This window comes from Undibacterium paludis, from assembly GCF_022568815.1.
In the GTDB taxonomy this organism is placed as follows: Bacteria; Pseudomonadota; Gammaproteobacteria; order Burkholderiales; family Burkholderiaceae_D; genus Undibacterium.
In genome coordinates, this window is sequence record NZ_JAKZHX010000004.1 from 1 (window position 1) to 230,686 (window position 230,686).

Below are 230,686 nucleotides of genomic sequence, written 5' to 3' on the forward strand. Positions count from 1 at the left end.
GGCTTCACGAAAATTATTTGATACGTTTATAAAAAGCAAAATATTAGTACAAGGTGCGCTTAATTCATCCTACGCCACCCGTATGTTATACCCAGTCTGATGATGATCAGTGTTGGACTACGACGAACCGCCTGACAAGGATGACTTGGAGTACGAACATGACTCAAGCCGAGTAACATAAAATTATTGACCTATTTTGCGCTTGTCTCCGGTTGATGAACCAAGCAAATACCTAACTTGAAACACATGCAGGTAAAATACCGGATTAATCAAATAAATAAGCAATACCAGAAGCGCCCTGCTTAAAACATATGCGGGCTATAGCGTTTTTTGTTGCTTCATCCGGACAGAATTTATGTTGCGCATTACCGATTTACAACTCCCTCTTGATCATACCGAAGCCGAACTGAAAGCTGCTGTACTGAAAGAATTGGGCATAACAGACAAAGAACTCATCAATTTCACTGTGTTTCGCCGCGGCTATGATGCGCGTAAAAAAACGGCGATTATCCTGATCTATACCATTGATGTAGAAACAACGGCAGATGCGACGCTGTTGAAGCGCCATAAAAACCACACCAAGATTTCAGAGACACCTGATACCAGCTATAAATTTGTCACCCACGCAGACAACCGCCCATTCAAGCGACCTGTAGTCATAGGCTTTGGCCCTTGCGGTCTGTTTGTCGCCTTGTTGCTGGCAGAGATGGGCTTCAAACCCCTGGTCCTCGAAAGGGGCAAGACAGTGCGCGAACGAACCAAGGACACCTGGGGCCTCTGGCGCAAACGTGAATTGCAGCCGGAATCCAACGTGCAATTTGGCGAAGGCGGTGCCGGTACATTTTCCGATGGCAAGCTATATAGTCAGATCAAAGACCCCAGACACTATGGTCGCAAGGTCTTGACCGAGTTCGTCAAAGCCGGGGCGCCAGAGGAAATCATGTATGTCAGCAAACCGCATATCGGTACCTTCCGCCTGGTGAAGATGATAGAGGAAATGCGCAATCATATCGAGGCGCTCGGCGGAGAAATCCGCTTCCAGCAAAAGGTGACCGATATAGATGTGGTTGATGGCCAGGTCAAAGGCGTGCATCTGAACAACAGCGAGTACATAGAAAGCAATCATGTGGTACTGGCGATAGGTCACAGCGCACGCGATACCTTCCAGATGATTGCTGACCGCGGCATCTATGTGGAAGCCAAGCCATTTTCCATAGGCTTCAGGGTAGAGCATCCGCAATCAGTAATCGACAAGGCGCGCTTTGGGCCGAATGCTGGCAACAAGATATTGGGCGCAGCCGATTACAAGCTGGTCCATCACGCTCAAAACGGCCGCTCTGTCTATAGCTTCTGCATGTGCCCTGGCGGCACTGTAGTCGCCGCCACCTCTGAGCCAGGTCGCGTCGTCACCAATGGCATGAGTCAGTACTCTCGCAATGAACGCAATGCCAACAGCGCCATCGTGGTCGGCATCACTCCCGCAGATTACCCTGGCAATCCATTGGCCGGCATAGATTTGCAGAGAAAGCTGGAAGAAAAAGCCTACGAAGTCGGTGGTGGCAATTACAATGCGCCAGGTCAGTTGATTGGCGATTTCCTGGCTGCGCGCCCATCAACACAACTGGGCACCGTAGAGCCATCCTACAAACCAGGTATCACCTTGTGCGATCTGGCGCAAACCCTGCCGGAGTTTGCCATCACAGCAATACGCGAAGCCCTGCCCGAATTTGACAAGAAGATCAAGGGCTTTGCCATGAAAGATGCGATACTGACCGGAGTAGAAACCCGTACTTCGTCACCGATACGCATCAAGCGCAACGATCATGATTTGCAAAGCCTGAATACACGGGGTTTGTTCCCTGCCGGTGAAGGCGCTGGTTACGCAGGTGGTATTTTGTCCGCTGCCGTGGATGGAATCAAAGTGGCTGAAGCCGTTGCACTCGATATTCAGGCAACAAGTTGAACGCGGTGATTTAGACTGACACGCTTGTGCTGCCAGCACAGTAATCAACACATCGAAATGAGGGGGCAAATATGATTCCCCCCTCTCCGCCAGCTACCCCAACAAATCTTCCAGCCCTGCCGTCAATTCACTGACAGGAGGCATTTCTTCGAGTATCACTTCTGTTTTCAGGCCTAGTTTTTTAGCGACATCTGCAGGGAAAGTGGCCTCTTGCTCTTCTTTCGTATAATGATTCTCTTCCCCCCTGGCATACCAGGAAGCCAGGTGTACCAAGCCTCCTATCCGGTCAAATTCTGTATGCTGCAAAGGTTCAGCACAAGCTTTGATGGCGACGCTAAATGCATCAGGGAAGCGCCAACGCTTGGCTAATTCAGCACCGACATCAAAAAAATCATAGCCGAATGAAGTATGCTCCACATCTGGCCGACGCACATCAAGCGGTCCGGCTATTTTGTCAACTTGCAGCATTTGTTCTGGCATGCCGGCATGCATCACTAATTGCCCTATTGCGTGCATCAGACCCACGGTAAACGCCAGGTCAGAATTGCATTTGGCTTTTTTTGCCAGCCACTTTGCCACTACAGCAGTATGCAGGCTGTAACGCCAGAACTGCTTAAGATCAACACCAGGCATCGCCTTGAATCCGCTGGTCAAACCGCTGCTGACAACCAGGGTACGGACAGTCATGAAGCCAAGCATCAAGACTGCATCGTCAACAGAAGCAACCGTTCTTGAAGCATGATAGTAGGAAGAGTTGGCAAGTCGCAACAGCTTTGCGCTGAGCACCTGATCAGCAGAAAGTTTTCTGGCAATTTCATCGATGGAGACATCATCGTTATTAAAGCTATCGATGACTTCCTGCACAACTTTGGGAATCGATGGCAAAGCATTTTGTTGCTGAAACAGTGTCTCGATTTTCACTGGGCATCTCCTTGGATGATGAGGATGCAAATAAACACACATCCCGTTTATTCAAAACTCCCACAAAACTGCCCAGGTCACCGGTCAATTTTCACGACCATCCACTTTACACTATACCTGGTCAATATTGCGTCAACCTATTATGTACGGAAATTGCTACGACAGTCAGCTAATAAAGCCCGCATTCATGAATGATACGGGTTGCTACCAAAAATCATACCCTGATATCCAAGTTTCAGGAATGATTTTTTGCTACCTGTATGCGCATAAAGGCATTGCCTGCTCAAACATGGGGTGCACTGTTTAAAAAAGCGGCCTTTATATTATCGCGCACACTCACAAAGACTGGTGGCCGTGAAGACTTGAACTGCCGTCGACAAGAAACACAAAGGACATCCATCACCCCGAAATTCATTCCTATTTCTTTGCTTCACTTATGGGCTGACATGATGGTAAAGTAGTTTCATGTACCCTTGGACAAGCAGGCTTGGGGTCATGTCAGAACAACGGACAGGAGATACATCATGCAAAACGCTCTAGAACTTGCCGCTCAGGTAGGGGCTGAACTGAAATCCAGAAAACTGATACTTGCCGTAGCCGAATCTTGCACTGGCGGTGGTGTTGCCCATGCCATTACAGAAATCGCCGGCTCCTCCGAGTGGTTCGACTGTGGCTTTGTCACCTATTCAAACTCATCCAAGACTGAATTGCTCGACATACCCGCTTCCCTGATCGCGCAGCATGGTGCTGTCAGTGAAGAAATCGCGGCCGCCATGGCACAAGGGGCTCTGGCCAATTCTGAGGCGCACTTGTCATTGTCAACAACAGGTATAGCCGGACCAAGCGGTGCAGTTCCGGGCAAACCTGTGGGTACGATTTGTTTTGGCTGGGTGACAGGTGGAATCACTCACACTGAAAGGCTGGTTTTTTCCGGAGACAGGCAATCCGTGCGCGAACAGACCGTGGTCCATGCATTGGATAAATTATTGAAATATATCAAAGAGTTATAAATATCAATCCGGCTTCAAACATCACAGATGGGGCAGCTTGAAGTTGCCCCATCTAGTTTAGGTTTAAGTTATTCGTTCCAGTGTACCTGCTTACTACTCTCGGTTCTGTATCAACAATTCATTGATCAGCACTGACTCAATTCTATCTGTCTTCAGCGCCTGGTTGAGCCCCGATTTGAATTGGGCTCTGACCGTATCAAAACCTTCTTCGCTATGCAAGTCATCTGGATCAACCTTTCCGATCTCTATCTGAAATATATCGGCCAGCAGCTTCTTGTTTTCAAATAGCCACTCCTGATCCTCGCTGCGAACCTGTACCGTGACTTGCATGCGTATCACCTGACCATTCAGGTTAACCACTTGCTGGGGCAACGTATAATAGCTAAGCCCTGCTGCATTACTGTTGACGCTTCGGATATAAAAGAAAATCGCCAGCAAGATTGCAAAACCAAATAGCACGATAATTGCAGCATATACAGCAAAACGGTCGCCACCGAGTTCTTCCTTGCTGGTTGTTTTTTTGGACGATTTTCTTTCCAGTGCTGGTCTTTGCGGCGAATAAGCAGGCGGCGAACTACTCCTGGCATTCATGCTCGGCTTTGCAACTGAACTTGAAGCGGTGGCATCAATTCCCAATTCTGCGTTCAGGGCCACATAGTCAGTCTTGGGCGGCTCACTACCATCTATGGATTCGAAATCCAGTTTCGAACTTAGTATGCTCGCCCTTGAGCTATCTTTAGACATGACTACCTCAACTTGCTGGCAAATAACAAAATGCTATGGCTTGAGTAAAATCAATACTTCAAGGAAATTTTTAAACAGCAAAAGCATAGCTTATATTTTACTCAGTTTCACAAAATGCTAAAGCAAGATACTTGCTCAAAAATGCGCTGCATTAATTAATAATTTAACATGCAGAAGGGTGTAACTTTCAAAACAACAACAAATGGAATATTGCCTGAATGGACATTTAATCCTGGTTATCCAACGCTTCGTTACAAACTAAGAGTGTATATCACTATTAAATTTCGCTATCATGACGGCATTTTCAGCATTAGTTTTAACGCATGTCAACTCTTACGTCCCCAAACTTCAGAAATCAGAGCATAGATAATATCAAGGGCGTCCTGATATTTCTGGTGGTCTTTGGTCACCTGATCGAAATCTATGTTGGGGACGACCATGTGCTACGTTCTGTCTGGATTTTCGTCTATTCCTTCCATATGCCCATGTTTGCCTTGATGTCTGGCATGTTCTCCAAGGCAAGTTTGGATGATAAAAATGTCAAGCAACTAATTGCTACTGTAGTCGTCCCCCTGTTAGGTTTTGAAATCATTTATGAAACAACAGAGTTTCTGCTGAAAGGCAATGCCAGCGTTTATGCCAACCTGATCGCGCCTTACTGGATGCTATGGTATCTGTTGAGCTTGCTGTGCTGGCGCCTCTTGTTACCTTTATTTGCACGCATGCAATTTGGGGTGGTATTTGCATTAGCCCTGTCCCTGATAGGCAACTACTCTGAACATGCCGGTTATTTTCTTGGCATCTCGCGGACTCTGGTGTTCTTCCCTTACTTCCTCCTTGGATGGAAACTGGGGCAAAGCAGCTTAACCATCAAAAAGAATGAACGCCTGATTGCCAGCACCCTCATTGTGATCGCGGCCTTTGTTGGATCCTTCTTGCTGAAAAGCGATTTTGACTACCGCTGGTTTTATGGCAGTTATTCCTTGCACAGACTGGAAATGGCCAATCTGACTGGCAGCATGTACCAGTTATTACAGTATGCTGCCTCAACCGTCATTGGCCTGTCGATCCTTTATCTACTGGCTCAGAAAGACTTAAAATTGGCCAGCATTGGCAGGCGCTCCTTATATGTGCTGTTATGGCACGGGATGGCATTGATCATTCTGCAGGAGACTGGCGTATTGCGTGCCATTTTCAAACATGACAATACTGTGGCACTGCTCATTTCCATCCTGGTTTCCATGGCGATCACCTGGGTCTGTGCTCATGAAAAGACCGAATGGCTGACCAAACGTATCATACTTAATCCCCTGGCCTGGCTGTTAATACCGCAAACCCCGCAAGCCCCAATACCAACAAATGCTGTGGCAGAAAATAAGGCTATTCAGCCTGAGCCATAAATAGCCTCATAAATAAACAAAAAGGCCAGCAGATTTGCTGGCCTTTTTGTTTATAGAGCGACTTTCAAAAATTCAATTTGCTCACTTGCCTCTGACTTGTATTTTTTCGCCATCAAATTGCTGAGGATTTTTACCAGAAATGCCGCAATAAAACTGGCGTATCTCCGCCATATCAGCCTCAATATCACCATTTAGCTGAAACATCTTGCCGATACCGCCAGCCTTACGTTTGAAATCCAGATAACCAAGGGCAATCGGCACACCCGCACCCTGGGCAATATAATAAAAACCGGTTTTCCAATGGGTGACCTTGCCGCGTGTGCCCTCGGGCGGCACAATCACGGTCAATCTTGGATTTGCATGAAAAGCATCGACCGTGCCTTGCACCAGATTGCCCGATTTGCTCCTGTCGACAGGAATCCCCCCCAACCAGCGCATCACATGCCCAAACACAGGGGGAAAAAGGCTGGCCTTACCCATCCAGTACACGCGCAAACGCAAGGCAAAACAAATCATCAAAGTCACGGGAAAATCCCAGTTACTGGTATGCGGTGCAGCAATCAGCACGTATTTCTGTTCAGTTGGTGTGATGCCTTCGACGCGCCAGCCTGACAGTCGTAGACACAGTAACGAGATCCAGCGCATGACAGTGTTGATGACCGGGGTTTCAAAAATGGTGAGGTGCATGCCGTAAGTCTTTGATAAGAAAAGAGAATTTTTGCTTCTCTTCAAGCAAGCGGCATTATAGTGAGCAGAGGCAACTAAAGAAATGGAATCTTGATTTTTTTTTCGTAATTTAACGAAAAACGCACAAAGCCAGGAACATCCTCCTCAGCAGAAAGAGATTCGTCTCAAGAAAATATACTATTTCTTGTCAAACTACTTATTATCCAGACGATTAAGATTAGTATTAAGATTGCACCCAGCGCAAAATGCCATCCCATTGCGGCAGGTCTTTTTCCACCCGGGATGGCGCAACATCCCACAGGGTCGCCCCATGTGCCGCCAGTTGTATGTAGTTTTGCGTATCACGCAGATACCCAAGCACTGGCAAGCCCAGTTGACCGACATAATGTTCCAACTGCTCTGCTGCACGGCTACGGCCGTTGACACGCATGCCCAATACGCCGACCTGGCAACCAGGTTTTTGCTGGAACAGGCTTTTCAGGAACTCTTCTGTCGCCAGGATATCGAAAATCGATGCTTGCAGAGGCACGATAATCTTATCAGCAGACTTCAACACCGCTTCGAGTTTGTTCCCCTTGAGACCGCCTGGTGTATCGAGGATGACATGGGTTGTACCCTTTGGAGCTTTCAGGATATGGCCGGCAGCCACATCCCATGCCTGAATTTGTGGCAGGTTTCCTGGACGCAAGGACAGCCATGTGCGCGAAGACTGCTGCACATCGACATCACCCAGCATTACCTTATGTCCTTTTGCAGCGAAGTAGCCCGCCAGATTGGTGGCGATCGTGCTTTTTCCAACCCCGCCTTTGGGATTCACAATTGCAATGACCGGCATGTCCGCTCCTTTTCTATCCCGTCCAAGATCACTGCACCCGACCACCCTGTCACTGGGAGGGCTGAGTACACACTCACATTTCAGATATTAAAAATGAAAACAATCAGACTGCCAATAGTTAAAAAACGTCAGAACAACATTCAACCTGCCAGATAATAGCTCAGGCAGGCACCAGCATGGCCAACTGCTGCTCCGAAAGATAACACCATTCGCCCTCTTCCAGCCCCAGCGATTCCAGCGTCAACTTTCCTATTGCAGTACGCTGCAAGGCAGCGCAATGATTGCCTGCCGCTGCCAACATGCGCTTGACCTGATGATACTTGCCTTGTTCCAGCACAATTTCTATCAGGTTCTCCTGCAACTTCTGGCAATGAACAGCCGCCAATGGTGCTGGTTCATCATGCAACTTGACACCGTGAAGCAGTAATTCGACCAATTCTTGTGTTACAGGCTCTGCAGTAGTCGCCTGATAGACCTTGGGCACATGCCGCTTGGGTGAAGATTGTGCATGGATAAACGGGCCGTCGTCCGACATCAGCAACATCCCTGTCGTATCATGATCCAGCCGCCCTACAGGTTGCACATCACGCCAGTTGAATTGTTCAGGCAGCAGGGTCAATACGCCGGGATGATGGCTGGGTTTTCGAGAGCACTCGAAATTAGCAGGTTTATTAAGCACTATATAGACCTGAGCGCGGTAATCCCAGTCTTCATCGAAAATCCTGAACTGCAGGCCCTCAGTCTCAAAGCTGTGCTTGGTGCTGCGTATGATTTCGCCATTCACACTGACCTCGCCATCCTCCACCAGGCCACGGCAATATTTTCGGGTACCAAATCCTTGCGATTGCAAGATTTTATCTAAGCTAAGTTTTGTCATGACGCGACTTTATCAGATATACAGTATGTACCGCTAGCCGCAGGCCTGGCCTCAATCGCTCATATGGCCTTCACTATCATTGAGTTTGGGCGCCAGCGGCAGGCTGATGATAAACCGGGTACCTTTTCCAAAATCACTTTCGACAGCAATATTACCGCCCAAAATCCCGGTAACCAGGTTATAGACGATGTTCAGACCCAGGCCGCTTCCCCCCTGCCCCAGGCGGGTGGTAAAAAATGGGTCAAAAATACGACTGAGATTGGTGTCAGGTATGCCTTTACCGTTGTCGCTGACCACCATCTCGACAAAATGTTCATCAACAATGCGCGCATTTATACTGACAGTACCGCGGAAATCACCCTCAAAACCATGAATAAAGGCATTGTTGATCAGATTGGTCAGTACCTGCCCCAGTGGGCCTGGATAACTGTCCATCAGCAATTTAGACGGAACCGTATGGATGACATCATGACGCGTCTTGCGTATGGTAGGCCCCATGGTCACAATCAATTCAGATAGCATTTCGTCGAGTGCAAATACACGCCGGTTGGCGCTGGTGCGGTCAACAGCAACCTGTTTGAAGCTGATGACCAGCTCCGACGCCTTGCTCAGATTGCGCAAAAGCAGGTCGGCTCCAGTTTTGGCATTTCTCAGGTATTCCTCAAGTACAGAACGGCGCAGGCCTTTTTCAAACTCATGCAAAACATCGTCAGTGTGTTGCGCCAGGGTACTGGCAACCGTTACGCTAGTACCTATGGGCGTGTTGAGTTCATGTGCTACGCCAGCCACCAGGGAACCCAGGGCAGCCATTTTCTCTGTCCTCAATAATTCCCTCTGTGCGCGCTGCAGATTTTCCAGAACCACGGTCAGTTCGCTGTTCGCGGCTTCCAGGGCCTGGGTACGCTCGGAAACCCTTCTTTCCAGTGTCGTGTTCATGTTGCGGATTTCCTGCTCATTCTGGCGCTTTTCGGTAATGTCTTCTTGGACAAGAATAATCAGGGGCTCATTGCCCAGTCGTATCATGCGCCCGGACACCTGGCAGAGAATAATTTTTTCCTGCTGCCCACATGTGAGCCAGGCTTCGTAATCATGAATCTCGCCGTCACGTTCGACTATGCGCAGGATTTCCAGAAAGTCTTCTTCATTACGCCACAATGCCTTTTGGGTTTCGGCATCCCCCAGGATTTCATCATGTGACCAGTAGAATTGCCTGACCCAGGCATCATTCACGTCTATCATGCTGTAATGCTGGGCCTTGCGTAATACCGTCATGGCCACGGGGGACGCCTGAAAAATGCCGGTAAATTTTTCTTCCGTTACTTTCAATGCCTGTTCCGCACGCAAACGCTCATTCAGTTCTTGCTGCAAGACAATATTTTGCTTCTCACGCTCTGTAATCAGGTGCCCCAGATTCAGGCGCATCTTGTCCAGTCCTTGCGCCAGATTGCCGATCTCATCCTGACGCAGCCATTCAAGTGCCTGATCAAGCTTGCCACGCGCCAGTCTTGCCGTCACCAGTTGCAATTCCTGTATGGGGCGAACTATGCGCCGCTCAAATAGCAACCAGATCAGAAAGAATGAAAATGCGACTTGAACCAGCAAGGCGGCACCGAGTTTAAGGAAGTCTGTCCACAATTCTTTTTCTATATGCTCAGTGGTCAGTTCCAGCATGATGCTGCCAATAACCTTGCTTTCCAGCAAAATCGGACGTTCTTCCCGTAGAAACCTGGCATCCGCTTTTTTGAGTTTGGAATTGCGGACAAAAATGGTCCTGGACTCATCCAACACTTCAACACTGACCACTTCGGGATTGCGCATCACTGCTTGTATGAACTGGTTGGCAACCGCTTTGTCCAGTGTCCAGACAGGGACAGCCAGTGCACGTGAAAGCATATCGGAATACTGCGACATAGGATTTCTGACACGCAATTGCAACTCACGCTCATAACGATCCTGAACCAGAAATCGCCCCAGAACAATCGCGGGCAACACGATTCCAACTACGACGCCAATAACCAGAATCTGTCGGAGAGAGAGTGTTCGCAATGGATGACCTGTTGTTTACAGCGGCTACTTCGATTGTTGTTTACGCCACAATTGTATATTTGCTGCGATCAGTTTATTCATCACGTTCTGTTTGTCCAGCTTATATACCGCTTTGGCGATGCGCCCCCGCATTTCCGGCGTATTGCAGGGTGATTTATGGGACAGCGTCAAATACAGATTTTCATTGGTAATCGGTGGTGTGACTGTTTTCAAGCCTGAAATATTCATCTTGGCGACATAGGCCAGGCCCGGGTCTTCTTCATAGATCAGATAGTCCGCACGCGACAGACTCAGCATTTTCAATGCCTGCTCCAGGCTGGGTACCATGGAAATTTTCAGGGACTCTTTGGCATAGCGATCAAACTCTTCACCGAAACTGTTATTGATGACCGTGACGCCCTGTTTGCCAACCAGGTCCGCCCATTTCTTGTAGGGTAAATTGACATTGCTTCGAGTCCAGATGACTGTACGGGTTTCACGAAAGGCAGGATAAAAATAATCCATGAATTCCAGCCTGGGCAGAGTAAAAAACGCTCCGGCAAGCAAATCCACCCGTCCCATTTTCGCCTCTTCCTGTACGCGTCCCCAAGGACCAACATATTTGATTTCTATGGGTACACCAATCTCCTTGGCCAGCAACTGCATCCATTCTGCATTGGCGCCTATCAGTCGATTCTCATCCTCAGGGTCACGCCACAAATAGGGGGGATATTCGGGGTTTCCTGTAGCCAACAAGCTCTTGCAGGATTCATTTGCCTTTGCAGATGAGCAAAGCGCAATCAAGGCCGTCAAAGTCAGCCAGCAGATAAACTGCAACGCGACATGGTTCAGGCGGATAGCTTTGCATGAATCAGGCTTCATAGCACGACCTTCTCAGCAAGATTGGGGGGGATGGACGCTTAAGTCTAACTGCTGAATTTAGGCTTGGCAAGAAACTAGTTGCGAAGGAGGAACGGTTTCCAAAAAGAAAATAATTACAACAATTGATGCGATCAAATGCACTTTTTATTTACCCGTAGTAAGCCGGAAAGCCCCGGGCTAAAGCGGAGTCAAATTCCCTTCGAGACCCGGTTCCGGCCAACAATTAATCAGCGCCTGATGACGGTATTACCACTGCTTCTAACGGCATCGCCGGCTGCCATGCCAGGGTCATGTTCAAATGCATAAGTATGCTTGTTACCATTCTCAAACTGTACGGTCACATTCCATACCTTGGTGGTTTTAACCTTTTTCTCTATCTTGTGTCCGGCATAGGCACCACCAGCTGCACCGGCAATGGTGGCCAGGTCGCGACCGCTGCCGCCGCCTACCTGATTACCCAATAAAGCGCCGGCGACCCCGCCGGCGATCACGCCCAGAGCGCCGCCCTCGCCTTCCTTGTCCGACACGTTGACAGCCAGCACCCGACCGCAATCAGGGCAGGCCGTTTCATTTTTTTGTGCAGCCGGCACAGCTGCCTGTTGCATATTCTGTTTTGCCGCAGCCAGAGCGGTATTGTATTCAGCTTTTGCATCACGCAGACATTGCATTCTTGCTGATGAGCTTGCTGCATCAGCGCAAAGCTTCTTGTCCTCATTGTAGCGTTGTGCTGCACGCTTGCTATCTTCTGCATAACGCTGTTTGGGTGTCAGGTTCTGGGCATATGCGCCGCTTACTGTAGTCAATATCAAACTGGCTATCAGCAGTTTTTTGCTCATTTTTTTGTTCATTTATAACTCCTCAATTCATTAGGGTATCGCCTTGCGAGACTTGCATATAGTAACGATGATGTACGAAATCTGGATGACCTAAATCACAATAGTTGACACTTCCATATTAGACCAATGCAAAGTCAAGGGCGGAAAACAATAAAAAAACCCGCCGATGGCGGGTTTGCTCAAACAATCAAACTGAACAGGCCGCTTACAATTTCGCCTTAATCAGCTTGCCCAGTTTTTCTATGCCTTCATTGATACGCTCAGGTGATACTGTCACAAAGGACAGACGCAAAGTATTTTTTGCCGGGTTATTGGCATAGAAAGGCCCGCCCGGAACAAAGGCGACGTTTTGCTGTATTGCTTCATCAAGCAATTGCTTGCTATCCATATGCTCAGGCAAAGTCACCCAGATGAACATACCGCCTTCAGGCCTGGTCCACTGAACGTTCGAAGGAAAATGCCTGCCCATGGCATCGAGCATGGCATTGCATTGTTTCGCGTACAAGCTACGTATGGTAGGAATATGCTCGGCCAGGAAACCATCCTTGATCACTTCATGGACGACCATCTGTGTCAACTGTGCCGTATGCAGGTCGGCCGCCTGTTTGGCCTGTTCCAGCTTGCGTATCAACGTGGCCGGGCCGACGACATAACCAAGGCGTATGCCCGGTGTCAGCACTTTGGAAAATGACCCCATATAAATGACGCCGCCCGGATTCATGTTTAGCATCTTGGGCAACGGCTCACCGCTGTAGCACAGGTCACCATATGGATTGTCCTCGATCAGCGGAATACCCATGCGGGCGCAAGTGTCCACCAGTTCATAACGGCGTTCGACTGACAATGTGCGGCCAGTCGGGTTCTGGAAATTTGGCAAGGCATACATCAGTCGTGCTCCTGCACCTTTGGCTGCCACCGATGTCGGTACCAGGCCATGGTCATCCGTATCAACAGATTCAAATACAGGTCGATAGACAGAAAACGCCTGCAAGGCGCCAAGATAGCTTGGCGTTTCTACCAGGACCTTGCTGCCTTCATCAACCAGTACCTTGCCTATCAGGTCCAGTCCTTGCTGTGAGCCCGATACCATCATTACTTGGTCTGGCAGGACTTTGCAATCGGCAGTCGACAGCGAATCCGCCAGAAATTCACGCAAAGGTGCGTAGCCATCCGTAGGACCATATTGCAAGGCTGACTTGCCTTGTTGCGACAACACCTTGTCAAATGCTGCCCGCATGCGTTCGACCGGGAAAGTTTCAGGCGATGGCAATCCACCAGCAAATGAAATGACTTCAGGACGCATGGTCACTTTTAGAATTTCCCTGATGGCCGAGCTTTGCAACTGCTCTGCGCGTTCAGAAAATTGCCATTGTATGGGATTGGGATTCTCAAGTTTCATGCTGTCATCTCACTGTCTGGATTGCCATCTTTACTGGCAACTGTTTATAAAATCAAGCGATCTCGGCGATCATTTCAATTTCTACACAAGCTCCCAAAGGGATTTGGGCGACGCCAAAGGCCGAACGGGCATGCTTGCCTTGCTCGCCAAAAATTTCACCGATCAGTTCAGATGCGCCATTTGTCACCAGGTGTTGTTCCGTGAAGTCAGGTGTGGAATTGACCAGGCTCATGACTTTGACTATGCGCTTGACGCGATTCAGGTCGCCACCGCAAGCAGCTTGCAAGGTAGCAATCATATCGATGGCAACAGCACGCGCCGCAGCTTTGCCTTCTTCTGTAGAGATATTCTTGCCCAGTTGTCCCACCCATGGCTTACCGTCTTTTTTGGCAATATGACCAGACAGGAAAACGGTATTACCGGTTTGTGCATACATTACGTAAGCGGCCGCAGGTGTTGCTACGGCAGGCAATTCTATGTTCAAGGCTTGTAGCTTTTCGTAAAATGACATGTCTATTTTCCAGAGAGTTGGCGCACCAGCCCTCACTGATACACCTGATTTTTAAAATAAAATTATTGTTGTTATTTGCTCTTGACCAAGCAATTCAAAACACTTCACCGGCAACAGGGTTGTCCATGTACCTGCATACCAGCCCTCTATTGTAAGCCCCCAGGCAGACGATTAACACCCCTAAACGCGCTACTCACGATTGATAATATTTGGTTACGTCAGGCTTTGACCGTCTTGGCTACTTTGTCCGTACTGTTCGTATCGGGCCGCTTGATATTCATACGCCGCCCCAAAGCGACCACGGCAAGCACTGCAATAGCAAACAGGATTTCTACTGTATTCAGAGTTTCACCCAATATCAGGGCTGCCCCCAGCAAGCTCATAAAAGGTTGCAATAACTGCACCTGACCGACGCGGGCAATACCACCCGTCGCCAGTGCCTTGTACCAAAAGAAAAAACCGATAAACATTGAAAATACCGATACATAGGCAAACCCAGCCCAGGCCCGGACAGATGCCTCTATGCCGTAATGCCAGCCCAGCCAGACAGTAATTGGTAGCAGGACAGGCAAACTTAACAACAGAGCCCAGCAGATTACTTGCTGGCCACCCATGCTTTGCGACAGCCGACCACCTTCTGCATAACCCATGGCAGCAGCCAATACCGCCACCAGCAAGGCCAGGTCGGCCAACTGGAAAGAGCCGCCCCCCTGTATCAGGGCAAAGGCAATCACCAGAACGCTACCGAGCACAGCCATCAGCCAAAACCCTGGCGACGGGCTTTCATCAAAGCGCAAGGCTGCAAACATGGCGGTTGCCAGTGGCAATATCCCCAGCACGATAGCACCATGGGCCGCCGGTACATATGCCATGGCAACGGAGGTAAACAGGGGAAAACCCAGCACGACACCAGACGCGGTAATCAGCAAAGGCCTGATTTGTTCACGCGTGGGCAAGCTGGTCTTCTGCATCCATAGCAAAACTGCAGAACAGCAGGCCGCCACCACCGCACGACCAAGCGCAACAAAAACCGGATTCAGTTCAGCCACCGCCATACGGGTGAATGGCAAGGTCAGGCTGAAGATGGCAACACCGATCACACCCAGCAACATGCCCTGGTTTTCTTTTGCACTCATCAATACCCCTTTATTGTCATTTATCAACACATGATCTATGCGGTAATCAGCATGGGATACAGTGATAAAACCAGCAGCAAAGCCATGGCGTAGTTGAAGATACGCAAATTACGCTCTACCTTCAGCAAATGCCTGACCCTGGCGCCGCACAGGGCCCACATGCCGACACTGGGTAAATTGATCAGGCCAAATACACCGGCAGCCAGGGCCACGACCAGTACACCCCCGGTTGCAGGCACATAGGTGCTGAATGCACCAAGCGCCATCACCCAGGCCTTGGGATTGATCCACTGGAAGGCAGCTGCATTCAAAAAACTCATGGGGACAGCTTTCTGCACAGTCTGGCTGCTGCTGTCAATCGGCCCTGAATTGGCAATCTTCCAGGCCAGATACAGCAAATAGGCAGCACCGCCCCATTTCAGCAAACTGTAAAGCCAGGGAAAGACATTGAACAAACCTGCCAGGCCAACACCCACTGCCAATACCATCAGGGCAAAACCTATGCTGATACCTAGCATATGTGGCAAGGTTGCACGAAAGCCAAAATTAACACCCGAAGCCAGCAACATCAGGTTATTGGGGCCAGGGGTAATCGAAGACACCATGGCAAACAAGGCAAAAGCCATCAGGGTATCAAGTGGCATGCAGGCCTCCTGCTAACGCAAACATCCTTGTTTGTTGCATGTTGATTCTCCGTTTCTGCATAAGTGTTTGTGCTATCCTAAACGCAAAAACCGATACAGTACCAATACACTACAAACGATAATATTCGTACTGTAACGGCCACTTCCCCATTACAGGCTGGAGACCATGCATGCTGACACCCACTTTCTATATCTCACGCGATTCCGGCGGTTCGCTGGTAGAGCAAATCGTCAATGCCGTTGCCAATCGCATTGACGACAAGCTGTTGAGAACGGGGGCGCGCATGCCGTCGATACGGCAATTTGCGGACGAACAGGAAGTTTCCCGCTTCACCGTGGTCGAAGCCTATGACAGGCTGGTTGCCAAGGGTTATCTGGAATCACGTCGTGGCGCCGGTTTTTTTGTCCGTGAGCGCGCCTCAATGATCAATAGCATACCGAATACATTGCAGGTGGTGCCAGCCAGCCAGCAACTCGATGTCGTGTGGCTGGTACGCAATATGTTCCGTCAGTTGCCACCACAAAAAATGCCTGGTTCCGGCGTTTTGCCACATGACTGGCTCGATGGCGAGCTGGTAGCGAATGGCTTGCGCGCCATCAGCCGGTTAAACCAGAACCTGCTGTTGCACTATGGCACCCAGCAAGGTTTTCTGCCCTTGCGCCAACAATTGCAATTGAAGCTGGCTGAGTTTGAAATCGCCGCCGCGCCCGAGCAAATCGTCATGACCAGCGGCGTCACCCAGGCACTGGACCTGGTAGCGCGTGAATTTACCCAACCAGGCGATACTATCTTTGTCGACGACCCTGCCTGGTTCCTGATGTTTGGCTCGTTTGCCATACTCGGCACCAAGGTCATAGGCATCCCACGTCTGCACGATGGGCCAGACGTGGCCAAGCTCGCCGAACTGGCGGCTCTGCACAAACCCAAACTGTACATCATCAATTCGGTCCTGCATAACCCGACCTCAACTTCGCTCTCAGCCGCCAAAGCCTTCCAGGTCCTGAAAGCAGCCGAAGAGCATGATTTCATGATCGTCGAAGATGATGTGTATTGTGATATGCATCCTGGCCCGGCAGTACAGGCTGCCACCCGCATCGCTGCGCTTGACCAGTTACACAGAGTCATTTACCTGGGCGGCTTCTCAAAAACCCTGGCTGCCAACCTGCGCGTCGGCTTTATCGCTACCTCACCAGAGCTGGCGGTACGCCTGGCTGACAGAAAAATGCTGTCCACCCTGACCACGACGGAGATCGGGGAACGAGTCGTCTACAAGATCTTGTCCGAAGGACATTATCGCAAGCATGTAGACCGTATCCGCGTCAAACTTGACGGTGTACGCGATAACATCACCAAGCGCCTGGAACAGCAAGGCATGAAGGTCGATTACCGCACACCCGCCGGCATGTTCCTGTGGACGGAGACCGGTTGTGACACCAACAAGCTGACCGAAAAAGCCATGGAGCAAGGCTACCTGCTGGCGCCGGGCAGTCTTTTCTCGCCAAACCAGCTGCCATCGACCAAGATGCGCATCAATATTGCAGCCATGTCTGATCCAGGAGTCTGGGAATTTTTGAAGCGTGAGATAGTGTAAGACTGCTTAAAACTGCAAGACCCAAAAGCTCACCACAGAGGCACGGAGACACAGAGCGGCACAGAGTTTTTTGAAGGGAATGAGAGAGTATTGGCGAAAACGGCTTTAGGTAGGCCTGATTTTTCGCCACATAATACTTAATGCAAACTCGCATTGGCCAGCTTGACGCCAAACCAGACAAACAGGCTGCCCACGCCACTTGACAGGCTGGCAGACAAACGGCGACGCTGGCTGAAGTTGCGTGCCAGGCGGGCGCCGAGAAAAATCAGTACAGTCAGGTACAACCAGCTAAACGTCATCACCACCGCACTGAGTATCAGGAAAGGAATGGCTGGCGTAGGGTAAGTCGGATCGATAAACTGCACAAAGAAAGACAGCAGGAACAAGATCGCCTTGGGATTCAGCAGACTGATCACCAGTGCGCGTTTGAAAGGGTTTTGCATGTTGACGGCAGCAGCTTGCTCTTCTTGCCGAACTGTCGTCTTGTTACGCCATTTTTGTATGGCAGCCCAGATCAGGTTGACACCAACCCAGGCCAGGTAAGCTGCACCGGCATATTTAACAACCATGAAGAGGGCAGGATAAGTGCGCAGGATGCCTGCGGCACCAAGAGCGGTGAGCATGAGCAAAACACTGTCACCGACAAAGATGCCGAATGCGCCCTTATAACCTTCGCGCACACCACGCGCCGTGGCAACGGCCAGCACATACAAGGAATTGGGGCCAGGCAGCAGGATAATACCCAGCGCCCCCAGTACATAAGTCCATAAATCAGTCACACCATAAAAACTCATTTTTTCACCCAACAGTCTTATCAATAACATTCAAGCAATGCCCCGCCCGCCTTTGCATGTCAAGGCAGTCACTTTTTATACGGGTACAGCCTGAAGATTACCAGTTTGTCTGACATCCTGCTCGGCACTGTCCAAACCTTCACCCGCCCGGCGCAACAGGGACAGGGCTGTGTCACCTTCACGCAGAGTGGCAGTGCGCACACTGGCGCTGACTTTCATTTCCTGGCCAGACACAGAGATGGGCATGGCCAGCACAGTAGCACGGGTGCGATCGGCAATCCTGCCGGCATCTTCAGCCGATGCCTCCGGCAGCAGCACACAAAACTCTTCCCCGCTATAGCGGGCAATACAGTCGTAAGAACGCATGGCGCGTTTGACGCGACGGCTGACCTCGACCAGGATCACGTCGCCTACCTGTGGGCCATGGGTATCATTGATATGCTTGAAATCATCCAGATCAAGCACGAGTACGGATAATTGCTTGCCCATGCGCAGATGACGCTGCAACTCCACGTCCGAAATGCGCATGAATTCACGCCAGTTGGCAACGCCGGTCACCGGGTCGATGCTGGCCTGTCTTTCCAGTTCCTGCTCAGCACTCAGTAATTTACGGCGATAGCGATGGACGTAGCTGGCAATTGCATTGCCGGTAATGGCCATGGCAGGCAAGATCAAAACCACGCTGGCCCCCTGCGAAAAAGTCGGCGCCTGCTTGAATAACACCAGCACGCAGGAGGCGGCCACAAAACTGAACAAGGGAATACGAACCAGATTCAGGTTCAAAGGCATACTGATAAAAGCCATCAATACCAGCCAGGCATCGACCATATAATGACCAAAATAATCGGGCGGCAGGCAGGCATTGCTGATGAATTGCATGCCCAGCACCATCGTGATCCAGTTAAAAGCATAGCGGTCCAGCCTGGGGACATTTTCGACCGTCGCATACTGCCTGATCAGCCACATGGAATAAGCCCACACCAGCAGACGCATCGACAGCAATGCGGCCAAAGGCCAGGCCAGTTCATGGAACAACACGTCGACCAGGGCCAGGGGCAAAAACGCCCAGAGCATGATGCGTACCACCCGTCTTAATTGCGCCCTGTCCTGCTTGACGTATTGCGAACGATAATTCTCTTCACTGACATCTTTATAATTCGTTTGCATTCTTGCACCGTTTTATTTTTTGGCAGTCGCTTGCCATCTTTGCCACGGCAATTTTGGCTGTCCATGCATATCTATGCTACATTCTTGTCCTGAACCAAAAATCTCAGAATTTATTATATGCCTCTGATGAACAACTACCACGCTGAAAACAGCCCAGGCTTCCAGCCTGAGTCCGGCATGGCTACGTCCGTTCATACCAGCAAATTCAGCGCAAACCCGCACTGTTGTTGAGTTTGACCATTCCAGCGCAGAGCTGACTGGCTCAATTTTGCGAAGCAAGGCTTAACAATCTTTCACTTTCATTTCTTTACATCACGATGGACATACTTCTCTATGACAATTGGGAACGCCGCCTGCGCCCCTTCAGCCCCCTGAACAAAGACTGGGTTGGCCTGTACTGCTGCGGCCCGACCGTGTATGACTATGCTCACATCGGCAATCTGCGCACCTATTTGTTCGAAGACTTGCTGCGCCGTGTACTCGAATGGAATGGCTATCAGGTACGCCACGTCATCAACATCACCGATGTAGGCCATCTGGTCTCTGACGGTGATGATGGCGAAGACAAGATGGAAAAAGGCAGCCGCAAGGCCGGTGAATCTGCCTGGCAGATTGCCGACCGTTTTACCGCCGCCTTCAAGGACGACCTTAACCGTCTACATGTGCTGGAACCGGCCATATGGTGCAAGGCCACCGATCACATCGCCGAGCAGATAGACTTTATCGCCACCATAGAAAAAAATGGCTATACCTATCGTACCAGCGACGGCATTTATTTTGATACCAGCAAGCAGGATGACTATGGCTTTCTGGCGCGTATCAAACGTGACGCCATCAAGGCCGGCAGCCGTGTAGAACTAGGCGAAAAACTGCATGCCACCGACTTTGCGCTGTGGAAGTTCAGTCCCCCGGACGAGCAACGCCAGATGGAATGGGATAGCCCCTGGGGCCGCGGCTTCCCTGGCTGGCATATAGAGTGCTCGGCCATGTCGGCCAAGTACCTGACGCCATGGTTTGATATCCATTGCGGTGGTGAAGATCATATTGCCATTCACCACAGCAACGAGATTGCACAGAACCAGGCATGCCACGGCACCCGTCTGGCCAATTTCTGGATGCATGGCTATTTCTTGCAAATCGATTCTGGCAAGATGTCCAAGTCCAGCGGTGAATTCCTGCGCCTGCAAACCCTGCTGGACCAAAACATAGACCCGCTGGCTTACCGCTACCTGTGCCTGACTGCGCACTATCGCAGCCAGATGCAGTTCAGCTTTGAAGCCCTGCTGTCTGCACAAACTGCCCTGCAGCGTTTGCGTGAAACGTATCATGCCTGGCCGGAAGGTGGCAGCATCAATGCAGAATTCCGCGAGAAATTCAGCACCTTCGTCAATGAAGACCTGAATGTGCCGCGTGCACTGGCATTGACCTGGGAAATGCTGAAAGCCGACCTGCCTGACGCTGATAAAAAAGCCACCCTGACTGAATTCGATAAGGTATTTGGCCTGGGCCTGGCACAATGGCAACCAGCCGTATTGGCGATACCTGCAGAAGTGCAGGACCTGGCAGAACAACGCCAGGCAGCACGCAAGGCCAAGAACTGGGCCGAAGCCGACCGTCTGCGCGGCGCCTTGCATGCCCTCGGTTATGAAGTTGAAGACAAGGCCGACGGCATGCAAATCAAGGCATTGTAATCAAGGCCGCAATTCGCAATTGATACTTGCCAGTTTTTTGTTGGGGGGGGAGCGCGGCTCTCCCCTTCTTTTATTCAATTCAGCATTAAGGAAAATAGAGATGTTCAACAATCCTGTTACATTCCAGACGACATTGATCTCCGCTCTGGTTGTGGCAACCGCCGGCCTGACAGTGCCGGCAGCCAGCATGGCCGCTGACTATATAGAGGGCAAGGACATCCCCGCTGACCTGCGTCCCTTGATACTGCCCAAAACCAAATTGCTGGCCTTTGTCGCCGCCGACCTCAATGGTGATGACAGGCTTGATTATGTGTTTATCCTGGAGAAGCAAAAAAGCCGCCCTGATGAAGAGCCCCTTACAGATGGCCAGCGCCCTTTGCATATTGCCATCCGCCAGGCGGATGGCAAACTGAAAGTCGTCAAGACCAATGACAAAGTGGTTTTCTGCTCCACCTGCGGCGGTGTGTTTGGTGATCCATTTGCTGACCTGAGAGCAGGCAAGAAAACTTTTACGGTTTCACACTATGGTGGCAGTGGCTGGCGCTGGTCCAATGACTTCCAGTTCAACTACTCCAGAAAAGACGATACCTGGCAACTGGTCAAGGTATCGGAATCAAGTTTCCATGCCGCCGAACCGGAGAAGGTAAAAGAAAAAACCTACACACCACCCAGGCATTTCGGCAAGATTGATATTGCTGATTTCGATCCCGAAAATTTCAAGGGTGTGGGAGCGAAATGAGGCCATGCCGTTAATGAGCATGGCAAATGCTACCAGCCCTTCTCCAGCGTCAACTTGATGCTCGCACTGGCTGGTGTGGTACTGCTGCGTATGACCCGCCCTTGCGCATCACTGTATTGCGAGGCCTGCAAAACATCCTGGTGCAGCAAATTGGTAGCAGACAGACGCAACTGGGTCTTGTTTTCCATTTTCCATAGCGCATATACATCGAGGTTACGGTTGACACTACTGTATGTGCGCAAACCTGTTGATTGCTGCACGGTTCCACCCGTTTGTATGTTCATATTCAAACCCATGGACTGTCGGGCACTGCGCCTGTAATCGAGGCCGAGATTGCCCGTCAGCGGCACCTGCTCACTGAGGCGGTTGTCGGGGCCGGGAATGGCATCTAGACGTGACCAGTTACGTGCAACATTGATGCGCACTTCCAGCGGCGGCACGTCTTTTAAAAAACCGCTCAGGGCAAATTTTGCATCTATTTCCAGGCCAAAAACTTGTGCCCTGCCCTGATTGAACGGTGAAGTAATCCATACACCATTTTGCTGGTAAAGCTTGCGCACTGTCACATCCTGCACCCGTTTGGCGTAGGCAGAAATGCTGAGCATACTGTCTTTGGCAAAATAAGATTCGTACGCCAGGTCAGCACCCCAGGCCAGTTCGGGCAAGAGCTCTGGATTACCCTGGAAGTCTGGATTATTGGGGCCATTATCATTATTGGCAGTATAACGGCGTGGTACCAGATTGCGTGTCAAGGGCGCCTTATAGGTACGTGACAGGGCAAAACGCAATTGGTCTTTGTCTTGATCCGGCAACTTCCACAACAATTGCATGACCGGACTCCAGACACTGGATCGTGTTTGTACGGCAGACATCAGCCGCCCTGTCGTGTCGGTTTTCAAGCCTTCCCAACGCAAGCCCAGATAGGCTTGCAGGCGCTCGCTGACATCCCATTCGTCCTGTGCAAACAGGGCGAGGCGACGAACGTCGGCGCGATATTCTTCATCAAGTTCATCTATCTTGCCAACTCCTGGCTGGCTGTCGTATTGCAGGCGCACTTCACTGCGTTGCGTCTGGGTCGCATCCCAGCCCAGAGCAAGGCTATGCGTTTCAAAAAAACGATTCAGGTATTTGCCACTGCTGCTGAGGCTACTGTCAATCGCATTTGACACCACGTGGCGATTGAAAGCCTGTTGCTGCAACTCCGGATAACCATAAAACTGGTAATCGGTTTCACGCTTGTTGTAGTTAAGGCCCAGCTTCGCATTGAGCTTGCTGTCCGCATCAATCCTGTGCGCCCAGTTCACATCGCTGCGCAGCATGCCCAAGTGAGAAGAGGCACGATAATGATTGTCAGGGTATTGTGTATGCTGGCCCAAGGTCAAAGTCTCATGATCAGCCCCCCAGTTCACATTGCGATAAAAGTCGAGCAGGCTCTGCCAGCTGATCGTGTCACCATTGTCCAGTTTCCAGTTCAAACGCGGCGTCAGTCCCAGTCTTAAAAAATCAGCCAGATTCTTTTGCCGTATCAGGCGCTGCGTGTTAAGAGCATCATGATCATCGTAGACAAGTTCCTCCACCACCGGGTTGTTTTCATAGCCTGTTCTGGACAAGGCGCCCGTCAGGGAATAAGACAGGCCACCATATTGATCCGAAACCTCCATGGACAAGGAAGGATTCCAGTTATTTTCACCATGGGCAATACCGAGCTTGAATTCTTTCCGGGCCTGGCTCAGTGCTTTTTTCATGATGATATTGATGGTGCCGGCGACTGCCTGCGCACTGAATTCTGCCGTGGTGGTACGCAGGATTTCTACCCGTTCTATCATTTCGGGTGTAATACTGTCGAGGGAAAACCCAGGGGCGACCGGGTCGCCATTCAACAATATCTGCGTATAACCGGCTCCAAGACCGCGCAGGCGCAACTCATTCCCCACGACAGACACGCCTGGCTGGCGTTTGAGTACTGCTGACAGCTGATTATCGCCATATTGCAAGAGTTCGGCATTGCTGATGACGATTTTTGCAGCCGTATCATTTTTTCTTTGTGTTACCGCACCAGGGCCAGTAACTTCTACAGTTTGCACCGCAGGTATGTCACCCTTACTGGTGAGAGGCAGGTCGGCTGCCAGAATGTCTCGGGCAAGAAACCCCGTCAGGCAGGATGCGAAAAAATAAGGGAATTGACTTCTTGAAGCTAGGCAGGGCATGGCTATAAATTCTTGAACGGAGTGAGTGGAAACAGATGCTGTCAGCAACTATGCTTTGCTGAGGGACGCATTATGATGCAGGCAAGACAGGCTCAAAACCGACGTGTGACAAAAACCCGAATTGACGTGATTGCAATAAATAGAGCTGCAGCCCCCCCTTGGACGAGGCAAAGAGAAAACCACAGGCAGCGGACAGAAATTGCGGTGAGTAAATAATCCGGCTATTTGGCGGTTTGCGATCCCGACCTGGGATCTTTCATGAAATCATCAAGAATACGTGTAATGCTGCCATCATTCTTCATGGCGAGCAACGATGAACTGATGGCCCTGGCAGCCGGACTGGAAGCAAATTCCGGACGTACACGCATGACATGCGAACCATAAGAAATCACCAGACCAGAACTCAATATATCGCGCAAACCGATTTTTTCTGCGGCAGCAAGAATGGCCGGTTGGCTGCCGACAACGCCGGCAATGCGCCCTATTTCCAGCATGCGCAAACCGTTTTCCAGGGTATTGATTTCCACCTTCTTGACGCGCTCATCCTGGGCAAAATTTCCATAGCTGAGCCGACGCATCATGCCTATGCCTTTTTCAGAGGACAGGTTAATCAAATCCTCATAGTTTTTCAGCACCGCGCCACGCTGGGCAACCACGATGATGGGGAACTGGGTTACCTCTGACAAGATGCTGCCGTCGCGGTCAGTGAAATTCTCTGCCTGGGAAATGCTGTATGCCTCAGTGTCAGCAGGAAACAGCAAAATATGACGGGAACTGGGTACGATGACCAATTCTATGGCAACACCTGAGCGCCTGCGCAATTCATTGGCTATGCGTACGTTGATACCATCATAAACTTTCCTGCCTTCTTTAAAAAAGGCGAAAGGGGCAACCTCTGTCAAATACAGATTAACGGCTTGTGCAGTCTGTACCAAACCGCATACCAGGCAAAAGAATAGCGAACTCAATACTTTGGGCAACATTGATCACGCTCCACCTGCAAAATGCCGACAAGGACTTACAGTAGAGTCTAGCGAGATTTTGTATAAATCACAAATCATTGACATGGCCTGGATAAAAAATACCTGGCTTGGGCAAGTTTGCTGCCTGTTGTGAATATTTCTCTCTGCATGCTCCCCGGAAAGCCTGATAAGGATGGATAAACAGCAATATTTCCATGCGTTTTAAACAATTATCTTGAAATCTCGGGAAACGGCCTCATTTGCCTGCTCATGCATAGCCAGCCAGAACCTGGTGGTGCGCAGCCGATAAACACTTATATCAATGAAATCTTTGAGGGAAACCATGTCAGAAAAGCAAACCCTGGGCTTTCAGGCCGAAGTAAAGCAGTTGTTGCAATTGATGATTCATTCCTTGTATTCCAACAAGGAAATCTTTTTACGCGAACTGATTTCGAATGCGTCCGATGCCTCGGATAAATTGCGCTTTGAAGCGATCAACAATGCCAGCCTGTTTGAAAATGATCCTGAACTGCAAATCCAGGTCAGCTTTGATAAGGCGGCACGGACTATTACCATTGCCGACAATGGCATAGGCATGAGCAAGGCTGATGCGATTGAGCATCTGGGCACGATAGCAAAATCTGGCACCAAGGAATTTTTTGGCAAACTGTCCGGCGACCAGCAAAAAGATGCCGCCATGATAGGTCAGTTCGGCGTCGGTTTTTACTCAGGCTTCATCGTTGCCGACCGCATCACAGTTGAATCGCGCCGTGCCGGCTTGCCAGCTGACCAGGCGGTACGTTGGGAATCCGAAGGTGCAGGTGATTTCAGCGTTGAAGATATAGAAAAAGTTGGCCGTGGTACCAGCATCACCCTGCATTTGCGTGAAGGTGAAGATGAATTCCTCTCTGCCTGGAAACTGAAATCCGTCATCCGCACGTATTCCGACCATATCTCGCTGCCCATCAAGATGCAGAAAGAAGAATGGGATGAAGAAAAGAAAGAGCAAGTCCTCAAAGATGAACTGGAAACAGTCAACCAGGCCAGTGCCCTATGGGCACGCAGCAAGTCTGAGATCACCCCTGAGCAATATGACGAGTTCTACAAGCATGTATCACATGACTACACCGCTCCGCTAACACATACGCACAACCGTGTTGAAGGTCGGAGTGAATACACGCAATTGCTGTACATCCCTTCCCGTGCACCATTTGATATGTGGGACCGCAACAAACGCGGTGGCATCAAGCTGTACGTAAAACGTGTCTTCATCATGGATGATGCAGAACAGTTGATGCCGGTCTATCTGCGCTTTGTCAAAGGCGTTATCGACTCGAACGATCTGCCATTGAATGTCTCACGCGAAATCCTGCAGGAAAGTCGTGACATCAAGGCAATACGTGAAGGCTCGACCAAGCGTGTACTTGGCATGCTGGAAGACCTGGCCAATGCTGACGGTGATGACGCACAGACCAAGAAAGACAAATACACGACATTCTGGAAAGAATTCGGCCAGGTACTGAAAGAAGGTATAGGTGAAGACCATGCCAATAAAGACCGTATCGCCAAGCTGTTGCGTTTTGCCTCCACCCATAATGACAGCGATGCACAAACCGTGTCACTGGCAGACTACCTGGGTCGCGCCAAAGAAGGTCAGGACAAGATTTACTATGTGACGGCAGAAAGCTATGCAACCGCCAAGAACAGCCCGCACCTGGAAATCTTCCGTAAAAAAGGTGTCGAAGTTCTGCTGTTGACCGATCGCGTCGATGAATGGATGCTGTCTTACCTGACTGAGTTCGAAGGCAAGGAACTGGCTTCTGTCGCCAAAGGTGGTCTGGATCTGGGTCAACTTGAAGATGAAGCAGAAAAGAAACAGCACGAAGCAACCGAAACCGAGTTCAAGGACCTGGTAGAAAAGATGAAAACCGCGCTGGCTGACAAGGCCAAGGACGTACGCGTGACCTTCCGTCTGACAGATTCACCGGCCTGCCTGGTAGCGGATGAGCATGACCTGTCAGGTAACCTGGCTCGCATGCTGAAAGCCGCCGGTCAAAGCGCGCCAGAATCCAAACCTATCCTGGAAGTCAATCCTGATCACCCGCTGGTACAAAAGCTCAAATACGAAGAAGCCAAATTTGCCGACTGGTCACATATCCTGTTTGACCAGGCCTTGTTGGCTGAAGGCGGCAATCTGAGCGACCCCAGCAGTTTCGTCAAACGTCTCAATGAAATGTTATTGAGTAAATAAGTACTCTGCCGTGCCTGCTTACCTGAAGAGCGGCGACAATAAAAAAAACGGACTCTGCGAAGAGTTCGTTTTTCATTGACCGATATCTTACAATGCCCTTTGTCAGCCGCTTATTTATCTGAGCGCTCTGGGAAAACCTTGTCACGCTGCTGGCGTTTGAACCAGTCGCGCAACATCTGCTCTTCAAACTGGAAGCTGGTATGACCGGTAGCAACACCCAGGCGCAACATGAAACCCATGTCTTTGACATCTTCCGTACCTGATGCGACGCTCTTGCCTTCGGCATCCTTTAGCTCATAAGTAAAATTCATGCGCGGCCAATACAAATCCTTGATCACGCGCACATCATTCATGGAGCGATGGAAGAAAGGCCGGACATCGCCTGCCAGGTCAACGTCGGTCACATTAACATCCCATTGATAACCATCCGGCAGCTTTTTGGCAAGATCAACAAATACCTGATCCAGTTCCTTGATCACACGATCTCTGAAATCAGTCTTGGTTTCATTGCTGGGACGAATGTCGGTATATTTTTCTGGATCCTGCCAGGTGACCTTGACTTCACCGGCTTGTACCTGCCCCACCAGGGCAGTAGCAATAATCACAGTAGTAGCAAACTTTTTCATGTCAATCTCCTTAGCTGGACTCCTCATTATCAATGGCGTTGTTCCTGACAATGTTCCTGTTGTTTCAGGCATGACCTGAATACATGGGACGATAGGGATAGCATAGTCCAATATGGCAAAAACGACCAGACATGCCGGTCGTTTTGTGGGTGGAATTTTGAAACAGACTTTGTCCGAAATTTTACTTAATGTGTCACTCAGTGTGTGACCCTCGTAGTGCGGCCATTCGACAGCAAACGTACGCGTTCACCTGACTGAAACGGCTCATCAGCATCCTGGGTGATCGCTTTCAGATCGCCATTGTCAAGCCTGACTGTGATTTCCAGACCGCGCACCATACTGGCATTTCTTTCCATGTTCTGGCCTATCATCCCACCGGCAACAGCGCCGACTATTGCTGCAGCAACAGCGCCATTACCCTTGCCAATGGCAGAACCGGCAGCCAGCCCGCCCAATGCTGCACCAGCAGCTGTACCAACGCCGCTCTGCCCCCTATCTATCATTACTTCGCGAACCGACTCCACATAGCCCATGCGCACAGTCTGCTCATTCTGCACCTGTCTTGGACCATATATGCTGCCCGAATTATGCGTATGAACGGCACAGGCGCTCAAGCTTGCGACTACGACCAACATCAATATGCGTTTCAAGATAAACTCCTTCACAAATTTCCCGACACTTTCAACGGTTATCTCGCTATAACGGTTTATCAGGAGCTTAGGTTGACGGCAAAAGCAATAACAACAGCAATCACTGATGCACGCAAACGTTGTTTTGACCCGGTAACCAACCGGCAAACCCGGCTATTAATACTGGGCAGCCTGCCAGGTGAGACATCGCTGGCACAACAACAATATTATGCCAACAGGCAAAATCGTTTCTGGACACTGATGTCAGCCCTGCTTGAGCAAGACTTGCTGGTGCTGGCTTATCCAGCACGCCTGCAGACATTGCAGGCGCACGGCGTGGGTTTGTGGGATGTGGTCGCCGAGGCGCAACGTCAGGGCAGCCTAGACAGCAGCATACGTGAACGCAGTGACAATGACTTGCCCGGCTTGTTGAAAACCCTGCCACAACTGAAGACAATCGCCTTCAATGGTGGCACTGCAGCAAAACTGGGTTTGAAAATATTGGGACAACAGGCACGCGATTACCGGATAGTGCAGTTGCCTTCCAGCAGTCCTGCCTATACCCTGGCATACAAAGAGAAACTGCGTTTATGGCAGCAATTGCTGCCGTTTTAACCACTCGCAGACTGCGCTTATTTCACTACCGTTCTTGGCATGGCAGGGATGGTATCTGCCAACAACTGGGTTTCGCCAGCGTGGTAGACAATTTCGTCAGCGACAGGCCTGGCGTTTTTCAGGCTGCCATCCTTGCTGAGTTTGTAGCCACTATCCGTGCGCACATAATATTGCTCGGTCTTTTTCTTGTTGCGCTTGTCGTCAGCACCTTCATTGCTGATCGTGCTTAGTTTCAGCACAAAGTAGTCATCATTGTCTTTTTGTACAAAACTGATCTTGCTCGTACGCTCCCAACATGCACGCATGCCGCTGTCACCCTGTTCGGCAGGATCGTCGCTGCAAGTCCCGCTATTACTGCCGCCAGTATCAAGATCCAGTACCTTACCCGGTTTGGTGTCACTCAAGGCAATCAGGAAGGCATAGTCATTCGTATAGCCCTGGTGCACATCACCACCTTCAAACAGCAAGCCATATTTATCCTGCCCCAGACGTATCAGGCGACTGCCTGGCGCAGAGCCGTGTGAACCTGCCGTAGCGACTTCCTTCTTACCTTTTTCAAATACCCATTGCCTGCCATCATGGGCAAAAATGTACACGGATATCTGTGCTGCCGTGGCGTGGTTTTCTTCCACCACGCCATCAAGTATTTGCTGGCGCTGCACAGCCAGCACGGCTTTTTTCTGGCCACCTTCGGTATATGTTGCCGTGAGCAAGGCTGTGGCCAGGGTATCGGCCTCTTTCATGTCCCAGTTGCGGGTATTCTTTTCTGGCAGCAAAACACCGTGCTGCTTTTCATTGTAGGTGCCAAAAATTGCCAGCATGGCGGTGTCAGCATTGAAGACCTCCGGCTTGGCCGTGTCAACCGGTCCCTGCCGGAACAATACCGCGGCCGTACCACCGACCAAAATCAACAGCAACAGAGCCTGTACCAGGATTTTCTTATATTTCATTTTGCAGATTTATTTGAAGCGCAGACATTTGAAGTACGGGCGTCTGCTGACCACGTTCCCGTACCAAAAACCACAGAAGCAGAAACAGGAAAGGGGAAAAAGGGCAGGATTTTAACCGATCAGGCACCACAACTGCGCAATAAAATATTTACAACTGTAACGCCAGCATACATGTGTGGCGGCGGAAGGTATTGCGGCCCCGCAAAAAAACCAGCACTTGGCTTGATTTTCCAGTGAAAACACTGCCCTGTACCTGGAATGATGTAAATTTGCTTTTTAAGCGCAGCCTGACTGGTTAAAATACGCAGATGCTAATTAAACGAAAATCCATAGAGGCCGAGGGCAATCATCGCTCCGGCCCCAAAGCTGCGGCACTGAAAAAACCTGGCCGCAAACCCAAATTCGCCCCGGTGACGCTGTCCGAGCTTGATGGCGTACGTTTTCTGCACTTTGGTACGGAATGGGTGCAGGGCGCCATGCGTCTGCGCAAACCCGATGCGATAGAGCTCGAATATGCGCAACAGATGATGGCCTGGATGCTGTTCATCGACACGCCACAGCATATAGTGCAACTGGGCCTGGGGACAGGAGCCCTGACCAAATTTTGCTATCGCCAGTTTGAATCGGCGCAGGTGACTACGGTTGAACTCAACCCTTCCGTGATCGCGATTTGCGAGAGCATGTTCAAGTTACCGCAAAACGATGAGCGCCTGCAAGTATTGGAAATGGATGCGATGGACTTCGTTGATGACACCGGCAATCACGGTCGTTTTGATGCGATACAGGCAGATCTGTACGATGCAACGGCGCGCGGCCCGGTTCTCGACAGCGCCGAATTTTACCAGGCCTGCGCCAACTGCCTCACAGATGAAGGTATATTGACGGTCAACCTGTTCGGCGACCACCCCAGCTATGCCCGCAATCTGAAAGCCATGCGTTTTGCCTTTGAGCAGGTGCTCTGTCTGCCGGAAGTCCATGAAGGCAATGTCGTGGCGCTCGCTTTCAAGCAAAAGCCTGAGCTGGATTTTGCTGCACTGTATGAAAAAGCGGAACAAATCAAAGCCAATACCAAATTGCCTGCCAAATCCTGGGTCAACGGACTCAAGGCAGCTTGTGACCCAAAATAAATAGACAGAAACGGCCATAATCCATGAACAAAACAGCACACCGTAGCCTGAATTTGCAGCAAATTTTCACCTGGCTGATGGCCGACGGTGTCATCCCGAAAGAAGAAGCCAAAGTCCAGTTTCATGCTACCCAGGGCATACTTAAAAATGGCCCGGCAACCATGCATCCCCTGACTGCCGTAGCACAGGCGAAAATTCATGCTGCCAAAGAGCCGCATATCCTGCTGACGCTTGACTGGCTGACTGAATGGGTGGCTGGCAAGGTAAATGTGCCCTTCTATCGTATTGATCCTTTGAAAATCGATTTCACCAGCGTGTCTGACGTGATGTCTTCATCGTACGCGACACGCTTCAACATTTTGCCGGTTGAATCGACTTCATCCACTGTCGTCATCGCCACGACCGAGCCTTATAACACCGAGTGGCAGCAAGAAATACTGAAATTCACCCGGAAGGAAATACGCCTGGTCATGGCGAATCCCCTGGAGATTTCACAGTACATCGTACAATTCTTTTCACTGGCGAAATCGATCAAGGATGCGCGCAAGGCAAACAAAAATGACGCCAATCTGCGCCAGAACTTTGAGCAGCTCATCGAAATTGGCAAGACCAACAAGCAGGTTGACGCCAATGACCAGCACATCGTCAATATTGTCGACTGGCTGTGGCAGTTTGCCTTTGACCAGCGTGCTTCGGATATTCATCTGGAACCCAAGCGTGATATCTCTATCATCCGCTTTCGTATCGACGGCGTACTGCACCAGGTGTACCAGGTGCCGGCAACCATCATGATTGCGATGACGGCCCGCATCAAACTGCTGGGCCGTATGGACGTGATTGAAAAACGCCGCCCACAAGATGGCCGTATCAAGACCAGGACCAATGACGGGCAAGAGGTTGAATTACGTCTGTCCACCTTGCCAACCGTGTTTGGCGAAAAAATGGTTATGCGTATTTTTGACCCGGAAGTCGTGGTCAAGACCCTGCCTGAACTGGGCTTCCCCATCAACGACGCCAGGCGCTGGGATCACCTGACCAGCAAACCGCACGGCATTATCCTGGTCACCGGCCCTACCGGTTCCGGCAAAACCACGACCCTGTACACTACGCTGAAAGCGCTGGCGACACCCGACGTCAATGTCTGTACCGTCGAAGACCCTATCGAGATGGTGGAAGGCTCGTTCAACCAGATGCAGGTGCAGTCATCGATAGACCTGGGCTTTGCCGACGGCATACGCGCCCTGATGCGTCAGGATCCCGACATTATCATGGTCGGTGAGATTCGCGACCTGCCCACGGCAGAGATGGCCATACAGGCTGCCCTGACAGGCCATCTGGTCCTGTCCACCCTGCATACCAATGACGCGCCATCAGCCATCATGCGTCTGCTTGAACTTGGCGTGCCATACTATCTGCTGGAGGCCACCATCATCGGCATCCTGGCGCAGCGTCTGGTTCGTACCCTGTGCGTACACTGCAAGACCGATGACGGAGAAATGCAGGACGCCGTATGGGAAACGCTGGCCGAAGGATGGGGCATAGCCAAACCGGAAAAAGTGTATCGCCCGGTGGGCTGCCCTGAATGTCGCCAGACTGGCTTCATGGGACGTACCGGCCTGTATGAATTGTTGACCGTCACCCTGCCTTTCAGCAAACTGATCACCGAAAATGCCGACATCCATGCCCTGCGTGCGCAAAGCATCAAGGATGAAATGAAACCCTTGCGCATAGCCGGTGCTTATAAGATCATAGAAGGGGTGACCACAGCAGATGAGGTATTGAAAGTCACTTCTTCCCTGATTTAAGCTTATTGGACTTGATTGCCTGGTCTGTCAATAGAATTTTGTAGCGACGTCTTGTAGCTCCTGTTGCAGTTTTCCAAGGTGAAAAGGAATGCATTCAACGCCGGCAAATGATACCCAGCGACTGTTCCAGAAAATACTGGCAGTCGCCATTGTCTATGCGGTGCTTGGTCGCCTTTCGCTTTTGCTTGCCATTCCACCCGGTTATTCGATCGCGATTTACCCGCCAGCCGGCGTCGCCCTTGGCATGGTGCTGACCAGTGGCTACCGCCTTTTACCAGGCGTCGCCGCCGGCGCCTTTATCGCCAACATCCTGATCAACCTCGATTTTTCGGGCGCTATAAGCGGCAGCTCCATCCTGGCGTCCGCCATCGTTGCCGGCGGAGCGTCCTTGCAGGCAGCATTGGGTTACAGGCTGATCACCAGAAAACTGCAAGGCAATCTTGCCCTTGATACCGACAAGGCGATTTTCTGGTTTTTTATCTATGGCGGCGCGGTTGCCTGCCTGGTCAACGCCAGCATCAGCGTCACGGCACTGGCCAGCCTTGGCGTGATAGCCTGGTCAGAATTTCTCAATAACTGGATAGGCTGGTGGACTGGCGACACCTTCGGTGTACTGACCGTCACACCTATCGTCATGGTCATTTTTGGCAAACCAAGAGAAATCTGGTTTGCCAGACGCTGGAACGTCTTGCTGCCCCTGCTGGTCTGCCTGTTGCTGGTGATTACCGCCTTTACGTTTACCCGTTACCGCGAAGAGCAGAAGCAACAACTGGAATTCCGCCTGAAGGCAGAACGTGTAGGACAAAACCTGCAAAACCGGCTGGATAGTCATTCTGACATTCTGCATAACATAGAGCGTCTGTACGCCAGTTCCATCGAAGTCAGCCGCAGTGATTTTGCCACCTTCGTCAGCCATACCCTGCAAAACCAGAAAGCCATTTCTTACCTGTCCTGGGTACCCAGGGTCACACATCAGCAAAGGGAAAAATTCGAGGTGTCAGTACTGAGGGAAGGTTATGCCAGCTTTCAGATACATGAAATTGACACACAGAAAAATCTGATAGAAGCCAGTATCAGGGATGATTATTACCCTATCCGCTATCTGGAGCCTTTCGCTGAAAACAGTCACATGTTTGGCTATGACATGGGATCAAGCGTGGTACTCAGGAATGCGATTGAAGATGCACGCGACAGCGGTAACCTCACCGTATCGGACCCGATTGCCACGATAGACAGTAATGGCAGGCAGCAACTGCAGGTATTGCTGTGCGCACCGGTTTATTCAAATGGCAAGACAGTCACTAACATGGAGCAGCGCAAGGCAGCATTTTCTGGTGCGGCAGTCAGCATGATCAGGATGGACGGCGTCATCAAGGAAATTCTGTCGTATGAAGACTTGAGTAATGTCCATATCAAGTTTTACGACCTGTCCTACCCCAGTAAAAAAGGCGTTTTCGTTGACGAGATTAACCAGCTTGACCACCGCTTCCTGTTCCAGTCCACCATCAATTTCGGCGGAAAACAATACGCTTTCATTGCCCAGCCTTCTACCGAATACTGGCGCTCACATATTGCCTGGATCACCTGGATAACCATGATAGGCGGACTGTTGTTTACCGGCTTGCTCGGTGCCTACCTGCTTGTGGCAACAGCCCATACCTTTGGCATAGAAAATCTGGTTGCACAAAGAACTGCGCAACTCCATCATAGTGAAGAACGCCTGCGCACCATACTCGACAATGCGGCCGAAGGAATACTGACCACGGATGAAAAAGGCATCATAGAATCGGCCAATCATTCGGCAGAAATTCTGCTCAAATATGTGCATGACAAACTGGTCTCCATGAACATACGCAGCCTTTTCCCGGACCAGGCAGCGCAGGAATTTCTGGAGAGCCATCTGCGACCTGTCCACACTGAAGACATATTGACGGAAGCTGAAAAAAACAGTCGGCAAGAATTGCTGGCGCAACAGAAAGACGGACAATTCATCCCTGTTGAACTGGCCATCACACGTGTTCATCTGGGCGCCAAGGTATTGCACGTCATTATTTTGCACGACCTGTCTGAAAAGAAACGCATAGAAAAACTGAAGACAGAATTTGTCTCTGCCGTTTCACATGAGTTGCGAACACCACTGACATCAATACGTGGCGTGCTTGGTTTGCTGGTTGGTGGTGTCGCAGGCGCCATCCCTGACAAGGCGCAATCCCTGTTGTTGATGGCGAATGATAATGCCTCGCGCCTGACCACCCTGATCAACGATCTGCTCGACTTTGAGAAGCTGGAATATGGCAACATGCAATTTCATTTTGAAATTGCTTCCCTGCCTGATCTGATTCAACAGACGATACAGGCCAATCTCGGTTATGCACAAAGCTTTGGCATAGGCTTGCGCTACAGCATGCAACTGGACCAGGTTGTGATGGTCAGGGTGGATAGCCAGCGATTCATACAGGTAGTCACGAATCTGCTTTCAAATGCCATCAAGTTTTCAGGCGAGAATGGCCAGGTCGATGTACGCATCATCGTCCACAAAGACAAGGTCAAAGTAGAAGTACAAGACTACGGCATAGGCATATCGGAAGAATTCAAAAGCAGCATCTTCCAGAAATTTACCCAGGAAGACGCCAAGTCTGCCCGTAAATATGCCGGTACTGGTCTAGGACTGAGCCTGTCCAAAACCATGATAGAAAAAATGGGTGGACAGATAGGCTTCACCAGCCAGGAAGCTCAAGGCTCATGCTTCTTTATCATCTTGCCGATAGTCGATTTGCATGCAGAAGCAGCCGCGGCAACCCCATCTGCAACCGAAGCATAAAGCAAGCGTGCACCCAGCTCGGTTTTGATGCGCTCATTACTCATGCGTCGCGACTCAGACATGAAGGACAACAGGACCGGGCTGACTTGCTGCGCCAGTTCGTCCCGTGGCAGACGTGGCGGACGGGGCAGCTCAAAAGCATCCGCTACCAGGTCAAAATAGGCTGCCATCTTGAGTTCACTATCATCAACGGCATGATAGACACGATTCGGTGCCGCGCGAAACAGAGCCAGCCTGATCAGGGCAGCCAGGTCGTCCGCATGAATATGGTTGGTAAAAACATCATCCTGCGCTGACAACGCAGGCGTAGCTTTTTGCAAACGCTCAATCGGCAACCTGTCGGCTGCATAAATCCCTGGTACGCGTAATATGGACAAAGTCGAACGGGTACGTCTGGCCCAGGCGCGCAAACTGGCTTCAGCCGCTACCCGTCGCCTCGCCCTGGCATTCTGTGGCCTGACTGGCCGGGTTTCATCAAACATTGCACCACCACAGTCGCCATACACACCTGTCGTGCTGACATAAACAAGGCGGCTCTTGTCAGGTAAAATGGCGGTCAAATTTTGTGTGCGCTGATCTGTTTCACCTTCATTGCGTGGTGGCGCCAGGTGTACGACCCAGCTTGCCAGACCTGCCAGACGAGCCAGGGTGTGCGCCTGATCAAGGTTAGCCAATACTGGTACAGCGCCAGCTGCACGCAGTTCGTCGAAGCGGCTGGACTGACTGGTCAGTGCATAAATGCGGAAACGCTCACGCAATAACGGCAACAATCGCATGCCTACGTCGCCGCAACCTATGATCAGCAGGCGTGGCTTGCCGATTTTATTTAATTTTTTTTTCATGTACAGGATTGTATGACTTTTCAAGTAACTGTATCGCCCAGTGGTCGCCAATTTCAATGCGAAGCCGATGAAACCGTACTGGCTGCGGCCCTGCGTTCCGGCATCATCCTGCCTTATGGTTGCAAAAACGGCGCCTGCGGTTCCTGCAAGGGCAAGGTCGTCAGCGGCAAGCTCGTCCACGGCCCGCATCAGCAACGCGCCCTGCCTGAGGAAGAAGAAGCACAGGGCATGGCCTTGTTTTGCTGCGCCAGACCTGAGGCTGACCTCAATATAGAGGCGCGTGAAATCGTCGCTGACGGCGATTATCCGGTCAAGAAAATGCCCAGCCGCATTGCAAAGCTGGAAAAACTGTCTGAAGACGTGATGCTGATCGCCCTGCAACTGCCCGCCAATGAACGCCTGCAATACCGCGCCGGTCAGTATATAGAATTCATGCTGAGGGATGGCAAGCGCCGCAGCTATAGCATGGCCAACGCACCTCACCTCGACGAACACATCACCCTGCATGTACGTCACATGCCGGGTGGCCTGTTTACCGACCAGGTATTCTCGACTCTGAAAGAGCGTGACATCCTGCGCTTTGAAGGCCCGCAAGGTACTTTCTTCCTGCGAGAAGACAGTGACAAACCTATCATCCTGCTGGCTTCCGGCACCGGTTTCGCTCCCATCAAGGCCCTGGTCGAGCAATTGATCCATATAGAATCAACACGTCCTGTCCATCTCTATTGGGGTGGCCGCCGTCCGGCAGATCTGTACATGCATGCCTTGTGCCAGCAATGGGCGACAGAGTTGCCACATTTTACATATACTCCCGTCATCTCCGATGCATTGCCAGAAGACAACTGGTCTGGTCGCAGCGGCTTTGTCCATCAGGCTGTCATCGCTGACCACGCCGATATGTCGGGCTACCAGGTGTATGCCTGCGGTGCTCCCATTGTGGTCGAATCAGCAAAACGTGACTTTGCGGCACTTTGCCAGTTACCGGCTGACGAATTTTATGCCGACTCATTTACCTCGGAAGCGGATCTGGCCGCTTGATTTGACATTTGAATATTTTTTTAAATTCAATGAAAATTTATTTTGACGCAGTGCGCAAAACGTCCTAATATCCGCTTTATGAAAATTTTTACTGACATGTCCTCACCAAATATTGCACGACGTCGCGTCTCGCTATGCGAGCCTGGGCCTATGTGCGAGTGAGCGTGCGCGTAAAGCTGCACCACGAGTATCCAGCCACAGGCTCTGTCCTGTGGCTTTTTTTTTGCCACACCAAATACCAAACACACCATCACCCAACCACTGTAACGAGCTTAGGAGTCTAGAAATGGAATTCAGTCAGTACAACGTAAATTCCCTGATGTACATCACACCACGCCCAGAACTGGTATTCACTGAGGGCAAAGGCATGTGGCTGACTGACCATCAAGGCAAGCGATATCTCGATTACCTGCAAGGCTGGGCCGTCAATTGCCTGGGCCATTGCCCCGATGTCATCCATGAAGCCCTGGTCAGCCAGTCCAAAAAGCTGTTGAACCCGTCACCGGCTTTCTACAATGCTCCCATGGTGGAGTTCGCTGACCTGCTGACCAAAAATTCCTGTTTCGACCGGGTATTTTTTACCAATAGCGGCGCCGAAGCCAATGAAGGCGCCGTCAAGCTGGCGCGCAAGTGGGGCCAGTTGAACAAAAATGGCGCTTATGAAATCATCACCTTTGACCACGGCTTCCATGGCCGTACCCTGGCGATGATGTCAGCCTCTGGCAAACCAGGCTGGGATACGATTTTTGCTCCACAGGTCAGCGGCTTCCCCAAAGCCGACCTCAATGACATTGCGTCTGTAGAAAAACTGATCACGGACAAGACCGTCGGCGTCATGCTGGAGCCAGTTCAAGGCGAAGGCGGCGTGATACCAGCCAGCCCTGAATTCATGCAGGCATTGCGCGCCCTCACCAAGAAGCACGGCATCTTGCTGATCGTCGATGAAGTTCAGACCGGCATGGGCCGTACCGGTGAATTGTTTGGCTATCAACTGTCCAATATCGAACCCGACATCATGACCCTGGCCAAGGGCATAGGCGGCGGTGTGCCGCTCGGCGCCCTGCTCTGCCGTGAAGAAATTGCCTGCTTCGTGCCCGGTGACCAGGGCGGTACTTATAACGGCGCACCTTTGATGGCGGCGGTCGGTATTGCTGTCTTCAAGGAAATCACCAAGCCCGGCTTTCTCGCTTCCGTCAAGGAAAAGGCAGATTACCTCAGCAAGCAACTACAAGCCCTGTCCGATGAATTTGGCATGCAGGGCGAACGCGGTTTTGGTTTGCTGCGCGCCCTGAAACTGGGTGAAGATATAGGCGGCAAACTGGTTGAAACAGCACGTAAGCTGGAGCCGGTTGGCTTGCTGATCAATTCACCTCGCCCAGACCTGTTGCGTTTTATGCCGTCCCTGAATGTGACGATTGAAGAGATTGATCAACTAATCAGCATGCTGCGCATCACCATACAAGAAGTTAAAAAACAGGCATAAGCAACACTTCAGTACCAGCGAGCCACGCTAGAAGCCATCAGCAGTACATCTGCTGATGGCTTTTTTATTGCGAATAATAACTTGTCGCCTGACCAGGCTGCACGGTAAATACATCCTGACTATTTATTTCCTGACGGTCACATTTGTATTTTTTGAATATGTATAATGCATGACTTTTATCCCCAAAGAAAGCACGCATGAATACCCGTTCACAGCTTTATCTTTCCAAAATCGCACTCGCGGTATTGAGCAGTGCATGTTTGCTTTCGGCCCCATTATCAACAGCTTTTGCTGCCGAGCCAATCCCGGTAGCCGATTTTTTCAGGCAAGCCCAGTTCAGTGATGCCAAACTGTCGCCAGATGGCAAAAACATTGCCATGATCATGAAAGGTGCCAATGACCGCATGGTGCTGGCTGTGCTTGAAGTTGGTCAGTTGCGTCCTGAAATCATCGCCAATTATGAAGACAAAGATGTGCGCTCCTTTCACTGGATCAATAATGAACGGCTGGTCTATGACCTGATCAATCTGCAGCACCAGGAGGTTGAACGTTTCTTCGGTCCCGGCCTGTACGCCGTCAACAAAGATCGCAGCAAACGCATGCGCCTGGTGACACACCGCTTCTCTGGCAAACGTGACCAGGTGGAAGGGAAAGAGCTGCCATGGTACACGCGCTATCTTGATATCGCTCATGGTTCCGCTTCACCTGATGTATTCGTCATTCAGAGTGTAGAAGCCGGCTCCGACGTGCATGATCTGTATCGCCTCAATACCCTGACCGGCAACACCGAACTGATCCCACGGCCTGGCAAGGTTACTCAGTGGCTCATCGACAAGGCTGGCGTACCGCGCATAGCCGTCGCTATAGAGGCGGACAAATCCATCATTTTTTATAAAGATCCGAAAACCGATGCCTGGCGCAAGCTGGCGACATCAGACTGGACATCTGACGACAGGATCACCCCTGTATTTTTCAGCCCTGAGGGCGATCTGTACGTACGGGCAAGAAAAGGCCAGGACACCAACTCCCTGTATCGTTATGACCTGGAGAAAAACCAGCTGGATACTGAACCGGTGATTTCACTCAAAGGCTATGACTTTGCCGGCCAACTGATTTATAACGGCCCACAAAAGAAAGTACTGGGACTGCGCTATGAAATGAGCAGACCGGCCACTATTTGGTTTGATGAGGCCATGGTTGCCAGACAAAAAGAAGTCGATGCACTGCTACCGCATACAAACAACTCTTTGCATTTCCCGTCTGATCTGCGAACCAATATCGCCATTGTCCATTCTTCTTCTGATGTGGTACCCGGCATCTGGCAACTCTATGATTTCAGCACGCACAAAATGACACGCCTGGGAAATAGCAAGCCTGACATCAAGCCGGAGCAGATGGCTGAAAAAGAAATGCTCAGCTACGCAGCACGTGATGGCATGCAGATACCGGTCAACCTGACCCTGCCCACCGGCAGCAATGGCAAAAACCTGCCTGCCGTGGTGCTGGTACACGGCGGCCCCTATTTGCGCGGCAATCACTGGGGCTGGAACCCGCAGGTACAATTCCTCGCTTCGCGCGGTTATGCCGTGATTGAGCCCGACTATCGCGGCAGCACCGGCTATGGAAACAAACACTTCCGTGCCGGTATCAAGCAATGGGGCTTGGCCATGCAGGATGATGTGGCAGATGCGGCCAAATGGGCTGTAGCCCAAGGTTATGCTGATCCGCAAAGAATATGCATAGCCGGCGCCAGCTATGGCGGTTATGCCACCCTGATGGGCCTGATCAGGAACCCTGATATTTTCCGTTGTGGCATAGAGTGGGCCGGCGCCACTGATATCAATCTTTTATACGATATCCACTGGAGTGACTTTTCGGATGAATGGAAATGGTATGGCATGCCCGTCCTGATCGGAGATCAAGTCAAGGACGCAGCACAATTGAAAGCCACCTCACCGCTTGAAAATGCCGCCAGACTGACCCGGCCCCTGCTGATGGCCCACGGCAGCAAAGATGTACGTGTGCCGATAGATCACGGCAAGAAGTTTTATAAAGCCGTGCAGGATAAAAACAAGGATGTAGAATGGGTAGAGTATGCCGAAGAAGGTCATGGCTTTCATCTGCTGAAAAACAATATCGACTTCTGGACCAGGATAGAAAAATTCCTTGATAAAAACATAGGCCCCAAATAGATCAACATGGATTCCCATAGATCACAAGAGATCACAACAAACCAGACAAGAAGGCCACGCAAGTGGCCTTCTTCGCGTATGAATCCCGTGCAATAGCAGCCCACATTCTGCAAGAATAAGACGATCCCGTTATACGAAATCATGATCAAAAAATTTTTTGGCTTTTCAACTGCTATCCTGCTTGTTGTCACTACCCATGCCACAAATGCTGCGACTGTAGATTACGTCCCCACAAATCAGACACTAACCCCGCGCTTTGATACCGCATCAAGGCCAGGGCAATTACACAATGCCTGGCAGGTCGAAGGCAAGTCCACGAGCATCAGCTTGCAGGTTGACACGCGAGCAGGTAACAAGGGCCGGGTTTTGTTATTGCACAATCGTGTCGCCAGTCAATCTATTACGCTGAGCCAGCAAATCGATGCAAGACCCTGGCGTGGCAAGATAGTAGAAATCTGCGGTGATATCAAAGTCGATACCAAAGCCGACGTCATCCTGCCAGGCAAATCAGGTCTGTGGATACGAACGGACATCATTGGCGGTAGTTTGCGACTGGCCGGCACTTATCAACTCCCTTTGTCAGGAAATTGGCAAAGAGCCTGTGCAAGTATCGCCGTCGACCGTGCCGCCAACCAATTGAGCTTTGGCACAGATTCGGACAGCAAGGGAAAAATCTGGTTTGCCAATCTGCATGTACGTGAAACAGCAAACGTCGCCAGATCACGCATCGATGACCCTGGCAGCAGGGCATTGACTGCCGGCGAATTGCAAAATTTGCACGCCCTGGCCAAGGCTGTCGGTTATATCAGATATTTTCATGCCAGTGACGCGGCAACAAAACTGCACTGGAGCAAATTTATACAAAAAGCTGTTCCTGTCGTAGCGGCTGCACAGTCAGCAAAAGAGTTGGCACAAATTCTGCAGCACTTGTTTGAGCCTTATGCACCAGATGCACAATGGCTGGAACAAGCGCTCACGCCAAAAGAAATGCAACGTCCTGATGCCGCCAGCTATCAACTCAAATGGGTGCACTATGGCCTTGCCCAGCGTAGTGACTTTTATCATAGCGAGCGCGTATACGAAACCCTCGACACCAATGTCAACAATAGTGCGAGTACAAAGCATGGCGTTCAACTCAATCAATTTGCGCTGAATAAACAAGTGAGTTTGTGGATGCCTGCCATGGTATTTGCAGATCAGGCAAAAAAGACCATACCGGTAACACAAGCCGATAGCAGTTTGAATTTACCCGATTTGCCACTGCAAGATATAGAGCCTGACTTTAGCGGCAATGATCGTATCACTAGGCTGGGTAACGCCATGCAGGCTTGGAATGCCTTGCGCCATTTTTATCCCTACAACGACATCATCGAAATAGCATGGGACAAGGAACTGGACAAACTCCTGCAATCGGCGTCCAGCGACCAGGATGAAAAAGCATTTACTCACACATTGATGCGCTTCGTTTCCGTATTGCGCGACAGCCATGCCCGCATTACCGGCCCGAGAGAGCAGGATACCCACGTGCCCAGAGTTAAAATCAAGATGGTGAACGGAGTACCCATCGTCGCCAACTTTCGATTCCCTGGCGCTCCTGATGCAGAGCAGTTGATCCCGTTTGGCAGCGAAATCATCGCCTTGAATGATCAAGCTGTTGGGCAAAGGCTGGCCGTCATACTGGAAGAAAATGCAGCTGCAACTGCCACATCGCAAGCTGGCATATTCGGCGTAGAGTTGTTACTTGGCCCAAAAAACTCGAGGCTCAGCGTCCGCTACAAGGACATGGAGGGACGAGAACATGACAAGATGTTGGTACGTGACGCAGATGTCACCACCCTCAATGAAAGCAGTTCGCTCAAAAAAGTCCAGCATCTGGACAAGGGTATCTGGTATGTCAACGTGGATGAAGCCAGTGAAACAGATATCGATCAGTTACTGGCAAAATCAGGCGGGACAAATGTCGTCAGAGGTATCATTTTTGACGTCAGGGATTATGTGAACGTCAGCAGCAGTTTTTTGAAATATTTTTCCAAAGCACCACTGATCTGGCCCTTGTTCAATATACCTGTAGTCAGCAAACCCGACCAGGTTGACATGCTGTGGAAGGCCTATCGAGCCCAAATTCAGCCAGGCCAACCACATAGAACGGCCAAACTTGTTTTTCTAATCAGTGAAAAAACCGTTAGCGCAGCAGAAACCCTGATGTCCATGGTTGAATATCACAAGCTTGGTGCCATCGTCGGAACAGAGACAGCCGGCTCAAACGGCAATATCAGTGTCCTGCCACTGCCTGGCGGATATAAGGTATTCTGGACCGGCATGCAGGCGCTGAAGCAGGATGGTTCGCGTTTCCACGGTATTGGCATCATCCCGACCGTACGCATCGGTGACAGTTTTGCCGATGTCATATCGGGTCGTGATGTTGTGCTTGAAAAAGCACTGCAACTCTTCGGGCAATAAAAAATAAATAAATAAATCAATGGCCTTAGCCTGAAGTAAATAACCTCTCCTGTAAAAAGGCCACGAAAGTGGCCGTTTTCAATGCCAGCCAGTCACGCGCAGGGTAGACGGCGTAGACTGGCGAACCGCTGGGCAACTGATAGTCTTCCAATACCTGAACCAGCGCTCCGCTTTGCATATGGGTGCTGACCAGCAGTCTGTCTATCAGCAGTATGCCAGCACCGGCACAGGCTGCCGTCACCAGGGCAATGCCATTATTGGACTGGAACAGACTGTTCACCCTGACTTTTTCCAGGGCGCCATCCTTGAGCAGACTCCATTCATCATGCGCCCTGCCCGCATTGACATACAGGATGCAGGAATGCCGCGCCAGGTCGCTGGCAGACTGTGGCTTGCCAGCCTGTGCCAGATAAGATGGCGCAGCACAAATGATGCGCTGGCTATCGACCAGTTTGCGGGCAATCAGGCTGGAATCATCAAGGTGGCTGACACGGATGGCCACGTCAATCTGTTCGGCAATCAGGTCTATCAACCGGTCTTCCACCTGCAAGGCAAAATCGATTTGCGGATAGCGCTGACAAAACTCCATCATCACCGGTACCAGTCTGCTGACTGCCGGCATGGGACAAGTGACACGCAGGCGCCCCTTGACTTCTTGCTGGTGCTGTCCGGCCATTTGCTCGATATTTGCCAGGGCGGCATCAATGCGCTGGGCCTCATGCAACACCTGTTCGCCAATTTCAGTCAGGGTCAGCTTGCGGGTGGACCTTTGTATCAGACGTGCACCAAGATCATCTTCCAGTTTGGCAAGTTGCCGTGATAACAAAGACTTGCCGCAGCCGAGCTGAGTCGCCGCCTTGCTGATGCTACCGGCACGGATGATGGAGGCAAATGCCGCCAGGTGTTGCGGATTTAGCATGGCAAATCCCTTCAATTGTCTCATCAAAAGCAACAATATTATGCAATATGATGGACTTATCAGGCAACAATATCCTGCCTATACTGTTTTCCATGGTCAGCACTGTGCTGCATCACAATAACCGACAAGGAATACAACATGAACGCGATCAACCATCAATTCAAACTGGCAGCCCGTCCACAAGGCAGCATCAAACATAGTGACTTCAATCAGGTCAAGGAGCCGGTGCGTGACCTGCAAGCCGGTGAAGTCCTGATCAAGAACCTGTATATCTCACTCGACCCGGCCATGCGTGGCTGGATGAATGAAAGCAAAAATTCCTATATGCCACCAGTTGCCATTGGTGAAGTAATGCGCGCCCTGGCCGTTGGTCAGATTGTGGAAAGCAACAATCCTAAATTTGCTGTTGGCGATCATGTCACCGGCATGCTGGGCGTACAGGGATATGCGTATTCAGACGGCAACGGTATCACCAAGGTTGATCCCAAGCTCGCTCCCCTGCCCTTGTACCTGAGCACATTGGGCATGCCTGGCATGACAGCTTATTTTGGCCTGCTGGAAGTTGGTCAGCCCAAAGAAGGCGACACCGTTGTCATTTCCGGCGCAGCCGGTGCTGTCGGCACCATCGTTGGCCAGATCGCCAAAATCAAGGGCGCACGCGTGGTCGGTATCGCCGGTGGTGCAGACAAAGTCCGCTACCTGACAGAAGAACTGGGCTTTGATGCGGCGATCGATTACAAGAGCGAAGATGTCAGCGCAGCCCTGAAGCAACATTGCCCCGATGGCATCCATGTGTACTTCGACAATGTTGGTGGCGACATTCTTGATGCAGCACTGGCACAACTGGCTTTTGGCGCACGTGTTGTCATTTGCGGCGCGATATCCCAATACAACAATACAACTCCGATCAAGGGTCCGTCAAATTACCTGAACCTGATGGTCAAGCGCGCCACCATGAAAGGTGTGATGGTATCCGACTTTTACCCACGCGCCATGGAAGCGGCAATGGTAATGGGTGGCTGGATCATGTCGGGCAAACTGAAAAGCCGTGAAGACATCGTTGAAGACCTGGAAAATTTCCCTGACACTTTCCAGAAATTGTTCACCGGCGAAAACAATGGCAAACTGATCTTGAAAGTAGCTACAGCCTGAAACTCTTGCTGAGTTAAACGGCCATCACTGCCCTTGCCTTACCTTGTCCCGGCTTATGTCAAAGTCGGCGACAAGGGCAAGCAAACCATCATCAAGTTTCATTACGTGTATTGTGCCAATTGCGTCCAACACTCTCAATACGCATACTCAGCAATTACCTGCCTGACTTTTTTCAGCGCAGCGTCCAGAGCCTCCAGGCTCACAGAGCCCAATGCCAGCCGTATTGCATGTGGCGCATGTGCAGAGGTAACAAATGGTTCTGCCGTAGCTACCGAAATGTTTGCCCGTAAAAGCGTCGCAGCCACCTGATCGGCCCGCACCTCTTCTGGCAGGGGTAGCCAGAGAAAATAAGAAGCGGGATGAGCGACATACTGCATTCCACGCAATACTTTACGCGCCAATGCCTGTCTCGCCATGGCGTCGTTGCGCTTTTCTGCTTCCAGACGCACGATAGTCCCATCCTCCATCCAGCCGCTGGCCAAGGCGGTGATCAAACCAGGGGTATTCCAGGTCGTTGCCCTGATGCTGCGCTCCAGTGCAGCGACCCATTTCATCGGGGCAGCAACAAATCCTACCCGCAAGCCGGTCGCAACACTTTTGGAAAGACCGGACACATATACGGTCAGTTCAGGAGCCAATGCTGCCAATGGTGCGGGTGGATTTTCTGCCAGAAAGGCATAGGCGGCATCCTCTATGATCAACAACGCATGCTGGCGGGCAATCGATATCAGTTGCCGGCGCTGCGTCAAGCTCATGACCCATCCCAGGGGGTTATGCAGTGTGGGCATGGCATACACGGCGCGCACATGCCTGCTTTGACACAAACGCTCAAGTGCCTCCAGGTCCATGCCACGCTCATTTACCGGAATAGCCAGCAATTCCAGGCCATGTGTCTGAGCCAACACCTTGAAACCCGGATAGGTCAGCGCATCAACCGCAACCACATCACCTGGTTTAAGCAGCGCCATGACAGTGACAGCCAGGCCATGTTGCGCACCGCTGACAATCAGCACCTGATCCGCATCAACGTCCAGACCGCGACAGGCCAAATGGCGTGCAACGATAGCCCGTTCATGCGGACGCCCGGCATGCGGCTGGTAGCGCAACAAGGCATCCAGATCGCCGGAACCAGCCATCTGCCGTAGCGCAATTCTGAGCAGTTCCGTCTGGCCTGGCAAAGATGGATAGTTGAAATTGAGATCAACCATGCCAGCCATGGCCGCATGCTGGTCTATACCATGGCTGGCATTCAGTGTCGTTTCCCTGACAAAGGTGCCGCGACCGGTTTCACCACTGACCAGGCCCATGGCTTCCAACTCGGCATATACCCGGCTTGCAGTCACCAGAGCCAAGCCTTCTTTCGCAGCCAGCTTGCGATGGGTAGGCAGGCGCGTGCCCGGTGCCAGCGCACCGCTGCGGATATCGGCGGCAATCGTGTCAACCAGAAATTTATAGCGTGCCAGCGCCATCGATCAGGTCCTTTATGTATCCATGACAATTATTTGATTGTATTGATTATCGCCTATACGATACTTCACGGACCATATATTTGACCAGGGAGAAATGAACATGCACATCAGCATATTAAGCTTTGAAGGTTTTAATGAACTCGACTCTTTTATTGCGCTTGGCATACTCAACCGCATCAAGAAACCTGGCTGGCGGGTAACAATAGCCAGCCCCGCCGCACGCGTGCAATCAATGAATGGCCTGATCGTGGAAAGCCAGGTCTCGTTACAGGAGGCCAGTATGGCCGATGCTGTGATCGTGGGTAGCGGCAGCCAGACCAGAGAGGTCGTGAGCAACCCGGCCATCATGGAGCAATTGCAGTTGGACCCGTCCAGGCAATTGCTCGGGGCCCAGTGCTCAGGTACCTTGGTACTGGCAAAATTGGGTTTGCTTAATGATGTGCCAGCCTGCACCGACCTGACCACAAAACCCTGGGTACAGGCGGCAGGTGTGGAAATATTGAACCAGCCCTTTTTTGCCAACGGCAATGTTGCGACCGCCGGCGGCTGCCTGGCTTCAACTTATCTGGCAGCCTGGATGATCGCCAGACTGGAAGGGCTTGAGGCCGCACAAAGCGCCATTCATTACGTGGCGCCAGTCGGAGAAAAAGACGACTACGTAGCGAGGGCAATGGCAAATATCACGCTCTATCTGCCCGCTGCAATGACTTCACTGATTTAAATTAAGGCTTCAATACAAAATGCAGCACAGAACGTGCGGGCAGGCTGTAGCTGAACTTGTTTTGTGTGATATTGCTGAGACCACTACGCACGGTGATGGCAGTATTGCTACCGCTGACACCCCACACCTGGGCATATTTGAGACTGACCGGATGATTGAGCTGGAAGCTGCTGTTGATCGCACTGGCCAGGCGGTTGATGGCGACGACATGGACAACATTCGGATCATTCAAGTCTATGGCCGCATACACGGCAGCGCTGGCATTATTGCTGGCCACAGCCTTGACAGAGGTGGCAGGGAAGACGGATTTGTTACCATCATAATTGCGATAGATTTTAAAACCGGAAGCGATGAAACCTTCGGCATCACCAAAATACGTCGCCAGGTATACGCCCTGCTTGCCAAAGCTGCCCAGCGCGTCCGCCTGGGCGATGGCACCCGTGATATCGCTCTTGCCACCAAAATCATATTCGGTCACTGCCAGTTTGGTGCCGGGGTAAAAATCATTGATGGATTGCTGCAACTTGGGCAGCATTTGCAGGCCACGGCCATCGGTAAAGCCATTGCCTGATTGCGTGATCCAGCTTGGCTCTACATAACCGGCATCCCACAGGCTGCGTGCTGCCTGCACGCGGGTGGTGGCGTCATAGGACGCCTGTGGATAATAGTGAAATGAAAACACATCAAGCAAACGACGGCCAGCACTTTGCGAAGCCTGCTTCATTTTTGCCAGGTAGGCATTGGCCATGCTCATGCCATTGTAACGATAACGGTCGCCGCTATTATTCGTGGCATAGGGTTCAACATTGTATTGCCCCCAGTCTGCAGGCTGGTGCGATTGCGAACCGTCCCACACCGCCCACAGACTGAACAGCCCCAGGTAACCGCTGACAGCAGGGCCAAAAGTTTCAGCGCTGGCATCCATGCGTTTGACGGTCGTGGCCAGGGCTACGTTCTTTTGTATAACGTCAGTCACGGTGGTCAGCTGCGGGTACAGCAAGGCATGGGTGCCGCTGTCGCCACTCGGTGTAGTCCAGTGATGCCAAAGATCCGGCTCGTTATCGAGCTCATAGCCTTTGACGCCATTCGTCGCTGATGCCGTGCCATATTTTTGCAGCAGGAAATTGATTTCTTCATCAATATAGACATTGCCGTCACCAAGACTGGGGCTCAGGCTCAGCGCGCCTGCACTGGCTGGTTTGTCATTGACAATAGTCAGCCAGCGGGCCGTATCGACATTGCTGGGGCCGGGGGCGTTTTGCCACAGTTGTGAACCGTTGCAGGTGGATGGTGGATTGAGATTGACGATGTCTTTAGGCAGTTTGCCAGCGGCAGGCAACTGCAACAATGAATAGGTACCCAGAACCACAGATTGATCCTGGAAGTTCTGTAAGGCAGCGCCAGGGGCGTAATAGGCCAGGCCATTACTTTGACTGGGATTACCTGCTCCCGCAGTCGCACTGACACCGGCATTCGATGAATTGCACCAGTCGGCGCCTGAGTTGCTGACGCCGTTTTCCCAGCTATAGCTGGTCATGTTATTGCCGCCAAGGCGGCGTGAACGCAGGTTCAGACTTTGCAGACTGGCCTGTCCACCCTGGTTTGCCCAGCCAGCACGACTTGTTCCATCGGCATAAGCGTTGTATCCATAGATCAATGGGCTGATGGTCTTGCGTTCTGCCTGAGTATCAACGGAGAATGTGACATTCTGGGCTGCAGTTATCGAAAATTCTGCAGAAATCCCCATAAATAAAAGAACTTTCAGAACTTTGCACAAGCTCACTTGTCTCATCATGCGCTCCTGGCTCGCCTGTAAATTATTTCCCGCAACCCCGTTGCGAATTTCCACATGGAAATTGTAAATAATTATGGCAGAACTTTTCAGAGAGCCAATACGTAATTGTTTCCAATTGTTTCTTAATTTCTGTCATTTATATAACAACTCCGCCGATCATTGTGTTTTAAGCATACTTTTTTTACACTTGATTATTACTACAACCACAAATACTTCCAAAACACCGAGACGACTCATGAGACTTTCCACATTAGTACTTACCCTCAGCCTGGCAGGCCTTATCAGTACAGCATCTGCTGCTCCGGCCTATTACCGTTTCCCCAGTATCAAGGGAGATGCCGTTGTATTTACGGCTGAAGGTGACTTATGGAAGGTCGCAAGTAGTGGTGGTCAGGCACAACGACTGACGACGCATCCGGCAGCGGAGGTTTTGCCGGCCATCTCGCCCGATGGCAAATGGCTGGCCTTTTCCGCTGCCTACGAAGGGCCGACTGAAGCTTATGTCATGCCTATGGCCGGCGGTTTGCCTAAGCGCATCAGCTTTGAAAACGACCAGGTCAACGTACTGGGATGGACCAATAGCGGCGAAGTCATGGTCAGCACTCTGAACAGCACCGGCCCGTCTTCGCACCGGGTAGTTGCTGCCATCAATCCGCAAAGCATGTTGCGTCGCGTGTTCCCGGTTGCAGATGCCAATGAGGCCACGCTCGATGACAGCGGCAAATTCCTGTATTTCACCCGCTTTGGCTTGCACATGACAAATGACAATGCCAAGCAATACCGTGGCGGCGCCGTCGCCCAGTTATGGCGTTACGATGTACAGGGCAAGACTGAAGCGACACAGCTGTTTGCCGGCGATGCCAGCAATAACCGTCGCCCCATGTGGTGGAAAGGCCGCCTGTATTTTGTCAGTGACCGCAATGGCGCCTTCAATATCTGGACAGCCAATGCCGATGGCAGTGACGCCCGGGTGTTGACGCAGCACAAGGATTGGGAAGTGCGCAATGCCAGCCTCGGGGACGGCAAGATCGTCTACCAGTTAGGGGCAGACCTGCATGTGTTTGACATTGCCAGTGGCAAGGACCAGTTACTTGCCATTGATCTGGTGTCCGACTTTGACCAGCAGCGCAAACGCCAGATCAAGTCCCCGCTCGATTACCTGAACAATGTAGAACTGGCCAGCAAGGAAGAACGCCTACTGTTCACCGCCCGTGGCCGGTTGACGATTGCCGGTAGTGGCCCGCAAAGGCGGATAGACTTACCGGTACCGGAAAATGCGCGTGCCCGCGAAGCCGTGTTTTCGCATGATGACAAATCTGTGTATGCCATCGTCGATACCACAGGTGAAAATGAAATCTGGAAATTCCCCGCAAATGGATTGGGCAAGCCTGAAGTGCTGACCACCAACGGCGATGTACACCGTTACCATATCTTCCCGTCCCCCGACGGCAAATGGCTGGCACACAGTGACAAGCGCGGCCGCCTGTGGCTGCTTGACCTGGCGACCAAAACCAACCAGATCATCGATGATGCAGGCAAGCTTGGCGTGGAAAGACAGGAAGAAGTGACCTGGTCACCTGACAGTAAAACCATCGCCATCATCAGGCCAAATAACAAGTTGCAAAGAACCCAGATAGGTTTGTATTCGCTAGACAGCAAGCAATTGCATTTTGTTACCAGTGACCGCTATAACTCCAGGGCTGCCGTATTTTCCGGTGATGGCCGCTGGTTGTATTTCTTTTCTGAGCGTAATTTCCAGGTCAGCAATCGCTCACCCTGGGGTGACCGCAATATGGGCCCGCACTTTGAAAAGCGCAACGGCCTGTATGCACTGGCGTTGCAGAACGACAATCGCTTCCCCTTCAAACCTGATGATGAATTGAGCAAATCAACAGATAAGTCTGCGGATAAATCTACTGAAAAACCTGCTGATAAAGTCGCAGACAAAGCTACCGACAAAGCTGGCGACAAGCCATCAGAAAAAACAGAAGAAACGAAAAAACCCGTAAAGCCTGCCCTCCCGGCGATCCAGTATGCCGGCCTGGCAGAACGCCTGTATCAGGTACCACTGGCTTACGGCAATTATCGTGAGCTCGCTGTCGATGACAAGCGTTTGTATTTCACAGAACAGGAAGGCTCGGATGGCAAAGCTACGCTGAAGACCCTGGCCATTTCCAAGAACAGCCCGCAACCAGAAATCTTTGCCGGCAATATTCGCCAGTTTGATTTGTCTGCCGATAAAAAACATGTGTTCTATCGCAATCAGGTAGGCACTGGTCCCAGCGAATTTTATATTGTCGAAGCTGGCGCCAGACAACCACAGGATATCAGCAAGTCCAGGGTCAACATCAGTGACTGGAGCTTTTTCCTCAATCCCAAACTTGAATGGCAGCAAATATATGCCGATGCCTGGCGCATGCACAGGGACTTCCTGTTTGACGACAAAATGCGTGGCGTGGACTGGAACAAGGTACGCAGCAAATACTCTCCATTGGTGGACAGAGTGACCGACCGAGCCGAACTCAATGATGTACTCGGCCTGATGGCCAGCGAGGTCAGCACCCTGCATTCCCAAACCCGTCCCGGCGATGTACGCCGGGTTGCACCGGAGGGCCAGGCTGCATCACTGGGAGCGGTGCTGAGCCGTACCAATGCAGGTTATCGCATAGATCACATCTACCATACAGAACCAGAGCTGCCATCTGAACTCCCACCCCTGTCGCAACCTGATCTGGATATCCGGGAAGGCGATGTCATCACTGCCATCAATGGCCAGCCTGTGCTCGAGGCGCGTGACATATCCGACCTGCTGACCAATCAGGCTGACAAACAGGTTCTCATGCATGTAAAACGCGGCGATCATGCGGCACGCGCTGTCATTGTCACGCCGGTCAACATGATGAAGCATGCCAATCTGCGCTATAGCGATTGGGAACAAAGCCGCAGCGAGCAGGTCAACAAGGCGACCCAGGGACGCATAGGCTATCTGCACCTGCGCGCCATGGGTCCGCAGGATATCAATAGCTTCGCCCGCGATTTCTACAGCAATATAGAACGCGATGGCCTGATCATCGATGTGCGCCGTAACCGGGGTGGCAATATCGACAGCTGGATCATAGAAAAACTGTTGCGCAAGGCCTGGGCCTTCTGGGCTACACCAACATCTGCCCCTTACACCAATATGCAGCAAACATTCCGTGGGCATCTGGTAGTGCTGGTTGATGAACTGACCTATTCAGACGGTGAAACCTTCGCGGCCGGTATCAAGGCTCTGAAACTGGGCCCGCTGGTTGGCAAGCGTACTGCCGGCGCCGGTGTCTGGTTATCCGATAATAATTCACTGGCAGACAATGGCATGATCAGGGCTGCCGAAAATGCGCAGTTTGGCATGGATGGGAAATGGCTGGTGGAAGGCGTCGGCGTGGCACCGGATATTGAAGTAGACAACCTGCCACACGCAACCTTTAACGGCAAAGATCAACAGCTTGAAGCCGCGATACAGTTGCTGGAGAAGAAACTCAGGGAACAGCCTGTCAAACCCATGCTGCCGCAGACAATTCCACCGTTAAAATAACCGTCACTTTATAGTGAACATAGAAAGCCCTTCATTTTTGATGAAGGGCTTTTTTAATAAGCTGATCAGTCTGGCTGCGCCTGCCGGTCAGCCGCCGTAGCAACAATTTCTTTATATGCATGCCAGCTTGCATGCCCTATCAGTGGCATGGTAATCAGGAACCCCAGGTTCCAGCTCATAAAGCTGACCACAACCGAGGCAATGATCAAACCAGCCCACACCAGTGTTGCCGGCACATTGATAAACAAGGCAACACAACTGATGATCATCGCCGTAATGGCGTCGGTGTCACGATCCAGCATCATGGGAATGGCAACCCAGCTGATGGCAAACACGATGCTGGCAAATACAAAACCCACACACAGATAAACAGCAACAAATTCCAGGTTATTCAGGGAGAATAACTGCGCCAGAAAACCATGCATGGTCGGCATTCCCTTGTTGTAGAACAGAGCGAAGATCACAAGCGAAGCACGCGCCCAGACCATCGTGATGACTGCCAGTACCAGTGTCAGCACACCAATATTGCTCCAGCGCCCCTGCATGGAGAACACGCTGCCCAGCAAACCGGAATGGGTATCTTCCAGGCGACGGCTGATATCGTACAAGCCGAGTGCGAGCATGGGGCCAAGCAGAAGGAAACCACAAGTCAGCGCAGACAGATATTCCGGCGCATTATTCAAGACCAGCTGCAATACCGTGCCCATGACAGTAAAGCAAATTCCATAGAAAATACTGGATATCCCGGCAGCACGCAAATCCCGCCAGCCCAGCCTGAGCCAGGTCAGCGGCCTGAACATGCCTACCCGGCGTATAGGCGGAAAAACCGATTCCTGATCGATGACGCTCTTGATATCTGGCGGCGCGCTATCCCCGCCCTGCAACTGATCTGCCATACTGTCTCCGCTTGCATCTTATGGTGATGAATGCGTCCGTTTTTTACGGCTCAATTCCATGCTAAGGCAGTCAGACGAGATTGGCAAGCACGGACATGAATCGATGCTGTCAAGTTACAGGGTTCGAGTCAATCAGCGAATCTCGCGCAAACCAGCCAACGAATCATTCGGCATGGTTCTCCAGTACTTTTTCTATGCGGCGGTCAGGTATCAGCCAGATCAGGGCAATGAAGACATACAAGGCCATGGAAACCAGAGGCTGCCAAAAAGCCGTAGGTATCGCAATCGCATAGATCAGTGGCGACAATTTTCCTTTCCAGTCCGAACCTACTGCTTTCTTGAGCAAGGAATCCTTGCCCTGTGTTGCAATGATCTGTTGTTGCAAGATGTAATAAGCAATAGCCGACATGAGCAGCACCAAGCCATACAGAGCAGACGGGGCTGAAGCAAAATGATTTTCACCAACCCAGCCAGTAGCAAATGGAATAAGTGAAAGCCAGAACAACAAATGCAGGTTGGCCCACAAGATGCCACCAGTCACCCGGCGACAGGTGTGCAACATGTGGTGATGGTTATTCCAGTAAATACCTACATAAATGAAGCTTAATACATAACTCAGAAATACCGGCAATACAGGGAGCAAGGTATCCAGTGTTGCACCATGCGGTACTTTCATTTCCAGCACCATGATGGTGATCAGGATAGCGATGACACCATCGCTGAATGCTTCCAGTCTGGTTTTACCCATTATCAACCAACACTTTCCATATCATCGTTTTTTATCCATAACTTGAGCATCCCTGCAGGCATCAACCGCCAGTAACAGGCTGGTACGCTGCTCACGCGACACTTGCTGCCATGGTACACCAGTCAATGCCGATTCCAGGGCCCACAATAAATTCAGACTGGCGCCCTGTTGGGTTTTCAACACCCGGACATAAGCAGCTACTGCGCCAGCTTCCCTGAGTTGCATGACGGTGGTAATACCGGCGGCAGCCAGCATGGCCTGCGACTTTGGTCCCAGGCTCTTCAGTTCACGGATACTGTCCGTCATCGGCTATTCATCCTCGGGTGCGTCAACATGTATCAAACGACCACCGGCAAACGACCAGTTTTCCCAGGCAGTTTCCCTGAAGCAGACCATGATGTTTTCAGGATTCATGCTCTTGGAACAGAGCCGTTTCATCAGGCTGTCCAGCAATTTTCTCTTTACTTTGACACTACGGCCTATGGACCAGAGAATTTCTATCAGGACGAAATCATGGTTCCTGGGTTTTTGCAAATCAGGATAACTGGGGTCAAAACGAAAGTTCTCTTCCGGCAGTTCCAGGATACGCTGAAACCTGTCTGTCTCCGGCACCCCCGATTCAATCAGAGCGGCATGAACGGCATTGAGTACGGTCTCTTTGAACAGCAGGGATTTGGGCTTGCAGACGGTGATGGTAACTAAAGGCATATGATCCCCCTTGCCAGGCAAATGAAAGCACACGAGAAATAACACTAACAGGCATACAAGAAAATCGCCGAACAGGAGACAACGCCTGTTCACCTCAAGTTTGCCTGCATGCTTTTATCATCTTAGCAAATAATTCAGTTTTTTGAGGAAATGATATGCTTAAAAGCATTGCATCTCTTTACAGATATAAAAAATACTTCAAAGCAACAAAAAAACTACATTAGTCTCCCCCTCCCACTTCAAGCTGGTAAGATCAATCAACCGCCACCCCTCCCTTGATGACTGCATGTGCGACAGACTGACTCCCTTCCTCCATGTTCTTGCAGGACGAGCGGCATTTATTTTCGTCTGTTGTTTGCCGTTGAATACACATGCAAAAACAGTCATCCCTCTGCTGCTGGCAGAGTCACGCGACGAAAATGGTGAGATTGCACCGATACGCCCAGAAAACCAAAAAATCATTGACTATTTTGAGCGTGCCATGGGTGTGCAATTCGAGATACGCCGTTACCCGCTAAGCCGCGTAATAGAGAATGTCAGCAAGGGTGAGGGCCTGGCCTTTGGTTTATCCAGAAGTAGCGAAAGATTGAAGACCATGCGCTATTCCGAAGCCGTCTTTTCAGATTTTGTCTGGGTGGTTGCCCGTGACGACATGCAAATGAAATTCACCGGCATCAAAGACCTGAAAGGCAAATCTGTCGGCATCGTCAGGGGTATACGCTTTGGCGATGAGATAGACAGCATGCGCAATCACTTGTTCAAAGTGGAAGAAGATCAGCCACAATTAAGTTCCCGGCTCAAGAAACTGTTGTCAGGGCGCATGGATGTCATGCTGGTCAATTCCCGCATGGCCGGCAGCAAAGAACTGGAGACAGAGCTCAACCTGTATCTAAATGAAAAAAACCTGCGCACGGAGGCACAAACGAACTATGGTGTGAAAGTTTTTGCCAAACCCTTCCTGGTCGACAACATTCACTTTACCGCTGGCTACATGGCCAAACCTGACACCCTTAAAATAATCAATGCAGCCATCACCAAAGGCAGGAGGTCTGGCGACTTGCCCGCCCTTTGGCGAAAATAACTGCCACCATTTCACAAAGATAATACATTACCCTGATCCGGCCTTGCTGCTCCGCTCAGCATGCTGTTATAGACCCGGCGCACATCATCTTCCCCCTGACCATGGATGATCTGCATCCATGGTTTTTCGGCTGACAAAACAGGTTGCATGAATTGCTGCCAGGCCTGCGCCAACTTGCTTTGCACACCGTTCGGCCCCCAGTCGGCCATGCGCTTCTTGATTTGTGCAGGTGCAAAAAACAGTACTGGTCTGGCGCCTGGCAAGGCCGACGCACCGCTGAGCTCTTCCCAGTGGGTGCCGCCAACGGCGCAGCTGTATTTCATATTATCCTTGAAGTGATGATGCAACTGGCTGCGCAGTTGCCCGTTACCTGCCATGTCCACATACACAACCGCCTGTTCTGCAGGTAAAGAGGTGACGTCGTCATAAGCGACTACCTCATCATAAATGCCCATATTTTTGACAAATTCCAGATTGCCTGGCGAGGTCAGGCCTATGATCTTGCAAGTCTTGTTCTTGCGCAGTGACAGCATGAAAGCCAGACCATAGGCGGTCTTGCTCGACGCACTCGATATCAGCACAGTTTTTGCGCCAAAGAACTGATTGTCATCGAGGAAATCATCAATCATGAAAGAAGTAATGAACAAGGGGCGCAACAAGGCCTGTACATCTTCCGATTCTTTGGTATAGCCAGGGTCAGTGCTGGTTCTGACATAGTGGTTGTACAGGCCATGCATGGCTTGCCGGTGTTCTGCGCCATCAGTAAAGCCATTATCTGACACCCTGGTCGCAGTCACCGTCAAATGCGTTGCCATGGGGAAGTAACCATAAAAACGCTCACCGACTTGCACTCCATCGGCTTTTGAGGCCAGCACATCACCAAAACCCCATACCGGTATATTGCCCCAGCCCTCTTCCGTAGGAAAAAAATTCCAGTATTGCATGGCAGTGCCAAAAGCGGCGTAGGTCACATTGTTTGAAGTGAACGCAAATCGTTCCACCTGCAACACCACCTGCCCTGGCTGCAAATCTGATGCGGCAGGTACCTGCAATGGAATGAACCTGGATTCCAGCAAATTGCTTTTATTCACAATGAATTCTTTGGGCAGATTGTTCATGGTCTCGTTATTTGTGTTCTTAAGAAATCAAGTATTGCACGATTCGGGAAATTTTTCTCTGCAGACAGCATAAAAGGACCTTGCGAAACAACTCTTGCTTTTGTTTTCACCAGCCTACCGTTCGCGCCGCTGTGGCGACAGTTCACGCCTCACTTTCGGGCTTGGTCGCATCCTCATGGTCGGCTGCTTATTGGCAATTTAATCTTGCTTCAGTCGCAGAAGTTTGCGCCACATTCATGCCACAACAATCAAGGAGATCAGCATGTCCCTGCCACAAACCAACACCGGTCAAAAGTTCCTGCTGGCCAGCAGCCTGTTTTTTGCCATTTCCAGCCAGGCTCTGGCGTTTTCCGACAGCCAGTTTCAGGTAGCCTTCCAGCAATTCGTCCAGTCCGCCAAGGGTAGTGAGGACAGCACGGCAAATGCATTCAATGAATTACTCAAGCAAGATCCAGGCAGTCCGCTGATCATGGCTTATGCCGGTGCAAGTACAGGCAAACTGGCTGTCACAACGAGCTTACCCTGGAAAAAAATGTCGTTTGCAGAAGATGGCATGGCCATGCTGGATAAAGCCCTGCAACTGGCAGCCGTCAATGAGAATGCCCAGGGACATGGCAGTACACCCGTCGTGCTGGAGGTCAAATATGTTGCAGCCAGCACCTTTCTGGCTGTACCAGCCTTCATGAACCGTGGACCGCGCGGTGCCAAACTATTGAGTGAAGTGCTGGAACACAAGCAGTTCGCCCAGGCAGAACCAGGGTTCAAAGCTTCGGTACTGATGCGCGCCGCCAGTCTGGCCAGCGAACAAAAACGCAATGACGATGCACGCCGCTACCTTAATGACGTCATACAGCTCAATACCCCTCAGGCAGCAGCAGCCAAAGCCATGCTCAAAGGACTGCCATCATGAATCTGGCTCCCGCTATAGAACTGCACGCGGTTCACAAGACTTACCAGCTTGGCGCCCATGTGGTCAAAGCCCTGCAAGGCATTGATCTGCGCCTTGAACGTGGTGAACTGCTAGCCCTGACAGGCCCGTCGGGCAGCGGCAAGAGCACCATGCTCAATTTGTGCGGACTGATCGATAAAGCCGATTCAGGTGACATCATCCTTAACGGTGTCAACATCAACCAATACAGTGACACGCAAAAGACTTTGCAAAGACGCGACACCATAGGCTTCATTTTCCAGAGCTTCAATCTGGTGCCGGTGATGACCGTAGCCGAAAATGTCGATTACCCCTTGTTTCTGACCGGGGTACCGGTTGCGGAAAGGCGTGAACGCGTCGCTGCCCAGTTAAAGGCTGTGGGCCTGCATGAGCATGCGCAGCACTTGCCCGACGCCCTGTCCGGCGGGCAGCGCCAGCGCGTGGCGATCGCCCGTGCCCTGATCAAACGCCCCAGCCTGGTAATAGCGGACGAACCGACTGCCAGCCTGGATTCGCGTACGGCAGACCAGGTACTTGACCTGATGCGCGAACGCGGACATGCCGAAGGTGTTGCCTTCATCATCGCCAGTCACGACAGCCGGCTGACCAGCCGCAGTGACCGCATCGTATCCATGCTGGACGGGAGACTGCAATGAAACTGAGCTGGTTAAAATTCGCCTTCTACAATACCCTGCGCAATCGCCGCCGCTCTGCCGTCACCGTGACAGTAGCAGCACTGGGTACTGCCGCCATCCTGCTCGCCGGTGGTTTTGCCTATTCAACCTATGAGGGCCTGGCACAGATATCGGCACGCAGTACCGGTCATCTGATCATAGGCAAACCCCAGCACTTCACCAGTGACCAGGACGTGCCCTTGCAATACGGTCTTGATGATGCTGCATCCCTGCAGGCGAAAATACTGGCTGATCCGGCTGTGCGCTATGTCTTGCCACGCATAGAATACAGCGGTTTGATCAGCAATGGCGACAAGTCCACCATCATGCTGGCAGTGGGAATAGATCCTGATGCCGAATTTTCTGTCAAGGGACCGACCCTGGACCTGAAAAAAGGCGAGCTGATCCAGACCGATTCGGCAGAAGCCGAAATCGTACTCGGTGAAGGTCTGGCACGCAGCCTCAAGGCACAGCCCGGCAGCACCCTGACACTGATGGCCAGCACCACCGATGGTGCGCTCAATGCCGTTGATGTCACCGTCAAGGGCATCGTATCGACAGGTGTGCCCGACCTTGATAAACGCCTCGTCTATTCCAACATCAAGACTGCGCAAAAACTTCTGAATACCAAGCGGGTATCAAGCCTGGGTGTGTTTTTGAATTCCATGGAAGCAACCATGCCGGCCCAGGCCAGGCTGGCCGGGGTTTTCCCTGAACTGACCGTACAGAACTGGCTGGAACAGGCTTTCTTTTACAAGTCGGTCAGGGATCTTTACAACCGCATCTTTGGTGCACTTGGCGCCATCATCAGTGTCATTGTTGTGTTTGTGGTCGCCAATGCCATGGCCATGGCCATCATCGAACGCACTCGTGAAATAGGCAGTCTGCGCGCCATGGGTACCTTGCCCGGGCAATTGATACGCAGCTTTTCTTTTGAAGGCATGTTTCTGGGTGGAGCAGGTGCAGCACTCGGCGCAGTATTGGCCATCAGTATTGCCTTGCTGCTGACGGTTTTTCCCGTGCAGATGCCGCCACCGCCTGGCCGTTCCAGCGGCTACCCGCTGCTGATCAGCATTGATGTTGCCATGTACGTGGTCACACTCGTAACGATGGTCGTGCTGTCCATGCTGTCATCTGCTTTCATCGCCCGTAAAACCCTGCGCCAGCCTATCGTTGACGCACTCGCCCATAACTAATAATAGCAGGTACACGACATGAAAATCATCTCCCCCTTGCTGCTCGTTGCCGCCACGATCGCCGCTATGCCGGTGCAGGCAGCCGACATCAGCGACATATTGAAAGCTGCTGATCAATACCGCATTGGTACAGAAAACATGCAGGTGGAAACCCGGATTACCACCTTTGCCAAAGATGGCAGCAAAGAAAAAGAACGCAGCTACATGGTGTTCAGCCAGATCAATCACCAGTCCCTGGTACTGATGCAGAGTCCGGCAGAAAAAGGGCAAAAGGTTTTGATGCTGGGCGATGATTTCTGGATGCTGCTGCCAGGCAGTCAACGACCATTGCGCATCACTCCCATGCAAAAACTGCTGGGCGATGCTTCTATCGGTGACATCGCCACCATGAGCTGGGCGCAAGACTATACCGGCAAGATAATCGGAGAAGAAAAATGCGGAGAGAGAGCATGCCTGCATCTGAGCCTGAACGCCGTACGCAAATCTGTTGCTTACCAGCGCATAGAGTTATGGTTGAGCAAGAACCACCATGAACCGGTCAAGGCAGATTTGTTCGTGCAATCAGAAAAACTGGCCAAGCAAGCCAGCTTTGTTCTCGACAAAAACGAGGTAGCCGAGATGGTCCTGCTTGATCAATTAAGCAGTCATAAAGAAACCCGCGTGCGTTATGTCAGTCGCAAGCAGAAAACCGTACCTGAACAATGGTTGAACCCCATGTTCCTGGCCAAGAACCCCAACCTGGAGTAATCATGTCTGCCTATCAAGGTTCTGCTCCCAACTTCCGTACTGCTACGCTCTCTATACTGGCGACCTGGTTGTTCAGTACCGGGGCAATGGCCAGCGATCTCGATTTCAGCGGTCAGGTCAGGGGCTTGCTCAACAGCTATGGCAGCAACAGCAGCAGTCCTATGGCATGGGCCACTCAATTGAATCCTGGCCTTAACAGCAGCAATAGCCAGCTGGCAGTAGCAGAGACTGAATTGCGCGCCAGTTTCAAGAGCATCAATGCCGTCGCCACCCTGCAAGCCCAGGCCAATGACGCCAGCCATACCCAGGCAACAGCCTGGCTCAATGAGCTGTATGGCAGTTTTGGCGATGGCGCCTGGCAACTCAGTGCAGGAAAAAAAACCATCGCCTGGGACGTCGGCTATGGTTTTCGGCCAAATGACGTCGTGGCGCAAGAAAAACGTCGCTCCCTGATCAGTAATACCGTCATCGGCAAACCTCTGGCCAGCCTTGATTATTTCACGGCAAAATCTTCATTGTCCCTGGTCTGGGTCAATCCAGTCCACGCAGCGACCAACAACGTGGCGGATGAACAGGCACTGGCAGCCAGACTATACCAGCACATAAACGGGGTTGATCTGCATGGGTTTGCACGTTATGGTCAAAGGAACGGTGCCAGCCTTGGTGCGGCCCTGTCCTGGGTAGCGACGGATGAAATGGAAGTACATGCTTCAGTACGCTATCAGAAGCACACCCCCGGCTTGCGCATGAATGATGACGCCAATCTGTTACAACGCAGCTCACCCTGGCAGGACAGCACGCAGGACAATGCAGTACAACTCATGCTTGGAGCAAATTACACAACCGAGTCACAACACAGCTTCTTCCTGGAAGCATGGTGGGACGGTACGGCATTGTCAGGCAAGGATTGGCAAAACTGGAACAGACGTAACCAGGATTTGCGCAACAGCCTGAACTATCTGCCACAGTTCCAGCGTGAAATCGGCTATAACCTGGCCTGGCAAAACCAGGCTCTGTCAGCGTCAGGCAATATCCGTCGCAAAAATGTTTTTGCTCGCTGGAGCTGGCAAGAAAATGGCTGGCAACCTTCGCTCGATGTGCTGTGGACTCCAGAAGATAATGGCCGCATCATCACTGCCGCCCTCGGCTGGCAAGGTGACAGAATCAGCATCAATGGCGGCCTGCGCCTGTATGGTGGCCCAAATAAGGCCATACTCGCCCTACTGCCTGACAGTAGAATGGCCTATGTATCAGCGACCTGGGCATTTTGAAGCATCGCAGCGCCACGGATTAGGCGATAATAGACCCCCTCGCTATTATTGTCTGATTGCAGAAAGTGCTGTATGTCCAAATCCCATGTTGATGCCAACTACCGTTTCATTGCCGCCAACCAGGAAGTCAACACCCGCATCGCCCAAAGACATCAGTCACTGGCACTGTATGTGACCCTGGTGGTTAGTCTGCTGGCGGCCCTGGTTGCCTTGAAGCCGGGAGAAAGCAATAGTAAATTGCCCATAGAATGGCTGGTGCTGGGTTTCCCCGTCGCTTCCATCTGCCTGGCTTTCCTGAATTACAAGGCTGAACGTGCCATCACCAATCTGCGCCAGTTCCTGTCCGCCCTGGAAAGACTGGAAAACGCCCATTACCACTTGCCCAGCTACAACACTGACCCGCGCTGGGCCATCATGGCCAACAAGGCCAGGCGCTTCCAGGACTATGCAAGCGCTGTGCTGGTGATCGCCGCCAATGCCATAGGCCTGGGTGCCGTCATCCACATCTACCCGGAGCGTATAGCCGCCAATCAGTTCGTCATCTGGATCAGCGGCATTACTGCTTTAATATCACTGTTTGTCTTGCTGTTCATGCCAGCCTGGAGTTATCGTCCTGCCAGCGAACAGGAAAAACTCAATGATGAGTCAGCTCAGCCATAAGCAAAAAAACTGTGTCCCGAGAAAAACCAGGGACTGGCCCGCATCAGTCGGGCAAGCGTTGCAGTCATTCGGAATCGAGCCCATCCACCCGCACCGCATTGCGCCCCGATAGTTTTGCTTCATAGAGCATGGCATCGGCACGACGGAACCAGGATTCCCCGTCCTCGTCCTGGCGTCTTCTGGCAACACCGATGGATACGGTAATCGGGAAATCGCGCAGCAATACTGACTTTTCGACCAGGCTGCGCAATTCTTCCGCCAGGCGGGCAGCGGCAACACTGTCAACCCCTGTCGCAACGACAACAAATTCTTCACCGCCGTAACGAAAAAAATGATCCCCGCTGCGCAAACGCATGCGCATCAGGGAGCAGAAATTGATCAGTACCTGATCCCCGACCATATGACCAAACTGGTCGTTGACGTTTTTAAAATGATCAAGATCCAGTATCAGCAAGCAGGTGTCATGCATACCTGTCTCATGCGTGTTCATGGCATGAATCTGCCTGTCAAAGGCGCGGCGATTCCCGGCACCAGTCAAAAAATCTTTTTCAGCTTGCTGATTCAATTCCACATGCTGCAAATCAGTACGCTCGGAAAAAATGTATGAAAACAAATTGATCAGCATCAGCGTGACTACCAGGCTGGATAGATTAAACAAGGGCATGGCAGGTTGCAATATCCATAGCAGGCAAAGCAGGGATATGCTGTTGATGGCCAGAGCTTCTTTTGCCTTGAGTATAAAAAAAGCAGCAATCATGGTCGGGTAAGCCCAATACACGATGGACACCCCTTTGATATAAATGGCAGCGAGCATGCCCACAGAATAAAACACCGTCACGGCAATACCGGCTGCGCGCACCCGCCTGGTGTGCCAGACAAACAGGGTAATGCAAAGCATGCCAAAGACGATCATCAGGTCGACGGCAGCCAGTATCCAGTGGTGTTGCAGCAAACGAATAATGCCAAAGGGAAGTATGCTGGGTATGCTAAGGCCGCAAAGCATTAGCAAGACCACCTCTTCCTTTGAGCGTTTTGACAACATAAGGCTTCCAGTCAAGTCGGGCTGAGCGGCACTGCGGCTGGATTAGGCATTGTGCCAATTAACTTGCCTGCCCGCAGGATTACAGTTCCAGCCTACCTCATTCCCTGACAGGATGTCCAACAGAAAACCGTGATGTTTGCCTGATTGACACAACGGTCTTAACACTCTGTAACACTCAGGCTGCAGGCGCCTCATTCCATTTCAACTCTGGGTGCAGTCTCGCATACATCCAGAAATTGCCGGGTTTGCCACGCACCATGCGAAAAGCATGCAAATAGCCTTCTTGTCTGAATCCCGTCCTTTCCAGCACCTTGCGAGAACTGATGTTGCTCTCCAGTACAGTTGCCTGTATGCGGTTCAGGGCAAACTCATTGAAACCCCAATTGCACAGCACCTCACTTGTCACCTGTGCTATGCGCTGCCCCCAGTACTCGGGCGCCAGGTCATAAGCCAATTCGGCACTACGATTCAGGCCAGATATCGTATGAAAACCAACGGTACCGATCAACAGATCGTCGGTTTTCCTGACAATCGCCAGGCGTATCGGCGAATTGGGCTCATCTGAAAGATAACTGTCGAACTGTGGCAATAAATCATCAGCACCCGTCAAGTTCCAGCTGGTATGTTGTATTACATGTGGTTTGCTCAAGTAGGCATACCACTGTGGTATATCACTGTGCCGTATATTACGCAGGCCAAATTCTTTGTATTGGAAGTCAGGTAGGTTAGTAATTTGCATACATCAGAAAAAGCTTACGTTTGTCTGGCAAGCAGCTTGCGCACGACATCGTTGAAGACATCTACCATGTCAGGATCGAACTGGGTTTCGCGGTTGGCATTGATTTCTGAAATGGCACTGAGCAGGCTACGTCTGTAGCTGCGATCAGAACGTTCATTCGTCACCGAGCAAAAAGCATCGACAATAGCCAGCATACGAGCACCCGGATGTATCTGCTGTCCCGAAAGGCCATTTGGATAACCACTGCCATCAAAGCGCTCATGATGATCAAGCACCATGCGTGCCGCTTCATCCCATCCGCCAAAACGGAGCAAGAGCTGACTGCCAGTTATTACATGCTCCTGGACTATTTTCAACTCCTCTCTCGACAGGCCCGCTTCCTTATTGAAGATCGTATGCGGGATAAAAGCCATGCCAGCATCATGCATCAAAGATGCCGCCTCCAGTTGCCTGGCATTTGCCGGCAGGCCCAGTGCTTCGTTCAAGGCTTCGGTTAATTGTGCCGTCTGTTCACTGCGATTCTTTCGGTAAATGTTGAGACGGTCTATTTGTCGGGCAATTTTTTGCATCATTGCCAGGTCATCCGGCAATTCGAGCAGCACCCTGGGTATTTTGACATTACCGTCCCTGTTGTCAACCTTGCCGTCGAGCAAATCAATTGCGTCCTTGAATTGTTGTGGCTGAAGACCACCACTGCCAGTTTTTTGCAGCGCATCACAAAGCTCATACAACTGCCGGCGTCTGACATCGCTGGTGCATCCATGGGAAATCAGCTCATTAAGCAAATCCTCAATTTCATCAATAGCCAACAACAGAAATTCGCCGAGTTCGCGGAAATAGATATCTTGTTCTGCCCTCACCCTGGCAACGATTTCTTCAAGCCTGTGCAACAACTCAACAAAGGGAATCAAGCCCACCATCTGACAATTGCCCTTGAGAGAATGCATGGCACGGAACAAGCGGTGCAGATAAGAAGCTCCGCCCTGGTGATTAAGTTCCTTGATGCAGGCCTCTGCTTCTTCGCAAGCTTCGCGCGTGCAATCGACAAAGTCATCTATCACACTACGCTCCATGGCCAGAAATTCAGGACAAGTCAAACTATCAACACTGGCGATTGTATTCATCTTGGACCTTCCTGATTGTCGCTGATCAACATTATTGGAAATTATAGTCCAAAGCGACCTCCCTTTAAGGCAAGCAAAAATTAATCCGAAAACTAGTTTATCTATAGACTTGATCGCACTGTTCTTTGACAATGCATTTTCAATATGACGATTGTCATATTTTTCATATTAGTTAAAAATCAAATAGTCAGAGTGACAAATAAATTACCATAACGTGAAGGGTCCTGACAACCTCCAATTTCAAATTGAATTACTCAGCAAACACCTTGTTCACCGGAGTCAGCGATTGAGGCAAAAAATAAAGTAAATGTCAGAAGAGAAAAACCCTGCGATCTTTGCAGATTGCAGGGTTTTTCATTACCACGGGAAACTACCCGACTTCACTCAGCAAACACCTTGCTTGCAGGCGTGATAGTGACAGCATCCGTTTTAATATTCAGTTTGCGCTTGCCTATGACCTGGTCTTCGTCCAGCAATTCCTTCGGTTTGTCGGAATTGTACTTGATCGGTGACTCAGCATCTGCCACCAGCTTTGCCTTCAGATCGGCAGCATCTTTGGCGATGACGACGACGGACAGGTTTTCTGCCGACAAGTGCTTTTTGATGGCAGTATTGACATCTTCCAGTGTCAGCTTGCTCAGGTTGTCACGCATCATCTTGGTGAATTCAGGTGTGTGATGCCATTGCGCATCCAGGGCATAGCCAAGCTGCTGATCTTGTGTCGCCGTCATCATGAAGACATTCTTCATCAGATAGGCACGGGTGATCTCGAACTCTTCCTTGCTCAGACCCTTGTTGACCATTCGGTCGAACTCAGTCAGTGCAACACGCATGGCCATCTGGGCATTTTCCGGCGCGACCGGGCGTATCCAGATTTCAAACAGTTGTGACTGACGCGCCCTGTTGGCAGTTGGGAAGAACTGGAACATGCCGCCAGGGAAAGCTTCGATATACGCATAGTCGCCGTAATTCATGCCACGTACTTCGCGTATGCGCTGGTACAGGTGGGAAGAGCTGGCACGATGTTCGCCAAGCCAGGTCTTGGCCAGCCACAAGGCAGCAAAGTCTGGATGAGCACGTGTCACCGTGATGGGCTGTCCCAGAGAGATAGCGGTTGCTCGCGTATTCTTCTCTATGATCTCCACTTCCAGCCCCTTGCTGACTTTACCCACAGGTGCGGCAATGCGTGCAATACCCGCGCCTTCTGGCAATTTCGCCAGGGCTTGCTGCAAGGAAGCCTGCATGGTTTCAGTCACGTCACCAGAGATACCAACCTTCAATGCACCCCTGGTATACGCCTGTTTCCAGAACTGTTTGACATCATCCAACGTAATCGCATCCAAGCCTTTGATCGTACCCAATACAGGGTGGGCATAGGGGGACGCAGCAAACACATTGGTTTGCAGGCGTTCTTTGGCGAGTTCTTCTTCGTTATTGTCCTTCAGGTCCAGTGTCAGTGCATTTTTTTGTGCATCCTTGAGACGGCGGAAATCTTCTTCACGGAAGCCTGGTTCCAGTAACTGCGGCAAGGCGATATTGATCAGCTCATCCCATTTGTCTTTGTGTATGGAACCGCTGAAGGTGGTCATTTCCTTGTCGGTCTGGCTACCGAAGCTGGCCGCCAGCGGGAACAGTGCTTTCTTGATTTCATCTATCTTGCGTTCTTTGGAGCCGGCCGCATCGACCATGGCTGCGGTCAGGGCTGCCAGACCTTCCTTGCCTGCCGGGTCATTGGCGGAACCGGCATTGAACACCAGTTTGAAACGTATCTGAGGCAAGGCTGATTTTTGTACCAGCATGTCGAGCTTGCTGTCTGTGTTCTTGTCAGCAAAGCTGGCCAGCTTGGGCAACTGCGCCACTTCGGCAGGCAGCGCTGAGTTAGACAACGTAGTGACGATCATGCTATCGTCAGTCAGGTACTTCTTCGCCGCGGCCTGCAAGTCAGCTGGCGTCAGGCTATCGATAAGCTGATAAAACTGGTTCATCGTCGCGTAAGAACGCTTGTAATGAACAAAGCGTACCAGGGTAGAAGCGATTTGCTCGGTATTATCCAGTGAGCGTATGACACCGTATTTGAGCGCTGACTTGGCGTCAGCCACCTCCTTGTCAGACAATGGTTTGGCGGTAATGCTGGCAACGGTCTTCATGATCGCGTCACGTACATACACCACATCTTCCGGCTTCTTGACACGCGCACCTATGGTCGCCAGACCAGGATCGACATTGTCTGGCGTATAGTCAAATAACTGATCGACTTTTTGCTCATCCTGCTGCAAACGCTTGTTCAGGGCAGAGGTGGAACCGAAAGACAGGTTCAGCAGCAGACGCAGGGCTGCATGTTCCTTGTTCACTTCAGAAAAAGCTGGTGCATGGAAGGCCACGGTCACATACGGCAAGGTAGGGCTAGGCCATGGTACGTGTTTGTAGATTGCGCCTGTCGCCGGTGGTTCTGCCGGAACAGCAGGTTGCACCTTGCCGCGCTGCCATTTACCCCAGTACTTCTCGACCAAGGCGATGGCCTTTTGTGGTTCTACATCACCGGCGATGATGACAGTGGTGCGCTCCGGGCGATACCAGCGGTCAAAGAACACCTTGGAATAGGCATATTGATTGGGCATGTCCTCAATATCCTTGAGAAAGCCCATGGTCGTGTGTTTGTAGGTATGCTTTTGGTAAGCCGCATCGCGCATGACTTCAAACAGCTTGCTGATGGGGTTGGCGCTATTTTTATTGTATTCACCCAGTACTGCACGCGATTCTGTCTTGAAATCGGCTTCGCTATACGACAAGTTCTGGAAACGGTCTGCTTCTATACGCAGCATGGTTTCCAGGTCTTCCTTGGAGAAGGTTGTATGGTAATTGGTCAGGTCATCGCTGGTATAGGCATTTTGTCTTGCGCCAGTGGCCGTCAATATATCCTTGTACTTGTCTGCCGGAATTTCTTTGGTGCCACGGAACATCATATGCTCAAAGAAATGGGCAAAGCCGGATTTACCCTCTTCTATTTCATTGCGTGAGCCGGTCTGTACTGGAATATGCAGCGAGATGATATTAGGCAAGCCCGTAGGCACGATGATGATTTTCAGGCCATTTTGCAGCAGCTTTTCCGTCGCGTGGAAGGGCAACAGGTCTGCTGTTTTTTGCCCTGGTTTAACCACTTTAGCAGCCGTTGTTGCCGGGGTGGCTTTATCCTGTGCGTGGACAGAAAGAGCCGGGAGAAAGGCAGATGCCAGCGCCAAAGCCAGCGTGCTGCGTACAAAGGTTTTCATGGTTGCACCACCTGTAGTCATATTATTTTAAGGAAACCTGGATCAGATTTTACGAAACTATCTTCTGAACAACATCTGAAGATAGCTCAAAAAGCAGCAATATGACTACTGTTTGGAGAACAAGTTCAAGGAACCACTGATTATGCTACTGCGCGACACGATTTTGAACCTGCTGTTTTTGCAAATTCGTCGTCGTACCGGAGTACGACTGCGCTTCTGGGTTTTCAATGCGTCAAACTAGCACCGTTCGCTACGCTTAATCAGCGATTCCTAAAAAACCATAGTTCACTGGCGATGGAGACAAAAAAGCCCTGATGCTTTTTATGCATCAGGGCTTTCCTTGGTCCAAACTCACTTACTTTTTGCGCTGCGGCGGCAAGTCTGTACAGACGCCTTTATACACCTCAGCCGCCATGCCTATCGATTCACCGAGGGTAGGATGTGGATGGATGGTCTTGCCGATATCCACTGCATCAGCACCCATCTCGATGGCCAGGGCGATTTCACCTATCATGTCACCGGCATGTGTGCCGACGATGCCACCACCGACGATGCGCTTGGTCTCGGCATCGAACAGCAACTTGGTGAAGCCTTCGTCACGGCCATTGGCTACCGCACGACCAGACGCTGCCCATGGGAAATGACCTTTTTCAAGCTTGACGCCTTTGGCCTTGGCTTCATCTTCTGTCATACCTACCCATGCAACTTCAGGGTCGGTATAGGCAACCGATGGAATGACGCTGGCATCAAAGTAGGCTTTTTCACCAGCCGCTGCTTCTGCTGCCACATGGGCTTCATGTACGGCCTTGTGTGCCAGCATGGGTTGGCCAACCAGGTCACCAATCGCAAAGATATGCGGCACATTGGTGCGCATCTGCTTGTCGACATTGATGAAGCCACGGTCAGTCACGGCCACGCCCGCCTTGTCGGCAGCAATTTTCTTACCGTTAGGGCTGCGGCCCACTGCCACCAATACCAGGTCATACACTTGCGGTGCGGGTGCAGTTGCGCCAGCTTCGGCGGCTTCGAACGTGACCTTGATGCCCTCAGGCAGGGCTTCAACAGCAACCGTTTTGGTTTTCAACATGATGTTGTCAAAACGTTTTTCATTGAATTTTTGCCAGACCTTGACCATATCGCGGTCAGCCCCCTGCATGAGGCCGTCCATCATTTCAACGACATCGATGCGTGAACCCAGGGTGGAGTACACGGTTGCCATTTCGAGGCCGATGATACCGCCACCAATGACCAGCATGCGTTTTGGTATCTGGCGCAATTCCAGCGCACCTGTACTATCGACAATGCGTGGGTCAGCCGGTACGAAAGGCAGGTTCACGACAGAAGAACCAGCGGCAATAATCGCCTGCTTGAACTGCACTGTCTTTTTACTGCCGTCAGCCGCAGTAACTTCAATGTGATTAGGACTGAGGAACTGACCTACACCCTGCACTACATTGACCTTGCGGGCTTTTGCCATGCCATTCAGGCCAGTCGTCATTTTCTTGATGACGCTTTCCTTGTAGCCACGCAGTTTATCGATATCGATTTCTGGCTTGGCAAATGTCACGCCATGCGCTGCCATGGACGCAGTTTCATCAATCACGGCGGCCACGTGCAGCAGCGCCTTGGATGGAATACAGCCAACATTGAGGCAGACACCACCCAGCGTGGAATAACGCTCAACCAATACCGTATTCATGCCCAGATCGGCAGAACGGAAGGCGGCAGAATAACCACCAGGGCCAGCACCCAATACCATCATGTCGCATTCGACATCGACCTTGCCGGTGTAACCGGAGGCAATCGGCGCAGGGACGACTGGAGCAGCAGGTGCAGCAGCTACTGGAGCAGCAGCAACAGGAGCAGACGCTGCCTGGCCTGCGGCTTCAACCAGTAACAACAAGCTACCTTCTGCAACCTTGTCACCGACCTTGACCTTGAGTTCCTTGACGACACCAGCATGGCTGGATGGAATTTCCATACTGGCTTTGTCAGATTCTACGGTGATCAACGACTGGTCTACCTTGATGCTGTCGCCGACCTTGACCATGACTTCGATGACTTCAACTTCCTTGAAGTCGCCAATATCAGGTACCTTGACTTCGACGATGCCGGCAGGTGCTGCAACCACAGGAGCGGGCGCAGCGGCAGCAGGAGCCAGTGCTGGAGCAGTCGCAACTGCGGGAGCGGCCTGAGCCACAGGCGCTGCACTTGCCGCAGCCCCCTCCGCTTCTATCACCAGTAACAAACTGCCTTCAGCAATCTTGTCACCAAGTTTGACTTTCAATTCCTTGATGACGCCGGCGTGGCTGGAAGGAATTTCCATACTGGCCTTGTCGGATTCCACTGTCACCAGCGATTGATCGACCTTGATGGTGTCACCCACCTTGACCAGCAATTCTATGACTTCAACTTCCTTGAAATCACCGATATCGGGTACTTTGACTTCGATAGTGCTCATCGTCTGGTCTCCGTTCACAGCAAGGTTTTACGCAAATCAGCCAGGACATCGGCCAGATAAGCAGTGAACTTGGCAGCCATGGCACCGTCAATGACGCGGTGGTCATACGACAGCGACAGCGGCAACATCAAACGTGGCTGGAATTGCTTGCCATCCCAGACCGGTTTGATGCTGGACTTGGACAAGCCAAGGATCGCCACTTCAGGCGCATTGATGATAGGCGTAAATGCCGTGCCACCGATACCACCGAGTGAAGATATGGTGAAGGTCGCGCCCTGCATGTCAGCAGGTTTCAGCTTACCTTCGCGTGCCTGGGCAGACAACTCACCCATTTCAACCGCGATTTGCGACAAGGTTTTTTGATCTGCATTTTTGATCACAGGTACCACCAGGCCATTTGGTGTATCAGCTGCAAAACCAATGTTGTAATACTGCTTCAGGATCAGGTTTTCACCAGTCGCATCAAGCGAAGAATTAAATGCCGGGAATTTTTTCAATGCCGCAACGCTGGCCTTGATCACAAAGGCCAGCATGGTCAGCTTGACGCCGGACTTGACCAGTGCCTCGTTAGAGGATTTGCGGAACTCTTCCAGGTCGCCAATATCGGCCTCATCAAACTGCGTCACATGCGGGATCATGACCCAGTTGCGGTGCAGGTTAGGGCCGCTGAGTTTTTTGATGCGTGACAAAGGTGAAGTCGTGGTCGCGCCAAACTTGCTGAAGTCCAGCGATGGCCAAGGCAATACATCGAGACCGACGCCACTGCCATTTTTGGCAACTGGCGCAGCCACTGCGGCAACAGCAGTACTGCCCGCCATGATGCCCTTGACGAAGTTTTGCACGTCTTCTTGTGTGATGCGGCCTTTTTGACCGGAACCGGCAACGCGGCTCAAGTCAACACCGAGTTCACGCGCAAACTTGCGTATCGACGGTGAGGCATGGGCCTTGCCTGCGCTGGCTGTTGCGACGGGAGCAACCGGTGCCGGTGCAGCAGCCGCGGCGACTGGAGCAGATGCAGGGGCTGCTGGCGCAGGTGTTACAGCTACAGGCGCTGGAGCAGCAGCTGTGGCTACCGGAGCCGCCGCTGGCGCTGCACTTGCTGCAGCTGCAGCTGCAGCATCAACCACGACCAGCAAAGAACCTTCAGCAACCTTGTCGCCGACTTTGACTTTAATTTCTGTGACCACACCGGCATGGCTGGATGGTATTTCCATGCTGGCTTTATCCGATTCTACGGTGATCAGTGACTGATCCACCTTGATGGTGTCGCCGACTTTTACCATCAGCTCAATGACTTCAACTTCCTTGAAATCACCAATATCCGGTACTTTGACTTCTACGCTACTCATAGTTTTCTCCATAGTCGCCCTGCTATCTTGCAGGGCGGTTGGGGTAAAGACAAGGTTTCATTCAACCGTCTTCACACTTATCCTGCCCTACAAAAAGGACAGGAAATGTTAGTGGGTGTCAGACGTAAAATTACACAGTAACCGGATTAGGCTTATCTGCATCGATACCGTACTTGGCAATCGCCTGCGCCACCACGGATGCAGACAATGCACCTTCATCCGCCAGTGTTTTCAATGCAGCGATAACGACGAAGTAGCGGTTGACCTCAAAGAACTCACGCAATTTGGCACGTGAATCAGAGCGACCAAAACCATCCGTACCCAGGACTTTGTAGCTACGGTCTTTTGGTATGAAGGCACGTACCTGTTCAGCAAAGGTACGCATATAGTCTGTCGATACAACGATAGGACCAGTTGTGTCTTTCAGGCATTGGGCGATGTATGGTACGCGTGGTTCTGCGGTCGGGTGCAACATGTTCCAGCGTTCGACATCCTGGCCATCACGCGCGAGCAAAGTGAAGGATGGTGCAGACCAGACGTCGGCAGCAATACCCCAGTCATTTTGCAGCAGATCAGCAGCAGCAATCACTTCACGCAGGATGGTGCCTGAGCCCATCAGTTGCACGCGGTGCTTGGTGGTCTGCTCTGATTTTTGCAACTGGTACAGACCTTTGATGATGCCCTCTTCCTGTCCAGCTTTCAAACCTGGATGGCTATAGTTTTCATTCATCAGGGTGATGTAGTAGAACACGTCTTCCTGGTCGGTCACCATGCGGCGCAGGCCATCATGCATGATGACGGCGACTTCATGTGCAAAGGTAGGATCGTAAGGTACGCAGTTAGGGATGGTCGATGCCAGTACGTGGCTGTGACCATCTTCATGCTGCAAGCCTTCGCCATTGAGTGTCGTACGGCCAGCCGTGCCACCGAGCAGGAAGCCGCGGGCGCGCATGTCACCAGCCGCCCAGGCCAGGTCGCCTATGCGTTGCAGACCGAACATGGAGTAGTAAGTGTAGAACGGGATCATGACGCGGTTATTGGTCGAGTACGAAGTCGCCGCAGCGATCCATGAACTCATGCCACCGGCTTCATTGATACCTTCCTGCAAAATCTGACCAGCCTTGTCTTCACGATAGTACATGACCTGGTCTTTATCGACAGGCTCATACAACTGACCAACCTGGCTGAAAATACCGATCTGACGGAACAGGCCTTCCATACCAAAGGTACGGGATTCATCGACCATGATAGGGACTACGCGCGGGCCTATGCTGGCATCACGCAACAAAGCAGTCAGGATACGCACATAAGCAGCAGTCGTAGAGATTTCACGACCTTCGGCAGTGGGCTCCAGCATGGCCTGGAAGGCAGTCAATTCTGGCACGACCAGTGCTTCATCGGCCTTTTGACGGCGTTGTGGCAAATAACCGCCAAGCGCCTTGCGACGCTCTTGCAGGTATTGCATTTCTGGCGTGTCATCAGCCGGTTTGAAGAAAGGAATAGCTGGCAGTTGCTCATCAGAGATGGGCAACTGGAAGCGGTCGCGCAAAGCCTTGATGGCTTCGTCGTCGAGCTTTTTGGTGTTGTGTGCCGTATTGCGTGCTTCGCCGGATTTGCCAAAGCCAAAGCCCTTGACGCTCTTGGCCAGGATAACGGTAGGCTGGCCCTTGTTTTCCTGGGCGACCTTGAATGCTGCGTAAATCTTGTGTGGGTCATGACCGCCACGGGTCAGACGCCAGATATCATCATCCGACATCTTGCTGACCATTTCCAGCAATTTAGGATGTTTGCCAAAGAAGTTGGCGCGTACATAGGCACCGTCCTTGGCTTTGTAGTTCTGATATTCACCATCGACGGTTTCCATCATCACTTTTTGCAGGATGCCGTCTTTGTCTTTGGCCAGCAATTCATCCCAGCCGCTGCCCCAGATGACCTTGACGACGTTCCAGCCAGCGCCACGGAAATCAGATTCCAGTTCCTGGATGATCTTGCCATTGCCACGTACCGGGCCATCCAGACGTTGCAGGTTACAGTTGACGACAATGACCAGGTTGTCGAGCTGCTCGCGACCAGCCATGCCGATCGCACCCATGGATTCTGGTTCGTCCATCTCACCATCACCGCAGAATGCCCAGACCTTGCGTTTTTCTGTGTCGGCAATACCGCGTGCATGCAGGTATTTCAAAAAGCGCGCCTGGTAAATCGCCATCAGCGGGCCCAGGCCCATGGAGACAGTAGGGAATTGCCAGAAATCAGGCATCAGTTTTGGATGCGGATAAGACGACAGGCCCTTGCCATCGACTTCGCGACGGAAATGCAGCAACTGGTCTTCAGTCAGGCGGCCTTCGAGGAAGGCGCGTGCATAGATACCGGGGGAAGAATGGCCTTGTATGTACAACAGATCGCCACCGTGATCTTCCGTCGGCGCATGCCAGAAATGGTTGAAGCCTATGCCCAGCATATTCGCCAGCGAGGCAAAGCTGGACAGGTGACCGCCAAGATCACCGTCAAGACGGTTAGCCTTGACCACCATGGCCATGGCGTTCCAGCGCATATAAGAGCGCAGGCGCTCTTCAATTTCCAGGTTACCCGGGCAATGCTCGCCCTGGTCCGCCGGAATGGTATTCACATAGGCGGTATTGCTGGAAAAAGGAATATGGGCACCACGACGACGCGCCAGGTCAACCATGCGCTCCATCAGGTAATGAGCCCGTTCTGGCCCTTCGTTCTCTATGACGGCTTCGAGCGCATCCAGCCACTCGTTCGTTTCAACTACATCTGGATCATTGGCGGCCTGGGCCAGCACCTGGTCAATCTGGGGTGACATAGAGTGGGTCTCCTGTTGGTGCGCGTTTGGGTGAAACGCGCGTGGGCGAATCGACAAATTACGGCTAGTTTTTCGTTATCGCAAGCATTTTAACAGGACTTTTTATTTTTTCAAATAGCGATATATGTTTTCATATTGTGAAATTTAAGCTGCAACGCAGCATTTTTTAAACTGCACGAAAACCTTTATATCGCCAGATTATGGCTAACTTATTCCCTATCTCTCACCAAGGAAAAATAAAAAACCACTCTCCTAGGCATAGGCAAGAGCGGTTTTTAAGTGCGCCACTGACGTGCGCGTGTTCTATATACCTTCCATGATCTTGATACAACGGCTCCAACAGCCAGCAGCAATATGAAAGATCTATCAAATACTTGTTTGCAGTTACGGAAAAGTGCTGCAAATCACACAAAAGAAAAAATTTTCCTTATAAAAATCAACAAATGAAATTTTTATTCTTAAGAAAATAACGACCTATCTGATCGGAAACGCTTATCGCAATATAACCTCTACGCAAGGTTTTACAAAAAATTCCAGCGCGAACATAAAAAATGTTGGATCGTACGTCTAATGTTGAATGTTTAATAGACTAAATAACCGTGATAACATTACGTACAAGAAAACCACATTCTGTTCGTTTGCTAGCTGAATTGACCCTATCAGTTTGATCCACCTTCCACTTCCTGGCGAAGGCTGCCACCCGGTCATACGACCCCTCAAATCCCAATTCTTTCAGATCCAAGTGAAGCTGCTTTAGACTGCGCCGCTGCTTACGATTTTTACTCGCTTCGGTTTTAAGCCAGCTTGAAAGCTGCAATGCATATTTATCGATGGCACTGGCTGTTTGTCGCTCTGCATAGGCTGGCTCTGTGACTTCAGAGCGCAGATAGCGTCGAACTGTGTTGCGAGAGATGCCCAATCGTCTGGCGATCTCCCGTAATGGAATCTGGTCACGAATGTGCCAGCGTCGAATAATACCTAGTAATGCCACGTCAATCACTCCTGCTCCCTACTCATCAAGATAAGTAGGATTGTGTGCTAAACGTGGGTCAAATTTAGATGCAATTTATCCAGCAAAGTGGGTCAATTTTCAGTGCAAATCAACAGATCTCCGCCAATTACATCAATCACAGCACAGACACACGGTTAAAACGGATAAATTTCTATATTCATATAGCGATATATAATTCCATATTGTGGGATTTAAGCTGCGGCGCAGCATTTTCATATCGCTCCATCATGTCAGAACAGTCATCTAATCCATTGACTATGCATTGATTCTGCTTACCACCTTACTGCGCATGAGCCTCATCACGTCCGCGCAGTAAGTTCAGATTAAGTCCGCATTAAATCAACAGTCATATCGCAAGCAGTTTCTTAAAGGCAGGTACGCACAGGTACCTGCCTATACAGACAATTGCGGACTATTACTGGTTATTTGGTATTGAACGCCATAAAGCTGCCATAACCGCTGGTGCCTTTGTTCACATAAAGAATGCCATTTTTAGACAGGGCCAGATCCCCGCCTCGTGGATAAGACCACACCGTCTGATGATTACTCAAATCGACAGCAAATACAAAACTAAAAGAACCAACCAGTAAAACATTGTTGGTAACAATCATGTTTTGCAGATAGCCATTGGCACCAATCGGCTTTTGGTCATAGTAAACGCCATCCGGAAATTTCCACTGCCACAGCAAAGCCCCGGTGCTGAGAGAGCGGGCATCAACGCTATATCCATTGAGGATGTACAGGGTGGAACCAGCACAAACAGGATTACTATAAAACGTATCTTTGACGGTCCATTTAATTTTTTGCGAAGCCAGATCAAAGTTCACCAGACTCAATCCATTACTTGCAATCAATAAATTCCCGCCGTCACACAAGGTTGGCTCCACCCTGGTCATTGAAGCCTGGATATCAGGTGCGGCGATCAGCGTCGTCTGCTTGCCGGTTTGACGATTAATCATCGCCAATCCGCCTGGCCCGATAGTATTCCCCTTGGGGACAAACATATAGACGTAACTGGTGTCTACTGCTGGCGACCAGAGTGCATCCGTATTAACGGATGCAAAACTCCAGTTGCTGCTCAGTGTATCCGCCGACGAACTGGACAAGAACTGACTCTGTGCTCCATCCCGGCTGAAAACAGTTTGCCCATCGACCACTGGCGCATAAAAATAGCTGCTTGTTGTGATGACGTTCGTTTTACCCAATCTATTGCCATTGGATTGATCCAGCATCCACAAACCCGAGCTTTGCATGCCGCCCGTACTCATGAAATAGACTTTGCCGTTTTGCGCGGCAGGTGGGTTTATCCAGCCATCAGCAACCGGAAACGTCCATTTGACCTTACCATCAGATTCATTAACAGCGAATACCGCACCACCATTTCCGCCATTTGCTGCCTGTGCCGAGAAATAGACTGTGTCACCCTGCGTACTGATCAGCCCCTGCGCCATGTATTTGCTGTCGATCTCAAACAGGAATCGCGGTGAAAAGGCATTCACATTCAGCGTGACCGGCACGTAACCTGTATGTGCCACATTGCCCTGGTAGCCATTCCAGTCGGTCGCGCCCGGCGTAGGTGACAGTGTGCTGCTATTCGTTTTTACTTCCAGATTGTAGGGTATTTTCCAGGGGTTGATTTGATAGGGGAAATCACATGAATTAATATTCCCTCCGCACAGGCGTACTTCCAGCGCCCCCACATATTTGCCCACTGGCGGTTTTGAAGTCATCCTTACAGTGGTGCGTATGGTATTTTTATCGACCCTGGTCACTGAATTACCATTGGTCAGCAAACCGGCAGGATCGATGACACTGACACCAACACGATTGATGAAATCAATGCCTGCTTCACTTCTGATTTCAAGCTCAAATGACTTTTCTTCGGCAGGAACAAAGGATGCGGTGATCTCCGCTGGGCTGATCGTAATACTTGGCGCTCTTACTTCAAAGCTGTATGGCAGCTTCCAGGGCGAGCCTTCATGCGGCTGCGCACAACTATAGGGACTGTCCTTGCATAATCTCACTTCCAGTATGCCGCTATATCTGCCCGGCTTGAGGCTTCTAGTCGTGACACTTGCCTGGTAATTGTATTTATCAACAGCCTTAATCCTGATGTCGTCAGTAATGACACCTGTTGTGTCGATGATCGCGACATTCACCACATCCGGGAAATTGCGGTTCGCGCGTATATCAAGCGACAAGGTTTTATTTTCATAAGGCAGAATAGTCGCCGTCAGACTGGATGGCGTAAAGCTCAAGCCACCATCGTTGGATACTACCGGTAACGTGTCAGCTGGATTGCCTGAATTGGTGGTCGATGTACCTGTATTTGTGCCCGTATTAGTACTTGTATTCGTACTTGGTCCGGCACCGCCACCCGAACCGCCGCCACAGCCTGTCAAAAGCAAAGACAGCAACAGAAAGGAGGTGAGTTTTTTGATGTTTTTCATAAAGATTGAGAAAATTTACCGCATGTGAAAGCAAATGAAATCATGTGGTTTACTAGTCGTTGAAGCGCAAGAAATCTGCGGGAAAATCCCGCTTCGCCAATCAGGACAGATCCGTCCCTTGCATTACCCACCAATGCACAATCAATGCAGGATCAATTTCCCGGTCAGTTTCTTGCTGCCAGAAGCATCTGCCAGCAATACCAGCAGGCGATCAATATTCGGGTGCTTGCCCGGGAAAGCCCTGGCATCTGTCGTATGTTCAGCATACAACTGCAGGCCCTTTGCAGCGGCTGCGGTATTGATTTCGGCAAATTCCTGCAACAGGGCATGATAGACGCGCACGGTACCAGCAGAGCCCGGCTTGTTATCTATTTGTGCGACCAGTGTTGCGCCATCAAATAATTGAATGGCAGCCAGGTGATCAATGGCAGGCATGGTGGACAGAATTTCGCTAAATTGCATGGATGTTTCCCTAAAAGTCATGTGATGCGCATGAAAATTTTCCGCGCAGTCGCCAACAGTCGCGTTAAAAAGATTGCATTCTACGGGTTGGGCCGTTTTTTAGCCAACGGCATTGTCTGAAAACAAGCATAAAGTCAGACAAAAATTGTTCACCGTCAAACTCATCATTGACGGCGGGTACGACGATAAAAAAAGAGCGATGATTTCTCATCGCTCTTTATCGCTTCATCAGCGCAATCCAGCCGGGCTGGATTGTGAACCTATTTGATTAGGTGTTATTTGAATTGGTATTTCAGGCCAACTTTGAAGTAGCGGCCAATTGCGCCGCTGCCGTCCATTGGGTTGTAACCCATGGAGCCGTAAGTCAGAGGATCCAGCGGTGCAACCTTGTCAAACAGGTTGGCGATGGAGCCAAAGATTTCCAGGTTCTTCATGGCTTTGTAGCGGAAAGATACATCCAGTGTCGTGAAGGATGCCAGTGTGCAGCCTGCTGGCGCTTCAGTGCCGTCAGCAAACTTGTTGGCGCATGGCTGGCCTTCTTCTGGGATGTTCTTCATGGAGCCGCGATAGCTGACAACGCCAGTCACATTCCATGGACCACGGTCCCAACCCAGTACAAAGTTGACTTTGTCTTTTGGTGTACCTGCGCAATTGGATGTGTCGCAGTTACCGTGTGTGCCTGCATATTGATGCTGAATGGCGCCATCAACGCGCAACCAGGAGATGACATGTGTCCAGTTGACGTCAGCTGTCAGCTTGCCGTACTCACCCAGGTTGAAACGCTGCTTGGCGTTCAGATCCACACCCTTGACTTCGGTGTAGCTGGAGTTGGCATAAGGTGCTGGACCGCCAATCAATGTGCCGGAATTTGGCAGGATCGCGCCATTGACAGTCAGGTTGTTGTCCTGACGCAGTACGCCAGGCAAGGACGCGGCTGTCTGGAAGGACATGGAGTTGATTTCGTTGTTGCGACGAATCAACCAGCCATCAACTGCAAAACTTGTATCTGGCAGTGGATCCCACACCATACCCAGGGTGTAGCCTTTGGATTTTTCTGGTTGCAGGTTAGGATTGCCAACTTTGGCGCCTGTGAAGGTGGTGTTGCAGTCAGAAGCTTGCGCACCTGGCAGTGGTGTGCCGTTAGGGCAGCGAACCGGATCGCGTACTGCTGCTGTACCTGCACTGAAGCTTTCTGTACCGGATTCAGGTGCGCTTGGTGCACGGAAACCTTCAGAGTAGGTACCGCGCAAGGCGAATGTTTTCACCGGTGTCCACTTGGCGCCGACTTTTGGTGTCACGGAAGAGAAGTGGGAGTATTTGTCGTAACGCAGGGCGCCAGACAATTCCACTGTCTTGACGACTGGTGCCAGCAATTCTGCATAAATCGCAGAAACAGATTCGTCACCCTTGGCAGCGACATAGCTGCTGTTGATGGAACCGTCTTTGCTGCCATCCAGGGAAGGCATGTCGTAAGATTCTTTACGATATTCAGCACCTACCGCCAGACCCATCATACCGCCAGGCAAAGCCATCAATTCACGGGATGCCTTGAAGTCGATGATGTCCATTTTTGTCGGTGCATCCAGAGTCGCAGTCTTGACCATGGCTGCATACAGGGCAGGATTGTTCTTGCTGGCCTGTGTGCCGATATAGTACGGGAAGTAAGGGCTCTTAGGATCGCCCAAGGCTGCCTTCAACACGTTCATGTTGATCATGTTGGTGTAGTCGAGGTGCAGCTTGGATTCGGAATGCAGAATAGCCGTGTCGAAATCCCAACCTGCCATCGTGCCTTTCAGGCCAACGACAGCACGGTAGAAGGAATTGTCAGCAATACGGCGGTTGGCGCCAACGTCGAACATGGAGTAACGCAGACGGACATCGGCACCGTATGGGTTTTGCGGATGCGATGCAGACATCAAAATGGTATTGCCATAATTGATGTTGCCGCTGAGGTTGCTCGGAGAGGACGGGAAGAATACGTTCGCCGAAGTGGATGGTGGCGTTACTGTGAACGCTGCCTTGCGCTGGGAATAACCGAATTCAGCATAGGCTTGCAGATCATCATTGATCTGCCATGTGCCACGTGAGAACAGGTTCACACCATCAATTTGTGGCAGCATGGTGCGGAACTGGTCAGCATACCAGAGGCAGCCGCCACCTGGGTCCTGCACTTTGGTTGCCGACAGGGTCGAGCAGCCTGGCAGGGATACATAATTCAGTGTCTTAGGATCGCGCAGGGAGCCGGCCGGATTAGGCTGGGCGCTGTTGTTGCCGGCGATATAGCCGGATGTGAAAGACCCTACCGTCACCATAGGGTAACCCCAGGGGCGCCAGTCGCCAGTACCGATCCAGTCACGGTCATGACGCTCGGAATTCATCAACTCATTGGATTTGTACGCTTCAGCGTTGATGATGATGTTGTACTTGTCTTTTTCCAGGTTACCAAAACCTGCAGTGATGGAGGCTTTGGCCTGGTTGGCATCACGGGAACCGGATGTGCCGGCAGACGCGCTGACAGTCACGCCTTCATAGTTCTTTTTCAGGATGATGTTGACCACACCGGCGATCGCGTCTGCACCATAGATGGAAGATGCACCATCTTTCAGGATTTCGATACGCTCAACCACTTCCATAGGAACGGTGGAGATGTCTGTGAAAGCTTTTTGACCATCATCAGCACGACCGAACTGCGCCATGCGGCGGCCATTCAGCAATACCAGTGTCGACGTTGCGCCCAGACCACGCAGGGAAATTGCGGTGGAACCTGCAGCAAAACCGTTACCGAAACTGGTAGGCAAGGAACCGGCGCCATCAGACGTCAGGGTTTGCAGGTATTCTGCGACTGTGGTCTTGCCAGCCTTGTCGATGTCAGCACGACTGATGATTTGAATCGGGGACGCTGTTTCGGCCTCAGCACGCTTGATGCTGGTACCGGTCACTTCCACCCTCTGCACTTTCGCTTCCTCTTGCGCAAATGCAGGTTGTGCCAGCATGCCTGCTGTCACCATCAAGCCGCCGGAAAACATGATGCGCAGCGATCTTGATAATACTTTTTCTTTCAACATATCTCTCTCCTGTGGATTTCTTGGTATTGCTTCCTGGCTCTTTTACCTGCCAATATGAAAAACATTTTGAAAATTAATTTTCACAAATGCTATGAAGCCATTCTTGAAATTTGAAGTCAATCACTACACAAGAAATGCAGACAGAAAACAACAGACCAGACCACATACATAACCAAACAAGAAAATTTACTTACACATCTGTAATGCCATATGATTTACCTGATTTCCAATAAGACAATTCTTTACGCCTGGAAAGTAGAAAAAAAGCCATCTCCCGTAATGACCGCCATTGCAAATGAGCCAGCACCCCGCCATCCTTTATAATCATGCTTTCTCTCTCACTAACGATCGTTCATCATGACTGCCCAAATTATCAGTGGAACCCAGCTATCTCAACAAATTCGCGCCGATGTGACCCAGCGTGCCGCAGCGCTGACCGCAAAAGGAAAGCAGCCTGGTCTGGCCGTCATTCTTGTCGGTGAAAATCCCGCGTCACAGGTATATGTCAGGAACAAGGTCAAGGCTTGTGAAGACTGCGGTTTTTACTCCGTTTTGGAAAAATATGATGCAAATCTGACAGAAGCGGCCTTGCTGGACCATATCGCACGCTTGAACAATGATGCAAAAATCAACGGTATCCTGGTACAGCTGCCGCTGCCAGCCCATATCAATGCCAACAAGGTGATCGAAGCCATTGCCGCGGACAAGGACGTTGACGGTTTCCATATCAGCAACGCCGGTCTGCTAATGACGGGGCAACCACTGTTCCGCCCATGTACACCTTACGGCGTGATGAAAATGCTGGAATCGATCAATTACCCAGTGCGTGGCGCCAACGCTGTTGTGGTCGGTGCGTCCAATATTGTCGGCAAACCGCAGGCCATGCTGCTCTTGCAAGCGGGCGCAACCGTCACCATCTGCAATTCAAAGACCCGCGATCTGGGCGCACACACCCGCAATGCCGACATCCTGGTTGTTGCCACCGGCAAGCGCAATATTGTGACGGCAGACATGATCAAGCCAGGTGCTGTTGTCATCGACGTCGGCATGAACCGTGATGACGAAGGCAAGCTGTGCGGTGATGTTGATTATCTGCCAAGCACCGAGGTTGCAGGTTATATTACGCCGGTACCGGGTGGTGTCGGCCCCATGACCATCACCATGCTGCTGGTCAATACCATAGAAGCCGCTGAAAGAAACTGATATGACTCAAGACAATCCCCTGCTCGACTTTAGTGATTTACCACGTTTTGCCGACATTCGTGCCGAGCATGTCAGCCCGGCCATTGCCAGCCTGCTGGAAGAAAACCGGGCTGTCATCACTGCACTGGAACAAAACACTGCCGCCGTCACCTGGGAGAATTTTGTCCAGCCACTGGACAATGCTACAGAAAAACTGGGACGTGCCTGGGGGATAGTCGGTCACTTGAATGCCGTAGTCGATACGCCGGAAATGCGTGCCGCCTACAATGAAAACCAGCCAGCCATCACGGAGTTCTGGACTGAGCTCGGGCAAAACCTGAAATTGTTTGCCGCTTACAAGGCTTTGCAAAATGCCCCTGAATTTACCGCTTTGTCGCAAGCAAGAAAAACCATCATCCAGAATGCTATTCGCGATTTCCGCCTGAGCGGGGCAGAACTGCCTGATGACAAAAAGCAGCGCTATGCCGAAATTCAGGAAAAACATGCGGCCCTGTCCACCAGGTTCTCCGAAAACCTGCTCGACGCAACCAACGACTATGGCCTGTTTGTCGAAAGCGAAGACGAGCTGAAAGGTTTGCCGGAAGATATTATCCAGGCAGCCAGAGCGGCAGCAGAGGCGGATGGAAAATCCGGCTACAAATTTACCCTGCATTTCCCGTCCTACTTCCCTTTGCTGCAATATGCAGAGAACCGCCATCTGCGCGAAACCATCTATCGCGCCAATGCCACCAAGGCGTCAGAATTAGGCAGCAAAGCCGAATGGGACAACAGTAACATCATGGCCGAGCTTTTGCGCCTGCGCAAAGAAGAGGCTAGTTTGCTGGGCTATCAGAATTTTGCTGAAGTATCACTGGTCAGCAAGATGGCTGAATCACCGGCGCAAGTCAGCCAATTCCTTGAAGACCTGGCCAAACGCGCCCGCCCATATGCAGAAAAAGACCTGGCAGAACTGCGCGCCTTTGCAGCAGAGAGCCTGGGCATTGCCGACATGCAGGCTTGGGATACGGCCTACGCATCAGAAAAACTGCGTCAGCAACGCTACGCATTTTCTGAACAGGAAGTGAAAGAATATTTTCCTGAACATAAGGTAGTCGATGGTCTGTTCCGCGTCATCCAGACCCTGTTTGCCGTCGACATCAAGCCAGACCAGGCGACGGTGTGGCACAAGGATGTGAAATTCTATCGCCTGGAAAGAAATGGCGAACTGATAGGCCAGTTCTACCTTGACCTGTATGCCCGCAATGGAAAGCGCGGCGGCGCCTGGATGGATGACGCACGGGGTCGCAGGCTGACCTCGCACGGTGTGCAAACACCAGTTGCTTACCTGACCTGTAATTTCAGTGCGCCAGTCACCATGAACGGCGTCGAAAAACCGGCCTTGTTCAGCCACGATGAAGTCATCACCCTGTTCCATGAATTTGGCCATGGCCTGCATCACCTGCTGACCAAGGTGGATGATTTGTCGGTGTCCGGCATTTCTGGTGTTGAATGGGATGCAGTCGAGCTGCCTTCGCAATTCATGGAGAATTTCTGCTGGGAATGGGATGTACTCCAGCACATGACTTCTCACGTCGATACCGGGAAGCCCCTGCCACGCGAGCTGTTTGACAAGATGATTGCGGCAAAGAATTTCCAGTCTGGCCTGCAGACTTTGCGCCAGGTAGAATTCTCCCTGTTTGACATGCGCCTGCATGATGCCTTTGATCCGCATGGGGCAAAGACGGTAAGTGACATCCTGCAGGAAGTACGCACCCAGGTCGCCGTATTACACCCGCCAGAATTCAACCGTTTCCAGCACTCTTTCAGCCACATCTTTGCCGGCGGCTATGCCGCAGGCTATTATAGCTATAAATGGGCGGAGGTCCTGTCCGCTGATGCCTATGCTGCCTTTGAAGAGCATGCACAGGAAACCGGCAGCACCTTGTCCCGCAGTGTGGGGGAAAAATTCCAGACAGAAGTGCTGGAAGCTGGCGGCTCCCGCCCTGCCCTCACCTCGTTCAAGGCATTTCGCGGACGTGAGCCTGTCATTGACGCCTTGTTACGTCACAATGGCATGGCTGCCTGACTATTTAGGAGAAAACATGAAACTCAATAAAAACATCCTGATCTGTAGCCTGCTGCCCGCACTGCTGGCAGCAGGTCATGTCCATGCGCAAATGTATAAATGGGTGGGCCCGGACGGCAAAGTGACCTTCAGCGACCAGCCGCCACCGGCCAATGTCAAATCTGAAAAGAAAAAGCTCCCCGACACTGCTGATGGCGGCAATCTGCCTCCAGAATTGGCTCCTGTTGTAGCGAAGAACCCGGTCACTCTCTACACGGCCAGCGCCTGCTCGCCTTGCAATGATGGGCGCAGCATGCTCAAGAAAAGTGGCATCCCGTTCACAGAAAAGACCGTCAGCAGTGCAGCAGACCAGGAAAAACTGAAGCAAGTGAGTGGTGATACGCAATTACCCTTGCTGGTAATCGCCAATGTCAAATTCCGTGGCTATAGCATGGATGAATGGAAAGATGCGCTGGACAAGGCTGGTTACCCTGCGACCAATAAATTGCCAAAGGATTACCGCTATCCGCCGGCTGAACCAGCCTCACCGCCCCCACCGCCCGCACAGCCCAAAGAACCGGAAGTGAAGCGAGATGCCCCACCGGTCAAAAAACCTGACGGCTTTCAATTCTGAGACGCATGACACGGATAGATTTCCATAGCAATGTTGCGGACAAGCTCAACTATTGCTGCCGCCTGATACGCAAGGCCCATGCAGCCAACTGCAAAATCGTGGTCTTTCACCAGGACCGTGCTTATCTGCAGCGCCTGAATGATGCCTTGTGGACGCTCAGCGAAGCTGATTTTTTACCGCATGTGATGGTGAACGATCCGCTGTCAGCAATGACGCCTATCGTACTCAGTCATGATGACCGTGCCGCTTGTCCTCATTACGAACTGTTGATCAACCTGACGTCTGTGACGCCAGCCAATTTCACGCAGTTCAGCCGTATGATAGAAATCATCTCGGCAGATGAATCAGACAGGCTGGCAGGCCGGGACCGCTACCGCCATTATCAGCAACTTGGCCATGCCCTTACCCATTCCGTGGCGAAATAAAATGAACAATCAAATTGATGCCAGCATCCCGGTATTGACCGAAGTAATCAAGCCGGAAGAACTGGTGGCAAGTACCGCCAGCACAAATGATGCAAAAGGCGAGAGCAATACACAGGACCCGGACCAGCAGGCGGCAGTGGCAGATGCCCCGCTGGCATGGCCAGGAAAGCAGGAAGAAGACTGGTTGCTTCTGGAACAGACGCTGAGAGAAAACGTGTTGCGCCAGGTTTTGACGCGCATAGATTTTGTGCTGGAACACAGGGTCAGGGACAACCTGGCCGATGTATTGCAGATCGCCGTTGCCAGTCTTGCATCTGAAATACGTTCAGGGTTGCACAAGACCCTGGAAGAAGTTATCACCCGCGCAGTCAGCCAGGAAATCTCCAAGGTAAAATCTGGAAAATAATCAAAATAATTAAAAATATTTTTATTTTTAAACACAAACATCAACTTGACGTTTAAAAATAAAAATCCGGGAAGCGTTTCTGATTACCTGAAAAAGCAAAGTATTTCTACAATCTCCTCATCGCATACAAGATGAAATACAGGAGATTCCCATGAAAGTCATTGTTCTCGGTTCTGGCATAGTCGGCACGTCTTCGGCATGGTTTTTGAAAAAGCAGGGGCATGATGTCGAGGTCATCGACCGCCAGCCGGGCGCGGCGCAGGAAACCAGTTTTGCCAATGGCGGCCAAATTTCCGTGTCCCATGCAGAACCGTGGGCCAACCCTTCGGCGCCGCTAAAGGTGTTGAAATGGCTGGGGAAGGAAGACGCTCCTCTGCTGTTCCGTCCGCGCGCCGAATGGCTGCAATGGCTGTGGGGCCTGCATTTCCTGCGTGAGTGCACACCTGCCCGCACGGCTGAAAACATACGCCAGATCGTCGCCATCTCGGAATACAGTCGTCTGACCTTGCGCAGCCTGCGCGAAGACACCGGCATTCAGTACGACAACCTCAGCAAGGGCATCCTGCACTTCTATACCGATCAAAAAGAATTTGATATTTCCCTGCCAGCCGCAAAGCTGATGCGTGATCTTGGCTGCCCCCGCATGTCCATCGATGCCGATGAGGTGGTACGCCGCGAGCCGGCCCTGGCCGGCATACGCAACAAGATCGTGGGTGGCGACTATACCGAAACCGATGAATCGGGTGATGTCTACCAGTTCACCACTGGCCTGGCGACCAGGGCAGCGGCGGCTGGCGTGCAATTTCGGTTCAACACTACCGTGACCAGACTCCTGTCCGAAGGTGCAGGCAACAACGCCCGCGTCACCGGCGTGGAAGTCATTGATGCAGAAGGACGGCACAAGGTATTGAAGGCAGACGCCTTTGTGATGGCAATGGGCAGCCATTCCCAGGCTTTGCTCAAACCGCTGGGAATTTCCCTGATGATTTACCCTGGCAAGGGTTATTCAGCAACTTATCAAATTACCAAACCTGATCAGGCGCCTGTCATTTCACTGACCGATGATGGCTACAAACTGGTGGTGTCACGCCTGGGCAACCGCCTGCGTGTAGCCGGTACCTGTGAGATCAATGGCTATGGCCGCGAACTTAATACCGCCCGCTGCGAAGCCATTACGCGCCGCACCCGTGAATTATTCCCGGATGCCTGCGACTACCAGAATCCGGTCTACTGGACGGGCCTGCGGCCGCTGACACCTTCGAATGTGCCATATATAGGTAGGAGCCGCATCGCCAACCTTTTCCTCAATACCGGCCACGGTACGCTGGGCTGGACCATGGGCGCCGGTTCCGGCCGGGCGATCGCTGATATTGTGTCCGGTTTGCACCCGGAAGTGGATTTTGCCTTTACCGGCATGGATAACACCGTCATGCACAATCGCCTGCAGACAGCTTGAACGATAACAAAAACCAAAAGTGCACCCAGCCGCTAACGGCTTGACTACAAACCCGAAGTTTCCCCTCACGCAAGTTACAGTGCATGAAATCTTCATGTGTTGCAACTTGCGTTCTTTTTGTCATCCGTCTGTCGGGTTTCTGCGTTAAAAGCACACGCAGCAAAATTATTTAGCTTTGCTGCCGACCCTGGTACCGGTTTTGTTGCTGACACGCACTGGCAATTCTTCTGCTTTTTCGTCAAAGACAATACGGGTACTGAACTTGGCTCGCTTCATGGGGAAACGTGAATGGAAGTGTTTTACATTGCCAGAGCCGGAAATGGCGCGTCGCACAAACTGATAATACGCGTCCATATCAATGACGTGCACGACCAGGAAATAATCATATTCACCAGAGACGAAATAGCATTGCATGACCTCGGTTTCCTTGCTCATGCGCGCTTCAAATTCGCGCATAAATTCATCCGACTGATTGGTCAGGGAAACTTCAAGAAAAGCCAGCATGCCATAGCCAAGGGCGAAACTGTCCACCATGGCCACTTCACCACTGATAACACCGGCCTCACGCAAGTCGCGTATGCGGCGCAGGCAGGTCGGCTGGGAAATATGCAGTTTGTCTGCCAGCAACCTGGTAGGGATTTGGTTGTCCTTCTGAAGGAGGTTCAAAAGCTTGCGGTCAAGCTTGTCAAGAGCGCGATATTGGGGCATATAAAAAACGTCTGTTTTGAGAAAAAACCACACAAAATAGCTTTGCGAAAATTTTTTTCTGTTGTACCTTCTTGCTGTTCAGTTATCTGAATAAGTCAGAGATGCAGTATTGTTATCCTACTTTTTAATCCTTAGGAGTATGTTCATGTCGTTCAAAACTAAAATGATTCCACTGGCTGGCGCAATTGCTTTCGCTTTCGCTGGTGCTGCGGCAGCTCAAGATCTGGTTGTTAAAATTGGTCACGTTGGCCCTATCTCAGGCGCAATCGCCCACTTGGGTAAAGACAATGAAAACGGCGCCAAAATGGCGATCGAAGAACTGAACGCCAAAGGCGTCATGATCGGCGGTAAAAAAGCCAAATTCGAATTGCTGGCTGAAGATGACGGCGCTGATCCAAAACAAGGTACAACCGTAGCACAAAAACTGGTTGACGCGAAAGTAAACGGCGTTATCGGTCACTTGAACTCCGGCACAACCATCCCTGCATCGAAAATCTACAATGATGCAGGTATCGTACAAATTTCCCCATCTGCAACAAATCCAAAATACACACAACAAGGCTTTAAAGGCGCATTCCGTGTTGTAGCCAATGACGGCCAGCTGGGTGGCACACTGGGTCGTTTTGCTGTGCAGATCAACAAAGCGAAAAAAGTTGCTGTTATCGATGACAAAACAGCTTACGGCGAAGGCGTAGCTGCTGAGTTCATCAAAGGCGCCAAGGGCAAGGGTGCAGAAGTGGTCGTTCAGGAACATACAACGGACAAATCCACAGACTTCAGCGCCATCCTGACCACAATCAAAGCTAAAAACCCGGACGTAATCTTCTTCGGTGGTATGGATGCGGTTGCCGGTCCTATGCTGCGTCAGATGAAAGCACTGGGCATTACAGCCAAGTTCATGGGCGGCGACGGTATCTGCTCAGCTGACCTGGTAAAACTGGCTGACAACGGTATTGGCGAAGGCCAGGTAGTCTGCGCTGAAGCCGGTGGTGTTCTGGATGCACAGAAAAAAGCCAATGACGAGTGGAAAGCTGCTTTCAAGAAAAAATTCGGCGTAGAAGTACAGATTTATGCACCGTACGTCTATGACGCTGTCATGGTCATGGTAGAAGCAATGAAAAAAGCCGGTTCTGCCGAGCCAGCAAAATACCTGCCTGAACTGAAGAAAATCCACTACAAAGGTGTAACAGGCGATATCGCCTTTGATGACAAAGGCGATATCAAAGAAGGCACGCTGACTTTGTACACCTACAAAGGCGGCAAGCGCGAACTGTTGCAAGTTGTCAAGTAATCCCTGATGAAAAGGCTGCCAGCCAAAATGGCAGCCTCAAGCTGTCAATCCCGGATTGTCGGCGTTTTTATCGGATTCTTGCAGACAATAAAAAAACCTGGCAATGCCAGGTTTTTTTATTGTCTATTGTTTACTGCCTGATGCAGATCAAGACTGCGGTACAAAACTCATTTCAAACTCAAGACCCATTTGACCAGCGTCTTGGCTTCAGCTTCTGAAACCTGGGCATTGGCAGGCATAGGAATGGCTCCCCAGACACCCGTTCCACCCTTGATCACTTTTTGCACCAGCTTCGCTTCTGCTGTCTTGTCACTCGCGTATTTTTTTGCAACGTCCTTATAGGCAGGGCCGACTACCTTGGTGTCAACCGCATGGCATGCCATACAGTTTTTTGCTTTTGCCAGATCTGCATTTGCCATAGCAGAACCAGAAGCCATTATTGCCAGAACAGAACCTACCAACAAAGAATATTTCATTGCTTTCTCCAGGTTAAAAGACTAGAACTCATTTCATCATCGGCATGAGATGCGTTTCGCATATTCTACCGCTTTTCCTCAATTTTAACGTTTATCGCACAGGCAAGGTTGACCTGCAGTAAAATCGGGCTTAGTTTTTGCCAGAAAAGGAACTGATTTATGTTTATGATTATTGTGTTATTTATAATGCTGGTTCTCAAGTTGGCAGAAGTCTGGATTTTTGCAACCATGTCATGGTGGTGGATCATCGGTGGCGCCTGTGCCGTGTTCGTCTGGTTTGAGTTCATTGAACGCATGCTGGGTCTGGACAAGCGTAAAGATCATGCGCACTATGAAAAAATCCAGAAAGAAAGGGTCAAGCGCGCTTTTGACAAGAAAACCAATCGCCGTTAATGCGTCACTCAATCCTTACCGTATTGAGTGGCATTACATTGAGCAGCTTGCTGCAATTATGCGGACATAGGCCAGGCCAGCAAGATGCAGGTATCTGAATCACGAAGTCTTGAATTACGCCAATTGCGTTACTTTCTTGCTGTCGCAGAAGAAATGCATTTCGGTCGTGCAGCAGCACGTCTGCACATGACCCAGCCACCGTTGTCGCAAGCCATACAAGCTCTCGAATCAACTTTGGGGGCTGATTTATTCATACGTAATACGCGCAATATCTCCCTGACGTCCGCTGGCCAGGCTCTACTGCCGGAAGTCAAGCGCCTGCTGCAACACGCGCAGTCTCTGCCGGAACTGGCGCAAAGAGCCGCCAGCGGCGCCAGTGGTCACCTTTCCCTGGCCTTTGTTTCCATTGCAGACTACAGCATCCTGCCGCCCTCCCTGCGCGAGTTCCGGCGTGATCATGCCGGAGTACACATAGAATTGCGTGAAGCAACGACAGATGTGCAATTACTGGCGCTGGAAAACGCCGAAATCGATGCCGGTTTCCTGATCCCGCCCATTCCGGAAAAACTGCAAAACTTACTTCACTACCAGAAAGTCTTGTCTGAACAACTGATTCTGGCGGTGCCCGAAAGCCAGGCAAAAGGCCGTCAGCGCCTACGCCTGGTCGATTGCGTCGACTTGCCGCTCATCCTGTTTCCGCGCAAAATCGCACCTGCCCTGCATGATGCAATACTTGGCTGCTTTCATTCTGCCGGACTGACGCCGGCCATAGGCCAGGAAGCAATACAGATGCAAACCATCGTCGGTCTGGTATCTGCTGGCATGGGTATCGCACTTGTGCCACAATCCGTCTCAAATTTGCAGCGCCCAGGGGTGTCGTATTTTGATTTACCTGAAGCCAGCGCAAATGTGGAAATTGGCCTTGCCTGGCGTCGTGACAATCATTCTGCTGCCCTGGCCGCCTTTGCGCACCTGTTTAACCGTTAAATTCACTCATGCTAACCCATCCCAATCCTGATCCCGTTGCATTCAGTCTAGGCCCCGTCAATGTCCATTGGTATGGCATCATGTACCTGGTCGCTTTTGCCCAGTTCGTCATGCTTGGCCGCGTCCGTATCAAACAGTCCCATGTTGCTGCCAAGGGCTGGACCCGTGAACACATAGACGATATGCTGTTTTTTGGCGTACTCGGCGTCATTATAGGCGGCCGTCTGGGCGAGGTATTTTTCTACGGGTTTTCTTACTATATGAGCCACCCGCTGGAGATTTTCGCGGTGTGGAAAGGAGGTATGTCCTTTCATGGCGGTTTCATCGGCGTGCTGATCGCCATGTCCCTATGGGCGCGCAAAGCCAGGTTCAACCTCGCTGATGTGTATGACTTCATCGCCCCGCTGGTGCCTCTGGGTTACGCAGCGGGACGCCTGGGTAACTTCATCAATCATGAATTGCCCGGGCGTATCGCTTCGCCCGATCTGCCCTGGGCAATGATCTGGCCCGGCGTTAATTATCCGGTACACCCGTCACCGATTTACCAGGCTCTGGTCGACGGTCTGCTGGTTTTTGTCATCCTGTGGATTTACGCATCCAAAGCAAGGCCAAGACTGGCTGTTGGCGCGCTCTATGTCACACTGTATGGCTGCACCCGCTTCTTTACCGAGTACTTCCGCACCCCCGACTATGAAGTCAGCATCCTGGGCATGACAGTTTCAGCAGGGCAGATGCTATCCTTGCCGATGATACTTGGCGGCATGGTATTACTATTGATTTCTTATAAATTCAATAAACCCCGTTCACAAAAGTAAATAATCGCTCTTTTTGAATTCATATACACTCTCGGATAGATTGCGGTTATCTGGGAGTTTGTGTACTCATCCATGCTGACTATCAACCTCCAGTTTATTGGGTAGCCCATTCCATGACACGTAAATTCTGGCTTGCGCTTTTTTTACTCGCCGGGCTCTCCTGGAAGACCTGTACTGCCTTTGAAACCATCAAGGTGTATAGCTATCACCTGAAGCCACCACTGATACTTGATCAGGCAACAGGCCGGGGCTTATACAACGACATGCTCAGTTACCTCAACAAGAGCAGCAGCTACCGTTTTGAACTGCACTACCTGCCACGCCGCCGGCTTGACCTGCTGGTCAACTCCGGCAGTCTGGATGGCCTGGTCATAGGTGTCAATCCGGTCTGGTTCAACGACAAAAGTGAGCAAAAATTTCTATGGTCACTGCCCATCATGAATGATATCGACGAAGTCGTGTCATCAAAAGAGCGCCCATTTGAATATAACGGCCCTTTATCCATGAGCGGCATGCGTATAGGCCTGGTGCTTGGTTATTACTACTTTGGTGTCAATGAACTGATTGCCGAAGGCAAGGCTCAGCGCGATGATGCCAGCAGTGAAGAGCACAGCTTTCGCAAACTGATGGCGGGCCGCATTGATGCAGCCATCATCAGTCGCTCGAATTACGACTATGAAATGAAGAATCACCCTGAATTACAGGGGCAGTTTTATATCTCGAAGAAACCACATGACCAGTACAGCAGGCACATCATGATGCCTTTGAACATGGGTAAAGTACACGCACAAATCAATGCCATACTGAAAAACAGTGCCAATGATCCCAACTGGCAAAAACTCGTCACCAATTATCAGTGAGCGATTACAAGCAGGAAAAAAAGAAGCAAATGGAAATTTCCACTTGACGCCATGCAGCAAATTCTCTTACATTAACTGTATGAACTTTTCTTCCACATCGACATCTGCGATAAAAACTGCTGACAGGGCCTCCCTGCAAGCAGCGTTGCTGTCTGTGCGTACACTGCTACTAGTTCTACTACCTTCCCTAGGCGCGCTACTATAAGTTTCGCCTTGTTCTGTTTTAACCGTGTTCTGCAGCAAGCCTGAGCACTGAACTTAAAACACTTGCAGTACCAATCCTTGTTTTTCATTTGCAATACCTTAGCCCAGCTTTCTGGCACAGGAATCAATCGCATGACAGCTATCAGCACATCAGCACAGCAAACCGCCAGCAGCGTCCAGCCTGCCGGTGCTTTTGCGCACTGTTCTTGTGCTTTCGCCTTGCTAAGGCTACGACTACCGATCGGTTAACCGGCCTAGCATTTTTTACTGTGGCCGCTGGTTAGCTCACTGCCACAACATTACTTATCATCTAACAAATTTGAACAAACATCAGTGCACTGCTGAGGGCTAGTGCCGACTATTTGAAAAGAGAAAACCATGATCATCGACGCTCATAAAAAATATCGCGCCTTTCCAACTGTGGCGCTTCAGGACAGGCAGTGGCCCAGCCGCAGCATCACCCATGCACCCATCTGGATGAGTACCGATTTGCGCGACGGCAACCAGGCATTGATTGAGCCCATGGACGCAGCAAAAAAACTGCGCTTTTTTGAAATGCTGGTGAAGATAGGTTTGAAAGAAATTGAAGTCGCCTTCCCTTCAGCGTCAGAAACTGACTTCGCTTTCGTACGCAAACTGATAGAAGAACAACGCATCCCCGACGACGTCACCATCGAGGTATTGACGCAGGCACGCGAAGACCTGATACACCGTACCATGGAATCCCTGCGCGGCGCCAAGCGCGCCATTGTGCATCTGTATAACCCGATCGCGCCGGCGTTCCGCCGTATCGTGTTTGGCAAGACACGTGAAGAAGTCAAGCAGATCGCCACCGATGGCACCCGCCTGATCAGGCAATTGTGCGATGCCATGCCTGAGACTGAATGGGTATTTGAATACTCACCAGAAACTTTCAGCATGGCGGAACTCGATTTTTCCAAAGAAGTATGCGATGCCGTGTCTGCCATCTGGGGGGCAACACCAGAACGCAAGATGATCATCAACCTGCCGACGACGGTAGAATGTGCGACACCGAATGTCTATGCCGACCAGATTGAGTGGATGCACCGTAACCTGGAACGTCGCGACGCCATCATACTCAGTGTGCACCCGCATAATGACCGTGGTACGGCAGTCGCCGCAGCTGAGCTCGCCGTCATGGCCGGTGCAGATCGCGTCGAAGGCTGTTTGTTCGGCAATGGTGAACGCACCGGCAACGTCGACCTGGTTACCCTGGCCTTGAATTTATATACCCAGAGCATCCATCCCGGTCTTGACTTCTCTGACATAGACAGCGTGCGTCAATGCGTGGAAGCCTGTAACCAGATACCCGTGCATCCGCGTCACCCTTATGTTGGCGACCTGGTACACACTGCTTTTTCAGGCTCGCATCAGGATGCGATAAAAAAAGGTTTTGCCCAGCAAGACAAAGACGCCATCTGGGAAGTCCCCTACCTGCCCATTGATCCGGCAGATATCGGTCGCAATTATGATGCGGTAATCCGTGTCAACAGTCAGTCTGGCAAGGGAGGAACAGCCTTCCTGCTGGAGCAGGAATATGGCATCAGCATGCCCCGCCGCCTGCAGATTGAATTCAGCAAACTGGTACAGGCCAGTGCCGACCAGAGTGGCAAGGAAATGACCGCCCAGCAGATTCACCAGATTTTCAGCGACAGCTATCTGTCAGCCGCCAGCCCTTTACGTTATCAGGCTCATCACGCAAATACCGTCCTTGACCACAGGACTTCACCATCAGATACTGCACAGGCATCCTTGTGCATCGATCTGCTGCACCATGAGCAGCCACAAGCTATTCATGGTGCAGGTCATGGTATGTTGGCAGCGCAATTACAGGCATTCAAAGCCATAGGCTATGACATCAATATCATGGACAGACAGGATCAACACATCGTGCAAAATGGCACAAGCAGGCATCTCTGCATCATGGAAGCACGTGTCAATCATGGCTCCACCCAGCATGGGGCGGGCATTGCCGACGATGAGTTGACGGCGACGATCTCTGCCATGATCAGCGTGATCAACCGCCATAGCCTGGCAAACAATATTGAAACGGAACAGAGCAGCAGCACTATCAATGTCATCGAGGTGATAACAGCATAATCCGGCTTGTTGATGAAAGCCCCGGCAGGCAGGAATTACCGGCTGATGCCGGGGCTCTTCAATACATTCGCCAGCACAACCGCAGCGGCCTGTATCTCGGGCACGTCGAGGGAGGCAAATCCTAGCAGCAAACCTGCCGGACATGGTCGGGGCAGACGGGAGTGTCCCGGCATATCGGCATAATGGGACAAACGCCGCAACTCCAGCCCGGCATCCTGCCCGGCCTGGACAACTTTAGCCTCATCGAAATCCTGTTTGAAGTACACGGCAAGATCCAGCCCTCCATCAGTAGCACCGCATTGCAACGCATCTGCCAGATGCTGTTCCAGGGCAGTGATCAGTGCAGCCTGACGCTCTGCATAGATCTTACGCGTGCGTTTGATGTGGCGACCAAAATGACCTTCTGCGATGAAGTCAGCCAACACCATCTGCGGCATGATGGCCGTATGTTTATCAATCACGGCCTTGGCCTGGGTAAGGGGCTCCACCAGGCTTTCAGGTAAAACCATATAGCCAAGACGCAGACCAGGAAACAAGACTTTGGACAGAGTGCCGACATAGATCACGCATTGTCTGTTGTCCAGGCTCTGCAAGGATGCGAGTGGCGAACTGCCAAAGCGGTATTCACTATCGTAATCATCTTCTACCAGCCAGGCGCGGTTTTGTTGTGCCCATTCCAGCAGGGCCATGCGTCTTTGCAGGCTCATGGTCATCCCCAGCGGCATCTGGTGCGAAGGTGTCACGAAGGCGACTTTCGCCTGCGGGAAATGTTTCGAGGCATAAGCCACGTCCATACCTTCCTCATCGACAGGTACAGCACACATCTTCACTTGCGCCGCATGCAGGGCCGCTGTCGTGCCACGATAACATGGCGACTCCACCCAAGCCCTTTCACCAGGGTCAAGCAAGAGCGTGCTGAGCAGATACAATGCCTGTTGAGATCCTGAAGTGATGAGGATTTGTTGTGCCGAGCAATTGACCCCGCGTGCGGCTTTCAGGTACACGGCCAGCAATTCACGCAAGGGCAGGTGCCCGGCCGGATCACCATAACCCAATTGCCCTTTGGGACGACGGCAATGACGCGCTTCCAGCCTGGCCCAGACTGCAAACGGGAATAAAGTCAGATCCGGCATGCTGACCCGGAACGCCCTGGCATCTCCCTGATGGAAACGGGTGCTGCCTCGCGGGTCGATATGGCGTTGACCACGTTGTGAAATGCGTGCATTGCCTGCCAGGGTAGCTGGCAAAGACGTTTCCGGCGCAGCACGTTCCGCCAGCGCCGGCAGCTCTTCATGCACAAAAGTGCCCTGCCCTACCGTACCACGAAGATACCCCTCTGCCAATAACTGGTCATAGGCGTTCAGTACAGTTTGCCTTGAAATACCCAGGGCAAGGCAAAACTCGCGACTGGGTGGCAATTGCATGCCGGGCAACATGCGCCCGCACAGTATGGCTTTCCTGATTTCACCGTACAGTTGCCGGTACAAAGGCTGGGCATGTTGCTTGTCCAGGGTGATCCCGGCGATCATTTGAGAGATATGCATGTTCAGGTCCGTCTTGGTATCAAGGAATTGGCATCGATGAATTGGTATTTAGGTTTTTTTAATAATTGGTACTTTTAAATAACCAATATCAGACCTAAGATTAACTCAATTCAATGTCAGGGAGCAATTCATGCATCAGTATCAGGCAGAAATTTTATGGCAACGCGGGTCACAGGCTTTTATCGACAATCGTTATAGCCGCGCCCATCAATGGGAGTTTGATGGCGGCCTGATCGTGCCAGCCTCTTCATCGCCGCTGTCCGTGCCCGTACCCATGTCTGAGGCAAGGAACGTCGATCCTGAAGAAGCCCTGGTTGCAGCACTGGCTTCTTGTCACATGCTGTTTTACCTGTCCTTTGTCGCCAAGCGTGCTTATGTACTTGAACAATACAAGGACCTGGCAGTCGGCATCATGGATAAAAACGCCCAGGGCAAGCAAGCAATCACCCGCATCCATCTGCGCCCGCATGAAAGCTATAGCGGCGATAAGCAACCAAGCCTGCAAGAGCGTGAAGAGTTGCATCACATGGCGCATGAACACTGTTATATCGCCAATTCCATCCATGCTGAAGTCATCATAGAAATCGAGTAAGCCCATGTACCAGCCCAGCCAATTTGTCGAAGAGCGGCCTGAAGTCTTGCATGCCCTGATACACGATCACCCCCTGGCAGCCCTGATCACCATGCATGGTGAAGAGATAGAGGCCAACCACATTCCCTTCATGCTCATGCCACCGACAGCAGGGGCGCCTCACGGTGTTTTGCGCGGTCATGTGGCGCGCAATAATATCGCCTGGCAGAGTGCGGGTTCAGGCAAGGACGCCCTGCTGATTTTCCAGGGGCCGCAGGCCTATATCAGCCCACGCTGGTATGAAGAAAAGAAGCATAGCGGCAAGGTAGTCCCCACCTACAACTATGCTGTGGTCCATGCCTATGGCCCCTTGCGCGTGATCGATGATCGCCAGGAATTTCTGGCCTTGCTCAGTGATCTGAGCGACCATTTTGAAACCAGGATGGACCAGCCTTGGAAAGTCAGTGACGCACCGCCAGAATATATTGACATGATCATGGACATGATAGTCGGCATAGAAATACCGATACGCCGTATCCATGGCAAATGGAAGACCAGTCAGAACAAGACCAGTCAGGATCGCATCAATATGGTCAACGGCTTGCGCGAACAAGGCGCCGGCAATGACCTTGCCATGGCTGATGTGATGGAACAACAATTATTCACGTCCTGATATATGACGGACCTTAACATCAACGGAAATAAACAATGACACAAAGCATCGTGGTAAGACCGGCAAGAGAAGATGATTTTTCTGCCTGGTCAGTATTATGGGACGGTTACAACGCATTCTATCAACGTACAGGCCCAACGGCTCTTGCGCCGGCCGTTACACAAACAACCTGGTCACGTTTTTTTGACAGCACTGAACCAGTATATGCCCTGGTTGCCGAACTTGACGGCCGCCTGCTGGGCCTCGCTCATTATCTGTATCACAGGACGACAAGCCGCATTGAAGCAAGTTGCTACCTGAATGATTTATTCACTGCACCGGATGCCCGAGGCAAAGGTGTTGGACGCGCACTGATCAACGCAGTCTATGAACAAGCCAGGCAAGCCGGATCGACCGTGGTGTACTGGCATACGCATGAAAGCAATGAAACAGCACAGGCACTGTACAATCAAATGGCGGATCGTTCCGGTTTCATCGTGTATAAAAAAACACCGGTCTGAACAAGGTATTTCCAGCCCTTCACTCCTTGGACAAGATATCAGGCTTCGTCACTACGCAATGCGCGCTCGCCCATGATCAATCTGATTTTTGTTGCTGCCTCCCTTGTCAGCCTGATCTACGGTCTTGTGGCAATTGCGTAAATTATCGTGGCCCAAGGCTCAGGTACACCTACTATCGACAAGGGAAGAGGTCACGGGGCAGGACGAGGGTTTTGCCTCAGGTTGGCTACACGCAGAACTTGAATACTGGTATCAGGGGCACAGACTTGATGCAACACTCACATCTGCCAGCAGCGATGTGGATGATCATTCCACCTAACGCCCCTGGGCAGCTGGAGCTACCGCTCAATCCGGCCCAACCCGTACTTGCCATTCTTATGAGCCTGATCAACCTTATCTCATTGACATCGTACAATTCAGCTCGCTCATTACCGGTATAGATTCGGTAGAGATTTTCCATTCTGCAGCACAAGCTTCTATAGAACATCCGAACTTTAGCCAGGTTCAACCTGACGCCCACATGGGCAGACAGCAACCAGTCTGTCTCTGGCATAGACCTGCAATGGATAGACAAGCATGCAAGAAGTGAAGTCTGCAAGCTTTGCTTCTTTGCACAAACACCAAGTCTGCCAGCTGCAATAACAAAACGACATGCTGACTTGCCACATTCCCTACAATAAGTGGCAAGCAGAAGGAATTTTTTGTAAAAGGACACGGCAAGCTTATCAGTGTCACAACGACGATCAGGGCTAACTGTGGCAAAATGACCGCGATTATACTCAATTGATGAAAGCTAATTTATGAGTTTTGTACGCCGCATACCACAAGATAAATATGATATCTATGACAACGAGGACGTGCATGCTCGCTTACATTTCTTCAAGAATCTGCAAACCATCACGAATGCCATCCACTCGACCAGCAATATAGAACAGATCATGCTTGATCTGTCGCAAAGTATTTGCGAACTGTTCGACTGCGAAAGACTGACTTTATACTCAGTTAATTATAAAAAAAATGCCATTGAGTCCAAGGTCAAGACAGGCCTGACTTCTTTCAAGGATTTCGCCTTGCCGATTTCTGAAAAAAGTATCGCCGGCTTTGTCGCCATGACCAAGCAAACCGTCAATATCGTCAATGTGTATGACGAAAATGAATTAAGAAAACACTCACCCAAACTGGAATTTTTACGCCGCGTCGACCAGCGTACCGGTTTTCGTACCAAGCACATGCTGGTCGGCCCGCTGATCCATGAGCAAAGTAATGAGTTGCTGGGTGTCCTGCAGTTGATCAACAACCGCAATGATTGCCAGTTCCCGCCGTTGCTGGAAGAAGGTTTCAAATACCTGCGCAATACCCTGGCCGTTGCTTTTGCCCAGCGCCTGATGTCGCCACAGGTGATTCACACCAAGTTTGATTCCCTGATCAAGAATTCTGCACTGTCCATCCCTGAACTTGGCCTGGCCGCACGTGCGGCACGGCGCAAAGGCGTGGACGTAGAAGACATACTGATCGATGAATTTGAAGTCAGCCCCGCTGATATCGGAGCTTCACTGGCTGCTTTTTTTGAATGCCCTTACCAGCCCTACCAGCAAGACCGACAACGGCCCGACGCCTTGAGAAATTTCAAACGTGCCTATGTCGAAGACCATCACTGGATCATTCTGGAAGAAAACGCCGACAGCTTGGTCATCATGACGACAGACCCTGAACGCGTGATGGCTTCACGCATCGTGCATAGTCTCTTCCCTATTGCAAAGATACAGTATTGCGTCACCACACAAAGGGAATTCAGGCAAACCATAGATCAGTTCTTTGGTGACATGGATAGTAACGTCACACCGATTGAAACCGCCAGTCGCGATCCGATAGACAGTGTGTCCGCAGCCGAGGGGGCCTTGATGGTCCAGGTCAGGGAAACCATACAGGATGCCTTTGCAAAGAATCATCCGGAGTTCCAGATCGATGTGCGTTCAAGGGAAGACAAGACTGTCAGCCGCATGCACAAGGATGGCTCGGTGCAAAGGATTTCTGGCCAGGTCATCGTTGATTTCCATGTCGACTTTCTGGATACCGGCATGAATACCGCTGCATAAATACGGCAACAACAATACCGCAAAACAAAATGAAAATAGCGATGTCTCTGACATCGCTATTTTTTTCTTGCTATTACCCTGCCACTCCCCCAATCCGGGCCTTACTGCGCAGTTTCGGTTAGTTTCAACAAATCCGGCCTTTGTTTTGCGATGGTTTGCCAGACCTGGCGAGCTTCTGCAAAAGCGCGTCTGCTTTGCAACATGGCGGCATACATGACCCATTCCTCAACGCCGGCATGGTCATCCGGCTTCAACTCCAGCAGGCTGCCGGCTTCCGCCTTGTCAGCCACTCTGAATTCTGCTTTTGCGGTATGCATCTTGCCATCTTTGGCAGAGACATAGGCAACCTGCCACCGATAGGTGCTGCCCTCTGCCAGCTTGATCTTTTCAGGTAATTGCCAGGTATTTTCCCTGGTTTTTTCACTGACCAGCAGGTTCTCATCAAGATCATGAAGGCTGATTTCAAATTCCGCACCCTCGGCAGATATCCAGTTGAAGACAGGGCGCTGTCCCAACAGCAGTGCATTGTTTTCCGGCGTAACGGCAACAATGCGCGGCGGCAGTTGTCGCATACGCACTGCACCGGCGATCACATTGCTGGTCTCGGCGGCACGCACCAGTTTTTCTGCCAGTGGCCTGCCTGTAATTTTTTGCCCCTGCGCAGTCGTGATACCGTCCTTGTCAACCACTACTGTTGCCGGCCCAGTCAGTTGAACCACCGTACGGCTGGCGTACAGGGATAACGACGCCTTGCTGCCGGCATCAAGAATAATCTGCATTTTTGGCTGCAGGTAAGCCAGCAGTTGCAGTTTGGAACTGCTGCCATTGAACTCCACCTTGCCACTACCTTGCACATCAAGCACCATACCCAGGGCTGTCTCTGCGCGTGCAAAACCACTGCCGACAAGTGCACTTAACAGGCAAATCAGGACCAGGCAGGAATGCAGTACTTTACGGATATTCGTCATGTTCATACTCTCAAAAAATCAATCTGGCTCAATGCATGCCTGCGATTCTGCATCTGATTCAGGACGCCAGCCATACACGGCAATCGCAGAGCGTCCCTTAAGATTCCTGTCACCAAGTGACGTCAATGATGCCGTCCCGGCCAGTTTGTCTTTCACGATCTGGGAGACCACAACAGGGTAACCCACATCTTTGCACAAACCTTCTATTCTCGCGGCGGTATTGACCGTGTCGCCAATCGCCGTATATTCATGTCGCTCTGCAGAACCAACCTGGCCGATGACAGCATCGCCGCCATGCAAGCCTACACCTATCTGCAACGTCGCCTTGCCTTCGGCCTGAAATTCCAGATTCAGGATGTCCAGTGCATGCAGCATTTCACGCGCAGCATTGAAGGCATTTTGTTCTGGATTTGCCAGGACCTGCGGTGCGCCAAAAAAAGCCATCAGACCATCACCGATGAACTTGTCTATGGTGCCGCCATGCGCATGGACAATCTTGCTCATGACTGCAAAATAGCGGTTTAACAGGCTGACGATATCTTCGGCCTGCGCATGCTCACACAAGGTGGTGAAACCGCGTATGTCTGAAAACAGCACACAGACCGGCAAGCGTCGGCTTTTTGCAGTCTGGTCTATACGTCCTGCGACGATTTCTTGCATGACTGCCGGGCTGACACGACCAGAAAAAGCCTTGCTCAAACGTTGCTTGTCAACGAAATGCTGCCAGGATTGCCAGGCGGAGCTGCTGCCCAGCGCCAGCAGGCCGGTAAGCAAAATTGCAATCGGTGGCAGCCATACATCATATTGCATGGCAATGCCCGATAGAGCAAGCAAACCCAGCACCGCCACCAGGAATAATAACAACTTGCGGCGTATGCTGGCACCAAACCAGAACAGGGCGAACAAGGTACACATGATGAACAGGCTACCATTATCGACCTGCTGCAACATGCGCTGGTTCAACATGCTGCGCAATAGCTGTGCATGGGCCAGTACACCGGGATGAGGTTCATCGGCCGGTAGCCAGCCTGCCAGTGACACTGGCAAGTCAACCAGATCAGTTGCATCCATGGTGGCGCCGAGCAGGACTACCCTGCCACTATAGCGCCGCTGCAATTCTGCCTGTTTGCTCTCACGCGCCAGTTTCAGGATGTCTTGCAAGGGCTGGTACTGAAAAGGCGCGCCCAGGCGATAATTGATCAACCCCGACCAATCCCGCCGCATGCCTGCTGCAGCGGCAATTTCACTGGCCAGACCTTGCGCACTGCGGTCTGGCTGGCAGTCACGACCGGGGAAACGACGTATGCGCTGGTCACTGTCACGACAAAATTCTGCCGAAGCAATCGCCTGGAATTTTTCATCCTGCATGTTCAGCACTGCTGCATAATCAAGCTGGATATCGCGAAAATGACTGTGCTTGAGATCCCATACTTTGGCGACGACCAGCGGCGTAGTTTGCACCCCTTGCAGCAATCCGGCCAGCAGCGACTGATGGAAATCTGCAGCGTCCTTACGAACCGATACCAGTTGGTCATAGCGTTTTTCCGGCAGACTGATGTCCATGCCAATAACCCTGGCGCCAGCCTGACTCATGATACGGATAAATTCGGCAAGATGATGGTGATTGAGGGCCAGCGGTTCGTCCACCTCATCAAGAAAGGCTTCATTGATGCCAACCACGATGGGGTCAATCGCCACGGTTTGCGGATTATAACGACGCGACAATGTAAACTGTAGATCCAATAGCTTATTGTCCAACGCAATGACCAGTGGCAGATGCAGGAACAGCCAGGCCAGGGCAAGCAAACCCGCCAGACCGTAAGCCTGTAGCAATCGTGGAGTGAAGTAGCGCCGCACCTGGGTCATTATCGATATCAAATTCACGGAAAAATCAGGGTCTGAGCAAACCTGTGGCGTTGGGCGGCAAACCGCCACGACCTACCGGGCTCAGCGAACTGCCACTACCAACACGGCATAAATCCATGGCCAGATTCCCCGGCTCATAAGCCTGGGCATTGAGGTTCAGCAAGCTGGCGGAAAAATCTACTTGCGGGCTGCTTAGCATGATTACGCCATTGACGCCATCTGGCGCAGCAGCCTGTATCAGGTTTTTTCCACTACCATCAAATTTTTGCGGCAAACCACCCAGCACCAGTTGATTGCCACTGGCAATGATTGCCTTGACCTGCACGTTGACATTGCCGCCGCTGGCAGCCGTCGCAGCCGTATTGGCCTGTATAAAACCACCACGCAAGATCATGGCTGGAGCAGTAATATTGATGTCACCACCGTTACCTGCCCTGGTGCCACTGACCGAAGTTGTGATTTGCGAACGATCAAGCACCACAGGCCCGGCACCGTTGACACTGATATGACCGCCATTACCGTCAACAGCACTGGTATTGATCGTACTGCGACTACTGAGCATGCGGCTGGCGTAAGCGATATGTATATCACTGGCGGCAGCATTGTCACTGGCCGAAGCCGTGACTTGTGCCTGATTCATGGTAATGACTGGTGCGTCCACTGTCAGCAAGGTTTTGACAGGCTGGGTCTTGCCACTGATTTGTGCTGCATTACGTATCGACAGCAAACCCTGGTTAAGACTCAGGCTTTCGCTGGCACTGACACTGACATTCCCGGTATAACCACTCGATGTTGCCCCTGCTTCGGAACTGATGACGGCATGACTGTTGATATCAATTTTTTTTGCATTGACAGTGACTTCACCGGCTTTGCCAGCAGCAAAAGCACTGGATGAAATCTGCGCTCCGTTCAGCATCTGCAATTGCGTTGTCATGACATTGACGGTACCGGCATTGCCGACTGAGCGATTGCTCAATTCACCACCGGCATTGGCACTGCTGAAGATACCGGTAGCAAGCGGAGTACTGTTTTCATCCTTGTCGGTCACGCTGAGTTTGCCATCCAGCGTCATATTTGTCGCCTGGACTTTTACCGCGCCTGCCGCGCCCGTTGTTGAGCTGATGGTTGCTGACGAAATCTGCCCGCCATCTGCCAGCAACACATTACCTGCAACATTGACATCAAGATTACCGGCATTACCACTGGCCTGGGTCCCCGCATCACTATAAATACCGGTTGCTGCGCCCTTGCCTGCAATACTCAGGCTGCCTGCATCAACCCTGACTGCACCGGCATTGCCCACAAAGCGGGTAGCCGACGAGATTCTTGCACCATTTTCCAGCTGTATTGCCTGACTGGTTTTGACGGCAATGTTACCGGCATTACCTGTGCCTATGGTTTCTGCCATGATGCCGCTACCTTGTCCGTCAATGGACAGATTGCCTGAGCCGACAGTAATGGCACCACTCTGCCCCCTGGTATAGGTCGTGGAAGAAATACGCCCTCCACCTGTCACTGTCAGTCTGTCGGCAATGTTGACATCAATGTTGCCACCACTACCACCGGCAAAACTGGCTGACATACGGAAATCGCCGGCATCACTATAGACACCGGCTTCCAGTCCCTGCCCGTCAATCAGCAGGCTTTTGGCGGCAACCCTGATCTTGCCTGCATTGCCAGTATCAAATGCAGATGTCGAGATCCCCCCCTCGGACAATATGCTGCCTGCACCGCTGACATTGACGTCGACATTGCCGGCGTTACCCTTGCCGCCGGAAATACTGTTGATGCCAGTCGAGACGCTATCACCATTGATCAGCAATTCTGCTGCATTGACCTTGACATCAGCACCTGCGCCAGACGAATAGGTGGCTGAAGAAATCTGCGCGCTGCTGATGATGCTCAGCTTGCCGTCTGCACTGACGGTGACATTCCCGGCATTACCCCTGGCCTTGGCATTACTGATACTGAGTATGCCGGTATCAGGGCCGTTGGCGTCAGTACCATCGAGCACGATATCCCTGGCGCTGACACGCACATTGCCACCATTGCCACTGGAAAAAGTTGAAGAAGAAATCACGCCGCCATTGAGTAAAGCCAGTTTGCCACTGACCGCGATGTCGAGGTTACCGGCATTACCAGTGGAATCACCCGCCTGGCTATAAATACCTGTGCTGTGACCTTGCCCGTCTATCGTCATGGCAGCAGCATCAATCCTGATGGAACCGGCATTGCCAAAGCCAAAAGTAGAAGAAGAAATGCGCCCGCCATTCAGGATACTGATCTGACCGGATGCCATGATCAGCACATCGCCCGATCGGGCACTGCCGTCCCTGACGTTGCCAATAATGCCGGTATTCTTGCTGGCATCCTGCTGGTCTATCAGGATGTCACCAGCCTGTATGCGTATCAGGCCGCCATCGACATTGCCGCTGGCCGAGGTCGTAAGATTGCCGCCATTGATGATACTGAGTTTACCATCGGTTTTAGGAAAGTCTGCATTAAAGCCAGCTTCCAGCCTGCTTTGCCCGACGGCAGCCAGTCTTACGGCAGCACCGGGGGCCAGCAGGCTGGCGTCATTGATACTGATATCACCAGCGACCAGTGTCAACGCTTGTTGCGGACGCAGGTTGATTTCCGCGCCATCCTTGAATGCCAGGGTTGCGCGACTATTACCGAGAAAACCAAAAGCCTCGGGCGCTGCTGCGGACAAGGTGCTGGCCCTGGCAGTATCGACATAAAAATTGCCATCAGAAAATTTCACATAATCAGCCGTACTGATATGCAAGCCGGCCGGTACATCAATCGCCGCACCAGCGCCGACAATCACACCAGCCGGATTAATGAAATAAAAGTGCGGCTGGCTGCCCGTAGCCGCAGTCAACTTCAGCATGCCATTGATATTGGATGCGGTGCCGCCAGTGACACGTGCAATCACATTCTGCAAGGCAGTGGTCGTCGTGAAATTGGCTGATTCACCACTTTCTATGCTGAAACTCTGGAAGCTGTGGAACAGATTGCTTCCCTTGATCGTACCCAGACTTTGCGGCACGACAAAATTCCCGCTCAGGGTCTGCACCTGACCGACCGAGCCATCGGTCTTGGCGCCAGCCCATGCCAGCGACGCAGCGCCGCCAAACGCCAGCCACAGGCTGACCTTGAGCAGGCTGACTACGCGCAGTTTCAGAGGTTTTTCTGTCAGCACAGGTTTGCTCATAACCAGCTCCCGACCATGATGAATGGTGCCCAATAAAAGGGATGATTGAATTCATTATTCTTCAGCAATTCCAGCTGTGCTTTTTGCAAGGCCTGTGCCTTGCTTGTTGCCGGTATCGCCAGGTTGCGATAGAACTGCCCCATCAGCAAGGTGGCGGCGTTGTCTGATACCGGCCAAAGTGAGCCCAGCGCACTTTTTGCATGCGCCTTGAGCGCAGCACCGCTCAGGCCCAATGGAGCCCTGTCATCACCTTCCGCTGTCTCGCAAGCTGAGAGCGTCAGCAATTCCAGGTCCTGATTTTTTTTGCCGTCCTTGCGCAAAAAAGTTTGTAGCTTGTCCATGGTAATCAGATCATCATGCGCCATCAGAAAGGTGCTGTCAGCTGTGCCGCCAAATACGCCATGTGAGGCGACGTGTATGACCTGGTAATCGCCGGTTTTCACTTTCTGTCCGAATGCCGCTACAGTGAATCCCGAATTAAACAAGGTTTGTCCGGGCGCCAGCTTTTCCAATACATGGATTTCTTCATTGACACCGGACAACGCCAGCATTTCCCGTAACTGTATGTTTCTCCGCTCGCTCTGCAATTTATCAACTAGTGCAACGGAAACATTCACTGCACCAGTTTTTGGGACATTACGTATGCCACGGGTTAGCGCCGACCTGGCATTCTGCCCGCCCGCAGTAGCATCAGGACTGGCCGCCAGCAGTTGCTCGACCATGAAATCAGGTAATTTTTCAACAACGGTGCCTGGCTCACTCATACCAGCCAGCAGGGTTCTCATTTGCCAGCCTTGCTGTTCACGCACCGTCGTATTGGTCAGGCTCAATGCAGGTATGACGGCAATCGCATATTTTTCCACAGCAAAGTGCTGCCCGTCATACAGAGCAGCAAATGGCAATAAACGCAAAGCCCCATCGGGAACAATCACCAGGGTGCGGATGCCCTGTTGCCGGATTTGTGCGTCCAGTGGCCCCAGCAAGGCATCATACAGACGTCTGGCCTGGGGTTTGAAGGACAGGTTGTCTTTCAGGCTTTCGGTAAAAGCGATGACTTCACTGCGAAGCTTGGCCGCAGGTAAGGACAGGCTATGTCTTTGCATGCCGTGACTGGTTTCCAGCAGCAATTCAAGACGGTCAGTCAACAGGATAGGATAGAGAATGGCGGTATCGCTGGCCAGCACAGTTTGCTGACGATTGGCCCTCGCGGTATCGACTGCGCAACGGTCGCCAAGATAATCCTGCAATTCGGTTTGTTTGATCAGTTCCAGCACATCGCGGGCACGACGCAACTGTGCGTTTTTTTGAACGCTGTCCAGTTGATCCGATGTTTGCAACAACAAATCTGCCAATCCCAGATAGATCGGCTCCAGGGTCTCACGGAAAGACGAACGACCATCCTGGTATTCAACCGGGATATCACCACGTATGGCTTCCACATGCTCCACCGCTCTTTGATAGGCAGCAATTGCCTGTTCATTCTTGCCCTGCAGGCGCAACAGGCGAGCCTGCCGCCACTCTGACTGTATCAGTATGTCGTGCGCCTCTATACCCTGGGTCGCCAGCAAGACCTGTTCGGTCAGTGCCAGGGCGTCATCTGGCCTGCGCGCCTCTTCATACAACTGCGCCATTTGATCCAGTGCTTCTGCCTGCAAGCGCTTTTGCCCCAGCTCCACTGCCGCCTGCCTGGCCTGCTGCAAAACCTGAAAAGCCAGGTTGTGGCCTTCGACACCCAGCATTTTTGCCTGTACCGCCAGGTTAATGGCAAAGCGGGCACGTTGCTGGTCATTCAATTGCGGCAAACGTCGTGCCAGCGTCTGCAGATTTTTCAGTTGCGCAGTCGAGGTCAGTTTTTTTGCTTCAAGCTTGTTCCGGTTCAAGCCCACACTGAGGGTAATACCGGCATCATCGCCAGCCAATTTAAGTGCAGTATCGTAGTAAGTACGCGCCAGCTCTGCATGGCCGGTTTGCTGCAGCCAGTTGGCAAAATCGATGGCATAACCGGCCTTGTCCAGACTGTTGCCTGCATTCTCATAGGCATAACGCAAATATGGCTCGGCCAATGCCTGCTGACGACTATTTACATAGCTGATGGCCAGTGCCGCCGCAGCCCTGACTTTATCTTCTGGCTGCACTGCATCTGCGTAGGCAGTATGCAACTTGCTGAAAGCCAGTGTGTAATTGGCGCTGCCACATTCGTGCAACCCCCGGCTCAATAATTCTTTGTAGGACGACGCCATCGTATCTGCTGTCGCATGTGCGACATTACCTGCAAACGCAAGCAGGCAAAAACCAGCCAGGCCTGGCAATATTTTTTTCAAGAACAATGTTATCTGCATATGCGCTGCTCTCAAAATACACGGTAAGACAATTGCAGATGCACGCCCTGGTCTTGCAAATTGCTATCAGTTACGGCACCAGCACCGTCAGTTGTCTTGAGTTTTTTTGCCAGGATGAGATCGGCTGCCCAGCTTTTCCATTGCCAGGTCAAGCCCGCACCTATCGACGCCAGACTCTGAGACGCTTCACCGACATTGCTGGCGCTGGCCAGGTCGGTTAAGGCAATCAGCCTGATTTTGTGGCCGCCGTCTTGTCCCAGGTTCAAAGGATAATGAAATTCTGCACTCAGCAGATAGGCGCGATCACGCACCAGCGCATTTTCACGATAGCCGCGAACGCTCGCCACACCACCGAGCGAAAAACGCTCCAGCGGCATCAGCCGATCACGGCTCTGCTGAGTCGATGCGCGCAAGACGATTTGCCTGCCATCCTTGTCCAGGTTGTTGACATATTGCAGTTGGCCAGTCCAGATGCGATATTGCCGTGCTGGTGCAGCACTGTCAGACTGATCGAGATTGTTGCGGCCAAAGGTCAACACACTGCGCAGGGCAATCGCCTGGGTTTCCCAACGCTCAGTCCATTCCTGCGACAGGCGCAGGACACGGGTCCTGGAATAGCCGTCAGGTTCACCTGGAGTAAAAGAAAATGCCTCACCCAGCAGACTGGTCTGACTGTCACGCTGACCGTAACTGACCCCAATTTCAATTTTTCTTTGCAGGCTGTTGAGCAGAGCCTGGGTCAGCCCCAGTTCGTAGCCGGAACTGCGGCTCTTGATATCGACCGACTTCAATGATTCGTCTATGACGGCTGAACTGCCATGATCTGCACTGAATCTCAGGCTGGTACCAATACTGTTTAGCGGCAGATTCCAGTTCAGATGTATGGGGTCTGCACCTTCACTATGTGAAAAATTAGCTTCAAGCATGTCGCCAAGTCCGCTCAGATTGCGTACCCAGCCGGACACACCCAGTACTTCAGAACCTATCGAAGCCGCACGGTAATTATTTGCATACAGATTCAGCCCGGATGAGGGTGCACGCTGTACATCAATATCAAGTACTGCTGTACCGGGCTGTTCGCCAGGCAGGATACGACTATTGATCTTATCAAACAGCGGGTCTGTCAACAGGAGCTGGAATCTTCGCTGCAATACCGGCATATTGAAGACCTCTGCCTCATTGACCAGTCTGTCCCTGATATACGACTGCGCCAGCCTGCCTTCACCCTTGATCCTGACTTCATTGATGCGTCCCTCAATCAGCCGCACCGTGATGATGCCGCCCGGGAAAGGCTCAGCCCCTTCGGCAACCGCCAACACCGCTCCCGAATTAAGATAGCCACGCGCTACATACAGTCGGGTGATACGGGCACGCAATTCTTCCAGTTCGGTAAAACTGAGGGTTTTCCCCATATAGTCAGCGACCACCTCTTTCAGTTCTGTACTGCTGAGCACCTGATTGCCGCTAAACTGTATGTCCTGTACAACAATTTGCCTTATCGGTACTGCTGGCAAGCTCAACACGGACGACTTGTCCTGGGCCACGGCCAGACCCGGGCCAACCAGGCCATCAATACCATTGATGACCAAGGCAAGCAGGGATAATCGCGGGAGATTGCAGAACATCTTGCTGGTAAGGCTCAGCATAGACAGGTACAAGGTTGAAACCGGGGCAGCCTGGAATAGAAAAAAGACATAAAAATGATTTGCAGTAAAACGATTGAAGCCGAATTGAATAAACAAACTGCTTAAAAGATGCACATCTTAATTCTATCGAAAAAGCCTGACAAGAAATCGTCTACATACCTAAGTATGCGACTGGCGAGCTGAACACATTTCTCAAATTTACATAATAGCAACATAATGCCCATCATCGAACTCAGCACAGAAATCAAGGCTGCCATTACAACTGTCTACCATGTCTCACAGGACTATGCTGTCAGGTATGAATGGGACCCGTTTCCCGACAGCATCACCATGCTCAATGACCGCCAGGGTATGCCTGTTACGGGAACGCAAGTCCTGGTTCGCTCCAAGCTTGGCATGGAAATGCTGGTCGAATTTGTGCAAGCAGCCCCGCCTGAGCGGGCAGCCATTGTCATGTTGAAAGGCCCCTGGTTTCTGAAAAAATTTGCCGGTTCATGGATATTCGAAGCCAGGTCTGCACATCTGACCCTGGCGAGGTTCCGTTACACCATACATACCCGCGCCTTTATCTTTACCTGGCTGCTCGACAGGTTGGCCAGCAGCTATTTCAAGCATACAACGGCAAAACGACTGGCCGGACTAAAACAGTATTGTGAAAAAAATACCCGCATCTGATTACCTATACAAGGGCAAAAATCAGCCACAATTGTATTGGCCATATACCAAAGCCGATGCAGCCCACAATGGAAAAATTGTACCGGTACCGGCAGAGCAAAGCGCTCTATGATGCCACTAACGACACTTTTACCATATAAAAAAATGCAAACACCTGGTTTACGCCCCATGCAAAGCTATCAGGGCAGTTGTCACTGCGGCGCAGTACGTTTTGAAATTACAACAGATTTTCCGGAACTGACAACTTGTGATTGTTCCATCTGTCACCGTAAAAACGCCTTGATGGTAAAAGTACACGAGAGCCAGTTCCGCCTCGTCACCGGCGAAGAGTCACTCACTGAATATCAATTCAACACCATGACGGCGCATCACTATTTCTGCAAGGTTTGCGGCATCTATCCTTTCCATCGCAAGCGGGTGACACCAGACAATTTTGGTATCAATGTTCATTGCCTGGCAGAATTTGATCCTGCTGGCATCCCTGTACGCAGGGCTACTGGCTCAAAGATGTCCTGACCTTCATTATGGATTTATCATGCAGACGCAAACCCTGCTCGCTTTCACCGCAATCGCCAGCCTGTCCATACTGAGCCCTGGCCCGGCCACCCTGCTGTCTTTGAAAAACGGCGCCAGCTATGGAACACGCTCAGTGATATGGTCAGCTTTTGGCAACATTTCTGGCATATTCTGTTTATCCAGTTTGGCCTTTCTTGGCCTTGGTGCATTGCTGAACTCGTCCGCAGTTTTGTTCACCGTTGTCAAAATCCTCGGTGCCCTGTATCTGTTTTACATAGGTGCGAAGCAATTGTTTGGCAAGGATAGTCCCCTGGAAGCGGCGGCATCTAATCAAGCATCAGTGGCGCGGCCAAAACCGTCGAAGTTATATGGTGAAGCTTTTCTGACTGCGGCAACCAATCCCAAGGCCCTGATGTTTTTTACCGCCCTGTTCCCGCATTTCATCAACACACAAGAGGCACTCGCGCCGCAGTTCTTTACACTGATGGCCATCTTCATGGCCCTGTCTTACCTGGTCCACTTACTATATGCGCAACTGGCTGCGCGCGCAGTACACGTCCTGGTCAAGCCGCATTTTGTCAAATGGATTAATCGTATTGTTGGTACAGCTTTCATTACTTTCGGCGCAATGTTGCTGAGTTTGCGCAGGCAAACTGCCTGATCATGCCAGCAGCTTTTTTTCCATGAATACACTCAAAGGGTCTTCCTGGTAATCACCAAAGGGCCCTCTTTCTGCATAACCCAGACGATAATACAGGCCCAGTGCTTCTGGTTGCCGGATACCGGTTTCCAGCCTGGCAATGCGTACGTCATTGGCCAGCAAGTGATCTTCCAACGCCTGCATGATATGTTTTGACAAGCCTTTACCGCGAAATTCTTCCGGTACAAATACACGTTTTATTTCACCATAACTGCATAGTGCCAGCTCATCAAACAGGATTTTTACAGCGCCACAGGCTGCCAGTTGATCATCAAGATGGCAGCCCAAAAACATCACATTATCCTCGGCGAGCGCCTGCACACTTTCCAGGTGATTGCTTTCTGCCGGATAAAGTGCCGCCATATAGGCATCTGACAAGCCAATCAAACGGACAGCTGCTGTAGAGGCCGGATTTATTCTTTCTGCTTTCATCGCCATCAATCCGAAATTTCAAACCTGCTTTTGCAGCAGGTTAGTGCTGATCATTTTCTTCAGTTCTGGCACGCAAGAACCGCAATTCGTGCCACACTTCAATTTGCCCTGCAAGGCTGTCAGCACATCAGTAGGCATGCCATCCATCTCTGCGATCGCGGCATTGATTTCCGTATCGGCCACGTTCAGGCAACTACAGATGATCTTGCCCCTTGCTTTAAAGCCCTGCGGCGCTGTCGTCGTCGGCATCAGCAACAGGCGTCCCAACCTGGCGACAGGTTCCTGAGCCTGCAAAAAGTCCCTGAGCCAGCCTTCGGCAGAGACATCACCTGCCAGTGCTACCGCAGTCAGGGCGCCATCTCTGGCCAGGATATGTCTTGCCATGCCACGGCGCTTGTCGTCGTAACGCAAAACATCCGACCCCTGTATGCCAAACAAATACTCGATTTTTTCCAGTACATCGGCAGCAACGGCCTCTTCATTGGCAGCACGAAAAATGACACCAGTCTTTTCCCGTCCAAAAGGTATGCATGATGCATAGGCAAACTCACGCATATAGGGGCGCAAGGCTGCCTGGATTGCAAAAGCCTCATCCGCATCAAGCCAGGCAAATACCACGAAGCGCCATGGCAATTCTGCCTTGACGATCTTGACGGCAGCAGCCTTCAGCTCAGGCTGTTTGGAACTGGGATCTATCGCCGGTGAGGTCAGTGCATTCACGCCATAGCTATGTTTGTCGGCATGGCCACGACCGGACACATACTCCTCCCCCCAGTGCATCGCAATAAAAACCTGTCCTGCCCTTTGCTCGTCGCTTTCAATAACCGGCAAGATCACCGTACCACGCCGGCTGCTGACATGGACCAGGTCACCTGCCTTCAGGAAGCGTCGTTGCATGTCGGTCGTTTCCATGCAAATGCCAGGCTCAGGCACATGGGAAAATAATTGTGCCACGGTACCGCTGCGACTCATGCCATGCCACTGATCGCGCAGGCGGCCGGTATTCAGGCTGAATGGATAACGTGCATCCACACTATCCTTGGCTGCTTGATACACGGTATTGACGAAACGTGCGCGTCCATTGGCGGTCGGGAAAATGCCGTCTTCATACAAACGCTGCTTGCCGGTCACTGCTCCAGCCGGAAAAGGCCATTGTTGTGGCCCCTGTTGTTCCAGTATGGCATAGGACAGGCCGGTAATATCCAGATCACGCCCGCGGGTACTGTCGCGGTGTTCATTCCAGACTTGCTCATCACTTTCAAACTTGAAATTTACTGCAGGCTTACCTAGCAAAGGTGCTAATGCCTGACCGAACAGGCTGGCAATCTGCCAGTCATGCTTTGCATCGCCCGGCGCGGGGATCACTGGGCGCACGCGTGAAATACGTCGCTCGGAATTGGTCACCGTACCAGTCTTTTCAGCCCAGGTACTGGCGGGCAGCAAGATATCTGCATAAGGTACGGTGGCAGTACTGGCGTAGGCTTCCTGCACGATCACCAGTTCGGCTTTTTTCAGCGCTTCACGTATCAGGTTTTGCTCGGGCATGGACTGCGCGGGATTAGTGCAGACTATCCAGATGATCCTGATCTCGCCCTGCCTGACTGCTTCAAACATTTCCACCGCAGTCTTGCCGGGTGTGGCAGGTACCTCATCTACACCCCAGTACGCGGCAATCTCCGCACGATGCTCTGCATTACCCAGGTCACGGTGGCCAGACATCAGATTGGCCATGCCACCGACTTCACGTCCGCCCATGGCGTTCGGTTGCCCGGTCAGAGAGAAAGGTCCGGCACCAGGCTTGCCTATCTGATGTGTCGCCAGGTGCAGGTTGATCAGGGCGGCATTTTTTGCCGTGCCCGAAGATGACTGGTTCAGGCCCTGGCAATACAGGGACAGGCTGGCGCGAGATTGACCAAACCAGCGTGCCGCCTGTACCAGGTCCGCTTCCTTGATGCCACAAGTTCTTGCAACAAAAGCCGGCGTGTAATCACGTACGGTTTGCTTGAGCTCGGCAAAGCCCTCGGTATGTTCCTTGATGTAATCAGTGTCGATCAGATCTTCCCATAGACATAAATGCAGCATGCCGTTGAACAAGGCCACATCAGTACCAGGCAGGATAGGCAGGAACAAATCGGCTTCGCGCGCAGTGTCGGTACGGCGTGGGTCAGCAACGATCACTTTCAGTGCCGGATTTTTTTCCCTGGCGTGTTCAAGGCGGCGATACAGGATGGGGTGTGCATAGGCGGTATTCGACCCGGCAATAAAAATCACCTCAGCCAGATCGATGTCCTCATAACAGGCCGGTGGCGCATCAGCTCCCAGGGTTTGCTTGTACCCGGCTACTGCACTCGACATGCACAGACGTGAATTGCTGTCGATATTATTCGTGCCGATCAGACCCTTGGCGATTTTATTGAAGACGTAATAGTCTTCTGTCAGCAGTTGGCCGGAGATATAAAAAGCCACACTGTCGGGGCCGTGTTTCTTGATGGTGTCTGCAAATCTGTCGGCCATGCTGGCAATGACCGTATCCCAGTCACTGCGCCGACGCGCCTGATCCCGCCCCGCAGATGGCTCACGCATTTCGGGATAAAGTGCTCTCACCTGCTGCTGTATTTTTGCATCGGCCGACAGATGCAAGGTGCTGCCTTTGCTGCACAGGCGGCCAAAATTGGCAGGATGATCAGCATCACCACGCACGCCTACGATTTGCCCGCCTTCGCTCTCTATCACTACACCGCAACCAACGCCGCAATAACAACAGGTAGATTTGGTTTCAGTCATACATGCCTTTTTAAGTGCGGGCCGCTTCGATCAAACGACAGCGCCCCGTCTTATTACGCTTCTGCTTTATGTCTCTACTGCCAGTGTCGCCAGTTCATTGGCATCCAGATAGACCTGATCGGCTTCCACTTTCAAACTGAATTTTTGTGTACACCCTTCATCCGGTGAAATCGCACAACCGGTTGGCAACTCTATATTCCAGTTATGCAGGGGGCATGCCACTCTTTCACCAAAGACGATGCCTTGTGACAGGGGACCTCCTTTGTGCGGGCATTTATCCAGCAGTGCGAACACCTTGTTTTCCGTATTCCTGAAAATGGCGACGTCCGGTTTGGCAGCGCGCGCAACAACGCGCGCACCCAGCACAGGGATGTCTTCAACACGACAAATAACTTGCCATTCCTGACTCATGTTTTTTCCTCTCAAAAAATGGCGTTATGCTGGCAAGCGTTCGAACTGACGCGTATCGACCTGGGCTTTTTCTGGTTCATGCCATGGGTCAGATTCACCCTCCAGCGCAAACAGCAGACGCTGATACAAGTCTTTACGGCGCTCATGGTCTTCCAGTATGATTTTCTTGACATACTCAAGGCCAACACGGGCCAGGTAATGCACAGTGCGTTCCAGGTACCAGCCTTCTTCGCGGTAGAGTTGCAGGAAGGCACCGGTATATTCCATGACTTCTTCATGGGTCTTCAACTTGACAAAGAATTGCGCAACCTCGGTTTTGATACCGCCATTGCCACCTACATACAATTCCCAGCCAGAATCAACACCAATGACACCGACGTCCTTGATGCCAGCCTCGGCACAATTGCGCGGGCACCCCGAGACCGCCAGCTTGACCTTGTGCGGTGAGTACATGCGTGCGAGTTCGCGCTCCAGTTGCTGCCCCATCAGGGTAGAGTTTTGTGTACCGAAGCGGCACCATTCACTGCCCACGCAGGTTTTGACAGTGCGCAACCCCTTTGCATAGGCGAGGCCGGATGGCATGCCCAGGTCTTGCCACACGGCGCGCAAGTCTTCTTTCTTCACACCCAGCAAATCGATACGCTGACCACCGGTGACCTTGACAGTCGGTATCTTGAATTTATCAACGACGTCCGCAATCCGGCGTAATTCGCTGGCATTGGTTTCGCCGCCCCACATGCGCGGGATGACGGAATAAGTGCCATCCTTCTGGATATTCGCGTGTGAACGCTCGTTGATGAAACGTGATTGCGGATCATCCTTGGCTTCACGCGGCCATGTAGAAATCAGATAGTAATTGATCGCTGGGCGGCAGCTTGAACAACCATTGGGTGTACGCCATTCCATGAACTCCTGTACACCAGCTACGGTCAGCAGCTTGTTGGCCTTGATGGCATCGCGCACTTGCTGATGGCTGTGATCTGTACAAGAGCACATGGGCTTGACTTTCGACGCCGTCGAATAATCACCGCCAGCAGTGAACATGATAATCTGCTCCACCAGACCGGTACAGGAACCACAGGAAGCTGAAGCCTTGGTATGCTTGCGTACATCATCAAGCGTGAACAGACCTTTTTCCTTGATGGCTTTGACGATAGTGCCTTTGCAAACACCGTTACAGCCGCAGACCTCGGCTTCGTCCGGCATGGCGGCGGCCTTGGTATGGCCTTCATGACCAACGTCACCAGTATTGGATTCGCCAAACATCAATGAATCACGAATCTCGGCAATGTTCTTGCCTTCACGCAGCAGTTTAAAATACCAGCTACCGTCGACCGTATCACCATACAGACAGGCACCGATCAGCTTGTCATCCTTGACTACCAGCTTCTTGTAAACACCACCTATAGGGTCAGACAGGATGATTTCTTCCGTGTCTTTCCCTCCCATGAATTCACCAGCAGAAAACAGGTCTATGCCCGTCACTTTGAGTTTGGTGGAAGTGACCGACCCCTGATAACGGCCTATGCCAAAATTGGCCAGATGGTTGGCACAAACCTTGGCCATCTCAAACAGTGGCGCAACCAGACCATATACCGTGCCGCGGTGATTAACGCATTCGCCAACAGAATAAATGCGCGGGTCATAAGTCTGCATGGTGTCATTGACGATGATGCCACGGTTGCAGTACAGACCGGCAGATTCTGCCAGCGCCGTATTCGGTCGTATGCCAACTGCCATGACGATCAGTTGCGCAGGGATTTCCAGGCCATCGGTGAAACGTATGGCTTTTACATGGCCTTTGTCATCACCTATGATGGCTTCGGTATTTTTTTCCAGTAAAAAATTCAGGCCCCGGTCTTCCAGCGATTTTTGCAGCATTTTGCCGGCAACAGGATCAAGCTGGCGCTCCATCAGCCAGCCTGGCAGATGTACGACAGACACACTCATCCCACGCATCTTCAAACCATTGGCCGCTTCCAGTCCCAACAGGCCGCCACCGATGACAACAGCATGCGTATGCTTTTCTGCTGCCTCTATCATGGTGTTGGTGTCATAGATATCGCGATAGGCAATCACACCTTGCAGGTCTTTGCCTGGTACCGGCAGCATGAAAGGCGTGGACCCGGTTGCCAGCAACAGGCGATCATATTCGGTTTGCGTGCCATCTTCGGCGATCACCTGACGACGTGCCCGGTCTATCTTGACGATTTTTTTGCCAAGGTGCAGGGTGATATTGTTCTCCTCATACCAGTCCACATCATTGAGCATGATGTCCTTGATGGTTTGCTCGCCAGCCAATACCGGTGATAGCAGAATACGGTTGTAATTGGCATAAGGTTCTGCACCAAATACGGTAATGTCATACAGGTCGGGGGCGATCTTGATCAATTCCTCCAGGGTACGCACACCTGCCATACCATTCCCTACCATCACTAGCTTGAGTTTCTTCATGACTGCTCCTTTGCTTGTCTCCCCAGACTCTAAGCAAGAGCAATGCCAGTTCACTGAAGCAAGTCCGTATTCACCATCTTAAACATATTGCGCACCACAACTGGCACTGGCGCATACGATTGCGCACTATAAAAGCCATGCCTGCAAATTCATCACACGAAAATAGAGCGCATATCAGGAAAGCAGCAGACAAATTAATAGAAGCCAAATAAAACTCAGCCAAAGTGGTGCAATGCACCATTTAATTTATTCAATGCACGATTATCGCGCACGAACTTGATCAAATTATTCATCTTGATGGCCAATACTTGCACAATTTGGTGGCACGACACTTGCAAGTGGCATGCTCAACCACCATAGGAGTCATCATGCAAAAAACATCATTCTGGAAAGCTGGACATACGCCCACCCTGCTGGCGGCTTTCTTTTATTTTGACCTGAGTTTCATGGTCTGGGTCTTGTTAGGGCCACTCGCCATACAGATATCCAAAGACCTGGGCCTGACCGCCGCGCAAAAAGGCCTGGTGGTCGCCACGCCGCTATTGGCGGGCGCACTGTTACGTATTGTCATGGGGGTACTGGTCGATCACCTGAAACCCAAGAAAGCCGGTCTGATAGGTCAGCTCGTGGTACTGGCTGGCTTATGCTGGGCCTGGCTCGGCAACCTGCACAGTTATGAGCAATTGCTCTTTCTTGGCGTCATACTTGGGGTGGCCGGTTCTGCATTTGCAGTCGCCCTGCCGCTGGCGTCACGCTGGTATCCACCCGAACACCAGGGTACTGCCCTGGGCATAGCCGGTGCCGGTAATTCCGGTACCGCATTCGCCGCCCTGTTTGCACCGGCACTGGCAATCGCCTTTGGCTGGCAAAATGTGTTCGGCCTGGCACTGATACCCTTGATCGTGGCACTCAGTGTATACCTGATCTTTGCCAAGGATGCCCCTGGTTCGGCACCGAGCAAGTCACTGGCTGAATATCTGGCAGTGTTGAAGGACAAGGACGCCTGGTGGTTCATGTTCTTTTATAGCGTCACCTTTGGAGGCTTCTCGGGCCTCGCCTCTTCACTGACTATCTATTTCAATACTCAATACGGTCTGAATCCAGTAACAGCCGGTTACTTCACAGCAGCCTGCGTATTTGCCGGCTCTCTGGTGCGCCCGCTTGGTGGCCGCGTGGCCGACCGTATCGGTGGTATCAAGACTTTGTCGGTGATGTACAGCATTGCCGCTGCCTTTCTGTTCATTGCGGCAACCGGCCTGCAGTCTGCCGCCGGCGCAGTGGTGGTGTTTGTCTTTGCCATGCTGGCCCTGGGTACGGGTAATGGTGCCGTATTTCAATTGGTGCCGCAACGCTTCCGTAAGGAAATGGGTGTGATGACCGGTCTGGTCGGCATGGCTGGTGGCATCGGTGGTTTTTACCTGGCAGCCAGCATGGGGTACTCACGCCAGATCACCGGCAGCTATCAACTCGGCCTGTCGATTTTCGCCAGCCTGGCCATCATCGCGCTGATAGGTTTATCATTGGTCAAGAAACGCTGGCGCACCACCTGGGGTTCGGCAGCCATGACTACGGCAAAAATTTAACCGCTTAACCGGTATATCGCATGCCCCTGATCGTCAACACCGGCCACCATAGCGTTACCGGCATACGTCCGCGCAATGAAGACTTTGTCGGCATGGTCACGCCAGGTGAGCCCGAGTTGTCGTGCAAGGGCATGGTGCTGGCAGTAGCAGATGGGGTGTCAGGTAATGAAGGCGGACGTGAAGCAGCAGAATATGTGGTGCGCGGCCTGCTGACCGATTATTACGCCACACCTGACACCTGGGAGGTGACAACCGCACTGGACAAAGTGCTGGTCGCCATGAACAGTTGGGTACAGCAGCAAGGTTCGGTAAGGCGCGAACTGGCAGGCATGGCAACAACCCTGACCGGTCTGGTCTTGCGCGGCCGCATGTATTACAGCGCCCACGTCGGTGACAGCCGCTGCTATCTGTACCGTAACGGCAGTTTGCAAAAACTGACCCAGGACCATGTCTGGGACCGGCCGGAAATGCAACATGTACTGACACGTGCAGTTGGCCTCGACAGCCACCTGGTGATTGATCACGGCATGGGTGAATTGCGCAGCAATGATGTATTCTTGCTGGCCAGCGACGGCATCTGGGCCACCATCACCGAATATGAGCTGACTGATTACCTCAAACAGGTCAGCAACGGCAGTCTGGATAGTGAAACCGCCTGTCAGTCCCTGTGTGCGGCAGCCCTGCAAGCAGGTTCACAAGACAACTGCAGCGCCGTCATTGCCCGCGTCGACAGTTTGCCAGAAGGCGAACTGCGCGACGCCATCACCACTTTGCACGGTCTGCCTGTGCCGCCACGATTAAAGGCTGGCCAGACCATCGATGCGTATGTTGTCGAAGAAGTCATGCACACATCACAGAGCACCATCCTGTATCGTGTCACTGACCCTGTCCATCACCGGCAACTGGTGCTGAAGACTCTCCATCCCGACAAAGGGGACGATGCGCAGGAGCGATCCGCATTCGCCCACGAAGCCTGGCTGGCCAAGCGCGTGGTTGCACGCTTTTTCCCGCAAGTGATCACACCTGATCAGCATAACTATCTTTATTATCTATCGACCTGGCATGCCGGCGCCTCGCTGCAAAAGCGGCTGGAAGCTGGCCAGCATTTCACCATACCCGAAGCAGTCGCCCATGGCGGCAAACTGGTACGCGCAGTCGGCGCCCTGCACAGGCGCAGTATCCTGCACAGGGATATCAAACCCGATAATGTTCATCTTGGGGATGACGATGAAATCCGTATCCTTGATCTTGGTGTTGCCCAGTCCGGTTTCGACAGCAAGGACAGCCAGGCAGTGAACCACAGCATGGCAGGTACACCTTCATTTCTGGCGCCCGAGCAATTCACCGGCGCCGCCCCCTCCAGGGCAACCGATATCTATGCCACCGGTGTGACACTATACTACCTGCTGACCCGTCATTATCCCTATGGCGAAGTGGAACCCTTCCAGCGCCCCAGGTTCGCAGAACCGGTGCCCCCCAGCCGTTATCGCCCGGATCTGCCGCACTGGCTGGAAAACGTCTTGCTCAAAGCCGTGGCCCGTGAGCAGGAAGATCGCTTTGAAACAGCAGAAGAGTTTTTGCTGGCGCTCGAACGCGGGGCTGCCCATCCCTTGCCCACTCCGCAAGCCAAGCCACTGGCGGCGCGTGATCCACTGGCCACCTGGCGCATGCTGGCCGTCGCCTCCATCGTGATCAATCTCTTGCTGGTCTATATACTCTTCGCCCGCTGATCCCCCTTCACCACCTGCTGACGCAGGCTTTCTTTACCTGTCTGACACAATAGTATTGCCCTTGCTGTTAATAGTGCATTAACATAAGGTGCGCCTATACTGACCATGTAAATTGATATATGTCCAATCAACTTGAACGCCTGATCCATCTCTTGCGCCTGCGCCGTATCGGTATGCGGCTGGCGCTCAGCTACGGGCTCTTGCTCAGTTTATTGAGCATAGGTTTGATATTGCCAATTTTACAAATACAGAAAATGACCTCCGTCCGGGAAAACTTTGCCCGTAACGAGATGCAAAGCCTGTTATATGTGCAAGAACTCAGCCTGAATACAGAAAATGTTGGCCGCGCCCTGCTGCAATTGCTGACTGTGCCGCGCGAACAACGTGTGACTGAATACACCGCCGTCGATGAAAAAAACCGTCAGATCGACAAGCTGATCGGCTCGCTGGAAACCATATTGCGCGACGATACACAACTGGCAACCCTGAAAGCCCTGAAAGAAAAGCGTAATGCCTACCAGATGCATTACATCCAGACCGTCAATCAGCTGGAAGATGAAGGTCAGGAAGCTGCCAAATCCACCTTCCTGAAACAGGTTCAACCTGCCCTGGGCGCCTTGCTGCAGGAATCAAAGACCTTCCTGGCAACCGAGCAAAAACTGATACAGGAACACCAGGCAGAAGAGCAACGAGAATTTGAACGCACCGGCCTGCGCGTGGCCATGGTGTCTGCCATCGCTGTCGTAGTGGCAGCATTGCTGGCTTGGCTGACGACCCGCAGCGTCGTCAGGCCACTGGCGAAACTCGAAGCAAGCGCACGCCAGATTGCCAAAGGTGACTACCAGACCCGCTTCAATCCTGGCAAGACAGAAGAAGTTGCGCGTGTAGGTGAAGCACTCAATACCATGGCCGCCGCCATCAGTGTGCGTGAACAGGCGGTTGAACGCCTGGCCTATCATGATTCGCTGACTGATTTGCCGAATCGTATCTCCCTGTTCAAAACCCATGATGGCAAAGGCTCGCCGCACCAGGGTATCATATTGATGGACCTGGCGCGCCTGAAGACCATCAATGAAACCCTGGGTTTTGATACCGGCGACAGCGTCATCGCCGATGTTGCCGCCCGCCTCAAGACCGTCATTGCGAATGACAGCCACGAACCCAAACCCTGGCTGGCGCGCCTGCCAGGCGGTGCCTTTGCGATACTTTGCACAAATTGTGACAGGGATGTCATCGCCGACCTGCATCAACGCATAGACCTCGCCATGGCAGAACCGGTCAAATGTGGCCAGCATTCTGTCGATGTCAACCTGGTTTGCGGTTTTGCCCAGACTGCAGAAACGGCATTGCCGCTGATGACCCTGATCAGAAATGCAGAAGTCGCCCTGTATGCAGCCAAACGCAGCGCCAGTGCGACCGCCTGGTACACCGATGCACAAGAGGCATCACGCCTGAGTCACCTGACATTGCTGTCCGATCTGCGCACAGCCGTCCGCGCATCCGAATTGCAGATGTGGCTGCAACCCAAACTATCACTTGATACTGGGCATGCTTACGGTTTTGAAGCCCTGGTCCGTTGGCAACATCCCATACGCGGCTTTATTTCCCCCGCCGAATTTGTCCCGTTTGCCGAACGTACAGGCTATATCAGCATGATCACCATGTGGATGCTGGAACAAGCCATGCAAACACTAAATAGCTGGCAAGGGCTGTACCCGCCGCAAAGCATAGCAGTCAATCTCAGCACCCATGATTTGCGCAACCCTGCCTTCCCTGAACAGGTTGCAGAACTGCTGCAAAAATATGCATTAAATCCAAAACTGCTGAAGCTGGAAATCACCGAAAGCGGCATCATGGAAGATCCGGGCAGCACCATAGAGCTATTGAACCGGCTGCGCGCCATCGGCCTTGATCTGTCGATCGATGATTTTGGCACCGGCTATTCTTCCCTGTCCTATCTGCAACGTCTGCCAGTCAGCGAGCTCAAGGTAGACCGCAGCTTTGTCATCGATATAGACCGCATGCCAACGACGCAAAAACTGGTCAAGGCCATCATAGAAATGGGCCATAGCCTGGGCCTGAGCGTGATTGCCGAAGGCATAGAAACAGCAGCTGAGCGCGAAACCCTGCGTCAATTGGGCTGCGACTCCATGCAGGGTTATTTCGCCAGCAAGCCTTTGCATGGTGAAGGATTGCAAAAATGGCTGGCCAGCCTGCCCGCTGCCTGATTCCCTATGCAAGCACCATCCCTGCCCGAAGATGAAGCACTGCGCCTGCAAACCTTGCATGCCTGCGCCATTCTCGATACCGTACCGGAAGAACGTTTTGACCGCCTGACACGCCTGGCCAGCCATACCTTCAAGGCCAACATCGCCCTGATCTCACTGATAGATACCGATCGGCAATGGTTCAAATCGCGCCAGGGACTGCAGGCACAACAGACTGGCCGGGATATTTCATTTTGCGGCCACGCCATCCTGTCAAAAGATATCCTGTACGTACCGGATGCCTGCCTGGACCCACGTTTTTCCGACAATCCGCTGGTGACAGGTTCCCCCTTTATCCGCTTCTATGCAGGGGCGCCGTTGCGGGCACGCAATGGCCAGCACCTGGGCACCTTATGCATCATAGACAGCCAGCCCAGGACACTGGATCAGAAAGACCTGGCAGCTTTGCGTGACCTGGCCGATTGCGTTGAAAGTGAATTCAATCGTGAAGAACAGCAGAGACAACACCACGCCCTGCTGGCGCTGACGGCCATTACATCGCTGTCTTACCAGTACCCGCAAACAGCACTGCGCCAGACCCTTGCCATGGCCTGTGATTACCTGGGCATGGCCAAGGGTGAAATCACCCGCATAGGCCATGATGGCGATGAGGTCTTGCTGCTTGACTCTGCCGATGCCTCGTATGCCGAAGCAAGAACTACCTCAGTCTGCATGACTTTCAACATGCCGGTGGACAAACCGAATACTGTTTTTCACCTGGCCGACCTGGCATTGGGCCCCTACCACGATCACCCCTGTCATACCGAATACGGCGTACGCAGCCTGATCGGTCTGCGCATGCGCATCGGGGACGCCGATGATGTCAATCTGCGTTTTTCAGATATGCGTCCGCGCCAATTCAGTTTTTCAGAAATAGAGACAGAATTCGTGCGCCTGCTGGGCGACTGGGTCAGTGGCGTCATGAAGCGGCAGGAACTGGACCAGCAATTACAGCAACAGCGCGCGCTCAGTGACGCCATCGCCAAGGCACAATCCCTGTTCATCCGCGAAACCGATCAGGAAAAAGGCTTTGAATCCCTGCTGGCTGCCATCATCAGGCTGACTGACAGCGCCTATGGCTTTATCTGTGAGGTCAAGAACAAGACTGCGGCCAATCCTGCCTTGAAAAGCATGATGCTGGCCTGGAATGATGATGAAGCGGAGATCGCCAGCACACAGCTGGATGCCCAGGCCAGGGATGAAGCCTGCACACAACTGAAACAGCGCTATGGTCATGCCTTGCGCTCGGCCAAGACCATCATAGAAAACCATGGCATAGGCCAGTCGCTTGACCGGGTGTTCCCCGCTCATTTTGCCGCACTGCATTGTTTTCTCTGCATACCCGTACACTACGACGGTGAAATGATCGCCCTGGTGGGCATCGCCAACCGGCCCAAAGGCTACGACCAGCAACTGACGCAGTTCCTCAATCCTCTCTTCAGTACTCTTGGTCAGTTGATCAGTGCAGCACGCATGCAGACCCAAAGGCGTGAGACAGAAAGGCAGTTGGCCAACGTCATCAAGGGAACCAACATTGGTACCTGGGAATGTAATATCGTTACTGGCGAAACCATCTACAACGAACGCTGGGCAGAAATGCTGGGCTATACACTGGCAGAACTGGAACCAACCACAGTTGATACCTGGCTCAAACTCTGCCATCCGGAAGATCTCAAGCTCACCAGCGCCATGATAGACCAGCATTTCCGGGGCGAAATAGAATACTTCGACCTGAAAAGCCGCATGCGCCATAAAGACGGTCACTGGATCTGGATACATGACCGCGGCTGCGTTGTCAGTTGGGATACCGATGGCAACCCTCTGATCATGTCCGGCAGTCATGCCGACATCACCGATCAGATGGAGGCAGAAGCCGAACTGGAACATGCCTATGAGCTACTGGAAAAATCAAATGCAGCCGCGCGCCTGGGTACCTGGGAACTTGAAGTCAAGACCCGCAAGCTGACCTGGAGCAAGGTCACCAGGCAATTGCATGAAGTGTCCGACGATTTTGAATGCACTGTGGAGCAGGCACTGGCGTTTTACAAAGATGTGGACAACCGCGAAAAAATCCGCACCCTGTTCATCCAGGCCGTGCGTGAAGGGCTACGCTTTGATACCGAACTCTGCATCACTACTGCGCGTGGCAGGGACCGCTGGGTGCATGTGATAGGCTTCCCGCAATTTGATGAAGAAGGAAAATGTGCGCGTGTCTATGGCACCTTCCAGGACATCAGTGAACGCAGATCGACAGAAGAAGCCTTGCGTGACCAGGCAGCCCATACCAGCGCCATCATTGACAACGTGCTTGACGGCATCATCACCTTTGATGAAGATGAAAACATCATCAGTCTCAACAATGCTGCCACTGATATTTTTGGTTACCAGGCCAGCGAGCTGGTAGGCAAGAACATACGCCTGCTAATTCCCTACCCGGCCGATGCTGACGCTGTGCCTGATGCGCTTGCCACCAGCAGGCTCAGCATGACAGTCATAGGACGAGAAGTCGATGCCAGACGCAAGGACGGCGGCAATTTTCCACTTGACCTCTCGGTATCAACAGTCAGCCGCCAGGGCAAACCGCTGTTCATTGCCTTGATACGTGACATCACTGAGCGCAAACGTACCGAAAAAATCAAGAATGAATTCATCTCCACTGTCAGTCATGAGCTACGCACGCCGCTGACTTCTATCTCCGGCGCACTGGGACTGATTTCTGGCGGAGTGCTCGGCGTCTTCCCGGAAAAAATGCGGCAGATGCTGGACATCGCCAATAAAAACTGTCAGCGCCTGACCTTCCTCATCAATGACTTGCTGGACATGGAAAAACTGTCAGCCGGCAAGATGGTGTTTCATCTGGAAACCAGCCTGCTCAAAGATTTGCTGACCCAGGCCATCGAAGCCAACCAGACCTTTGGCGCCGAACGGCATGTATCTTTGCAACTGGCAGCCAATACGCCAGCAGTCAATGTCTGCGTCGACACCCAGAGAATGATGCAGGTATTGTCCAACCTGTTGTCGAATGCCATCAAATACTCACCAGAAAACGCTGTCGTCAATATCAAGGCAGAAAACCGCATTACAGGTGTGCGCATCAGTGTGACTGACAAAGGTACGGGTATACCACATGAATTCCGCGACAGGATATTCGAGAAGTTTGCCCAGGCAGACTCGTCCGATACCCGACAGAACGGTGGCACAGGGCTGGGCCTGGCGATCACCCGCGAACTGGTAGAGCGCATGGGCGGCAAGATAGGTTTTGAATCACAGCCTGGCGTAGCAACTGTCTTTTACGTAGACCTGCCAACGGCACGCTGAAGTGGCGCCAGCCTGCCCCTCCACAGAGCAGGGGCGGATGTACAAAAAAACTGTACATCGATGTACAAAGTACGCCAGATCAAGTACTGCAGCCTTACATTTATTCACCTTTAAAATTTTTGGTTACATCCGAATTTTGTCTCCAATTTCAACTTCTCTGCCGTATCACAAGCTTATCTCACAAGCCTATCGATATGATTCGAATGCAGCTTTGATGTAATCCTGCTGAAGCTGCAATACTGTTGTCCAGGCGAATAGCCGGGATCACTAACCGGCATTCAGTATTTGAGTCGTGCTGTGGTATACGCAAAAGAAATAAGTCATTCAATACGGGCCGGACATGTCCTCACCAGAAACGTGAAGAACGACAATCTGATCTTTGGCTCATGATCGTCAAGCCCGAATGGCATGGGCAAGCATGCATAAAAATCTCTCATGCTCGCGGTTCAATTGATGTTGACTCAAGGATGAATGATCACCGTCCTTCGATTTCATCACAAAGACGGCTGGATTGAGAATGGCTCCGGAGCCATGCCCCGGGGCCATGTGTTCTCTGTCAGTGCACTATTGATGGTGCACTGACAGTTTCACGATTGATACAGCTACGTTGATATAGCTGCGTTGAATCAAACAGGACAGTCACACTGACTTGCAGATAGGCCCGTACGAATGCTCCTGCCCTTTATTTCCCTTACTGGCTGCACTTGTCCCACCAGCAAGCCGTGGTCTCACGGAAGGGCTTGAATGCCATCCACTTGGGGCTGCTCGTCCCGTCAGCGAATGCCGCTTCACGCAGTCCCCATGAGCCGTATTCACTGTACGAGCTTACGTTATTGAAGTGCACGAACACCTGGCCGGGGCCAATGCCTTCCACTTTTATCCATTCCGCCATCAATGCATTGTAGACGTCCCCCATGCGCTTGTCGCGATTGGCGCTGATGAACAGGCTGGTAGCGTCTGGATAAGGACTGCCAGCCACTACGCGCAAGTGCTGGCCACCCTCATAGGCGAACAACGGCTTTTTGTAGGGTCCGCTGGCCATGTTGGTTTTATACTGACGGATAAGATCGCCAGCATGGGCAACGGCGCCTTTGAGAGCGTAGGGAACCTGCAATGGCGTATCGACATCCTGGCCAGCCACGTTCTTGCCAAGCAACTCTTCAAAGACCTTGTCTACCCCCGCACTTCCCGTGCCCCAACTCGCCACCTTGTCTACGTTCCCAGGTTTCCCGTTTTCTCCGGGTTCCCCGAGATAACCGCCCACGTAGGCACCAACAGCCACAGCATCAATCGGGCCGGAACAATCCTTGGCAATTTTACCCGTCTCGACAGCCAGGGCGCAGGCAAGTGTTATTTTCGCCTGATCTGGCCAGCCAAACTGGGTATTGAGCGCACATTGCACCCGCGAGGACTGGTCACCAAATTCCTTCTTGGCGATCTGACAGATCTCGTTGGAACGCAGGGCGTAAAAGTTGATGGCACGATCATACTCGGACGCGTCCGGTTTGCCGTCACGGTGGAACCTGGTCAACCCTTGTTCCGCCAACCACTTATAGTTCAGAACGAAGGGCCAGGCCGTGTTCCATGGTTCGTTGCCGTATTCGACGATGAATTTGGCAGCAGGATTCAGGCTGGTCCGGGCCAACTGAGCCATGCGTTGCACATAGTCATTGTCGGCGTGATAGGGAATATTCATCCAGGCATCAGCAGAAAGCGTGTTGGCCAGGTTGATGGCTACTCCCACAGGTACGCCACCGCTGCCGGACCAGGTAGCGTCGCTCTTGGCCGGACGCTGGGACCAGTTGGACAGAGTGGAGTCATTGATCCTGAACCAGTCCATGAAGCGCAGAGCCCGCACACCGTTGAGGTCCGCAAGGAAATTGGGAGACCATATCTGTGTCCTGGACAAGTCCACCAGTGAAGTGTAGCCACCGGCAGGGCATGCATCCGGGCCGGCTACCCACTGCAAAGGCTTGCCGGTACAGATACCGCCAGGCATGATTACACGGATGTTGCGCAAGTAATTGTCCGGGTTGATGCGAGTGATGCGCATCCCGAAGTTCTCCCCGTCCTTGGGATTACGCGTCAGGACGATATGGCCCGGTTCGACTGTTTTCTGCGTGAGCTCCCCAAAAAATGACACGTCACCATCCCCCTCATAGAAGACGTGGTAATCCCCGGCAGGCATGGACTTGACAGAATGGCTGTCATTCAAGACCGTTGATACAGCCCGGTACTTCGGGTAATTCGTGACACTCTTGCCTTTTGGCGGCAGCGGCAGGCTTTTTACCCAGCCATTTGCGTCAAGATCCAGTTGCGCTTCTTCATGCGTATCCCAAACCCAGTCAGGGTCCAGGGTCGAGGTGACCCAGGGCTGCATCCGCTTGATCACATCGATGGTCGGCGCATCCGTGCTACTTGAAGCGAACTCTGTCAGATTCATGCCTGCGCCACCAGCGTGGCGGGTACGAATGAGGCTGGCGCCCAACGCCAGAGTGCCAACGTCGTCATCCTTTCCTGTTTTATTAAGTGGGGGCGCAGCGGCTATCCCGGACTGGCCGCTGGCGCCGTCAATCGCTGCGGACGTGTTGCTACCACCTCCGCATGCCTGTAAAAGCGCGATGAGCATCGTTCCCAATATTGCCTGATAGCTTTTCATTTTTAATGTCGATCTGGATCTGTTTTTCATTTTCGATATCCATTCGGATTTATTTGTCATTCAAGATGTTGATATAGATTTTTTTATTGCTAAGCGGATATAAGTCAACGGTTCCAACGTCGGCTGGTGACCTCCTTTTTAAATAAAGTGCTCCACAACAGAGCGAAACCACTTTCATTTTTTCTCTCCCCTCCATCCGAACGGGTGCAAATACCATTGCCATAATTTCAATACTAAAAGTCATCATGAGCGGATGCTGTAATGATTTGTTGCAGGGAATTACAAGCAGGTTTTGCGTGTAAGTAAATGCAACACCTTGTCGGCTGCACAGGTCTTCCTGCAGTACGCGGAACTGGCTGTATCGGTCACCCCACAGCCGGGGTCAATTCTGGTCACATTGCCTGAGTTTCAATTGCCAATTGCAAAATAAACCACTACCATGAAGTTGCAATTTAGATAGCAACGCAAATCTGCTTGCGGACAGTAAGCATTCATCAATAGCTTCAGTTAGCGACGGCGACATCGATCAGGCTTGGCGGAAAGGGCTATGCGCATGACCAGGAATATCCGCTTTCACATCTATATCTCTTATTTTTTCACTGCCCTGATACTCCTCTTCGCCCTTGCCCTGGGGACCGTGCAATTCGCACGCATGAGCAAGATCATCCTGGCGCAAACCAATACCAATTATGACCTGATCGGCAGACAGGTCGCCGGCAAAGTCAGAGACATCTACGAGCCGGTGAAGAACCAGACTGAAATACTGGCGCAGTCACATCCCCTGTCAGGACAGAACCTGGACGAACGTCTGAAGCATGTGAACTACCTGGCCAAAGCCATTACGAGCGTCAAATCTGCTACATCCGTCTATGTCGGCTTTGCCAATGGCGACTTCTTTTTGCTGCGTCAATATGCAAAATCGAACGGCAGTAAAGACCGTTTTGCAGCCCCTGCCAATACCATATGGATAGTGCAAAGCACCAGCACAGAAGCGGGCAAACGCATTGAGCATGTTGTCTATCTTGACGACAGGCTCAATGAGATCAGCCGCCAGCAGATACCCGAGCGCAAGTTTGATCCGCGTCAGCGTAGCTGGTATCTGTCTGCCATGAAAAACCCGTCACATCCCACGGTCACTGAGCCCTATTACTTTTTTACCACGGGGCAAATCGGCATCACCTATGCACAAAAAATTGTTGATGCCGATGCCGTCGTCGGCATAGACATAGAAATGCCGACCATCCACGAAACCCTGAAAAACAGTGCACTTACCCCAAGCAGCCGCATGGCCTTGATAGATCATCAGGGACAATTGCTGGCATGGCAAAATGAACAGAACCCCGCTTACAAACCACAGATCACCGAAACCAATGGCGTTAGCAGCATGCCGCAACTGAAAGACCAGAATGCACCGGTGCTAAAAAAAATCCTGGAACTGATCACACCAGAAAACACCAGCAGCAGCCAGTCCATCGAAGCCCTGGATAAATCCTGGGCCACCTACCAGTCCGCCATACAAATCCCCGGCGGCAAGGACTTGCGTCTGCTGATCGCCAGCCCGCATGAAGAATTGCTGGCATCCATCATCAAGATGCGCAGGCAAACCGTTGTGATGTTTTTTATCATGCTGTCCCTTGGCATCATCGCCACGGTATTGTTTTCGCGCTTTGCATCCAACCCACTGCGACAACTGAATGACGAAGCAGGGAAAATCGCCAGGTTCGATTTCAAGAACAACATCAACATACAATCACGCATCAAGGAAATCGCCGACCTCACCCACTCAATGAAAGCGATGAAGACGACCATACGCTCCTTCCTGGACATCGCCAGCAGTCTTGCATCTGAAACCAATTACGATAAGTTGCTGGCGCGCGTCCTCCAGGAAATGTCAGAAATCACCGAAGCCAGGTCGGGCATACTTTATCTGCACCAGCCGCAAGACAACAGCCTGCAGGTCGCCCAGGTTTATGTCGACCACCAGGTAGTCACCAGCGATGCCCAGCGTATCTCCATGGACAATGCCAGCCACCCCGTCATACAAGCCTGCCGCGACCGCAGCAGCATCTGCCACCTACAGGCGAATGAAATACAGCATTATTTCAGCGTACTGCCTGCCAGCGACCATGTCACCACACTGATTGCCATTCCCCTCAAAGACAGGAAGGGCAATCTGGTTGGCGCCATCGCACTGGTGATCGATGACGCCGACATTGACCCTGGTCGACAGGCCATGGCAGAAGCAGTCTCCGGCGCAGCCGCCATCGCCATTGAAAACCAGCGCCTGATACAAGAACAGAAGACCCTGCTCGAAGCCTTCATACAACTGATTGCCAGCGCCATTGACGCCAAGAGCCCCTATACCGGCGGCCATTGCCAGCGTGTTCCGGTATTGACAAAAATGCTGGCACAGGCGGCCTGCGCAGAGACGCAAGGTACTTATGCCGACTTTCAACTGAATGAAACAGAATGGGAAGAACTGCATATCGCCGCCTGGCTGCATGATTGCGGCAAGGTCACCACGCCGGAATACATCGTCGACAAGGCCACCAAACTGGAAACGCTGTACGACCGTATCCATGAGATACGCATGCGTTTTGAAGTCATGAAACGCGATACAGAAATCGGCTATTGGAAAGCAGTTGCCACGGCAACAGCAGAACAAAAAACCGGGCTTAAAACAGCATTCGACAAAGACATTGCTGAACTTGACGACGACTTCCAGTTCATTGCCACCTGCAATGAAGGTGGTGAATACATGGCCCCTGACAAAGTCGCCCGTATCCACAGGATTGCAGAACGCACCTGGAGCAGGACCCTGTCTGATCGTATCGGTATTTCGCACGACGAAAAAGAACGCAAGGACCGCACACCAGAGCCAGACCTGCCAGTGACAGAACAGGCGCTGAGTGACAAAACAGAACACATCTTCACCCGCTCTTCCCGCGAACGCATCAGTGATGACAACCCCTGGGGTTTCAAGGTCAAGGTGCCAGAACACCTGTACAACCGTGGTGAGGTCTACAACCTCACGGTCGCCCGCGGCACACTGTCAGAAGAAGAACGCTACAAAATCAATGAGCACATGATACAGACCATCATGATGCTGGAGAAACTGCCTTTCCCGCGACACCTGGCAAGGGTGCCGGAAATCGCTGGTGGTCATCATGAAAAAATGGATGGCACAGGCTATCCCAAACGCCTGTTCGCCAGTGACATGAGCATCCCCGCCCGCATGATGGCGATTGCCGATATCTTTGAGGCACTGACAGCCGCTGATCGTCCCTACAAGAAAGGTAAAACCCTTTCAGAGGCGATCAAGATCATGGGTTTCATGAAAAAAGACCAGCACATAGATCCAGATTTGTTTTCCCTGTTCTTACGCTCAGGTGTCTACCTGGACTATGCCAGGATGTTCATGCACCAAGAACAGATTGATGAGGTCGATATAGCTGCTCATGCCTGACATGGTGAAACTGCATCCGCCTGGCTGCACGGCAGAGGCGCCAGTTGCCGGCAACTTGCATGTTGTCCATTTTATCCTACACTGAGGTCACTACGATTATTCATGTGTTCACTATCGCCAGTGAGCGAAGACATGAGTTGACACATGCCTTAGCGTTTCGCAGCAGCAATTGTTGCGTCTTGTGTATCAAAAACCGGCGGAAGAACCGGTGCCAGGCAGACTGGTCAGCAATGCGCAAATTCTTGGCTCAAGAGGAGGTCGCCATGGAACTTGGTATGCAATCCCACCACTTTGTTGCCCGCAGGCCAGACTGGATTGCCGCCGCAACCGCAGGCTTTGTTGCCGGAGCGGCAGTGATGGTAATGGAATTATTCTGGTCCACCGCCATCATTGACGTCAGCCCCTGGGCAGCTGCACATATGGTAGCCGCCATTGCACTGGGGCCAGGCGTGCTCGACTCAACGGCATTCAGCGTCGGCATTGTCACCGTCGCCCTGCTCATCCATTATGTGCTGGGCGCTATGTTTGGCGTGATACTTGCCGCGATCATCGCCTCATTTCATCTTGATGATACGGTCACCATGGTGTTATTGGCAGGCTCCCTGTTCGGGGGATTTCTCTATCTGTTCAATCTGCACGGCATGGTCTATTACTTCCCATGGTTTGCGCAAATGCAGAACGTCGTAGTTGTCATCAGCAACATGTTGTTCGGCATGACGGCCAGCTTCATGTACCGACAACTGAAGCGGGATAAAAAAGAAAAATGAGAAAATACAAGTAGAAGAATGTACTCCAAACATGTGGCCAGCCACTGCTGCATCTCTACCCTGGCGGTACTTGCCAAATCGAAAAATGTAAAGGCTTCGCGCTGCTTTGGGTACCGCACTTGCACCTGCGCTCGAAAAACAAACATGTACACCTGATCGTGTCGCCGCAGGTAGCCGATAAAGACAGCTAGCAGTCAATTCAATCATGCGCGGCTGAAGCCGCTTCTACAAAACCATACATCTATTTTCATGGCCTGCCTGTCATTAGCCTTGCCTCAGCTTAGGAATAAACAAATACGTCAGCACAAAGGCAAGCGCGTAACTGCACATCAGCACCACAAAAGCCGCAGGCATGCGCCATGCCCAGTCAGATGCTGCATGGAATAACCCGCCCATGATGGCAACACCCACCAGTGCGCCGATCTGGCGGCTGGCATTGACGGCGGCAGAAGCACTACCTGCATAGCGCGTGCCGCAGACTTGCAGCACCGTCGTCGTCATCGCAGGCAGGGCGACACCTACCGAGATATTCATGATGATGACGCACAGTGTCAGCAGGCGCATCATCAGGACGGATGCCATGTCGGTATTGAGCGCCGTAACCAGTATGCACGCAGCCATCAGCGCCGCACTGGCTGTACCAAACAGCAAGGGGTAGCGCGTACCCACCCTGGCAGAAATCTGGCCCGACAACAGGTTGCCGACCATAAAAGAAAACATCATCGGCAGCATCTGCATACCCGCTTCGTGGGCAGTAACATGCAAGGCATCCTGGAAGAAAATCCCCAGCAAAAAGATTTGTGCAAAAGTAGAAAAACTGATCAGAAAACCTATGCCACTCGCCGCCGGAAACGTCGCATTTGCAAACAGGGCGCGCGGCAGCAAGGGATGCGTGCCGCGCCTCTCCTGCACGATCAGTGCCAGTGCACTGACGACCATACACGCCAGCAGCGACACGATGATTGCAGACTGCCAGCCATAGGCCGGGCCCTCAATCAGGACAAAGGTCAGGCTGACCAATACAACAAGCAGCAAGGCATGGCTGAGCAGAGATAGTGGTCTGGGGTGAGCAGGTACTTTGGGTATCAGTTTTTTGACCAGCAGCACGCCCGCTATGCCCAGTGGTATATTCACCATGAAGATACTACGCCAGCCAAACTGCTGCACCAGCATGCCGCCTATCAGCGGGCCGCTGCCGCTGGCAACACCGACCAGGGCCGACCATATACCCAGCATCTTGGTGCGCTGCCGGGTATCCTGAAAAGTATGACTCATCAGACTCAAGGAAGCAGGCATGAACAAGGCCGCCCCCAGCCCCTGTAACAGCCGCGCAATAATCAGCATGGCACCGCTGCCAGCAAAACCACACAACAGCGATGCCGCAATAAACACCAGCAAACCCGCCTGGTAAGTTGTCTTCGCCCCCCATCTCTCGGCAAGCGCGCCACCGACAAGCAAGAGCGAAGCAAAGCTCAGGGTATAGGCATCCACCACCCACACCAGACGACTCAGCGGTAGAGAAAAACTGCTGGCAATCGCAGGCAGCGCGATATTGACCGAGGTCACATCCACCATCGCCATCATAAAACCCAGCGCCAGCGTCAGCAAGATCAAAGCCTCTTCCAGCCTGCCCAGGCGCGGGCTGCCCACCACGGCCACAGCCGCCTGCCATGTTTTGCCTTCATCCACCAGATTGATACCGCCTTGCCCACCACTTAGCCTGCTCATGAGAACCCCTTTTCAATAAACCTGAGAGCATGGTAGTTGCCTTGCCTGATGCAGTAAATAAGCATAAGATCAACAGTCTGATGCAAAAATGCATCATTATATTGAACACTGAAATGACTGCATCAAACATGGATTGGGACGATACAAGAATTTTCCTGGCGATTTATCGCGCAGGCACCTTGCGCAGCGCGGCGGCCATGCTCAATATCGACCAGGCCACCGCAGGCAGGCGGCTGGCGGCATTGGAGCAAGCCCTGAATGCGCGGCTGTTCCTGCGCACACCTTCAGGCTATGTGGCAACACCAGCGGGCGAACATGCACTGGCTGCCGCCGAAATGATGGAAAAAGCCTCAGACAAACTACAGCGCGAAATCGCAGGCATAGACAACCGCCTGTCCGGCGTGGTGCGCGTCGCCACCTCAGACACCATGGCCAGCCACTTCGTCATCCCCGCCATGCAAAAGCTGCACGCCAGCCACCCCGACATACGCATCGTACTGAGCACGGCAACACAACTAAGCAATCTCACCCGGCGCGAAGCCGACATCGCAGTACGCCTGGTCAGGCCCACCGACCCCGACCTCATCGCCCGCCACCTGACCAAACGCAAGCTGGGCCTGTTCGCCGCAAAAACCTATCTGAAAAAACACCCGGTAACAGCAGACTGCAAAAGCCTGGATGGCCACGACATCATCATCTACCAGCAACGCGTCGCCCCACGCCACGCCGAAAAAATCTGCGGCCTGCCCACCACCAAAGCCCGCGTCAGCATGGAAGTCAGCAGCGCCATGATGCTGCTCGAAGCCACCCGCGCCGGACTAGGCATCGCCGAACTGGCAGTCCACCTCGCAGAAAACGATCCCCAACTCACCCGCCTGTGGCCAGAGCGCGAAGACAGCTACGATGTATGGCTGGTCATGCACGGCGACCTAGCCCGCACGGCAAGGGTCAGGGCTGTGGCGGATGCGATTGTGGGGTGTTTTTCGGGGAAGAAGAACGATTAAATAGCATATAAGAAAAGGCTTGCTCGTCCATAAAAAATCAGGCACGATCGACTGCACAAGAAATTATTAAATTTACACACTCGAACGGTACGTACAGGAAGTAAACTGTGCTCTCAAAATATTGAATATTATGAACTATTCGATCCCCTATAGTATGCGCGCCGTTGCTCACCGTCACAGCTTAAGAAGTTGATCGTTTCTAATACACAATGCAAACTCTGCTAAATTCTGTTCAAGATAATTACTTAAATAAATGGATGCATCATGGCAACAAAAGGAATTAAGAAATTTGTGAGTTACCCTTGTCTCATGATTAGTCAAAATAATCATAGATTTTTTCTAACCTCAATTCCAGTGTCGGATATATTTCCACACTGTTTTGTTTCAAGTCGAGACGCGGACAATTTACAAGGTTTCCAACGGCAACTAAGCAAACAAAGAGCGGAAGATATCAGTAAATATTTGAATCAGGGATCAGGATCAATACCGACAAACATCGTATTGTCAGCACAAGAGGGAGCAAAAATTGTCTACAGTTCAAAAAACAAAACAATTTCCTTTGAAAGGATAGACAAAGCATTTCTTGTTTTAGACGGACAGCACCGACTTTGGGGATACCAAACATGTCTTGAACAGTTTAGTAAGGATCATCGAGTACCTCTTTCTATATATGAGAATCTTACTCGTGCCGAAGAAACAAGGTTATTCATAGATATCAATACTAAACAAATTGGTGTACCGGCCGCATTACTTCTTGACATAAAACAGTTAGCGCAAATAGAGAGTGAGCGTGACACTACATTGAGAGAGTTATTTGATGGCATTAAGCAAAATCCTGACCTCAATTTCAGCGGAATGCTGAGCCCGGCCAAATCAGTTGCTGGAAAAGTGTCGCGAGTTACATTCAATAGAGCGGTGGGTCAAGCGCTAGACTCTTCGATTTTACAAGGTCTTGACAAGAAAAAAAGATTGTCTTTACTAACCAATTATCTCAAAGCATATGAAAACGTATTGGACGATCAAAAATTACTTACTAGAAGTGCTTTTCTTGAAGCAATATTTGATGTATTTGAACAAGCCATACGTCAAAGTCTATTAAGTCATAAGAACGCAAAAACAGAGAGCATTCAAAAAGTAATTAGTCCGATTGCAAAATATTCATATGCCGATACAACACTGCGTTCGGTCGGTGAAGTTAAAAAGGCTGTCAGAAGTGCTCTCGCTGGCTCCGTGAGTATTGACCCCAATATGCTGTAGAAAAAGTACGATATGCAATCATCGCCAAGCCCTACCGTCCGATATTTACTGATGCAATTGCTTAATGTAATCCCTGAATTTACAGCCCTCGAACCTTTCAGAGATAACAATTTAAATACCTGGAGAACACAAGGGGCACATTCACTACTAACTTCAACAAAAAACTCAATCGTATTATCTGTAAATCAGAGAGAGTATGCATCAACATTATTCTCAGAGGCACAACATTTACTTAACCATGCAAGTGAACATCGTGCTCACTTACTCGATTATAAAAACATTAAAGACGAACCTAGTCCGAGTTGGGTTTTTGTATCTCTATACTATTTTTCGCTATTTATAGCCATGGCGTGGACAAGGGTGGCAAACGGTGCAGTCCTTTATCTCGATAAAGAAGCGATTATCGAATACTGCGGCAGTGCAAGCATCAAACCAGGTGGAGGAGCTTATAAAGCTTCGCTAGCTCTTGATAGCACTACCGGCGCAGCGAAAGTTAATCTCAGAAAATGTTCCACTAGTCACTTTCATGAGGCTGTCTGGATTGCAGTATCTAATGAAGTCGAAAGTGCAATCGTATGGATAATCTCACTTTCTAATTCAAGGAAACCTACTTCTGAGGAACTACTGTCACTTAGAGCATTAAATTTGTTTCGAGGATTAAGTTTCAACGATCCTCTTGTTTGGCCAAGTATGTTGAGAAACGCCATTAATTATCGACCTGGATATAGCTACCGCACCGTAATCAATCACAATTTTTTACGTATTAGATCTCGACTAGAACGTCCGTCATTCCTTCATTTTGAAGAATTGGTAGCGTTTGGTGAACGTGCTAAATCAGCTACCAGAGGGGTTGCTCATCCAAGCGAAATTGCAAATGACTCAGTAGAACTTCTTATTGCGCAAAGCCTTGTGCTTGAATCGTTCACTGAAGATGCCTTGGCAAGCATTTGCGATGTACGCAACTTAGAATCCTCAGCAGGTAGACTAAGACAACGTTTTAATCGAAAGTATTGCAATACAAATAGTATTCTTGCCAAAGTAACTGCCTGAAAAGCTTCATTTGATAAAGAGTTGTTAATTTTGTTAATCATATCCCAGGCGTGATATTTTTTACGAGGAAAGAACTAACAAACATTAGATTTTTGTAAAACTGCGCAAATTGGCACCTAGTATTTGATGCAACTTATCAAAAAAAACTGTGCAAAAAAAATGAGCGACATAAAACAGCAAATCCCGATAAGAAAGATCTCGCTATGTTGGGCTCTATTCATATTATCTGGAGAAACGGAACAACGTAAGAAAGCACAATCTTATGAATGTGCCAGAAACCAGCAGCTAAATTAACCCACCACCCCAGCCCTCCCCAACATCGCATGCAACAACACGTTGCACCCTGCCTCCAGGTGTTCTGATTTCGCGTCTTCAATTTCATTGTGGCTGATGCCGTCCTTGCAGGGGACGAAGATCATGCCGGATGGGGCCAGTCTGGCGGTGTAAATCGCGTCGTGGCCTGCGCCGGAGACTACGTCCATGGTGCTATAGCCCAGGGTTGCTGTGGCTTCGCGTACGGCGTTGACGCAGTCTGGGTGAAAGGGGCATGGGGGGTAGTAGGATACGCGTTCTACGCTGATGTTCAGGCCGCTGTCCTTGCTTGTCTTATCGACGTAGGCGAGGATTTCATTGTGCATGGTGTCGAGCAGTTCTGCGGAGACGTTGCGCAGGTCCATGCTGAATTTGACTTCGCCGGGGATGACGTTGCGGCTGTTGGGGAAGACCTGCACCATACCTACCGTGCCACGGCCATAGGGCGGGTAGCGGTTGCCGATGTTGACGACTTCTTGCATGATCCTGGTGGCAACTTGCAGGGCGTCTTTGCGCAGGCCCATGGGGGTGGGGCCTGCGTGGGCTTCCATGCCGGTGACGACGCAGTCATACCATGAGAGGCCAAGCACGCCGGGTACAACGCCGATGACCTTGTCGGCATCTTCGAGTACCGGGCCTTGTTCTATATGGGTTTCGAAGTAGGCACCTATTGGGTGCTGGCCTGGCACTTCTGTGCCTTTGTAGCCTATGCGTTCCAGTTCTTCGCCTACAGTTTTGCCTTCTGTGTCTTTGGCGGCGTAGGCGTGTTCGAGGGTGAATGCGCCGCAGAATACGCCTGAGCCCATCATGACAGGGACGAAGCGTGAGCCTTCTTCATTGGTCCAGAAGGCGACTTCTATCGGGGCTTCTGTTTCTATGTTGTGGTCGTTAAGGGTGCGCACGACTTCGAGCGCGGCCAGCACGCCATAGTTGCCGTCAAACTTGCCGCCGGTGGGCTGGGTGTCGATATGACTGCCGGACATGATGGGTGGCAGGGCCGGGTTCTTGCCTGCCCTGCGCATGAAGACATTGCCTATCTGGTCTATGGTGACTGTCAGGCCAGCCTGTTTGGCCCAGGACACAACGAGGTCGCGGCCCTGTTTGTCGAGATCAGTCAGGGCCAGGCGCTTGACGCCGCCTTTTGGTGTGGCGCCTATTTGTGCGAGTTCCATCAATGAGGCCCAGAGGCGGTCTCCATTGATTCTTAAATTTGCGATTGACATTTGCATTACTCCTCGATTCTTAATTTTATGCGCGCATTCTGTTGAGCGCATGAAACATGGGTGAAAAGGACGGGCGTTTGATATAACGCCCTGCGCCCATCTCTGCCCTTAAATCACCTTCCTTGAACACCAGCTTGCCGCCGCTGATAGTGTGGGTTGGTATGCCCTTGACGGTGCGGCCTTCAAAGACATTGAAATCGCCTTTGGAGAACTGTGTCTTGGCGGACAGGGTCTTGGTACCATTCACGTCCCACAGCACGATGTCGGCATCTGCGCCTTCTGTAATAACGCCTTTGCGTGGGTAGATATTGAAAATCTGTGCGCAATTGGCCGAAGTGACCTTGACGAATTCTGAAGGCGTCAAACGGCCTGTGTTGACGCCTGCGTCCCACAAGACCATCATGCGTTCTTCTATGCCGCCACAGCCATTGGGTATCTTGGTGAAGTCATCCTTGCCTGCGGCTTTTTGGGCGGCGCAGAAGGTGCAGTGGTCGGTGGCTGTGGTATGCAGGTTGCCGCCTTGCAGGCCCTGCCACAACACCTCTTGATGATGGCTGCTGCGGAAGGGTGGGCTCATGACATGGCCTGCGGCCTGGGTAAAGTCTGGATTTTTGTACACGCTGTCATCGACGACGAGGTGACCTGCCAGCACTTCACCAAACACGCGCTGGCCGTGGGCACGGGCGCGGGTGATGGCGTCGAGCGATTCCTGGCAGGATACGTGGACGATGTAGAGCGGTGTGTTGAGTACATTGGCAATGGCAATGGCGCGCTGGGCGGCTTCGCCTTCTACCATGGGTGGGCGTGACAGCGGGTGGGATTGCGGGCCTGTCATGCCCTTCTTCATGAGTTCTTGTTGCAGTACATAGACGAGCTCACCGTTTTCTGCATGTACGGTGGGGATGGCACCGAGTTCCAGCGCGCGGGTGAAGCTTTTCACCAAGATTTCATCGTCGGCCATGATGGCGTTCTTGTAGGCCATGAAGTGCTTGAAGCTGTTGACGCCATGTTCATTGACGAGCTTGCCCATGTCGGCATGGACGCTGTCATCCCACCAGGTGACGGCGACGTGGAAGGAATAGTCACCGGCAGATTTTTCTGCCCAGCCGCGCCAGATGTTGAAGGCTTCCATCAAACCCTGCTGCGGGTTGGGGATGACGAAGTCGATGATGCTGGTAGTGCCACCGGCCAGGCCAGCGGCAGTGCCAGTAAAAAAATCATCTTGCGTGACCGTGCCCATGAAGGGCAGTTGCATGTGGGTATGCGGGTCTATGCCGCCGGGCATGACGTAGAGGCCGCCAGCGTCTATGATTTCTGCACCGGCAGGTGCATCGAGGTTATCGCCGACAGCGATGATCTTGCCATTGTCGCAGAGGACATCGGCTTTAAATTCACGGTCTGCGTTGACGACAGTGCCGCCGCGTATGAGGATGGTCATGATGCTTCCTTTTCTTGTCTCCGTTGGAGTGTGCGTTGCCGTGAACGTTATTTCTCGTAGGTTGGCGAATACGTAGGTTGGGCCGGGCCTCGCTAGGCTACGCTTCACCAGCCCAACACTCGGCCTAAACAAACGTATGCGTTACTCAACCGCCCAGTGTTGGGCAGGTAAAACGTTGCCCAACCTACGAGTCACCGCCTCCACGGTAATTTCACACACATCCAAACATTCAAATTTCAATTCTTCTTACCACTCATCAAACCCATATACACCACACCGGACAAAGCGAGCCCGACGAACCAGGCGTAGGTGTAGATGGTTTTTAATACTTCGGGAATAGCCGGGAAACTGGCCGGGAAAGCCGCGTTCAAAAAGCCCGGTATATTCGGCAAGACGCCGATCACGAAAGCGATCACGGCGGCCATGTTCCAGCCATTTTTATAGCTGTACTTGCCTTCATCCTGGTACAGGGCATTCACATCAATTTCTGTCTTGCGGATGAAGTAATAATCAATGATCAGGATACCAGCGATGGGGCCTAACAATGCTGAGTAGCCGATCAGCCAGGTGAAGATATAACCCTGGGTAGATTCCAAAATCTTCCACGGCATCATGATCAGGGCGATGGAGGCGGTGATATAGCCACCAGTCTTGTATGAAATCAGCTTGGGGTTCAGAGCTGAGAAGTCATAAGCAGGGCCGACGAGGTTTGCTGCCAGGTTGACGGAAACTGTATCGATGAGCAGGATCACTAAAGCAATCAGCACGGCCACGCCTGTCATGCGGCTGGCCAGGTCTACCGGGTCCCATAGGGCTTTGCCATACAGGACGACGGTGGCAGATGTGACGATAACCGCCAGCAGGGCCAGCAAGCCCATGGGTGCAGGCAAGCCTATGGATTGGCCGAGTATCTGGTCCTTCTGTGATTTGGAAAAACGAGTGAAGTCAGGGATATTCAAAGCCAACGTGGCCCAGAAGCCGACCATGGCTGTCAGTGAAGGCCAAAAGGCAGACCAGAATTGCCCGGCTTTTTTACCGCCTTCTACAAACTGGGATGGCTGGTCAAGGATGGGGCCAAAGCTGCCTGCCTTGTTATAGACCCAGCCCAGCAGTACAAAGCAGATGATGATTTTAAGCGGTGCGGTATAGGTTTCCAGCTTGCGGATGGAATCCATGCCGTGGAAGATGTACCAGAACTGTATGGCCCAGAAAATCAAAAAGCAAACCAGTTGCGCAGCATTGATACCCAGGCCAGCGATATTGTCGCCGCCTAGCGGATGACCAATGAGCACACCACCCAGGGTATAAATCATTTGCCCGCCAAACCAGGTTTGTATGCCATACCAGCCGCAGGCGACTATCGCACGCATCAGAGCAGGCAGACGTGCGCCATGCACGCCAAACGAGGTGCGCGCCAGCACGGCATAGGGTATGCCATATTTGGCACCGGCATGACCTATCAGCAACATGGGGACGAGGACGATCGCATTTGCCAGGAACACCGTCATCACCGCCTGGTAAGCTGACATGCCGCCTTCGATGAGGCTGGCAGCCAGGGTATAAGCCGGGATGCACATGACCATGCCGACCCAGAGCGCAGCAAAGTGATACCAGCGCCAGGTGCGCTGGGCTTGTGAAGTAGGTGCTAAATCCTCATTCCAAAGTTGCCCGCTTTGTGTCTGCATATACTCTTCTCCAGGTGGAATATTCGAAATAATTTCAAGTACAAAGGCTGTAGCAAACTTTATTCCAGATACTTGGGATGTGCAAACATTGGCAACAAAAATTACAGTCTCTTTTGTTTGCAGGCATGCAGTCCGTATCAATTTTGTGAAGATAAAACTCTGGAGACATCCCCTCCCCTTCAAGGGGAGGGTTAGGGTGGGGATGGGGTTCGGTAAAACTCAAACATCACTCATTTGCTACAGAAACCCATCCCCATCCCAACCTTCCCCTTGAAGGGGAAGGAGTTTAAGCAATCATATTGCTAATTCTGACAGAATTTATACCCCCACTCCCCTCCAAGTACAAGCAATTATTTCAACACTGCACGCGGGTTGCGTGGGTCTTGGGTCCAGTTCATATAGGGCTTGCCTGTCGCCTGTGGCACCATGGTGATGCATTGTTCTACCGGGCAGGTGATCTGGCAGAGGTTGCAGCCTACGCATTCTTCCTTGATGACTTCGTATTTGCGTGTGCCATTGTCGGCGATCAGTTGCGCGATGGACTGGTGCGAGGTGTCTTCGCAGGCGATGTAGCAGCGGCCGCATTGTATGCATTTGTCCTGATCTATGTCGGCAATGACGGCATAGTTCATGTCGAGGTTTTTCCAGTCGGTAGTGTTGCTGACGGCTTTACCGGCAAAGTCGCTGATGCGCTCATAGCCTTTTTCATCCATCCAGCGTGACAGGCCGTCTGTCATTTCCTTAACGATGCGAAAGCCATGCAACATCGCTGCCGTGCACACCTGGACTGAGCCTGCGCCCAAGGCCATGAATTCTGCGGCGTCGCGCCAGTTGCCTATGCCACCTATGCCGGAGATGGGCAAACCCTTGGTGGCCGGGTCGCGGGCAATCTCTGCCACCATGTTCATGGCGATAGGTTTGACTGCACTACCACAATAGCCACCATGCGTACTTTGCATGCCGACGATGGGGCGGGCGATCATCTGATCCAGGTCTATGGATGTGATGGAGTTGATGGTGTTGATGAGCGACACGGCATCTGCACCGCCATTGAAGGCAGCGCGGGCTGGTACGCGCACATCGGTGATGTTGGGTGTCAGTTTGACGATGACGGGCAGTGAGCAATACTTTTTGCACCAGCGCGTGATCATTTCCACATACTCAGGCACCTGCCCTACGGCTGCGCCCATGCCGCGTTCTGGCATGCCGTGCGGGCAGCCGAAATTGAGTTCTATGCCGTCTGCGCCTGTGGCTTCTACCAGGGGCAAGACTCTTTTCCATGCTTCTTCTTCGCATGGGTACATCAGCGACACGATCATGGCGCGGTCTGGCCAGTCTTTCTTGACCTGGGTTATCTCTTGCAGGTTCAGTTCCAGGCTGCGGTCAGTGATGAGCTCGATATTGTTAAAACCGATGACTTCACGGTTCTTGCCAAAGTGGGCAGAGTAACGTGATGAGACGTTGACTGGTGGTGGGTCTTCACCCAGGGTTTTCCAGACCACACCGCCCCAGCCTGCTTCGAATGCGCGCACGACGTTATAGGCCTTGTCTGTTGGTGGTGCAGAAGCCAGCCAGAAAGGATTAGGTGCCTTGATACCGGCGAAGTTAATAGAGAGATCAGCCATGTTACACCTTCGCTTTCAGGTCTTCGTTGATTGCCAGCGCTGCCAGCTTGCCATGTTGTACTGCCTGCACAGTCAGGTCTTGTCCAGATGCGATGCAGTCACCACCGGCATAAATGCCTGCAACACTGGTACGGTATTGCGCATCGACATGGATTTTGTCGCCCTGTTTTTGCAGGTCTTTTGCCATTGGATCGGACAGGCTGCTGTTGTCCATGGTCTGGCCTATGGCCTTGAAGACTGCCTGTGCCGCAATATCAATGGTCTTGCCTGTAGTTTGCAATTTACCACCGACTTCTTTGGTGCGGGCAAAACGCATGCCACTGACACGGCCTTCTGCATCGCGCAAGATCTCTTGCGGTTGTGCCCAGGTGACGATGCGCACCTGGTTGGCCTTGGCAATCTCTTGTTCGTGATGGGTGGCCGACATATGTTCTGCACCACGGCGGTACACCAGCGTGACCTGCTCTGCACCAAGACGGGCGATTTGCACGGCCATATCGATGGCGGTATTACCGGCACCGATGACCACGCACTGCGGTGGCACGGGCAACTTAGTCAGGTCTTCTGCCTGGCGCAACTCGGCGATGTAATCTACCGCTGCCATCAGGCCGGGGGCGTCCTCGCCTGTCAGGCCCAACTGGCGGCTGGCACCAAGACCCAGTCCCAGAAAGACTGCATCATAATCACGGCGCAAGTCTGCCAGGTGCAAGTTCTGTCCCAGCACCTGCTCATGTTTGACGGTGATGCCGCCAATTTGCAGCAGGAATTCAACTTCGCGCTGGGCGCTGTCTTCTGTCAGTTTGTATTTGGCTATGCCATATTCATTGAGACCGCCAGATTTTTTCTTCGCTTCAAAAATCACGACATCATGGCCCAGAGTAGCGAGCCTGTGGGCACAGGATAAACCTGCTGGCCCTGCACCGACGATAGCGATTTTTTTGCCTGTGCTGGCGGCACGTTCAAAAGGATGCGCATCAAATTTTGCATTGTCGAGTGCATAGCGTTGCAGCAAACCGATCTTGACTGGAGCCCCCTCTGCATCATGATTGCGCACGCAGGCATGCTCGCACAAAATCTCGGTAGGGCAAACGCGTGAGCAGCTTGCGCCGAGTATGTTCTGTTCCAATATGCCCTTGGCTGCACCATTGATATTGCCGACAGCAATATTCTGAATAAAGCTGGGCACATCAATTTCAGACGGGCAAATGCGCGTGCATGGGGCGTCGTAACAGTACAGGCAGCGCTCACTTTCTATCGCTGCCTGACGCTTGTTCAGTGCAGGATTCAAGTCAGTGAAATGCGAACGCAAAGTCTCCTGACTTTCTTCTGCCTGGGGTATGTGCTTAAGGGCTTCCAACATGGTGGCTCCAATCAATCTCGGTTTGCTAACTTTTTTCTAAAAGCAAGTTTCGTGACAGCTAATTTACTATTTCAGGACTTACGAAAAATTGTCCCAGCAAGGCGCAACGACGAAGACAGTACTTTAGTACGGCTAGGAGTTGCAACGCCGCTGGGGCGATTTTCTCGTATGTCCAGCATTTATTTGTTTTGAGGGAACGAAAATTCCGCCCCCTTAGAAATACTGTCTGGCCAGCGCTGCATGACGGCTTTGACACGCGTATAAAAACGCACGCCTTCCGGGCCGTAGATGTGATGGTCACCAAAAAGGCTGCGCTTCCAGCCGCCAAAGCTATGGAAGGCCATGGGTACAGGCAGAGGTACATTCACACCAACCATGCCTACCTGTATCATGCGCACGAATTCGCGCGCCGTGCCGCCATCGCGGGTGAAGACAGCAACGCCATTGCCATACTCATGCTTGTTGATGAGGTCTGCTGCGGCCTCCATATCTGGCACGCGTACTACGCACAAAACCGGACCAAAAATCTCTTGCTTGTAGACGGTCATCTCTGGTGTTACATGATCGAACAGACTGCCACCGCAGAAGAAGCCCTGTTCATGTCCTGGCACCTTGAAGTTGCGACCATCGACGACCAGTTTTGCGCCCTCTGCCACGCCTTCACCGATCAGGCTTTCTATGCGCTCTTTGGCAGCATGGGTGATGACCGGGCCCATTTCTGCATCCGGCACCAGGCCGTTATTGATCTTGAGCGATTTAACACGTGCCGCCATCGCATCGACCAGGGCATCAGCAGCAGAACCAACAGCCACCGCTACAGAGATCGCCATGCAGCGTTCGCCGGCAGAGCCATAAGCTGCGCCCATGAGCGCATCAACTGCCATATCCAGATCAGCATCAGGCATGACGACCATGTGGTTTTTTGCGCCGCCGAGTGCCTGCACGCGCTTGCCATTCGCGCAGCCACGTGCGTAGATTGCCTGGGCAATCGGAGTGGAGCCGACAAAGCTGATGGCCTGTACATCTGGATGATCAAGCAGTGCATCCACCACAGTTTTATCGCCCTGCACCACATTGAAAACACCATCCGGCAAACCGGCCTGCTTGAGCAATTTTGCATGCAGCAGGGATGCAGAAGGGTCACGCTCTGACGGTTTCAACACAAAGGTATTACCGCAGGCGATGGCGATAGGGAACATCCACATCGGCACCATGACAGGGAAATTGAATGGCGTGATACCAGCAACAACACCGAGCGGCTGGCGCATGCTGCAGGCGTCTATGCCACGGGCGATTTGCTCGGAATATTCGCCTTTCAACAGTTGAGGAATACCGATGGCAAACTCCACCACTTCTATACCGCGTGCGACTTCGCCCTTGGCGTCAGCCAGGGTCTTGCCATGCTCTTTCGTCAGCAGATTGGCGAACTCATCAGTATGCTGTTGCAGCAGGTTCAGGTAAGCCATCAGTACGCGGGCGCGTGACAGGGCTGGCGTGTTGGACCATGCAGGAAAAGCCTTGGCCGCCGCAGCGACAGCTAGGTTAACGTCCTGCTCGCTGCCCAGTGCTACCTGGCCCTGTACAGAACCGAGAGCCGGATTATAGATGTCGGCAAAACGCGGTTGCACACTCTGGTGCAGTTCGCCATTGATGTAATGATTGACTTGATATGTACTCATGATGCCCGCCGGATTAATCGAGGTGTTTCAAAATGTCGTGCAGCTTGCCGAATAACTGGTCTATGTGTTTTTTCTCCAAAATCAATGGAGGTGACAGGGCAATGATGTCGCCAGTCGTGCGCACCAGCACGCCTTCGGCAAAGGCTTTTTTGTAAGCGGCGGTAGCGCGTGCGCCGACTTTGCCCGGCATGGATTCGAGTTCTATCGCACCGATCAGGCCCAGATTGCGCAGGTCTATCACATGTGGCAAACCTTTTAAGGAGTGCACACCGTCTTCCCAATACGCTGTCATGCTTTGTGCGTGTTCGAGTACTTTCTCTTCCTTGAATACTTTGAGCGACGCCAGACTGGCGGCAACTGCCAGCGGGTGGCCGGAGTAGGTGTAACCATGGAACAGTTCTATGCCTGCCGGGCCAGCCATCAGTGCATCGTAAATCTTTTGGTGGCTGAATACAGCCCCCATAGGCACGACACCATTGGTCAAACCCTTGGCGGTGGTCATGAAGTCAGGCACGACATCAAAGAAGTCTGACGCAAACGGCGTGCCCAGGCGACCAAAGCCGGTGATGACTTCATCAAATATCAGCAGGATGCCATGCTTGTCGCACAACTCACGCAAGCGTTTCAGATAGCCCTTGGATGGCAGGATGACGCCGGCAGAACCGGACAGCGGCTCAACGATGACGGCAGCGATGGTGGAAATATCATGCAGGGCAACCAGGCGTTCGAGTTCATCAGCCAGATGCGTGCCGTACTCTGGCAAGCCGCGGGTGAAGGCATTTTTTTCCAGGTTATGAGTGTGCGGCAGGTAATCTACGCCCGCCAGCAGGGGACCAAACTGTTTGCGGTTGGCAGGCAGGCCACCTAGTGACATGCCACCAAAGCCTACACCATGATAAGCACGTTCGCGGCTGATAAAGCGGGTACGCTGGGCTTCACCACGGCTGCGGTGGTAGGCCAATACCATTTTCATGGTGGTATCAACGGCTTCAGAGCCTGAGTTGGTGTAGAACACCTGACCAAACTTGTTGCCACTATATTCAATCAGCTCTGCGGCCAGCTCAAAGGCTTGTGGATGGCCGATCTGGAAAGCCGGGGAATAGTCCAGCGTTGCCACGGCTTCCTGTACCGCTTTCACCACAGTCGGGTGGGAATGACCCAGTGGTACGCACCACAGGCCTGCCGTACCATCCAGAATCTCGCGACCATTGGGGTCACGGTAATACATGCCGGATGCAGAAGCGACCAGGCGCGGCGCTTCTTTATAGTCACGGTTGGCCGTGAATGGCATCCAGTAAGAATTGAGTTGTTGTTTGCTGAGCATGGGTTTCTCCTCGACACTGAAAACAATTTACCAAGTGGTAAAAATATGCTGAAATGCTAAATAAGCATATGCAGTAATGACATATACAGCCAGTTTAATTTCATCCAACCGTATTGGTAGCCGAGACATAACAGTTACGTGCACTTGCACAATTTATGTCTAGCGAGGAGCAAGCATGGACGCAGTACAAGAAGTACAGGCAATAGAGCCAAGCCCCATCTGGCCGCAGCTGGTGCTGGAGCGCAGCCGCCAGGCCAGCCTGGTAGAGCAGATCGTGCAGGAAGTAAGCCGTCTGGTGCGCCAGAATGATTTGCCGCTGGGCAGCAAAATGCCTTCCGTACGGCAATTTGCCAAGTGTAATGCCGTCAGTACCTTTACAGTTGTGGAGTCTTATGAGCGCCTGATTACCCTGGGTCTGCTGAGTTCTCGCCGTGGTTCTGGTTATTTTGTCACCAAACCGGCCTCTGCTTGTCTGCCGCAGGCAACTGTACAGGTCGTTGTTTCCAGTGCAGTGGATGCGCTTAGCCCGGATCTGTATTCTGGCGTATCGACTGCCCTGCCCGTCGGCTCCGGCTGGTTACCACCCGAATGGTATGGCGACGACATCTTGCTTGATGCCCTGAAGCAATCGATGCGTATACCAACTCAGCGCCTGCGTGGTTATGGCAACCCGCTCGGCTTCCCCAGCCTGCGTCAGCACCTGGCCGCTACGCTTTCGCAGGATTTGTTCAGCGTTGATTCTGAACAAATCTTGCTGACCCATGGGGCAACGCATGGCTTTGACCTGATATTGCGCACGCTGTGCAAACCCGGCGACACTGTACTGGTGGAAGACCCAGGCTATAGCAACTTGCTGTCACTGATACGCCACCACGGCTGCATACCGATAGGTATAGCCCGTGATGAAAAAGGCCTCAATCTCGACAGCCTCATGGAAAAAGCCTTGCTGCATCAGCCCAAGCTGATGTTTGTCAATACCGTACTGCAAAACCCACTGGGCACCAGCCTGTCCCAGACCCAGGCGCACCGCCTGCTGGCACTGGCGGAGCAGTTCGATTTCTGGCTGGTGGAAGATGATATCTACCGCGAACTCTGCCCGCGCCCCGAGCCTTCGCTGGCAGCGATGGATGGTTTGCGCCGCGTGATACGGGTGGGCAGTTTTTCCAAGACACTGTCACCTACTTTGCGGGTTGGCTCCATCTGCGCATCGCACTCCCTGATTGGTGAACTATTACGGGTAAAAATGCTGGCGGGCCTGACGACTTCCGAGATCAATGAGCGTGCGGTGCTGCATGCAATCAGTTCGCGTCTGTACCGGCGCATGCTGGAAAAGCTCAAACGTCAGTTGGAAACTTCGCGCAATGCCAGTATGGACATGTTATTGGCAGCCGGTCTGACACCGCTGGCAGAACCGCGTGGCGGCATGTTCATCAGCGCGGGCTGGAAGAACAGCACGGCCAACGCCAGCGACATCTCAAGACTGGCCTTGCAGGAAGGCATACTGCTGGCGCCTGACGAGTTCTTCAGCCTGCATAAAAGCGATCACCCCTGGTTCCGCTTCAACATCGCTTATAGCGATGCAGAAGCACTGAAAGGCTTTTTGATGAAGCTGCAACATGGATAGAGCGCCCGATAAACTCACGCGCTCACGTGATGCGCTCGAAGCACGCATCATGCAGGCAGCGGTTGAAGTATTTGCCGAAACCGGTTATGCAGGTACCGCACTGGCATCGATAGCCGAGCGGGCTGGTCTGTCGAAACAGAATCTGCTGTACTACTTCCCGACCAAGCAAAAACTGTATGAAAAGGTATTGGACCAGGTGCTTGATCAATGGCTGGAACGCATGAACATACTGGCCGCCCCGGAGCAGGACCCGGCTCAGTTGTTGCGCAATTATATACGTGCAAAACTGCGTTTTTCGCGCGAACAGCCGCAGGCATCTCGCGTCTATGCAATGGAAGTCATCAGCGGTGCACCAGTCTATGCCGAGACCATGCGCAGTAAAATCCTGCCCTTGTTGCAAAAAGACATAGCCGTATTTGAAAGCTGGATGGCAGCAGGCAAAATCGCCACCGTCAATACCACCCATCTGCTGTTTGCCATCTGGGCCATGACACAGTCGTATGCCGATTTTGCCGCGCAGATGAGCCTGGTGCTGGGCCATAGCCCGCTCAATGATGAGGACTTTACAGAAGCAGAAACCATGATCGTCGACATGGTATTGAGCCGGGTTTGTTAGTACCAGTACTCCGGGAGTGGTGCAAGATCTTTCTATCTGCTACATTGCACATCATAAGCGCAGGTAAAAAAACAATAACCCGGAGGTGTCATGCATGGCATGACTACACACGCAATACAGCTCCTGAAGTACTGTTTATACTCTGGCTTACTGACTGCCAGTACTTTGCTGCAAGCGCAAAATTTGCCCACTTGTCCATCTCGCCCCATTATCCTGGCCTTGCAGGAATTAGGGCAATTTTATCGCAACGGCGCCGGCCTTGATAAAGACATGGCAGATGAATTTGCAAAACGCAGCGGCTGCAAATTTGAAACCCCTGTGCTGCCGCGCGCCCGTACCTGGCAGGAGATAGAAGCCGGCCGTGTCGATATGACACTGTCAGCCATCAAAACTGCCGAGCGCGCCGAAAAATTCTGGTTTTTCCCCTACTTGCAAGCCAGGCTGGTCCTCATCATCCACAAGGACAAGGCCGTCAATCTGCACAGCCAGGAAGACTTTTTAAACCGGACGGATTTACGTCTCGGTGCAGTACGCAGCACAAAACAGGGGTACAACGAAAAGTTTGTGCAAAAACTGAGACAGTTGGGCCGTGTTGTCGATGTCAACGACAGTGAAAGACTGTATGCCATGCTGGAGGCCCGCCGCTTCGATGCCGTCATCAGTTTGCAACTGATTTACGGTGCTTACCTTGATCCTGCACAGATGGAAAACAAATACGCTGTAATAGATTGGAGCCCAGCAGATTTGAAAGGCCATGCCCAACTCGTCATCACCAAGAAGAATTTCAGTGAAACAGAGGCTCAGCGCTGGAACCAGCTGATGCAAGGCATGATCAAAGATGGCAGCATGTTGCAGATACTGAAAAAGTACGTGAGCAAGGCTGAGGCGGAAAAGATGCTGGAATGACGCATACATCGTGCATGCTTTGCGTTATCGTTTACAATCAGCATATAGTCGGGATTGAGCAAGTCGGTGAAAATTGATCGGGGGAGCGTATGCATCACGAACAAGGATCGGAAGAAGACTGGATCATAGAAGATGACACTGGCGACAAGTCACAACTACTGTCAGATACCAACTTTGAAACGCGGCCCTGGCGTTTGCTGGTCGTTGACGATGAAGAGGATATCCATGCCGTCACCCGGCTGGCGCTGAACAATATTGTTTTCAAGGGGCGGCACCTTGAAATCCTGTCTGCTCATAGCGCCGCGCAAGCATTTGAAATACTGAGCAAACCCAACGACATCAACCTTATCCTGCTCGATGTCGTGATGGAGACAGAAGATGCAGGCCTGCGCCTGGTCAAGCGCATACGCGAAGAACTCAATAATCAACTGGTACGCATCGTCTTGCGCACGGGCCAGCCTGGCCAGGCACCGGAAAAGAATGTCATCGTCGATTATGACATCAATGACTACAAAACCAAGACTGAATTGACTACCCAAAGGTTGTTCACTACTGTCATCGCTTCTTTGCGCGCCTATGAAGGTTTGCTGTCCATAGAACGCAGTCGCCAGGGTCTGACGCGCATATTGCAGGCATCGGCCAACCTGTATGAATTGAAGTCACTGAAAGAATTTGCCTCAGGTGTACTGAACCAGATCGGCGCCATACTTGATGTCGGCGCTGACGGTGTGCTGTGTCTGTCACGCAATGCCCCTGGTACATCCAATGGCAAGATACAAACCAGCATCATCGCCGGTACCGGTACTTACAGTGACTTGTCCGGTCTGGATTGTCTGCCAGCAGACTGTGAATGGAGCGCCATCGTTGAAAAAGCCTTTACCGAAAAGAAAAGCCAGTACCAGCACCCGGCTGACGTCTTGTTCATTCACACCCGGCACGGCCACGAATTTACCATACTGGTGACACCACCCTGGCCACTGGGACAAATCCAGCGCGATTTGCTGGAGCTGTTCTGTGATCGCATTGCCGCAGCCTTTGACAATCGCTATCTCAATGAACAGTTGCAAAGAGCCCAGGAAGCCTCGGTCGTGGCCCTGACCGACCTGGCAGAATCACGCGACACTGACACCGGTGGTCATGTACAGCGGGTCTGCAGGCTGACCAATGCCATCGCGACAGAATTGAAGCGCCGTCATAAATTTGAAGATGACCTGACGCCGCAATTCCTGGACATGGTTGGTATCGCCAGCATCCTGCATGACGTCGGCAAGGTAGCGACCCCCGATGCCGTATTACTGAAAGCCAGTGGCCATGACAAGAATGAGCGCATCATCATGGAACATCATGCACTGGCTGGTGAAACCGTACTGGCTCGCGCCGCCACCATGGTGGATGGTGTCAGTTACCTGACCTATGGTTCACAGATCGCTGGCAGCCATCATGAGCATTTTGACGGTCAAGGCTATCCACGCCGGTTGAAAGGGGAAGAAATCCCGCTCTCAGCACGTATCGTCGCCGTGGTCGATGTATTCGACGCCTTACTCCATCGCCGCCCGTACAAGCAAGCATGGTCACTGGAAGCAACCATGGAATACATCAAGTCCAGAAGTGGTACGCAATTCGATCCACAAGTTGTTGAGGCACTGATTCATTTTGTAGAGACCGAAAAACCTGACTGGGTCAACAACAGTGATCAGTAAGCATAAGCTGCTACCCGCTAAGCGTGACAGGTTTTTGGAGGCTCTGAATCCTTGCTGGCCAATGCCTGAATGATGGGACATTGTGCTTGTTGTGCCGATGTGGCGCATTGCCCTATCAGGTCGGTCAACATGGCTTCCATCCTGTGCAGGTCTGCCAGCTTGGCCTGGACTTGCAGCAGGCGTTCATGGGCGACTTCACGAATTGCCTCTTTGTCATTACCGTCTTCCAGCGTCAGCAAATTGGCGATTTCTTCAAGGCTGAAACCGAGATCCTGCGCCCGTTTGATAAAGCGTATGCGATCAGCCAAAGATGCCGGATAAGTACGGAAGCCACCGGCCGCCTTTGGCACAGGCAGCAAAGCGCGCTTTTGGTAGTAGCGCACCGTTTCCACGCCCACTCCTCCTGCTTTGGCTAATTGCCCTATCGTATATTGATCTGTATCAGACATGGTGAAAAATTCCTTGACTCTGTTCCTGGGTACGGGGTCTATGATAAAACAATCTTACAAGTTTGGTGTCAGGAAGGAATAGCGATGAAAGAGGATACGAATCAGCATCAACACACAGGTTCATGCTGCTCACATGCAAAAACTGAGCCGGCAACAAGCGAAACCAGATATACGGACCCGGTCTGTGGCATGCAGGTCAGTAAAAACCCTGAAAAAACGGCACGATTCCAGGGTAAGGCCTATTATTTTTGCAGCAACTCTTGTGTCGACAAGTTCAACGCCAACCCATCCAACTATGTCAAGGCGAAAAAAGTCATCAGCCTGGGCAGCATGGGCACAGCTGCACCGGTTATGGTCAGCGACCCGCAAGGCAGCCATAAAGACCCGGTCTGCGGCATGAGTGTCAATGAGCAAAGTCAGCACCATACCAGCCATGAAGGCAAGACTTATTACTTTTGCTGTGCATCCTGCCTGGAAAAATTCCGCAAAGACCCTGCCGCCTGGCTGGATCCGTCCATGCGACCAGCCCCAAAGGCAGTCGCCAAAGATGCCATCTACACCTGCCCCATGCATCTGGAGATAGAGCAGATCGGCCCCGGCACTTGCCCGCTATGCGGAATGGCGCTGGAGCCGAAGGAAGCCAGTGCAGAAGAAGATACCAGCGAACTGGATGACATGTTACGGCGCTTCAAATTCAGCCTGATACTGAGCCTGCCCCTGCTGGTGCTGAGCATGGGTGACATGCTGCCTGGTGTTTCTTTTCACAAGCTGCTGGGCATGACTGTCTTCAACTGGTTGCAGTTCGTTCTGGCGACCCCTGTCGTACTGTGGGCTGGGCTGCCATTTTTTGAACGTGCGCTGGCATCCTTCAAGACCGGGCATCTGAACATGTTCAGCCTGATCGGCGTCGGCACGGCGGCCGCCTACCTGTTCAGCCTGGTGGCCCTGCTATTGCCGGACGTGCTGCCTGCCGCCTTCAAGATGGAAGGCATGGCGCCTTTATATTTTGAGGCCGCGGCCGTCATCATCACCCTGGTTTTATTGGGCCAGGTGCTGGAATTACGTGCACGCTCACAGACCAGTGCTGCCATCAAGTCACTGCTGGCGCTGACACCGGCCACAGCTACCCTTGTCGGCAAGGATGGCAGCGAAACAGAAGTGGCGCTGGACCAGGTACAGCGAGGCGATATATTGCGCGTCAAACCTGGTGGCCATATCCCGGTTGACGGTGTGCTGGCTGATGGTCACTCGAATGTGGATGAGGCCATGATCACAGGCGAACCACTGCCGGTGGTCAAACAGGCCGGTGACAAGGTCAGTGCCGGTACCATCAATCAGCGCGGCAGTTTTACCATGGTGGCAGAACGCATAGGCCGTGATACCTTGCTGGCGAGAATTATCGATATGGTCAACCAGGCTGGTCGCTCACGTGCGCCAATACAGAAACTGGCAGATCAGGTATCGGGCTGGTTTGTACCCGGCGTCATTGCAGTATCAATACTGGCTTTCGCCATCTGGGCCATATTTGGTCCCTCGCCGGCGCTGGCCAATGGCCTAATGGCCGCCGTATCAGTGCTGATCATCGCCTGCCCCTGTGCCCTGGGTCTGGCCACACCGATTTCGGTCACCGTGGGCATAGGTCGTGGCGCCCATGAAGGGGTGCTCATCAAAGATGCAGAAGCCCTGGAAAGGATGGAAAAAGTCGACACCCTGGTCATCGATAAAACCGGCACTCTGACCGAGGGCAAACCCAGCCTGCAAGAGTTTGTGGTGGCAAATGGACAGTCAGAAAGCCGGTTGCTGGGGATAGCGCTGGCACTGGAGCAGCGCAGTGAGCATCCACTGGCGCAAGCGATCGTCACTTATGCAACGAGCAAGCCGCATGATGAAATTGCCATCAATGACTTCACTTCCATAACGGGCAAGGGAGTAAAAGCCAGCGTGGACGGCAAGACCATCCTGCTTGGCAAACCGGGCCTGCTGGAAGAGCATGGCATTGCCACGACCAGCTTTGACGAGCGTGTCCAGGAATTACAGGAACAGGGCCACACCGTCATGCTAATGGCAATAGAACAGGCAGCCGTAGCGATGATCAGCGTGGCAGACCGCATCAAACCCAATAGCCTGCAGGCGATACAGGAATTGCAGCAGCAAGGCATACGCGTGATCGTACTGACCGGCGACAATACAGCGACGGCACAGGCAGTTGGCAAGCAATTGCAGCTTGATGAAGTTCATGCCGATATGCTACCTGAAGACAAGTACCGCTTTGTCCAGCGATTGCAGGCTGAAGGCCGCGCGCTTGCCATGGCTGGTGACGGTATCAATGATGCGCCGGCCCTGGCACAGGCTGATGTAGGCATCGCCATGGGCAATGGCACCGATGTCGCCATGCATAGTGCTCACGTAGTACTGGTCAAAGGTGACTTGCTTGGCATCGTCAAGGCGCACTCCTTGAGCCGGCAGGCGATGAAAAACATCAGGCAAAACCTGTTCTTTGCCTTTGTCTATAATTTTGTCGGCGTACCGGTGGCTGCGGGTATACTCTATCCCTGGTTTGGTATTCTGCTGAGCCCGATGATAGCCAGTGCAGCAATGAGCCTCAGCTCAGTATCTGTCATCACCAATGCCCTGCGTCTAAGAAAAGCAGAGCTGTAAAGAATGGGGCAAGGGCAGGCAGGAACAGGTAGAATACGCGCCTGTTCCGCCAGCCTCTGGCATAAGTCTCGCCCACAAGATTATTTTCATGCGTCATCACATTCTGGCTGCCTGTACCGCAGCCCTGCTTTTATCTGCTGCTTCACCTTTGGTTAGTGCTGCCGAAAATGGCAAGGCAACGAGTAAAAAAATCACTCCAGCTACACCTGCCATCCCTGCTGTGACTGTGTACGCTGCCGGTGATATCGCCGATTGCCGTAAAAAACCGCCCGCAGAAAGCATGGCGGCCCGCACAGCCACACTGATCGCCACAGGTCTGTCCAAAGATGCCAGTGCCAGGGCGATTACTCTCGGCGACAATACCTATCCGGTTGGCAAACCCGATGAGTTCAACAAATGTTATGAGCCGACCTGGGGCCAGTTCAAGGATAGGACACTGCCCTCGCCTGGCAACCACGATTACGCCATGCCCAAGGCATTAGGTTATTACAATTACTTCGGTGACCTGGCCGGTCCGGAGCGGCGCGGTTATTATGCAAGCCAATTGGGCAAATGGCTGGTCCTTTCGCTCAACAGCAATCTTGATCCACAGCAGATGCAGGTACAGTTGAATTGGCTCAAGGAAGAACTGGCCAAAAACAAGCAAAACTGTACTCTGGCCTTCTGGCATCATCCTGTCTTCAGTTCTGGTGGACACGGCAATAACGACAATATGCAGGCTGCGTGGAAAATGCTGGCTGCCGCCAAGGCTGATATCGTACTGACTTCGCATGACCACGACTATGAACGCTTTGCGCCTCTTGACGCCAATGGCGACAGGGATGACAAGAGAGGCATACGCAGCTTTGTGGTCGGTACAGGCGGCGCCAAGCTGACGCCGATGTTCCTGCCCAGGGGCAATACCGAAATCCGCGACAATTCCACCCATGGAGTATTGAAACTGAGCCTCGCCGAAAAATCATATGAATGGGAATTCCTGCCTGTACCCGGTGGCAGTTTTACCGACAAGGGTAAGGATGTTTGTCACTGACAAGCAGTGGCAATCTCAGCCCTCCATTTGCGTCGACAAATCATGCAAGGGACCTGAATGTATCAACGTTCAGGCCAAGAATATACAATATATCAATTTTTTCATTCAGGCACCCTGCACATGGACAAATATGGATTGGGTGATAGTGTTCATATCAAAGCATAATAATCGGCTCTCGATTTTTTAAACTATACTCAAGTACGGCCCAACGACTTGAGCGCAGATAAGCGAGCAGTCGTGATTTCCCGCGTCCGCCAGGCGCATACTGGAGTCGTCATGCATATAGAAGAAACCCTCAGGCTGGATTTCAAGGATGTTCTTATACGTCCAAAGCGATCCACCCTCACTTCCCGCTCACAAGTCAATCTGGAACGCGAATTCGTTTTCCATCACTCGCGCAAGACTTATCACGGCATTCCCATTATTGCGGCCAATATGGATACCACCGGCACGATGGAGATGGCTGCTGCGCTGGACCCGCATCAATTATCGGTTGCCTTGCACAAACATTACGATGAAGATGCGCTGGTTGACTATTTCTCTGCCCTGCAAAGAAAATCAACAGCCTTTTACTCCATGGGCATCACCCAGGCTGATTTTGAAAAGTTCTCGGCAGTGATGGAACGTGCCAGAAACGCCATAGAATATGTCTGCATAGACGTGGCGAATGGCTATACCGAGGGTTTCATCAATTTCGTCAAAAAGGTTCGTACAACGTATCCGCACCTGACCATCATGGCAGGGAATGTGGTGACGGGTGACATTACCGAAGAATTGATACTGGCCGGTGCCGATATCATCAAAGTGGGTATAGGTCCTGGTTCAGTCTGTACTACCCGCAAGATGACGGGTGTGGGTTACCCGCAATTGTCGGCAGTCATAGAATGTGCCGATGCTGCCCATGGCCTCGGCGGCCAGATTTGTGCCGACGGTGGCTGCGTTGTACCTGGCGATCTGGCCAAGGCTTTTGGCGCAGGTGCTGACTTCATCATGCTCGGCGGCATGCTGGCTGGTCATGATGAATGTGCAGGCGACCTGGTTGATCGCGATGGTCAGCAGTTCAAACGCTTTTATGGCATGAGCAGTCGCGCTGCCATGGACAAATATGCCGGTGGTGTCGCCAAGTACCGTGCATCGGAAGGCAAGGAAGTATTGATCCCCTATCGTGGCCCCGTTGAAGCGACCTTGCAGGACATACTCGGCGGTGTGCGCTCGGCCTGCACCTATGTCGGCGCCCACAAGCTGAAAGAGCTTACCAAGCGCACGACTTTTATCCGGGTGACCCAGCAACTGAATGAAGTGTTCGGAAAATCCTGAGCCAGCTTTCAGCCTGTTTTTAGATTCACAACGAACTCAAGCCAGCTTCCAATGGAAGTTGGCTTTTTTTATTTTTCACCATATTTAAATGATTTACCCTGAATTTGGCACAAATCCTGCATGCTTTTTCCCAGACGAGTCAATTTGCTATTTGTATTTTCACGAATTCCGACCACTTTGGTGATTTGAATATTGCTTAGCAGGAGCATCCATGGCAGCATAGCCGTTCGGATTTATGAAAATTTACCTGACAGGCGAATCACAGGATTTGCACCAAAATATTGCAATTTACGTTGATTTGCACTATTTTCAGCCATTTCTGTTTTTCGCTTTTGGTTGCATTCAATTGCTTGGTTTAACCTTTGCTTTAAAAATCGGTCTTTTGCCTGGAGTGATATGAAAACTGTAGTCCTCAATAAAAAAGCAGCCAGGTTGTCAGCCCTGAGCTTAAGTCTGGTATCGAGTGTATTGCTCAGCACAGCCTGCCAAAAAAGTCCCCCGCCAGAAGCCGCAACGCCGGCAGCAGAAGCACCTGCATCAAATACGGCAATGCCCACCGGCCTGGTGAAAAATCCTGTCAAGCATACCGAGGCGACCGCCGATGTGACCAAGTGGATGGACATGGCGTCAACAAAAACTGCGGCGCAGATAGCAAAAGAAGAAAAGCTGGCAAAAGAAGCCAAGGAAGCAAAAGATGCGAAAGATGCCAAAGAGGCGAGGGATGCCAAACTGGCAGCAGAAGCCAAGGCACTGGCAAGCAAGTCCAAGATAGCAGCGTCAGCAGTGGCGCCGCAGGTTGTGGCGACCAAACCTATCGATGTGCCTGCACCAGTCGTGGCTGCTGCAACGCCAAAACCAGCCCCGACACCTGCTCCTGTCGCTGCTGCACCCGCGCCAGCCCCTGTTGAAAACCTGACATTAAAGGTATTGTCCAGTGTACAGCCCAAGTATCCAGGAGGTGCCGTGCGTGCAGGGGTAACTAACGGTGTGGTAACAGCCCGCATTCATATAGAAACTGATGGAAAGGTTTCACAAGTGGATATCGTCAAAGCAAACCCACCCAAGCATTTTGACAAAGAGGTGATTGCTGCTGCTTCACAATGGAAATATGCCCCTATTTCAAAACCTTTGACTACCATGCTGGAATTTAATTTCAAACTTGACAATTAAATTCGGCACAGATTTTCCAGTTTCAGAGCCGGTCTTGCGATATTGCAGGGTCGGCTTTTTGTTTATCCGATTCATTCAGGCTGCCGGATTCAGCCGTGCTGCAATAACAGGTGCTGAGGGCTATTGGCGGGTTAAAGCCCACGTCCAGGAATTGCTTGCGTCTGGCAGCAAACTGGTTCGCCAATACTGTTTCTTCCAGCGTGAGATTAGATCGCCATGTATTCAGTCCAGCCCTTGCTGGCCTCTGCCTTGCCGGCCTCAACTTCGGCAACATGGAAAGCTGCCTTTTTCGGATCATCCGTCATGGCCTTGGACACGATGACTTCATTACGCATGGTCAGCCGCATGACGGTGTCAAGCTGTCCCCGAGCCACCAGCCTGTCATCGTAGACTGTTTTAATTGAATTATTGCTGGCATTCAAACTCAGGTATCCTGAAATACCTATACAAAGCACGAGTTAGGTCAGTAATACAAAACTGGAAATAAGTGCAAGACAGCAACAGCTAAAAAATGGCCGATGAATTCGTCCAGCCTTGCATTATTTCCCCCACAAAGTATGAATCTTTTTTACATGTGACAAGATTTCATCTGCAGCATCCTGAAATCAGGGTGAAATGTTTGCCAGTTTGCGCAGGACGTGAGAAGCGGCCATCAGGCCAAAGGAAGCGGTTACTACAATAGATGAACCAAAACCGGCACAGTTCAAACCTGTTACGGCATTAGCTGTGCTGCTGACAGGAGCTGTTGCATCGATGGTGCAGGCTTCTGCCGTTTCTGGCATAGTCAGTGCTTCCATGGAAAATACGGCGTCTATACCAAACTTGCTTTTGGCCCCACGCGGGAAACCGTGGTTTTGCCGCAGGCGTTTGCGTACCAGCGCCAGCAAAGGCTCTTGTTCTGTACGCGACAGATCACGCACTTCAATTTTGCCGGGATCAGTCTGTCCACCGGCAGCGCCGATCGTGATCAGCGGGATGGCATGCTGACGGCAATAGGCAATCAAGGCAGTCTTGGCCTTGACGTTGTCGATCGCATCAATAACATAATCAAAGCCAGGTTGGCCCAGCATCTGGTCAAGATTGTCGGGTGTGACGAAATCTTCAACTTCAGTTACCTGGCAGTAAGGATTGATCAGGGTAATACGTTCTGCCAGTGCAGTGACTTTGGCTTTGCCAACCGTATCTGTGTTCGCCTGTATCTGGCGGTTGATGTTTGATTCGGCCACATTGTCGAGGTCTATCATGGTGATACGACCTATGGCGCTGCGCGCCAGGGCTTCCACTACCCAGGAACCAACTCCACCGACACCAATGACGCAGACATGCGCCTGCTTGAAACGCTCCAATGCTGCGGCACCATACAAACGGGCTATGCCACCAAAGCGGCGTTCAAAATCGATCTCTGATTGTTCTTGCATGTTGGACAACAAGCCTCTGGGGCGTACAGTAAAAGCAGGCGCTATTTTACTTGAAGCGCTGGCTGCCATGTGCGCCATCGTTTTACAGCCTGATACTGATCTGTTTTTTACCTGTTCAGGACTTACGCAAAATTGTCCCGGCAAGGCGCAGCGACGAAGACAGTACGAATAGTACGGCTAGGAGCTGCAACGCAGCCGGGGCGGTTTTGCGTAAGTCCTATTACCTGTTTTTTCTTTTCAGGTCAGACAGCAGGGAAAACACCCAGGGACGTGCAGCCATCAGCAGGGCTACCCCCTGCCTTTGCTCGGCAGCCAGGCTTGCGTCTATGTCTGCCAGCTCATTGAATTCTGTCAGCAGGCGTGCCATTTTTCTTTGCAATACAGCGATGGAGGCACTGCTTAACTCACGGGTTTCAAATCGCAGCACTGCCTGTTCATCGTGAAAATCAGTCTGTAAGAACTCTTTCATGACCTGGGCCTGGTACTTTTGCCGTATCGGACCATTTTCACGCCATTGCAGCGTTGTATGTGTCAATAATTTGATACGGTTATGCGGGTGCAGTTCTATCAACTTCAATTTATCAAGCTTCATCAATAACTGCAGGAGTTCTGGCTCAGCGATGGCAAACTGTCTGGTTATTTCTCCGATTTGCCATTGACTCAGCAAAAGATAGAACACACCGAGCAGCTTGGGATTGTCTGCCAGGTTTTTTTCCTGCAATTCAGATAATTCCTCTGTTAACTCTTGCTGACCACGCGCCAGGCGGGCGAGTTCCAGAAAATCCAGGTCAAGCAGCTGGCAGATTGCTTCCAGCCGTTTGATCGTAAACGTTGATTCGGAAAACAGGCGCTTGACGCTGGCTTCACTGATATCAAGATGCGCGGCCAGTTGGGCATAGGTCAGGCCCTTTTGTTTCAAATGCTTTTTCAGGGCAATCGTGATTTGCTGGGTCAGGTTCATCAATATCCCCACATAAAGGTAATCACAAAATCACTTAAAGTATCATTTTTCAATACTAAATTATAAAAGATTGAATAACGATACCTTAACACAGAAAATGCGATCTCCACATAACAGGAGCGCAGATCATGCCCGAACCAACACTTGTCAACGACATCCACTCAGCCTTGAACCAGACCAGAGTCAAGCAACTTGTAGAAATCCGCGACCTTGCACAACTGACTGCCGTGGTAATGGCAGTCAGCCGCAGTGGCCAGAAGATTGCCATCAGCGCAGGCCGTCATGCCATGGGCGGGCAGCAATTTGCCGAAGACGCCATCCTGCTGGACATGCGCGGCATGGACAGGATTCTTTTCTTTGATCGTGAACGCGGCGTCATTGAAGTGGAAGCAGGCATACAATGGCCGGCCCTGATTGATTATCTTGAAGCAGCGCAAAAAGACAGTATTCATCAATGGGGGATCAGGCAAAAACAGACCGGTGCCGACAAACTGAGTCTCGGTGGCTGCCTGTCAGCCAATGTACATGGTCGCGGTTTGCAGATGCGTCCTTTCATCGCCGATGTGGAAAGTTTCAGTCTGCTTGATGCCAGAGGCAAATTACACCATTGCAGCCGCACGTCAAACTCGCATTTGTTCAGGCTGGCGATAGGCGGGTATGGCATGTTCGGCATCATCACCAGATTGAGCCTGCGCCTGGCAAAAAGGCAGAAAATGCGTCGCGATGTCGAAATCATCACGCTGGCACAGTTGATGCCGGCATTCGATCAACGTATCGCGGCTGGTTATGTGTATGGTGATTTCCAGTTTGCCATTGATCCGCAAAGCACGGACTTTCTGCAACGCGGCGTGTTTTCATGTTATTGCCCGGTGGCGGACGACAACAGCCTCAAGGAAGAACACGCGTTGAGCGATGACAACTGGCGCCAATTGCTGGCTTTAGCCCACATGGACAAGGGCCGCGCCTTCGACTGTTACGCCCAGCACTACCTGGCCAGTTCCGGCCAAATCTATTGGAGCGACAGGCTGCAGCAAAGTACTTATCTCGACGGTTATCACGCATCGATTGACGAGATACTTGGTCACAAGGGCTCTGAAATGATTGGTGAACTCTATGTACCACGTGATCGATTGACAGACTTCATGCATGCAGCGGCGGCAGATTTTCGTCAGCACGGTGTCGATATCATCTATGGCACGATACGGCTGATAGAGGCAGATAAAGAAAGCTTCATGCCTTGGGCCAGACAGAACTATGCATGTGTGATTTTCAATATCCATACCGAACATACGCCAGACGGCATTGCGGCAACCGCTGCCAGTTTCCAGCGCTTGATCGATCTGGCAATACAACGTGATGGCAGTTTTTACCTGACTTATGGCAGGTTTGCCACGCAGGAACAAATCCGTCGTTGTTATCCGAATTTTAAAAATTTCCTCATATACAAGCAGCGTTATGACCCCGAAATGCTGTTCCAAAGCACCTGGCTCCAGCATCATCAGGCGCTGTTTTCAGGCTGCATGGAGCAGGCAGCATGAAGACGGATCAAGCCAGCAACACTGCACTTATCGTCGCGGCCGGCGTGCAGGTGCTGGCGCAAGATACCCGTTATCGCGACTTGCTGCCAAAGGCCATGGCCAGACAGGGTCAACGACTTCTTGAGACCAGCCATCCACGCCTGCACGGCATGCTTGCTCAGGGCTGGTTCCGTGGCCTTTGTCATCTCCTGCAAGGCTGTACCCTGCCTGGTATCTTGCCACACTATGTCTTGCGCAAAACCGTGATCCGGGAGTATGTGACCGAATCCATCTCCAATGGTATCAGGCAAATTGTGGTGCTGGGCGCAGGTTACGATACCTTATGCGCGGAACTGGCAGGACAGCATGACGACCTGACCTTGATAGAGCTTGACCATCCGGCCACGCAAGCCATCAAGCGCCAGGCTGGACCTGCTTGCGGCATACATTACATCGCCGCTGACCTGGCCACACATGACCTGACACTGGCTTTACTGAATTGCCCGTTTTTCAATCCCGCGCATCCAAGCCTGTTTATCGCCGAAGGCTTGCTGATGTACCTGGATATCAGGCATATCCAAACCTTGCTCAGGCAAATCCAGAATGCGGTAAACCAGGCAACATTGATTTTTACCTGGATGGAAATCCAGAGCGACGGCCGGCCAAACTTCCGGCCAGCCAGCAAGCTTGTCGATTTTTTGCTCAGGAAAAAACATGAACCGTTCCTTTCAGGCATGGCACAGGCTGAAGTGGCTGACTTCCTGGATGTGAACGGTTTTCAGTTGCAGTCTTTAAGAGAAAGTCATAGCGCAAAGCTGCAGGGGCAGGTTACAGAAAGATTAAAACAGCAGGCAAAACCGATAGCTGGCGAGTACATTTGCCTGGCCCGCAGCCATCGTCAGATTGACGGTCCGATTTGATATGACGCAAGCGTAGCCCTGGCGTCTATTGCATAATAGGGGTAGTCAGGGGTAGTCGTATCTACTCTTGGTATTTATTCCTATTTTTGCAAGGCAATATGTGAACAGCTTATTCGATAGTGCACCAGGATTTGATCAGCCGCTGGCGGTACTCAAGCATTGCCATGACCGTATACGCAAGCAATTGGCCACCCTCACCCGGCTGGTCGATCATCTGCCTGTGCACGGCGCTGATGCCGAGGCGCAGCAGGCAGCCCAGGCCATACTCAATTATTTTACCAAGGCAGCGCCACTGCATCATGAAGATGAAGAAGTCAATTTGCTGCCCGAATTGACACAAACGGCGAAAGGCGAAGATGCCGAACTGCTGGCCAGCCTGCTGCCCCATATCCTGAATCAACATGAGGAAATGTCCCGACAATGGCAAAGACTGGAAGCGCAGTTGCGTAAGGTGCTGTCTGCCAGCCCGGATGCAAACACGGTTGCCAGCCTTTCGGTCAGCGACGTGCAAGCATTCAATACCTTGTACGCAGAACACATGCAGATAGAAGAAGGACAGATCGCCCCCATGGCAAAACGCCTGTTTTCTGAATCGCAAATGGCTGCCTTTGGTGCAGCCATGCAAGCCAGGCGCGGTATCGCTGCCTGAACGACTATTTGAAATTAATCAAGGAAAACCATGTCCATTGCAGATTTACGCACCGATTACCGTCAAGCCAGCCTGTCTGAATCTGATGTGAATGCCAATCCCTTCACGCAGTTCGCCAACTGGTTTGAGCAAGCGCTGAAAGCCGAAGTCGTGGAGCCCAATGCCATGACTTTATCGACAGTCGACGCGCAAGGGCGACCCAGCTCACGTATCGTCCTGATCAAGGAATATGATCAGCGCGGATTTTCCTGGTTTACCAACTATGACAGCGCTAAGGGTAATGACCTGGCAGGCAATCCCCATGCAGCCCTGCTGTTTTTCTGGCCAGCACTGGAGAGACAGGTTCGTATAGAAGGCCGGGTAGAAAAACTGACGGAAGCAGAGAACGATGCCTATTTCAACAGCCGCCCCTTGGGCAGCCGTCAGAGTGCACTGGCCTCGCAACAAAGCCAGACCATCACCAGTCGCTCTGCACTTGAACAAAGACTGGCTGCTGTTGTCAGCGAATTTGGTGAGCAACCACCAAGGCCGGCGCATTGGGGCGGCTACCGTCTGTTGCCAGAAAAACTTGAATTCTGGCAAGGTCGCAGTTCCCGCCTGCATGACCGTATCGTCTATACCCGCGACGAAGCAGGTAACTGGCAAATCTCCCGTCTGCAACCCTAAGCAACCCCAGGGGCAATGAGCGGTCACCAGCGCAAATTGGAGCCCGGTGGCCTGCTCATGGTATTCTCGGTGTTTTTCTATCATTTCACCGACACCCATGTCCAAGAAAAAAATCCTGCTACTAAGCGTATCTGCTGGTGCCGGTCATCAACGTGCTGCCGAAGCATTGAGGGCAACCGCGATACAGAATCCTGATGAGCCTGAAGTCCTCCATCTGGATGTAATGGATTTCGTCACAGCAGGATTTCGCAAAGTCTATACCGATTTTTATATCAAACTGGTCAACAAGGCACCGACCTTATGGGGCTATCTTTACCATGCCACGAATGAAGCGCAGGCCGACAGCACCATGGAAAGGCTCAGGCGCGGCATAGAAAGGCTGAATGCCCGTCCGCTGCTGCAAGCCATTACCGAGTTTGCACCTGACGTCATTATCTGCACGCATTTTTTGCCGGCAGAAATGCTGTCAAGACAAATACGTAAAGAAAGATTACATTGCCCGGTATGGGTGCAGGTTACCGATTTTGACTTACACAGGATGTGGGTACATGAATACATGGCCGGTTATTTTGCCGCAAGTGAAGAAGTGGCCGACCGCATGCGCGCCAATGGCATACCTGCTGAAAGCATACATGTGACCGGTATTCCCATCATGCCTGCCTTCACCCAAAGCCTGGACAGACAGGCATGTGCTGCTGAATTCGGCCTTGACCCGGCATTAAGGACCTTCATGCTGATGGGCGGCGGCGCCGGTCTTGGCGGTCTGGATAAAGTGGCCGAACGCCTGCTGTCGCTGCCCGGCAATTTCCAATTGATCGTGCTGGCAGGCAAAAACGCCTCTGCGTTGCAAGCCTTGCAAAAACTGGCTACCCGCTACCCTGGCCGCCTGCTGCCCCAGGGTTTTACCGACAAGGTCGAGCGCCTGATGGTGTGTTCCGACCTGGTGATCACCAAGCCAGGCGGTTTGACCACATCGGAATGCCTGGCCATGGGCTTGCCGATGATCGTCAACTCCCCCATCCCGGGGCAAGAAGAACGCAATGCCGACTTTTTGCTGGAACAAGGTGTGGCACTGAAAGCCTATGACGACATCAGTCTGGCTTACCGTCTCAACAGTTTGCTACAACACCCCGAGAAACTGGCTGATATGCGCGACAAGGCAGCTGCACTGGGGCGCCCGCAGGCAGCACGCCAGGTATTGCAAACCATACTCAATACGGGAATTTGAGAAACACCCGAACGATGAAACCTGCATATAGATCTTTTCTGCCGACCTTTGCTTTTACTGCCTTGCTGGGCCTGTTCTTTGCCCAAGTGGAGATACAAATAGAAGGAACGGCAGGCTGGGCAGTCAACCTGCCCACCTGGCGTATAGAAAAACACTGGCTGCTTGACATATTCTGGGGTGGCAGGGCCATGACTGGCTACCATGCCTGGGTCTTCCCTTTTATCGCGATGTTCTTCCATTTCCCTTTTGTCATGATGCAAACCTGGTCAACAAAGCTGGAATGTCGGGCCATCGCCAATATCATCACATTCTGGATTCTTGAGGATTTTCTTTGGTTTATCCTGAACCCAGGATACGGGCTGGAGCACTTCTCGTCCCGGGACGTGCCGTGGCATGTCCACTGGCTGCTTGGCCTGCCTACCGATTATTGGATAGGTAGCATCATGGCGATCATTCTTTACACTGTTTCGTATAAAAATCATGCTCAACAAACAGCACGTCAAACACATTGATACAGGCATGCGAGCAATTACGACTGCCTGCAAGCAAACGGTAGCAGTATTGCTGTTAGCCAGTAGCACGTCCCTGTCCATGGCAGAAGAACCCAGGCCCGTCGACTGGGCCGTGCCGGTAGCAGAAGCACAAAACCTGTTCCGCATCAATCCTGGCTTTTACCGCAGCGCCCAGCTGGAAAGCAAGGACGTCACCATGTTGCAATCGCTGGGCATCAAGACTGTGGTCAGCCTGCGCTCTTTCCATGACGACGGCAAGATACTGAAAGATTCCGGCATCAGGATGCAGCGCATAGGCATCAATACGTGGAGCATCAATGACCAGAACGTGATTTCGGCTCTGCGCGCCATCAAGGCTGCAGAAAAAGATGGCCCCGTACTCTTGCATTGCATGCATGGCGCTGATCGTACCGGACTGGTTACGGCCATGTACAGGATATTGAACCAGGCCTGGACCAGGGAAAAAGCGTTGGAAGAATTGACCAAAGGCGGTTATGGCTACCACAGCATGTGGAAGAATATCCCTGAATATTTGCAAAAAGTCGATATAGAAAAAATCAGAGCAGGTGTGAATCAACCATGAAAAAAATGAAAAAACAGTGCAACAAGGCAGCCTGTCTGAGCGCATGGCTGATGGCAGCAGCATCTGTACAAGCGGCGGGCATAGACGTCAGCAAGTTGAGTGAAACCGAAGTGCAACTGCTGGACCAGAGCAAAGCCGACAGCAATGGCAAGACCTTTGCCGCCGGTACCATATTGAATGCGCCACTGACCAAGGTCTGCTCCACCATACAAGCCTATGAAGATTATCCCAGCTTCATGCCCAATACTGCCAAGGCAAAGGTGACGCGCCAGCCCGACGAGTCCGCCCTGGTCGATTTCACGTTGAATCTGCCCTTGGGCAAGGTCAAGAAATACAGATTGAAGATGACACCCAAAGTCAGCCAGGCCAGTTGCTATCTGAGCTGGAAGATGCAACCCTGGGAGGGGTTGAAGCAGGAAGAAACCATTGCCGATACATCAGGATACTGGGATTTGTCTGCCATGACAGGCAACCCCGGCAAAACCGTTGTCAAATACCAGGTATTCACCGACCCAGGCCCGGTGCCGCTGGGCCTGGGCTGGATCGTGGACAGCATGAGCAAGGACAGCATACCAAAGATGATGGATGCCTTGCGCAACAAGCTGAAATGAGGGACGGGGAGCTGGTCAGTTCCCCGTTTTTTCGGTAGCCTGCTCAGGCCTCGGCGCTGTAAGCTGCCTTGGGGTCTTCAGTTTGTTGAGGCTTACCCTGTTGTTCAGGGATTTTAAAGCCGGCATAAGTACCCGAACTCATACCCAGCAAAGTCAGGATGCTGCCGTCAAAATCAGGCATGGCAACATGCTGTATCACATAGACCAGGAACAGTACTCCAAACAGCACATTGAACACCAGCATCTGAAAGCGATACAGCGCAAGACCTTGACCATCACTGATGATGTCATCAAAAAAGCCCTGGCTTTCACCATACTGACAATTTTTGCTGGCATCGACACTGGCAGCAGCCATATAAGTGCCGCTGCCTATACCCATGAGACCCAGTGCCTGGGTTGATATGTCGGGGATACCTTCACCGACTATCCACAGCCAGACGTAGGATGCAAACACAATGAAGAACCACCATGCCATCTGCACCCTGGCCAGGCTATAAGTCCTTTGTTGTACGGCGACAGTACCGGCAGCATCGCGCAACAGGCCGGAATCACGCCCCAGCCTCAACAAGGCATAAGCAACCGCAATAATGAAACCAAAACCTATCAGGATATATGCCGGTTGCAAGATCTGGTAACGAAAACTGCCAGTCGCCAGCACGGTATTGCCCGCACCATTATTGAAACTGATACTGAAAGGCAGGTCACGTCTGAAACCATTTTTCAATTCACGCCATGGAGACCCCATCAGGGATTCACGCTGTATTTCGTTTTTGGAATTGTCCTGCTGCGGCAAAAAGAAACTCAGCTTGTTCATTGCCGGATCATGGTCGCAATCGACAGGCTTGAGCTGGCTCAGTATGCCATTGATGCGCAGCTCAACCAGGTTAAGCTGGTCTTTAGGTACCAGTGCGCAAGCGCCTGGCACCGCTACCTGGAACAACTGGTTCAGGTGCAGGCTGACAGGTTCATCTATTTTATTGCCGGCACTAGCGGCACAAGCTACCGTGCCATACATCAGCAAAATACCAAGCAACAAACGTTGACAGATAGCAGGCATGATTTTTCCCTCAGTTGGTAACAGGTGAAACGACAGGCAGAACAAACAGGGCGCGTTCGGCGGCACGACGCTTGACCAGGCCAGGCAGGCTCTTGCCGCCAGCCAGAGTCCAGCGGCCAAACTGATCCGCCGCCCCGGCCCTGTCATTGGCATTGAGTTTTTTCAACAGAGTGGAACTGCTCAGATTACCTATGCCCAGATTGAAAGTGAAACTGGTCAGCGCACCATATTCATTGTCATTAAGGGTGACGGTGACAACCGACAGCACATCACGTCCAGCATTCATTAGATCGGCCTGCAACAAACTGCTCGCCTGCTCCGGTGTGATTCCATTCGGGTATAAGGCCCGGACTTGCAACTGGTCTGCCTGGCCTTTCAAAAAACGCCCCTGATACGTGATGGCATGGCCCCAGCCTATGGTCCAGATATCCACAGGATCAAGATAGGGGTCTATATTGGCGGTGCCAGGGTCACCGTCCGGCAATCCCTCATACAGTTTGACCAGATCGACCGTCGCCTGATTGACCTCACGAAGTGCCATCGAATTCTCCCGTTTTGCGTACGCATGTCAGCTTCGCAAAAAATACCGAAGCACGGCAGAATAATAGCAAAAAATAAACTAATCAGGAATGTATTTCATCAGGAATAAAAGCTGGATTGGAACAATGAACAAAATTGCTCAGCTTCCTGCAGTCCAGTCAAAAATTCACTGGCTCTGCTTCCAAAGCTTGCACCAGGCGGTTTGCATGGGTTTGCAAAACTTCCAGCCCCGGCTCCTTGCGCGGCCATATCAACTCCACTCCATCGCCAATGTACCTCGGTAAAACGTGCAAATGCAAATGCGGCACGGTTTGCCAGCCAGCTTCTCGATTTGCCTGCAAGATGGTAATACCTTCCGGTTCAAACACATGCTGCACGGCCCAGGCAATTTGACGGGCCGCGCGCATCATTGCCATGACAGTCGCTTCATCGGCGTCCATCAGTGTAACGAAAGGCTTGCGGCTGGCAACCAGTACATGACCTGGATTAAGCTGTCCGGCATCCATGAAAGCAAATACAAGTTCATCTTCATATACCCTGGCACAGGGCAGTTCGCCTGAGATCAGTTTTTCAAAAATGGTTGCCACATTGCGCCTTAGCCTATCAGTTTGCCGACAAACATTTTCCTGGCCTTGGCCACTTTGGGTGCGACCACGAAGGAACAATATCCCTGTTGCGGATGCTGGCGAAAATAATTCTGATGATATTCTTCCGCCAGGTAAAACATTGGTGCCATACTGATTTCAGTGACGATGGTATCGTCCCACACCATCGCCATTTCCTTAACGATCTGTCGCGCCAGCGTCTCTTGCTCTGCGTTGTGAAAAAAAATTACGGAACGGTATTGCGTGCCAACGTCGTTCCCCTGACGATTCAATGTAGTCGGATCGTGGATGGTAAAGAAAATTTCCAGCAATTCGCGATAGCTGATTACTGCCGGATTGTAAGTCAGACGCACCACCTCGGCATGCCCGGTGGTGCCAGTGCAGATTTGCTCATAAGTGGGGTTATGAACCACGCCACCAGAATAGCCGGATTCCACCTTCACGATGCCATGGATTTGCTGGTACACGGCTTCGGTGCACCAAAAGCAGCCGCCCCCCAGGGTAGCAATTTCAGTTGATGTCGTCATGGTTTTCTCCTTTATATATACAGAGTTTAGTCTGTATGCGGCCGATTTTCTTACATTTATGAAATATTTACCGTCTATGACTACGGCTTAATGTAAGCAAATGCAAACAGCATGCCCGGAGAGGGGGAGCATAATGACGCCATTAAATCAGGTCGCGGTACTCAGATTCAAATCACCAGCCCGCTCGATTTCGGCAAAAAAACTACCGGAATCCTGATAAGCGACACTGTGATTCAAGCGTACATACTGTCCCGCTGTTTCCAGAACGAATGTAGGGAAACCGCGCGCAGCAACTTTGTCGAGCAACTGTCTGGCCTGTCTGGCCTGCGCCTGCAGAGCAGATTCGGCACAGGCATAATCTTCTTTGAATGCTTGCTCTTCCAGGCCAATTTCCTGCGCCAGTCGTGTCAGCACTTTCACATCACTGACATCGGCTGCATCAACATAATGCGCATGCTGGATTTTTTCAAGCATCTGCAAGCATGTGCTGCCTGTTGCATCAACCACGCTCATGACAGCAATCGACGCAGGCACTGAGTTATAACTGAGTTCTGTGGCTGTCCTGATTTTCTGCAAATATGCAGGCCCGAAATGCACACCAGACAAAGTGGCAATATGCTGATCAGCTGCAATGATGTGCTCACGATAGCTGGCCGGAATGATATTCGCTTGGGCAAATAGCAAACCAGGGTGGAAGACCAGTGACAGCTGCTCAGAAAAATGTGCCTGCACTTTGCGCAGCAAAGGACTGGCGGCATAGCACCAGCCACACAGCGGGTCAAAAATCATATGCAGTCTTATCATTACTTTCTCCATTTAAATTGCACCATCCTTACATGGTAAGCAATAAAGCCGGCAAGAAAAAGCGCGTATGATGGAAAGTATTTTTCTAAAATACCGAACAATCCTTACTTCACTTTTCGTCACATGCATTTTGATCAACTTCGTCGCATGGCCTTGTTTGCCCAGGTAGTTCAGCACGGCTCTTTTTCCGCTGCGGCCAGGGCGCTTGATCTTGCCACATCGGTCCTGAGTGCGGCGGTCTCGCAACTTGAAGATGAACTCGGTGTGCGCCTGTTGCACAGGACTACTCGCCGCCTGTCACTGACAGAAGTGGGGCAGGCTTATTATCAACAATGCACTGAAATGCTGGCCGCAGCAGAAGCAGCGCAAGAATTGATAGCAGAAAGTTCTGGTGAAATTGCGGGACGCCTGCGTATTTCCGCCGCATCCGATGTTGCTGAAAATATCATTCTCCCTGCCCTGCTCCCCTTGACCAGGGAATATCCCCGGCTCATGCTCGATATTCAGGTGGCAGACAATATTGTCGACATGGCTGCCCAGCAAATCGATCTGTCGATACGCTCAGGCTGGTTGCGTGATTCTTCGCTGGTTGCCCGCAAGCTGGCTGACTTGCATGAAGTACTGGTCGCTGCACCAGCTTACCTGGAAAAATTCGGCATACCTGCGTCTCCACAGGACCTGCATGACCACCAGATCATCGCCCTGACACGCCTGCCTGACCCTACCACGCTGGTACTTAGCAATGCCCAAGCCGATAGCATCAGGATAAACCTGGCTTTGTCTGCCATGACCGACAGCGTGCGCCTGCTGGCCAGAATGGCGGTAGATGGCATGGGGCTGGCACGCCTGCCCAGTTATGCTGTCTCACACGAACTGAATGAGGGTACCCTGGTGGCCTTGCTGAACAACTGGAAATTGCCCGGTGCTGGCATATTTGCCGTCACCTTGAAGCGCAGCCTGCAACCACAAAAAGTCAGGGTGGCGATTGATGCCTTGAACCAGTATCTGGCAGAAAACACCAGCCAGAAATGATATGCATCAATCAAGTATGTAACGATGAATCCCATAGATTACAAAAACTTACACAAGAAGTGTAAGAGAAATAGTTAATATACGAATAAAATCTTTCACTCATTTTTAAGTGCCTGCTGGTGAAGCAAGTCTGACAGTCAGGTGCAAGCCTGGGAATTCTCCCCAAAATGAGTACGTTTGATCGCCAACACCAAAGCGGGTCTGTTGATATACAGCACTGCACAATCCTTTGCTATTCGACAAGAAAATCATGCTAATTGATGTTATCAAAAACAGTTTAAGAACCATCTTCAGGGTACGCCATGAACGCGAACTGCCACCCGCCGGTCCCAAACCCGCCTTTGGCAGCACGATTGTTTTCAAACGCTTGAAAATGCAATTGCTCGTGCCAATAGATTACGAGCAATGGGAATGGCTGACCGGTAAAGGATGGCGCACCCTGGATATGCGCCAGAATCGCCGCCGCTATTTTAAGGTCCCCAGAAAAGCAGTCACCAGGTTATTGCACGCGGCTGATCTGGAAAGAGAAGAACTGCATGCGCAAATTATTGCGCATCGCTACGACAGATCACGTCTGCATTGATTATTTGATAGCAGCACCTGGATAAGCGGCATGCATGGTTGCTCTTGCATGCCCGATAAGAAATAAACAATTTATAAATTAATATTCAGGCTATCCTTCCCCATGCATTTCCCTAAAATTACACTCTTGACAATACTCAAGCAGGCTGCAAGCGGTTAAAATGCCACATGCAAAATTTTAGTGACGATGTTCACGTCCAGACCGATGACGATCTCGCTCTGCAGACGTATTTCAAAACTGGCATTACTCCCGACGACGTTTCCGCTGTATTCCCCCTGAAGCGTGCCCAGCCTGTACTACAGGCGTTCACGGCCCTGTTTCATGGTGGGTTCAACGGTGTATTGCTGCGCCTGCTGGTTTTGCGCGAACTGGCAGCCGACGTTGAAACGCCCTCATTGAGCCGGGCTGACATCAATGCCAAACTTGGTTATCTTGAGGCGGATGCCCTGGAGACCGTCTTGTCGCGCCTGCGCACCACAGGCCTTTTGGTCTGGGATGCCAGCCAGTCGGTCTACCGGATCACACCAACGGCGCGCAATGTACTGGCAGCCATCGAATCACTGTTGCAAATAGACGAAAATAATGACCAGGCCGAGATGAGTTACATGCTGACCCAGGTCGCCGGCGCTCAGGCCGTCGGCGGCGTGTCGGTAGAGCAATTACATCACTTGCTTGGTCGCCTGATCGAACTGACGGAAGAATTCTCTGATGCGATTGCATCGGGCTCGGAATTCCAGCTACGGACGGCCCAGCAAAAGTGGCATACTGCCTGCGACTGGGTGGAAAAAGGTTCAGAGATCATCCATGCCATCACCAATGACAGCCGTGCTGACGCCGCTACCCACAGGGCAGCGCAAGCCATCGGTCGCGCCCAGAGCGCCCTGCTTAATATGCAAGGCATGTTCTCACGCGCCTTGAACCAGATAGAGCGCCAGCGCGTGCACCTGGGCCAGTCAGGTTTATCCACTACCGATATCAAGACCTGGCTACTGCAAAAAGAAGACCTGGCGGCACTGGCAGACGACGCCCTGGCACAGCCGGTAACGCCGATGTTTATCACGCCGTCCGAGATGATAGACGTGGCCGAAAGTGAATTGCTCAGCCATCGCGTATCCGCAGTGGCCGGCGCCTTGCCCACCGGTGAAAATGCCCCATCCATCGCCAACGATGACAGCGACGCCCTGCACGAACTTGATCACTGGCTGGCCTTGCTGACACAGACTGATGCGTCAGAAAAACCCGTTGCGCTGCAAGATATCCTGTTGCCGGCGAATTTTTCCATTGCTTCTTACCGCGCGTCCATGCTGCCCTTGCTGGGGGACCCCAACGAATCTGCCCTGCAGGGTGCGACAGGTATACTGGCGCGTCTGCCCCTGGTTTTCAATTCCAGGGACAAGATGCAAAAAGTCCATGACGAACATGTCGCTGCAATATCCATTGCCAGCCTCAGTGCAGCTCCTGCCACATCGGCTCCATCAGCCAGCACAATATCCGCAACAGCGGCACCGACAGCTCCAACAAGAGAAACACCATGACTGAAGATGCACAAATCCTGATCGCCCGCTTGCTGGCGCATCAGACCCTGCGCCGTGAAGACAAACTGGTTAAACGGGCGCTGTCCGATGAATTGTTCCGTACTGACATCGATACCCGTCTGAAAGCCTGCGGCATGAAGTTTGTCGACAATGTGTATGCCGACTACGTCACCCTGGCCCTGACACGCGATAGCGAGTCAAAAGTCTTTGGCACCAAAGAGACCTGGCAAAACAATAATTTTGGCCTGGCCCGTGATGGTGTCGCATTGCTGGTGGTCTTGTGGTCGCTGATCATCCTGCCTAAGCGTGAACGGCAAGAGGCACATCAACTGGCAGAAGAAGACCAGAACGACATGTTTGGCAAAGAGAAACCTTTGCCGCGCGCAGAAGACACTTCCATCGGCATCTCCTACCGCGCTCTGCTGGCCGACTTTGGCGACAAACTGGGCAAGAAAACCCGCATGGACATGAACCTGGGTCAACTGGCGCGTGTCGGTTTCATCGAGCGCAAGGCCGACCTGATCATGGAAGGCCCCCTTCTCGATCTGTTGATGGACACCGATACCCTAAAGGATCGCATCATCAATGGTGCACTGTCGGACATCTTCCAGATACCTGCACCGCGCACACCGGCCGTGCTTGCCAGCACCGAAGACAAGACAACGGAAGATGGCAGCACGGACCACACACCTAACGCAGAAGAATAAGTACCATGTTTCATATCAAATCGCTGGAGTTGGTTCATTGGGATTACTGGCAACGCATCAAGAACATCCCGCTGGATGCCAAGATCATTACCATCGCCGGACAAAATGGTTCAGGTAAAACTACCCTGCTTGATGCCTTGCGCACCCTGTTTGGCCTGGAATGCTCAATGGGTCGTTCCTATAAACATTATGCCCGCCATTCTGGACAGCAAACTGCCTGGCTGCGTGCAGTGGTCGACAACAGTGCGGTCGGTCCGCAGATCTCAAACCGGCCTTTTCGCATGTCCGGTTTGTATGAAGATGAAGTCACGCTGTTCTGCAAAATAGAAAAAAATGGCGGTGACTGGAAACGTCAATACCTGATGCGCAGTGGCAAGGTAGAGATTGAAGACGTACAGGAAGCCAATGACTGGCTGGGAGTGGAAAGCTACCGCAAACGCCTGGCCCATGCCGGTCTGTCGAATGCCATGGGCAAAGTGCTGGCACTGGAACAGGGCGAAACAGACAAACTCTGTGAATATGCGCCGCGCCAGCTGCTGGACCTGGTATTCCAGGTGTTTGGTGACAAGGAAGTGCTGGATGCCTATGATGACGCCAAGCGCCATCAGCGCGATACAGAAACTGAATTGCAACGCTTTGAAACCGAGCTGGAAGGTGCAAAAACCAACCTGGAAGGTTTGCGACTGCGCGTTGCCAATTACCATCAGTATGAAAGTCTGGGCAAGGAAAAACGTGACCTGCAGGAAGAAATCCTGCCGACCATGCAATACCATGAAGCCCTGGCTAAAGCAGCAGAGACCAGTCAGTCCCTGCGTGCCAGCAAACGCTTTTTGAAAACCCAGGACATTGCCCTGTCCGAACGTCGCCAGCACCTGGCGCAACAGGCCCAGCAGGTCAGCGATGCCAAGCAAGCGGAAGCCGCACTGGAAGCAGAAGAATCTTCATTGCGCGAGAAACTGCAGCAGATCAACAGCAAGCTCAAGCCACAAGAAAGCCTGTTGGAGCAAAAAACCCGTTTGCAAAAACTGGCTGCCGAAGCGGATGCCGATGTCGCCAATATTGCGGATGATCTGGAGAAAAAAGAAGCCGAACTGTCACGCCAGAAGCTGGAACGTGACGCCCTGACCCAGCGCATCGCGAGCGAGATGGAAACCATCGCTGCGTTGCAAGGCAAGTCCGCCCTGCCCGACCCGGAAAACGTGCGCCAGATGCGCCGTGCCTTGACGGAAGCCAATATCCCGCACTGCATGCTGCCCGAGATCGTCGAAGTCACCGATCCAAAATGGCAGGCTGCGGTCGAGGGTGTCTTGCGTGGCTATACCTCGGTCATCCTGCTGGACAAGGCCACCGATGCCGCCGCTGCTTACCGCATTGGCGAAAAGCAGCGCTACAGCCACTTCATCGTACCTGACCGTATCAGTGCGCCAGTGGTCAAGGACAAGAGCCTGCTGTCTGTCGTCAACTTTACCGGCCAGGCGCCAGGCTGGCTGATCGAGCAGTTGCAGCGCATTGATACCGTGGCTTCGATAGAACTGGGCATGAAACTGCCCAGGAGCCAGGAATGGATTACACCGGACGCCTATCATTTTGAACGTCGTGGCGGCCGCTCGCTCTTTGTTGAAGTATCGCGCTATCGCTTCGGCAGCGCTGGCCGCACCCAACGTCTGGAAGCCTTGCAGAAGTCCTTGCCACGTCTGCAATCACAAGAAGATGTACTGACCATGCAGATCAGCAAACTGGCCGGTGAAATCAGCGCATACAAGGCGCGGCTGGCCGGTGTTGATGCAGCAAAAGAGTTGAGCGCGCGTCATGCAGAATTTGAAGAAGCCAGCCGCAATACCCAACCGCTGAAGCAACAGCGCATGGAGGTGGGTGGTCGACTTGGCGAGATTGCTCCCTTGTTGAAAGCAGCGACAGAACAACGCTCCATCGCTCACCTGAAATGGGAACAGGCCAAGGCGGCAATAGCCGATGCCGAAGCCCAGTTGCGTACCTCAGAAAAACGCCATGCGGAAGAGCGCAAGGAACAGTTTGAGACCCTGCGCGCCATGCGCAATACCTGGCATACCTTGCCGCAAAACTGGAAACGTGCATCCCATCGCAAGGACCTGGTAGCCGAGCATGAAAACGTCCACCAGATAGAATTACGCATCCGCAGCCTGACCAATAACCTGGCCCGAGATGACTGGGAAACTGACTCCACCGTAGTCGATCAGTACACCCGTCTCAATGCCTTGCTGCAAGGCCGCCAGGCAGAAACGGACGAACGTCGCTACCAGAACAACCGCGCGATAGAAGCCACCGTCAACGCCCGCGCTGCCTATATGGACAGGCTGCGCTTCACGATCAAGTCTTACAGCAAGAACATCAAGCAACTCGGCGAGCTGGCCGGCATAGAAGTACACACCGACCCGGTCAAGCTGGAAAACGATGACATACAACTGGCTCAGGCCGGTTTGCATGTGCGCTTCAAGTTTGACGGCAAGGGCCCGATAGGCATGAATGATGGCGAGGCATCAGGTGGCCAGCAGGTCATGAAATCACTGATACTGCTGATCGGCTTGCTGAAGTCTGACGACGGTTCCGGCGGCTTCGTCTTCATCGATGAACCATTTGCTCATCTGGATATACGCAATATCCAGCTGGTCGGAGAATTCCTGAAGAATACGGATGCCCAGTACCTGATGACTACGCCGTTGACACATAACACCGATGTCTATGATCCTTCGGAATTGACGCTGATCACCAGCAAGAAGAAAAAGGATACGGAATGGGCACAGCCTATTTTTGTCTTGCAGCGCAAGGTGGAAAAGCCGAAAGACGCACGAGCATAACGGCAGTTAACGGATGGTCAGTGCGGGTGCCGATGTATACGTACTGATCTTAAGCCCCTTCAGTTTTTTTGACATCAGGGGCAAACTGCAAATCCCGCAAAGGCAAACGCAATGACCGGGCAGACGCTGGCTTGCCATAACCTATCCGTCCCATAAAACAGGCATTGCGCAAGTTTGCACCGCCGACCAGTTGTACCAATTTGGTTTGTAGACCCTGCATAGCTGGCCAGATATGAGCAGCCTTGCTGCATGAGCGCCCGGCATTGACATGCCAGTTGAAGATCAAAGGCGTCATTTCGGGTTGCAGTTGTATACCCAGCTGTGTTGCCGTCAGCCAGAATCGTTGCAAGGCACGGCCAGCGGCAATGAAATCTTCTGTTGTCCCAGGTTTCTTCCTGGCGACGATCATGAAATGCGCACCACAAAACAGGGCCGGCACCAGATCAAGCTGTATGCGTGGCAACCAGGTGCCCGCCATATAGCGATTCATGAAGTTGACCCTTTGCCAGCTGTGCATGGCCCAGCGCATCAATGACAACCCCAGCTTGTCCATACCTATAGCCTGGTCGGGAATGCGATCTGGACTGAATTGCTTGCCCCAGTCGATGACTTTTTTATGTACGGGAAAAGCTTCCGGCATGGTCAGCCGTATTCTGGCGTTTTGCCACAGCAAACCAGCAATGCGACATTTTTCTTGCCAGCCGCTGAACCATTTCACGCTGAAATCGTCACCGACTGCCTGCTCCAGCAATGTCCTATGCTGCTCACTGATATCAAATACAGACAATGCCCGCCTTTGCACGCTGCGCTTTTCTATCATGGCTGCCAATGGATGCGGAACACAGCCTGCCTCACGAAGCAATTTGACACTATAAGCGACTGCTTCGCTATTGCCAGCAATTTCCGGTTCGCCGATACGCGAAATTTCAGCCTGCATGCCCTGCTCAGTGGCGGCAAGGCTGATGTTTTCCAGCAGCGCCCCAAGAGCAATCTGGCTGGGGCGCCCGTCAAAGTCATAGACTACCGTATCACGCGTATCAAAGGCATGGACGATGAATGCATCGTCAGCAATTTTTTCAAAACGCCAGGTCTGTACATTGTCACCACTCGGCGCCCAGCGTGCCTTGTCGAGTACATGCTCAAGCGGGCTCATGCTGTCCCCCGGCATTGGCAAATTTGCGCCCTAGCAGGCGGCGCGCCAGGGCCAGCTTTAATTGTTGCAGCGGGTTTTTATTGCCCCCCGGCAGCCAGGTTTTCTTCAGCATCTGCCGGTAGGCATCATAGTGTATGCCATGTGGTGCGCAAGTTACTGTCCCGCGCTTCAACAGTATCTTGGCTGCTTCAGTTGCCGCTACACCGGCACATAACTGACAAGCCATGACGGTGGAGGGACCTTTTTTCAAGTCCAGCCTGACACGGCTTGGATCAATCAGATAATTCATGTGCAGTCTTGATGGTGCCAGGCCAAGCAAAAACCGCAAGCCTTGCTCAAATTCCGTCTGTCCCTGCATTTGGAAGTAGTCATCAAAACTCATCTTCCCCGGCATGAAGGCAAGAACGGCTGTGCCCATGCCCAGGGGAGCAGCCGTCACTGCTGGTATGCCCTTGCGGTAGCAGGCGGCAAACACCGCCCGTCTGGCATCAAAGGCAAAGAAGTCGAGGCTGTCGATGTAGATATCAACACCATCGAGAAAGGCATCCATGTTTGCTGCACCTACGCCTTGCGGGAAATTTCTTATATCGAGTTCAGGATTGATATCCTTCGCCATCTCTTCCATGACACTGCTCTTGGCCTTACCCAGGTTTGATAACATGGCCCCGGCCTGGCGATTCATATTGGCCAGGTCAAAATGATCGAAGTCAGCGATATGAAAAGCACCTATACCCAGCCTGCTCAGTGTCAGCAAATGCGCCCCGCCCACGCCTCCCATGCCGGCGATGGCTGCGCGCTTGCCGCGCAGTGTTGTTTGTTCGCTTTCAGTGAACCAGCCCAGATTTCTGGAAAAAGCCTGTGCATAATCAAACTGCTGCGCCAGTGCCTGTGCAGGGAGAATCATACATAACTCTCATTCATCGCACGCAAACGGAAAGTCAGGCTCATCTCTTCTTGCGGTGAAAAGAAATAGGGGTAAAACGAGCGTTCACTCTCCGCCAGCTCCGGCTTGCCGCCAAAAAGCGCTATCTGGCTAGCCGCATAGTTCAAATCTATTCCCAGCAATACCGACGGTGCCTGAACCTGCAGGTTGTCACGAACATCGCTAAGTACACTAAACCCCAGCATGCGTCTGTAAAATGCAATGTGCCTGGGATGAACTTCAACACAGATATAGTTGAACTGGCGTATTCGAAATGCCCAAATCTCGGCGATATGGAACAGTGAGGCAAGGACAGCTTTGGATTTGACATCCTGGTCGACGGCAAATTTGGTGAACTGGCATAGCTTGGCACCTGTACGACGCAGTCCATCGAGTTCGAACTGGTACAAGTGATCAAGCGACAACCCCTCTTCAGAATCAAATTGCACGCTAAGAGTACCTACGGACTTGTTGTCAATGGTCGCTTGCAGGCAAAGCTGGTTCTGGTCGTGACTGAGCGGGCTGCTGGCATAGCCGCGTGAAGAAAAGCGCTGCTTGACCAGCATGCTGATTGACTCCCGGTCATTTCTTGTGCTGACAAGTTTGACCTTGAATCCAGACCTGGCTGGTGCTGCCCATGAAGCCGCGGCGGCTTTCAGTGACGCTGCGGCATCCTCTTGATCTTTGCGCAAGGCGTCAAGAGGCCTACCAATAATGGTATTTGTTTGTGCAAGTGAGTGCATGATCTTGTCCAGAGTTGGAGAGCCTGCCCGACAGGCTCTCAGTTTTAAAAGACCTATTCCGTGGAGTGCGCACCCACTTTATGCCTGCAGATTTTTCTTAGAACCTGTTGACGATCTATAGCGAGCGGGCGTCAGCAGGAGCAGCGCAAAAAGCGGAATGTACCTGAGTACATGAGCATTTTGAGCAGCACATGCCCCCCAATAACGCACGCGCTTAAGATCGTCAACAGGTTCTTACTACCTGGTAAGTATAGATGATGACCACAGACAATTAATGGGCTAAAATGGCCTCACTTCATGCTGATCCAGCCACAACTTGTAACAAAAATTAAGAAAAATGTTGCCTGTACGCCTAGATTTGCTTTATCTGGACGGCTGCCTGCCAGGCACTATGCTATCCAGTATTGATGCCGTCATTGCTGCCAACACCTTCTGGAGTCTGAGAAATCCGGACAAGATCAGCAGCCTGGGCAAACGCTGCCTGCCATTTCGCTGGCGAGTGATAGACAAACATGGTGCTTTTGTCCATCTGGACTGGTTACAGCATGAGTCCTGGCCATGCTTCGACGATGAGGACGAATATCTGCCGGCCAGCAATACCGTGCTCGTCGTGCCAGGCTTGCAGGTCATGAATATCTATGATCTGCAAGAACGCGTCAAAACCGGCGTTGCCGAAAAACTACTGATACAACACCGCCACCAATCAGGTGCAATCATCGCAGGCAGCTACAACGCCACCGGTTTTCTGGCAGAAGCCGGGCTGCTTGAACATAAACAGGCATCGATGAGCTGGATGATGAGTGCCTGGTTAAAAGACAATTACCCCAATGTGCAAGTCAACCTGACTCGTGAAGTGGTCAGTGACGGAAATATCTTCACGGCCGGTTCACCTGCCAGCAATTGCCGTTTGATCTATGAAGTGATGCGGGTCTTTTCAGGTGATGCGTTGGCTAATAGCGCCATAGACGCAACCTATTATCAGGAAGAACGATACAAGACCAGCGCACAAGTGATGCCGGTCCTGTCAACCAAGGCCAGGGATGGTGTCGTATTCCGAGCCCGGGCCTGGCTTGACGTTGATATCACCAGACCTTATGACCTGAAACAGGTAGCGCAGGCAGCGGCAGTCAGCCCACGTACCCTGACCCGCTATTTCAATGAAGTGCTGGGCATGTCCCCCTTGTCCTATCTGCAAAAAGTACGGATACAGAGAGCCAAACACCTGCTTGAAATCAGCATGCTTGACATCCCGGCCATTGCGGACCAATGCGGATATCGCGACAATAATTCTTTTTGCCGTATATTCAAAAGCGAGACTACCATGACACCATTGCAGTTTCGGCGCCGTTACAGCTACAGGGTTGACAAGCGCTGGTGGCGCGCCACCGACACCACCTCGTACGAACAGAAGTAAGACCACCAGCCAGGACAGATCAAGCCATGTTAATCAACTGCGTCACTTACCAGGAAGGCCGAAAGCTATCAGACATCCCGATAGCAGCCATCAGCGACAATGTGCAGCACAAAGACCAGTTCGTCTGGGTCGCCCTGCGCGATGCTTCAGATGAAGAGTTAAGCGAAATGCAGACCGAATTTGACCTGCATGAACTGGCCGTCGAAGATGCCCGCCACGGCAACCAACGCCCCAAAATTGAGGAATATGGCGATTCGCTGTTTGCTGTCATCCATACGGTAGAAATGGTGGCGGGAGAACTGAACATAGGCGAACTCAATCTCTTTGTCGGAGAAAATTATGTGCTGTCGGTACGTAATCGTTGCCAGCAAAATTTTCTGGGAGTACGTCAGCGTTGCGAGCGCGAGCCGCATTTACTCAAGCATGGTTCGTCCTTTGTTTTCTATGCCCTGATTGATGCAGTCGTTGACCGCTATTTCCCCGTGGTGGAGGCGCTGGAAGAAGAGTTGGAACTGATAGAAGAACAAATCTTCACCAAGGGCAGTGAACGGGCCAATATCCAGCGCCTGTATCAGTTAAAACGCAAGATCATGATCGTCAAGCATGCCGTCACACCTTTGATGGAAGCATGCGGCAAGCTCTTTGGTGGTCGTGTGCCAGGTCTTTGCGTCAATACCCAGGAATATTTTCGCGATGTGTACGATCATCTTTATCGCGTCAATACGTCAATAGAAACCATACGCGACACCATCAGTACGGCAATCCAGGTCAACCTGTCCATGGTGGCCATCGATGAAAGTGAAGTCAATAAACGCCTGGCAGCCTGGGCGGCCATCTTTGCAGTGGCAACTGCGTTTGCCGGTATCTGGGGCATGAATTTCAAGAGTATGCCTGAACTTGAATGGCACTATGGATACCCGATGGCCTTGGGTGTCATGGTGACAGTCTGCGCTTATCTGTACTACCGCTTCAAAAAGACGGGTTGGTTATAGGCAATAATCAATAGACGATACCTATATTTCCTAGATGAATGTTTGTGTCAGGCATGGAAATCTCACATGCCATAGCCGTATCTGGATAAAAACGAAATGTTCGGCTGATGTCCTGAGTTAAAATGCCAGTGTAGCAAGCCGCCCTTCAATCATATTTGCCCTTACTGAAAAAATGAAAAAAATCTTCCTGTTCCTGTTACTACTGGCTAATGCTGCCAGCAGCTTCTCCCAAGATTTCCTGGACAATGTCAGTCGTAAGGCCTGCCAGTGTGCCGAGGCCATTCCAGCTGATACGGCCAAAGACAATCTGGCACCACAATTTGGCATTTGCATCATCAATGCATTTTCACCTTCAGAAAAAGAGCAGTTCCAAAAAGAATTCAATCTGAGCCTGAAAGATGTCGTCAAGGATGGGGAGAAGATAGGCTCTATCGTCGGTACCAGCATGGCCACGCAATGTCCAGCCGTTATCCTGAGGATATCTTCTACAGCAAAAAGCACGACTGGCTCGGCAACCGGCGTAGTGACCAAAATTGAAAATGACTTCTTTGTCGTGTTTTCCATGCGGGAGCGCAATGGCACGACCAGCAAATTTATCTGGATTAACCAGTTCCCGTCAAAAACCGATTTACCCAACACCTATCAAAGCCTGTTGGGCAAAAATGTAGAATTCAAATATGACAGCAGGAGTATTTTCGATCCCAAGATCGGTGAATACCGTCAATACAAAGTCCTGACTGAAGTCAAATAAATAACTCTCGCAATGTCCGGTTGCATCGTCTTGTTCAGCGTATTGCCAGGGAACTGCGTCCGCAGTCATGCACAGTATGATGAAACTGCCGACAAACCAGTCTACGCCAGGCAGTACCTGGGTTTTTATCATGGGTGGAATTGATGAGTGTAGAAATTGCAACTGATGTGATGGAGCAAGCCGTCCTGGTTCATGAATTTGAACAGGGTGGCTCACCCGGAAATGCACATCAGGAACATCATCAATGCGCCAATTGCAAGGTGGAGCTGCAAGGTGCCTATTGCCACAACTGTGGTCAGTCTGCCCATATTCACCGCTCATTATTGCATCTGATCGAAGAGTTGCTACATGGCCTGTTTCATTTCGAGACCAAGGCCTGGAGGACGATCCCTGCATTGATCTTCAGGCCCGGCAAGCTGACGCGCGATTACATAGAAGGACAGCGTACCCGTTATGTGTCGCCACTGGCGCTGTTTTTGTTCCTGATCTTTCTGATGTTTTTTGTTTTTTCCTTTACGGGCAATGATCCATTCAACAGTATTTCTGATCATCCCACAACCAAGGTAGGGATCAGCAAGGCCTTGCAGGAAAACAGGGAAAAACTGGCTGCCTTGCAAATCGAGCGCGGCAAGTTGCTGCCCGAAGACAGCAAAGCAGAAAATCTTGATGATGACATCAATGATCTCAAGACAGAGATTCAGACACTGGAGACAGTACTTGCTCACGTCGATGACAAAAACAATGTACCAACCAGCACTAAAACCGATGAAGACAATACCGGTGTCAATACGCTGACAAAAAAACTCGATCAGAAGCTCAGCGAAAAGAGCGCTATTTCATCCTATCCGGCCATAGAGAAAAAAGTCCGTCATGCGCTAAAAACGCCTGAATTGACACTATATAAGATCAAGAGCAACTCATCCAAGTTTGCCTTCTTGCTAATGCCGATTTCACTACCATTTTTGTGGTTATTGTTTATTTTCAAACGCAAATATGGCATGTTTGATCATGCAGTATTTTCACTGTATTCCTTGTGCTTCATGAGCTTGCTGCTCATGTCCAGTGCGATACTGAATTATTCCGGCTTTACGGCCACGGCGGCATTGATGGTTGTTTTCATGGCCCCCTTACACATGTTCATGCAATTGCGCAGTGCTTATCAGTTGGGCATTGCAGCCAGCTTGTGGCGCACTGTCGCCCTGTTGATGGTGGCAGGATGTTCTTTGGGCCTCTACGTATTGCTGATCATTGGTCTCAGTACCTGAATACCCGAACTTCTTCCAACATGCTGCTTTGCATGTTGAAGATCAGACTTCCCAGGTAACCTGGTTGCGACCATGACTTTTGGCCTGATACAGGGCCTTGTCGGAACGTTCAAGCAAACGTCCCAGTCTGTCATCCCCTGCCCGATAAGTGGCTATCCCTATACTGACCGTCAAGGAAAAGCTCTCGCCTGTTGGGGTATTCAAGGGCATGGCCTGGATATGGGCGCGTATGCGCTCTGCCACCAGCATGGCTTCGGGGCGGCTGGCCTGCTGCAGCAGAACACAGAACTCTTCACCGCCCAGGCGACCAAACAGGTCAGATTCACGTAATTCCACTTTAACGGTTTCGGCAAAGTGGATCAAGGCTGCATCGCCACACTGATGCCCGTATTTGTCATTGATGGCTTTGAAGAAATCAAGATCGAGCATCATCAGGGTCATCTCAGTCTGATAACGTTGACAACTTTTAAAGATATGCTCGGCATGTTCGAGGAAAGCACGGCGATTGGCAATGCCTGTCAGCGAGTCTGTCGTCGCCAGGCGTTGCAATTCACGCTCCAGCATCTTGCGTTGAGTAACATCACGGCATATGCCTTCCACACCGGCAAAATGCCCCTCGTCATCGAACAATGCCTGGCTATTGATGGAGATATCGATCACCCGACCATCCTTGTGCACCATCTGACCAGGGAAGTCGTTGACCATGCCATTCATCATGATCTCTTTTTTAAAAGCATCGCGATCAGATGCCTGGGGATAGAAGGCCTCTGCAGCCTTACCTTCCACTTCACCCGGCTCATAGCCAAGCACCTTGTACACCGCCGGACTGACCTTCTGGACGATGCCTTTCACGTCGGTGCGGTAATACACATCCTGCATATTTTCAAACAGACGCCGGAAATTGAATTCACTCTGGCGCATCTGTTCATCCATTTCATTTTGACCTGTCATGTCCATGCCGCTGATCATGACCGCATCCCGACCTTCATAGTGAATGGCGCGGCTCATCACCAGCAACATGCGAAAATTGCCTTTACAGGTGGTGATACGAAATTTGCTGGTTGCGTTTTCCCAATTCTCACCCTGCTTCTTCAGACGTCCCTGAGAGCGCGGCTGATCGAGCGGATGAACGAAGTCATTCACTGGTCGCCCCAGCAACATCTGTTCGTCATTCGCTTCCAGCAAGTGGACTGCAGCTAAATTGAGTTTGGCCAGCTTGTCATTAACAACAATGGCCACCGCGACCGGCATGATATCAAACAGGTAAGAGTAATCGATAAATTTATTCAAGATGCACAATCACTTTACTGTTGAGGCACGGCTAAGAGAAAATTCCACTTTCATTTTACTGCCGCGTAAATAGGAGTAAAGTAATAAAATGCAAGATGTGTGTGATTGTGATTGCCCGACTGGTGGGCTGTAACAATGGAATCGAGAGTGAGGGACGTCAGGCGCATCAGGGCAAGGCAAGGTGTCGATAAATAAGTCAGCAATAGCGGGACTAAGGCAAGCATTTGTAACACAGCCATGATCGTCGCGCATGGGGCAGGCACTCCGCTTTTCACTGTTACAGTCTACTAAATCCGTACTCACATTTCGCATAAATAAACGACAACTCCTTGATACATATTTGATGAAGATGAAATTTTTCATCTGTTGATATCACTTGTCATGTGGTTGTCAGAAGCATCGTATAGTCTCATACAGAGAAATCAGCCTATGCCGATCCGCATCCTGGTCGGCTTTTTTATTAATCAAAACGAAAAACAGACCATGAAAACCAAACTGTCTGCAAGCGCGTATCCGGCGCGACGCCTCCTGCTACTCAGCTGTCTGGCAGCAAGCACCCTCCTGCACACACTGCCTTCCCTGGCAGCAGAAAAGCCTGTCACTGGAAAGGCAGGACAGCCAAAGCTGCTCGTGGTGCTGGTTGTCGATGGTTTGCCGCAGGAACAGGTCGTGCGCTACCGTGATCAGTTTGGACAAGGTGGATTCCGCCGGCTTCTGGATCAGGGCGCCTGGTTTTCTGATGCACACCAGGCTCACGGTATCACCGTGACAGCGGTAGGCCACTCGGCCGTGCTGACTGGTGCCTACCCTTACCAGCACGGAATTATTGGCAACAACTGGATAGATCCTGTCACGCTGAAATCAGTGTACTGCACCGAAGATACGACCAACACTTATATAGGTGAAGAAACCAAGGCCAGCGATGGCACTTCGCCTGCCAACCTGCGCGTTAGCACACTTGGTGATGAATTGCGCTACGCCACTGGCGAGCGCAGCAAAGTCGTTACCGTGTCCGGCAAGGACAGGGGAGCGATTCTATTGGCAGGCAAGATGGGAACAGCTTATATGTATATGGGTAAAACCGGTAATTTTGCCAGTTCCACTTATTACATGAAGAGCCATCCGCAATGGGTGCAGCAATACCTGGCGGGCAAACCCCAGGACAGATTTTACGGTAAGGAGTGGCGCCCGCTGCTGGCTGATTCTGCCTATGCAGGCGACGCCAGCGATGAACTGGTCATCAATCCCAAGGAGCCGGAAAAACGCTTCCCCTTCAGCTATACCAGCAAATCGGGCAAGCCTGACAGCGAGTACTATGAAAAGCTGCCACTCAGCCCTTATCTTGACGAACTGACCCTTGATTTTGCCCGTGCCGCTGTCGAAGGCGAGAAACTGGGCCAAAATCCGGCTGGCGTGCCCGATGTACTTGGTGTCAGCCTGTCCAGCCATGACTATGTCAATCACAAGTTCGGGCCGGAAAGCCGCATGTCCCATGACCACCTGCAAAGACTGGATCGCCTGCTGTCCAACTTCCTCAACTACCTGGACAAGCGCGTCGGCCTCGACAACACCATGGTAGTGTTGACAGCAGATCACGGCTTCCCCAACGTCCCTGAGTTTTCACAATCGATCAAACGCGATGCACAGCGTCTTGATGGTAAAAAGATGCTGGAAAACCTGAACAAGTACTTGTCGGACAAGTTCGGGCAAGCTGAACTGGCCAGCAAATGGTCCAATCCCCACATCCTGCTCAACTATGCATTGATCGATCAAAAAGGCTTGAAACGGCAAGAGGTGGAACTGGCGGCGGCAAAATTCTTGCAGACGGAGCCTGGCATCGCAGACAGCTTCACCCGTACGCAATTTGAGAATGGCCAGCTACCCAGAACCCGCCTTGGCACACTGGTGCAAAGAGCATGGAACAAGCAGCGTTCTGGTGACGTAATGGTAGTCACCAAACCCTACTCTTACTTCAGCACCGAGGCACACGGCACATCACATGGCTCTCCATATACCTATGACACCAATGTCCCGCTGGTCATGATGGGCAAACCCTGGTTCAAACCTGGTGCATATGGTCAGTATGCCGAAGTCATGGATATCGCTCCCACCTTATCGCATCTGTTGCGAGTACGTCCGCCATCCGGGTCGGAAGGTCGCGTACTGACAGAAATTCTGCGCTAAACAAGCCCTGAACAAGTCACCAGAAATAAAAAAACCTGCATGAAAAAATCATGCAGGTTTTTTTCTTAAACCTTGCGGCTTATTTTGCTTCTCTATAGTTATTCAGCATGGGGTAACTTCTGGCATACAAGGCAAACAGGAAAGCTGCCAGCAGGGCAAAACCTGCAAAGAAGAACATCTGGAAAGCCGTTACGCTCATGCCAGTATTCTTGATTTGCGCAGTCACTGCTTCGCTCTTGACGCTGGAATTGGCCAGCAAGACCCACAGGTTACCTATCGTGACCGACAGGTTCCAGAAACTCATGATAACGCCTTTCATTGCCAATGGCGCCTGGCTATAAGCGAATTCCAGACCAGTGGCCGATACCAGTACTTCACCAAAAGTCAGCAGGGCATAGGGTAGTATCTGCCAGGTGATTTGCAGAGCATTGCCGCCATCAATCGCCAGTTGCATGAAGCCGACCACGATCCAGGCCAGACCGGAGAAAGCGATGCCCAGTCCCATGCGGCGCAGGGCTGTCAGTTCCACGCCAATACGTTTCAGCAACGGGTACAGGACCAGGTTATTGAAAGGGATCAGCAACATCACCAGCATGGGATTCAAAGCCTGCATCTGTGAGGACTCAAACCAGGAAGGCTTGGTCATCTGATTCGCCTGCAAGACCCAGGTAGAGGCTTTTTGATCAAACAGTGACCAGAATGGCGTCACCAGAGCAAACACCACCAGAATACGCAGGACGGACCGCACACCGTCAACCGCCACGTCAGGATGTATGCCACGGGCACGCTCAAGCTGCATCCAGGCCCCCATCCCGCCAAAACCAAGTACCAGTACCAGAGCCAGGCAGAAAGCCGCCACTACGCCAATCTGGGGGATCAGGAACAAAGACCCAATGGCCAGCAAACCACCAAGAACTGCCATGAAATAACCAGTCTTTGCCTGTCCGGGAACATTCGTGGTCAGTGCAGTACGAACTACATTCAGGAAAGAATGCGGGTCACGTGGTGCCGGCGGTACATGAACATATTTGGTACGACCAGTCCAGAAAATCATGGTCGCAATGAACATCAGCAAACCAGGTATGCCAAAGGCTACGCTGGCACCCAGTTTTTTGAGGAAAATCGGCATCAGCAAAGAGGCAAAGAAAGAACCAAAGTTGATGATCCAGTAAAAGCCGTCAAATACTTTTTGTGCCAGTGAGCGGTTGGACTGATCAAACTGGTCACCGACAAAAGAGGTGACCAGGGGTTTGATACCACCAGAACCCAAAGCAATCAGGAACAAACCCGTATAAAAACCGTTGGCGCTATTTTCAAACAGGGCCAGACAGGCATGGCCGCAGCAATACACCAGGCTGAGCCAGAAGACGGTATTGTATTTACCAAAGTAACGGTCAGCCAGCCATCCGCCCAGCAAAGGGAAAAAGTAGACGCCGATGACAAAAGTATGGAAAACTTCCTTGGCCATGCCTGCACGCAGGTGTTCCGGCATCGACAGCAGCAGGCTGGTTGTCAGGAAAACCGTGAGAATATTGCGCATGCCATAAAAGCTGAAGCGCTCACAGCCTTCATTGGCAATGATATAAGGTATTTGCGCTGGCATGCGCGCCTGGTCGGCGCGAACCGTGGATTGAGTCATTGGCCTCTCCTGTTCGATTGTTTTTATCACAGCGTCATCGCCCGTACTCTTCTGGAGACAGGCCGCTTTGCTGTTGCATGGATATGTCTTTTTCCAGTGCAAATCTGGAAAAACAGTGGGCGAAGTATCCAGATTTGTCGCTATGCCGTCAAGCCTGCAGCGCAGCACAAACTGGGCGTTTTTTTAAGACAGATAGCAGCAAATTGAACCGTCCAGGGAAATCATATGCATATGCTACCAAAATCAGCCTCACATGAACTTGACGACATACCGCAAAGCCTTGCCAGCATTGACTCTCCGGCCAGGAAACAAAAATACTTATGTGTTGATGACGATAGGGTTATGAATAAAATTTAAGCAAAATTAATTTTAAAATCATGGAAATAATTTCTGCCTTGCCCCGTAAATTATGGCTAGGCAAAGGGAGGTGGGGAAAACAAAACGCCCGTTTTGACGACGGGCGTTTTGTGAAGACAATTTCGCGTAATTATTTCGCGTAATTATGCTCAGGCAGCTGCACTGCGTCTGCTCACCATACGCCATGCCTTGAAAGGCAGGCGGAAAAGGAAACGCAGCATGATCAATGTCAATATGGCTTCGACAAAAGTGGTGATGAAGGCAAACAGGGTATTCCAGCGCGCTTCACGACGACGGAATTTTGCCACCATGCGGTCAAAGCTGATCTCTATGCTGTCATAGAACGTCGGCACAACCAGCAAGGTCAGGAAGGTAGACGTAATCGTCCCGCCAATAATCGCAATTGCCAGTGGCCGGTAAAACTCGCCGCCCTCCCCCAGGCCTATCGCGACCGGCAACATGCCAGCGATCAAGGCAAAGGTCGTCATCAAAATAGGCCGCAGACGTTTGCGACCGGCATACATCAGCGACTCTTCCCGGTCATAGCCTTCTTCTTCACGCTTCCTGGCGCAATCGAGCAAGAGAATGGCGTTCTTGGCCACCAGTCCCATCAGCATGATGATGCCGATGAAACTCATCAGGTTCAGCGTGCCGTGGGTCAGCAACAAGGCCAGCACCACACCGATCAGGCTCAGGGGCAGGGACAGCATGACCGCGATAGGTGCAGTGAAAGAACCGAATTGCATCACCAGTATCAGATACATCAGGCCTATACCCGACACCAGAGCTATCGTCATTTCAGTAAACAATTCTTTTTGCGAACGCGCTGCGCCACCCAGTTCTATACCAAAACCGGTAGGGAAATTGATGGACTTGGCGATCTTCAATGCATCAGTCGTCACTTCACCCGGCGAGCGTCCCTGGGCGTTAGCAGATACGGCGATCATGCGCTTGCCATCAGTGTGCTGGATCTTGGCCGGCCCCTTGCCCATGGTAATGGTGGCGATCTGCTCCAGCGGCACCATCTTGTCTGTACCAGCGACAGCGATAGGCAGTCTTTCTATGTTTTCTGCACTGATACGGTCTTCAGGATGCAGACGTACCGCCACATCACGTGCCTCACCTGTGGGGTCCACCCAGTCACCGATTTCAACACCGGCAAAAGCCACGCGCAAAGCCTGGGCGGCATCATTGACAGAAATGCCCAGGGAGTTCGCCAGACCACGATCCAGCTCAATCTGCAATTCGTCCTTGGGGTCTTGCTCGGACAGACCGACATCGACTGCCCCCGGCACCTTGGCAAGCTTGTCCATGAAATCATTGGCAATCGCCATCAGCTTGCGTGAATCAGGGCCGGAGAACTGTATCTGCACAGGCTTGCGTCCACCATTCTGTAAATCATCCTGCACCACGTATTCGGCGCCGATGATATTGCCGACCAGTTGACGCAGTTCCACCGCGATCTCTGCGGCTGAACGTTTTCTTTCAGTACTCTTGCCCAGGTCAACATAAACACGGCCGCCGGTGCTGTTGATGATACTGTTGGTAACCTTGGTTTCCTTGATGGTGCGCGCCAGCTCGGCAGCCTTCTCCACCTTCAGTCGCCCGTATTCAAGGCTGGAACTGGAAGGCGTGCGCACATCAATCATGATGGTGCCATTGTCAGCTGTGGGCAAAAAGCTGGTACCGCCCTTGGTTGCGTGCAGTGCAATCGCACCGACAAAGCTGAGACCGGCTATCAAGGCCATCCAGACACGGTGATGCAGTGCCCAGGCAATGACATTGCCATAACGGTCAGCCTGGTGATCAAACCAGGTATTGAACTTTGCCAGCAGCAGGCTGATGCCCCGCTTGGGTTCCAGATGATGACCAACCGGGTCCCCCCAGAAAGCCGACAGCATGGGGTCCAGCGTAAACGAGATAAACAGACTGACCAGGACCGAACTGGCTACTGTCAGCGCAAAAGGCCGGAACCACTCACCTGATACACCAGGCATGAAGGCAACGGGGATGAACACGGCGATGATGGAAAAGGTCGTGGCAGCTACGGCCAGACCGATCTCTTTGGTGCCATTGCTGGCAGCGGTGCGGCGGTCCGCCCCCATCTCCATATGACGCACGATATTTTCACGCACCACGATGGCATCATCAATCAGCACACCAATGGCCAGTGAAAGACCCAGCAAGGTCATGAAGTTGAGTGTGAAGCCACATAACCAGACGGCAATAAAAGCCGCAATCACCGAAGTCGGCAGGCTGAGCGCCGTGATCAGGGTGGAGCGCCAGGAGTTCAGGAATACATACACCACAAAGATGGTCAGTACAGCACCGAACATCAGCGACTCGATGACGTTGTTGAGACTGCTTTGCGCATCCTTGCCACCGTCCTGCGTCACTTCCATCTTGGTGCCGGCGGGCAGCGTCTTGTTGATGTCGGCAACCAGTGAACGAATCTTGCTGGCGACTGTCACCGTACTGGCATCACGTGAACGTGTCACGGAAATACCGACATTCGGTTTGCCATTGCGTACGCTAAAGCCATTGATTTCAGCAAAGCTGTCGGCAATATCCGCCACCTGTGCCAGCCTGACCAATTCATTGCCGCGTCGCTTGATGACGATATTCTGGAATTCTGCCGGTGACTCTATGCGGCCTATCAGGCGTATGCTTTGTTCATCCAGCCGCCCCTTGACTTTGCCCACCGGCGCCGTGGTATTCTGATTGCGCAAGGCGGTGACGACTTCAGCGACGGAGACATTGTATTCACGCAGTTTTTGCGCATGCAACAAGACGGTCAGTTCACGCTTCAGTGAGCCATCGACGGATACTGTCGCCACCCCGTCCACCGCGCGGAACTTGTCGGACAATTCGTCTTCCGCCATGCGCGATATTTCTGCATGGGTCAATGCATCAGACGTCAGGGCCAGTTGCATGATAGGCTGGGCCGACGGATCACGTCTTTCCAGTATCGGTTCGCGCATTTCCACCGGCAGCTTGTACCGGATGGACGCAATGGCATTCCTGACTTCGTCAGATGCCTCTATCATGTTTTTATTAAAATTGAAGACAATGGTGATTACTGCGCTGCCTTCATTGGCGGTGGAGCGCACCTGGTAGACACCGGTAATGCTTTGCAGGGATTTCTCCAGGCGATTGATGATCTCGCGCTCCACCGTATCGGGCGAAGCACCCGGGTAAGGGATGCTGATCACCAGCACCGGTTCTTCCACGTCGGGAATCTGGTTGACCTTGAGTTTTTTTAGCGCCAGCAGGCCTATGCACATCAGGGTAATGATGATGACGATCATCGCTACCGGGCGCTTGATACTGAAATCGGATAAGAACATGGCTTACTTTCCGGCTGGTGCAGCAGCCGCAGGCAACGCGGCAGTTGCAGTTGGAACGTTGGCTGGCACGGAGGCGATCATCTGTACTTTTTGCCCGTCAACCAGGGTCGAGGTGGGATTACGCACCACCTTGTCACCATTGACCAGGCCACTGCGTACTTCAAAATCACCGCGACGCGGGTCACGCTCACCAATGAGCAGGCTGACTTTCTTCAGGATGCCATCCTTGACCCGCCAGGCATAAGCCTTGTCACCGTCACGCAACAAGGCTGTGTTCTTGATCATCAAGGTCTGGGTAGAACCGGTTTCCACCATACCTTCACCATACAAACCAGATACACGCGGGGTATTGCCATCGGTAAAAGCGACAAGCACCTCAACCTGGCGCGTGGTGGCGTTGGCTGCCATGTCGACACGCTTGACCTTGCCGGTAAAGCTTTGGTTGGGATAACCATTGACACGGAAGCTGACCGTCTGGCCTATCTTGACGTTATTGACCTTGTCGGCAGACAACAAGCCTTCAAAGCGCATGCTGGTCGGGTCGATGATCTTGACCAGTTCCTTGCCGATCTGCGCTGTGTCACCGGCGGACACCTTGCGTTCACTGACTACGCCGTCAAAGGGAGCGCGTACTTCTGTTCGTTGCAATTGCTGCCTGGCCTGCACGGCACGCGCCTTGGCTGCCACCAGATCACTTTGTGCATTGTTGCGACGAATTTCTGCATCTTCGAGTTGCTGGGTAGATGTCATGCCAGAGGCGCGCAAGGTCTTCAGCCGCTGGAACTGGCGTTCGGCCTGCTCCAGGGTCTGCGCTGCAGCCCGCGATGCTTCTTCGGCTGAATTCAGACTGTCGCGTATGGAGGTGTCATCCAGTCTGACCAGCAATTCGCCACGCTTGACTGTCTCACCATTCTCCTTCAATACCTGCAAAACCACGGTAGACAGTTCAGAGCGCAGATCGGCCTTGCGTTCAGGCTGTATCGAACCGGTAATCGTCGGACCGGATGACAACGCACTATTCTGTATCACGATCAGGTCTTCTTCTGTGACCTGCAGCACCTTGTCGGCAGCCTTGGCGCTGGCTTTGGCTGTATCCATTTCCTTGCCATCTTTTCCCCCTTTACTGCAAGCCGTCAAAGCCAGGGCAAGGGACAAGAAAATCAGACTGGGTCGCAACATGTTGAATCTCCGAATATTTATTGTGGCTGCTGAAAGTGACTGCTAAATACTGATTGAAATACCTGTTTTTAATATATTTATCAGATTGCATTGTGATCGATCTGGATGACTTTATGCTTACCAGGCTACGTAGCCGTGCATATCCCTGAAAGCCATTGCCTGAATTTGCAAAAAAATTTCCAGGAAAGGGCTCTTTTAAGCCTGATTTGTAACAAAAAGTTCCAATACTTGCCAAGTATCCATGAGCATGTGCATCAATGTCAATCCAACAGTATTGGCAGCAAATTACATACAGTCAGGTGAAGCTCTTGCAATACCGGCACAAGTCCGGTAGGCTCCGCCCTCTTTCCGGTCAATTCAATGCTGCTCACTGTGTCTGTTCCAGCCTTACCACCTGTTTTACTGATAGTTACTGATGTTTTTGGCAATACTCCTGCAGTCGCCAGTTTCGCCCGTCAGTTTTCTATCCCCAGCCTGATTGTTTCACCTCACCATGATGAACAGGTGCAGTTTCCGAATGAGCAACTTGCCTATCATGCATTTATCGCCGACGGTGGTATCGCCGCTTATGCTGAGCAGCTCGCCCGGCAGCTGGAAGCCCATCAGTCCAGCCTGCGCTTTGCCATAGGTTTCAGCGCCGGCGCCAGCGCCTTGTGGCTTAATAGCGGCAATACCTGCATGTCAACCATGGAACAGACCGTATTGTTTTATGGATCACGCATACGTGATCACCGCGAGATACAGCCACTCTGTCCGGTGCGCATGCTATTTGCAGAGCAGGAAGTCGCGTTTGAACCTGCCGAGCTGGTCAATGATCTACGCCGGCGCAATCACGATGCTGAATTGCTCAGAGGCACAAGACATGGCTTCATGAATCCCTACTCAAGCGGCTTTTGCCTGAAAACCCAGGAACGTTATATGAAAGAACTGCTTGCCATGACAGAAGTCCATAGCTACGCCTGAAGCTGCCGCCAAGATTGAGTTTCCCCCTCTATTCCCCTATACTTCGCAGCGCGTGACACAATCACCGCCCTGCGCTTTTGATCGCAACAACCCGTGATCAAAGGCTGTTTTATTTGCATGACAGCACGACCAATTTAATTCATTTATTAACTTTATTGCGGCACAACCGCATCTGCCTGATCTGGCAGATCGCCTGGTCAGTCCGCGCGGAGCCATAAGCATGACCGCTTTTGTATTTAACGAAATTAATTTTGACAACCACGAACAAGTGGTGTTCGCCTCTGACGCCAAATCTGGCCTGAAAGCCATCATCGCCGTCCACAATACCAACCTGGGCCCTGCCATGGGCGGTTGCCGCATGTGGAACTACGCCAGCGAAGCAGAAGCCGTACGTGACGTACTGCGCCTGTCACGCGGCATGACCTACAAAAATGCTGTTGCCGGCCTGCCCATAGGCGGCGGCAAAAGCGTCATTATTGCTGATCCTAAAACAGACAAGAGCCCGGCCCTGTTTGCCGCACTGGGCGAAGCCCTGGAGCGTCTCGGTGGCCGCTATGTAACAGCAGAAGATGTCGGCACCAGCCCAGCCGACATGGCCCATGTTGCCAGTAAGACCAAATATGTCGCCGGCCTGGGTGACCGTGGTGATCCATCCCCGTTTACCGCCTTGGGTTGCTTTGTCGGCGCCCAGGCTGCAGTAAAACATCATTTCAAACGTGACAGTTTCGACGGCCTGACCGTGGCCTTGCAGGGCCTGGGCCATGTTGGCTATGACTATGCCCGCCAATTGAAAGAAGCAGGCGCCAAACTGATCGTCACTGATATCGACCAGGCAGCGCTGACACGCGCCCAGGAAGAACTCGGCGCACAAGTTGTCGGTATCAATGACATCTATGATGTTGACGCCGACATCTATGCACCGTGCGCACTTGGCGCAACACTGAACCCTGACACCCTGTCACGCCTGAAAGCCAAAATCGTGGCTGGCGGCGCCAACAACCAGCTGGCGACACCGGAAATGGGTGAAGTCTGCCGTCAAAAAGGCATCCTGTATGCACCTGACTTTGTCATCAATGCCGGTGGCATTATCAAGGTATGCTATGAATATATGAACACGCCGGAAGACGGCATGGTGGCCCACGTACGCCGTATCGGCGACACCCTGACTGAAGTATTTGCCCGCGCTGATGCAGAAGGTCTGCCAACCAGCGTGATAGCTGACCGTGTTGCCGAAGCAAAATTCAAAAAATAAGTAACATCTGTTGCCCCCCAACAGGCAAAAAGCCGCCAGCAGCAATGCCTGGCGGTTTTTTATTTCTGATACCTCGACCCGGCATGTTGTTCTTGTACTGCCGTGATTTGCCTCATTCTGTATCTACCGGTGTCTGGTCAGGCAATTTATGCTGCTCTTCACCGTTGACAATACAGGAGCAATCCATGAGCAGTACCGCTAATCTCGTCATGCTAAGTCAATACAAGGCCTGGGCCGACAACAAAATGTTTGAAATGCTGGACAGATTGCCACAGGAAGAAGTCCTCAAACAGCGTGCCACCCGCTTTGGTAACATGCTACATACTCTGAATCATGTATATGTCATTGATACCGTATTTCGCGCCCACCTGCTCGGGCAAGAACATGGCTACCGTGATCGCAACACCGACACCACACCGCCGTTGCCGGAGCTATGGCAATCCGTACGCGAGATGGGCCAGTGGTATGTCGATTATGCAAAGAGCCTCAATGATACCGACCTGGCACAGGCAGTGCATTTCACGTTCATCGGTGGCGGTGACGGCTGCATGAGTCGTCAGGAAATTCTTTTACACGTCATCAACCACTCTACCTATCACCGCGGCTTTGTCGGCGACATGATGTATCAGGCAGGGGTCATGCCGCAATCGACGGACCTGACCGTATTTGTGCGGGATGTCTTGCGTAACTGAAGTCAAGAACTGCATGGATCTGGGCTGAACTGATCCATGCGCCCTCCCTATTTCTCCGGCTCACCCGGCGTCGATAACAATGCAGTTGCGCCCGTTTTCCTTGGCGCGATACAGGGCCATGTCGCTGGATGAAAGCGACACATCGGCATCAATATCACTGGCCAGCATGACGGCGATACCTATGCTCACCGTGACCGGGATGAAATGGCCGTGCACGTTCACCGGTGTCTCTTGCAGCTGCTTTTGCACACGTTGTGCAAAAATACTGGCATCAACAAGGTTCGCACCTGCCAGTACCACCGCAAACTCTTCGCCGCCTACCCTGCCGGCATAATCGCTTTTGCGCAATTCATCATGCAGGATATGCGCGAAATGCCTGAGCACCAGATCGCCGACGGCATGTCCATAGCCGTCATTGATCATTTTAAAATTATCCAGATCGCACATGAGCACAGCAGCAGCACTGCTGGTTCCACGCTGTATTCGCGCCAGTTCTTCTTCCATACGCCCCATGAAACTGCGACGATTGGGTATCTGGGTTAAAAAATCAATGGTTGCCAGTTCCTGCAATTCCTGCTCTATGCGTTTATGCTCGGTCACATCGGTGACAAATCCATGCCACAAGATGACACCATCAGCCTGAAGGCGCGGCCGCGCATCCATCTGTCGCCAGCGCATGCCTTGCCGTGGCAGGTTGACACGGAACTCAAGGTGCAGATACTCCAGCCTGCTGGCTGACCTTAATAGCGCATTTCTGTACATGGGAAAGTCATCAGGATGTATGCGTTCATGTATCAACGCAACACAATCCTGCATCTGTGCCGGGCTCAGCTCATAAATATCATGTATACCTTCACTGACGTATGAAAAGCTTTCATCACCATTCGGCAGCATGCGGTATTGGTAGGCAAGACCAGGCACTTCGTTAGTCAGGCAAGTGACGAGGTCTGCACTTTCCTGCAATTTTTCTGACAAGAGGTGCATGGCCGTAACGTCAGTAGTCGTACCTATCATGCGCAGCGGCCTACCATCATCCCCTCTGCTGACTACCTTCCCGCGGCTCGATATCCATTTATAACCCCCATCCTTACAGCGTACGCGGTGTTCAACAACATAGTTTTCTGTTTGTCCGTCAAAATGCGCCTGGATAGCAGCCCTTACATAGGTCAGGTCGTCGGGGTGCACACGGGTATAGCTTTCGTCTATACGGTTGGAAATTTCTGTTTCAGTATAGCCCAGCAAGGCTTTCCAGCCCGGCGAATAATGAATTTCGCCAGTCATTACATTCCTGTCCCATATACCGGTCGAACTCCCTTCTATTGCCAATGCCATACGTGTCATATCGGCCTGGCTCTGCAGGAGTTTCTGTTGATCACGGTCATGCATGATCAGGTAACGCAACAAATTGCCCAGGTCCTGCAACACGGCATTACTAATGATACAGGCAGGCATCCGGAGTGGTGCAAAACACAGTATGCCTCCCAGCAGCGCTTGCCCATGATCCGTGACGGGCAAACCACCAGTAAGCATCAAGCCCTCGGAATGTGCAACCGCTTGTAAATTGTCAATGAATTCACATTGACCTGTTGCGTCGCCCGATACCATAAAGTCAATTTCAGCAAGCGGAGCGGCTTGCATGACATCAAGGCAAGCCTGCGGCAGTATTGAGGTGATCAGGAGTGGTGTTTGCGCTGCCTGATTGACAGATACAAAAAAGGCAGCGAGGCTGCCAGGGAAATACAGGTCCATGCGTGCGGTCAACAGCCGCAGACATTCATCCAGCGCCGTCTTGTCAGCCGTGCAGCGCATGGTCATGCGGTACATGTCCAGCATGTGCAGGCAATCCTGTTCCAAGGTATCCAAACTCATGTCCGTACAATGCAGTTGATCAGTGAGCGCCCGTCAAAGATGATTAGTCAGCGTAATACAGACCATCATATACCAAAGTTGATTACCGGGATGGTTATTGAAAAATTTCATCAATCGGGCATTCTTGCACTGTCGCCTGCAAACATCAAACCCTGCTGGACCAGTCTGTCCTGTCCATTGAATAGACAGCAGTATCCATGTCATACCAGCGCTGTATGCCGCGATACTGCATGCCCAGTTTTTTCATGACATGGGCAGAAGCGAGGTTTTCCTGATGACAGACTGCATACAGTTCCGGAGCATTGAGCTTGTCAAAGGCGAAGTCTGCCATAGCCACAGCAGCTTCAGAGGCATAACCCAGGCCCCATTTGTCCTTACGCAAACGCCAACCTATTTCCAGCGGATTGGCGGGGTCTCTTCCCAAGTGTTGTATGCAACCCGCACCGATGATCTCATTGCTGTCGTGCTCGATGAAACTCCACCAGGAATGCGCAAATTCCAGCCAGCGCGCCTTGACGCGCTCTATCATCGCCAGGGTGTCTTCAGGTGTATCTGGCTTGCCTGTAATATAGCGCATGACCTCGGGCTCCCGGTTCATGCGGTACAAGCCTTCAAAATGGCTGTCGGTAAAAGGTTCCAGGCGCAGGCGTTCAGTAGTCAGTATGGTCATGATCGAGGAATAAGAATGAATTGCGCACCAAAATTGCGTGCCCAAAATGAGACAATGAAGACCGAACCACCTATATGGTTCACTCCATCAGACAGGCCAGCTCCCCATAGGTTCAAGAAAAGGAGACAAGGCAACTTCGCCCCAACGCAAGGGCAAGCTGTTTTCTACCAGGATGGCTTCGCAAATATGGTAACGCAACAGGCGCTGTGCACCAGCGTATGATAGCAGTTCTGGCCCATCCCAGATGATCTCTGCATCAACGGCCAGGTACAGCAAATCACCACGATCAAAATCAATAAACAGCAAGCCCGCCCTTGGATAAGCCTGGATATTGCCCGTCGTATTGAAGAAAAAATTGCCGATGAACTCAGGCGCAGTCAGGCTTAGTTGATTGTCTGCCCGCACAAAACCTGGCTTGCCACCCCGATGCGATACATCAACACTGAAGCGGTCATGACCCCCGGTGTTTTCCGGGCAGACGCTGGCAATAAAATAGGTATCGGCCCGACTGACTAATGCCAGCATGCGGGCATTGAGTGCTTTTGCATGAATGACTTCAGACATCGCTTTATCGGTCTCATGCTCAATAAAGTGCGGGCTTCGTGTTTGTATGTATTTGGGGCAATTCCCAAAACTTTGCTTTACCCTGACGGTAAAACCGTCTGCGTTCACCCCCGACACTGTTCCATTCATACGATTGCGACGGCGTGTGGGTAACTCTATGCCCAGCAAACCCAATGAGCGGTCTGGCCGCAGGTTTTTTGACAGCGGGTCGGCATGCAAGGGCTTGGCCTTGATGATGAGTTGCCCTGCATCTGGGGAGCTGATAAACCCAGGCTGTGCGCACAACACTGAAGCCCAGGGTTGTCCTTGATCATCGACGCTGCCGACCAGCAGCATGGGCAATTGTGTGAAAAACTCCCTGTGCTGGTCTGGCATGTAAGAACGTATTGATTTCCGGCCTATACCCTCGATTTTTTCGCGTATGCCCACACGCTGCTGGACTTCCACTTCCCCCTGGTGAAACGGGCTTTCTTCAACAATATCAGCTTCTGGGTTCAGGTGAGTCATCATTACGCTCCCTGATCAATCAGGCTGCCAATGCAGCCGGTGACTTTTGCATGGCGATAAATCCGGGCAAAGCTTCTATGCGCGAGAGCCATGTACGTAGATGGGCAAATTCATCGAGGCTGAGCCCGCCTTCGGCTGCATGGGCAATGTAACTGTAGCATGCAATGTCTGCAATGGTAGGCTGCGCGGTCGCAAGATATTCACGCTGCGACAAGTGATCATCCAGAAAATGAAATAACCTGCTGGCAGTTGCCTGCGCAAGCTCCCAGTTGAAAGGCGCACCAAACAGCCTGACCATGCGGGCTGACGCCGGACCACGGAAAACTTCGCCGGCTGCCAGGGATAAAAAGCGCTGAACCTGTGATGCTCCCACAGGATCGTCTGGCAACCAGCACGCATTGCCATATTTGCGTGCCAGATAAACCAGGATAGCGTTTGAATCGCTGACCACTATGTCACCATCAAGCAATACCGGTATCTGCCCCATAGGATTCAATGACAAGAACTGTTCCTGTTTTTGCTCACCCTTGGGCAAGTCCACATTGATCACCTTCACCGGCAAACCCAGCAAAGATAAAAACAGTTCCGCCCTGTGCCCGTGCCCGGACAGTGGAAAACTGTAAAGTGTCAATACGGATGAACTGCTATTGTTTGCATCAGGCATAACTGGCTCCGGTTAATTTGTATTGCTAGATTGAAATATTTGAAGCGACCACATGTCGGTTATTTGCTGTTATTGGATTAAATAAAAATTGTACCGAACAATCGGTACAATAAATATTGTAAAACCTGATGTCAAGGTGTTTTTTATCTTTTGAAATGGATGGATACGCTTTTAGGCGATCAATAATGCATCCGGCATCTCGCGCATAGTCCGCAAAAATGGCGCATTGTCCCCCAGTGCCCGAGACACGACGAGTGAGCCCTGAATCGATATGATGGCATTTTCAGCGCGCCGCATGGACTCAGCCTGATCGAAACCGGCCTCCGCCACAACAGCCGCAATATGGCGCATCAGGTTTGCCACTCGCAAAGACAGGTATTGCTGGAACAACGCCGCTGCGCCTCCCATACTGAATACATCGGTCAGGCAAGAAGTGTTGCCTGCATGGTAAAACACCGACAGCTGCGCAGCAAAAGCCATGAATCGCTGACGTGGATCCCCCGGGGAATTCAATGCTGCAAGGACGTCATTGACAAAAATCTCTCCGACTGCGGCCATGGCTGCACTCGCCATATCTTCCTTGCCGTTGGGGAAATAATGATAAAGGCTGGAACGCCCCAAACCCGTCGCCTGCGACAGGCGTGCCAGGCTGGTGCCATCGTAACCATGACTGCGGAACTCTTGCAGGATACGGCTTACAACTTCTTCACGGGACAGGATGGCAGCAGGCATAAACACATTGTAATGATTGTTCGGTACGAGAATTATAGGGGATTACCGTCAAGGCGTTAAAACCGATGGTGAATCAACGACTTGTCATCCCCGTACAGCAGGCATTGAACAAAAATCTGGTGATAGCGGAAGTCCGTCTTTTACTGCCCTTGCTTCTTCAAGGCCTCGATTTCAAAGTCACCATCATCAACCAGCCTCTCCCAGCCTTCAAATTTTGCTGGAAGTAAAGACTTTGCCATCGACAATAAAAGACTCTGACCAGTAGCGGTATTCCTGGGAGTCAACTGGTACACCGTATCAGTAAATGCCGCCGCCGGTGTTGTGAACTTCCAGCCCATGTCCTTGAACTGGGCGATGACATCACCAAGCCACAAGGCATTGATAAGATTGTGGTGTATCAGCATGACCTGCGGAATGTCACGTCCCTGCAATGTGAATGCCAGTTTGCGGTAGGCTTCCGCACGCTGGCGTATGTGGGACAGATAAGCCTGTTTAATCGGCGTAACGTCAGCCTGCGGATTCTTTTTCAGCACAGCAATCAGCTCTTCATTCAGGCGCCAATCACTGGTATCAAGACTGACATAGGCATTGCGATAATTTTGCTGCTTGAGAAACTGGCGCATGCCATCAATTTTCTCGGGTGTTTTACCTTCACGCAAATACGTAAAGCGATACCATTTCTGATACCCGGGCAAGGTGCTGATGATCTTGTCACAGTCGAGGATTTCTTTCTGGTAATCGGCTAAACTGACTTTTTCGCTATTGAGGTCAGGATGGGTCATGGTGTGATTACCGATTGCGTGCCCTGCATCACCCCATGCCTTTGCCAGAGCATAACCTTCTGGCCGGTCTGCACCGTTGCCTGCCGTCACAAACAGGGCGGCTGACACACCGTACTTGCTCAGAGCAGCAAGTATGGCCTGATTGCGCTGCTGCGGACTGAGCATGGGAGTTTGCTCCAGCTGCGGACCATCATCCATGGTCAGGGCCAGGGTCTGTGCGCGGACGGACGCTGTCGTCAGTACAGCAAACAACAAGATGACTTTTAAAAACGATTTGTCAAATGCTCTAGTCATACAAAAATCAGTCAATTTTGTAGCCATTATCTTTTACAGCTACTTCTTTAATGTCTAACAGCATGAATTGCTGACCGTTCCATTGATAGAGTGCAGGTTTCTCACTGTTATCGTGGGCAATCGCGATCAGCTGCTTCTGGTTCGATGCTGCATCATAATTCCACTCGAATGCGGCACCCAGCAAGGTTTGCAAGAGCTTGTATTCACCTTGCACCATACCGTAGACATTCATTTGTTCAACCGCCGCCCCCTGTTGCATGGCGACGATGAACAGTGGTTTTCCAGCATAGCTAAATTCGGTGTGCAGATGCAGTCGTGGATTATAGCTATCAGAGAATTGCAATTCGGATACCTCGCGCCAGACCGCCTTGTCTTTTTTCAGGATACTTACGGTGGTCAGTGCGTCGCCCTTTTGTCCGGCGCTTTTTTGCTTGTCCATACGGCTGGACCAGGTCATCACCTTCCAGTCCTCTGCGATAGTCAGCATGGAATAATTTTCGTAACCAGCCAGATTCGCTTTATTCAATGCAGGAAAAGTGGATTGTTCAGTGCTGGCAGGAATGTCGGTCTTTTCAGTGCGCTGACACGCTGCCAGGGTGAGGACCAAACACAGGGGAAGAAAACGGTTGCGATAAGACATGTATTAATCATCAAAAACTTTTCCATCTATTCATTGGGCTTATGCCTGACTAAAGATATCCAAGTGAAGAAGTATATTTACCTAAAGTAATAGAATAACATTAAGTGTCAAAAATAGATGGCAAGACTACAATATGAATTGTAAGCAGCTGTTATTTTCATTTCCTGTCCTCTGTTGCCTCCACTCTGAACAATGCTTGTTTTTCAAATTATTTTTTTGCTGACAATGCCGCGTCTCTACGCATTCAGGAGCATATAATCATGTCACCCTGCGTCGGTTAATACTGCAGGTTTTCATTCTTCTGGCTGATCCGGATCAGCTTTGATGTCAAGCATGCAGTCTTCAACCACAAGGAGTCATCAGCATGAGTATTGTCACATCCCATGAACCCGGTGCATTTTGCTGGGTAGAACTCGCCACCAATGACCAGAATGCGACAAAACGGTTTTACGGCGAACTTTTTGGCTGGACAGCCAATGATCAGGACATGGGGCCTGAAGGCGTGTACACCATTTTCCAGTTGAAAGAAAACGACGCCGCGGCAGCATATACCCTGCACCCGGAACGTCAGGCTGGCATACCACCACACTGGATGATTTATATCTCAACCAGGGATGCGGATACAACCGTCAAGCAAAGTGTGGAGCTCGGTGGCGAAGTCATCCTGCCGGCGTTCGATGTGTATGACCTCGGTCGCATGGCAGTCCTGAAGGACCCTGCCGGCGCTTTTCACAACATCTGGCAACCTGGCAAAAATACCGGCATGGGTGTAAACAATGAAGATGGCGCTTTCTGCTGGGGTCAGCTCAATACCAGCGATACTGCAAAAGCAGAAGCCTATTACACCGCCCTGTTTGGCTGGGGCGCGCAAACCGGGACTGGCGGCGGCATGACCTACACGGAATGGCAGCAAAACGGCACACCCATAGGCGGCATGATGGCCCTGCCCGACAGCGCCATGGCGCCATCACACTGGCTGGCATATTTCAGTGTGGCGAACTGCGACAATAGCGCAGCCAAGGCCCAGTCTCTGGGTGCAACAATCTATGTTCCGCCCAGCGATATTCCTGGTACCGGCCGCTTTTCAGTCCTGGCAGACCCGCAGGGTGCCGTGTTCGCGCTGTATCAACAAAGCTGAGCCAGCAGTTCACCCGGCTTTTCTGTTGTGATCCAGGTAAGCAATAGCGCTCGCTACGCCTAAGCTGGGGCTGGCCAGTACCGGCAGCCCCAGATCAGCCAGTTCATCTGCAGCAGCAGCCATTGACGCCTGTGCCAGCACTACCACATCAACATCACCCATGTGTACCACTTGCCTGAGGTTTGCGATGATATCTTGCAGATAGGCCGAGCGATCGCCGCTCATGAAATGTAGCCATGCACTACTGACCAGCAGTTCACGAATGTCAACAGCCTTACCCGCTCTTCTCGCAGACTCCGCCAGCAGTTCACGGGTTGGCAACAGCGTGCTTTCCAGGGCTGCCACCATCAATATGCGCGCACCGAGCTTCACTGCCTTGTCTGCCATGGCGCGATCTATCCTGGCTGTGGCAAAGTCTGCGTGCTGTCCCATGCTTTCAGCTACTGCGCCTATGGTAGAGCAGGTACAGACCACCAGACGGGAACCACTCTTGCCAGCTTCATGCATTGCCGCCTGTATGCGCTGACCAAGAGCAGCATCAATACCCCCTGCCCGCTGTGCATCTGCCAGCAAACAGGCGTCAACATGGTGATGGACTTTTAAACCTGGCGAGATGGTCTGAACCAGATTCTCAAATGTCGGGATATGAACTGCTGACGTATGCAGGAAAGCCAGTTCGTGCCGAACTGATAACGATGTCGGTTCTGCCATGTCAGTTAATACCCTTCATATGAGCAACCAGTTGATCAAGCGCAGTACCCCAACCGTGATGGAAACCCATTTCTTCATGTTTTTTCCGGTCTTCCACACTTTTGTGCAAGACCACGGCCGTGTATTTTGTGCCTGCTTCATGCGGCTCAAAAGTGATCGTAGCCGTCATGAAAGAATTGCCAGTGGGACGAAAACCTGGTCCCAGGGCATCGGTAAACACCAGTTTCTTGCCTGGCACAACTTCCAGATAGCAGCCCACATTGTCATGATCCATACCTTCAGGCGAGCGCATCACGGTACGGAAAATACCGCCCGGCCGCAGGTCGATTTCGCAATCCACGGTTTTCCATGGGGCGGGAGTAAACCATTCCAGTATATGCGCAGGCGTGGTCCAGGCCGCCCATACCAGGGCAGGTGGAATGTCGACAATGCGTTCCAGCACCAGGTCCAGTGTCCCTTCTCCTGCTTTTGCATCAGTCATTACGAGTCTCCTTGAGCGTGTTCAGATAAGTGTCCAATTGATTGAAACGTGCTTCCCAATGGCTGCGCTGCCGGGCCAGCCACTGCTCGGCTTCTTTCAATGCCTGAGGTGCCAGTTGATAGGTGCGCACACGCCCTTTTTTTTCTGAATACACCAGGCCAGAGTTTTCCAGCACCCGCAAGTGCTGGGTAAATGAGGGCAAAGCCATGTCAAAATCTTGCGCCAGCTCACTGACCTGCGCCGGCCCCCGGCATAATCGCGCCAGTACCGCACGTCGGGTTGAGTCACCCAGCGCAGAAAACAATTGATCAAGTTGCTGTGTTTGTTCGAGCATAAGCGCAATATAGCGCAAGAAAACACTTAGGTAAATACCTTTATATCAATCCTGGTCAATGATTGATTTTTTCATCCTGATGTAATTGCTTGAGGCTCTGCTCAAACGGGAAAAGCAAATCCTTGTTGTGAAGCGAGAGGTAGAGATAGATCGGTTTGAAAAACAGGTCCTGCAGCAGATAGGCATCGGGCGCCTGCTGGATCTCATTCAGCATTTTCTGTGCCAGGGTCTTGGTCATGATGCAGGCATCGCCATGTTTTCTTAATACCTTGTACGCACAATCATGCTCTGAATTGACGGCAACCAGATGGCGCAGCTCTGTATGCACAGCAATTACAGCATTGCCCCGTACATAGAACACGGTGCGATTCTCAAGGTCTGCCATGCTCTTGACCAGTAAGTTCCTGTCGTGTGTCAATACACTGAAACTCAATTGTCCGATAGCGACGGGAACGCGTACGGCTGTTGGCGCCAGTTGCTGGAAATCTTCGAAGCGCGGCAGCTCCCCTGCACTTTCGCTATCCTGCAACATCTTCAAGGCACGGCCAGGAGGATAGGCTGTCAAGGTGCAGCGCAGCCCATTGTAGGTACAGAGTTTTTCCAACAATTTTTTGGCTGCTACAAATGTGTCGCCCGCATCGGAAAGAGAAGATGTGAAATGCAAAACATCTTGCCTCGCCGGCAGTTCGCCGGCACAGGTGATACCAACAAACGCGCAGTAGTAAACCATAGCTGTTAAAAATGCACGCACACGTTGGCCTTTCAAACTGGTATTGCTCTTTTCAGAATCAAACTGATAACAACAAACATGGCTGAAAAAAGAACTGCCAAATCCACTTAACAGCAGTATTTAACAATACAGATGCAGTTACAAGACGATTTAATATAATGTTGCATAGCCAGTGAAAAACCCTGCTGCAATGCCAATAAAACCTTGATCAGGTACGGGCGCATGGCAGGGCTCTGGTGTCTCTGACATATCAATTCATCAATCAACTTGACTCATGGAGTTTCAGGCACCTGAAACTCCACTGCTCTGTGCAGCCCCATTGGAAATGACTGACCGTTGACCGCCATTCAGGAAACGCCCCAGTACCGTGCGTTGGACCAGCACTTGATAGGAGAGCAGACAAAATGTCGTGGTCAAGAACATATTGACGGCCATTCTTGCCACAGCACCCAGCGGGCTGGAATACAGCAAGATACCAAACCCCATGGTACCGAGCATGTGAACAAGATACACCCAGTAAGAACTTGCCGACAGATAGGCCAACAGCCGATTCTGCTCCGGCAGGTACTTGAGGAAACCGCCGATCAAGGCAAAGCTCCATAACCAGCTCACGCAGTTATACAGCAGAGCCATACCTGCATTGAGATACAGGTCGCTGCCCTGTACATTTTCAAATTTTTTTGACATCGCCAGAAAGACGATCAACAGGATCAGTCCGGCCAGCAGATTTTTCCAGCAATTGCGTATATAGATTTCAAATAAATCTGCCTGGAATCGATACAGATAGAAGCCAGCACAAAAGAACATGCCACTGTGAATAAACCCTGCCGCCTCCGGCATGAAAGACATGGGCGGGGTAATAATGCCGGCGCGATAAAAAGAGCCTATTGCAGCCAGGGGCAAAGCGAGAAAAATAACGCCCCACCACTTGCACACGAGATTCTTCCATACAGTTGCCAGTAAAGCTGTCAGTCTTGCCGGCATATATTTTCCCAGATACAAAAACAGGGCCAATACCAGGCAATACAGGAACAGGTAATAAATAAACCACAAATGCAGTAACGCAAACTTTGGCCGCCCGGGTACTTCAGGGATCAGGCTGAAATCTATTCCCATGGTGCCCAAAGCGGCAAGATGGGCATAGACTGCAACCAGCACTCCCATGCTGATGAAAAGCAGGGGCCAGAACACCAGGAATGGCCATACCAAACGGTGCACACGCTGCCGCAACATCGCAGTAACACCACGCCTATCCAGCAGCAAGGCAGCAAAAAAACCGGCCAGTATAAAAAATACCGGCATGCGAAACGCATGGATAAACGCGATCAACAAGTCTGCGACAACGGTGGTCTGTTGATCGCGCCAGGGAGTGGGTGAACTGGCGGTCATGTAGTTGACCGAGACATGCAATACAATGCCTAACCACATCATGGCAGCCCTGAGATTGTCGAGTGCGTGCAGACGTTGATTGACAGTGTTCATTACAATCACCAGCTTTCATTTAGTTAATCAAGCGAATCATGGCTGATTTTGACAGCCAGGGCTGGAACGACCACCGCAATCCTCTTTCTGTCACCACAGACGATACATCCAGTCACTTTCGTTTCTTTGTGCGTCGCCAAGCAATTGCTGAGGCGTACGTCCGGTTATTTGCTTGCAATCCCTGACCAGGTGCGACTGATCGGCATAGCCATGCTCGCTGGCATGGGCTGCCCAATCCGGCGGTTTCCCCTGCACCAGTTTTTCATGTATCTGCGCATGGCTGCGTTTGGCGCGCCACAGTCTGGATAAAACCAGTAACGACAAGCCGGCTTCACGTCTGGCCCGTCTTTGTACTTGACGATCCCCCACTCCAAGCAACATTGCCGCCAATTGCAGACTGAGGTTTTGCCCCATGCGCCTTAAGCGTGACCAGGGGCTTAAAGCCAAGATTTGTCCATGTGCGCCAACATAAGCCTGTACCAGCCTGCACCTCTCCTCATTGCTGTCTGCAGTACTGACATCGAGCACAAATTGTTTTGCTTCTCCGGAAAACATCTGTTCAGCATCGACAAAATTATCTTGTATCTGAGATAGATCCAGACCAAACAGGCTATGAAAAGCATCAGGAAAAAATACCGCCATAAAACTATGCCTGTCACCAAGATTCTGCGACACACCATGCAAACTCTGGCAACCAGTGAGCAAAATCCTTGGCAATAGTTGAGCACGTTCCTGACCACCCTGCTCGATCAGCCTGGCCTGACCTTCCAGCATCCAGGTAAGACAGCAAAACGGATTTGCCGGAAAACGGTTCAGGCTGTCACGTTCAGACAAATGGCACCTGCGGGTATCGCGTACCACATACATCAATACATGCTCGGCAATGACGCCGTCAGCAGGCCAGAACTGCGTCCTGGGCGATAGAAGTGGGCGGGTATCCGATGCAGATGTTGACATGCAAGAATTGTAAGCAAACAACTTATTGATGTATTGAACAATCACGACATTTCTGAAAACTTTCCGGCGACCTCAACACCTGACGTCAGGAAAGCCGTGTTTTTATGATTTGCCCCTCCCCAAGTACCAATGTAGCAACTGAAAACCTGTGCCAAAACAACGCATGGAAGGTATTTCAGAATAAAATATGCCTGTCAGAGCTTGTCGCGAAATCAAGGCCGCCAGACACCACTCTCGCAGGTCGTACCTCGGTACGCCAGGGCGGTGCAGGAAAGCCAGCTGCATTTCGCAGCACCTCTTATTATTTTTTTGCTGACTATACAGCCTACCTATGCCCTACATCAATTTTTGATGAAAATTTAAACTAATTGGAAAAACATCATGGCAAATGCAGAATTTGGAACCGTTTTTTTTAGCGAAATGACACTGGCCAGTTTTGATGGCGAAAAATGGTCGGACGCCAGCTTTGTACCTAGCGACCGCCTGCCCATGCATCCGGCTGCCCATGTACTGCACTATGCCAGCACTTGCTTCGAAGGCATGAAGGCTTTCCGTGCCAATGATGGCGCCATCAATGTTTTCCGTATCGACGACCACATCAGGCGCATGCAGAACAGCGCCAGATCCCTGTACCTGCCAGTGCCGGATGCGGCACAGTTGAAGTCGATGATTATTGACGTGCTCAAGAAATTCCAGGACCAGGTACCTGTCTTCCCTGGTTCTGCCTATATCCGCCCTACCCTGATCGGCACTGATCCGGCCATTGGCCGCGCCGCCGCACCGACACGCACCGCCCTGCTGTACATACTGGTATCGCCGGTTGGCGATTATTTTGCAGCAGATGCCAAGATGCGTGTCTTGCTTGACACCGACAACCAGCGTTGCGCCCCCCATTTTGGTAACGTCAAATCCGGCGGCAACTATGCCAGTGCACTTGGCCTGATACAAAAAGCCAAGGAAAAATACAACACGGCCCAGGTGATCTTCGCACCAAATGGCGATGTTCAAGAGACCGGCGCCGCCAACTGTCTGCTGATCAACGACACAGAAATCCTGACCAAACCCCTGAACTCAGAATTCCTGCCCGGCGTTACCCGTGACTCATTACTCAAAGCCGGCGCCAAGTTGGGTTACAAGGTTACCGAGCGCAATATCAGTGCAGATGAATTGATGGAATGGATCAAGACTGGCGAAGTTGCCCTGTCCGGTACCGCTGCCGTATTGGCGCCGGTTGGTGAAATCGTCTATAAAGATGAAACCTATGCAGTCAATGGAGGCAAGGAACCCGTCAACGCCAAACGTCTGCGCAAATACCTCAACGATGTACAACAAGGACTGGAAACAGACAGCTTCAACTGGGTCACCAAGATTTAATTATTTGTCGCACACATTTGCTGCGCACAATAGCGAGTATCACCTGCCTTGCGAAAAAAGCTGCATGCCCGAAAGCCATGCAGCTTTTTTAATCTGCGCATTGCCTGTGTCAATTCAGACTGACATTTCTACCCGCGTAAAACTCAGCACATGATGTGTCAATAATTGCGCCTGCCCATTCGCACATTCCACCGTACCATAAGCAGTCTTCTTACCCAGTTTAAGGACCTTGGCCGTACAGATGACGCCTTCTTCACGCGCACTGCGCAAAAAAGCTGTTTTCATGTCACTGGTGACCCAATGCTCGTCGAGGCCACGCAAAGTCATGATCGCCAGCCACATCGCAACGTCAGCACCGCCCATCAAACTCATACCGCTGACTATACCGCCTGGCCTTTCCAGTTCTGACTTGAAAGGCAGTAGTACGACGCACTGACCAGCAGCGCAGGATTGTACGGTGAAGTCGTAGGGACGCAAGAATTTTGAATCGGCAAGAACAGTGTTCAACTGTTCAACAGAAACACGAAGTTCATTCATCAACGATTTTCCTTGAGAGCAGAAATCACTGTAGCGACATTGATAAAAAAGAAGATGCCTGTATCAAGCATCTTCCCGTTTTTTTCACAGTCTACTCCGGTTTGGTGACACCAGACTTGAACTGCCCCATCACGTCACGCTTGCCACGTTCCAGATAGGGTACAGGCTTGTCCATCCATTCCGGCCTTGGGCTGCCAAGCAGGTAATGATCGAAGAATTCGGCCATATGCACGGTGTAATGCTTCATGTTGTCGCGCTCTTTCAAGCCGTGCTTTTCACCATTGTAATTGAACCAGTAAGCTTCTTTACCCAGCTGACGCAAGGCAGTGAAGAATTCTATGGCCTGGTACCAGGGCACTGCATCGTCATCATCATTGTGTATGGTCAGATAAGGTGTCTGCACTTTGTCGATATGGAAAATCGGGGAATTTTCTATGTATTCCGCCGTCTTGTTCCAGGGCGCCCCGCCGATACGGCTTTGCTGTTTTTCATATTGAAAGGCGCGGCTCATGCCGGTACCCCAGCGTATGCCGCCATAGCCACTGGTCATGTTGGCCATGGACGCACCGGCCTCAACCGCACGGAACATATTGGTTTGCGTGATCAGGTAATTGATCTGGTAAGCACCCCAGCTATGGCCTTGTATGCCCACGCGTTTTGGATCAACATAACCCTGCGCCAGCACTTTCTGCACTGCCGGTATCACGGCATTGTAGGCGCTCTTGCCCGGGTGGCCGGTCTTGTAGACGATGTCCGGACGCAGCACAATATAGCCGTTGCTCAGGTAGCGGGTCACATTGATGTTCTGGCCCGGCGCAGGAGGCACATATTTATGCAGATTCTCCGACATGTTTTCATAGATGTAGACCATCATCGGATATTTCTTGGCCGGGTCAAAATTCTCTGGCTTGGCCAACAGGGCCTTGAGTTTTTTTCCGTCCAGTGTGGTGTACTCAATCAACTCCTGCCTGCCCCAGTTATAGCTGGCTTGCTGTGGATTGGCTGCGCTGATTTTTTGCGGATTTTGCAAAGTCAGGTTACTGGCCCACAGGTCCGGGAATTCAACAAAACTCTGCTCGGTGAACAACACTGTGTCAGCTTTTTTTGCCTTGATCAAACCAGAAATCAATTTGTCGGCATGAATCAGCTTGACTGGTTCACCAGCCTTGGGGTTTTGCTGATAATAACCGGTTGAGCGATTGCCTTCATGCGTTGCCGCCAGTATCCATGAATCAGTTGGCAAGGCTTTGGCCTCTGCTATTGGCGAAGGCTCTTCACCCGGCATTTTTTTCTCATGATCGAGTGGTACATAGCGCAACTCAAGCTGGTGCTTGCGTCCATAACCTGCTGTCAGGTTACGGCTGACCTGTGTTTTGGGGTTCACTTCCCACAGGTCGAACTGATCGTATAGAACAACACTGGCATCATCTTCCGTCCAGCCGGCAAAACCATAAGCATCCTTGACTTCTGGCGTGTCACGTTTAGCGTCTTCAAACCTGGCTTTGATCTTTCCCGTCAGGTTGATCTTGCTGCCATCAGCGGTGGCCCAGGCAAACCAGGTACTGGTATAGGCATCAAAGGCCAGCACATATTTGCCGCCTGGTGACAGGCTAGGTACATAGCGCAGCTTTTGCGCCAGCAGACGTGCCTGCCCGGTCTGCAAGTCGACAGCATATGCATCATGGTACAGGGCATCCCATGATTGCTGCATCCTGTATGGCAGGTCACTGACACCCATGGCAAAACCGGAGTTGTCGTTAATCAGTACATTGGGGACGCCCTTGCTGGCAAGCTGGACCAGGCGCTGCTCTGCGATATGGAATACGGCCTTATAACTGCGCTGTTTTTCTTTCTCCGCCTTCACCTTTTGCATGGATTGCAGTTCAGGGTCTTTCCAATGCCAGAGGTCAACCTTGAATGGTTCTGGTGCATCCTTGGGTTCTGGTCTGGCCAGTTCTGCCGTACCAAAGAACAGGCGTTGCCCGTCTTTGCTGAAGCTCAGGCTGGCATGCTCGCTGGGCAGCCAGCCCGATGGCAAACCGGCTGTACCGGCAGTGACAATGGCTCTCGCTTCTGCATCACCGGCACGCCAGTAATACAGGTTAAAAGCAGTGATTTCTTTTTCCTTATCGGCTTCGCTCTGTTTTTTACCAGACTTGTCAGCTTCGGCCCGTTTTTTTGCCAGGTCATCACGATTGCTGACAAAGGCCAGTTGACGACCGGCTTCATCAAAATTCAGATGCCGGTAACTGCCAGCGCCACTCATGACAGCGCGTGCCGTTGTATCCTGCGGGCTGATGATGGCGACACCACCGCTGTCCTTGCTGTCCTTGCTGTCCTTGCTGTCCTTGCTGTCCTTGCTGTCCTTGCTGTCCTTGCTGTCCTTGCTGTCCTTGCTGTCCTTGCTTTCCTTGCCTGTTTCCTTGCCAGTTATGCTGAAAGCCAGCAACTCACCGTTCTTGGCCCAGGCAAAATCCGTGACATCCTTATAGCTGTGGCGCTTGCCGTTGGCAACATCGATGAACAGGAATTCTGAACCAGTTTCTTTTTTCTTGGCAGCGCTGGCAGAACTGGTCGTAACCTGCTGATCCTCATCCAGGCCTTCATCCTGATCATCATCCTTGGCAGCAGCCTCGCTGTCTTTTTTAGCATCCTTTTTCACTTCTTTTGGCGCTTCCAGCAACACTGCCAGGAAATTACCGCCCTCTTCCGGCCAGGCAAAACGTTTTACCCTGTCCTGGCTTTCCACTTTACCATTGCTCAGGTCCATGAAGCCCATGCCAGGCTTGGGCAAATCATCGCCCTTCTTCTTTTCTTTCTTGGCCTTGTCCAGTTCTGCACGCGTAGGAGCAATAGCAAAAGCCAGGTAGCGGCCGTCAGCACTGAACACAGGACCGGTACCGCGCGGCGACCGCCATTCGCGGCCGTCCTTGAGGTTTTTCACCACGACTTCGCCATCTGACTCTTGCCCGACCAGTGCATACGCTGCCCAGTTGCCATCACGACTCAGCACACTGCCCTGAATGCTGCGCCAGTTGGCATATACATCATGGGTAATCGCCTTTTTTGCTGAAACAGGAACCGTCGCCTGGGCCGCCTCTGTCTGCAAAGTAGCGGCCTGAATCAAAGGTGAATAGCTGCCATAAGCCAGGCAAACATACAACGCTGCCGTACTCAGGCGACGCAAACCGGACGCCGGGCGGAAAGAAAGAAAATCGGGGGAAACTTGCGCGCTGGACACCTGGACAACCTTTCAACGAGAGAAAATACGATTTCCGGAACAAACCGAACTGAACTAACATCACTTAATTGTAATGTTAAAGACCTTATATTCGACAAAAAATCTATGGATTATTGACATTGCAGCGCAGCAATAATATCAACCCGGGGGAGGTAAACCCCGGCGTTACATCACTCGCTTGCCATGCCGGTCCTTGGTTTCGCTCACAACAATGAGGAAACCTTAGCTCTGACCATCAATCACAATTAAGGTTCAGGTTTGTCGGTTTGCCAACCATTTGCGATAAACCAGCAGGGCCACCTGGGCATCATTGGCGGCATACATGATCTGTTTATCATTCAATACTGGACTGGCCCAGTTTGAGGTAGAGGTTTTCTTGGATTTTTGCAGGTTCATGCCAAAGAACTTGGCAACGGCGGCTTTGGCGCCCATGTCACGCTGCTTGCTTTCACGCAGGGCTCGGGCCAGGTCCAGCACATTTTGCGGGGTGATATTGAGTTTGATCTTAAGATGCTTGATGTCGTCGCTGAGGCCAAAACCGACTTTCTGTATCTGTTTTGATTCAAGAATGGCGCGTACAGTATCTGTATTGACTGCCTTCACCAGAGGGAACAAATAGGCGCGCGTGTCACTGGCCAGCTGTATCAGGTGAGGGCCGTCGGACTTCTGGCCCTTAAAAAATACAGGCTTGGATTCTGTATCAAAACCCAGGATATCTGCATCCTTCATGTCGGCGTAAGCCAGTTCAGCATCTGCAGGCGTCTGCACCAACAGTACATCTTTTGCCTGGATACCAGGATAAGGGGGGAGGGAAACTTCTGGTTCGTCTGTCATGACAGCATGATAATGGAAATCAAGAGAATGAAGGAAAATGCATGCCAAATAACTTTCAAATAATTTATCGCTTATTCAAACAATCTGGCGTTCCCGGCCATCAACTCTGTCAGCCAGTCGGCAAATACCCTGACCCGAGGCGACAACTGACGATGACGGGGGTAGAGTATGGACACCGGCATGGCAGGCGGGCGCATGCCGGGTAATACTTCGCACATGCTGCCAGCTGCAAGCTGGGCTGCCACATGGTAGCGCGGCAGCTGAATCAAGCCATAGCCTGCTGCTGCGCTGGCAGCGTAGGCATCGGCATCATTGACCGACAGCATCCCCTTCATGGGTAACAATTGCTTCTTGCCGTCGACGACAAATTCAAAATCAACATTACGTCCTGTGACGGAAGAAAAATAATTGACTGCCTGATGCTGCTCCAGATCAGCCAGAGTCTTTGGCAGGCCATGCTTTTCCAGGTAGCTGCTGCTGGCACAGGTGATTTGCGTCATCAGCGCCACCCTGCGTGCGATCATGCTGGAATCACGCAATTCACCACCACGCAAAACGCAGTCTATCCCCTCACGCACCAGATCAACCAGACGGTCACCCATGCCAATTTCGAGTTCGATCAAGGGATATCTGGCGCTAAAACCAGGCAGGGCCGGGATCACAAATGCCGTGCCAAGCGAGCCTTGCAGGTTCAGCTTCAATTTGCCGCGTGGATTGAGCAAGCTGTGGCTGAAGGCGGACTCTGTTTCTTCCAGATCTGCCAGCAGCCGCACGCAGCGCTGGTAGTAGGCATCGCCGTCAGCAGTGGTATTGACCTGGCGTGTGGTTCTTTGCAGCAGGCGCGTCCCGAGATGCGTTTCCAGCTGCTGGATACTGAGTGTCACACTGGCCCTGGGCAGTTGCAGATGTTCCGCCGCACGGGTAAAACTGGCGCGCTCCACCACGGCAACAAACACCTGCATGGCTTGAAATTTATCCATCACCTCACCAACTGAAAATTGATTTGATAATTGTTTAGATTTTTTGAATAGTAATTACAATTTTACCCCATTTATCTAAAAATTCATCACAACTACAATCACCCCATCTTCAGCAAACCTGCTGGGGCAACAACAGTGAATGGGAATATGACTATGACGATCAGCACAAACCACACCAGCAGCATAAGGACGCGTCAACTGGGCAGGCAAGGCCAGCAGGTATCGGCAATCGGTCTCGGCTGCATGGGTATGTCAGACCTGTACGGACCGGCAGACCGGGGCGAAAGTATTGCCACCATCCATGCCGCACTTGATGCCGGCATCAATTTGCTCGATACCGGGGATTTTTATGGCATGGGCCATAATGAATTACTGATACAGGAAGCCTTGCAAAACCTGCCACGTGAACAGGTCAGGATCAGCGTCAAATTTGGCGCCATGCGCGACCCCCAAGGTAACTGGATCGGCATGGACGGACGCCCTGCCGCCGTCAAGAATTCGCTGGCCTATACCCTGAAACGCCTGGGCACAGACCATATTGACGTCTACCGCATTGCCAGACTCGATACACAAGTCCCGATTGAAGAAACCATAGGGGCCATGGCAGACATGGTCAAAGCCGGTTACGTACGCCATATCGGTCTGTCAGAACTTGGGGTCGCCAACATACGGCGCGCGGCCAGCGTACATGCCATCAGTGATTTGCAAATCGAGTATTCGCTGTTTTCACGCGGCATGGAGCATGAGATATTGCCGGTCTGCCGTGAACTCGGCATCGCCGTTACGGCTTACGGTGTCTTGTCGCGCGGCCTGCTCAGCGGACACTGGAGTGCTGAACGCAATGCCAGCATACAGGATTTCCGCAGCATCAGCCCGCGCTTCCAGGATGGCAATCTGGAGCGTAACCTGGCCCTGGTGGAAGCCTTGCGCAGTATTGCTACCAGCAAAGGCATCACGGTAGCGCAAGCCGCCATCGCCTGGGTGCTGGCGCAAGGCGAAGATATCATCCCTCTGGTTGGCGCCCGCCGTCGTGACCGCCTCAGCGAAGCACTTGGAGCGCTTGATGTGGAATTCAGCCCCGCAGAACTGCAGGCAATCGACGCAGCCATACCGGGCAATGCAGTGGCAGGTGAACGCTACAATGCGCATGCGATGGCCGCACTGGATAGTGAGCGCTGATAGCTGATCATTGGTAAAGCTGGTGCGGACTGTCTAATTCCCGGTCTCGTCAGCCAGTTTGATGGCAGCAGTTTTCGTCGGGTCTATCCGGCGTCTGCGCGGCTTGCTGGTTGACAGCAGTTCCATGATCAGCGCCTGTCCGTCGGGCAGGGAGACTGCCAGTTTCTCCTGCCCTTCATGGATGAAGTGATACACGGTGGCTGTGCCGACAGCTGCGGATTTTTCCAGGGTTGCCGCCTTCAGCAATTCCGGGATTTCTGTCACCTTGCCGGTGCGCCAGATCAGTTTAGCCATTGACATGCTCACGGTAACGGGTGGCAAAGCCTGCTGCGTCCATTGGACGGGCAAAATAATAGCCCTGCACCTGGCTGCACCCCATATTGCGCAAAAGTTCAGCCTGCTCTTTCTTTTCCACGCCCTCTGCCACCACGCTCAAGCCCAGGCTCAGCGCCATCGCGATGATGGCGCTGGCAATCGCCGCATCATCAGGGTTTTCGTGAATGTCGTTGATGAAGGATTTATCGATCTTGAGTTCGTCGATAGGGAAGCGCCGCAGATAAGACAGGCTGGAATAACCAGTACCAAAATCATCCAGCGAGATCGACAAGCCGAGGTTTTTCAGGGCGCGCAAGGCAACCAGGGTACTGCTGACGTCCTGCATCACCATGCTTTCAGTCAGCTCCAGCGTGACATGACCTGGGCTGGCGCCGGTCTCGGCAAAAATGGCGGCGACACGTTCAGACAGATCCTCTTGCCGGAACTGGCGTGGCGACATATTGATGGCTATCTTCAAGTCCCCCAGACCGGTATTTTTCCAGCTGACTTGCTGACGGCAAGCTTCGGCCAGCACCCATTCACCGAGCGGCAGGATCAGCCCAGTCTCTTCCGCCAGGGGGATGAATTCTATGGGGTGGATCAGACCTATCTGCGGATGATGCCAGCGCACCAGTGCTTCTGCACCGATGATGCGGCCACCGCTCAGCTCTATCTTTGGCTGGTAATGCAGGGTCAGTTCATGGCGCTCCAGCGCCCGCCGCAATGCCCCCTCCATATTCAGTCGGCTAATGGCAGTCACCCCCATCTCGGGTATGAACTGGCGCACACTGTTACGACCATGTTCCTTCACGCGGTACATGGCAATATCGGCATAGCGCAACAGGATTTCGCCATGATCACCGTCACGTGGATAGAGCGATATGCCTATGCTGGCGGTGACGAATACATCATGCCCGTTGATTTCAAAGGGTCGCGACAATGCGCCCAGGATTTTTTCAGCAACGATGTCGACGTCACCGGTCTCGGGCAAGTCTGTCAGGATGATGACGAATTCATCGCCGCCCAAACGGGCAACCGTATCGGTCTCGCGCACACAATGGCTGAGCCTGTGCGCCACCTGCTTGAGCATGGCGTCGCCGGCGCCATGACCGGAGGCATCGTTGATCAGCTTGAAGTGATCAAGATCAAGCAGCATCAGACCTACTGACAGGTCCTGTCGCTTGGCCCAGGCAATAGCCTGGGTAATACGGTCATTCAGCAGATTACGGTTCGCCAGGCCAGTCAGGCTATCGTGGGTGGCCTGGTATTCCAGCTCTTTCTGGTAATTGATGCGCTCGCTGACATCATTGATGACACTGACAAAGTGTGTGGTGGCTGCCCCCGTCGCATCCTTGACGGGCGAGATATGCAATTCATTCCAGAATTGCGTACCGTCCTTGCGGTAATTGCGTAACAAGGCGCAGCCGGGTCGTTTTTCCCTTAAGGCAGTACGGATCTCTTCCAGGTCAGGCTGCGCCAGGTCTTCCCTTACCAGAAAACGTCCCTCACGGCCTATCACTTCCTGGGCTGTATAACCAGTGATTCTTTCAAACGCCGGATTCACATAAACGATGGAATGATCATTGTCGTCACTGCGGGTAATCATGATGCCATTGCTGCTTGACACCAGCGCTTGCTCACGCAGGAGCAGGGCTTGTTCGACTTCTTTCAGCTGGAACTTGCTGTCGGTGATGTCCTGCTTGACGGCGACCAGATGGGTGATCTGACCTTCGGCATTGCACAAAGGGCTGATGATCTGTTTTTCCCAATAGGTACTGCCGTCCTTGCGATGACTGAGTACCTCCCCCTGCCAATGCTCCCCCACCTTAAGCGACTTGATGATACGCATGACTTTTTCATCTGCCGGGTCGCCGGAGTTCCAGAAGATATGCTTGCCCAAGGCCTCGGATAGCTGATAACCGGAAATACGGCAAAAACTGTCATTGCCGTATTCCAGCTCACCATCTGCACTGGTAATAACGACGGCAAACGGACTCTGCTGGACGGACAGAGCCAGCATCTCCATATTGTCTTGCAGGTCATGATGTTCATGGGTGGTGCTCAGCGCATGTATGGCTTGCGCCAGTTCATCGGCAAAACGGTTCAGGACGTGGCTGGCATCACTCGTTTTTGTCAGGTCAAATTCAGCACCGACACGTAATGCTGCCAGTGCGTGACCATATTGCTTGAGCGGTAAAACCAGATATTGGATAGTGGAACTCGCCGGTGTATCGCTGCGAAAACGATAGACTTCTGACTTGTCGCCCAGGTCCAATTCAATTTCAGCACACAGATAACCAGCCCTTTGTACCAGAATGCGACAAAAACCGCGCAGCATGTCGGGTAAATCGGTCGCATACCAAAGGCAATGAGACAACTCTCCGAGCAAGAGATACCATTCCTCCAGTCGTTGCGTCTCTGCATCCAAAGTCAGTGTTTGGTCGACAATAGCCATTGCTTTGCGGTCTCCTGTTCAACGCGCTGTTTTTATTTGGCAAGTGGATTTTTATACCCCGTAGCCACATGAATTGCAACAAAAACCGCCAGGAATGGCACTCCCCTTTACCCATATGGTCACCGAAAAAGAAAGCAGTTTAATCATTTTTGCAACGTCGGACTCATAAACTGGCTAATTGATTAATGAATAGAGCAACTAGTCTGCATCAGGAAGTACCCTGAAGTAGTTGGCCTTTTTATCGTTTAGCCATGGATTATTCCTGAGTCCCTGTGCCTCTGTGCTGAGATGTCCTGCTTTCTTGCTTGAATTACCCATGAAAATTAACAAAACAACATCAAGCAAATTCGCCTATCCTGCGCAAAAGCCGTTAAAATCTAAGGTTTGGCAAACTTTATTCATCGCTTCTTCAAGAAGTGACAAAGGCAGATAGCACGATGCTCACATTTCAACAGATTATCCTGACATTACAAGACTACTGGGACAAACAAGGTTGCGCCCTGTTGCAACCTTACGATATGGAAGTGGGCGCGGGTACTTCGCACACTGGCACTTTCTTGCGCGCTATCGGGCCAGAACCATGGCGTGCGGCCTATGTACAACCATCACGCCGCCCCAAGGATGGCCGTTATGGCGAAAACCCGAACCGTCTGCAACACTATTATCAATATCAGGTGGTGTTGAAGCCTGCGCCAGAAAATATCCTCGACCTCTACCTTGGCTCTTTGAAAGCCCTGGGTCTGGATTTGCAACAAAACGACATACGTTTTGTGGAAGATGACTGGGAAAACCCTACCCTGGGTGCCTGGGGCCTGGGCTGGGAAGTCTGGCTCAATGGTATGGAAGTTACGCAATTCACTTACTTCCAGCAAGTCGGCGGCCTGGATTGCAAGCCTATCCTCGGCGAAATCACTTATGGCCTGGAACGCCTGGCCATGTATCTGCAAGGTGTAGACAATATCTATGACCTGGTATGGACAGAGCATGTAGAAAACGGCAAGACCGTGCGCCTGTCTTATGGCGATGTCTTCCATCAAAATGAAGTTGAGCAATCAACGTTCAGTTTTGAATATTCAAATACGGATTTCCTGTTTTCTTTGTTCACAAACTACGAAGCAGAAGCCAAACGCCTGCTGGAAGTGACAGAAAAATCCCTGGCTCTGCCAGCCTATGAAATGATATTGAAAGCTGCGCATACTTTCAACTTGCTGGATGCGCGTGGCGCCATCTCCGTGACTGAGCGTGCTGCCTACATAGGCCGCATACGCAATCTGTCGCGTGCCGTGGCTGCGGCCTACTATGCATCGCGTGAAGCATTAGGCTTCCCCATGTGCGCTGCGGATGACAAGCACAAGCCTGCTCCTGCTGCAGTGACTACTGCATAAGCTTACAGCATAGCCCCGAGAACATCATTAAACAGATTCTGGCACAGCGCCAGAACGTAGGATAAGAAACATGAGCCAAACACTGTTAGTAGAATTATTTACCGAAGAGCTGCCACCCAAGGCACTGGCCAAACTGGGTGAAGCATTTAGTGCCGGTATCGTCGCTGGTTTGAAGTCACGCGATTTCCTCGAAGCTGAATCTGTGGCGACCAGCTATGCCTCACCACGCCGCCTGGCTGTCAGTATCACCAGTGTACGTGCCACTTCCCCGGACAAGCTGATGCGCGAAAAAGTCTTGCCTGTCTCCGTAGCACTGGATGCAGCAGGTAATGCGACAGCACCATTGGGTAAAAAACTGGCGGCACTGGGCTTCCCTAACTTGCAGGTCAGTGACCTGGAACGTGCTGTTGATGGCAAGGCTGAAAGCTTCTTTTACAGCTATACCGCCGCAGGCACAGCCCTGGCACCGGCAGTGCAGACTTCGCTGGAAGAAACCATAGGCAAACTGCCTATCCCCAAGGTCATGAGCTATCAGCGCCCTGATGGCGAGACTGTGCATTTCGTGCGCCCTGTGCATAAAATCATCGCCCTGCATGGCGCTGACATTATTCCATTATCCCTGCTGGGTCTGGAAAGTGGCCGCACTACCGGAGGCCACCGCTTCCTGTCTGGCGGTGAAGTCAGTATAGCCAAAGCAGAAGACTATGCCGCCAGCCTGAAAACCGAAGGCAAGGTGATTGCCAGCTTCAATGACCGCAAGGAACAGATACGCACAGCCCTGCTGGCCAAAGCTGGTGCAGACCAGGTGCTGATGCCTGAATCCCTGCTGGACGAAGTGACTTCGCTGGTCGAATGGCCGGTCGTCTATGAATGCAATTTCGAACAGGAGTTTCTGGCCGTACCCCAGGAATGCCTGATCCTGACTATGCAGACAAACCAAAAGTATTTTGCCCTGACCGACGCCAGCGGCAAATTGCGTTCACGCTTTTTGATCGTCTCCAACCTCGAAACCAGCGACCCGCAACATATCATCACTGGTAATGAGCGCGTCGTGCGCCCACGCCTGTCAGATGCCAAGTTCTTCTTTGAGCAAGACAAGAAAAAGACCCTGGAGTCCCGCCTGCCGCTGCTGGCGAACGTGGTCTACCACAACAAACTGGGCAGCCAGGCAGAGCGCACGCAACGCGTCAAAACCCTGGCAGGCCAGATTGCTGCCAGCCTGAATGGTGATGTCGCCCTGACTGAACGTGCCGCCCTGCTGGCCAAGACTGATCTGCTGACCGACATGGTTGGTGAATTCCCTGAACTGCAAGGCATTATGGGTACTTACTATGCCCAGCATGATGGCGAGCACGCAGATGTGGCTGCTGCCGCGTCTGAACACTATCAACCACGTTTCGCTGGTGATGCCCTGCCTGCGACACTGACAGGTACTGCCGTAGCACTGGCTGACAAACTGGAAACCCTGGTTGGCATCTGGGGCATAGGCTTGCAACCTACCGGTGACCGTGACCCGTTTGCGCTGCGCCGCCATGCCCTGGGCATCTTGCGCATGCTGGTGGAAAAACGCTTGCCGCTGTCGCTGGATACCTTGCTGGCACAAGCGGTTGCGCTGTTTGCCGGTAATGCCAATTTCACTGACCCGACAGGCGACGTATTGAACTTCCTGTTTGACCGTCTGCGTGGTCAATTGCGTGACCGTGGTTTTTCACAAAATGAAGTCGAAGCTGTGGTTGCCCAACAACCAGACACACTGGATAACATCGTTGAACGCCTGCAAGCTGTACAAGCCTTTGCCGCCCTGCCAGAATCAGAAGCACTGGCTGCTGCCAACAAGCGTATTACCAATATCCTCAAAAAAGCCGAGGGTACGCCAGGTGCAGTCCAGCCGGCCCTGTTGCAGGAAGCTGCCGAGCAGGCACTGGCCAAGGCCATGGCTGATGTCAAACCAGAAGTGGATGCCGCTTTTGCCAGAGGTGATTTCACCAGTGCCTTGAAAACACTGGCCGCCCTGCGTGCAGCGGTAGACAGTTTCTTCAATGATGTCATGGTGAATGCTGAAGACCTGGCCTTGCGCAATAACCGCCTGGCTTTGCTTGCCAGCCTGCACGGCATGATGAATCAGGTGGCTGATATTTCCAAGCTGGCGGCCTGAGACAGCGTTTAAAGAATATTGAGACACGATGGCAAATTCAACAGGATTGCAGATGAAACTCATCATCCTTGACCGCGACGGCGTCATCAACCAGGATTCGGACGACTTTATCAAGTCGCCTGAAGAATGGAAGCCGATACCGGGCTCACTGCAAGCCATAGCCCGTCTTAATCAGGCGGGCTATACAGTGGTGGTCGCCACCAACCAGTCGGGCATAGGTCGCAAGCTGTTCGATATGGCAACGCTGAACGCCATTCATCAAAAAATGCATACGACAGCACAACAGGTCGGCGCCACCATCGATGCGATCTTCTTTTGCCCGCACATGGCAGACGACAATTGTGATTGCCGCAAACCCAAGCCCGGCATGCTGCAAGAAATTGCCCGTCGTTATGACACCAATCTCAAGGGTGTACATTGTGTTGGCGATTCACTGCGTGACTTGCAGGCTGGTTTTGTTCTGGGCTGCAAGCCGCATCTGGTGCTGACGGGCAAAGGCAGCAAAGCCCAGGAAAAAGGTGGCCTGCCACCTGGCACTCAAGTCCATGCCGACCTGGCTGCCATGG

183 protein-coding genes and 3 pseudogenes (1 of these 186 cut by a window edge) are annotated in these 230,686 nt (G+C 51.8%); 90 read left to right on the forward strand and 96 right to left on the reverse strand.

Annotation, left to right across the window (positions count from 1 at the left end):
* Positions 1 to 355 precede the first annotated feature (355 nt).
* Entirely contained in the window at positions 356 to 1,963 is a 1,608-nt protein-coding gene (locus LZ463_RS08400) for an NAD(P)/FAD-dependent oxidoreductase (RefSeq protein WP_241455173.1), read from the forward strand.
* 93 nt (positions 1,964 to 2,056) lie between these two features.
* Here LZ463_RS08400 and LZ463_RS08405 read toward each other — a convergent pair whose 3' ends face one another.
* Positions 2,057 to 2,884, reverse strand: a complete 828-nt coding sequence (locus LZ463_RS08405; RefSeq protein ID WP_241455174.1) for an HDOD domain-containing protein — start codon at positions 2,882 to 2,884, stop codon at positions 2,057 to 2,059.
* A 524-nt stretch (positions 2,885 to 3,408) separates the two neighbouring features.
* Here LZ463_RS08405 and LZ463_RS08410 point away from each other — a divergent pair.
* Complete coding sequence (locus tag LZ463_RS08410; RefSeq protein WP_241455175.1) at positions 3,409 to 3,894, forward strand: CinA family protein; 486 nt, start codon at positions 3,409 to 3,411, stop codon at positions 3,892 to 3,894.
* A gap of 93 nt (positions 3,895 to 3,987) precedes the next feature.
* Here the strand turns inward: LZ463_RS08410 and LZ463_RS08415 are convergent, their stop codons facing one another.
* Positions 3,988 to 4,548: a flagellar basal body-associated FliL family protein gene (locus LZ463_RS08415; protein ID WP_241455176.1), complete on the reverse strand. Its 561-nt coding sequence runs from the start codon at positions 4,546 to 4,548 to the stop codon at positions 3,988 to 3,990.
* Between the two features lie 413 nt (positions 4,549 to 4,961).
* Between LZ463_RS08415 and LZ463_RS08420 the strand changes: the two genes are divergently transcribed.
* Positions 4,962 to 6,038 (forward strand): acyltransferase family protein, encoded by a 1,077-nt coding sequence (locus LZ463_RS08420; RefSeq protein ID WP_241455177.1) that lies wholly within the window; start codon positions 4,962 to 4,964, stop codon positions 6,036 to 6,038.
* Positions 6,039 to 6,119: 81 nt separating this feature from the next.
* On the opposite strand, the gene LZ463_RS08425 is transcribed toward LZ463_RS08420, so the two are convergent.
* The 10 genes from LZ463_RS08425 to LZ463_RS08470 form a co-directional block, all read right to left on the reverse strand.
* The gene (locus LZ463_RS08425; RefSeq protein ID WP_241455178.1) at positions 6,120 to 6,725 is read right to left on the reverse strand and encodes a lysophospholipid acyltransferase family protein; all 606 of its coding nucleotides are present in this window, start codon (positions 6,723 to 6,725) and stop codon (positions 6,120 to 6,122) included.
* 223 nt (positions 6,726 to 6,948) lie between these two features.
* Complete coding sequence (locus tag LZ463_RS08430; protein ID WP_241455179.1) at positions 6,949 to 7,560, reverse strand: ParA family protein; 612 nt, start codon at positions 7,558 to 7,560, stop codon at positions 6,949 to 6,951.
* 160 nt (positions 7,561 to 7,720) lie between these two features.
* The gene (locus LZ463_RS08435) at positions 7,721 to 8,437 is read right to left on the reverse strand and encodes a pseudouridine synthase (protein WP_241455180.1); all 717 of its coding nucleotides are present in this window, start codon (positions 8,435 to 8,437) and stop codon (positions 7,721 to 7,723) included.
* Positions 8,438 to 8,488: 51 nt separating this feature from the next.
* On the reverse strand, positions 8,489 to 10,426 hold the full coding sequence (locus LZ463_RS08440; RefSeq protein ID WP_241455181.1) for a sensor histidine kinase: 1,938 nt from the start codon (positions 10,424 to 10,426) through the stop codon (positions 8,489 to 8,491).
* An 81-nt stretch (positions 10,427 to 10,507) separates the two neighbouring features.
* Entirely contained in the window at positions 10,508 to 11,344 is an 837-nt protein-coding gene (locus tag LZ463_RS08445) for a substrate-binding periplasmic protein (RefSeq protein ID WP_241455182.1), read from the reverse strand.
* 227 nt (positions 11,345 to 11,571) lie between these two features.
* Positions 11,572 to 12,192 (reverse strand): outer membrane lipoprotein, encoded by a 621-nt coding sequence (locus LZ463_RS08450; protein ID WP_241455183.1) that lies wholly within the window; start codon positions 12,190 to 12,192, stop codon positions 11,572 to 11,574.
* 193 nt (positions 12,193 to 12,385) lie between these two features.
* Positions 12,386 to 13,579, reverse strand: a complete 1,194-nt coding sequence (locus LZ463_RS08455; RefSeq protein WP_241455184.1) for an aminotransferase-like domain-containing protein — start codon at positions 13,577 to 13,579, stop codon at positions 12,386 to 12,388.
* 52 nt (positions 13,580 to 13,631) lie between these two features.
* Positions 13,632 to 14,090: a RidA family protein gene (locus LZ463_RS08460; protein ID WP_241455185.1), complete on the reverse strand. Its 459-nt coding sequence runs from the start codon at positions 14,088 to 14,090 to the stop codon at positions 13,632 to 13,634.
* Positions 14,091 to 14,308: 218 nt separating this feature from the next.
* Positions 14,309 to 15,226, reverse strand: coding sequence for a DMT family transporter (locus LZ463_RS08465; protein WP_241455186.1), 918 nt, complete (start codon positions 15,224 to 15,226; stop codon positions 14,309 to 14,311).
* A 35-nt stretch (positions 15,227 to 15,261) separates the two neighbouring features.
* The gene (locus LZ463_RS08470; RefSeq protein WP_241455187.1) at positions 15,262 to 15,870 is read right to left on the reverse strand and encodes a LysE family translocator; all 609 of its coding nucleotides are present in this window, start codon (positions 15,868 to 15,870) and stop codon (positions 15,262 to 15,264) included.
* Positions 15,871 to 16,040: 170 nt separating this feature from the next.
* Here LZ463_RS08470 and LZ463_RS08475 point away from each other — a divergent pair, with 170 nt between their 5' ends.
* Positions 16,041 to 17,462 (forward strand): aminotransferase-like domain-containing protein, encoded by a 1,422-nt coding sequence (locus tag LZ463_RS08475; protein ID WP_241455188.1) that lies wholly within the window; start codon positions 16,041 to 16,043, stop codon positions 17,460 to 17,462.
* Between the two features lie 137 nt (positions 17,463 to 17,599).
* Here LZ463_RS08475 and leuE read toward each other — a convergent pair whose 3' ends face one another.
* Together leuE and LZ463_RS08485 are read right to left on the reverse strand one after the other, a co-directional pair.
* Positions 17,600 to 18,286 carry a leucine efflux protein LeuE gene (leuE, locus tag LZ463_RS08480; RefSeq protein WP_241455189.1) on the reverse strand — a complete coding sequence of 229 codons (687 nt, stop codon included), beginning with the start codon at positions 18,284 to 18,286 and terminating at the stop codon, positions 17,600 to 17,602.
* A gap of 45 nt (positions 18,287 to 18,331) precedes the next feature.
* Positions 18,332 to 19,423, reverse strand: coding sequence for a GGDEF domain-containing protein (locus tag LZ463_RS08485; RefSeq protein WP_241455190.1), 1,092 nt, complete (start codon positions 19,421 to 19,423; stop codon positions 18,332 to 18,334).
* 317 nt (positions 19,424 to 19,740) lie between these two features.
* On the opposite strand from LZ463_RS08485, the gene cysS reads away from it, so the two are divergent.
* Positions 19,741 to 21,114 carry a cysteine--tRNA ligase gene (gene cysS / locus LZ463_RS08490; RefSeq protein WP_241455191.1) on the forward strand — a complete coding sequence of 458 codons (1,374 nt, stop codon included), beginning with the start codon at positions 19,741 to 19,743 and terminating at the stop codon, positions 21,112 to 21,114.
* Positions 21,115 to 21,214: 100 nt separating this feature from the next.
* Positions 21,215 to 21,853, forward strand: a complete 639-nt coding sequence (locus LZ463_RS08495) for a hypothetical protein (RefSeq protein ID WP_241455192.1) — start codon at positions 21,215 to 21,217, stop codon at positions 21,851 to 21,853.
* A gap of 29 nt (positions 21,854 to 21,882) precedes the next feature.
* On the opposite strand, the gene LZ463_RS08500 is transcribed toward LZ463_RS08495, so the two are convergent.
* Together LZ463_RS08500 and LZ463_RS08505 are read right to left on the reverse strand one after the other, a co-directional pair.
* Entirely contained in the window at positions 21,883 to 24,060 is a 2,178-nt protein-coding gene (locus LZ463_RS08500; RefSeq protein ID WP_241455193.1) for a TonB-dependent receptor plug domain-containing protein, read from the reverse strand.
* A 221-nt stretch (positions 24,061 to 24,281) separates the two neighbouring features.
* Positions 24,282 to 25,043 carry a type 2 periplasmic-binding domain-containing protein gene (locus tag LZ463_RS08505; protein ID WP_241455194.1) on the reverse strand — a complete coding sequence of 254 codons (762 nt, stop codon included), beginning with the start codon at positions 25,041 to 25,043 and terminating at the stop codon, positions 24,282 to 24,284.
* Positions 25,044 to 25,365: 322 nt separating this feature from the next.
* Here LZ463_RS08505 and htpG point away from each other — a divergent pair, with 322 nt between their 5' ends.
* Complete coding sequence (gene htpG / locus LZ463_RS08510; RefSeq protein ID WP_241455195.1) at positions 25,366 to 27,273, forward strand: molecular chaperone HtpG; 1,908 nt, start codon at positions 25,366 to 25,368, stop codon at positions 27,271 to 27,273.
* A gap of 110 nt (positions 27,274 to 27,383) precedes the next feature.
* On the opposite strand, the gene LZ463_RS08515 is transcribed toward htpG, so the two are convergent.
* Positions 27,384 to 27,899 (reverse strand): DUF3016 domain-containing protein, encoded by a 516-nt coding sequence (locus LZ463_RS08515; RefSeq protein ID WP_241455196.1) that lies wholly within the window; start codon positions 27,897 to 27,899, stop codon positions 27,384 to 27,386.
* Between the two features lie 197 nt (positions 27,900 to 28,096).
* The gene (locus LZ463_RS08520; RefSeq protein WP_489686096.1) at positions 28,097 to 28,534 is read right to left on the reverse strand and encodes an outer membrane lipoprotein; all 438 of its coding nucleotides are present in this window, start codon (positions 28,532 to 28,534) and stop codon (positions 28,097 to 28,099) included.
* 87 nt (positions 28,535 to 28,621) lie between these two features.
* On the opposite strand from LZ463_RS08520, the gene LZ463_RS08525 reads away from it, so the two are divergent.
* Entirely contained in the window at positions 28,622 to 29,143 is a 522-nt protein-coding gene (locus tag LZ463_RS08525; RefSeq protein ID WP_241455198.1) for a DNA-deoxyinosine glycosylase, read from the forward strand.
* Between the two features lie 17 nt (positions 29,144 to 29,160).
* Here the strand turns inward: LZ463_RS08525 and LZ463_RS08530 are convergent, their stop codons facing one another.
* Positions 29,161 to 30,093, reverse strand: a complete 933-nt coding sequence (locus LZ463_RS08530) for a hypothetical protein (RefSeq protein WP_241455199.1) — start codon at positions 30,091 to 30,093, stop codon at positions 29,161 to 29,163.
* Positions 30,094 to 30,401: 308 nt separating this feature from the next.
* On the opposite strand from LZ463_RS08530, the gene LZ463_RS08535 reads away from it, so the two are divergent.
* The 5 genes and pseudogenes from LZ463_RS08535 (at position 30,402) to LZ463_RS29280 (ending at position 35,846) form a co-directional block, all read left to right on the forward strand.
* A complete protein-coding gene (locus LZ463_RS08535; RefSeq protein ID WP_241455200.1) occupies positions 30,402 to 31,220 on the forward strand; it encodes a fused MFS/spermidine synthase in 819 nt (272 codons plus the stop codon).
* Positions 31,221 to 31,243: 23 nt separating this feature from the next.
* Positions 31,244 to 33,025 (forward strand): type IV pilus assembly ATPase TfpB, encoded by a 1,782-nt coding sequence (gene tfpB, locus LZ463_RS08540; protein ID WP_241455201.1) that lies wholly within the window; start codon positions 31,244 to 31,246, stop codon positions 33,023 to 33,025.
* 88 nt (positions 33,026 to 33,113) lie between these two features.
* Positions 33,114 to 34,460, forward strand: a pseudogene (locus LZ463_RS29270) (CHASE domain-containing protein); the annotation flags it as partial.
* A 159-nt stretch (positions 34,461 to 34,619) separates the two neighbouring features.
* Positions 34,620 to 35,309, forward strand: a pseudogene (locus tag LZ463_RS29275) (PAS domain S-box protein); the annotation flags it as partial.
* 15 nt (positions 35,310 to 35,324) lie between these two features.
* Entirely contained in the window at positions 35,325 to 35,846 is a 522-nt protein-coding gene (locus tag LZ463_RS29280) for a sensor histidine kinase (RefSeq protein ID WP_489686097.1), read from the forward strand.
* Here the strand turns inward: LZ463_RS29280 and LZ463_RS08550 are convergent.
* Positions 35,759 to 36,688: a sugar nucleotide-binding protein gene (locus tag LZ463_RS08550; protein ID WP_241455203.1), complete on the reverse strand. Its 930-nt coding sequence runs from the start codon at positions 36,686 to 36,688 to the stop codon at positions 35,759 to 35,761. The two genes, LZ463_RS29280 and LZ463_RS08550, sit on opposite strands and share 88 nt — an antisense overlap.
* Before the next feature lie 12 nt (positions 36,689 to 36,700).
* Here LZ463_RS08550 and LZ463_RS08555 point away from each other — a divergent pair, with 12 nt between their 5' ends.
* The 4 genes from LZ463_RS08555 to LZ463_RS08570 all read left to right on the forward strand — a co-directional run bounded on the left by LZ463_RS08555 (position 36,701) and on the right by LZ463_RS08570 (position 43,861).
* Positions 36,701 to 37,726, forward strand: a complete 1,026-nt coding sequence (locus LZ463_RS08555; RefSeq protein WP_241455204.1) for a CDP-6-deoxy-delta-3,4-glucoseen reductase — start codon at positions 36,701 to 36,703, stop codon at positions 37,724 to 37,726.
* Positions 37,727 to 38,012: 286 nt separating this feature from the next.
* Entirely contained in the window at positions 38,013 to 39,209 is a 1,197-nt protein-coding gene (locus tag LZ463_RS08560; protein WP_241455205.1) for an acetylornithine transaminase, read from the forward strand.
* Positions 39,210 to 39,406: 197 nt separating this feature from the next.
* The gene (locus LZ463_RS08565) at positions 39,407 to 41,401 is read left to right on the forward strand and encodes a S9 family peptidase (protein ID WP_241455206.1); all 1,995 of its coding nucleotides are present in this window, start codon (positions 39,407 to 39,409) and stop codon (positions 41,399 to 41,401) included.
* Positions 41,402 to 41,542: 141 nt separating this feature from the next.
* On the forward strand, positions 41,543 to 43,861 hold the full coding sequence (locus LZ463_RS08570; protein WP_241455207.1) for a S41 family peptidase: 2,319 nt from the start codon (positions 41,543 to 41,545) through the stop codon (positions 43,859 to 43,861).
* Positions 43,862 to 43,886: 25 nt separating this feature from the next.
* Here the strand turns inward: LZ463_RS08570 and LZ463_RS08575 are convergent, their stop codons facing one another.
* Entirely contained in the window at positions 43,887 to 44,780 is an 894-nt protein-coding gene (locus LZ463_RS08575; RefSeq protein ID WP_241455208.1) for a LysR family transcriptional regulator, read from the reverse strand.
* Positions 44,781 to 44,918: 138 nt separating this feature from the next.
* Between LZ463_RS08575 and LZ463_RS08580 the strand changes: the two genes are divergently transcribed.
* Positions 44,919 to 45,932: an NADP-dependent oxidoreductase gene (locus LZ463_RS08580; protein ID WP_241455209.1), complete on the forward strand. Its 1,014-nt coding sequence runs from the start codon at positions 44,919 to 44,921 to the stop codon at positions 45,930 to 45,932.
* A 134-nt stretch (positions 45,933 to 46,066) separates the two neighbouring features.
* Here the strand turns inward: LZ463_RS08580 and LZ463_RS08585 are convergent, their stop codons facing one another.
* Entirely contained in the window at positions 46,067 to 47,401 is a 1,335-nt protein-coding gene (locus LZ463_RS08585; protein ID WP_241455210.1) for an aminotransferase-like domain-containing protein, read from the reverse strand.
* Between the two features lie 100 nt (positions 47,402 to 47,501).
* Here LZ463_RS08585 and LZ463_RS08590 point away from each other — a divergent pair, with 100 nt between their 5' ends.
* Complete coding sequence (locus LZ463_RS08590) at positions 47,502 to 48,122, forward strand: DJ-1/PfpI family protein (protein ID WP_241455211.1); 621 nt, start codon at positions 47,502 to 47,504, stop codon at positions 48,120 to 48,122.
* A gap of 1 nt (position 48,123) precedes the next feature.
* Here the strand turns inward: LZ463_RS08590 and LZ463_RS08595 are convergent, their stop codons facing one another.
* The gene (locus LZ463_RS08595; protein WP_241455212.1) at positions 48,124 to 49,869 is read right to left on the reverse strand and encodes a glycoside hydrolase family 44 protein; all 1,746 of its coding nucleotides are present in this window, start codon (positions 49,867 to 49,869) and stop codon (positions 48,124 to 48,126) included.
* Positions 49,870 to 50,152: 283 nt separating this feature from the next.
* Here LZ463_RS08595 and LZ463_RS08600 point away from each other — a divergent pair, with 283 nt between their 5' ends.
* On the forward strand, positions 50,153 to 53,491 hold the full coding sequence (locus LZ463_RS08600; RefSeq protein WP_241455213.1) for a S41 family peptidase: 3,339 nt from the start codon (positions 50,153 to 50,155) through the stop codon (positions 53,489 to 53,491).
* A 65-nt stretch (positions 53,492 to 53,556) separates the two neighbouring features.
* Here the strand turns inward: LZ463_RS08600 and LZ463_RS08605 are convergent, their stop codons facing one another.
* The 4 genes from LZ463_RS08605 to LZ463_RS08620 form a co-directional block, all read right to left on the reverse strand.
* Entirely contained in the window at positions 53,557 to 54,387 is an 831-nt protein-coding gene (locus LZ463_RS08605; protein ID WP_241455214.1) for a DUF2189 domain-containing protein, read from the reverse strand.
* 163 nt (positions 54,388 to 54,550) lie between these two features.
* The gene (locus tag LZ463_RS08610; RefSeq protein ID WP_241455215.1) at positions 54,551 to 55,135 is read right to left on the reverse strand and encodes a TMEM175 family protein; all 585 of its coding nucleotides are present in this window, start codon (positions 55,133 to 55,135) and stop codon (positions 54,551 to 54,553) included.
* A 21-nt stretch (positions 55,136 to 55,156) separates the two neighbouring features.
* The gene (locus LZ463_RS08615; RefSeq protein ID WP_241455216.1) at positions 55,157 to 55,441 is read right to left on the reverse strand and encodes a TfoX/Sxy family protein; all 285 of its coding nucleotides are present in this window, start codon (positions 55,439 to 55,441) and stop codon (positions 55,157 to 55,159) included.
* 3 nt (positions 55,442 to 55,444) lie between these two features.
* Entirely contained in the window at positions 55,445 to 55,843 is a 399-nt protein-coding gene (locus LZ463_RS08620; RefSeq protein ID WP_241455217.1) for a tautomerase family protein, read from the reverse strand.
* Positions 55,844 to 56,204: 361 nt separating this feature from the next.
* On the opposite strand from LZ463_RS08620, the gene LZ463_RS08625 reads away from it, so the two are divergent.
* Positions 56,205 to 56,924, forward strand: coding sequence for a substrate-binding periplasmic protein (locus LZ463_RS08625; RefSeq protein WP_241455218.1), 720 nt, complete (start codon positions 56,205 to 56,207; stop codon positions 56,922 to 56,924).
* Positions 56,925 to 56,935: 11 nt separating this feature from the next.
* Here the strand turns inward: LZ463_RS08625 and LZ463_RS08630 are convergent, their stop codons facing one another.
* Positions 56,936 to 58,042: a DUF2855 family protein gene (locus LZ463_RS08630; protein ID WP_241455219.1), complete on the reverse strand. Its 1,107-nt coding sequence runs from the start codon at positions 58,040 to 58,042 to the stop codon at positions 56,936 to 56,938.
* Positions 58,043 to 58,304: 262 nt separating this feature from the next.
* Between LZ463_RS08630 and LZ463_RS08635 the strand changes: the two genes are divergently transcribed.
* The 6 genes from LZ463_RS08635 to LZ463_RS08660 all read left to right on the forward strand — a co-directional run bounded on the left by LZ463_RS08635 (position 58,305) and on the right by LZ463_RS08660 (position 63,518).
* A complete protein-coding gene (locus tag LZ463_RS08635) occupies positions 58,305 to 58,952 on the forward strand; it encodes a hypothetical protein (RefSeq protein ID WP_241455220.1) in 648 nt (215 codons plus the stop codon).
* On the forward strand, positions 58,949 to 59,626 hold the full coding sequence (locus LZ463_RS08640; protein ID WP_241455221.1) for an ABC transporter ATP-binding protein: 678 nt from the start codon (positions 58,949 to 58,951) through the stop codon (positions 59,624 to 59,626). Before LZ463_RS08635 ends, LZ463_RS08640 begins: the two co-directional genes overlap by 4 nt.
* Positions 59,623 to 60,840 (forward strand): ABC transporter permease, encoded by a 1,218-nt coding sequence (locus LZ463_RS08645; protein WP_241455222.1) that lies wholly within the window; start codon positions 59,623 to 59,625, stop codon positions 60,838 to 60,840. The genes LZ463_RS08640 and LZ463_RS08645 overlap by 4 nt, the downstream gene beginning before the upstream one ends.
* Before the next feature lie 18 nt (positions 60,841 to 60,858).
* Positions 60,859 to 61,587: an outer membrane lipoprotein-sorting protein gene (locus tag LZ463_RS08650; RefSeq protein ID WP_241455223.1), complete on the forward strand. Its 729-nt coding sequence runs from the start codon at positions 60,859 to 60,861 to the stop codon at positions 61,585 to 61,587.
* A gap of 2 nt (positions 61,588 to 61,589) precedes the next feature.
* Positions 61,590 to 62,858, forward strand: a complete 1,269-nt coding sequence (locus tag LZ463_RS08655; protein ID WP_241455224.1) for a hypothetical protein — start codon at positions 61,590 to 61,592, stop codon at positions 62,856 to 62,858.
* Positions 62,859 to 62,930: 72 nt separating this feature from the next.
* Positions 62,931 to 63,518, forward strand: coding sequence for a hypothetical protein (locus LZ463_RS08660; protein WP_241455225.1), 588 nt, complete (start codon positions 62,931 to 62,933; stop codon positions 63,516 to 63,518).
* Between the two features lie 64 nt (positions 63,519 to 63,582).
* Here the strand turns inward: LZ463_RS08660 and LZ463_RS08665 are convergent, their stop codons facing one another.
* The 11 genes and pseudogenes from LZ463_RS08665 to LZ463_RS08715 form a co-directional block, all read right to left on the reverse strand.
* Positions 63,583 to 64,560, reverse strand: a complete 978-nt coding sequence (locus LZ463_RS08665; protein ID WP_241455226.1) for a GGDEF domain-containing protein — start codon at positions 64,558 to 64,560, stop codon at positions 63,583 to 63,585.
* Between the two features lie 175 nt (positions 64,561 to 64,735).
* Positions 64,736 to 65,299, reverse strand: coding sequence for a GNAT family N-acetyltransferase (locus tag LZ463_RS08670; RefSeq protein ID WP_241455227.1), 564 nt, complete (start codon positions 65,297 to 65,299; stop codon positions 64,736 to 64,738).
* Between the two features lie 14 nt (positions 65,300 to 65,313).
* Entirely contained in the window at positions 65,314 to 66,423 is a 1,110-nt protein-coding gene (locus tag LZ463_RS08675; protein ID WP_241455228.1) for an HD-GYP domain-containing protein, read from the reverse strand.
* 380 nt (positions 66,424 to 66,803) lie between these two features.
* Positions 66,804 to 69,692: a M16 family metallopeptidase gene (locus LZ463_RS08680; RefSeq protein WP_241455229.1), complete on the reverse strand. Its 2,889-nt coding sequence runs from the start codon at positions 69,690 to 69,692 to the stop codon at positions 66,804 to 66,806.
* Between the two features lie 355 nt (positions 69,693 to 70,047).
* Positions 70,048 to 72,153 carry a dihydrolipoyl dehydrogenase gene (lpdA, locus tag LZ463_RS08685; RefSeq protein WP_241455230.1) on the reverse strand — a complete coding sequence of 702 codons (2,106 nt, stop codon included), beginning with the start codon at positions 72,151 to 72,153 and terminating at the stop codon, positions 70,048 to 70,050.
* A gap of 14 nt (positions 72,154 to 72,167) precedes the next feature.
* On the reverse strand, positions 72,168 to 73,535 hold the full coding sequence (aceF, locus tag LZ463_RS08690) for a dihydrolipoyllysine-residue acetyltransferase (RefSeq protein ID WP_277624004.1): 1,368 nt from the start codon (positions 73,533 to 73,535) through the stop codon (positions 72,168 to 72,170).
* Positions 73,536 to 73,632: 97 nt separating this feature from the next.
* A complete protein-coding gene (aceE, locus tag LZ463_RS08695; protein ID WP_241455232.1) occupies positions 73,633 to 76,329 on the reverse strand; it encodes a pyruvate dehydrogenase (acetyl-transferring), homodimeric type in 2,697 nt (898 codons plus the stop codon).
* A gap of 661 nt (positions 76,330 to 76,990) precedes the next feature.
* Positions 76,991 to 77,329: pseudogene (locus LZ463_RS08700) on the reverse strand (helix-turn-helix domain-containing protein); the annotation flags it as partial.
* Positions 77,330 to 77,763: 434 nt separating this feature from the next.
* The gene (locus LZ463_RS08705) at positions 77,764 to 79,791 is read right to left on the reverse strand and encodes an outer membrane protein assembly factor BamB family protein (protein WP_241455233.1); all 2,028 of its coding nucleotides are present in this window, start codon (positions 79,789 to 79,791) and stop codon (positions 77,764 to 77,766) included.
* A 141-nt stretch (positions 79,792 to 79,932) separates the two neighbouring features.
* Positions 79,933 to 80,253 carry a DUF2322 family protein gene (locus tag LZ463_RS08710; protein ID WP_241455234.1) on the reverse strand — a complete coding sequence of 107 codons (321 nt, stop codon included), beginning with the start codon at positions 80,251 to 80,253 and terminating at the stop codon, positions 79,933 to 79,935.
* Between the two features lie 275 nt (positions 80,254 to 80,528).
* Positions 80,529 to 83,318, reverse strand: a complete 2,790-nt coding sequence (locus LZ463_RS08715) for a TonB-dependent receptor (protein WP_241455235.1) — start codon at positions 83,316 to 83,318, stop codon at positions 80,529 to 80,531.
* A gap of 357 nt (positions 83,319 to 83,675) precedes the next feature.
* Between LZ463_RS08715 and folD the strand changes: the two genes are divergently transcribed.
* The 6 genes from folD to LZ463_RS08745 all read left to right on the forward strand — a co-directional run bounded on the left by folD (position 83,676) and on the right by LZ463_RS08745 (position 89,486).
* Positions 83,676 to 84,521 carry a bifunctional methylenetetrahydrofolate dehydrogenase/methenyltetrahydrofolate cyclohydrolase FolD gene (folD, locus tag LZ463_RS08720; RefSeq protein ID WP_241455236.1) on the forward strand — a complete coding sequence of 282 codons (846 nt, stop codon included), beginning with the start codon at positions 83,676 to 83,678 and terminating at the stop codon, positions 84,519 to 84,521.
* Between the two features lies 1 nt (position 84,522).
* Positions 84,523 to 86,586 (forward strand): M3 family metallopeptidase, encoded by a 2,064-nt coding sequence (locus tag LZ463_RS08725; RefSeq protein WP_241455237.1) that lies wholly within the window; start codon positions 84,523 to 84,525, stop codon positions 86,584 to 86,586.
* A gap of 16 nt (positions 86,587 to 86,602) precedes the next feature.
* Complete coding sequence (locus LZ463_RS08730; protein WP_241455238.1) at positions 86,603 to 87,199, forward strand: glutaredoxin family protein; 597 nt, start codon at positions 86,603 to 86,605, stop codon at positions 87,197 to 87,199.
* 5 nt (positions 87,200 to 87,204) lie between these two features.
* Positions 87,205 to 87,624, forward strand: coding sequence for a DNA polymerase III subunit chi (locus tag LZ463_RS08735; RefSeq protein WP_241455239.1), 420 nt, complete (start codon positions 87,205 to 87,207; stop codon positions 87,622 to 87,624).
* A gap of 1 nt (position 87,625) precedes the next feature.
* On the forward strand, positions 87,626 to 88,030 hold the full coding sequence (locus tag LZ463_RS08740; RefSeq protein ID WP_241455240.1) for a DUF2486 family protein: 405 nt from the start codon (positions 87,626 to 87,628) through the stop codon (positions 88,028 to 88,030).
* 151 nt (positions 88,031 to 88,181) lie between these two features.
* Complete coding sequence (locus tag LZ463_RS08745) at positions 88,182 to 89,486, forward strand: D-amino acid dehydrogenase (RefSeq protein WP_241455241.1); 1,305 nt, start codon at positions 88,182 to 88,184, stop codon at positions 89,484 to 89,486.
* A 165-nt stretch (positions 89,487 to 89,651) separates the two neighbouring features.
* On the opposite strand, the gene LZ463_RS08750 is transcribed toward LZ463_RS08745, so the two are convergent.
* The gene (locus tag LZ463_RS08750) at positions 89,652 to 90,194 is read right to left on the reverse strand and encodes an Lrp/AsnC family transcriptional regulator (protein ID WP_241455242.1); all 543 of its coding nucleotides are present in this window, start codon (positions 90,192 to 90,194) and stop codon (positions 89,652 to 89,654) included.
* A gap of 145 nt (positions 90,195 to 90,339) precedes the next feature.
* On the opposite strand from LZ463_RS08750, the gene LZ463_RS08755 reads away from it, so the two are divergent.
* Positions 90,340 to 91,485 (forward strand): branched-chain amino acid ABC transporter substrate-binding protein, encoded by a 1,146-nt coding sequence (locus tag LZ463_RS08755; RefSeq protein WP_241455243.1) that lies wholly within the window; start codon positions 90,340 to 90,342, stop codon positions 91,483 to 91,485.
* A 167-nt stretch (positions 91,486 to 91,652) separates the two neighbouring features.
* Here the strand turns inward: LZ463_RS08755 and LZ463_RS08760 are convergent, their stop codons facing one another.
* Entirely contained in the window at positions 91,653 to 91,961 is a 309-nt protein-coding gene (locus LZ463_RS08760; RefSeq protein ID WP_241455244.1) for a c-type cytochrome, read from the reverse strand.
* Positions 91,962 to 92,126: 165 nt separating this feature from the next.
* On the opposite strand from LZ463_RS08760, the gene LZ463_RS08765 reads away from it, so the two are divergent.
* The 5 genes from LZ463_RS08765 (at position 92,127) to leuA (ending at position 97,341) form a co-directional block, all read left to right on the forward strand.
* Positions 92,127 to 92,354, forward strand: coding sequence for a TIGR04438 family Trp-rich protein (locus LZ463_RS08765; protein ID WP_277624005.1), 228 nt, complete (start codon positions 92,127 to 92,129; stop codon positions 92,352 to 92,354).
* An 84-nt stretch (positions 92,355 to 92,438) separates the two neighbouring features.
* Positions 92,439 to 93,341: a LysR family transcriptional regulator gene (locus LZ463_RS08770; RefSeq protein WP_241455246.1), complete on the forward strand. Its 903-nt coding sequence runs from the start codon at positions 92,439 to 92,441 to the stop codon at positions 93,339 to 93,341.
* 8 nt (positions 93,342 to 93,349) lie between these two features.
* Entirely contained in the window at positions 93,350 to 94,156 is an 807-nt protein-coding gene (gene lgt / locus LZ463_RS08775) for a prolipoprotein diacylglyceryl transferase (protein WP_241455247.1), read from the forward strand.
* Between the two features lie 113 nt (positions 94,157 to 94,269).
* A complete protein-coding gene (locus tag LZ463_RS08780; protein ID WP_241455248.1) occupies positions 94,270 to 95,016 on the forward strand; it encodes a substrate-binding periplasmic protein in 747 nt (248 codons plus the stop codon).
* A 582-nt stretch (positions 95,017 to 95,598) separates the two neighbouring features.
* The gene (leuA, locus tag LZ463_RS08785; protein WP_241455249.1) at positions 95,599 to 97,341 is read left to right on the forward strand and encodes a 2-isopropylmalate synthase; all 1,743 of its coding nucleotides are present in this window, start codon (positions 95,599 to 95,601) and stop codon (positions 97,339 to 97,341) included.
* Between the two features lie 35 nt (positions 97,342 to 97,376).
* Here the strand turns inward: leuA and pdxR are convergent, their stop codons facing one another.
* A complete protein-coding gene (pdxR, locus tag LZ463_RS08790) occupies positions 97,377 to 98,885 on the reverse strand; it encodes a MocR-like pyridoxine biosynthesis transcription factor PdxR (protein WP_241455250.1) in 1,509 nt (502 codons plus the stop codon).
* A 130-nt stretch (positions 98,886 to 99,015) separates the two neighbouring features.
* On the opposite strand from pdxR, the gene LZ463_RS08795 reads away from it, so the two are divergent.
* From LZ463_RS08795 to LZ463_RS08810, 4 genes are all read left to right on the forward strand, one after another.
* A complete protein-coding gene (locus tag LZ463_RS08795; RefSeq protein WP_241455251.1) occupies positions 99,016 to 99,477 on the forward strand; it encodes an OsmC family protein in 462 nt (153 codons plus the stop codon).
* A gap of 4 nt (positions 99,478 to 99,481) precedes the next feature.
* Complete coding sequence (locus LZ463_RS08800) at positions 99,482 to 100,129, forward strand: FMN-binding negative transcriptional regulator (RefSeq protein WP_241455252.1); 648 nt, start codon at positions 99,482 to 99,484, stop codon at positions 100,127 to 100,129.
* Positions 100,130 to 100,164: 35 nt separating this feature from the next.
* The gene (locus LZ463_RS08805) at positions 100,165 to 100,629 is read left to right on the forward strand and encodes a GNAT family N-acetyltransferase (protein ID WP_241455253.1); all 465 of its coding nucleotides are present in this window, start codon (positions 100,165 to 100,167) and stop codon (positions 100,627 to 100,629) included.
* An 800-nt stretch (positions 100,630 to 101,429) separates the two neighbouring features.
* Positions 101,430 to 102,725 (forward strand): GspE/PulE/PilB domain-containing protein, encoded by a 1,296-nt coding sequence (locus LZ463_RS08810; protein WP_241455254.1) that lies wholly within the window; start codon positions 101,430 to 101,432, stop codon positions 102,723 to 102,725.
* A gap of 101 nt (positions 102,726 to 102,826) precedes the next feature.
* Here LZ463_RS08810 and LZ463_RS08815 read toward each other — a convergent pair whose 3' ends face one another.
* From LZ463_RS08815 to LZ463_RS08835, 5 genes are read right to left on the reverse strand one after another with little or no spacing between them, the layout of a single operon-like run.
* Positions 102,827 to 103,693, reverse strand: coding sequence for a hypothetical protein (locus LZ463_RS08815; protein ID WP_241455255.1), 867 nt, complete (start codon positions 103,691 to 103,693; stop codon positions 102,827 to 102,829).
* An 18-nt stretch (positions 103,694 to 103,711) separates the two neighbouring features.
* A complete protein-coding gene (locus LZ463_RS08820) occupies positions 103,712 to 105,577 on the reverse strand; it encodes a CHASE2 domain-containing protein (protein ID WP_241455256.1) in 1,866 nt (621 codons plus the stop codon).
* 7 nt (positions 105,578 to 105,584) lie between these two features.
* Complete coding sequence (locus tag LZ463_RS08825; RefSeq protein ID WP_241455257.1) at positions 105,585 to 108,776, reverse strand: two-partner secretion domain-containing protein; 3,192 nt, start codon at positions 108,774 to 108,776, stop codon at positions 105,585 to 105,587.
* Complete coding sequence (locus LZ463_RS08830; protein WP_241455258.1) at positions 108,773 to 111,115, reverse strand: CHAT domain-containing protein; 2,343 nt, start codon at positions 111,113 to 111,115, stop codon at positions 108,773 to 108,775. The genes LZ463_RS08825 and LZ463_RS08830 overlap by 4 nt, the downstream gene beginning before the upstream one ends.
* An 11-nt stretch (positions 111,116 to 111,126) precedes the next feature.
* Entirely contained in the window at positions 111,127 to 112,761 is a 1,635-nt protein-coding gene (locus LZ463_RS08835; protein WP_241455259.1) for a ShlB/FhaC/HecB family hemolysin secretion/activation protein, read from the reverse strand.
* Between the two features lie 216 nt (positions 112,762 to 112,977).
* Here LZ463_RS08835 and LZ463_RS08840 point away from each other — a divergent pair, with 216 nt between their 5' ends.
* The 3 genes from LZ463_RS08840 (at position 112,978) to LZ463_RS08850 (ending at position 114,613) form a co-directional block, all read left to right on the forward strand.
* Entirely contained in the window at positions 112,978 to 113,436 is a 459-nt protein-coding gene (locus LZ463_RS08840; protein WP_241455260.1) for an SRPBCC family protein, read from the forward strand.
* 144 nt (positions 113,437 to 113,580) lie between these two features.
* Positions 113,581 to 113,952, forward strand: coding sequence for a GFA family protein (locus tag LZ463_RS08845; RefSeq protein ID WP_241455261.1), 372 nt, complete (start codon positions 113,581 to 113,583; stop codon positions 113,950 to 113,952).
* A gap of 19 nt (positions 113,953 to 113,971) precedes the next feature.
* Positions 113,972 to 114,613: a LysE family translocator gene (locus LZ463_RS08850; RefSeq protein ID WP_241455262.1), complete on the forward strand. Its 642-nt coding sequence runs from the start codon at positions 113,972 to 113,974 to the stop codon at positions 114,611 to 114,613.
* Here the strand turns inward: LZ463_RS08850 and LZ463_RS08855 are convergent, their stop codons facing one another.
* The 4 genes from LZ463_RS08855 to nirB all read right to left on the reverse strand — a co-directional run bounded on the left by LZ463_RS08855 (position 114,614) and on the right by nirB (position 120,733).
* On the reverse strand, positions 114,614 to 115,084 hold the full coding sequence (locus LZ463_RS08855; protein ID WP_241455263.1) for a GNAT family N-acetyltransferase: 471 nt from the start codon (positions 115,082 to 115,084) through the stop codon (positions 114,614 to 114,616).
* An 18-nt stretch (positions 115,085 to 115,102) separates the two neighbouring features.
* Positions 115,103 to 117,868: a nitrate reductase gene (locus tag LZ463_RS08860; RefSeq protein ID WP_241455264.1), complete on the reverse strand. Its 2,766-nt coding sequence runs from the start codon at positions 117,866 to 117,868 to the stop codon at positions 115,103 to 115,105.
* 66 nt (positions 117,869 to 117,934) lie between these two features.
* Positions 117,935 to 118,279, reverse strand: a complete 345-nt coding sequence (gene nirD / locus LZ463_RS08865) for a nitrite reductase small subunit NirD (protein WP_241455265.1) — start codon at positions 118,277 to 118,279, stop codon at positions 117,935 to 117,937.
* Between the two features lie 24 nt (positions 118,280 to 118,303).
* Positions 118,304 to 120,733, reverse strand: coding sequence for a nitrite reductase large subunit NirB (gene nirB / locus LZ463_RS08870; protein WP_241455266.1), 2,430 nt, complete (start codon positions 120,731 to 120,733; stop codon positions 118,304 to 118,306).
* 368 nt (positions 120,734 to 121,101) lie between these two features.
* On the opposite strand from nirB, the gene LZ463_RS08875 reads away from it, so the two are divergent.
* From LZ463_RS08875 to LZ463_RS08895, 4 genes are all read left to right on the forward strand, one after another.
* Positions 121,102 to 122,316 (forward strand): nitrate/nitrite transporter, encoded by a 1,215-nt coding sequence (locus LZ463_RS08875; RefSeq protein WP_241455267.1) that lies wholly within the window; start codon positions 121,102 to 121,104, stop codon positions 122,314 to 122,316.
* 20 nt (positions 122,317 to 122,336) lie between these two features.
* Positions 122,337 to 124,046: a bifunctional protein-serine/threonine kinase/phosphatase gene (locus LZ463_RS08880; RefSeq protein WP_241455268.1), complete on the forward strand. Its 1,710-nt coding sequence runs from the start codon at positions 122,337 to 122,339 to the stop codon at positions 124,044 to 124,046.
* A gap of 119 nt (positions 124,047 to 124,165) precedes the next feature.
* Positions 124,166 to 126,274: an EAL domain-containing protein gene (locus tag LZ463_RS08885; RefSeq protein WP_241455269.1), complete on the forward strand. Its 2,109-nt coding sequence runs from the start codon at positions 124,166 to 124,168 to the stop codon at positions 126,272 to 126,274.
* A gap of 6 nt (positions 126,275 to 126,280) precedes the next feature.
* Positions 126,281 to 129,631, forward strand: coding sequence for a PAS domain S-box protein (locus tag LZ463_RS08895; RefSeq protein ID WP_489686095.1), 3,351 nt, complete (start codon positions 126,281 to 126,283; stop codon positions 129,629 to 129,631).
* Between the two features lie 691 nt (positions 129,632 to 130,322).
* Here LZ463_RS08895 and LZ463_RS08900 read toward each other — a convergent pair.
* Positions 130,323 to 132,320, reverse strand: a complete 1,998-nt coding sequence (locus LZ463_RS08900) for a hypothetical protein (protein WP_241455270.1) — start codon at positions 132,318 to 132,320, stop codon at positions 130,323 to 130,325.
* Positions 132,321 to 132,837: 517 nt separating this feature from the next.
* Here LZ463_RS08900 and LZ463_RS08905 point away from each other — a divergent pair.
* Both LZ463_RS08905 and LZ463_RS08910 read left to right on the forward strand, forming a co-directional pair.
* Positions 132,838 to 135,756, forward strand: a complete 2,919-nt coding sequence (locus LZ463_RS08905) for an HD domain-containing phosphohydrolase (protein WP_241455271.1) — start codon at positions 132,838 to 132,840, stop codon at positions 135,754 to 135,756.
* A gap of 263 nt (positions 135,757 to 136,019) precedes the next feature.
* Complete coding sequence (locus tag LZ463_RS08910; protein WP_241455272.1) at positions 136,020 to 136,523, forward strand: hypothetical protein; 504 nt, start codon at positions 136,020 to 136,022, stop codon at positions 136,521 to 136,523.
* A 264-nt stretch (positions 136,524 to 136,787) separates the two neighbouring features.
* Here LZ463_RS08910 and LZ463_RS08915 read toward each other — a convergent pair whose 3' ends face one another.
* The gene (locus tag LZ463_RS08915; protein WP_241455273.1) at positions 136,788 to 138,251 is read right to left on the reverse strand and encodes an MFS transporter; all 1,464 of its coding nucleotides are present in this window, start codon (positions 138,249 to 138,251) and stop codon (positions 136,788 to 136,790) included.
* A gap of 128 nt (positions 138,252 to 138,379) precedes the next feature.
* On the opposite strand from LZ463_RS08915, the gene LZ463_RS08920 reads away from it, so the two are divergent.
* The 3 genes from LZ463_RS08920 (at position 138,380) to LZ463_RS08930 (ending at position 141,562) form a co-directional block, all read left to right on the forward strand.
* Positions 138,380 to 139,255 carry a LysR family transcriptional regulator gene (locus LZ463_RS08920; protein WP_241455451.1) on the forward strand — a complete coding sequence of 292 codons (876 nt, stop codon included), beginning with the start codon at positions 138,380 to 138,382 and terminating at the stop codon, positions 139,253 to 139,255.
* 264 nt (positions 139,256 to 139,519) lie between these two features.
* A complete protein-coding gene (locus LZ463_RS08925) occupies positions 139,520 to 140,512 on the forward strand; it encodes a DGQHR domain-containing protein (RefSeq protein ID WP_241455274.1) in 993 nt (330 codons plus the stop codon).
* A gap of 51 nt (positions 140,513 to 140,563) precedes the next feature.
* Positions 140,564 to 141,562 (forward strand): hypothetical protein, encoded by a 999-nt coding sequence (locus LZ463_RS08930; protein WP_241455275.1) that lies wholly within the window; start codon positions 140,564 to 140,566, stop codon positions 141,560 to 141,562.
* A gap of 290 nt (positions 141,563 to 141,852) precedes the next feature.
* Here the strand turns inward: LZ463_RS08930 and LZ463_RS08935 are convergent, their stop codons facing one another.
* From LZ463_RS08935 to aptA, 7 genes are all read right to left on the reverse strand, one after another.
* Complete coding sequence (locus LZ463_RS08935; RefSeq protein ID WP_489686098.1) at positions 141,853 to 143,091, reverse strand: Zn-dependent hydrolase; 1,239 nt, start codon at positions 143,089 to 143,091, stop codon at positions 141,853 to 141,855.
* A 31-nt stretch (positions 143,092 to 143,122) separates the two neighbouring features.
* A complete protein-coding gene (hydA, locus tag LZ463_RS08940; RefSeq protein WP_241455277.1) occupies positions 143,123 to 144,535 on the reverse strand; it encodes a dihydropyrimidinase in 1,413 nt (470 codons plus the stop codon).
* Positions 144,536 to 144,771: 236 nt separating this feature from the next.
* Positions 144,772 to 146,220: an NCS1 family nucleobase:cation symporter-1 gene (locus LZ463_RS08945; RefSeq protein WP_241455278.1), complete on the reverse strand. Its 1,449-nt coding sequence runs from the start codon at positions 146,218 to 146,220 to the stop codon at positions 144,772 to 144,774.
* A 350-nt stretch (positions 146,221 to 146,570) separates the two neighbouring features.
* A complete protein-coding gene (gene preA, locus LZ463_RS08950; RefSeq protein ID WP_241455279.1) occupies positions 146,571 to 147,845 on the reverse strand; it encodes an NAD-dependent dihydropyrimidine dehydrogenase subunit PreA in 1,275 nt (424 codons plus the stop codon).
* Between the two features lies 1 nt (position 147,846).
* Entirely contained in the window at positions 147,847 to 149,205 is a 1,359-nt protein-coding gene (locus tag LZ463_RS08955) for an NAD(P)-dependent oxidoreductase (protein ID WP_241455280.1), read from the reverse strand.
* Between the two features lie 179 nt (positions 149,206 to 149,384).
* Entirely contained in the window at positions 149,385 to 150,884 is a 1,500-nt protein-coding gene (locus LZ463_RS08960) for a CoA-acylating methylmalonate-semialdehyde dehydrogenase (protein WP_241455281.1), read from the reverse strand.
* A 13-nt stretch (positions 150,885 to 150,897) separates the two neighbouring features.
* Positions 150,898 to 152,208 (reverse strand): omega-aminotransferase AptA, encoded by a 1,311-nt coding sequence (gene aptA / locus LZ463_RS08965; RefSeq protein ID WP_241455282.1) that lies wholly within the window; start codon positions 152,206 to 152,208, stop codon positions 150,898 to 150,900.
* Between the two features lie 175 nt (positions 152,209 to 152,383).
* Here aptA and LZ463_RS08970 point away from each other — a divergent pair, with 175 nt between their 5' ends.
* From LZ463_RS08970 to LZ463_RS08985, 4 genes are all read left to right on the forward strand, one after another.
* Positions 152,384 to 153,832 carry an aminotransferase-like domain-containing protein gene (locus LZ463_RS08970; protein WP_241455283.1) on the forward strand — a complete coding sequence of 483 codons (1,449 nt, stop codon included), beginning with the start codon at positions 152,384 to 152,386 and terminating at the stop codon, positions 153,830 to 153,832.
* Positions 153,825 to 154,448, forward strand: a complete 624-nt coding sequence (locus LZ463_RS08975) for a TetR/AcrR family transcriptional regulator (RefSeq protein WP_241455284.1) — start codon at positions 153,825 to 153,827, stop codon at positions 154,446 to 154,448. Before LZ463_RS08970 ends, LZ463_RS08975 begins: the two co-directional genes overlap by 8 nt.
* Before the next feature lie 99 nt (positions 154,449 to 154,547).
* The gene (locus tag LZ463_RS08980) at positions 154,548 to 155,354 is read left to right on the forward strand and encodes a substrate-binding periplasmic protein (protein ID WP_241455285.1); all 807 of its coding nucleotides are present in this window, start codon (positions 154,548 to 154,550) and stop codon (positions 155,352 to 155,354) included.
* Between the two features lie 89 nt (positions 155,355 to 155,443).
* A complete protein-coding gene (locus LZ463_RS08985; protein WP_241455286.1) occupies positions 155,444 to 157,054 on the forward strand; it encodes a DUF3369 domain-containing protein in 1,611 nt (536 codons plus the stop codon).
* Between the two features lie 17 nt (positions 157,055 to 157,071).
* Here LZ463_RS08985 and LZ463_RS08990 read toward each other — a convergent pair whose 3' ends face one another.
* On the reverse strand, positions 157,072 to 157,503 hold the full coding sequence (locus tag LZ463_RS08990; RefSeq protein WP_241455287.1) for a MerR family transcriptional regulator: 432 nt from the start codon (positions 157,501 to 157,503) through the stop codon (positions 157,072 to 157,074).
* Between the two features lie 84 nt (positions 157,504 to 157,587).
* Here LZ463_RS08990 and LZ463_RS08995 point away from each other — a divergent pair, with 84 nt between their 5' ends.
* The 4 genes from LZ463_RS08995 (at position 157,588) to LZ463_RS09010 (ending at position 163,678) form a co-directional block, all read left to right on the forward strand.
* Positions 157,588 to 160,161, forward strand: a complete 2,574-nt coding sequence (locus tag LZ463_RS08995) for a heavy metal translocating P-type ATPase (RefSeq protein ID WP_241455288.1) — start codon at positions 157,588 to 157,590, stop codon at positions 160,159 to 160,161.
* Between the two features lie 88 nt (positions 160,162 to 160,249).
* A complete protein-coding gene (locus tag LZ463_RS09000; protein ID WP_241455289.1) occupies positions 160,250 to 161,191 on the forward strand; it encodes a metallophosphoesterase family protein in 942 nt (313 codons plus the stop codon).
* 276 nt (positions 161,192 to 161,467) lie between these two features.
* Positions 161,468 to 162,508 (forward strand): GMP reductase, encoded by a 1,041-nt coding sequence (locus tag LZ463_RS09005; RefSeq protein ID WP_241455290.1) that lies wholly within the window; start codon positions 161,468 to 161,470, stop codon positions 162,506 to 162,508.
* A gap of 396 nt (positions 162,509 to 162,904) precedes the next feature.
* Positions 162,905 to 163,678 (forward strand): energy transducer TonB, encoded by a 774-nt coding sequence (locus LZ463_RS09010; RefSeq protein ID WP_241455291.1) that lies wholly within the window; start codon positions 162,905 to 162,907, stop codon positions 163,676 to 163,678.
* 22 nt (positions 163,679 to 163,700) lie between these two features.
* Here LZ463_RS09010 and LZ463_RS09015 read toward each other — a convergent pair whose 3' ends face one another.
* From LZ463_RS09015 to LZ463_RS09030, 4 genes are all read right to left on the reverse strand, one after another.
* On the reverse strand, positions 163,701 to 163,862 hold the full coding sequence (locus LZ463_RS09015; RefSeq protein ID WP_241455292.1) for a hypothetical protein: 162 nt from the start codon (positions 163,860 to 163,862) through the stop codon (positions 163,701 to 163,703).
* Between the two features lie 22 nt (positions 163,863 to 163,884).
* Entirely contained in the window at positions 163,885 to 164,133 is a 249-nt protein-coding gene (locus LZ463_RS09020; protein WP_347176251.1) for a Tar ligand binding domain-containing protein, read from the reverse strand.
* Positions 164,134 to 164,283: 150 nt separating this feature from the next.
* Entirely contained in the window at positions 164,284 to 165,096 is an 813-nt protein-coding gene (gene tcdA / locus LZ463_RS09025) for a tRNA cyclic N6-threonylcarbamoyladenosine(37) synthase TcdA (RefSeq protein WP_241455294.1), read from the reverse strand.
* Between the two features lie 220 nt (positions 165,097 to 165,316).
* Positions 165,317 to 166,057 (reverse strand): helix-turn-helix domain-containing protein, encoded by a 741-nt coding sequence (locus tag LZ463_RS09030; protein ID WP_241455295.1) that lies wholly within the window; start codon positions 166,055 to 166,057, stop codon positions 165,317 to 165,319.
* Positions 166,058 to 166,185: 128 nt separating this feature from the next.
* Between LZ463_RS09030 and LZ463_RS09035 the strand changes: the two genes are divergently transcribed.
* The 8 genes from LZ463_RS09035 to LZ463_RS09070 all read left to right on the forward strand — a co-directional run bounded on the left by LZ463_RS09035 (position 166,186) and on the right by LZ463_RS09070 (position 172,743).
* Positions 166,186 to 167,595, forward strand: coding sequence for an FAD-binding oxidoreductase (locus tag LZ463_RS09035; RefSeq protein WP_241455296.1), 1,410 nt, complete (start codon positions 166,186 to 166,188; stop codon positions 167,593 to 167,595).
* Positions 167,592 to 168,494 (forward strand): class I SAM-dependent methyltransferase, encoded by a 903-nt coding sequence (locus LZ463_RS09040; RefSeq protein WP_241455297.1) that lies wholly within the window; start codon positions 167,592 to 167,594, stop codon positions 168,492 to 168,494. The genes LZ463_RS09035 and LZ463_RS09040 overlap by 4 nt, the downstream gene beginning before the upstream one ends.
* A 100-nt stretch (positions 168,495 to 168,594) precedes the next feature.
* Positions 168,595 to 169,143 carry a hemerythrin domain-containing protein gene (locus LZ463_RS09045; RefSeq protein WP_241455298.1) on the forward strand — a complete coding sequence of 183 codons (549 nt, stop codon included), beginning with the start codon at positions 168,595 to 168,597 and terminating at the stop codon, positions 169,141 to 169,143.
* Between the two features lie 30 nt (positions 169,144 to 169,173).
* Positions 169,174 to 169,809, forward strand: a complete 636-nt coding sequence (pdxH, locus tag LZ463_RS09050; RefSeq protein ID WP_241455299.1) for a pyridoxamine 5'-phosphate oxidase — start codon at positions 169,174 to 169,176, stop codon at positions 169,807 to 169,809.
* A gap of 97 nt (positions 169,810 to 169,906) precedes the next feature.
* The gene (locus LZ463_RS09055) at positions 169,907 to 171,037 is read left to right on the forward strand and encodes an MGDG synthase family glycosyltransferase (RefSeq protein ID WP_241455300.1); all 1,131 of its coding nucleotides are present in this window, start codon (positions 169,907 to 169,909) and stop codon (positions 171,035 to 171,037) included.
* Between the two features lie 14 nt (positions 171,038 to 171,051).
* The gene (locus tag LZ463_RS09060; RefSeq protein WP_241455301.1) at positions 171,052 to 171,549 is read left to right on the forward strand and encodes a hypothetical protein; all 498 of its coding nucleotides are present in this window, start codon (positions 171,052 to 171,054) and stop codon (positions 171,547 to 171,549) included.
* A gap of 7 nt (positions 171,550 to 171,556) precedes the next feature.
* Complete coding sequence (locus LZ463_RS09065; protein WP_241455302.1) at positions 171,557 to 172,132, forward strand: dual specificity protein phosphatase family protein; 576 nt, start codon at positions 171,557 to 171,559, stop codon at positions 172,130 to 172,132.
* Complete coding sequence (locus LZ463_RS09070; protein WP_241455303.1) at positions 172,129 to 172,743, forward strand: SRPBCC family protein; 615 nt, start codon at positions 172,129 to 172,131, stop codon at positions 172,741 to 172,743. The genes LZ463_RS09065 and LZ463_RS09070 overlap by 4 nt, the downstream gene beginning before the upstream one ends.
* A 43-nt stretch (positions 172,744 to 172,786) precedes the next feature.
* On the opposite strand, the gene LZ463_RS09075 is transcribed toward LZ463_RS09070, so the two are convergent.
* The 5 genes from LZ463_RS09075 to LZ463_RS09095 form a co-directional block, all read right to left on the reverse strand.
* Positions 172,787 to 173,800: a hypothetical protein gene (locus tag LZ463_RS09075; RefSeq protein WP_241455304.1), complete on the reverse strand. Its 1,014-nt coding sequence runs from the start codon at positions 173,798 to 173,800 to the stop codon at positions 172,787 to 172,789.
* Between the two features lie 10 nt (positions 173,801 to 173,810).
* Complete coding sequence (locus LZ463_RS09080; RefSeq protein WP_241455305.1) at positions 173,811 to 174,341, reverse strand: lysozyme; 531 nt, start codon at positions 174,339 to 174,341, stop codon at positions 173,811 to 173,813.
* Between the two features lie 157 nt (positions 174,342 to 174,498).
* Positions 174,499 to 174,927 carry an HIT family protein gene (locus LZ463_RS09085; RefSeq protein ID WP_241455306.1) on the reverse strand — a complete coding sequence of 143 codons (429 nt, stop codon included), beginning with the start codon at positions 174,925 to 174,927 and terminating at the stop codon, positions 174,499 to 174,501.
* Between the two features lie 8 nt (positions 174,928 to 174,935).
* Positions 174,936 to 175,472, reverse strand: a complete 537-nt coding sequence (gene msrA, locus LZ463_RS09090) for a peptide-methionine (S)-S-oxide reductase MsrA (RefSeq protein ID WP_241455307.1) — start codon at positions 175,470 to 175,472, stop codon at positions 174,936 to 174,938.
* Between the two features lie 147 nt (positions 175,473 to 175,619).
* Entirely contained in the window at positions 175,620 to 176,276 is a 657-nt protein-coding gene (locus LZ463_RS09095; protein WP_241455308.1) for a DsbA family protein, read from the reverse strand.
* 123 nt (positions 176,277 to 176,399) lie between these two features.
* Between LZ463_RS09095 and LZ463_RS09100 the strand changes: the two genes are divergently transcribed.
* The 5 genes from LZ463_RS09100 (at position 176,400) to LZ463_RS09120 (ending at position 182,967) form a co-directional block, all read left to right on the forward strand.
* Complete coding sequence (locus tag LZ463_RS09100) at positions 176,400 to 177,308, forward strand: LysR family transcriptional regulator (protein WP_241455309.1); 909 nt, start codon at positions 176,400 to 176,402, stop codon at positions 177,306 to 177,308.
* Between the two features lie 250 nt (positions 177,309 to 177,558).
* Positions 177,559 to 177,891, forward strand: coding sequence for a hypothetical protein (locus tag LZ463_RS09105; protein ID WP_241455310.1), 333 nt, complete (start codon positions 177,559 to 177,561; stop codon positions 177,889 to 177,891).
* A 167-nt stretch (positions 177,892 to 178,058) separates the two neighbouring features.
* Positions 178,059 to 179,426: a hypothetical protein gene (locus tag LZ463_RS09110; RefSeq protein ID WP_241455311.1), complete on the forward strand. Its 1,368-nt coding sequence runs from the start codon at positions 178,059 to 178,061 to the stop codon at positions 179,424 to 179,426.
* A complete protein-coding gene (locus tag LZ463_RS09115) occupies positions 179,423 to 180,133 on the forward strand; it encodes a hypothetical protein (RefSeq protein ID WP_241455312.1) in 711 nt (236 codons plus the stop codon). Before LZ463_RS09110 ends, LZ463_RS09115 begins: the two co-directional genes overlap by 4 nt.
* Positions 180,134 to 180,138: 5 nt before the next feature.
* On the forward strand, positions 180,139 to 182,967 hold the full coding sequence (locus LZ463_RS09120) for an ATP-binding protein (protein WP_241455313.1): 2,829 nt from the start codon (positions 180,139 to 180,141) through the stop codon (positions 182,965 to 182,967).
* A gap of 49 nt (positions 182,968 to 183,016) precedes the next feature.
* Here LZ463_RS09120 and LZ463_RS09125 read toward each other — a convergent pair whose 3' ends face one another.
* Genes LZ463_RS09125 through LZ463_RS09135 form a run of 3 tightly spaced genes read right to left on the reverse strand, consistent with a single transcriptional unit; the run spans position 183,017 to position 185,785 of the window.
* Positions 183,017 to 184,120 carry a nitroreductase family protein gene (locus tag LZ463_RS09125; RefSeq protein ID WP_241455314.1) on the reverse strand — a complete coding sequence of 368 codons (1,104 nt, stop codon included), beginning with the start codon at positions 184,118 to 184,120 and terminating at the stop codon, positions 183,017 to 183,019.
* Positions 184,107 to 185,024 (reverse strand): ThiF family adenylyltransferase, encoded by a 918-nt coding sequence (locus tag LZ463_RS09130; RefSeq protein WP_241455315.1) that lies wholly within the window; start codon positions 185,022 to 185,024, stop codon positions 184,107 to 184,109. The genes LZ463_RS09125 and LZ463_RS09130 overlap by 14 nt, the downstream gene beginning before the upstream one ends.
* Positions 185,021 to 185,785: an N-acyl amino acid synthase FeeM domain-containing protein gene (locus LZ463_RS09135; RefSeq protein WP_241455316.1), complete on the reverse strand. Its 765-nt coding sequence runs from the start codon at positions 185,783 to 185,785 to the stop codon at positions 185,021 to 185,023. Before LZ463_RS09135 ends, LZ463_RS09130 begins: the two co-directional genes overlap by 4 nt.
* A gap of 391 nt (positions 185,786 to 186,176) precedes the next feature.
* Here LZ463_RS09135 and LZ463_RS09140 point away from each other — a divergent pair, with 391 nt between their 5' ends.
* The 4 genes from LZ463_RS09140 (at position 186,177) to LZ463_RS09155 (ending at position 190,207) form a co-directional block, all read left to right on the forward strand.
* On the forward strand, positions 186,177 to 187,199 hold the full coding sequence (locus LZ463_RS09140; RefSeq protein WP_241455317.1) for a GlxA family transcriptional regulator: 1,023 nt from the start codon (positions 186,177 to 186,179) through the stop codon (positions 187,197 to 187,199).
* A gap of 26 nt (positions 187,200 to 187,225) precedes the next feature.
* Entirely contained in the window at positions 187,226 to 188,191 is a 966-nt protein-coding gene (gene corA, locus LZ463_RS09145; protein WP_241455318.1) for a magnesium/cobalt transporter CorA, read from the forward strand.
* Between the two features lie 172 nt (positions 188,192 to 188,363).
* Positions 188,364 to 188,942, forward strand: a complete 579-nt coding sequence (locus tag LZ463_RS09150) for a hypothetical protein (RefSeq protein ID WP_241455319.1) — start codon at positions 188,364 to 188,366, stop codon at positions 188,940 to 188,942.
* A gap of 143 nt (positions 188,943 to 189,085) precedes the next feature.
* On the forward strand, positions 189,086 to 190,207 hold the full coding sequence (locus tag LZ463_RS09155; protein WP_241455320.1) for a DUF3667 domain-containing protein: 1,122 nt from the start codon (positions 189,086 to 189,088) through the stop codon (positions 190,205 to 190,207).
* A gap of 42 nt (positions 190,208 to 190,249) precedes the next feature.
* On the opposite strand, the gene LZ463_RS09160 is transcribed toward LZ463_RS09155, so the two are convergent.
* Positions 190,250 to 191,497, reverse strand: a complete 1,248-nt coding sequence (locus tag LZ463_RS09160; RefSeq protein WP_241455321.1) for a sensor domain-containing diguanylate cyclase — start codon at positions 191,495 to 191,497, stop codon at positions 190,250 to 190,252.
* Positions 191,498 to 191,926: 429 nt separating this feature from the next.
* On the opposite strand from LZ463_RS09160, the gene LZ463_RS09165 reads away from it, so the two are divergent.
* Positions 191,927 to 193,681, forward strand: coding sequence for an alkaline phosphatase family protein (locus LZ463_RS09165; RefSeq protein WP_241455322.1), 1,755 nt, complete (start codon positions 191,927 to 191,929; stop codon positions 193,679 to 193,681).
* Between the two features lie 79 nt (positions 193,682 to 193,760).
* Here LZ463_RS09165 and LZ463_RS09170 read toward each other — a convergent pair whose 3' ends face one another.
* The 3 genes from LZ463_RS09170 to LZ463_RS09180 form a co-directional block, all read right to left on the reverse strand.
* Positions 193,761 to 195,320 carry a POT-type proton-dependent oligopeptide transporter gene (locus tag LZ463_RS09170; protein WP_241455323.1) on the reverse strand — a complete coding sequence of 520 codons (1,560 nt, stop codon included), beginning with the start codon at positions 195,318 to 195,320 and terminating at the stop codon, positions 193,761 to 193,763.
* Positions 195,321 to 195,826: 506 nt separating this feature from the next.
* Complete coding sequence (locus LZ463_RS09175; RefSeq protein ID WP_241455324.1) at positions 195,827 to 199,024, reverse strand: efflux RND transporter permease subunit; 3,198 nt, start codon at positions 199,022 to 199,024, stop codon at positions 195,827 to 195,829.
* 3 nt (positions 199,025 to 199,027) lie between these two features.
* Positions 199,028 to 200,203, reverse strand: coding sequence for an efflux RND transporter periplasmic adaptor subunit (locus LZ463_RS09180; protein ID WP_241455325.1), 1,176 nt, complete (start codon positions 200,201 to 200,203; stop codon positions 199,028 to 199,030).
* A gap of 360 nt (positions 200,204 to 200,563) precedes the next feature.
* Here LZ463_RS09180 and LZ463_RS09185 point away from each other — a divergent pair, with 360 nt between their 5' ends.
* The 3 genes from LZ463_RS09185 to LZ463_RS09195 all read left to right on the forward strand — a co-directional run bounded on the left by LZ463_RS09185 (position 200,564) and on the right by LZ463_RS09195 (position 203,110).
* A complete protein-coding gene (locus tag LZ463_RS09185) occupies positions 200,564 to 201,166 on the forward strand; it encodes a dienelactone hydrolase family protein (RefSeq protein ID WP_241455326.1) in 603 nt (200 codons plus the stop codon).
* Between the two features lie 220 nt (positions 201,167 to 201,386).
* Entirely contained in the window at positions 201,387 to 202,418 is a 1,032-nt protein-coding gene (locus LZ463_RS09190) for a Glu/Leu/Phe/Val family dehydrogenase (protein WP_241455327.1), read from the forward strand.
* Positions 202,419 to 202,603: 185 nt separating this feature from the next.
* Positions 202,604 to 203,110, forward strand: coding sequence for a DinB family protein (locus LZ463_RS09195; RefSeq protein ID WP_241455328.1), 507 nt, complete (start codon positions 202,604 to 202,606; stop codon positions 203,108 to 203,110).
* A 60-nt stretch (positions 203,111 to 203,170) separates the two neighbouring features.
* Here LZ463_RS09195 and LZ463_RS09200 read toward each other — a convergent pair whose 3' ends face one another.
* The 7 genes from LZ463_RS09200 to LZ463_RS09230 all read right to left on the reverse strand — a co-directional run bounded on the left by LZ463_RS09200 (position 203,171) and on the right by LZ463_RS09230 (position 209,832).
* The gene (locus tag LZ463_RS09200; RefSeq protein ID WP_241455329.1) at positions 203,171 to 204,979 is read right to left on the reverse strand and encodes a sensor domain-containing diguanylate cyclase; all 1,809 of its coding nucleotides are present in this window, start codon (positions 204,977 to 204,979) and stop codon (positions 203,171 to 203,173) included.
* A gap of 145 nt (positions 204,980 to 205,124) precedes the next feature.
* Entirely contained in the window at positions 205,125 to 205,649 is a 525-nt protein-coding gene (locus LZ463_RS09205; RefSeq protein ID WP_241455330.1) for a GNAT family N-acetyltransferase, read from the reverse strand.
* A gap of 87 nt (positions 205,650 to 205,736) precedes the next feature.
* Positions 205,737 to 206,723: a pyridoxamine 5'-phosphate oxidase family protein gene (locus LZ463_RS09210; protein WP_241455331.1), complete on the reverse strand. Its 987-nt coding sequence runs from the start codon at positions 206,721 to 206,723 to the stop codon at positions 205,737 to 205,739.
* A gap of 16 nt (positions 206,724 to 206,739) precedes the next feature.
* Entirely contained in the window at positions 206,740 to 207,384 is a 645-nt protein-coding gene (locus tag LZ463_RS09215) for a glutathione S-transferase family protein (protein WP_241455332.1), read from the reverse strand.
* 171 nt (positions 207,385 to 207,555) lie between these two features.
* Entirely contained in the window at positions 207,556 to 208,116 is a 561-nt protein-coding gene (locus tag LZ463_RS09220; RefSeq protein WP_241455333.1) for a TetR/AcrR family transcriptional regulator, read from the reverse strand.
* A gap of 140 nt (positions 208,117 to 208,256) precedes the next feature.
* Positions 208,257 to 209,192: a polysaccharide deacetylase family protein gene (locus LZ463_RS09225; protein ID WP_241455334.1), complete on the reverse strand. Its 936-nt coding sequence runs from the start codon at positions 209,190 to 209,192 to the stop codon at positions 208,257 to 208,259.
* 7 nt (positions 209,193 to 209,199) lie between these two features.
* The gene (locus tag LZ463_RS09230) at positions 209,200 to 209,832 is read right to left on the reverse strand and encodes a hypothetical protein (RefSeq protein WP_241455335.1); all 633 of its coding nucleotides are present in this window, start codon (positions 209,830 to 209,832) and stop codon (positions 209,200 to 209,202) included.
* A gap of 364 nt (positions 209,833 to 210,196) precedes the next feature.
* On the opposite strand from LZ463_RS09230, the gene LZ463_RS09235 reads away from it, so the two are divergent.
* The gene (locus LZ463_RS09235; RefSeq protein ID WP_241455336.1) at positions 210,197 to 210,970 is read left to right on the forward strand and encodes a VOC family protein; all 774 of its coding nucleotides are present in this window, start codon (positions 210,197 to 210,199) and stop codon (positions 210,968 to 210,970) included.
* Between the two features lie 9 nt (positions 210,971 to 210,979).
* Here LZ463_RS09235 and LZ463_RS09240 read toward each other — a convergent pair whose 3' ends face one another.
* The 6 genes from LZ463_RS09240 to LZ463_RS09265 all read right to left on the reverse strand — a co-directional run bounded on the left by LZ463_RS09240 (position 210,980) and on the right by LZ463_RS09265 (position 215,665).
* Positions 210,980 to 211,681: an aspartate/glutamate racemase family protein gene (locus tag LZ463_RS09240; protein WP_241455337.1), complete on the reverse strand. Its 702-nt coding sequence runs from the start codon at positions 211,679 to 211,681 to the stop codon at positions 210,980 to 210,982.
* A gap of 1 nt (position 211,682) precedes the next feature.
* A complete protein-coding gene (locus tag LZ463_RS09245; RefSeq protein WP_241455338.1) occupies positions 211,683 to 212,162 on the reverse strand; it encodes an SRPBCC family protein in 480 nt (159 codons plus the stop codon).
* Complete coding sequence (locus LZ463_RS09250) at positions 212,155 to 212,496, reverse strand: ArsR/SmtB family transcription factor (protein WP_241455339.1); 342 nt, start codon at positions 212,494 to 212,496, stop codon at positions 212,155 to 212,157. The genes LZ463_RS09245 and LZ463_RS09250 overlap by 8 nt, the downstream gene beginning before the upstream one ends.
* Before the next feature lie 55 nt (positions 212,497 to 212,551).
* Positions 212,552 to 213,061, reverse strand: coding sequence for a hypothetical protein (locus LZ463_RS09255; RefSeq protein ID WP_347176252.1), 510 nt, complete (start codon positions 213,059 to 213,061; stop codon positions 212,552 to 212,554).
* 447 nt (positions 213,062 to 213,508) lie between these two features.
* Complete coding sequence (locus tag LZ463_RS09260) at positions 213,509 to 214,708, reverse strand: acyltransferase family protein (RefSeq protein ID WP_241455340.1); 1,200 nt, start codon at positions 214,706 to 214,708, stop codon at positions 213,509 to 213,511.
* Positions 214,709 to 214,798: 90 nt separating this feature from the next.
* Positions 214,799 to 215,665: an AraC family transcriptional regulator gene (locus LZ463_RS09265; RefSeq protein WP_241455341.1), complete on the reverse strand. Its 867-nt coding sequence runs from the start codon at positions 215,663 to 215,665 to the stop codon at positions 214,799 to 214,801.
* Between the two features lie 381 nt (positions 215,666 to 216,046).
* On the opposite strand from LZ463_RS09265, the gene ilvE reads away from it, so the two are divergent.
* Positions 216,047 to 217,039, forward strand: a complete 993-nt coding sequence (gene ilvE, locus LZ463_RS09270; protein WP_241455342.1) for a branched-chain-amino-acid transaminase — start codon at positions 216,047 to 216,049, stop codon at positions 217,037 to 217,039.
* A 114-nt stretch (positions 217,040 to 217,153) separates the two neighbouring features.
* On the opposite strand, the gene LZ463_RS09275 is transcribed toward ilvE, so the two are convergent.
* The 4 genes from LZ463_RS09275 to LZ463_RS09290 form a co-directional block, all read right to left on the reverse strand.
* Positions 217,154 to 217,576, reverse strand: coding sequence for a PaaI family thioesterase (locus LZ463_RS09275; RefSeq protein WP_241455343.1), 423 nt, complete (start codon positions 217,574 to 217,576; stop codon positions 217,154 to 217,156).
* 91 nt (positions 217,577 to 217,667) lie between these two features.
* Positions 217,668 to 220,817 (reverse strand): S9 family peptidase, encoded by a 3,150-nt coding sequence (locus tag LZ463_RS29205; protein ID WP_241455344.1) that lies wholly within the window; start codon positions 220,815 to 220,817, stop codon positions 217,668 to 217,670.
* A gap of 252 nt (positions 220,818 to 221,069) precedes the next feature.
* Entirely contained in the window at positions 221,070 to 221,651 is a 582-nt protein-coding gene (locus LZ463_RS09285) for a 3'-5' exonuclease (RefSeq protein WP_241455345.1), read from the reverse strand.
* A 71-nt stretch (positions 221,652 to 221,722) separates the two neighbouring features.
* Positions 221,723 to 222,631, reverse strand: a complete 909-nt coding sequence (locus LZ463_RS09290; protein ID WP_241455346.1) for a LysR family transcriptional regulator — start codon at positions 222,629 to 222,631, stop codon at positions 221,723 to 221,725.
* A gap of 183 nt (positions 222,632 to 222,814) precedes the next feature.
* Here LZ463_RS09290 and LZ463_RS09295 point away from each other — a divergent pair, with 183 nt between their 5' ends.
* The gene (locus LZ463_RS09295; RefSeq protein WP_241455453.1) at positions 222,815 to 223,810 is read left to right on the forward strand and encodes an aldo/keto reductase; all 996 of its coding nucleotides are present in this window, start codon (positions 222,815 to 222,817) and stop codon (positions 223,808 to 223,810) included.
* A 33-nt stretch (positions 223,811 to 223,843) separates the two neighbouring features.
* On the opposite strand, the gene LZ463_RS09300 is transcribed toward LZ463_RS09295, so the two are convergent.
* Positions 223,844 to 224,104, reverse strand: a complete 261-nt coding sequence (locus LZ463_RS09300) for a hypothetical protein (RefSeq protein ID WP_241455347.1) — start codon at positions 224,102 to 224,104, stop codon at positions 223,844 to 223,846.
* Entirely contained in the window at positions 224,097 to 226,580 is a 2,484-nt protein-coding gene (locus tag LZ463_RS09305; RefSeq protein ID WP_241455348.1) for a GGDEF and EAL domain-containing protein, read from the reverse strand. The genes LZ463_RS09300 and LZ463_RS09305 overlap by 8 nt, the downstream gene beginning before the upstream one ends.
* Positions 226,581 to 227,017: 437 nt before the next feature.
* Here LZ463_RS09305 and glyQ point away from each other — a divergent pair, with 437 nt between their 5' ends.
* The 3 genes from glyQ to gmhB all read left to right on the forward strand — a co-directional run.
* A complete protein-coding gene (glyQ, locus tag LZ463_RS09310) occupies positions 227,018 to 227,965 on the forward strand; it encodes a glycine--tRNA ligase subunit alpha (RefSeq protein WP_241455349.1) in 948 nt (315 codons plus the stop codon).
* A gap of 70 nt (positions 227,966 to 228,035) precedes the next feature.
* Positions 228,036 to 230,120, forward strand: coding sequence for a glycine--tRNA ligase subunit beta (gene glyS / locus LZ463_RS09315; RefSeq protein WP_241455350.1), 2,085 nt, complete (start codon positions 228,036 to 228,038; stop codon positions 230,118 to 230,120).
* 52 nt (positions 230,121 to 230,172) lie between these two features.
* Positions 230,173 to 230,686 carry the 5' portion of a D-glycero-beta-D-manno-heptose 1,7-bisphosphate 7-phosphatase gene (gene gmhB / locus LZ463_RS09320; protein ID WP_241455351.1) on the forward strand. The gene runs 50 nt beyond the window's last position, so 514 of the gene's 564 nt are visible here — the first part of the coding sequence; the start codon lies at positions 230,173 to 230,175; its stop codon lies beyond the right edge, outside the window.

Coding starts and splice junctions, on each gene's coding strand:
- LZ463_RS08400 (WP_241455173.1), top strand. CDS start 356: ATGTTGCGCATTACCGATTTACAACTCCCTCTTGATCATACCGAAGCC.
- LZ463_RS08410 (WP_241455175.1), top strand. CDS start 3,409: ATGCAAAACGCTCTAGAACTTGCCGCTCAGGTAGGGGCTGAACTGAAA.
- LZ463_RS08420 (WP_241455177.1), top strand. CDS start 4,962: ATGTCAACTCTTACGTCCCCAAACTTCAGAAATCAGAGCATAGATAAT.
- LZ463_RS08425 (WP_241455178.1), bottom strand. CDS start 6,725: ATGCACCTCACCATTTTTGAAACCCCGGTCATCAACACTGTCATGCGC.
- LZ463_RS08430 (WP_241455179.1), bottom strand. CDS start 7,560: ATGCCGGTCATTGCAATTGTGAATCCCAAAGGCGGGGTTGGAAAAAGC.
- LZ463_RS08435 (WP_241455180.1), bottom strand. CDS start 8,437: ATGACAAAACTTAGCTTAGATAAAATCTTGCAATCGCAAGGATTTGGT.
- LZ463_RS08445 (WP_241455182.1), bottom strand. CDS start 11,344: ATGAAGCCTGATTCATGCAAAGCTATCCGCCTGAACCATGTCGCGTTG.
- LZ463_RS08450 (WP_241455183.1), bottom strand. CDS start 12,192: ATGAACAAAAAAATGAGCAAAAAACTGCTGATAGCCAGTTTGATATTG.
- LZ463_RS08455 (WP_241455184.1), bottom strand. CDS start 13,579: ATGAAACTTGAGAATCCCAATCCCATACAATGGCAATTTTCTGAACGC.
- LZ463_RS08460 (WP_241455185.1), bottom strand. CDS start 14,090: ATGTCATTTTACGAAAAGCTACAAGCCTTGAACATAGAATTGCCTGCC.
- LZ463_RS08465 (WP_241455186.1), bottom strand. CDS start 15,226: ATGAGTGCAAAAGAAAACCAGGGCATGTTGCTGGGTGTGATCGGTGTT.
- LZ463_RS08470 (WP_241455187.1), bottom strand. CDS start 15,870: ATGCCACTTGATACCCTGATGGCTTTTGCCTTGTTTGCCATGGTGTCT.
- LZ463_RS08475 (WP_241455188.1), top strand. CDS start 16,041: ATGCTGACACCCACTTTCTATATCTCACGCGATTCCGGCGGTTCGCTG.
- leuE (WP_241455189.1), bottom strand. CDS start 18,286: ATGTTATTGATAAGACTGTTGGGTGAAAAAATGAGTTTTTATGGTGTG.
- LZ463_RS08485 (WP_241455190.1), bottom strand. CDS start 19,423: ATGCAAACGAATTATAAAGATGTCAGTGAAGAGAATTATCGTTCGCAA.
- cysS (WP_241455191.1), top strand. CDS start 19,741: ATGGACATACTTCTCTATGACAATTGGGAACGCCGCCTGCGCCCCTTC.
- LZ463_RS08495 (WP_241455192.1), top strand. CDS start 21,215: ATGTTCAACAATCCTGTTACATTCCAGACGACATTGATCTCCGCTCTG.
- LZ463_RS08500 (WP_241455193.1), bottom strand. CDS start 24,060: ATGCCCTGCCTAGCTTCAAGAAGTCAATTCCCTTATTTTTTCGCATCC.
- LZ463_RS08505 (WP_241455194.1), bottom strand. CDS start 25,043: ATGTTGCCCAAAGTATTGAGTTCGCTATTCTTTTGCCTGGTATGCGGT.
- htpG (WP_241455195.1), top strand. CDS start 25,366: ATGTCAGAAAAGCAAACCCTGGGCTTTCAGGCCGAAGTAAAGCAGTTG.
- LZ463_RS08515 (WP_241455196.1), bottom strand. CDS start 27,899: ATGAAAAAGTTTGCTACTACTGTGATTATTGCTACTGCCCTGGTGGGG.
- LZ463_RS08520 (WP_489686096.1), bottom strand. CDS start 28,534: ATGTTGGTCGTAGTCGCAAGCTTGAGCGCCTGTGCCGTTCATACGCAT.
- LZ463_RS08530 (WP_241455199.1), bottom strand. CDS start 30,093: ATGAAATATAAGAAAATCCTGGTACAGGCTCTGTTGCTGTTGATTTTG.
- LZ463_RS08535 (WP_241455200.1), top strand. CDS start 30,402: ATGCTAATTAAACGAAAATCCATAGAGGCCGAGGGCAATCATCGCTCC.
- tfpB (WP_241455201.1), top strand. CDS start 31,244: ATGAACAAAACAGCACACCGTAGCCTGAATTTGCAGCAAATTTTCACC.
- LZ463_RS29280 (WP_489686097.1), top strand. CDS start 35,325: ATGCAATTTCATTTTGAAATTGCTTCCCTGCCTGATCTGATTCAACAG.
- LZ463_RS08550 (WP_241455203.1), bottom strand. CDS start 36,688: ATGAAAAAAAAATTAAATAAAATCGGCAAGCCACGCCTGCTGATCATA.
- LZ463_RS08555 (WP_241455204.1), top strand. CDS start 36,701: ATGACTTTTCAAGTAACTGTATCGCCCAGTGGTCGCCAATTTCAATGC.
- LZ463_RS08560 (WP_241455205.1), top strand. CDS start 38,013: ATGGAATTCAGTCAGTACAACGTAAATTCCCTGATGTACATCACACCA.
- LZ463_RS08565 (WP_241455206.1), top strand. CDS start 39,407: ATGAATACCCGTTCACAGCTTTATCTTTCCAAAATCGCACTCGCGGTA.
- LZ463_RS08570 (WP_241455207.1), top strand. CDS start 41,543: ATGATCAAAAAATTTTTTGGCTTTTCAACTGCTATCCTGCTTGTTGTC.
- LZ463_RS08575 (WP_241455208.1), bottom strand. CDS start 44,780: ATGCTAAATCCGCAACACCTGGCGGCATTTGCCTCCATCATCCGTGCC.
- LZ463_RS08580 (WP_241455209.1), top strand. CDS start 44,919: ATGAACGCGATCAACCATCAATTCAAACTGGCAGCCCGTCCACAAGGC.
- LZ463_RS08585 (WP_241455210.1), bottom strand. CDS start 47,401: ATGGCGCTGGCACGCTATAAATTTCTGGTTGACACGATTGCCGCCGAT.
- LZ463_RS08590 (WP_241455211.1), top strand. CDS start 47,502: ATGCACATCAGCATATTAAGCTTTGAAGGTTTTAATGAACTCGACTCT.
- LZ463_RS08595 (WP_241455212.1), bottom strand. CDS start 49,869: ATGGGGATTTCTGCAGAATTTTCGATAACTGCAGCCCAGAATGTCACA.
- LZ463_RS08600 (WP_241455213.1), top strand. CDS start 50,153: ATGAGACTTTCCACATTAGTACTTACCCTCAGCCTGGCAGGCCTTATC.
- LZ463_RS08605 (WP_241455214.1), bottom strand. CDS start 54,387: ATGGCAGATCAGTTGCAGGGCGGGGATAGCGCGCCGCCAGATATCAAG.
- LZ463_RS08610 (WP_241455215.1), bottom strand. CDS start 55,135: ATGGGTAAAACCAGACTGGAAGCATTCAGCGATGGTGTCATCGCTATC.
- LZ463_RS08615 (WP_241455216.1), bottom strand. CDS start 55,441: ATGACGGACAGTATCCGTGAACTGAAGAGCCTGGGACCAAAGTCGCAG.
- LZ463_RS08620 (WP_241455217.1), bottom strand. CDS start 55,843: ATGCCTTTAGTTACCATCACCGTCTGCAAGCCCAAATCCCTGCTGTTC.
- LZ463_RS08630 (WP_241455219.1), bottom strand. CDS start 58,042: ATGAACAATCTGCCCAAAGAATTCATTGTGAATAAAAGCAATTTGCTG.
- LZ463_RS08635 (WP_241455220.1), top strand. CDS start 58,305: ATGTCCCTGCCACAAACCAACACCGGTCAAAAGTTCCTGCTGGCCAGC.
- LZ463_RS08640 (WP_241455221.1), top strand. CDS start 58,949: ATGAATCTGGCTCCCGCTATAGAACTGCACGCGGTTCACAAGACTTAC.
- LZ463_RS08645 (WP_241455222.1), top strand. CDS start 59,623: ATGAAACTGAGCTGGTTAAAATTCGCCTTCTACAATACCCTGCGCAAT.
- LZ463_RS08650 (WP_241455223.1), top strand. CDS start 60,859: ATGAAAATCATCTCCCCCTTGCTGCTCGTTGCCGCCACGATCGCCGCT.
- LZ463_RS08655 (WP_241455224.1), top strand. CDS start 61,590: ATGTCTGCCTATCAAGGTTCTGCTCCCAACTTCCGTACTGCTACGCTC.
- LZ463_RS08660 (WP_241455225.1), top strand. CDS start 62,931: ATGTCCAAATCCCATGTTGATGCCAACTACCGTTTCATTGCCGCCAAC.
- LZ463_RS08665 (WP_241455226.1), bottom strand. CDS start 64,560: ATGTTGTCAAAACGCTCAAAGGAAGAGGTGGTCTTGCTAATGCTTTGC.
- LZ463_RS08670 (WP_241455227.1), bottom strand. CDS start 65,299: ATGCAAATTACTAACCTACCTGACTTCCAATACAAAGAATTTGGCCTG.
- LZ463_RS08675 (WP_241455228.1), bottom strand. CDS start 66,423: ATGAATACAATCGCCAGTGTTGATAGTTTGACTTGTCCTGAATTTCTG.
- LZ463_RS08680 (WP_241455229.1), bottom strand. CDS start 69,692: ATGAAAACCTTTGTACGCAGCACGCTGGCTTTGGCGCTGGCATCTGCC.
- lpdA (WP_241455230.1), bottom strand. CDS start 72,153: ATGAGCACTATCGAAGTCAAAGTACCCGATATCGGTGATTTCAAGGAA.
- aceE (WP_241455232.1), bottom strand. CDS start 76,329: ATGTCACCCCAGATTGACCAGGTGCTGGCCCAGGCCGCCAATGATCCA.
- LZ463_RS08705 (WP_241455233.1), bottom strand. CDS start 79,791: ATGAAAAACATCAAAAAACTCACCTCCTTTCTGTTGCTGTCTTTGCTT.
- LZ463_RS08710 (WP_241455234.1), bottom strand. CDS start 80,253: ATGCAATTTAGCGAAATTCTGTCCACCATGCCTGCCATTGATCACCTG.
- LZ463_RS08715 (WP_241455235.1), bottom strand. CDS start 83,318: ATGTTGAAAGAAAAAGTATTATCAAGATCGCTGCGCATCATGTTTTCC.
- folD (WP_241455236.1), top strand. CDS start 83,676: ATGACTGCCCAAATTATCAGTGGAACCCAGCTATCTCAACAAATTCGC.
- LZ463_RS08725 (WP_241455237.1), top strand. CDS start 84,523: ATGACTCAAGACAATCCCCTGCTCGACTTTAGTGATTTACCACGTTTT.
- LZ463_RS08730 (WP_241455238.1), top strand. CDS start 86,603: ATGAAACTCAATAAAAACATCCTGATCTGTAGCCTGCTGCCCGCACTG.
- LZ463_RS08735 (WP_241455239.1), top strand. CDS start 87,205: ATGACACGGATAGATTTCCATAGCAATGTTGCGGACAAGCTCAACTAT.
- LZ463_RS08740 (WP_241455240.1), top strand. CDS start 87,626: ATGAACAATCAAATTGATGCCAGCATCCCGGTATTGACCGAAGTAATC.
- LZ463_RS08745 (WP_241455241.1), top strand. CDS start 88,182: ATGAAAGTCATTGTTCTCGGTTCTGGCATAGTCGGCACGTCTTCGGCA.
- LZ463_RS08750 (WP_241455242.1), bottom strand. CDS start 90,194: ATGCCCCAATATCGCGCTCTTGACAAGCTTGACCGCAAGCTTTTGAAC.
- LZ463_RS08755 (WP_241455243.1), top strand. CDS start 90,340: ATGTCGTTCAAAACTAAAATGATTCCACTGGCTGGCGCAATTGCTTTC.
- LZ463_RS08760 (WP_241455244.1), bottom strand. CDS start 91,961: ATGAAATATTCTTTGTTGGTAGGTTCTGTTCTGGCAATAATGGCTTCT.
- LZ463_RS08765 (WP_277624005.1), top strand. CDS start 92,127: ATGATTATTGTGTTATTTATAATGCTGGTTCTCAAGTTGGCAGAAGTC.
- LZ463_RS08770 (WP_241455246.1), top strand. CDS start 92,439: ATGCAGGTATCTGAATCACGAAGTCTTGAATTACGCCAATTGCGTTAC.
- lgt (WP_241455247.1), top strand. CDS start 93,350: ATGCTAACCCATCCCAATCCTGATCCCGTTGCATTCAGTCTAGGCCCC.
- LZ463_RS08780 (WP_241455248.1), top strand. CDS start 94,270: ATGACACGTAAATTCTGGCTTGCGCTTTTTTTACTCGCCGGGCTCTCC.
- leuA (WP_241455249.1), top strand. CDS start 95,599: ATGATCATCGACGCTCATAAAAAATATCGCGCCTTTCCAACTGTGGCG.
- pdxR (WP_241455250.1), bottom strand. CDS start 98,885: ATGCATATCTCTCAAATGATCGCCGGGATCACCCTGGACAAGCAACAT.
- LZ463_RS08795 (WP_241455251.1), top strand. CDS start 99,016: ATGCATCAGTATCAGGCAGAAATTTTATGGCAACGCGGGTCACAGGCT.
- LZ463_RS08800 (WP_241455252.1), top strand. CDS start 99,482: ATGTACCAGCCCAGCCAATTTGTCGAAGAGCGGCCTGAAGTCTTGCAT.
- LZ463_RS08805 (WP_241455253.1), top strand. CDS start 100,165: ATGACACAAAGCATCGTGGTAAGACCGGCAAGAGAAGATGATTTTTCT.
- LZ463_RS08810 (WP_241455254.1), top strand. CDS start 101,430: ATGAGTTTTGTACGCCGCATACCACAAGATAAATATGATATCTATGAC.
- LZ463_RS08815 (WP_241455255.1), bottom strand. CDS start 103,693: ATGACGAATATCCGTAAAGTACTGCATTCCTGCCTGGTCCTGATTTGC.
- LZ463_RS08825 (WP_241455257.1), bottom strand. CDS start 108,776: ATGAGCAAACCTGTGCTGACAGAAAAACCTCTGAAACTGCGCGTAGTC.
- LZ463_RS08830 (WP_241455258.1), bottom strand. CDS start 111,115: ATGCAGATAACATTGTTCTTGAAAAAAATATTGCCAGGCCTGGCTGGT.
- LZ463_RS08835 (WP_241455259.1), bottom strand. CDS start 112,761: ATGCTGAGCCTTACCAGCAAGATGTTCTGCAATCTCCCGCGATTATCC.
- LZ463_RS08840 (WP_241455260.1), top strand. CDS start 112,978: ATGCCCATCATCGAACTCAGCACAGAAATCAAGGCTGCCATTACAACT.
- LZ463_RS08845 (WP_241455261.1), top strand. CDS start 113,581: ATGCAAACACCTGGTTTACGCCCCATGCAAAGCTATCAGGGCAGTTGT.
- LZ463_RS08850 (WP_241455262.1), top strand. CDS start 113,972: ATGCAGACGCAAACCCTGCTCGCTTTCACCGCAATCGCCAGCCTGTCC.
- LZ463_RS08855 (WP_241455263.1), bottom strand. CDS start 115,084: ATGAAAGCAGAAAGAATAAATCCGGCCTCTACAGCAGCTGTCCGTTTG.
- LZ463_RS08860 (WP_241455264.1), bottom strand. CDS start 117,868: ATGACTGAAACCAAATCTACCTGTTGTTATTGCGGCGTTGGTTGCGGT.
- nirD (WP_241455265.1), bottom strand. CDS start 118,279: ATGAGTCAGGAATGGCAAGTTATTTGTCGTGTTGAAGACATCCCTGTG.
- nirB (WP_241455266.1), bottom strand. CDS start 120,733: ATGAAGAAACTCAAGCTAGTGATGGTAGGGAATGGTATGGCAGGTGTG.
- LZ463_RS08875 (WP_241455267.1), top strand. CDS start 121,102: ATGCAAAAAACATCATTCTGGAAAGCTGGACATACGCCCACCCTGCTG.
- LZ463_RS08880 (WP_241455268.1), top strand. CDS start 122,337: ATGCCCCTGATCGTCAACACCGGCCACCATAGCGTTACCGGCATACGT.
- LZ463_RS08885 (WP_241455269.1), top strand. CDS start 124,166: ATGTCCAATCAACTTGAACGCCTGATCCATCTCTTGCGCCTGCGCCGT.
- LZ463_RS08895 (WP_489686095.1), top strand. CDS start 126,281: ATGCAAGCACCATCCCTGCCCGAAGATGAAGCACTGCGCCTGCAAACC.
- LZ463_RS08900 (WP_241455270.1), bottom strand. CDS start 132,320: ATGAAAAACAGATCCAGATCGACATTAAAAATGAAAAGCTATCAGGCA.
- LZ463_RS08905 (WP_241455271.1), top strand. CDS start 132,838: ATGCGCATGACCAGGAATATCCGCTTTCACATCTATATCTCTTATTTT.
- LZ463_RS08910 (WP_241455272.1), top strand. CDS start 136,020: ATGGAACTTGGTATGCAATCCCACCACTTTGTTGCCCGCAGGCCAGAC.
- LZ463_RS08915 (WP_241455273.1), bottom strand. CDS start 138,251: ATGAGCAGGCTAAGTGGTGGGCAAGGCGGTATCAATCTGGTGGATGAA.
- LZ463_RS08920 (WP_241455451.1), top strand. CDS start 138,380: ATGGATTGGGACGATACAAGAATTTTCCTGGCGATTTATCGCGCAGGC.
- LZ463_RS08925 (WP_241455274.1), top strand. CDS start 139,520: ATGGCAACAAAAGGAATTAAGAAATTTGTGAGTTACCCTTGTCTCATG.
- LZ463_RS08930 (WP_241455275.1), top strand. CDS start 140,564: ATGCAATTGCTTAATGTAATCCCTGAATTTACAGCCCTCGAACCTTTC.
- hydA (WP_241455277.1), bottom strand. CDS start 144,535: ATGACCATCCTCATACGCGGCGGCACTGTCGTCAACGCAGACCGTGAA.
- LZ463_RS08945 (WP_241455278.1), bottom strand. CDS start 146,220: ATGCAGACACAAAGCGGGCAACTTTGGAATGAGGATTTAGCACCTACT.
- preA (WP_241455279.1), bottom strand. CDS start 147,845: ATGGCTGATCTCTCTATTAACTTCGCCGGTATCAAGGCACCTAATCCT.
- LZ463_RS08955 (WP_241455280.1), bottom strand. CDS start 149,205: ATGTTGGAAGCCCTTAAGCACATACCCCAGGCAGAAGAAAGTCAGGAG.
- LZ463_RS08960 (WP_241455281.1), bottom strand. CDS start 150,884: ATGAGTACATATCAAGTCAATCATTACATCAATGGCGAACTGCACCAG.
- aptA (WP_241455282.1), bottom strand. CDS start 152,208: ATGCTCAGCAAACAACAACTCAATTCTTACTGGATGCCATTCACGGCC.
- LZ463_RS08970 (WP_241455283.1), top strand. CDS start 152,384: ATGGACGCAGTACAAGAAGTACAGGCAATAGAGCCAAGCCCCATCTGG.
- LZ463_RS08975 (WP_241455284.1), top strand. CDS start 153,825: ATGGATAGAGCGCCCGATAAACTCACGCGCTCACGTGATGCGCTCGAA.
- LZ463_RS08980 (WP_241455285.1), top strand. CDS start 154,548: ATGACTACACACGCAATACAGCTCCTGAAGTACTGTTTATACTCTGGC.
- LZ463_RS08985 (WP_241455286.1), top strand. CDS start 155,444: ATGCATCACGAACAAGGATCGGAAGAAGACTGGATCATAGAAGATGAC.
- LZ463_RS08990 (WP_241455287.1), bottom strand. CDS start 157,503: ATGTCTGATACAGATCAATATACGATAGGGCAATTAGCCAAAGCAGGA.
- LZ463_RS08995 (WP_241455288.1), top strand. CDS start 157,588: ATGAAAGAGGATACGAATCAGCATCAACACACAGGTTCATGCTGCTCA.
- LZ463_RS09000 (WP_241455289.1), top strand. CDS start 160,250: ATGCGTCATCACATTCTGGCTGCCTGTACCGCAGCCCTGCTTTTATCT.
- LZ463_RS09005 (WP_241455290.1), top strand. CDS start 161,468: ATGCATATAGAAGAAACCCTCAGGCTGGATTTCAAGGATGTTCTTATA.
- LZ463_RS09010 (WP_241455291.1), top strand. CDS start 162,905: ATGAAAACTGTAGTCCTCAATAAAAAAGCAGCCAGGTTGTCAGCCCTG.
- tcdA (WP_241455294.1), bottom strand. CDS start 165,096: ATGCAAGAACAATCAGAGATCGATTTTGAACGCCGCTTTGGTGGCATA.
- LZ463_RS09030 (WP_241455295.1), bottom strand. CDS start 166,057: ATGAACCTGACCCAGCAAATCACGATTGCCCTGAAAAAGCATTTGAAA.
- LZ463_RS09035 (WP_241455296.1), top strand. CDS start 166,186: ATGCCCGAACCAACACTTGTCAACGACATCCACTCAGCCTTGAACCAG.
- LZ463_RS09040 (WP_241455297.1), top strand. CDS start 167,592: ATGAAGACGGATCAAGCCAGCAACACTGCACTTATCGTCGCGGCCGGC.
- pdxH (WP_241455299.1), top strand. CDS start 169,174: ATGTCCATTGCAGATTTACGCACCGATTACCGTCAAGCCAGCCTGTCT.
- LZ463_RS09055 (WP_241455300.1), top strand. CDS start 169,907: ATGTCCAAGAAAAAAATCCTGCTACTAAGCGTATCTGCTGGTGCCGGT.
- LZ463_RS09060 (WP_241455301.1), top strand. CDS start 171,052: ATGAAACCTGCATATAGATCTTTTCTGCCGACCTTTGCTTTTACTGCC.
- LZ463_RS09065 (WP_241455302.1), top strand. CDS start 171,557: ATGCGAGCAATTACGACTGCCTGCAAGCAAACGGTAGCAGTATTGCTG.
- LZ463_RS09070 (WP_241455303.1), top strand. CDS start 172,129: ATGAAAAAAATGAAAAAACAGTGCAACAAGGCAGCCTGTCTGAGCGCA.
- LZ463_RS09075 (WP_241455304.1), bottom strand. CDS start 173,800: ATGCCTGCTATCTGTCAACGTTTGTTGCTTGGTATTTTGCTGATGTAT.
- LZ463_RS09080 (WP_241455305.1), bottom strand. CDS start 174,341: ATGGCACTTCGTGAGGTCAATCAGGCGACGGTCGATCTGGTCAAACTG.
- msrA (WP_241455307.1), bottom strand. CDS start 175,472: ATGACGACATCAACTGAAATTGCTACCCTGGGGGGCGGCTGCTTTTGG.
- LZ463_RS09095 (WP_241455308.1), bottom strand. CDS start 176,276: ATGATAAGACTGCATATGATTTTTGACCCGCTGTGTGGCTGGTGCTAT.
- LZ463_RS09100 (WP_241455309.1), top strand. CDS start 176,400: ATGCATTTTGATCAACTTCGTCGCATGGCCTTGTTTGCCCAGGTAGTT.
- LZ463_RS09105 (WP_241455310.1), top strand. CDS start 177,559: ATGCTAATTGATGTTATCAAAAACAGTTTAAGAACCATCTTCAGGGTA.
- LZ463_RS09110 (WP_241455311.1), top strand. CDS start 178,059: ATGCAAAATTTTAGTGACGATGTTCACGTCCAGACCGATGACGATCTC.
- LZ463_RS09115 (WP_241455312.1), top strand. CDS start 179,423: ATGACTGAAGATGCACAAATCCTGATCGCCCGCTTGCTGGCGCATCAG.
- LZ463_RS09120 (WP_241455313.1), top strand. CDS start 180,139: ATGTTTCATATCAAATCGCTGGAGTTGGTTCATTGGGATTACTGGCAA.
- LZ463_RS09125 (WP_241455314.1), bottom strand. CDS start 184,120: ATGAGCCCGCTTGAGCATGTACTCGACAAGGCACGCTGGGCGCCGAGT.
- LZ463_RS09130 (WP_241455315.1), bottom strand. CDS start 185,024: ATGATTCTCCCTGCACAGGCACTGGCGCAGCAGTTTGATTATGCACAG.
- LZ463_RS09135 (WP_241455316.1), bottom strand. CDS start 185,785: ATGCACTCACTTGCACAAACAAATACCATTATTGGTAGGCCTCTTGAC.
- LZ463_RS09140 (WP_241455317.1), top strand. CDS start 186,177: ATGCTATCCAGTATTGATGCCGTCATTGCTGCCAACACCTTCTGGAGT.
- corA (WP_241455318.1), top strand. CDS start 187,226: ATGTTAATCAACTGCGTCACTTACCAGGAAGGCCGAAAGCTATCAGAC.
- LZ463_RS09150 (WP_241455319.1), top strand. CDS start 188,364: ATGAAAAAAATCTTCCTGTTCCTGTTACTACTGGCTAATGCTGCCAGC.
- LZ463_RS09155 (WP_241455320.1), top strand. CDS start 189,086: ATGAGTGTAGAAATTGCAACTGATGTGATGGAGCAAGCCGTCCTGGTT.
- LZ463_RS09165 (WP_241455322.1), top strand. CDS start 191,927: ATGCCGATCCGCATCCTGGTCGGCTTTTTTATTAATCAAAACGAAAAA.
- LZ463_RS09170 (WP_241455323.1), bottom strand. CDS start 195,320: ATGACTCAATCCACGGTTCGCGCCGACCAGGCGCGCATGCCAGCGCAA.
- LZ463_RS09175 (WP_241455324.1), bottom strand. CDS start 199,024: ATGTTCTTATCCGATTTCAGTATCAAGCGCCCGGTAGCGATGATCGTC.
- LZ463_RS09180 (WP_241455325.1), bottom strand. CDS start 200,203: ATGTTGCGACCCAGTCTGATTTTCTTGTCCCTTGCCCTGGCTTTGACG.
- LZ463_RS09185 (WP_241455326.1), top strand. CDS start 200,564: ATGCTGCTCACTGTGTCTGTTCCAGCCTTACCACCTGTTTTACTGATA.
- LZ463_RS09190 (WP_241455327.1), top strand. CDS start 201,387: ATGACCGCTTTTGTATTTAACGAAATTAATTTTGACAACCACGAACAA.
- LZ463_RS09195 (WP_241455328.1), top strand. CDS start 202,604: ATGAGCAGTACCGCTAATCTCGTCATGCTAAGTCAATACAAGGCCTGG.
- LZ463_RS09200 (WP_241455329.1), bottom strand. CDS start 204,979: ATGAGTTTGGATACCTTGGAACAGGATTGCCTGCACATGCTGGACATG.
- LZ463_RS09205 (WP_241455330.1), bottom strand. CDS start 205,649: ATGACCATACTGACTACTGAACGCCTGCGCCTGGAACCTTTTACCGAC.
- LZ463_RS09210 (WP_241455331.1), bottom strand. CDS start 206,723: ATGATGACTCACCTGAACCCAGAAGCTGATATTGTTGAAGAAAGCCCG.
- LZ463_RS09215 (WP_241455332.1), bottom strand. CDS start 207,384: ATGCCTGATGCAAACAATAGCAGTTCATCCGTATTGACACTTTACAGT.
- LZ463_RS09220 (WP_241455333.1), bottom strand. CDS start 208,116: ATGCCTGCTGCCATCCTGTCCCGTGAAGAAGTTGTAAGCCGTATCCTG.
- LZ463_RS09225 (WP_241455334.1), bottom strand. CDS start 209,192: ATGACTAGAGCATTTGACAAATCGTTTTTAAAAGTCATCTTGTTGTTT.
- LZ463_RS09230 (WP_241455335.1), bottom strand. CDS start 209,832: ATGTCTTATCGCAACCGTTTTCTTCCCCTGTGTTTGGTCCTCACCCTG.
- LZ463_RS09235 (WP_241455336.1), top strand. CDS start 210,197: ATGAGTATTGTCACATCCCATGAACCCGGTGCATTTTGCTGGGTAGAA.
- LZ463_RS09240 (WP_241455337.1), bottom strand. CDS start 211,681: ATGGCAGAACCGACATCGTTATCAGTTCGGCACGAACTGGCTTTCCTG.
- LZ463_RS09245 (WP_241455338.1), bottom strand. CDS start 212,162: ATGACTGATGCAAAAGCAGGAGAAGGGACACTGGACCTGGTGCTGGAA.
- LZ463_RS09250 (WP_241455339.1), bottom strand. CDS start 212,496: ATGCTCGAACAAACACAGCAACTTGATCAATTGTTTTCTGCGCTGGGT.
- LZ463_RS09260 (WP_241455340.1), bottom strand. CDS start 214,708: ATGAACACTGTCAATCAACGTCTGCACGCACTCGACAATCTCAGGGCT.
- LZ463_RS09265 (WP_241455341.1), bottom strand. CDS start 215,665: ATGTCAACATCTGCATCGGATACCCGCCCACTTCTATCGCCCAGGACG.
- ilvE (WP_241455342.1), top strand. CDS start 216,047: ATGGCAAATGCAGAATTTGGAACCGTTTTTTTTAGCGAAATGACACTG.
- LZ463_RS09275 (WP_241455343.1), bottom strand. CDS start 217,576: ATGAATGAACTTCGTGTTTCTGTTGAACAGTTGAACACTGTTCTTGCC.
- LZ463_RS09285 (WP_241455345.1), bottom strand. CDS start 221,651: ATGACAGACGAACCAGAAGTTTCCCTCCCCCCTTATCCTGGTATCCAG.
- LZ463_RS09290 (WP_241455346.1), bottom strand. CDS start 222,631: ATGGATAAATTTCAAGCCATGCAGGTGTTTGTTGCCGTGGTGGAGCGC.
- LZ463_RS09300 (WP_241455347.1), bottom strand. CDS start 224,104: ATGGCTAAACTGATCTGGCGCACCGGCAAGGTGACAGAAATCCCGGAA.
- LZ463_RS09305 (WP_241455348.1), bottom strand. CDS start 226,580: ATGGCTATTGTCGACCAAACACTGACTTTGGATGCAGAGACGCAACGA.
- glyQ (WP_241455349.1), top strand. CDS start 227,018: ATGCTCACATTTCAACAGATTATCCTGACATTACAAGACTACTGGGAC.
- glyS (WP_241455350.1), top strand. CDS start 228,036: ATGAGCCAAACACTGTTAGTAGAATTATTTACCGAAGAGCTGCCACCC.